Annotated in this window: 218 protein-coding genes, 3 tRNA genes, 1 other RNA gene, 3 pseudogenes and 1 riboswitch (1 of these 226 cut by a window edge); of the genes and pseudogenes, 118 read left to right on the top strand and 107 right to left on the bottom strand. The window is 58.7% G+C overall.

What is annotated here, in order from left to right; genetic code table 11:
- Positions 1-1,447, top strand: partial view of a glutamine-hydrolyzing GMP synthase gene (gene guaA, locus PL640_RS01125; protein ID WP_110755693.1) — the 3' portion only. The gene continues 131 nt to the left of window position 1, outside the view; the window shows 1,447 of its 1,578 coding nt (coding positions 132-1,578); its start codon lies off the left edge, out of view; its stop codon occupies positions 1,445-1,447.
- 38 nt (positions 1,448-1,485) lie between these two features.
- On the opposite strand, the gene PL640_RS01120 is transcribed toward guaA, so the two are convergent.
- A complete protein-coding gene (locus PL640_RS01120; protein ID WP_271360569.1) occupies positions 1,486-1,974 on the bottom strand; it encodes a hypothetical protein in 489 nt (162 codons plus the stop codon).
- Between the two features lie 146 nt (positions 1,975-2,120).
- Positions 2,121-2,699 carry a TetR/AcrR family transcriptional regulator gene (locus PL640_RS01115; protein ID WP_271360568.1) on the bottom strand — a complete coding sequence of 193 codons (579 nt, stop codon included), beginning with the start codon at positions 2,697-2,699 and terminating at the stop codon, positions 2,121-2,123.
- 166 nt (positions 2,700-2,865) lie between these two features.
- On the opposite strand from PL640_RS01115, the gene PL640_RS01110 reads away from it, so the two are divergent.
- Positions 2,866-3,582, top strand: coding sequence for a 2'-5' RNA ligase family protein (locus tag PL640_RS01110; RefSeq protein WP_271360567.1), 717 nt, complete (start codon positions 2,866-2,868; stop codon positions 3,580-3,582).
- A gap of 205 nt (positions 3,583-3,787) precedes the next feature.
- On the opposite strand, the gene PL640_RS01105 is transcribed toward PL640_RS01110, so the two are convergent.
- Complete coding sequence (locus PL640_RS01105; protein WP_003503889.1) at positions 3,788-3,955, bottom strand: hypothetical protein; 168 nt, start codon at positions 3,953-3,955, stop codon at positions 3,788-3,790.
- A gap of 233 nt (positions 3,956-4,188) precedes the next feature.
- On the opposite strand from PL640_RS01105, the gene PL640_RS01100 reads away from it, so the two are divergent.
- The 3 genes from PL640_RS01100 (at position 4,189) to PL640_RS01090 (ending at position 6,352) form a co-directional block, all read left to right on the top strand.
- Positions 4,189-4,536: an ArsC family reductase gene (locus PL640_RS01100; RefSeq protein WP_271360566.1), complete on the top strand. Its 348-nt coding sequence runs from the start codon at positions 4,189-4,191 to the stop codon at positions 4,534-4,536.
- A gap of 11 nt (positions 4,537-4,547) precedes the next feature.
- Entirely contained in the window at positions 4,548-5,024 is a 477-nt protein-coding gene (gene ybaK, locus PL640_RS01095; RefSeq protein ID WP_271360565.1) for a Cys-tRNA(Pro) deacylase, read from the top strand.
- Between the two features lie 89 nt (positions 5,025-5,113).
- Positions 5,114-6,352 (top strand): aminopeptidase, encoded by a 1,239-nt coding sequence (locus PL640_RS01090; protein WP_271360564.1) that lies wholly within the window; start codon positions 5,114-5,116, stop codon positions 6,350-6,352.
- A gap of 6 nt (positions 6,353-6,358) precedes the next feature.
- On the opposite strand, the gene pecM is transcribed toward PL640_RS01090, so the two are convergent.
- Positions 6,359-7,222, bottom strand: coding sequence for a 4-hydroxybenzaldehyde efflux transporter PecM (gene pecM, locus PL640_RS01085; RefSeq protein ID WP_271360563.1), 864 nt, complete (start codon positions 7,220-7,222; stop codon positions 6,359-6,361).
- Positions 7,223-7,303: 81 nt separating this feature from the next.
- Here pecM and PL640_RS01080 point away from each other — a divergent pair, with 81 nt between their 5' ends.
- The 3 genes from PL640_RS01080 to PL640_RS01070 all read left to right on the top strand — a co-directional run bounded on the left by PL640_RS01080 (position 7,304) and on the right by PL640_RS01070 (position 9,878).
- Positions 7,304-7,804, top strand: a complete 501-nt coding sequence (locus PL640_RS01080; RefSeq protein WP_271360562.1) for a MarR family winged helix-turn-helix transcriptional regulator — start codon at positions 7,304-7,306, stop codon at positions 7,802-7,804.
- Positions 7,805-7,913: 109 nt separating this feature from the next.
- On the top strand, positions 7,914-8,621 hold the full coding sequence (locus PL640_RS01075) for a FadR/GntR family transcriptional regulator (RefSeq protein ID WP_271360561.1): 708 nt from the start codon (positions 7,914-7,916) through the stop codon (positions 8,619-8,621).
- A 54-nt stretch (positions 8,622-8,675) separates the two neighbouring features.
- Entirely contained in the window at positions 8,676-9,878 is a 1,203-nt protein-coding gene (locus PL640_RS01070) for a mandelate racemase/muconate lactonizing enzyme family protein (protein ID WP_142840864.1), read from the top strand.
- On the opposite strand, the gene xseA is transcribed toward PL640_RS01070, so the two are convergent.
- A complete protein-coding gene (gene xseA, locus PL640_RS01065; RefSeq protein ID WP_271360560.1) occupies positions 9,879-11,477 on the bottom strand; it encodes an exodeoxyribonuclease VII large subunit in 1,599 nt (532 codons plus the stop codon).
- Between the two features lie 190 nt (positions 11,478-11,667).
- Between xseA and PL640_RS01060 the strand changes: the two genes are divergently transcribed.
- Positions 11,668-11,910 (top strand): hypothetical protein, encoded by a 243-nt coding sequence (locus PL640_RS01060; protein WP_271360559.1) that lies wholly within the window; start codon positions 11,668-11,670, stop codon positions 11,908-11,910.
- 12 nt (positions 11,911-11,922) lie between these two features.
- Complete coding sequence (locus PL640_RS01055) at positions 11,923-12,294, top strand: hypothetical protein (RefSeq protein WP_269700291.1); 372 nt, start codon at positions 11,923-11,925, stop codon at positions 12,292-12,294.
- Here PL640_RS01055 and PL640_RS01050 read toward each other — a convergent pair.
- The gene (locus tag PL640_RS01050; protein WP_271360558.1) at positions 12,291-13,274 is read right to left on the bottom strand and encodes a Gfo/Idh/MocA family protein; all 984 of its coding nucleotides are present in this window, start codon (positions 13,272-13,274) and stop codon (positions 12,291-12,293) included. The genes PL640_RS01055 and PL640_RS01050 overlap by 4 nt on opposite strands.
- A gap of 181 nt (positions 13,275-13,455) precedes the next feature.
- Between PL640_RS01050 and PL640_RS01045 the strand changes: the two genes are divergently transcribed.
- The 4 genes from PL640_RS01045 to PL640_RS01030 all read left to right on the top strand — a co-directional run bounded on the left by PL640_RS01045 (position 13,456) and on the right by PL640_RS01030 (position 16,505).
- Positions 13,456-14,016 carry an isochorismatase family protein gene (locus PL640_RS01045; RefSeq protein WP_110755715.1) on the top strand — a complete coding sequence of 187 codons (561 nt, stop codon included), beginning with the start codon at positions 13,456-13,458 and terminating at the stop codon, positions 14,014-14,016.
- Positions 14,016-14,999, top strand: coding sequence for a GlxA family transcriptional regulator (locus PL640_RS01040; RefSeq protein WP_271360557.1), 984 nt, complete (start codon positions 14,016-14,018; stop codon positions 14,997-14,999). Before PL640_RS01045 ends, PL640_RS01040 begins: the two co-directional genes overlap by 1 nt.
- Positions 15,000-15,109: 110 nt before the next feature.
- Positions 15,110-16,060 carry an aldo/keto reductase gene (locus PL640_RS01035; protein ID WP_269700299.1) on the top strand — a complete coding sequence of 317 codons (951 nt, stop codon included), beginning with the start codon at positions 15,110-15,112 and terminating at the stop codon, positions 16,058-16,060.
- Between the two features lies 1 nt (position 16,061).
- Positions 16,062-16,505, top strand: a complete 444-nt coding sequence (locus tag PL640_RS01030) for a GNAT family N-acetyltransferase (protein ID WP_271360556.1) — start codon at positions 16,062-16,064, stop codon at positions 16,503-16,505.
- Here the strand turns inward: PL640_RS01030 and PL640_RS01025 are convergent, their stop codons facing one another.
- The gene (locus PL640_RS01025; RefSeq protein WP_271360555.1) at positions 16,506-17,396 is read right to left on the bottom strand and encodes a LysR family transcriptional regulator; all 891 of its coding nucleotides are present in this window, start codon (positions 17,394-17,396) and stop codon (positions 16,506-16,508) included.
- 116 nt (positions 17,397-17,512) lie between these two features.
- Here PL640_RS01025 and PL640_RS01020 point away from each other — a divergent pair, with 116 nt between their 5' ends.
- Entirely contained in the window at positions 17,513-18,514 is a 1,002-nt protein-coding gene (locus PL640_RS01020) for an aldo/keto reductase (protein WP_271360554.1), read from the top strand.
- A 54-nt stretch (positions 18,515-18,568) separates the two neighbouring features.
- On the opposite strand, the gene pheT is transcribed toward PL640_RS01020, so the two are convergent.
- The 6 genes from pheT to infC all read right to left on the bottom strand — a co-directional run bounded on the left by pheT (position 18,569) and on the right by infC (position 24,521).
- Complete coding sequence (gene pheT / locus PL640_RS01015) at positions 18,569-20,992, bottom strand: phenylalanine--tRNA ligase subunit beta (RefSeq protein ID WP_271360553.1); 2,424 nt, start codon at positions 20,990-20,992, stop codon at positions 18,569-18,571.
- 24 nt (positions 20,993-21,016) lie between these two features.
- Entirely contained in the window at positions 21,017-22,099 is a 1,083-nt protein-coding gene (gene pheS, locus PL640_RS01010) for a phenylalanine--tRNA ligase subunit alpha (protein ID WP_110755727.1), read from the bottom strand.
- Positions 22,092-22,970, bottom strand: a complete 879-nt coding sequence (locus tag PL640_RS01005) for a phosphotransferase (protein WP_271360552.1) — start codon at positions 22,968-22,970, stop codon at positions 22,092-22,094. Before PL640_RS01005 ends, pheS begins: the two co-directional genes overlap by 8 nt.
- Positions 22,971-23,145: 175 nt before the next feature.
- Positions 23,146-23,550, bottom strand: coding sequence for a 50S ribosomal protein L20 (gene rplT, locus PL640_RS01000; RefSeq protein WP_003507464.1), 405 nt, complete (start codon positions 23,548-23,550; stop codon positions 23,146-23,148).
- Between the two features lie 40 nt (positions 23,551-23,590).
- On the bottom strand, positions 23,591-23,794 hold the full coding sequence (rpmI, locus tag PL640_RS00995) for a 50S ribosomal protein L35 (RefSeq protein ID WP_003493355.1): 204 nt from the start codon (positions 23,792-23,794) through the stop codon (positions 23,591-23,593).
- Positions 23,795-23,984: 190 nt separating this feature from the next.
- Positions 23,985-24,521: a translation initiation factor IF-3 gene (infC, locus tag PL640_RS00990; RefSeq protein ID WP_077224822.1), complete on the bottom strand. Its 537-nt coding sequence runs from the start codon at positions 24,519-24,521 to the stop codon at positions 23,985-23,987.
- Positions 24,522-24,708: 187 nt separating this feature from the next.
- On the opposite strand from infC, the gene PL640_RS00985 reads away from it, so the two are divergent.
- Complete coding sequence (locus PL640_RS00985) at positions 24,709-25,497, top strand: alpha/beta hydrolase (RefSeq protein WP_142840852.1); 789 nt, start codon at positions 24,709-24,711, stop codon at positions 25,495-25,497.
- A gap of 118 nt (positions 25,498-25,615) precedes the next feature.
- The gene (locus PL640_RS00980) at positions 25,616-26,230 is read left to right on the top strand and encodes a transglutaminase-like cysteine peptidase (protein WP_142840851.1); all 615 of its coding nucleotides are present in this window, start codon (positions 25,616-25,618) and stop codon (positions 26,228-26,230) included.
- Between the two features lie 57 nt (positions 26,231-26,287).
- On the opposite strand, the gene mbfA is transcribed toward PL640_RS00980, so the two are convergent.
- Positions 26,288-27,271, bottom strand: a complete 984-nt coding sequence (mbfA, locus tag PL640_RS00975) for an iron exporter MbfA (RefSeq protein ID WP_142840850.1) — start codon at positions 27,269-27,271, stop codon at positions 26,288-26,290.
- 138 nt (positions 27,272-27,409) lie between these two features.
- On the opposite strand from mbfA, the gene PL640_RS00970 reads away from it, so the two are divergent.
- Together PL640_RS00970 and PL640_RS00965 are read left to right on the top strand one after the other, a co-directional pair.
- Complete coding sequence (locus PL640_RS00970; RefSeq protein ID WP_142840849.1) at positions 27,410-27,883, top strand: group III truncated hemoglobin; 474 nt, start codon at positions 27,410-27,412, stop codon at positions 27,881-27,883.
- A 189-nt stretch (positions 27,884-28,072) separates the two neighbouring features.
- Entirely contained in the window at positions 28,073-29,176 is a 1,104-nt protein-coding gene (locus tag PL640_RS00965; RefSeq protein WP_065114627.1) for a TRAP transporter substrate-binding protein, read from the top strand.
- Positions 29,177-29,182: 6 nt separating this feature from the next.
- Here the strand turns inward: PL640_RS00965 and PL640_RS00960 are convergent, their stop codons facing one another.
- Positions 29,183-30,277: a helix-turn-helix domain-containing protein gene (locus PL640_RS00960; protein WP_271361428.1), complete on the bottom strand. Its 1,095-nt coding sequence runs from the start codon at positions 30,275-30,277 to the stop codon at positions 29,183-29,185.
- A gap of 143 nt (positions 30,278-30,420) precedes the next feature.
- On the opposite strand from PL640_RS00960, the gene PL640_RS00955 reads away from it, so the two are divergent.
- On the top strand, positions 30,421-31,494 hold the full coding sequence (locus PL640_RS00955) for an alpha/beta hydrolase family protein (protein ID WP_271360551.1): 1,074 nt from the start codon (positions 30,421-30,423) through the stop codon (positions 31,492-31,494).
- Between the two features lie 14 nt (positions 31,495-31,508).
- On the opposite strand, the gene PL640_RS00950 is transcribed toward PL640_RS00955, so the two are convergent.
- The 3 genes from PL640_RS00950 to PL640_RS00940 all read right to left on the bottom strand — a co-directional run bounded on the left by PL640_RS00950 (position 31,509) and on the right by PL640_RS00940 (position 33,126).
- Positions 31,509-32,027 (bottom strand): GNAT family N-acetyltransferase, encoded by a 519-nt coding sequence (locus PL640_RS00950; protein ID WP_271360550.1) that lies wholly within the window; start codon positions 32,025-32,027, stop codon positions 31,509-31,511.
- 20 nt (positions 32,028-32,047) lie between these two features.
- Complete coding sequence (locus PL640_RS00945) at positions 32,048-32,629, bottom strand: helix-turn-helix domain-containing protein (protein ID WP_405049183.1); 582 nt, start codon at positions 32,627-32,629, stop codon at positions 32,048-32,050.
- A gap of 95 nt (positions 32,630-32,724) precedes the next feature.
- Positions 32,725-33,126, bottom strand: coding sequence for a ketosteroid isomerase-related protein (locus PL640_RS00940; protein WP_271360549.1), 402 nt, complete (start codon positions 33,124-33,126; stop codon positions 32,725-32,727).
- Between the two features lie 73 nt (positions 33,127-33,199).
- Here PL640_RS00940 and PL640_RS00935 point away from each other — a divergent pair, with 73 nt between their 5' ends.
- The 3 genes from PL640_RS00935 (at position 33,200) to lepA (ending at position 36,574) form a co-directional block, all read left to right on the top strand.
- A complete protein-coding gene (locus PL640_RS00935; protein ID WP_269700349.1) occupies positions 33,200-33,808 on the top strand; it encodes a GNAT family N-acetyltransferase in 609 nt (202 codons plus the stop codon).
- A complete protein-coding gene (locus tag PL640_RS00930) occupies positions 33,805-34,674 on the top strand; it encodes a carbon-nitrogen hydrolase family protein (RefSeq protein ID WP_271360548.1) in 870 nt (289 codons plus the stop codon). The genes PL640_RS00935 and PL640_RS00930 overlap by 4 nt, the downstream gene beginning before the upstream one ends.
- A gap of 61 nt (positions 34,675-34,735) precedes the next feature.
- Positions 34,736-36,574, top strand: a complete 1,839-nt coding sequence (gene lepA / locus PL640_RS00925; protein ID WP_271361426.1) for a translation elongation factor 4 — start codon at positions 34,736-34,738, stop codon at positions 36,572-36,574.
- A gap of 69 nt (positions 36,575-36,643) precedes the next feature.
- On the opposite strand, the gene PL640_RS00920 is transcribed toward lepA, so the two are convergent.
- A complete protein-coding gene (locus PL640_RS00920) occupies positions 36,644-37,051 on the bottom strand; it encodes a DUF2000 family protein (RefSeq protein ID WP_271360547.1) in 408 nt (135 codons plus the stop codon).
- Positions 37,052-37,145: 94 nt separating this feature from the next.
- Here PL640_RS00920 and PL640_RS00915 point away from each other — a divergent pair, with 94 nt between their 5' ends.
- Positions 37,146-37,922: an AraC family transcriptional regulator gene (locus PL640_RS00915; RefSeq protein WP_271361425.1), complete on the top strand. Its 777-nt coding sequence runs from the start codon at positions 37,146-37,148 to the stop codon at positions 37,920-37,922.
- Here the strand turns inward: PL640_RS00915 and PL640_RS00910 are convergent, their stop codons facing one another.
- The gene (locus tag PL640_RS00910; protein ID WP_271360546.1) at positions 37,923-38,810 is read right to left on the bottom strand and encodes an NAD(P)/FAD-dependent oxidoreductase; all 888 of its coding nucleotides are present in this window, start codon (positions 38,808-38,810) and stop codon (positions 37,923-37,925) included.
- 154 nt (positions 38,811-38,964) lie between these two features.
- On the opposite strand from PL640_RS00910, the gene PL640_RS00905 reads away from it, so the two are divergent.
- The gene (locus PL640_RS00905; RefSeq protein ID WP_271360545.1) at positions 38,965-39,423 is read left to right on the top strand and encodes an Rrf2 family transcriptional regulator; all 459 of its coding nucleotides are present in this window, start codon (positions 38,965-38,967) and stop codon (positions 39,421-39,423) included.
- 74 nt (positions 39,424-39,497) lie between these two features.
- Here the strand turns inward: PL640_RS00905 and PL640_RS00900 are convergent, their stop codons facing one another.
- Positions 39,498-39,815 (bottom strand): hypothetical protein, encoded by a 318-nt coding sequence (locus PL640_RS00900; RefSeq protein WP_142840837.1) that lies wholly within the window; start codon positions 39,813-39,815, stop codon positions 39,498-39,500.
- A gap of 71 nt (positions 39,816-39,886) precedes the next feature.
- Complete coding sequence (locus PL640_RS00895; protein WP_271361424.1) at positions 39,887-41,287, bottom strand: aminotransferase-like domain-containing protein; 1,401 nt, start codon at positions 41,285-41,287, stop codon at positions 39,887-39,889.
- A 163-nt stretch (positions 41,288-41,450) separates the two neighbouring features.
- Between PL640_RS00895 and PL640_RS00890 the strand changes: the two genes are divergently transcribed.
- Positions 41,451-42,326 (top strand): DMT family transporter, encoded by an 876-nt coding sequence (locus PL640_RS00890; RefSeq protein ID WP_271360544.1) that lies wholly within the window; start codon positions 41,451-41,453, stop codon positions 42,324-42,326.
- Positions 42,327-42,338: 12 nt separating this feature from the next.
- Here the strand turns inward: PL640_RS00890 and PL640_RS00885 are convergent, their stop codons facing one another.
- The 4 genes from PL640_RS00885 to PL640_RS00870 form a co-directional block, all read right to left on the bottom strand.
- Complete coding sequence (locus PL640_RS00885) at positions 42,339-43,445, bottom strand: glycoside hydrolase family 25 protein (RefSeq protein ID WP_271360543.1); 1,107 nt, start codon at positions 43,443-43,445, stop codon at positions 42,339-42,341.
- Positions 43,446-43,623: 178 nt separating this feature from the next.
- A complete protein-coding gene (locus tag PL640_RS00880; protein ID WP_046799222.1) occupies positions 43,624-43,812 on the bottom strand; it encodes a YegP family protein in 189 nt (62 codons plus the stop codon).
- Positions 43,813-43,890: 78 nt separating this feature from the next.
- A complete protein-coding gene (locus tag PL640_RS00875) occupies positions 43,891-44,589 on the bottom strand; it encodes a type 1 glutamine amidotransferase (RefSeq protein ID WP_271360542.1) in 699 nt (232 codons plus the stop codon).
- Positions 44,590-44,722: 133 nt separating this feature from the next.
- Positions 44,723-45,172 (bottom strand): DoxX family protein, encoded by a 450-nt coding sequence (locus tag PL640_RS00870; protein ID WP_271360541.1) that lies wholly within the window; start codon positions 45,170-45,172, stop codon positions 44,723-44,725.
- 133 nt (positions 45,173-45,305) lie between these two features.
- Between PL640_RS00870 and PL640_RS00865 the strand changes: the two genes are divergently transcribed.
- Both PL640_RS00865 and PL640_RS00860 read left to right on the top strand, forming a co-directional pair.
- On the top strand, positions 45,306-45,611 hold the full coding sequence (locus tag PL640_RS00865) for a SelT/SelW/SelH family protein (RefSeq protein ID WP_271360540.1): 306 nt from the start codon (positions 45,306-45,308) through the stop codon (positions 45,609-45,611).
- Between the two features lie 120 nt (positions 45,612-45,731).
- Positions 45,732-45,818, top strand: a tRNA-Leu gene (locus PL640_RS00860).
- Positions 45,819-46,058: 240 nt separating this feature from the next.
- Here PL640_RS00860 and PL640_RS00855 read toward each other — a convergent pair.
- On the bottom strand, positions 46,059-46,421 hold the full coding sequence (locus PL640_RS00855; RefSeq protein ID WP_153515366.1) for a pilus assembly protein N-terminal domain-containing protein: 363 nt from the start codon (positions 46,419-46,421) through the stop codon (positions 46,059-46,061).
- A gap of 461 nt (positions 46,422-46,882) precedes the next feature.
- On the opposite strand from PL640_RS00855, the gene PL640_RS00850 reads away from it, so the two are divergent.
- The 9 genes from PL640_RS00850 (at position 46,883) to PL640_RS00810 (ending at position 55,773) form a co-directional block, all read left to right on the top strand.
- Positions 46,883-47,068, top strand: a complete 186-nt coding sequence (locus PL640_RS00850) for a Flp family type IVb pilin (protein WP_271360539.1) — start codon at positions 46,883-46,885, stop codon at positions 47,066-47,068.
- A gap of 102 nt (positions 47,069-47,170) precedes the next feature.
- Complete coding sequence (locus tag PL640_RS00845; RefSeq protein WP_271360538.1) at positions 47,171-47,683, top strand: A24 family peptidase; 513 nt, start codon at positions 47,171-47,173, stop codon at positions 47,681-47,683.
- A gap of 125 nt (positions 47,684-47,808) precedes the next feature.
- A complete protein-coding gene (cpaB, locus tag PL640_RS00840) occupies positions 47,809-48,615 on the top strand; it encodes a Flp pilus assembly protein CpaB (protein WP_052820178.1) in 807 nt (268 codons plus the stop codon).
- Entirely contained in the window at positions 48,612-50,195 is a 1,584-nt protein-coding gene (locus PL640_RS00835) for a type II and III secretion system protein family protein (protein WP_271360537.1), read from the top strand. The genes cpaB and PL640_RS00835 overlap by 4 nt, the downstream gene beginning before the upstream one ends.
- A 56-nt stretch (positions 50,196-50,251) precedes the next feature.
- Complete coding sequence (locus PL640_RS00830; RefSeq protein ID WP_271360536.1) at positions 50,252-50,932, top strand: CpaD family pilus assembly protein; 681 nt, start codon at positions 50,252-50,254, stop codon at positions 50,930-50,932.
- Positions 50,933-50,966: 34 nt separating this feature from the next.
- Positions 50,967-52,247: an AAA family ATPase gene (locus PL640_RS00825; RefSeq protein WP_271360535.1), complete on the top strand. Its 1,281-nt coding sequence runs from the start codon at positions 50,967-50,969 to the stop codon at positions 52,245-52,247.
- Between the two features lie 33 nt (positions 52,248-52,280).
- A complete protein-coding gene (locus PL640_RS00820) occupies positions 52,281-53,753 on the top strand; it encodes a CpaF family protein (protein ID WP_271360534.1) in 1,473 nt (490 codons plus the stop codon).
- A gap of 15 nt (positions 53,754-53,768) precedes the next feature.
- Positions 53,769-54,773, top strand: coding sequence for a type II secretion system F family protein (locus PL640_RS00815; protein WP_271360533.1), 1,005 nt, complete (start codon positions 53,769-53,771; stop codon positions 54,771-54,773).
- A gap of 10 nt (positions 54,774-54,783) precedes the next feature.
- Entirely contained in the window at positions 54,784-55,773 is a 990-nt protein-coding gene (locus PL640_RS00810; RefSeq protein WP_046799210.1) for a type II secretion system F family protein, read from the top strand.
- Positions 55,774-55,865: 92 nt separating this feature from the next.
- Here PL640_RS00810 and PL640_RS00805 read toward each other — a convergent pair whose 3' ends face one another.
- On the bottom strand, positions 55,866-56,690 hold the full coding sequence (locus PL640_RS00805) for a tetratricopeptide repeat protein (protein ID WP_271360532.1): 825 nt from the start codon (positions 56,688-56,690) through the stop codon (positions 55,866-55,868).
- A gap of 241 nt (positions 56,691-56,931) precedes the next feature.
- Here PL640_RS00805 and PL640_RS00800 point away from each other — a divergent pair, with 241 nt between their 5' ends.
- Positions 56,932-58,326 (top strand): leucyl aminopeptidase family protein, encoded by a 1,395-nt coding sequence (locus PL640_RS00800; protein ID WP_142840824.1) that lies wholly within the window; start codon positions 56,932-56,934, stop codon positions 58,324-58,326.
- Positions 58,327-58,369: 43 nt separating this feature from the next.
- Here the strand turns inward: PL640_RS00800 and pncB are convergent, their stop codons facing one another.
- The 8 genes from pncB to PL640_RS00760 all read right to left on the bottom strand — a co-directional run bounded on the left by pncB (position 58,370) and on the right by PL640_RS00760 (position 65,547).
- Positions 58,370-59,674: a nicotinate phosphoribosyltransferase gene (gene pncB / locus PL640_RS00795; protein WP_046799208.1), complete on the bottom strand. Its 1,305-nt coding sequence runs from the start codon at positions 59,672-59,674 to the stop codon at positions 58,370-58,372.
- Between the two features lie 200 nt (positions 59,675-59,874).
- Positions 59,875-60,234: a hypothetical protein gene (locus tag PL640_RS00790; protein WP_142840823.1), complete on the bottom strand. Its 360-nt coding sequence runs from the start codon at positions 60,232-60,234 to the stop codon at positions 59,875-59,877.
- A 95-nt stretch (positions 60,235-60,329) separates the two neighbouring features.
- Positions 60,330-61,181 carry a C40 family peptidase gene (locus tag PL640_RS00785; RefSeq protein WP_271360531.1) on the bottom strand — a complete coding sequence of 284 codons (852 nt, stop codon included), beginning with the start codon at positions 61,179-61,181 and terminating at the stop codon, positions 60,330-60,332.
- Positions 61,182-61,198: 17 nt separating this feature from the next.
- Positions 61,199-61,543 (bottom strand): MarR family transcriptional regulator, encoded by a 345-nt coding sequence (locus PL640_RS00780; RefSeq protein ID WP_269700382.1) that lies wholly within the window; start codon positions 61,541-61,543, stop codon positions 61,199-61,201.
- 367 nt (positions 61,544-61,910) lie between these two features.
- Entirely contained in the window at positions 61,911-63,017 is a 1,107-nt protein-coding gene (locus PL640_RS00775; protein WP_052820170.1) for a DUF475 domain-containing protein, read from the bottom strand.
- A gap of 292 nt (positions 63,018-63,309) precedes the next feature.
- On the bottom strand, positions 63,310-64,227 hold the full coding sequence (locus PL640_RS00770; protein WP_269700647.1) for a DMT family transporter: 918 nt from the start codon (positions 64,225-64,227) through the stop codon (positions 63,310-63,312).
- A 124-nt stretch (positions 64,228-64,351) separates the two neighbouring features.
- The gene (locus tag PL640_RS00765; protein WP_271360530.1) at positions 64,352-65,233 is read right to left on the bottom strand and encodes a LysR family transcriptional regulator; all 882 of its coding nucleotides are present in this window, start codon (positions 65,231-65,233) and stop codon (positions 64,352-64,354) included.
- A complete protein-coding gene (locus PL640_RS00760; RefSeq protein WP_271361421.1) occupies positions 65,230-65,547 on the bottom strand; it encodes a putative quinol monooxygenase in 318 nt (105 codons plus the stop codon). The genes PL640_RS00765 and PL640_RS00760 overlap by 4 nt, the downstream gene beginning before the upstream one ends.
- Before the next feature lie 167 nt (positions 65,548-65,714).
- Here PL640_RS00760 and PL640_RS00755 point away from each other — a divergent pair, with 167 nt between their 5' ends.
- From PL640_RS00755 to PL640_RS00745, 3 genes are all read left to right on the top strand, one after another.
- On the top strand, positions 65,715-67,211 hold the full coding sequence (locus PL640_RS00755) for a CoA-acylating methylmalonate-semialdehyde dehydrogenase (protein ID WP_207134116.1): 1,497 nt from the start codon (positions 65,715-65,717) through the stop codon (positions 67,209-67,211).
- Between the two features lie 227 nt (positions 67,212-67,438).
- Positions 67,439-68,509 (top strand): YjgN family protein, encoded by a 1,071-nt coding sequence (locus tag PL640_RS00750; RefSeq protein WP_271360529.1) that lies wholly within the window; start codon positions 67,439-67,441, stop codon positions 68,507-68,509.
- The gene (locus PL640_RS00745; protein ID WP_271360528.1) at positions 68,499-69,569 is read left to right on the top strand and encodes a M48 family metallopeptidase; all 1,071 of its coding nucleotides are present in this window, start codon (positions 68,499-68,501) and stop codon (positions 69,567-69,569) included. Before PL640_RS00750 ends, PL640_RS00745 begins: the two co-directional genes overlap by 11 nt.
- 46 nt (positions 69,570-69,615) lie before the next feature.
- Here the strand turns inward: PL640_RS00745 and PL640_RS00740 are convergent, their stop codons facing one another.
- The gene (locus tag PL640_RS00740) at positions 69,616-70,665 is read right to left on the bottom strand and encodes a Fe(3+) ABC transporter substrate-binding protein (RefSeq protein ID WP_271360527.1); all 1,050 of its coding nucleotides are present in this window, start codon (positions 70,663-70,665) and stop codon (positions 69,616-69,618) included.
- A 173-nt stretch (positions 70,666-70,838) separates the two neighbouring features.
- Between PL640_RS00740 and rirA the strand changes: the two genes are divergently transcribed.
- The 7 genes and pseudogenes from rirA to PL640_RS00705 all read left to right on the top strand — a co-directional run bounded on the left by rirA (position 70,839) and on the right by PL640_RS00705 (position 77,089).
- Positions 70,839-71,309, top strand: coding sequence for an iron-responsive transcriptional regulator RirA (gene rirA, locus PL640_RS00735; RefSeq protein WP_142840815.1), 471 nt, complete (start codon positions 70,839-70,841; stop codon positions 71,307-71,309).
- Positions 71,310-71,478: 169 nt separating this feature from the next.
- Positions 71,479-72,525: an AbrB family transcriptional regulator gene (locus tag PL640_RS00730; RefSeq protein WP_269700396.1), complete on the top strand. Its 1,047-nt coding sequence runs from the start codon at positions 71,479-71,481 to the stop codon at positions 72,523-72,525.
- A 129-nt stretch (positions 72,526-72,654) separates the two neighbouring features.
- A pseudogene (gene osmF / locus PL640_RS00725) lies at positions 72,655-73,565 on the top strand (glycine betaine ABC transporter substrate-binding protein OsmF).
- An 88-nt stretch (positions 73,566-73,653) separates the two neighbouring features.
- On the top strand, positions 73,654-74,820 hold the full coding sequence (locus PL640_RS00720) for an ABC transporter permease (RefSeq protein ID WP_271360526.1): 1,167 nt from the start codon (positions 73,654-73,656) through the stop codon (positions 74,818-74,820).
- Positions 74,817-75,755, top strand: coding sequence for an ABC transporter ATP-binding protein (locus tag PL640_RS00715; RefSeq protein WP_142840812.1), 939 nt, complete (start codon positions 74,817-74,819; stop codon positions 75,753-75,755). The genes PL640_RS00720 and PL640_RS00715 overlap by 4 nt, the downstream gene beginning before the upstream one ends.
- Complete coding sequence (locus PL640_RS00710; RefSeq protein WP_271360525.1) at positions 75,752-76,492, top strand: ABC transporter permease; 741 nt, start codon at positions 75,752-75,754, stop codon at positions 76,490-76,492. The genes PL640_RS00715 and PL640_RS00710 overlap by 4 nt, the downstream gene beginning before the upstream one ends.
- Before the next feature lie 108 nt (positions 76,493-76,600).
- Positions 76,601-77,089, top strand: a complete 489-nt coding sequence (locus PL640_RS00705; RefSeq protein WP_065114584.1) for a gluconokinase — start codon at positions 76,601-76,603, stop codon at positions 77,087-77,089.
- Positions 77,090-77,148: 59 nt separating this feature from the next.
- Here the strand turns inward: PL640_RS00705 and PL640_RS00700 are convergent, their stop codons facing one another.
- The 7 genes from PL640_RS00700 to PL640_RS00670 form a co-directional block, all read right to left on the bottom strand.
- Complete coding sequence (locus tag PL640_RS00700) at positions 77,149-78,450, bottom strand: NAD(P)/FAD-dependent oxidoreductase (RefSeq protein WP_271360524.1); 1,302 nt, start codon at positions 78,448-78,450, stop codon at positions 77,149-77,151.
- Position 78,451: 1 nt separating this feature from the next.
- Positions 78,452-79,813: a glutamine synthetase family protein gene (locus PL640_RS00695; RefSeq protein ID WP_161991293.1), complete on the bottom strand. Its 1,362-nt coding sequence runs from the start codon at positions 79,811-79,813 to the stop codon at positions 78,452-78,454.
- A gap of 172 nt (positions 79,814-79,985) precedes the next feature.
- Positions 79,986-81,233, bottom strand: a complete 1,248-nt coding sequence (locus PL640_RS00690) for an NAD(P)/FAD-dependent oxidoreductase (RefSeq protein WP_271360523.1) — start codon at positions 81,231-81,233, stop codon at positions 79,986-79,988.
- A 100-nt stretch (positions 81,234-81,333) separates the two neighbouring features.
- Complete coding sequence (locus PL640_RS00685) at positions 81,334-82,974, bottom strand: ABC transporter ATP-binding protein (RefSeq protein WP_271360522.1); 1,641 nt, start codon at positions 82,972-82,974, stop codon at positions 81,334-81,336.
- Positions 82,975-82,979: 5 nt separating this feature from the next.
- Positions 82,980-84,125 (bottom strand): ABC transporter permease, encoded by a 1,146-nt coding sequence (locus PL640_RS00680; protein WP_142840807.1) that lies wholly within the window; start codon positions 84,123-84,125, stop codon positions 82,980-82,982.
- A complete protein-coding gene (locus tag PL640_RS00675; protein WP_046799187.1) occupies positions 84,125-85,219 on the bottom strand; it encodes a microcin C ABC transporter permease YejB in 1,095 nt (364 codons plus the stop codon). Before PL640_RS00675 ends, PL640_RS00680 begins: the two co-directional genes overlap by 1 nt.
- 141 nt (positions 85,220-85,360) lie before the next feature.
- Positions 85,361-87,205, bottom strand: a complete 1,845-nt coding sequence (locus PL640_RS00670) for an extracellular solute-binding protein (RefSeq protein ID WP_271360521.1) — start codon at positions 87,203-87,205, stop codon at positions 85,361-85,363.
- A gap of 203 nt (positions 87,206-87,408) precedes the next feature.
- On the opposite strand from PL640_RS00670, the gene mepA reads away from it, so the two are divergent.
- The 4 genes from mepA (at position 87,409) to dapB (ending at position 90,968) form a co-directional block, all read left to right on the top strand.
- Positions 87,409-88,464, top strand: coding sequence for a penicillin-insensitive murein endopeptidase (gene mepA / locus PL640_RS00665; RefSeq protein ID WP_271360520.1), 1,056 nt, complete (start codon positions 87,409-87,411; stop codon positions 88,462-88,464).
- Between the two features lie 101 nt (positions 88,465-88,565).
- Positions 88,566-88,949, top strand: coding sequence for a methylglyoxal synthase (locus tag PL640_RS00660; protein ID WP_271360519.1), 384 nt, complete (start codon positions 88,566-88,568; stop codon positions 88,947-88,949).
- A gap of 27 nt (positions 88,950-88,976) precedes the next feature.
- A complete protein-coding gene (locus tag PL640_RS00655; RefSeq protein ID WP_271360518.1) occupies positions 88,977-89,999 on the top strand; it encodes a glucokinase in 1,023 nt (340 codons plus the stop codon).
- 141 nt (positions 90,000-90,140) lie between these two features.
- Positions 90,141-90,968 carry a 4-hydroxy-tetrahydrodipicolinate reductase gene (gene dapB, locus PL640_RS00650; protein WP_142840803.1) on the top strand — a complete coding sequence of 276 codons (828 nt, stop codon included), beginning with the start codon at positions 90,141-90,143 and terminating at the stop codon, positions 90,966-90,968.
- Between the two features lie 9 nt (positions 90,969-90,977).
- On the opposite strand, the gene phnF is transcribed toward dapB, so the two are convergent.
- A complete protein-coding gene (gene phnF, locus PL640_RS00645) occupies positions 90,978-91,715 on the bottom strand; it encodes a phosphonate metabolism transcriptional regulator PhnF (RefSeq protein WP_271360517.1) in 738 nt (245 codons plus the stop codon).
- An 82-nt stretch (positions 91,716-91,797) separates the two neighbouring features.
- Between phnF and phnG the strand changes: the two genes are divergently transcribed.
- The 16 genes from phnG (at position 91,798) to PL640_RS00565 (ending at position 106,166) form a co-directional block, all read left to right on the top strand.
- Positions 91,798-92,259 carry a phosphonate C-P lyase system protein PhnG gene (phnG, locus tag PL640_RS00640; RefSeq protein WP_271360516.1) on the top strand — a complete coding sequence of 154 codons (462 nt, stop codon included), beginning with the start codon at positions 91,798-91,800 and terminating at the stop codon, positions 92,257-92,259.
- Positions 92,259-92,867, top strand: a complete 609-nt coding sequence (phnH, locus tag PL640_RS00635) for a phosphonate C-P lyase system protein PhnH (protein ID WP_174374071.1) — start codon at positions 92,259-92,261, stop codon at positions 92,865-92,867. Before phnG ends, phnH begins: the two co-directional genes overlap by 1 nt.
- 1 nt (position 92,868) lies before the next feature.
- Positions 92,869-93,978: a carbon-phosphorus lyase complex subunit PhnI gene (locus PL640_RS00630; protein ID WP_271360515.1), complete on the top strand. Its 1,110-nt coding sequence runs from the start codon at positions 92,869-92,871 to the stop codon at positions 93,976-93,978.
- 133 nt (positions 93,979-94,111) lie between these two features.
- Positions 94,112-95,014 carry an alpha-D-ribose 1-methylphosphonate 5-phosphate C-P-lyase PhnJ gene (locus PL640_RS00625; RefSeq protein ID WP_065114568.1) on the top strand — a complete coding sequence of 301 codons (903 nt, stop codon included), beginning with the start codon at positions 94,112-94,114 and terminating at the stop codon, positions 95,012-95,014.
- Positions 95,011-95,787 (top strand): phosphonate C-P lyase system protein PhnK, encoded by a 777-nt coding sequence (gene phnK, locus PL640_RS00620; protein ID WP_003524419.1) that lies wholly within the window; start codon positions 95,011-95,013, stop codon positions 95,785-95,787. Before PL640_RS00625 ends, phnK begins: the two co-directional genes overlap by 4 nt.
- Before the next feature lie 4 nt (positions 95,788-95,791).
- Entirely contained in the window at positions 95,792-96,499 is a 708-nt protein-coding gene (phnL, locus tag PL640_RS00615) for a phosphonate C-P lyase system protein PhnL (protein WP_271360514.1), read from the top strand.
- Complete coding sequence (locus PL640_RS00610) at positions 96,496-97,113, top strand: transferase hexapeptide repeat family protein (RefSeq protein ID WP_142840797.1); 618 nt, start codon at positions 96,496-96,498, stop codon at positions 97,111-97,113. Before phnL ends, PL640_RS00610 begins: the two co-directional genes overlap by 4 nt.
- 237 nt (positions 97,114-97,350) lie before the next feature.
- Positions 97,351-98,211: a phosphonate ABC transporter ATP-binding protein gene (gene phnC, locus PL640_RS00605; protein WP_142840796.1), complete on the top strand. Its 861-nt coding sequence runs from the start codon at positions 97,351-97,353 to the stop codon at positions 98,209-98,211.
- 85 nt (positions 98,212-98,296) lie between these two features.
- Entirely contained in the window at positions 98,297-99,202 is a 906-nt protein-coding gene (gene phnD, locus PL640_RS00600; protein WP_142840795.1) for a phosphonate ABC transporter substrate-binding protein, read from the top strand.
- Between the two features lie 70 nt (positions 99,203-99,272).
- Positions 99,273-100,259 (top strand): phosphonate ABC transporter, permease protein PhnE, encoded by a 987-nt coding sequence (gene phnE, locus PL640_RS00595; protein WP_271360513.1) that lies wholly within the window; start codon positions 99,273-99,275, stop codon positions 100,257-100,259.
- The gene (gene phnE / locus PL640_RS00590) at positions 100,259-101,608 is read left to right on the top strand and encodes a phosphonate ABC transporter, permease protein PhnE (RefSeq protein ID WP_271360512.1); all 1,350 of its coding nucleotides are present in this window, start codon (positions 100,259-100,261) and stop codon (positions 101,606-101,608) included. The genes phnE (PL640_RS00595) and phnE (PL640_RS00590) overlap by 1 nt, the downstream gene beginning before the upstream one ends.
- Positions 101,609-101,899: 291 nt before the next feature.
- Positions 101,900-102,598: a DUF1045 domain-containing protein gene (locus PL640_RS00585; RefSeq protein ID WP_271360511.1), complete on the top strand. Its 699-nt coding sequence runs from the start codon at positions 101,900-101,902 to the stop codon at positions 102,596-102,598.
- Positions 102,595-103,731, top strand: coding sequence for an alpha-D-ribose 1-methylphosphonate 5-triphosphate diphosphatase (locus tag PL640_RS00580; RefSeq protein ID WP_271360510.1), 1,137 nt, complete (start codon positions 102,595-102,597; stop codon positions 103,729-103,731). The genes PL640_RS00585 and PL640_RS00580 overlap by 4 nt, the downstream gene beginning before the upstream one ends.
- The gene (gene phnN, locus PL640_RS00575) at positions 103,728-104,321 is read left to right on the top strand and encodes a phosphonate metabolism protein/1,5-bisphosphokinase (PRPP-forming) PhnN (protein WP_269700443.1); all 594 of its coding nucleotides are present in this window, start codon (positions 103,728-103,730) and stop codon (positions 104,319-104,321) included. Before PL640_RS00580 ends, phnN begins: the two co-directional genes overlap by 4 nt.
- Before the next feature lie 93 nt (positions 104,322-104,414).
- On the top strand, positions 104,415-105,455 hold the full coding sequence (locus PL640_RS00570; protein WP_271360509.1) for a helix-turn-helix domain-containing protein: 1,041 nt from the start codon (positions 104,415-104,417) through the stop codon (positions 105,453-105,455).
- A 465-nt stretch (positions 105,456-105,920) separates the two neighbouring features.
- Entirely contained in the window at positions 105,921-106,166 is a 246-nt protein-coding gene (locus PL640_RS00565) for a LuxR C-terminal-related transcriptional regulator (RefSeq protein WP_271360508.1), read from the top strand.
- 222 nt (positions 106,167-106,388) lie between these two features.
- On the opposite strand, the gene PL640_RS00560 is transcribed toward PL640_RS00565, so the two are convergent.
- The 8 genes from PL640_RS00560 to PL640_RS00525 all read right to left on the bottom strand — a co-directional run bounded on the left by PL640_RS00560 (position 106,389) and on the right by PL640_RS00525 (position 113,739).
- Positions 106,389-107,378 (bottom strand): Ldh family oxidoreductase, encoded by a 990-nt coding sequence (locus PL640_RS00560; RefSeq protein ID WP_271360507.1) that lies wholly within the window; start codon positions 107,376-107,378, stop codon positions 106,389-106,391.
- Between the two features lie 129 nt (positions 107,379-107,507).
- The gene (locus tag PL640_RS00555) at positions 107,508-108,434 is read right to left on the bottom strand and encodes a TonB family protein (protein ID WP_142840787.1); all 927 of its coding nucleotides are present in this window, start codon (positions 108,432-108,434) and stop codon (positions 107,508-107,510) included.
- Positions 108,431-108,916 carry a TonB system transport protein ExbD gene (gene exbD, locus PL640_RS00550; protein ID WP_271360506.1) on the bottom strand — a complete coding sequence of 162 codons (486 nt, stop codon included), beginning with the start codon at positions 108,914-108,916 and terminating at the stop codon, positions 108,431-108,433. Before exbD ends, PL640_RS00555 begins: the two co-directional genes overlap by 4 nt.
- A 6-nt stretch (positions 108,917-108,922) precedes the next feature.
- On the bottom strand, positions 108,923-110,131 hold the full coding sequence (exbB, locus tag PL640_RS00545) for a tonB-system energizer ExbB (protein WP_142840786.1): 1,209 nt from the start codon (positions 110,129-110,131) through the stop codon (positions 108,923-108,925).
- A gap of 192 nt (positions 110,132-110,323) precedes the next feature.
- Positions 110,324-111,061 (bottom strand): histidine utilization repressor, encoded by a 738-nt coding sequence (hutC, locus tag PL640_RS00540; RefSeq protein ID WP_142840785.1) that lies wholly within the window; start codon positions 111,059-111,061, stop codon positions 110,324-110,326.
- Between the two features lie 35 nt (positions 111,062-111,096).
- Positions 111,097-111,882 carry an ABC transporter ATP-binding protein gene (locus PL640_RS00535; RefSeq protein ID WP_271360505.1) on the bottom strand — a complete coding sequence of 262 codons (786 nt, stop codon included), beginning with the start codon at positions 111,880-111,882 and terminating at the stop codon, positions 111,097-111,099.
- Positions 111,882-112,655, bottom strand: a complete 774-nt coding sequence (locus PL640_RS00530) for an ABC transporter permease (RefSeq protein WP_142840783.1) — start codon at positions 112,653-112,655, stop codon at positions 111,882-111,884. Before PL640_RS00530 ends, PL640_RS00535 begins: the two co-directional genes overlap by 1 nt.
- 142 nt (positions 112,656-112,797) lie before the next feature.
- The gene (locus PL640_RS00525) at positions 112,798-113,739 is read right to left on the bottom strand and encodes an ABC transporter substrate-binding protein (protein WP_271360504.1); all 942 of its coding nucleotides are present in this window, start codon (positions 113,737-113,739) and stop codon (positions 112,798-112,800) included.
- Between the two features lie 201 nt (positions 113,740-113,940).
- Here PL640_RS00525 and PL640_RS00520 point away from each other — a divergent pair, with 201 nt between their 5' ends.
- On the top strand, positions 113,941-114,651 hold the full coding sequence (locus PL640_RS00520; RefSeq protein WP_142840781.1) for a YoaK family protein: 711 nt from the start codon (positions 113,941-113,943) through the stop codon (positions 114,649-114,651).
- Positions 114,652-114,663: 12 nt separating this feature from the next.
- Here PL640_RS00520 and PL640_RS00515 read toward each other — a convergent pair whose 3' ends face one another.
- Complete coding sequence (locus tag PL640_RS00515; RefSeq protein ID WP_142840780.1) at positions 114,664-115,182, bottom strand: hypothetical protein; 519 nt, start codon at positions 115,180-115,182, stop codon at positions 114,664-114,666.
- Between the two features lie 76 nt (positions 115,183-115,258).
- Between PL640_RS00515 and PL640_RS00510 the strand changes: the two genes are divergently transcribed.
- On the top strand, positions 115,259-115,897 hold the full coding sequence (locus PL640_RS00510; protein ID WP_142840779.1) for a trimeric intracellular cation channel family protein: 639 nt from the start codon (positions 115,259-115,261) through the stop codon (positions 115,895-115,897).
- Positions 115,898-115,967: 70 nt separating this feature from the next.
- On the opposite strand, the gene irrA is transcribed toward PL640_RS00510, so the two are convergent.
- Positions 115,968-116,387 carry an iron response transcriptional regulator IrrA gene (gene irrA, locus PL640_RS00505; protein ID WP_046799156.1) on the bottom strand — a complete coding sequence of 140 codons (420 nt, stop codon included), beginning with the start codon at positions 116,385-116,387 and terminating at the stop codon, positions 115,968-115,970.
- A 317-nt stretch (positions 116,388-116,704) separates the two neighbouring features.
- Here irrA and fabA point away from each other — a divergent pair, with 317 nt between their 5' ends.
- The 5 genes from fabA to PL640_RS00480 all read left to right on the top strand — a co-directional run bounded on the left by fabA (position 116,705) and on the right by PL640_RS00480 (position 120,704).
- Positions 116,705-117,220, top strand: coding sequence for a 3-hydroxyacyl-[acyl-carrier-protein] dehydratase FabA (fabA, locus tag PL640_RS00500; protein WP_035219583.1), 516 nt, complete (start codon positions 116,705-116,707; stop codon positions 117,218-117,220).
- A 75-nt stretch (positions 117,221-117,295) separates the two neighbouring features.
- On the top strand, positions 117,296-118,519 hold the full coding sequence (gene fabB / locus PL640_RS00495; protein ID WP_046799155.1) for a beta-ketoacyl-ACP synthase I: 1,224 nt from the start codon (positions 117,296-117,298) through the stop codon (positions 118,517-118,519).
- A gap of 6 nt (positions 118,520-118,525) precedes the next feature.
- The gene (gene fabI / locus PL640_RS00490; RefSeq protein ID WP_142840777.1) at positions 118,526-119,332 is read left to right on the top strand and encodes an enoyl-ACP reductase FabI; all 807 of its coding nucleotides are present in this window, start codon (positions 118,526-118,528) and stop codon (positions 119,330-119,332) included.
- 185 nt (positions 119,333-119,517) lie between these two features.
- Positions 119,518-120,114, top strand: coding sequence for a TadE/TadG family type IV pilus assembly protein (locus tag PL640_RS00485; RefSeq protein ID WP_271360503.1), 597 nt, complete (start codon positions 119,518-119,520; stop codon positions 120,112-120,114).
- On the top strand, positions 120,111-120,704 hold the full coding sequence (locus tag PL640_RS00480) for a TadE/TadG family type IV pilus assembly protein (RefSeq protein ID WP_271360502.1): 594 nt from the start codon (positions 120,111-120,113) through the stop codon (positions 120,702-120,704). Before PL640_RS00485 ends, PL640_RS00480 begins: the two co-directional genes overlap by 4 nt.
- A gap of 41 nt (positions 120,705-120,745) precedes the next feature.
- On the opposite strand, the gene PL640_RS00475 is transcribed toward PL640_RS00480, so the two are convergent.
- The 3 genes from PL640_RS00475 to PL640_RS00465 form a co-directional block, all read right to left on the bottom strand.
- Positions 120,746-122,512, bottom strand: coding sequence for a sulfite reductase subunit alpha (locus tag PL640_RS00475; protein ID WP_271360501.1), 1,767 nt, complete (start codon positions 122,510-122,512; stop codon positions 120,746-120,748).
- Positions 122,509-128,013 carry a glutamate synthase-related protein gene (locus PL640_RS00470; RefSeq protein ID WP_309578081.1) on the bottom strand — a complete coding sequence of 1,835 codons (5,505 nt, stop codon included), beginning with the start codon at positions 128,011-128,013 and terminating at the stop codon, positions 122,509-122,511. Before PL640_RS00470 ends, PL640_RS00475 begins: the two co-directional genes overlap by 4 nt.
- A 407-nt stretch (positions 128,014-128,420) precedes the next feature.
- Positions 128,421-129,749, bottom strand: coding sequence for an MFS transporter (locus PL640_RS00465; protein WP_269700459.1), 1,329 nt, complete (start codon positions 129,747-129,749; stop codon positions 128,421-128,423).
- Positions 129,750-130,054: 305 nt separating this feature from the next.
- Here PL640_RS00465 and cyoA point away from each other — a divergent pair, with 305 nt between their 5' ends.
- The 9 genes from cyoA (at position 130,055) to PL640_RS00420 (ending at position 138,858) form a co-directional block, all read left to right on the top strand.
- Positions 130,055-131,128 (top strand): ubiquinol oxidase subunit II, encoded by a 1,074-nt coding sequence (cyoA, locus tag PL640_RS00460; protein WP_142840771.1) that lies wholly within the window; start codon positions 130,055-130,057, stop codon positions 131,126-131,128.
- Positions 131,129-131,201: 73 nt separating this feature from the next.
- Positions 131,202-133,205 (top strand): cytochrome o ubiquinol oxidase subunit I, encoded by a 2,004-nt coding sequence (gene cyoB, locus PL640_RS00455; RefSeq protein ID WP_142840770.1) that lies wholly within the window; start codon positions 131,202-131,204, stop codon positions 133,203-133,205.
- A gap of 5 nt (positions 133,206-133,210) precedes the next feature.
- A complete protein-coding gene (gene cyoC, locus PL640_RS00450) occupies positions 133,211-133,837 on the top strand; it encodes a cytochrome o ubiquinol oxidase subunit III (RefSeq protein ID WP_142840769.1) in 627 nt (208 codons plus the stop codon).
- Positions 133,837-134,229, top strand: a complete 393-nt coding sequence (gene cyoD, locus PL640_RS00445; RefSeq protein WP_035219607.1) for a cytochrome o ubiquinol oxidase subunit IV — start codon at positions 133,837-133,839, stop codon at positions 134,227-134,229. Before cyoC ends, cyoD begins: the two co-directional genes overlap by 1 nt.
- Positions 134,230-134,405: 176 nt before the next feature.
- On the top strand, positions 134,406-135,167 hold the full coding sequence (locus tag PL640_RS00440) for an SURF1 family protein (protein WP_271361419.1): 762 nt from the start codon (positions 134,406-134,408) through the stop codon (positions 135,165-135,167).
- 113 nt (positions 135,168-135,280) lie between these two features.
- On the top strand, positions 135,281-136,501 hold the full coding sequence (locus PL640_RS00435; RefSeq protein WP_271360500.1) for a phosphopentomutase: 1,221 nt from the start codon (positions 135,281-135,283) through the stop codon (positions 136,499-136,501).
- Entirely contained in the window at positions 136,498-137,487 is a 990-nt protein-coding gene (locus PL640_RS00430) for an adenosine deaminase (protein ID WP_271360499.1), read from the top strand. The genes PL640_RS00435 and PL640_RS00430 overlap by 4 nt, the downstream gene beginning before the upstream one ends.
- An 85-nt stretch (positions 137,488-137,572) precedes the next feature.
- Entirely contained in the window at positions 137,573-138,202 is a 630-nt protein-coding gene (gene upp, locus PL640_RS00425) for a uracil phosphoribosyltransferase (protein WP_004439188.1), read from the top strand.
- Positions 138,203-138,336: 134 nt separating this feature from the next.
- Positions 138,337-138,858: a TIGR02281 family clan AA aspartic protease gene (locus PL640_RS00420; RefSeq protein WP_271360498.1), complete on the top strand. Its 522-nt coding sequence runs from the start codon at positions 138,337-138,339 to the stop codon at positions 138,856-138,858.
- Here PL640_RS00420 and deoA read toward each other — a convergent pair.
- The 10 genes from deoA to PL640_RS00370 all read right to left on the bottom strand — a co-directional run bounded on the left by deoA (position 138,851) and on the right by PL640_RS00370 (position 148,077).
- On the bottom strand, positions 138,851-140,167 hold the full coding sequence (gene deoA, locus PL640_RS00415; RefSeq protein WP_271360497.1) for a thymidine phosphorylase: 1,317 nt from the start codon (positions 140,165-140,167) through the stop codon (positions 138,851-138,853). The genes PL640_RS00420 and deoA overlap by 8 nt on opposite strands.
- Positions 140,164-140,937 (bottom strand): deoxyribose-phosphate aldolase, encoded by a 774-nt coding sequence (gene deoC, locus PL640_RS00410; protein ID WP_271360496.1) that lies wholly within the window; start codon positions 140,935-140,937, stop codon positions 140,164-140,166. Before deoC ends, deoA begins: the two co-directional genes overlap by 4 nt.
- 2 nt (positions 140,938-140,939) lie before the next feature.
- Entirely contained in the window at positions 140,940-141,740 is an 801-nt protein-coding gene (locus tag PL640_RS00405; RefSeq protein WP_269700488.1) for a purine-nucleoside phosphorylase, read from the bottom strand.
- Positions 141,740-142,144, bottom strand: coding sequence for a cytidine deaminase (locus tag PL640_RS00400; RefSeq protein WP_271360495.1), 405 nt, complete (start codon positions 142,142-142,144; stop codon positions 141,740-141,742). The genes PL640_RS00405 and PL640_RS00400 overlap by 1 nt, the downstream gene beginning before the upstream one ends.
- 4 nt (positions 142,145-142,148) lie before the next feature.
- On the bottom strand, positions 142,149-143,120 hold the full coding sequence (locus tag PL640_RS00395) for an ABC transporter permease (protein ID WP_271360494.1): 972 nt from the start codon (positions 143,118-143,120) through the stop codon (positions 142,149-142,151).
- A 6-nt stretch (positions 143,121-143,126) separates the two neighbouring features.
- Complete coding sequence (locus tag PL640_RS00390) at positions 143,127-144,230, bottom strand: ABC transporter permease (RefSeq protein ID WP_149898221.1); 1,104 nt, start codon at positions 144,228-144,230, stop codon at positions 143,127-143,129.
- Positions 144,231-144,237: 7 nt separating this feature from the next.
- Positions 144,238-145,743 carry an ABC transporter ATP-binding protein gene (locus tag PL640_RS00385; protein WP_269700657.1) on the bottom strand — a complete coding sequence of 502 codons (1,506 nt, stop codon included), beginning with the start codon at positions 145,741-145,743 and terminating at the stop codon, positions 144,238-144,240.
- Between the two features lie 82 nt (positions 145,744-145,825).
- Positions 145,826-146,818 carry a BMP family lipoprotein gene (locus tag PL640_RS00380; RefSeq protein WP_142840759.1) on the bottom strand — a complete coding sequence of 331 codons (993 nt, stop codon included), beginning with the start codon at positions 146,816-146,818 and terminating at the stop codon, positions 145,826-145,828.
- A 214-nt stretch (positions 146,819-147,032) separates the two neighbouring features.
- A complete protein-coding gene (msrA, locus tag PL640_RS00375; RefSeq protein ID WP_271360493.1) occupies positions 147,033-147,683 on the bottom strand; it encodes a peptide-methionine (S)-S-oxide reductase MsrA in 651 nt (216 codons plus the stop codon).
- 76 nt (positions 147,684-147,759) lie between these two features.
- Positions 147,760-148,077, bottom strand: a complete 318-nt coding sequence (locus tag PL640_RS00370; RefSeq protein WP_142841240.1) for a hypothetical protein — start codon at positions 148,075-148,077, stop codon at positions 147,760-147,762.
- A gap of 220 nt (positions 148,078-148,297) precedes the next feature.
- Here PL640_RS00370 and PL640_RS00365 point away from each other — a divergent pair.
- The 5 genes from PL640_RS00365 (at position 148,298) to dnaJ (ending at position 153,704) form a co-directional block, all read left to right on the top strand.
- A tRNA-Ser gene (locus PL640_RS00365) sits at positions 148,298-148,387 on the top strand.
- A gap of 234 nt (positions 148,388-148,621) precedes the next feature.
- On the top strand, positions 148,622-149,263 hold the full coding sequence (locus PL640_RS00360; protein ID WP_271360492.1) for a DUF2239 family protein: 642 nt from the start codon (positions 148,622-148,624) through the stop codon (positions 149,261-149,263).
- Between the two features lie 76 nt (positions 149,264-149,339).
- A complete protein-coding gene (locus tag PL640_RS00355) occupies positions 149,340-150,257 on the top strand; it encodes an alpha/beta fold hydrolase (RefSeq protein WP_271360491.1) in 918 nt (305 codons plus the stop codon).
- A gap of 321 nt (positions 150,258-150,578) precedes the next feature.
- Entirely contained in the window at positions 150,579-152,480 is a 1,902-nt protein-coding gene (dnaK, locus tag PL640_RS00350; protein ID WP_142840755.1) for a molecular chaperone DnaK, read from the top strand.
- Between the two features lie 90 nt (positions 152,481-152,570).
- Positions 152,571-153,704 (top strand): molecular chaperone DnaJ, encoded by a 1,134-nt coding sequence (dnaJ, locus tag PL640_RS00345; protein WP_035219642.1) that lies wholly within the window; start codon positions 152,571-152,573, stop codon positions 153,702-153,704.
- 67 nt (positions 153,705-153,771) lie between these two features.
- On the opposite strand, the gene PL640_RS00340 is transcribed toward dnaJ, so the two are convergent.
- From PL640_RS00340 to polA, 10 genes are all read right to left on the bottom strand, one after another.
- Positions 153,772-154,323: a DUF924 family protein gene (locus tag PL640_RS00340; protein WP_271360490.1), complete on the bottom strand. Its 552-nt coding sequence runs from the start codon at positions 154,321-154,323 to the stop codon at positions 153,772-153,774.
- Between the two features lie 13 nt (positions 154,324-154,336).
- A complete protein-coding gene (locus PL640_RS00335) occupies positions 154,337-154,549 on the bottom strand; it encodes a SlyX family protein (protein ID WP_013635242.1) in 213 nt (70 codons plus the stop codon).
- Between the two features lie 148 nt (positions 154,550-154,697).
- Positions 154,698-156,203: a tripartite tricarboxylate transporter permease gene (locus PL640_RS00330; RefSeq protein WP_142840753.1), complete on the bottom strand. Its 1,506-nt coding sequence runs from the start codon at positions 156,201-156,203 to the stop codon at positions 154,698-154,700.
- A 9-nt stretch (positions 156,204-156,212) separates the two neighbouring features.
- Positions 156,213-156,674 carry a tripartite tricarboxylate transporter TctB family protein gene (locus PL640_RS00325; protein WP_046799131.1) on the bottom strand — a complete coding sequence of 154 codons (462 nt, stop codon included), beginning with the start codon at positions 156,672-156,674 and terminating at the stop codon, positions 156,213-156,215.
- A 100-nt stretch (positions 156,675-156,774) separates the two neighbouring features.
- Positions 156,775-157,758 carry a tripartite tricarboxylate transporter substrate-binding protein gene (locus PL640_RS00320; protein ID WP_142840752.1) on the bottom strand — a complete coding sequence of 328 codons (984 nt, stop codon included), beginning with the start codon at positions 157,756-157,758 and terminating at the stop codon, positions 156,775-156,777.
- Positions 157,759-157,955: 197 nt separating this feature from the next.
- Positions 157,956-159,302: a sigma-54-dependent transcriptional regulator gene (locus PL640_RS00315; RefSeq protein ID WP_271360489.1), complete on the bottom strand. Its 1,347-nt coding sequence runs from the start codon at positions 159,300-159,302 to the stop codon at positions 157,956-157,958.
- Positions 159,299-161,125 (bottom strand): sensor histidine kinase, encoded by a 1,827-nt coding sequence (locus tag PL640_RS00310; RefSeq protein ID WP_271360488.1) that lies wholly within the window; start codon positions 161,123-161,125, stop codon positions 159,299-159,301. Before PL640_RS00310 ends, PL640_RS00315 begins: the two co-directional genes overlap by 4 nt.
- A 160-nt stretch (positions 161,126-161,285) precedes the next feature.
- Positions 161,286-161,471, bottom strand: a complete 186-nt coding sequence (gene rpmF / locus PL640_RS00305; RefSeq protein WP_003507205.1) for a 50S ribosomal protein L32 — start codon at positions 161,469-161,471, stop codon at positions 161,286-161,288.
- Positions 161,472-161,663: 192 nt separating this feature from the next.
- Positions 161,664-162,383, bottom strand: a complete 720-nt coding sequence (locus PL640_RS00300) for a DUF1868 domain-containing protein (RefSeq protein WP_271360487.1) — start codon at positions 162,381-162,383, stop codon at positions 161,664-161,666.
- A gap of 77 nt (positions 162,384-162,460) precedes the next feature.
- Positions 162,461-165,460, bottom strand: a complete 3,000-nt coding sequence (gene polA / locus PL640_RS00295; protein ID WP_271360486.1) for a DNA polymerase I — start codon at positions 165,458-165,460, stop codon at positions 162,461-162,463.
- Between the two features lie 414 nt (positions 165,461-165,874).
- Between polA and PL640_RS00290 the strand changes: the two genes are divergently transcribed.
- On the top strand, positions 165,875-166,309 hold the full coding sequence (locus PL640_RS00290; protein ID WP_046799126.1) for a MarR family winged helix-turn-helix transcriptional regulator: 435 nt from the start codon (positions 165,875-165,877) through the stop codon (positions 166,307-166,309).
- Positions 166,310-166,550: 241 nt separating this feature from the next.
- Positions 166,551-167,942, top strand: a complete 1,392-nt coding sequence (locus tag PL640_RS00285) for a dipeptidase (protein WP_271360485.1) — start codon at positions 166,551-166,553, stop codon at positions 167,940-167,942.
- 412 nt (positions 167,943-168,354) lie between these two features.
- Here the strand turns inward: PL640_RS00285 and PL640_RS00280 are convergent, their stop codons facing one another.
- Complete coding sequence (locus tag PL640_RS00280; protein WP_046799124.1) at positions 168,355-168,564, bottom strand: cold-shock protein; 210 nt, start codon at positions 168,562-168,564, stop codon at positions 168,355-168,357.
- 478 nt (positions 168,565-169,042) lie between these two features.
- On the opposite strand from PL640_RS00280, the gene PL640_RS00275 reads away from it, so the two are divergent.
- The 3 genes from PL640_RS00275 (at position 169,043) to PL640_RS00265 (ending at position 172,968) form a co-directional block, all read left to right on the top strand.
- Positions 169,043-169,501 carry a YbaK/EbsC family protein gene (locus PL640_RS00275; RefSeq protein ID WP_269700571.1) on the top strand — a complete coding sequence of 153 codons (459 nt, stop codon included), beginning with the start codon at positions 169,043-169,045 and terminating at the stop codon, positions 169,499-169,501.
- Between the two features lie 145 nt (positions 169,502-169,646).
- Positions 169,647-171,950 carry a transglycosylase domain-containing protein gene (locus tag PL640_RS00270; RefSeq protein ID WP_271360484.1) on the top strand — a complete coding sequence of 768 codons (2,304 nt, stop codon included), beginning with the start codon at positions 169,647-169,649 and terminating at the stop codon, positions 171,948-171,950.
- Between the two features lie 289 nt (positions 171,951-172,239).
- On the top strand, positions 172,240-172,968 hold the full coding sequence (locus PL640_RS00265) for a sugar transferase (protein ID WP_269700575.1): 729 nt from the start codon (positions 172,240-172,242) through the stop codon (positions 172,966-172,968).
- 78 nt (positions 172,969-173,046) lie between these two features.
- On the opposite strand, the gene PL640_RS00260 is transcribed toward PL640_RS00265, so the two are convergent.
- Positions 173,047-173,622: a c-type cytochrome gene (locus PL640_RS00260; protein ID WP_046799120.1), complete on the bottom strand. Its 576-nt coding sequence runs from the start codon at positions 173,620-173,622 to the stop codon at positions 173,047-173,049.
- A 150-nt stretch (positions 173,623-173,772) separates the two neighbouring features.
- Here PL640_RS00260 and PL640_RS00255 point away from each other — a divergent pair, with 150 nt between their 5' ends.
- Positions 173,773-174,528: a 3-deoxy-manno-octulosonate cytidylyltransferase gene (locus tag PL640_RS00255; RefSeq protein WP_271360483.1), complete on the top strand. Its 756-nt coding sequence runs from the start codon at positions 173,773-173,775 to the stop codon at positions 174,526-174,528.
- Positions 174,529-174,539: 11 nt separating this feature from the next.
- The gene (locus PL640_RS00250; protein ID WP_271360482.1) at positions 174,540-175,415 is read left to right on the top strand and encodes a prephenate dehydratase; all 876 of its coding nucleotides are present in this window, start codon (positions 174,540-174,542) and stop codon (positions 175,413-175,415) included.
- 17 nt (positions 175,416-175,432) lie between these two features.
- Here PL640_RS00250 and nudC read toward each other — a convergent pair whose 3' ends face one another.
- Positions 175,433-176,392 carry an NAD(+) diphosphatase gene (gene nudC, locus PL640_RS00245; RefSeq protein WP_046799420.1) on the bottom strand — a complete coding sequence of 320 codons (960 nt, stop codon included), beginning with the start codon at positions 176,390-176,392 and terminating at the stop codon, positions 175,433-175,435.
- Positions 176,393-176,394: 2 nt separating this feature from the next.
- Positions 176,395-176,823 (bottom strand): HIT domain-containing protein, encoded by a 429-nt coding sequence (locus tag PL640_RS00240; RefSeq protein WP_271360481.1) that lies wholly within the window; start codon positions 176,821-176,823, stop codon positions 176,395-176,397.
- A gap of 65 nt (positions 176,824-176,888) precedes the next feature.
- On the opposite strand from PL640_RS00240, the gene ffs reads away from it, so the two are divergent.
- From ffs to PL640_RS00225, 3 genes are all read left to right on the top strand, one after another.
- Positions 176,889-176,985: signal recognition particle sRNA small type (gene ffs / locus PL640_RS00235), an RNA gene on the top strand.
- Positions 176,986-177,065: 80 nt separating this feature from the next.
- A complete protein-coding gene (locus tag PL640_RS00230) occupies positions 177,066-178,940 on the top strand; it encodes a DNA polymerase III subunit gamma/tau (RefSeq protein ID WP_271360480.1) in 1,875 nt (624 codons plus the stop codon).
- 27 nt (positions 178,941-178,967) lie between these two features.
- The gene (locus PL640_RS00225; RefSeq protein ID WP_142840737.1) at positions 178,968-179,291 is read left to right on the top strand and encodes a YbaB/EbfC family nucleoid-associated protein; all 324 of its coding nucleotides are present in this window, start codon (positions 178,968-178,970) and stop codon (positions 179,289-179,291) included.
- A gap of 67 nt (positions 179,292-179,358) precedes the next feature.
- Here PL640_RS00225 and PL640_RS00220 read toward each other — a convergent pair whose 3' ends face one another.
- On the bottom strand, positions 179,359-179,973 hold the full coding sequence (locus PL640_RS00220; RefSeq protein WP_271360479.1) for an MOSC domain-containing protein: 615 nt from the start codon (positions 179,971-179,973) through the stop codon (positions 179,359-179,361).
- A 58-nt stretch (positions 179,974-180,031) separates the two neighbouring features.
- Here PL640_RS00220 and recR point away from each other — a divergent pair, with 58 nt between their 5' ends.
- On the top strand, positions 180,032-180,637 hold the full coding sequence (gene recR, locus PL640_RS00215) for a recombination mediator RecR (RefSeq protein WP_137085629.1): 606 nt from the start codon (positions 180,032-180,034) through the stop codon (positions 180,635-180,637).
- A 123-nt stretch (positions 180,638-180,760) separates the two neighbouring features.
- Positions 180,761-181,999: a lytic murein transglycosylase gene (locus PL640_RS00210; RefSeq protein WP_405049187.1), complete on the top strand. Its 1,239-nt coding sequence runs from the start codon at positions 180,761-180,763 to the stop codon at positions 181,997-181,999.
- A gap of 21 nt (positions 182,000-182,020) precedes the next feature.
- Here PL640_RS00210 and PL640_RS00205 read toward each other — a convergent pair whose 3' ends face one another.
- Positions 182,021-183,649: an MFS transporter gene (locus tag PL640_RS00205; protein WP_142840735.1), complete on the bottom strand. Its 1,629-nt coding sequence runs from the start codon at positions 183,647-183,649 to the stop codon at positions 182,021-182,023.
- Positions 183,650-183,936: 287 nt separating this feature from the next.
- Between PL640_RS00205 and rimP the strand changes: the two genes are divergently transcribed.
- From rimP to PL640_RS00160, 9 genes are all read left to right on the top strand, one after another.
- Positions 183,937-184,533: a ribosome maturation factor RimP gene (rimP, locus tag PL640_RS00200; RefSeq protein ID WP_271360478.1), complete on the top strand. Its 597-nt coding sequence runs from the start codon at positions 183,937-183,939 to the stop codon at positions 184,531-184,533.
- A 62-nt stretch (positions 184,534-184,595) separates the two neighbouring features.
- Positions 184,596-186,212, top strand: a complete 1,617-nt coding sequence (gene nusA, locus PL640_RS00195; protein WP_142840733.1) for a transcription termination factor NusA — start codon at positions 184,596-184,598, stop codon at positions 186,210-186,212.
- The gene (locus PL640_RS00190) at positions 186,209-186,910 is read left to right on the top strand and encodes an RNA-binding protein (RefSeq protein ID WP_269700593.1); all 702 of its coding nucleotides are present in this window, start codon (positions 186,209-186,211) and stop codon (positions 186,908-186,910) included. The genes nusA and PL640_RS00190 overlap by 4 nt, the downstream gene beginning before the upstream one ends.
- Positions 186,911-187,011: 101 nt before the next feature.
- A complete protein-coding gene (gene infB / locus PL640_RS00185) occupies positions 187,012-189,771 on the top strand; it encodes a translation initiation factor IF-2 (RefSeq protein ID WP_269700595.1) in 2,760 nt (919 codons plus the stop codon).
- A 75-nt stretch (positions 189,772-189,846) separates the two neighbouring features.
- Positions 189,847-190,263 (top strand): 30S ribosome-binding factor RbfA, encoded by a 417-nt coding sequence (rbfA, locus tag PL640_RS00180; RefSeq protein WP_006309910.1) that lies wholly within the window; start codon positions 189,847-189,849, stop codon positions 190,261-190,263.
- Between the two features lie 3 nt (positions 190,264-190,266).
- Positions 190,267-191,214, top strand: coding sequence for a tRNA pseudouridine(55) synthase TruB (gene truB / locus PL640_RS00175; RefSeq protein ID WP_271360477.1), 948 nt, complete (start codon positions 190,267-190,269; stop codon positions 191,212-191,214).
- 217 nt (positions 191,215-191,431) lie between these two features.
- Entirely contained in the window at positions 191,432-191,701 is a 270-nt protein-coding gene (rpsO, locus tag PL640_RS00170; RefSeq protein WP_006309908.1) for a 30S ribosomal protein S15, read from the top strand.
- 269 nt (positions 191,702-191,970) lie between these two features.
- Complete coding sequence (gene pnp / locus PL640_RS00165; protein WP_142840729.1) at positions 191,971-194,118, top strand: polyribonucleotide nucleotidyltransferase; 2,148 nt, start codon at positions 191,971-191,973, stop codon at positions 194,116-194,118.
- Between the two features lie 176 nt (positions 194,119-194,294).
- Positions 194,295-195,311, top strand: coding sequence for a class I SAM-dependent methyltransferase (locus tag PL640_RS00160; protein ID WP_271360476.1), 1,017 nt, complete (start codon positions 194,295-194,297; stop codon positions 195,309-195,311).
- Between the two features lie 17 nt (positions 195,312-195,328).
- Here the strand turns inward: PL640_RS00160 and PL640_RS00155 are convergent, their stop codons facing one another.
- The gene (locus tag PL640_RS00155; protein ID WP_269700598.1) at positions 195,329-196,273 is read right to left on the bottom strand and encodes an AEC family transporter; all 945 of its coding nucleotides are present in this window, start codon (positions 196,271-196,273) and stop codon (positions 195,329-195,331) included.
- A 487-nt stretch (positions 196,274-196,760) separates the two neighbouring features.
- Here PL640_RS00155 and PL640_RS00150 point away from each other — a divergent pair, with 487 nt between their 5' ends.
- Positions 196,761-197,753 carry an adenosine kinase gene (locus PL640_RS00150; protein ID WP_271360475.1) on the top strand — a complete coding sequence of 331 codons (993 nt, stop codon included), beginning with the start codon at positions 196,761-196,763 and terminating at the stop codon, positions 197,751-197,753.
- Here the strand turns inward: PL640_RS00150 and PL640_RS00145 are convergent.
- Positions 197,746-198,279: an SH3 domain-containing protein gene (locus tag PL640_RS00145; protein WP_271360474.1), complete on the bottom strand. Its 534-nt coding sequence runs from the start codon at positions 198,277-198,279 to the stop codon at positions 197,746-197,748. The genes PL640_RS00150 and PL640_RS00145 overlap by 8 nt on opposite strands.
- Positions 198,280-198,460: 181 nt before the next feature.
- Between PL640_RS00145 and PL640_RS00140 the strand changes: the two genes are divergently transcribed.
- Positions 198,461-199,465, top strand: a complete 1,005-nt coding sequence (locus PL640_RS00140) for a 2-hydroxyacid dehydrogenase (RefSeq protein WP_271360473.1) — start codon at positions 198,461-198,463, stop codon at positions 199,463-199,465.
- A 44-nt stretch (positions 199,466-199,509) separates the two neighbouring features.
- Positions 199,510-200,199, top strand: a complete 690-nt coding sequence (locus tag PL640_RS00135) for a hypothetical protein (RefSeq protein ID WP_271360472.1) — start codon at positions 199,510-199,512, stop codon at positions 200,197-200,199.
- A 42-nt stretch (positions 200,200-200,241) separates the two neighbouring features.
- On the opposite strand, the gene PL640_RS00130 is transcribed toward PL640_RS00135, so the two are convergent.
- Genes PL640_RS00130 through recF form a run of 3 tightly spaced genes read right to left on the bottom strand, consistent with a single transcriptional unit; the run spans position 200,242 to position 202,629 of the window.
- A complete protein-coding gene (locus tag PL640_RS00130; RefSeq protein WP_271360471.1) occupies positions 200,242-200,718 on the bottom strand; it encodes a GNAT family N-acetyltransferase in 477 nt (158 codons plus the stop codon).
- Complete coding sequence (locus tag PL640_RS00125) at positions 200,715-201,482, bottom strand: molybdopterin-synthase adenylyltransferase MoeB (RefSeq protein ID WP_271360470.1); 768 nt, start codon at positions 201,480-201,482, stop codon at positions 200,715-200,717. The genes PL640_RS00130 and PL640_RS00125 overlap by 4 nt, the downstream gene beginning before the upstream one ends.
- 22 nt (positions 201,483-201,504) lie before the next feature.
- Positions 201,505-202,629 (bottom strand): DNA replication/repair protein RecF, encoded by a 1,125-nt coding sequence (gene recF / locus PL640_RS00120; protein ID WP_271360469.1) that lies wholly within the window; start codon positions 202,627-202,629, stop codon positions 201,505-201,507.
- Between the two features lie 152 nt (positions 202,630-202,781).
- Between recF and PL640_RS00115 the strand changes: the two genes are divergently transcribed.
- On the top strand, positions 202,782-203,885 hold the full coding sequence (locus tag PL640_RS00115) for an alpha/beta hydrolase (RefSeq protein WP_309578078.1): 1,104 nt from the start codon (positions 202,782-202,784) through the stop codon (positions 203,883-203,885).
- 29 nt (positions 203,886-203,914) lie between these two features.
- On the opposite strand, the gene nrdF is transcribed toward PL640_RS00115, so the two are convergent.
- From nrdF to PL640_RS00075, 8 genes are all read right to left on the bottom strand, one after another.
- Positions 203,915-204,889, bottom strand: a complete 975-nt coding sequence (nrdF, locus tag PL640_RS00110) for a class 1b ribonucleoside-diphosphate reductase subunit beta (protein WP_271360467.1) — start codon at positions 204,887-204,889, stop codon at positions 203,915-203,917.
- Between the two features lie 16 nt (positions 204,890-204,905).
- Positions 204,906-207,092 carry a class 1b ribonucleoside-diphosphate reductase subunit alpha gene (gene nrdE / locus PL640_RS00105; RefSeq protein ID WP_271360466.1) on the bottom strand — a complete coding sequence of 729 codons (2,187 nt, stop codon included), beginning with the start codon at positions 207,090-207,092 and terminating at the stop codon, positions 204,906-204,908.
- Positions 207,080-207,478 carry a class Ib ribonucleoside-diphosphate reductase assembly flavoprotein NrdI gene (nrdI, locus tag PL640_RS00100; protein ID WP_142840716.1) on the bottom strand — a complete coding sequence of 133 codons (399 nt, stop codon included), beginning with the start codon at positions 207,476-207,478 and terminating at the stop codon, positions 207,080-207,082. Before nrdI ends, nrdE begins: the two co-directional genes overlap by 13 nt.
- A 12-nt stretch (positions 207,479-207,490) precedes the next feature.
- Complete coding sequence (nrdH, locus tag PL640_RS00095; RefSeq protein WP_142840715.1) at positions 207,491-207,712, bottom strand: glutaredoxin-like protein NrdH; 222 nt, start codon at positions 207,710-207,712, stop codon at positions 207,491-207,493.
- A 312-nt stretch (positions 207,713-208,024) separates the two neighbouring features.
- A riboswitch (cobalamin riboswitch) is annotated at positions 208,025-208,248 on the bottom strand.
- A gap of 133 nt (positions 208,249-208,381) precedes the next feature.
- Positions 208,382-209,011 carry a nucleoside triphosphate hydrolase gene (locus tag PL640_RS00090; protein WP_271360465.1) on the bottom strand — a complete coding sequence of 210 codons (630 nt, stop codon included), beginning with the start codon at positions 209,009-209,011 and terminating at the stop codon, positions 208,382-208,384.
- Positions 209,008-209,790 (bottom strand): ATP-binding cassette domain-containing protein, encoded by a 783-nt coding sequence (locus tag PL640_RS00085; RefSeq protein ID WP_142840713.1) that lies wholly within the window; start codon positions 209,788-209,790, stop codon positions 209,008-209,010. Before PL640_RS00085 ends, PL640_RS00090 begins: the two co-directional genes overlap by 4 nt.
- Complete coding sequence (locus PL640_RS00080; RefSeq protein WP_142840712.1) at positions 209,790-210,872, bottom strand: ABC transporter permease; 1,083 nt, start codon at positions 210,870-210,872, stop codon at positions 209,790-209,792. Before PL640_RS00080 ends, PL640_RS00085 begins: the two co-directional genes overlap by 1 nt.
- Before the next feature lie 226 nt (positions 210,873-211,098).
- A complete protein-coding gene (locus tag PL640_RS00075) occupies positions 211,099-212,121 on the bottom strand; it encodes a sugar ABC transporter substrate-binding protein (RefSeq protein WP_142840711.1) in 1,023 nt (340 codons plus the stop codon).
- A gap of 265 nt (positions 212,122-212,386) precedes the next feature.
- Here PL640_RS00075 and PL640_RS00070 point away from each other — a divergent pair, with 265 nt between their 5' ends.
- Positions 212,387-213,619, top strand: coding sequence for an ROK family transcriptional regulator (locus PL640_RS00070; protein ID WP_271360464.1), 1,233 nt, complete (start codon positions 212,387-212,389; stop codon positions 213,617-213,619).
- Between the two features lie 57 nt (positions 213,620-213,676).
- On the opposite strand, the gene recQ is transcribed toward PL640_RS00070, so the two are convergent.
- Entirely contained in the window at positions 213,677-215,485 is a 1,809-nt protein-coding gene (gene recQ, locus PL640_RS00065) for a DNA helicase RecQ (protein WP_271360463.1), read from the bottom strand.
- A 484-nt stretch (positions 215,486-215,969) separates the two neighbouring features.
- Between recQ and PL640_RS00060 the strand changes: the two are divergent.
- A pseudogene (locus tag PL640_RS00060) lies at positions 215,970-216,283 on the top strand (DUF736 domain-containing protein).
- A 47-nt stretch (positions 216,284-216,330) separates the two neighbouring features.
- Here PL640_RS00060 and PL640_RS00055 read toward each other — a convergent pair.
- From PL640_RS00055 to PL640_RS00020, 8 genes and pseudogenes are all read right to left on the bottom strand, one after another.
- A pseudogene (locus PL640_RS00055) lies at positions 216,331-216,491 on the bottom strand (HU family DNA-binding protein); the annotation flags it as partial.
- A gap of 44 nt (positions 216,492-216,535) precedes the next feature.
- Positions 216,536-217,315, bottom strand: a complete 780-nt coding sequence (locus PL640_RS00050; RefSeq protein WP_271360462.1) for a hypothetical protein — start codon at positions 217,313-217,315, stop codon at positions 216,536-216,538.
- The gene (locus PL640_RS00045; RefSeq protein ID WP_271360461.1) at positions 217,315-218,001 is read right to left on the bottom strand and encodes a hypothetical protein; all 687 of its coding nucleotides are present in this window, start codon (positions 217,999-218,001) and stop codon (positions 217,315-217,317) included. Before PL640_RS00045 ends, PL640_RS00050 begins: the two co-directional genes overlap by 1 nt.
- Before the next feature lie 28 nt (positions 218,002-218,029).
- Complete coding sequence (locus PL640_RS00040; RefSeq protein WP_271360460.1) at positions 218,030-219,178, bottom strand: hypothetical protein; 1,149 nt, start codon at positions 219,176-219,178, stop codon at positions 218,030-218,032.
- A gap of 140 nt (positions 219,179-219,318) precedes the next feature.
- Complete coding sequence (locus PL640_RS00035; protein ID WP_271360459.1) at positions 219,319-220,116, bottom strand: hypothetical protein; 798 nt, start codon at positions 220,114-220,116, stop codon at positions 219,319-219,321.
- Complete coding sequence (locus tag PL640_RS00030) at positions 220,113-221,426, bottom strand: cytochrome P450 (protein ID WP_271360458.1); 1,314 nt, start codon at positions 221,424-221,426, stop codon at positions 220,113-220,115. Before PL640_RS00030 ends, PL640_RS00035 begins: the two co-directional genes overlap by 4 nt.
- A gap of 801 nt (positions 221,427-222,227) precedes the next feature.
- Entirely contained in the window at positions 222,228-223,157 is a 930-nt protein-coding gene (locus PL640_RS00025; RefSeq protein ID WP_271360457.1) for a hypothetical protein, read from the bottom strand.
- 125 nt (positions 223,158-223,282) lie between these two features.
- Positions 223,283-224,701 carry a B12-binding domain-containing radical SAM protein gene (locus PL640_RS00020; RefSeq protein ID WP_271360456.1) on the bottom strand — a complete coding sequence of 473 codons (1,419 nt, stop codon included), beginning with the start codon at positions 224,699-224,701 and terminating at the stop codon, positions 223,283-223,285.
- Positions 224,702-224,749: 48 nt separating this feature from the next.
- Between PL640_RS00020 and tmk the strand changes: the two genes are divergently transcribed.
- On the top strand, positions 224,750-225,370 hold the full coding sequence (tmk, locus tag PL640_RS00015) for a dTMP kinase (protein ID WP_271360455.1): 621 nt from the start codon (positions 224,750-224,752) through the stop codon (positions 225,368-225,370).
- Between the two features lie 92 nt (positions 225,371-225,462).
- Entirely contained in the window at positions 225,463-228,156 is a 2,694-nt protein-coding gene (locus PL640_RS00010) for a hypothetical protein (protein ID WP_271360454.1), read from the top strand.
- A 205-nt stretch (positions 228,157-228,361) separates the two neighbouring features.
- On the opposite strand, the gene PL640_RS00005 is transcribed toward PL640_RS00010, so the two are convergent.
- Positions 228,362-228,438 (bottom strand) — tRNA-Met (locus tag PL640_RS00005).
- Between the last annotated feature and the right edge of the window lie 22 nt (positions 228,439-228,460).

Raw genomic sequence — 228,460 nt, 5'->3', positions numbered from 1 at the left:
GGCGTTTGAGAAGCTGCAGCCCAAGGGCGTGATCTTCTCCGGCGGCCCCGCATCCGTGACAGCGGAAGGCAGCCCGCGCGCACCGCAGGCGGTGTTCGACAGCAAGGTTCCGATCCTCGGCATCTGCTACGGCCAGCAGACGCTCTGCACGCAGCTCGGCGGTGTGGTCGAGGGCGGCCATGCGGCGGAATTCGGCCGTGCCGATATCGACATCAAGAAGGCAAGCCCGCTGTTCGACGGCTTCTGGGAACAGGGCAAGAGCTATCCGGTCTGGATGAGCCACGGCGACCGTGTGACGAAGCTGCCGGAAGGTTTCGAGGTCATCGCGACCTCGGAGAATGCACCTTTCGCCATCGCAGCCGACGAGGCGCGCCACTATTACACCACCATGTTCCACCCGGAAGTGGTGCACACGCCTGACGGCGGCAAGCTGCTGTCCAACTTCGTGCACAAGATCGTTGGCTTGAAATCCGACTGGACGATGGCGGCCTACCGCGCCGAGATGATCCGCAAGATCCGCGATCAGGTCGGCACCGGCCGCGTGCTCTGCGCACTCTCCGGCGGCGTCGATTCCTCGGTTGCGGCTATCCTCATTCATGAAGCGATCGGCGACCAGCTGACCTGCGTTTACGTCGATCACGGCCTGATGCGGCTTGGCGAAAGCGAGCAGGTGGTCGGCATGTTCCGCGACCACTACAATATTCCGCTTGTTCATGTGGACGCCGCTGATCTGTTCCTCGGCGAACTCTCGGGCGTTTCCGATCCGGAAGCAAAGCGCAAGACCATCGGTCGTCTGTTCATCGAAGTCTTCGAGGCCGAAGCGGCCAAGATTGCCGCTGATGGCAAAGGCGCACCGAAGTTCCTGGCGCAGGGCACGCTTTATCCTGACGTCATCGAAAGCGTTTCCTTCTCCGGCGGCCCGTCTGTCACCATCAAGAGCCACCACAATGTCGGCGGTCTTCCCGAGCGCATGAACATGCAGCTCGTCGAGCCGCTGCGTGAGCTTTTCAAGGATGAGGTCCGCGCTCTTGGCCGCGAGCTCGGCCTGCCGGAAAGCTTCATCGGCCGCCATCCCTTCCCCGGTCCGGGTCTGGCGATCCGCTGCCCCGGCGCGATCACCCGCGAGAAGCTCGATATTCTGCGCAAGGCGGATGCGATCTATCTCGACGAAATCCGCAAGGCCGGTCTCTATGACACCATCTGGCAGGCCTTTGCCGTGCTGCTGCCGGTGCAGACCGTCGGCGTCATGGGCGACTACCGCACCTATGACTTCGTCTGCGCGCTGCGGGCCGTGACCTCGGTGGATGGCATGACGGCGGATTTCTATCCCTACGACATGAATTTCCTTGGCCGCGCCGCAACCCGCATCATCAACGAAGTGCGCGGCATCAACCGTGTCGTCTACGACGTGACGAGCAAGCCGCCCGGCACGATCGAGTGGGAATAACGCCTACAATAGGCATAGCTTGGACGATGACGCCGCGACTAGCTCGCGGCGTTTCTGTTTTGTCTTGTGAGGTAGATGATCTGGGCGGTCAGGCCAACCACGAGGATCGCCAGCAACCCGCCCTGAACGCCGAGGAGCAGCGGCGACTTCAAATCGGTAACAAAGGGATGACCATCCGGAACACGGCGCAGGGTCTCGGTCGCCGTCGGTACCATCAGGAGAAATGCGCTCACACTCAGACAGATGGTTTCTATATATCTGGCGATGCGCGTTGAGCCGAGTATGCGCTCAATTCCGTAACCTGCGAGCAGGAACAGGATGGTCAGCGCGCCAATGGCGTAGCTGACCGGCTGATGCGCCACGAGGAACGCCGTCACTGCGCCAATCAGCATGGACACAAAATAGATGGCGCCCGGCCCGGATCGGGGAACGATCCGACCGTGACGGGCAAACATGTAAATGGCCACGGGAATGGCGGGCAGGCTGCCGAGTGTGTGGACCCAGCCAAGCGGAGAAATTCCGAACATGAGAGATTGCCTTTCTCTTCCACAGGGGCGATGGCGACCCGGGGAAGCAGACTGTTGACGACTGATCTGGAAGCGTAATGCTGTCTATTTACCGGGTCGGGATGTCGCTCAGGTCATGTATTCACCTCCCTCGCGACGTTTCATTTTCAAGCGGTTATGCGCTCCAGCATGGGGCGGGTTATCGCGCCAAAGGCTGCGGCATCACCGTAGGCGCGGGCCGAGAGCATTGCGCCATGCACGGTAGCCATGAACATTTCGGCATTGGTGTGCGCTGTTCCTGTCAGCACAAGGCGTCCTTGGGCAGCCCCGCGCTCCAGCACGGCGGCGAGCCAGTTCGAGAGGCTTTGAAAATGTGCACGCACTTCAAGAACCACACATTCTGGAAGGACCGGTATTTCAGTGGCGAGCAGGGCGCAGACGCAGAAGGGATGGGTCGCATCAGCGATACAGCCTTCCCAATAACCGATATAGGCGCGAAGCTGTTCGAGCGGATCAGAAATGTTTCGCTCCAGCTCGGCAAGCCCGGCTGCAGCTTCCTGCCTGTACTGCTCGACCAGTTTGCGGACGAGGTCTGACTTGCTCGGGAAATGGTGGTGAATGCTGGCATTGCGAATGCCGACCACGCTGGAAATATCGGCGTAGCTGAAACCGTTGTAGCCGCCGCTTACAATCAGGGTACGCGCGCAACGAAGAATTTCATCGGCCTTGGTTTGTGGGTTTTTCATATTCATTACCTACCAACTAGTAGGTAGATTGTCAACTCAATGCACCATGCTGTTATTTTCTGGAGTTTCCCTGCCTGTCGGGAACTTAATTGTTCTCTTTTTGTTCTTTTAATTTCTTCTGGCAATGATAATATCGCGGCCTTGGCAAAAGCCGTGGAGCATCGTCATGGGTTTCGAGTTGACGGATAAGGGAGGTGTAAGGCAGCTTTTCTTTGAAGGGCTGGAGACGCCAAAAGTACAGCGCCTCAATCCGCGATTTCGCAGCAAGCTGCTCTTATTGTTGAAGCCGCCGGCAGCCCTGGCCGATAGAATCTTTGCCGATGCTTCACAGTATGCCGAAGGACGGACAAGGCGTGCAGCCTATCCGGCGGAGCTTCTGCATATCACGCTGCTCTGTATCGGATGTTTCGAGACTGTGCCTCACGGGCTGATAAACAGGCTGAAGGCGGCGCTGGGGGAAATCAATGCTCGGCCCGTTCCTATCACTTTCGAAGAAACGTCGCTTTTTGGTAATCGCAATAGTCTGGTGCTGCGAAGCAGCCGCGACATGCCGGAAATCAAGGCTCTCGTGAAGATATTGCAACGCGCCCTTTGGCGGGCAAATCTTCCCTTTGTTACGGCATCATCTTTTACGCCGCATCTCACCATGATCTATGGCTGTGGGAAGATTGAGCTTATGCCGGCCGGTAAACCCTATAGCTGGCTGGCGGGCAATTTCGAACTTGTCTTCAGCCATAATGGCGAAACAAGGCACGAGCCGCTGGCGCGTTTTGCGCTTTCAGCGAAGGCGGATCGTTATGAGCGGCCTGAGAGCCAGTTATATTTATCGGAAAAAGTGATCGGCCCGTCAAAGCGGCCGAAACAGAGTGCAGCATCTCGATGACGTGCACTCGAAGCGGCGAACAATCCCGCGCTGACAATTTATCCCGCACCTGTCCTTCGAGGACTATGCGGGAACCTTACTGTGTGAATACGGAACGCTTCTTGAGCCATCCGCGACGCATCCACCTCGCCCGTCGAAAACCGGCATGGATTTCGACGCCGAGCGCAAGCGAGGCGATGCCGCCTCGCTACAAATAATAGCCAGCTTAGAGCTGTACCTTGTCGAAAGCCTTACCGTCGATGCCGAGGGCTTCGAGATCGGCACGGGCGGGCTTGCGATGTGCGCGAACAGCGGCCGAAACCGAGAGCGCTGCACCGAGAACGGCGAAAGTTTCACCGAAGAAGTTACGCGATGTCTTTGCAACCTGACGCATTTTTCTCTCCATCTTTGATGCCCAGATAATGGGTATTTTCGGCCTCTTCTACAACTCATGATGTAGCAGGGAAGCCATGCAGCTTTGCTCGCGCTCGTTTGGATATCAGCCATGGCGATTTCGCATGGCTCAGACGTCACACCCCGACAGGCCTGCAAGGGACCTCGGACAATGGGTTGAATATGCCGGATATTTTGTTATGCCGGAAAGCTGAAGACAAAGAGGCTGGCAGCATGACGATCACCATTTACGGCATCAAGAACTGCGACACGATGAAGAAGGCCAGAAGCTGGCTGGAAACCAACGGCATCGACTATTCTTTTCATGACTACAAGACGGTCGGCATCGATCGCGCCCATCTGGAGACATGGTGCGATGCCGCGGGCTGGGAAACTGTTCTCAACCGCGCCGGCACAACCTTCAAGAAACTGGATGATGGCCAGAAGGCCGATCTTAGCAGTGAGAAGGCCATCGGCTTGATGCTGGAGCAACCCTCCATGATCAAGCGTCCAGTACTCGAGGCCAAGGGCAAGATAACCGTCGGTTTCAAACCGGAAACCTACCAGACGCTTTTTGCCTGAGCGCAGCCGCCATGTCCAAAACGACCCGCGCCACCCAGATGCTGACCAAGGCTGGTATTACCTTCACCACCGTCACCTATGATTACGACCCGAATGCCGACCGCATCGGCCTGCAGGCGGCCGAGGCGATTGGGGAACCGCCGCATCTGGTGCTGAAAACACTGATGGCGGAGCTGGATGGCAAACCGGTCTGCGTCGTTGTCCCCTCCGACCGTGAGGTGAGCATGAAGAAGCTTGCCGCCGCCTTCGGAGGCAAATCCGCCAGCATGATGAAGCCTGCCGATGCGGAGCGGGCCACCGGTTACCATGTTGGCGGCATCAGTCCTTTCGGTCAGAAGAAACAGGTGCCAACGGCCATTGAGGCTGATGCCATGGCACATGCGCATGTTTACATGAATGGCGGGCAAAGAGGGTTACAGGTGAGACTTTCGCCCCGCGATGCGCAGGCAGCGCTGAAGGCCATCATCGCTCCGCTGGTGGCGGACTGACGCTTTTCCCACCGCTTTTGAAAGCATTTGGCTTTCGAAAGGAATGGGCTATGGTCGGCGCCTCCGATTGAAATATACGAAGGCAGATCATGACCGTTTCTCCCATCGATCCCGTCAAACTCGAAAAACTGGCCGAAGTCGCCGTAAAAGTCGGCCTGCAATTGCAGAAGGATCAGGATCTGGTGATCACTGCGCCGCTGGCGGCGCTGCCGCTGGTGCGGCTCTTGACCAAACACGCCTATCTGGCCGGCAGCGGGCTGGTCACCACCTTCTATTCCGATGAAGAAACCACGCTATCGCGCTACCGCCACGCCAGCGACGCGAATTTCGACCGGGCTTCCGACTGGCTCTACGAAGGCATGGCGAAGGCCTATACCAACGGTGCGGCGCGATTGGCGATTGCCGGCGATAACCCCATGTTGCTGGCCGAGCAGGACCCGGCCAAGGTGGCACGGGCCAACAAGGCCAATTCCACCGCCTACAAGCCGGCGCTGGAGAAGATTTCCAATTTCGACATCAACTGGAACATCATTTCCTATCCGAACCCCTCCTGGGCTAAGCAGGTCTTCCCCGGGGTCTCCGAGGACGAAGCTGTTCGCAAGCTCGCGGACGCCATCTTCGCCGCCTCGCGGGTGGACCTGGCCGACCCGGTGGCGGCCTGGGCAGAGCATAACGCCAATCTCGCCAAGCGCTCGGCATGGCTGAATGGCGAGCGCTTCTCATCGCTGCACTTCACCGGCCCCGGCACGGATGTAAGGATCGGGCTGGCGGATGGCCATGAATGGCATGGCGGCGCTTCCACCGCCAAGAACGGCGTAACCTGCAACCCGAATATTCCGACCGAAGAAGTATTCACCACACCGCATGCGCTGCGCGTGGATGGTTACGTTTCCAGCACCAAGCCCCTTTCGCATCAGGGAACGCTGATCGATGATATCCGGGTGAAATTCGAGGGTGGCCGCATCGTCGAAGCCAAGGCTTCGAAGGGCGAAGCGGTGCTGAACAAGGTGCTCGACACCGATGAGGGCGCTCGACGTCTCGGCGAAGTGGCGCTGGTGCCGCATTCCTCGCCGATCTCGGCAAGCGGTATCCTGTTCTACAATACGTTGTTTGACGAAAACGCCTCGTGCCACATCGCGCTTGGCCAATGCTATTCGAAGTGCTTTGTCGACGGTGCTTCGCTGTCGCAGGATCAGATCAAGGCGCAGGGCGGCAATTCCAGTTTGATCCATATCGACTGGATGATCGGCTCCGACAAGGTGGATATTGATGGCGTGAAGCCGGATGGCTCCACGGTTCCGGTGATGCGCAAGGGCGAATGGGCCTGAGGACACTTACCTCGGTAACTGGCTGCGCTGACTGAGCCAGATACTGAAAAGCACCGCAACAAACCCGGCGATCTGCGCTGGCGTGAGGCTTTGGCCGAGCGCCAGCCAGCCTAGAAGAGTTGCAACGACAGGGCTTAGAAAACCGAGCGATGCCGCAGCCGAGGGCTCTATGCGGGCAAGCCCGCGAAACCACAGAAGATAGGTCAGCGCCGCACCGATGAGGCCGAGATATGCCATGCCGAGGATATTGGCGACGGTTGGTGTTGGCAGGGCCGGTTCCAGAACAAAGGCAACCGGCAGGAGCAGAATGCCGCCCGCCGTCAATTGCCAGGCGGTGAAGGTGAGATTGGAGACCGGCGGTCGCCATTTGCGGGTCAGTACCGTTCCGAAAGCCATGGAGACGGCACCGGCAAGGCCTGCGGCAACGCCGATACCATCCAGCGCCGCTCCGGGCGTCAGCACCAGAAGTGCGACGCCCGCAATGCCCAGCAGACCGGCGGCGATTGCAAGCGGCCTGACGGGCGCGGCCAGAAACAGCCGGGACAGGCCAATGACGATGAGGGGTTGCACCGCACCCACCGTGGCCGCCACACCGCCCGGCAGCCGATAAGCCGACACGAAAAGCATCGCCCAGAAGAACGAAAAATTCAGCGCGCCAAGAATGAAGCTGCGCGGCCACCAGATGCCTTGCGGCAGCTTCCGGACGAGCAACAGCAGCAGGATGCCCGCCGGCAAAGCACGCAACATGGCGACATGCAGAGGGTAGCCCTGTGGCAAAAATTCCATGGTGACGAAATAGGTGGTTCCCCAGATCGCAGGGGCAAGCGCGGTCAACAGCACATCGGCGGCGTAGGTCGAATTTTTCTTCATTTCAAGAATCTCTATATCAAGATAAATTCACTTTAGTCGATTTTATCTTGACGTCAAGATATCAATTGTTATGCCTTGGTGATGAGCAAAGAACCGCTGGACCACGTCGATCATATTCTGGCGCAATGGCGCAAGGAGCGGCCGGATCTCGATGTCGGCCCCATGGGCCTGCTTGGGCGCCTGCACCGGCTCAGTACACATCTTGGCCGCGAGGTTGAGGCGGTACTACTGAAACACGGGCTCTCCTCTTCCGCTTTCGATGTGCTGGCGACGTTGCGTCGGGCCGGTCCGCCCTATCGCCTTTCCCCCGGCGATCTGTTGGCCATGACCATGGTGAGTTCCGGTACCATGACCAACCGGATCGACCAGCTGGAAAAGGCCGGGCTGGTGGAGCGCGTTCACAACCCCCAGGACCGGCGCAGCGTGTTGATATCGCTGACGGAGCGTGGACTTGCGATTGTCGAGGATGCCGTCGGCGCGCATGTCGAAAACCAGCATCGTCTGGTTGCTCATCTCAGCGAAGAGGAGCGTGCGGCGCTGAACGAGTTGCTGAAGCGCTTTTTGCAGGATTTCGAGCAGTAGATTCACGGATCAGACAAACATCCAATCAAACCAGCGATCGGCGCTTGTTTTGGCGAAAAAAGTCCTGTAAGCAATTCTCCATAAACCTGTACTACAGGTTGGAGGAAAAATGTATAACGCCATTTCCCATGAAACCGGTCTCGTCAGCAGCACGATAGGCGCGATCACGCGCCATATCCGCGAAAACGAGCTTGCCCCCGGGGCAAAGCTGCCAAGCGAGCTTTCGCTTTCCCAGCAGCTCGGCGTTTCTCGCACCGTCGTTCGCGAAGCTTTCCGGTCTCTGTCAGCGATGCGGCTGATCGATGTCAGCGCCGGTAAACGCGCCACCGTGGCGACGCTCGATCATGGTGCGATGTCGCTGATGTTCGAGCATGGCATTCACACCGAGCAGATCAACATCCAGCAGATTTACGACGTGCGCCGCACCATCGAAGTCAGAACCGTGACGCTGGCGGCGCTGAGGCGCACGGATGCAGAAGCGCTCACCATTCTCAACCACGCCAACGATATGGAACGGGACTTCGGCGACAATGACAAAGTCATGGAGCACGATCTCGCTTTCCATCTCTCCATTGCCAAATCCTCGAAGAACCCGGTTTTCGAACTCATCCTTGGCGCTTTTCAAAATGTGACACGCCAGACATGGCCGATCGGCTGGAAAAGCCGCACATCCGACGCGCAGCGCCACACCACGGTCTCGCTTCACATTGAGATCGGACAGGCCATTGCCGCAGGCGATCCACAAATGGCGTCAACGCTGATGGCGCGGCATTTCGATGAAAGCGTGCACGCGCTTCTCGCTGCCGGTATCGCCTGATTTTTCAACACAGTCCCAGATGGCAAACTGCCTTCCTCTGGAGGAGAGAGACTCATGAAAATTACGAAAATCGAGACCGTCCGCGTGGCGGAACGGGCAAACCTGCTCTGGGTTCTGGTCCACACGGATGAAGGCATTACCGGGCTCGGCGAAACCTTCTTTGGCGCCGAGACGGTGGAAACCTATGTGCACGAATATATCGCCCCGCGCGTGATTGGTCGCGATCCGCTGCAGATCGATCTTCTGGCTCAGGATCTCGTCGGTTATCTCGGCTTCCGCTCATCCGGTGCGGAAGTGCGGGGCAATTCCGCCTTCGATATCGCGCTATGGGATATTTTCGGCAAGGCCACCAACCAGCCCATCGCCCAGCTTCTCGGCGGTTTCAGCCGCAAGGAAATCCGCACCTACAATACCTGCGCAGGTACGGAATATATCAAGAAGGCGACCGGCCAGCAGACGGCGAATTACGGCATGGCCGACGGCAGGGATTATGATGATCTGAACGGCTTCCTGCACCGGGCGGACGAGCTTGCCCATTCGCTGCTGGAAGACGGCATTACGGCCATGAAGATCTGGCCTTTCGATGCGGCGGCGGAAAAAACGCGCGGGCAATATATCTCGATGCCGGACCTGAAAAGCGCGCTCGAGCCGTTCGAAAAAATCCGCAAGGCGGTCGGCGACAAGATGGATATCATGGTGGAGTTTCACTCCATGTGGCAGCTTCTACCCGCCATGCAGATCGCCAAGGCGCTCACCCCCTACCAGACCTTCTGGCATGAAGACCCGATCAAGATGGACAGCCTTTCCAGCCTGACGCGGTATGCCGCCGTGTCGCCCGCGCCGATTTCCGCATCAGAAACGCTGGGTTCCCGCTGGGCCTTCCGCGACCTGCTGGAAACCGGTGCCGCCGGCGTGGTGATGCTTGACATCAGCTGGTGCGGCGGGCTTTCGGAAGCACGCAAGATCGCCTCCATGGCGGAAGCCTGGCACCTGCCGGTCGCGCCGCATGATTGCACCGGGCCGGTGGTGCTTTGCGCCTCCACGCATCTGTCGCTCAATGCGCCGAACGCGCTGGTGCAGGAAAGCGTGCGCGCCTTCTACAAGACCTGGTATCGCGATCTCGTGACCGCTTTACCCGAAGTGAAAAACGGCATGATCACCGTGCCGCCGGGTGCCGGCCTTGGCATGGAGCTGCATCCGGATATCGAAAAGACCTTCACCGTCAGCCGCCGTTTTTCGGATGCGGCGTCGATCTGATCAAAACAGACTGCCTTGATTGCCAGGGCCTGAAGAAGCCGGTTTCGCCGGCTTCTTTTTTTGTGCAGCGGCGGCATCCGGGGACGGCGTTCCCTCTCCCGTTGTGATGGCGGAGACGCGACCGTCGGCAAATTCCATGGACACGACAGCGCCGGAGGCAATGGCCGCGGCACGGGTCAGCGGCCGGTTCTCTTCATCACGGATCACGGCATAACCGCGGTTCAGCACGTTCTTATAAGAGAGTGATTGCAGGATGCGATTGTGGGCGGCAAGGCCCGCGCGGTTCTGCGCCATGCGATGCAGGACGGCGGTATCGGCCCGGCGCGCGGCGGTGACGACGCGTTCCTTCTGCCGCTCCAACTGGCCAAGCAGGCGGGCGGGTAGCGAACGCAACGCGGAATCGAAGGCATCGACGCGGCCTTTGCCCTGCAAGAGCCGGCGTTCGACCAAGGTCTCGGCCCGGTGCATACGCTCGGTGATCCTCTGCCTGTGGTGTTTGAGACCGTTCAGAAGAGTTTCCGGCCGAAGCCCCGAAGCGGAGCGCTCAAAGGCGCGGCGCTTGTTCAGCGTGGTCATTTCAAGCCCACGACCGAGACCGCTTGCGGCCTCGTCAAAACGGCGGCGCGGCAGGGCCAGAAGCTGGTCGAGCGACGGCAGCGCCCGCACCAGCGCCCGCAAGCCCTGGCGGCGATTGTCCATCTGCCGCGACACCGAGCCGGAAAGGCGGGCAGCAAGGCCGGAAAGCTGCGCTTCCAGTTCCGCGCGCACCGGCACGGCCATCTCTGCCGCTCCCGTCGGCGTCGGTGCGCGCACATCGGCGGCATAGTCGATCAATGTCGTATCCGTCTCGTGTCCGACGGCGGAAATCAGCGGAATTTCACTTTCAGCCGCGGCGCGCACGACGATTTCGTCGTTGAAGCTCCAGAGGTCCTCCAGACTGCCGCCACCACGGGCAACAATCAGCACATCCGGGCGGGCGATCTCACCACCGGGCCGAAGCGCGTTGAAACCGCGAATGGCGTTCGCCACTTCCTCGCCCGAGCCTTCGCCCTGCACCTTGACCGGCCAGACGACGACATGGACGGGAAAACGATCCGAAATGCGGTGAAGAATATCACGAATGACAGCGCCGGTGGGTGAAGTAACGACGCCGATGACATGCGGCATGAACGGCAGGCGGCGCTTGCGGGCCCCATCAAATAGCCCTTCCGCCGCCAGACGCCGGCGGCGGTCTTCCAGAAGCGCCATCAGTGCGCCGGCACCGGCCGGCTCGAGGCTTTCAATGACGATCTGGTATTTCGAGGAGCCGGGAAAGGTGGTGACCTTGCCCGTCGCGATGACTTCCATGCCCTCCTCCGGGCGGAACTTCAGCCGCGAAAACGTGCCCTTCCAGATCACCGCATCGATGCGGGCGCGATCATCCTTCAGTGAGAAATAAGCGTGGCCGGAAGAATGCGGGCCACGATAGCCGGAAATCTCGCCGCGCACCCGCACCTGCTCGAAAGCCGTCTCCACCGTGCGCTTGATGGAACCCGACAGTTCGGACACCGAGAACTCGGCAAGATTGCTCAATGCGGCGTGGGAGAAGATATCGCTCATGACCGTTTGTAACCAAAACCCGTCGATTCGGAAATGCCGGTGCTCGCCAGCCCGATTTTAACGGCGATGAAACCATATCCTCAACTAACGAGTTAGGAAAACAGGGAACGGAGGAGAAAACAAGGGTTCGTTAGGGAAGAAGACGCTAGGTCTTGTCCCAGGCCCGGCAACCAAAGAGGAGGCGGCATCCATGATTTTTCTTACCGCCACAGTGCTTGGCGTAACCGCAGTTGCGTTGCGTTCTGTCTTCAGCATCATCTTCATCTGCATGATGATTATCGGCGCTTATGGTGTAGCAATGGCGCTTTCTTCCACGGTCGTGCCGTTGACGTCGCTGCTTTTGGCGCTAGCCGGTTATAATTTTGGCGTCGTCGGTGTTGTCATCGGCCTTCTCGTGCTGCAACGCCCGCGCTCGACGCAGCCGACACTTTAAAAGCTCACGGCCTTGAGACTTCCGCACTTCGCGTTGACCGAGATTTGCGGATTGGCCGCTGACCTTACCGTCACCTGCCTGCTCATTTTCTATCTCGGTGTCGATCCGCTGGCCGCCCGATTGCCCGGTGCAGCGGCAGGCGTTGCGACGAGCTGGCGGCTGAACCGCTCCAACAGCCGTGCACCCGCCACATTGAGCGTTTTTCTCGTGAATGCCGTGACGCTCACCTCCCGCATCGTCGGTGTCGGGCTGTTTGTGTTGCTGCAGTGGCGCAACCCGCTGGTCCAGCCGCTTATCCCGCTCGCCTTTTCAGCATTCGCGGCATTGCTGCTGGCGCTTTACGGCTACCGACGGCTGCAAAAACGACAATTGGACCGGGATTAAATCGTTTCCCAACCGTCCTTTTCAGCTGCCCGATAGATGGCGTCGATAAAAAGCTGGTTCTTCCGCGAGCTTTCCAGCGTGACGACTTCGCCCTCGCCCTTTGCCGCCCGGGCAAAAGCCTCCGCCTCCAGCTTGTATTGACGGCTATCCTGAAACCGGAAGATTTGCGACTGGCTATGGGCCTGATTGGTCAGCTCGATCTCTTCCGCACCCCAGCGATTGGCGTTGAAAGGGGATTTGACCTCGATGTAACCATCCGTGCCGTGGAAGACCATGAGCTGACGGGCCGCAAGCTGGGTCGACAGATAAAAGCTCAGTTCGAAATCGCCGAAATCAGCCCTGACGCTGGAATAGATATCCGTACCGAATTCCCTGTCGCGCTCAACTGTGGCCTGCACGCGCTTCGGCTCCGCGCCGGTGGCAAAACGGGTCACGATGGTTGGGTAGACGCCGATATCCGGCAGGGCGCCGCCGCCCAGTTCGGGAATATTGCGCATGTTGCCGGGATCGCGATTGAAATAGCTGAAAGCGCCCTGCACATGTTTCAGCGTGCCGATGGCGCCCGATGCCAGCAACTCCTTCACCTTGGCCCAGACCGGCGCATAGGTGACCATGAAGGCTTCGGACACAATAACGCCGTTGCGGTCGCGTGCGGCGATAAGCGTATCGATCTCTTCCGCTTTCAGCGCAATCGGCTTTTCGCACAGAACATGCTTGCCGGCATCGGCCGCCTTGATGGTCCATTCCACATGCTGGGAGGTGGGAAGCGGGATATAGACCGCATCGATCACATCCGATGCCAGCATCTCCTCATAAGAACCGAAGGCGTTGGGCACGGAAAAACGCTCGGCCACTGCACGCGCTTTGGCTTGATCGCGGCTGGCGATGGCGCTGACCACACAGTTTTGCGCATCCTGTATTGCCGGAATGACATGATCCTGAGCGATCTTCGCCGTTGAGATTATTCCGAAGCGCAGCATTCCCATTCTCCCACTCTGCCATTTCTTCGGAAACTTACCATCCCGGTACCGTGTGGCAAGCCGGCAAAGTCCGGTCAGTATAAAGTATGGCCGGATGTGTCCTGCCTTTGTCGGCCTGGTTGCTTTTATCGCGATCTGTAAGGGCGAATTATGTTATCAGTACCCAACGGAGAAACATGAAATGTCCTCTTCTCACACCGCGCTGCTCGTCATCGACGTTCAGGAATCGTTTCGGCATACCCCTTATTTCGAGGAAAGCGGGCTAGCCGCCTATCTGGAGAAACAGCAGGCATTGATCGACGGCGCCAAGGCCGCGGGAATTCCCGTTGTTCAAATCTTCCATGTCGATGGCGACAAGGCCTTCTCGAAAGACAGCGGCTATGTCCGCGCGCTGGAGGGTGTGGAGATCGCACCCGATGTGACCTTCCACAAGAACCGCCATTCGGCCTTTGCCGGCACCGGCCTTGAAATCTGGCTGACGCAGAAAGGTATCAACCGGCTGATCGTCTCCGGCATCCGCACCGAACAATGCTGCGAAACGACCACCCGGCACGCTTCCGATCTCGGCTACAGCGTCGATTACGTCACCGAGGCGACGCTGACCTTTCCGATGACGCATGCCTCCGGCACGGTCTTCAGCGCCGACGATATTCGCAAACGCACCGAGCTGGTGCTGGCGGGGCGCTTCGCGCGCATCGCCACGGTGAACGACGCGCTTGCAACCTTGAAAGAAGCAGCCTGATGGATAAAGGCGGCACACGCATCATTCCGTTTTATACGCTTGTGCCGCCGCACGCGCTGTTGCTCGATATTGCCGGCCCCCTGCAGGTGATCCGTTATGCCAATGACGAGCAAAGCGACATTTTTTTCGACTACCGCTACATTGCGGCAAGGGACAGGCAACAATCCTCGATCGGCCTTGACCTTTGCGGGCTGGAGGCCCTGCCCGCGGCGCTTCCGGAAAATGCGTTTCTCTTGATCTCCGGCAGCACTTCACGTTCCGAGAGCGAGCCGGAAACGCGGCGGGAGCGGCAGGCATTGACGGCATGGCTGGGCCGCGTCGCGCGTGTCGACACCACCGTCATTTCCATCTGCTCCGGCGCGTTGCTGGCGGGAGAGGCCGGACTTTTCGACGGACGAAGCTGCACCACCCATGCCGATTGCATCGAGGCGCTGCGACGCATCGCGCCATTGTCCCAGGTGGCCGAAAACCGACTGTTCGTCGAGGACGGAAACCGCTTTTCAAGCGCGGGCATCTCCACCGGCATCGATCTCATGCTGCATGTGGTTTCCCGGCTGACATCCCCGGCCGTTGCAGCGCGTATTGCAAAAACCATGGTTGTCTATCTGAGGCGCAACGGCAGCGATCCGCAAATTTCGCCCTGGCTGACAGGCCGTAACCACATGCACCCCGCCATTCACCGCGTGCAGGACCGGGTAATGGCAGAGCCAGCGCAGGACTGGTCACTTGAAGGCCTGGCCGATATTGCAGCCCTCAGCGAAAGGCATCTGTCACGCCTGTTTCGCGAACATACCGGCATCAGCGTCATCGATTATGTCAATCTGATGCGGGTCAATTTGGCCCGTGACATTCTCGCCAATAGCCGCCTCGATATGGAGTCCATTGCCGAACGGGCGGGGTTTGCCTCTGCCCGGCATTTGCGGCGCGTGTGGCAACAGCATAATCACCTTCCGCCCAGCCACTATCGCGGCTATCGGAGCTGATCTCTCCGGCTTCCGTCTGTTGCCTGATGAGTGCCATCAAAGGAATTGAATGGTTATGCGGATGAGCAGTTGCTAACCTTGCCACAAAGTCAGCAACAGGAGCATTCCCCGTGGAAAAACGAAACCTCGGCCGCACCGGCCTCTCCATCGCCCCGATCGTCTTTGGCGGCAACGTGTTCGGCTGGACAGCGGATGAGAAGACTTCCTTTGCCCTGCTCGACGCTTTTTTTGACGCCGGGTTCAACGCCATCGACACGGCGGATGTCTATTCCGCCTGGGTAGACGGGCATGAGGGCGGCGAATCCGAAGTCATCATCGGCAAATGGCTGAAGCAATCGAGCATCAAGCGCGAGGATGCGGTGATCGTCACCAAGGTCGGTTTTGACAATCGCGGCCAGAAGACCGGCCTCAGCGCCAAGTGGATCGCAGAGGCTGTCGAAGCCTCGCTGAAGCGGCTGCAGACCGACTATATCGACCTCTATCTTGCCCACAAGCCGGATGCCGAGGTGCCGCTGGAAGAGACGCTTGCCGCCTTTGCAAAGCTGAAGGAACAGGGAAAAATCCGCGCCATTGGCTGCTCCAACTATTCCGCCAGCCAGCTTCAGGAGGCGCTGGATACGGCTGCGAAAAACAGTCTTCCGCGTTACGACGTGCTGCAGCCGGAATATAATCTCTACAACCGTGCGGATTTCGAAGGTCCGCTTGCTGATCTCTGTGTGAAGGAAGAGATTGGCGTCATCAACTACTACAGCCTCGCCGCCGGTTTCCTGACCGGGAAATACCGTGCCAAGGCCGATACGGAAGGCGTCGCCCGCAGCTATCGCGTCGGCGAATATGTCAACACGCGTGGCCTTGCCGTTCTAGGCGCGATGGATGCGGTGGCGGTACAGACCGGGGCCAAGCTCGCCGATATCGCGCTGGCGTGGCTGTTGCGGAAAAAGGCGATAACCGCGCCGATTGCCAGTGCCACCAGCCTGTCGCAGCTTGAAAGCTTCAAACGCGCCATCGAGTTGAAACTGACCGATGAAATGATGACCCTTCTCGACAAGGCAGGCGCGTAAGATGGAACTTGCAATTCGTAACGCTGAGCCGGCTGACCGGGCGGAATGGCTGCGACTCTGGAACGCTTACCTAGCCTTTTACGAGATCGAGCTTGCCGATGACGTCACCGACCATACCTGGGCGCGCATCCTTGATCCCGCATCGCGGGTTTCGATGCGTGTGGCCGTGCTGGGTGACAGGATGGCGGGTTTCGCCATCCACCACTTCCATGATTCCACCTGGGTGAAGACGCCGGATTGCTATCTGGAGGATTTGTTCGTCGATGGAGAAATCCGCGGCAAGGGAACGGGCCGCGCGCTGATGGAAGATCTTATCACCATCTGCAAGGAAAAGGGCTGGTCGCGGCTATACTGGCACACGGGCGAAGACAACCACCGCGCCCAGAAACTTTACGACAGCTACGTGAAAAGCGACGGCCATATTCGCTATCGCATCAAGTTCTGATCAGCCCCGGAAGCGGAAAAAATCCACGAAAGCCCTCAGCGCCGGCCGCATCTGCCGGCGGGAGGGATAATAGATATAAAAGCCGTCAAAGGGTGCGCACCAGTCCTCCAGCACGCGGATGAGCCTGCCCTCCCTGATATCGTCCTCGACGCGCTGCTCGAAAACGAAGGCGAGCCCTGCCCCGTCTATCGCCGCCCGGCGAATGAGGCTCTGGTCCGACAGGATCAAAGGTCCCTGGACATCGACCACCAGCGGCTTGCCGTTCTTCTCCAGTTCCCAGCGATAGATAAGACCACTGGCGAAACGGCGGCGAATGCAGCGATGGCGGATGAGATCCCTGGGATCGCGTGGCGGTGGATTTTCCGCGAAATAGGACGGAGAAGCAACAATTGCGCCGCGCCATGCGCCGCTGGCTTTCACCGCAATCATATCGGCATCGAGGTGCTCCCCCAGCCGCAGCCCGGCATCGAAACCCTTTGCGACAATATCTTCAAAACGGTCGTCGGTTGAGATTTCGAGTGAAATATCGGGATAGAGCCGCAGGAACTCACCCAGTCGCGGCACGATGAGATCCTCGGCGGCCAGTCGCGGCAGGGTGATGCGCAGGGGGCCGGCCGGTCTCCCGCCATGTTCGGCAAGCGTCTCGATGACCGCATCGATATCTGCAAGCGCCGGACCCAGTGTTTCGAGAAGCCGCCTGCCCTCCTCTGTCGGCGAAACGCTGCGGGTGGTACGATGAAGCAGACGCAGGCCAAGGCTTGCCTCCAGCGACGAGACAGCATGGCTGACGGCGGAGGGCGCTATGGCGAGTTCAGCCGCAGCCTTGCGGAAGCTGCGGCCTTCGGCAACGGCGGCGAGAACGGCCAGCTGGGAGAGTTGCACACGGTTCATTGTTCTAAATGATAGAACAACCCACGCGGATTTGCAGCGATTATTTTTATCGCCATGAGACGCTATTTTCTGATCACGCCCTGATGACGGGTGGTTCCTTATGGAAGGACGAACAGATGAAACAAAGAACCCTTGGAAACAACCTATCCGTTTCGGCGCTTGGCCTCGGCTGCATGGGAATGACCCATGCCTATAGCCCGACCGGCGATGAAAGCAGCGCAATAGCGACGCTGCACCGCGCCGTCGAACTCGGCGTCACCTTTTTCGATACGGCAGAGGTTTATGGGCCTTACAATAACGAGATTCTCGTCGGCAAGGGTTTGAAGCCCTATCGCGACAAGGTGGTCATCGCCACCAAGTTCGGTTTCAGGATCGACACCAGCAAACCCGCAGGCCAGATGATGGTGGGCACCGACAGCCGGCCGGAAAATGTGCGTGCCGTCGCCGAAGCCTCTCTCAAACGTCTTGGCGTGGATGCCATCGACTTGTTTTACCAGCATCGCGTTGATCCCGATGTGCCGATCGAAGAGACGGTCGGGGCCATGGCGGAGTTGGTGAAGCAAGGCAAGGTGAAACATCTCGGCCTTTCCGAAGCCAGCGCCGAAACGCTTCGCAAAGCGCACGCCACCCATCCGATTGCGGCCATTCAGAGCGAATATTCGCTGTGGACCCGCGATGTGGAGGAAAATGGCGTGCTGGAAACCTGCCGTGAACTCGGCATTGGTTTTGTCCCCTTCAGCCCGCTCGGGCGCGGGGCTCTGACGGGCGCGCTGAAGTCACTCGACGGCCTCGCCGCCGATGATTTCCGTCGCGGCCTGCCGCGCTTCCAAAGCGAAAACTTCGACGCCAATCTGGCGCTCATCCAGCTTCTGGAAGACATGGCGACTGAAAAGGGCGTTACCGCCGGGCAACTGGCGCTCGCCTGGGTGCTGGCACAGGACGACTTCATCGTTCCTATCCCCGGCACCACAAAAATCGCCAATCTGGAGAAAAACGTCGCTGCAGCGGATGTTTCGCTGACGGCGGAAGAAGTTGCGAGCCTCGGCGCCCTCCTCTCGCCGGCAAAGGTTGCGGGGGAACGATATCCCGCGCGCATGTCCCAGATGGCCAACCGCTAAAAACAAAAAAAGCCGCGGCAACCGCCGCGGCTTTTTTCATTCCGTCATCGGCTTTCAGGCGCGCAGAACGCCGCCTGTCGACTTCTCGACATTGCCGACGATCTTGGCCGTCAGCGCCTCGAAATCCTCATCCGTCAGGGTCTTGTCGACCGGCTGGATCTGCACTTCGATGGCAACCGACTTGCGATTTTCGCCAAGTGACGCACCCTCAAAGATATCGAAGACATTGACGCCGGTGATCAGCTTGCGGTCAGCACTCGTCGCGGCCTTGATGATGGCGCCCGCCTCGACCGACTTGTCAACCACAAAGGCGAAGTCGCGCTTGACGGCCTGGAAAGGCGAAAGCTCGAGTGCGGGCTTGGTGCGGGTCGCCTTCTTTTTCGGCTCCTGCATGGCATCGAGATAAATCTCGAAACCGCAATAGGCGCCGGAAACATCCAGTTCGGACAGGGTTTTCGGATGGAATTCACCGAAATAACCGAGCACGACCTTCGGGCCCATCTTGATGGTGCCCGAACGGCCGGGGTGATACCAGGAAGGCGCACCGGCTTCGATCTGCACATTGCCCATGGGCAGGCCGCAGGCTTCCAGCACCGAGAGTGCATCAGCCTTGGCGTCATAGACATCCACCGGCTTGCCGCCGCCCTTCAAAGCATTGGACCACATGCGGCCGCTGCCTGCGAGCGAGGCCGTGCCACGGCGGACACCGCCGGCAACGCGGCGCTGCTTCTCAGGCGTATCGCCCTCATAGGTGCCGGAGACCTCGAAGATCGCGACGTCACCATAACCCTTGTCGGCATTGCGCTGGGCGGCGGTCAGCAGGCCGGGCAGCAGCGAGGGCCGCATGTCCGACATATCGGCCGCAATCGGGTTGGCGAGCTTCAGGGCCGGCGAACCGCCACCGAAGAGCTTCGCCTGCGCTTCCGGAATGAAGGACCACGTGACGGCTTCCAGCATGCCACGGCTTGCCAGGGCACGACGCGCGGTACGCGTGCGGATCTGCAATGTGGTCAGGATACGGCCATTGACGGCACCGAAGTTTTCCAGCGGTTCCGGCTTGATATTGTCGACGCCGTGGATGCGCATGACTTCTTCCACCAGATCGGCCTTGCCGTCGACATCAGGACGCCAGGACGGGACGGTGACGGAAACGCGCTCGCCCGTTCCCTCGACACCGAAACCGAGGCCCTTGAGAATGGTGAGGCTCTCTTCTGCCGAGACTTCCAGACCCGTCAGGCGTTTCACTTCCGCGAGCGGGAAATCCACGACCTTGGGCTGATGGCCCTTGTAACCGACAACCCGAGCTTCACCTGCGACGCCGCCGCAGAGTTCCAGAACCAGTTCGGTGGTGCGCTCCAGACCCGGAACCATATAGTCCGGATCAACGCCGCGCTCGAAACGATAACGCGCATCGGTGATGATGCCGAGCGAACGGCCGGTCTTGGCGATGTTGATCGGATCCCAGAGTGCGGACTCGATCAGCACGTCGACAGTGTTTTCGTCGCAGCCGGAATGTTCGCCGCCCATCACGCCGCCGATGGACTCTAGGCCCTTTTCGTCGGCGATGACGACACTGTTCGGGCCGAGCTTATATTCCCGCTGGTCGAGTGCGAGGATCGTCTCACCCTCTTTCGCACGACGAACCGTAAGATCGCCCTTGACCTTGGCAGCGTCGAAGACGTGCATCGGCCGACCCTGATCGAAGGTCATGTAGTTGGTGATGTCGACAAGAGCGTTGATGGGGCGCAGGCCGATTGCCATCAGGCGCTGCTGCATCCATTTCGGGCTCGCGCCGTTCTTCACGCCACGCACGATGCGCAGCGAAAAGCCGGGGCAGAGCGCCGCATCGTCCAGTTCCAGCTTCACATCGACGGGCGTTGCGCCTTCCACCTTGAAGGACGGCGCAGGCCTTGTCTTCAGCTTGCCGAGACCGGAAGCCGCAAGATCACGGGCAATGCCGTAGATCGACGTGCAATCCGGGCGGTTCGGCGTCAGGTTGATTTCGATCATCGGATCGTCGAGGCCGGCATAGGTGGCGAAGGACGTGCCGACAGGGGCATCCTGCGGCAGATCGATGATGCCGTCATGATCGTCAGAAATGTTGAGCTCCTTTTCGGAGCACATCATACCGTGGCTTTCGACGCCGCGAATTTTGCCGACAGCAAGGGTGACATCGATACCCGGGACATACACGCCCGGACGCGCCAGCGCACCGACAAGGCCGGCGCGTGCATTGGGCGCACCGCAGACGATCTGCACCGGCTTGCCGTCACCGGCATCGACCATCAGCACCTTGAGGCGGTCGGCCTCAGGATGTTTTTCAGCGGAAACCACCTTGGCAATGACGAAAGGCTTATAAGCCGCCTTGTCGTCAACTTCTTCGACCTCGAGGCCGATTGCCGTCAGCCGCTCGCAAATCTCATCCAGCGTCGCATCGGTATCCAGATGCTCTTTCAGCCAGGAAAGAGTGAATTTCATGTCTTTGCTCCTTGGCTAACTGGATTAAACGCTCAAACCGCCGAACAGCGTCGGCATGTCGAGCGGGCGGAAGCCGTAATGGTTCATCCAGCGGACATCGGCGTTGAAGAAATCGCGCAGATCAGGCATGCCGTATTTCAGCATGGCGATGCGGTCGAGGCCCATGCCCCAGGCAAAGCCCTGATACTCGTCCGGGTCCAGCCCACCAGCACGCAGCACGTTCGGGTGCACCATGCCGCAGCCGAGAATCTCCATCCAGTCGTTCCCTTCGCCGAACTTGACGATCGGGCCGGAACGGTCGCACTGGATATCCACCTCGAAGCTCGGCTCCGTGAAGGGGAAGAAGGACGGGCGGAAACGCATGACGACGCTGTCGACCTCGAAGAAGGTCTTGCAGAACTCTTCCAGCACCCAGCGCAGATTGCCGACATGCGCTTTCTTGTCGATGACAAGACCTTCGACCTGATGGAACATCGGCGAATGGGTGGCGTCGGAATCCTGACGATAGGTCTTGCCGGGAATGACGATGCGGATCGGCGGCTTCTGGCTTTCCATGGTGCGGATCTGCACCGGCGAGGTGTGCGTGCGCAGCACCTTACGCTCACCGTTTTCATCCGGCTGGAAGAAGAAGGTGTCGTGCATTTCGCGGGCCGGGTGGCCTTCGGGGAAATTCAGCGCCGTGAAGTTGTAATAATCGGTCTCGATATCGGGACCTTCGGCGATCGAGAAACCCATATCCGCGAAGATGGCGGTGATTTCATCGACGATCTGGCTGATGGGATGAATGCGGCCACGCTCGGCCGGGGACTGGCGGACCGGCAGGCTGACATCCACCGTTTCCGCCTTCAACCGGGCGGCGATGGCAGCATCCTTCAGCGCATTCTTGCGTTCGCCGATAAGATCGGTGATCTCAGTCTTAAGCTGGTTGATGGCAGCACCGCGGGTCTGGCGCTCTTCCGGCGTCATGCTGCCCAGCGTCTTCAGAAGCTCCGAAACCGAGCCCTTCTTGCCCAGCGCGGAAACGCGCACGGCTTCGATGGCCGGCTCATCGGCAGCAGCGGCGATCTCCGACATCAATTGCGATTTCAAGGTATCAAGTTCAGTCATCTTTTCCTGCCTTGCCGGTCTTTTTAACAGCGGCTTCGGGGTTCACAGCATTCATCAGATAGTCGGTCGCCATGATAAAGCGTCGCAGATCACTACCCATCCGCACGCGCCCGATCAACCGGGCAAGCGGTAAAAATCGCCCGAGAATGCCGGTCAGGCGGCACAATTCTTCCAGCGCCCGGGGCGGGGCGTTTTCGCGCCAGCGGGCGAAGGCCGCATCGCAGGTCCCCGGCGCATCGCAGGCGCGGGTGGCGACCTGTAAAAACAGCAGCCATATATCGCGGGCCTGCGCCGTTTCCAGCGGCATGACCTCCTGAGGACGCTCCTCGAAATCCATGAAACCGACACGGCCGTCCTGAAGAAAGAAGTCGCGCACATGCGGACGACCATGGCAGAGACCCGCCGCATGCAACTCGCCAAGCGCTTCTGCGGATTTTACAAGCAGCGCATCGTGCTCCACCGGCGTCGTGGCCTTTATCGCATCCATACGCTCCATGATGGTGGGGCCGACATCGCCAAGCACAACGGCCGTCAGCGAGGAATAAATGACGGGGGGCACGGGGAAACCACGGGCCTTGAAGGCCTCCAGCGTTTCGAGTTCGCGGCGCATGAGACCGGCGCCATCAAGCGGCGGCGAAGGACGCATAAAGGTATAGGGAAGCAGCTTTGCGAGAAAAGTCTGCAGCTTTATCCACCAGGACGGCGTTTCCGTGCCCTGGCGTTTTATCCAGACCGTCGTTGTGGAAAGCTCGAGTTTCTGCACGCGGCGCTCGCTTTTAAGCAGAACCCGCATCAAGGCTGCGATATCGCCATCTTCGAGATGGACGTGGAAACCCTTCGCCTTTTCCGCCTCACTTGCGGCAACCAGCATTCTTGCCCCCCAATGGAACATGCCGACCGAAAGCCGGATGCCCCACCCTTCTGGCAACCCCGGTGCAAAACGCTCTACGCCTTTGCCGAAACTGCCGTGAATTCCAAAAAATCGAAAACCCGCGCCGGAGGACCGGCGCGGGTTTCAAATGAACAACAGATTGTCCGCGCCGTAATTACTTTACAGCGGTTTCAAACTCGTTGGTCGTACCAGCATCCTTGAGGTACTCAAGAGCCTTCTTCGCTGCTTCAACGAGCGCGCCGAATGCTGCCGGCTCATGGATAGCCATGTCGGACAGAACCTTGCGGTCGACTTCGATGCCAGCCTTGTTCAGGCCGTCGATGAAGCGGCCGTAGGTCAGGCCGAATTCGCGAACAGCAGCGTTGATACGCTGGATCCACAGAGCGCGGAAGTTGCGCTTGTTGACCTTGCGGTCGCGGTAAGCGTATTGCTTGGAACGATCCACGGCAGCCTTTGCTGCGCGGATGGTGTTCTTGCGGCGGCCGTAGAAGCCCTTGGCTGCCTTGAGTGTCTTGGTGTGCTTGGCGCGGGAAGTTACGCCACGTTTTACGCGTGCCATGTCATGATCTCCTTAAAGTGTCCAAAAGTGCGGAAAAGTCTCAGAGACCGTTCGGCAGGTAGTTCTTGACGACTTTCTTGCCGTCAGCTTCGGCGAGAACCATGGTTCCACGCGCGTCGCGAATGAACTTGTTGGTACGCTTGATCATGCCGTGGCGCTTACCGGCGGCGGCTGCAACAACCTTGCCGGTAGCGGTGATCTTGAACCGCTTTTTTGCAGCGGACTTCGTCTTCATCTTGGGCATTTTGCTACTCCGTGTTTTTGTATCGAAACAGGCAGACGAGGCCTATTTCAAGCTATTCAGGAACGGCCTCGGCATGCCCTGCCGGACCGTTCGGACGCGCGCTTATAACCGCAGTCGGCTAAAAGCGCAACGGGGAATGAAAATTTCCCCTTGCGGCGGTGATTTACGCAGCTTTCAGGACTGGCGCAAATTATTTCGGGGCGAGAACCATCATCATCTGACGGCCTTCCAGCTTCGGCTCGGCTTCAACCTTGGCAATCGCCTGGGTATCTTCCTTCACCTGGAGGAGAAGTTTCATGCCAAGTTCCTGGTGGGCCATTTCACGGCCACGGAACTTCAGCGTCACCTTCACCTTGTCACCCTCGTCAAAGAAGCGGTTCATCGCCTTCATCTTCACGTCATAGTCATGCGTGTCGATGTTGGGGCGCATCTTGATTTCTTTGACCTCGACGATCTTCTGTTTCTTGCGCGCCTCAGCGGCTTTCTTCTGGGTCGAGTATTTAAGCTTGCCGAGATCGAGGATCTTGCATACCGGCGGCTCTGCGTTCGGCGAAATCTCGACGAGATCGAGACCGGCCTCTTCCGCCATTTTCAAAGCCTGATCCGTCGGCATGCTACCGAGGTTCTGGCCCTCTTCATCAATAAGCTGAACTCTGGGAACCCGAATTTCCCGGTTGGAGCGCGGGCCCTCCTTGACGGGGGCATCGGCTTTGAAAGGTCTGCGAATGGTCGTATTCTCCTGATCTGTTTCTGGATCACGTCAGCAAAAAACAGCTTGTTTGGTACAAGCGGCGGAAATGTCGTTATTGCCGTGGCGAAGTCAATAGCATATCTGCCCGAAAAGATCACCTCTTGCCACGGTTTTTGCAAATACGCCGCCGATATTGCACGAAAATCAGGAGAATTGCATATACATGACCGAACAAGCCGCTGAATTCCTGCATATGGGAGCGGGTGACGACGCCCGCAACATCGCTTTTCTCCATCGCCGCGCAGCATCACAGCCGGACGCACCCCTGCTCGTCTGGCTCGGTGGCTATCGTTCCGACATGACGGGAACCAAGGCTGTGGAGCTCGATCGCTTCGCAGCGGAAAATGGTCTCGCCTGCCTGCGGCTCGATTATTCCGGCCACGGAGCTTCCGGTGGCGATTTCAAAAGAGGCACGATTTCGCGGTGGCTGGAAGAAGCACTCGCCGTGGTACGCGCCAAGGCACCGGCGCGTGTCATCCTCGTCGGCTCGTCCATGGGTGGGTGGATCGCGTTGCGCATGGTCGAGGAGTTACGCAAGGTAGGTGGAGCGCCCTCCGTCGCCGGTCTGGTTCTTATTGCCCCCGCTCCCGATTTCACTGCGGAGTTGATAGAGCCCAGCCTGACGGAAGCGGAAAAGACGTCGCTGGTGGAAAGAGGCTATTTCGAGGAACATTCGGAATATAGCCCTGAACCCAACATCTTCACCCGGGCGCTGATGGAGGACGGCAGGCAGAACCGTGTGCTCACGGGCATCATCACCACCGGCTGCCCCGTTCACATCCTGCAGGGCATGCGTGATCCCGACGTCCCCTATCAGCACGCACTGAAGCTCCTCGAGCACCTTCCCGCCGACGATGTCGTGCTGACGCTGATCCGCGACGGCGACCACCGGCTTTCCCGGCCGCAGGATATCGACAGGATGCTCGCAGCCGTCAAAGCCCTTGCAATATAGGCATTTGCGCAACGCTCTTAACCATATTCAACGAGTCTTGCGCGCCACCGATTGCTAATGATTGACTCCTACCCCCCATCCCTCTTAACTTTTCATTAAGAATTAAGGGACGGGTTTCATGATGAACGCACCGCTGGCGCGTGCGCTGCTGTTTGCAGTTGCCGCCGGGCTAATGACTGCTGCTTCCGCCATGGCGGAAATCAAGGGAAGCCCTTCCATGGTGACGGGCGGGATTACCTCCCAGCCGATCGGCCATTACGAGTTCTGTCAGAAATATGCGGATGAATGCAACATTCGCAACAAGATGACGCCGCCACCGCGCGTCACCGAATATGGCTGGGGCGTCATTCGTGAGATCAACACCTCCGTCAACACCACCATCGTGGCGATGACCGATCAGGAAATCTACGGCAAGGACGAAGTCTGGGAATATCCAACGACGGCCGGCGACTGCGAAGATTTTGTGCTGCTAAAGCGCAAGAAGCTGATCGAGCGCGGTTTTTCCGTGGCCGACCTGCTGATCACCGTCGTGCGCAAGCCGGATGGTGAAGGCCATGCCGTGCTGACGCTTCGTACCACCGATGGCGATTATATTCTCGACAACCTCACCGACGACGTGAAGCTCTGGACCGACACGAATTACACCTATCTGAAACGGCAGGCGTCCTTCAATACCGGCCGCTGGGTCTCCATCGAAGATGGTCGTGACGTCCTGGTTGGCGCGTTGCGCTGACACTCAAACTGCCATTCTGGACAGATGAGAGCCCGCCGCCGCGGGCTCTTTCTTTTTTCAGCCATTGCCGATGATAATGCCGGCTGCCAGCACCAGCGAACCGCCAAGCACAACCTGAAACACCGCCCGCAGGAACGGCGTTTCCATGAAGCGGTTCTGAATGAAGGCGATGGCCCAGAGTTCCACGAAAACGACGATGGCGGCGATTGCCGTGGCCGTCCAGAAATGTGGAATGAGATAAGGCAGCGCGTGGCCGAGGCCACCGACGGCCGTCATGATGCCAGAGGCGAAGCCCCGTTTTACCGGCGAGCCACGGCCCGAAAGCTTGCCATCATCATGGGCGGCCTCGGTAAAGCCCATCGAAATGCCCGCGCCCACGGAGGCTGAAAGGCCGATGAGGAAGGTCTGCCAGGTATCCTGCGTGGCGAAAGCCGCGGCGAAGATCGGCGCAAGCGTCGAGACGGAACCGTCCATCAACCCCGCAAGGCCCGGCTGCACATAGGTCAGAAGAAACTGCCGCTTGGCCGTTGCCGCCTCTTCGGACTTGCCGTCTTCATCGAGATGTTTTTCTTCCAGCCGTTGGGCAATCTCTTCGTGCCCCCGCTCCGCCTCGGCCAGGTCACCCAACAGCTTGCGTGTCGAGGCATCGGTGGTTCGCTTGAGCGCTTCATCGTAAAAGCGGATCGCCTGCGCTTCCATCAATTCCGCCTGGGCGCGAATTTTCTCCAGCGACAGATTCTTCACCAGCCAGTCCGGCGTGCGTTCGTAAAATCCGCGCACATGTTCGCGGCGGATCAGCGGGATGGTTTCTCCGAAACGGCGGCGATGCATGTCGATCAGGACATTTCGATGCCGCTGCTCGACCTCCGCCATGTCTTCGAAAACCTTTGCGGATTGCGGATATTGCCCGCGCAGATGATCGGCGTAGGAGCGGTAAATACGGGAATCATCCTCTTCCGACGAGATGGCGAGTGCCAGGATTTCCTGCTCGCCGAGCGAGGAGAAGGGACGTTTGGACAGGGAAAAAAGACTGCGGAACATGGCTGAAACCTTTTTAGAATAATTCTAAATACAGCGGCAGACCGCCACAATCAAGCTTTTTAGAATGATTCTAATACGTCAAAGCGTCGCATTGCGGCGGACCACCAGACGGCGTAAATTTATGGAAAAGGAAGCACGATGCAGGATCCAATCACGGCAAAGGCCGCCCATAACGCCGACATCCAGCACAAGGCGGAAAGAGCCATGGCAGCGATCGGCGTCGATGCCGGTTTCATCGATCTGCTTGTCGAGACATTTTATGGCCGCGTTCTAAAACATCCGACGCTTGGGCCGGTTTTCGATGCGCGACTTTCCGGGCGCTGGCCGGAACACATGGACAAGATGAAACAGTTCTGGTCGGCAATCGCCTTCAAGAATGGCGGTTACGGTGGCAAGCCGGTACAGGCGCATCTGGGCGTGAGTGGAATGACGGCCGAACTTTTCCCGCAATGGCTCACGCTGTTTTCGGCAACGCTCGATGACATCGCGCCCAGCAGGCAGGCCCATGACTGGTTTATGGAAACGGCGGAACGCATCGCCAAAAGCCTGACACTTTCGCTGTTTTATAATCCTGCAATGGACGATCCGGCATTGAAACGCACGCAACCCTGACCATGGCAGGGCAGAAGCCACAAGAAGAACGCGATCACGTGCCAAAACGGCAATCGACAGGCATTGCAGAAGAGCGCGCAAGTTTGGCACATTCCCTCTTGATGGTTGCAAGGATAAATGGTTAGTAGCCTTTGGGAGGCGTACCGTGCGGTTCGCCTGTAATATGCAGACGTATCAGGGCTTATCGACATGGATCGCAGATCATTTATCCGCAAGGCGGGCGCTCTTGGCGCCGGTGTTACCGCAACCGCGCTGGCCGCTCCGGCCATTGCGCAGGAAAACCCCAAAATCACCTGGCGCATGACGTCGTCCTTCACCAAGGGCCTCGACATTCTTTTCGGTGCTGGCCAGATGGTCGCCGATCACGTCAAGGAAGCTTCCGGCGGCAACTTCGTCATCCAGCATTTCGCCGGCGGCGAAATCGTGCCGGCGCTGCAGGCGGCCGATGCGGTGACGGCCGGAACCGTCGAAATGGCGCATACCTGCGCCTATTATTACGTCGGCAAGGACCCGACCTTCGCGCTTGGAACCTCGGTTCCCTTCGGCCTCAACGCGCGCCAGACGAATGCCTGGTTCAACCAGGCCGGCGGCAATGAGCTGCTCAACGAGTTCCTTGCCCAGCACAATATCTACTCGATCCTGCTCGGCAATACAGGCGCTCAGATGGGCGGCTGGTTCCGCAAGGAAATCAACACCATCGACGACCTCAAAGGCCTGAAGATGCGCATTGCCGGCCTCACCGGCCAGGTGATGCAGAAGGTTGGCGTTACCCCGCAGCAGATCGCCGGCGGCGATGTCTATGCCGCGCTGGAAAAGGGCACGATCGACGCAACCGAATTTGTCGGCCCCTATGACGACCAGAAGCTCGGCTTCTACAAGGTCGCAAAATACTACTACTATCCGGCATGGTGGGAAGGCGGCCCGGCCGTGCATGCCTTCGTGAACCTGCAGAAGTTCAACGAACTGCCGGAAAACTACAAGCGCATCCTGAAAGACGCCTGCGCCGCCGGCAGCGCCAGCATGCTGGAGCGCTACGATGCGCGCAACCCGAAGGCCCTGAAAGAACTGGTGGCGCAGGGCGCCATCCTGCGGCCGTTCAGCCAGGAAATCCTTGATGTCTGCCACAAGGCGGCGCAGGACACCTATGCGGAGATTTCGGCCAAGAACGAGAACTTCAAGAAGATCTACGAGAGCCAGCAGGCCTTCAAGAAGGACGCCTATCTCTGGGCGCAGATCGCCGAATATACCTATGACACCTACATGATGATCCAGCAGCGCAACGGCACGCTCTGATCCTCCTCATTTCCCGACCATCTTCAGACGGTCATCCGGCATCTGCCGGGTGGCCGTTTTGTTTGGCGAGACCAGCTTCCACACTTGCCGTTCACGCCAGTCGACCGGGCTCATGCCGGTGACGCGGCGAAATTCCCGGTTGAAGTTGGACTTGGTCTGGAAACCCGAGGAGAACATGATCGCGGTTACCGATTGCTCCGTCTCCTCCAGCAGCCGGCAGGCTTCGCGAATACGGAGCTGGTTGACATATTGCGAGACATTAATGCCGAGGGAACGATTGATCGCACCGGATATTAACCGGCTCGGCAGGCCGAGGCGTCTGGCCAGCCGGGTCAGGTTGAGGTTCTCGTCGCGGTAAAGCGCCTGTGTTGTCATGAGCTGGTCTAGGCTTGCGATTATGTCGCGGTCCTGTTCCGATGGTTCTGAGGGAGGCGGCAATTCCTCAGCCGGCTCTGCAGCCGTTTGCGGCGCTTTGCTTTTTCCAGCCAGGGCGGCCATCAGACCGATCAGCAACAGCCCGAAAAGATTGGCATTGCTGACAAGCGCGGCGACATTTTCCCCATGCGCCCACTCAAAATCGATGAACACGAGAAGATCGAACAGCGCCGAAACACAAAGCGCCACGGCGGCGATAATCAATGCCCTGTGCGCAGAAGTGACGCTGGCGAATTGCGCCTCGTCCAGCCCATCCGGCCCTTTTCCTCCCAGAAGAAGCAGTGCGGCGGCATGGCCGACGAAGATGAGGATCAGGGCAAGGTCGATCACTACCGGCAAGGCGAATTCCAGAACAACGATCAACAAAGGCGAGAACACAAGACTTGCCAGCATCGCTCTCCTGCTGTCTGCCCCGACCCTCATCAAGCCACGAAAGGCGATATAGACTAGCGGCGGCAGGCAGGCGGCAAGGACCGGCAGGACATAACGTACCGCATTGACGCCATACCCCCAGCGCAGGCCGACAAGAACCGATTGCGCGGCGCAAAGCGCGATCAGGGCCAGGAAGGCGCGGTTCGTCCGCACATCGTCTCCGCTTCGGAAAAAGACGATGAACATGACGACCAGCAGAAGCGCCACGACGAATGGCAGGGGAATGAAAAGCACGAATAAATATCCCGGATCGACGACCTGTTGTCTTTTCATGGACCAGATCGCGTTTCGGTACGACCTCAAACGCGATCAAGGACGCGAAAAACAGGTGACGGTGCAGATTGGGTCTCGTTCTTTCCGACCGCAAGAGGTTTTTCATGCGTCCCATCGTCACCATCACCACCATGCTGTTTTCCGCTCTCATTACCCAGCAGGCTTTTGCAAATGAAGCCGTTGGCGTCAGCGAAATCGCCATCCACTCTCCCGAACGTGGCAAGGACCTTGCTGTCACCGTCTGGTATCCTTCGGAGGGCAACGGCACGCAGACGCGTTCCGGCGAGGACCGGATTTTTCAAGGCACGGCCGTCTTCCTGGACAGCACAGTGCGGCCGGGTCGCCTGCCGCTGGTGCTTCTGTCACACGGTTCGGGCTCGAGAGTGAGCGGCATGGCCTGGATCGCCGCAAAGCTTGCGAGCGAAGGTTTCATCGTCGCCGGCCCCAACCATCCCGGCACCACCAGCGGCGATTCAACACCTGCCGATACGCCGAAAATCTGGGAGCGGACGGGCGATCTTTCTACAATCATCACCGCGCTGACGACGCAGGGCAAATGGTCGGGCGCGATCGATGCGCAGAGGATCGGCGTCCTCGGCTTTTCGCTCGGCGGTAGCGCGGCAATGGAGATTTCGGGCGCACGCGCCGATCTCAACGCGTATAAGCGCTATTGCGAAGACTATGCCACGATGATGGATTGCCAATGGTTTGCCGGCGGCCGGGGTTATCTCAACAACGAGCCGGTCAGTGTACCGAAGCTCGACCTAGGAACCCTCGACAAGGCCCGTTTCGAGCAGCAGAACCGCGATCCACGCATTCGTTCCGCCGTGCTGGTCGATCCTGGCCTCGCACTCGCCTTCCAGCCGGACAGCATGAAAACAATCGACATTCCGCTGGCCTTCATCAATCTCGGCAGCAAGGGGAAAATTCCACCGGCCGTGCTGGCGGACAAACTGGCAGCCGAGGTGCCCGGCGCGACCTATCAACAGGTCGATGAGGCCAACCATTTCAGCTTCCTGCCCCTATGCAAACCGGATGCCGATGCGTTTCTCAAATCCGTTGGCGAGCGTGATCCGATCTGCGAACCAGCCGGGCCGCGCGACCGTGCGGATATTCATGCCGAACTGGAAAAGGTGATTGTTGACGCCTTCAACCGCACGCTGAAGCCGGGACAATAAGCAGACTAAATGCTCTAGCCGATCCGCTTGTAAAACAGCGTCGTGCCGCAATAACGCCCATCGGGAAACAGGGCGTAATCGGGAATGACCCCGACCCGTTCCCAGCCAAGGCGGGGATAGATAGCCTCTGCATCACTGCCTGTGGCCGTATCCAGCACCAAAAGGGTACGGCCACGGGCTGCCGTTTCCTCTTCAACCTTCTGCATGAGCTTGCGGGCAAGCCCGAGACCCCGCGCCGAGGGATGCACGAGAAGCTTCATCAGATCACCGCGATGTGGCTGGTTGGGTTTGGAAGCGAGGCCCACCTGCACGGTTCCCACCACCTTGCCATCCACTTCCGCCACGACATGGATCGTGCCGCCCTCATTCGCCGCTTCCGCCACGGCTCGCCAGAAGGGCTCTGCATCCTGCGGGGAAAAGGGCAACATGAAACCGACGGATGCGCCGCCATTGACGCAGGCGGAAAGGACTTCGCAAAGTTCCGGCAGGACGTCGAGCGTCTCTTGCCCGTTCAGCACGCGGATGGTGGCCATGAAAACTCCTCTGGAAAAAATCAGCGCTGTCTTTGATCCAGCACGACGGCGTAACGGGCGGGTTTTTCGGAAGGATTGTGAAAGACATGTCCTTCACCGACCGGCATGAAAAGGCAGTCGCCGGGCTCCATCAGATGCACCGTACCGCCGCTCGTCATCTCCAGAGCGCCTTCGAAAAGCCAGACATACTGCGTCGTGCCCCGGCTTGCCGCATGCGGCGGAAAGCCGACACGCGCACCAGCCGGAAATTCGACTTCGACGATATCGACATCGGATTCCACACGCGGCGGGGAAATAGCGCGGCGGACATAACCGGTCTCCGGATCTTTCCAGAGTTGCTGGTCGCGTTTTCTCACCAGCGGGGAAACAGCCTCTTCGTTTTCGGCGAAGAAGCCGGAGAGCGACAGGCCCAATGCTGCGCAGATACGGGCGAGCAGCGACGCCGTCGGGCTCGCCTCACCCCGTTCGATGCGCGAAATCATGGCGCGGCTGACACCGGATTCAGAGGCAAGCCGATCCAGTGTCAGGCCGTTTTCGGCCCGCAACGACCTGATCCGCTCACCAATTGAACGTTCGAGAATATGATCTTCGTTTTCCATCATATGAGATTAGAATTCCCATATGATGGAGTCAATATCCATGATAGTGGAAACCCGATTACCGTCGGATGGCCATTATCGCGGGAACAATGAAGGCTTCAGGCACCGACCTGGACAATCCAGTCGTTCAGATTATAGTAGTTTGTTACTCGACTAACTTTTCCATCCTTCAGGTCGAAGAAGGCACCGGCGGGCAGGACGTATTTCTGGCCATCGGCTTCCGGCAATCCCTCATCAGTCTTGAGATATTCGCCATTGACGGTGAATTCCGCCGAGGCACGTTTACCGTCTGCGCTCGCCATGATCACCATGTCGGTGAGGTTTTCCTTATAGCAGCGGTTCATGTGGTCCATGAAGGAGGCAAAAGCCGCCTTGCCGGCCTGGCGCTCGCCCTGATTGATGTCATGCACCACCTCGTCATGAAGAAGCGCCAGAAAGGCATCCATGTCCTGTCGGTTGAAGGCATCGTAATAGGCGCGGATGGTCTCGGCAGCGGTCATCGTCTTCTCCGTTCAATGCTTGCGCGGGTTTTCCATGACGGTATAACCAGCGGAACCGAAAGTGAAAATGCCCATGACCGTCGAAATCAAGTCTCTTTCCGGCATTGATGCCGCACCCTATTTCGATGATCTCGCACGGCTGCGGATCACGGTGTTCCGCGCCTTCCCCTATCTCTATGATGGTTCGGTGGAATATGAGCGCAAATATCTGGCCACCTATGCCGATACGAAGGGCGCTGTTTTCGTGCTGGCGCTCGACGGCGGGCAGGTTGTCGGCATGTCCACGGGCATGCCCATGGCGGCGGAAACCGACGAGGTGAAATCGCCTTTCCTGGCGGCCGGTTACGACCCGTCGCAGCTGTTTTATTTCGGCGAAAGCGTGCTGTTGCCGGATTATCGTGGTCACGGCATCGGCGTGCGGTTTTTCGAGGAACGGGAGGCCCATGCCAGACGTCTCGACTTCGACTGGTGCACCTTCTGCGCTGTCGAACGGCCCGCCAATCACCCGCGCCGCCCGGCAGATTACGTGCCGCTAAATGCCTTCTGGGAAAAGCGCGGCTACCGCCACCACCCCGAGCTGCGCACCAGCTTTACCTGGCAGGATATCGATGAGAGCGTCGAGAGCCCGAAACCGCTGTCCTTCTGGATGAAGAACATCGCCGCAGGAGATAGAAACCGATGACCCGCCTCGCCGCCAGCCAATATGCCATCGAACTGATCGAGACATGGGAAGCCTATGCGGCGCATCTTGCCGCCATCGTGCGCGAGGCGAAAGAAACGGGTGCGGAACTGTTGCTTCTTCCGGAATATTCGGCCATGGCGCTGACCGGGCAATTACCGCCCGAGGCGCGGTCGGATCTGCATCGTTCCATCGAAGAGATACAGCCGCTTATTCCTTCCTGGGTGGAACTTTGCGAGGAGCTGGCCCGCCAACATCAAATCCTCTTCCAGCCGGGCAGCGCGCCGGTGAAGGACCCGGACGGCAAGTTCCGCAACCGGGCATGGCTGTTTGGACCGGACGGGTTGATCGGTTATCAGGACAAGCAGATCATGACGCGTTTCGAGCGGGAGCAATGGAACATCTATGCCGGCACGGAGGGTCTGAAAGCCTTCGACACGCCAGTCGGCAAGCTCGGCATCCTCATCTGTTACGATAATGAGTTTCCCATGCTCGGCCGCAGGCTGGCGGAACTCGGCGTGGAACTCGTTCTTGCCCCCAGTTGCACCGACACGCTGGCCGGCGCTTACCGGGTGCGCATCGGCGCACAGGCGCGGGCGCTGGAAAACCAATATGCCGTGCTCTCCTCTCCCACCGCAGGCGAGGCCCCATGGTCACCTGCCGTCGATGAAAATCGCGGCCGTGCGGCGCTTTACGTGCCGTCCGACTACGGCATGCCGGCATCCGGCATCGTTGCGGAAAGCGACAGCGATGCGGTGACGCAGAGCACGCTATTGATTGCCGATATCGATCTTGCCGCTGTCGCGAGACTCAGAACCGAGGGACAGGTGGCCACCCGTCGCGACTGGCCGGAGCAATTTGCGATCTAAAAAGCCCATTTTAAAGGGCTTTTAACCAAATTCCCGCTTTGCGGCATGAGAAGCCCCTGCTATAGCGCGGAGCATGAGCACAAATTCGACCCGCACGCCCCTGGACCATATCCGCAACTTCTCGATCGTTGCCCACATCGATCACGGCAAATCGACGCTGGCCGACCGGTTGATCCAGTCGACGGGCGGCCTTGCCGAACGCGACATGTCGGAGCAGGTTCTCGATTCGATGGATATCGAGCGCGAGCGCGGTATCACCATCAAGGCCCAGACCGTGCGCCTGCACTACAAGGCGAATAACGGCGAGACCTATGTGCTGAACCTCATCGACACGCCCGGTCACGTCGACTTTGCCTATGAAGTGTCCCGCTCGCTTTCGGCCTGCGAAGGTTCGTTGCTGGTGGTGGACGCATCGCAGGGCGTGGAAGCCCAGACGCTTGCCAACGTCTATCAGGCGATCGACAATGATCACGAACTGGTGACGGTGCTCAACAAGATCGACCTGCCGGCGGCCGAACCCGACCGCATCAAGGAGCAGATCGAGGAAGTCATCGGCATCGATGCTTCCGACGCCGTGATGATTTCGGCCAAGACCGGCCTTGGCATTCCCGATGTTCTGGAAGCCATCGTCAATCGCCTGCCGCCGCCGACGAGCGAAGTTGGCGAAAACGGACCGCTGAAGGCACTGCTGGTCGACAGCTGGTACGACACCTATCTGGGCGTCATGGTTCTGGTACGCGTCATCGACGGCGTGCTGAGCAAGGGCCAGCAGATCCGCATGATGGGTTCAGGCGCCAAATACGGCGTCGAGCGCGTGGGCGTGCTGACCCCGAAGATGGTCAATGTCGACAGCCTCGGCCCCGGCGAGATCGGCTTCATCACCGCCTCGATCAAGGAAGTTGCCGATACCCGCGTCGGCGATACGATCACCGACGACAAGCGCCCGACCGCGCAGGCCCTGCCCGGCTTCAAGCCGGCACAGCCCGTGGTGTTCTGCGGCCTCTTCCCCGTCGACGCCGCCGACTTCGAAGATTTGCGTGCAGCTGTCGGCAAGCTTCGCCTCAACGACGCTTCCTTCTCTTTCGAAATGGAATCGTCCGCCGCTCTCGGCTTCGGTTTCCGTTGCGGCTTCCTTGGCCTGCTGCATCTCGAAATCATTCAGGAACGCCTTGAGCGCGAGTTCAATCTCGATCTCGTCGCCACAGCACCTTCGGTTGTCTATGAAATGACGCTGACTGACGGTACCGAGAAAGAACTTCACAACCCGGCCGATATGCCCGACGTGGTGAAGATCAAGGAAATCCGCGAACCGTGGATCAAGGCGACGATCCTGACGCCGGACGAATATCTCGGCGGCATCCTGAAACTGTGTCAGGACCGGCGCGGCCTGCAGACGGAGCTGACCTATGTCGGCAACCGCGCGATGATCACCTATGAACTGCCGCTCAACGAAGTGGTGTTCGATTTCTACGACCGGCTGAAATCAATCTCCAAGGGTTACGCCTCGTTCGATTACAACATCATCGATTATCGCGAAGGCGATCTCGTCAAGATGTCGATCCTCGTGAATGGCGATCCTGTCGATGCGCTTTCCATGCTGGTGCACCGCTCGGCGGCCGACCGGCGCGGACGCGGCATGTGCGAGAAACTCAAGGAACTCATTCCGCCGCACATGTTCCAGATCCCGATCCAGGCGGCCATTGGCGGCAAGGTCATCGCCCGCGAAACCGTGCGCGCGCTGCGCAAGGACGTGACGGCGAAGTGTTATGGCGGCGACGCGACGCGTAAGCGCAAACTTCTGGACAAGCAGAAGGAAGGCAAAAAGCGCATGCGCCAGTTCGGCAAGGTGGAAATTCCGCAGGAAGCGTTTATCGCCGCTCTGAAGATGAACGACGAATAAGCAGCACTGATACTGCATCGCTATTGGAGGGAGGCTTACAGCCTCCCTTTTGCGTTTGAAGCGACATGGTTAGGTATGCAGCTTTGCGCCCTTGGTGATTTTGTCGACGATCTTCTTGTCCGCCCGCAGCGCCATGCCGACCACCCTGGCATTCTCAGGAGAAAACTCCGAAAATACCTGACGGTTGGCGACATCGTGCCCGGTCGCGAACATTTCCTCAATGTAGAGTGATGTCGTGACATCACGCTCGAGGGATCGCTGATGGATCTTTCGGAGCACCTCCTGATCGGTGGCCATGACAACGATCGGCTGGATGGACAGGGGATTGTAGACGTTGCCGGCACCATCGCGGTATGGTTCCCCGATGATCTCTCCGGTCTGGGCGACAATCCCGGACATGAGAAATGCGGTAACGTTCAGTTTTTGCCACACGGCAAGGTCATCACGAAGGATGACGGCGATCTTGGTATCAAACATGCGAACTCAATCTGGCTGTGGTTACGAAAGAGAAGCAACCCTAGACCCTTCGCGCACCATCGATCTTGAACGTTCGTGCAAATTCGAGGGGATCGTGCAGGCGCCCGCAAGCGAGGGCATAGAACGCATCGAAGCACGCTTTCATGGTAACGCTTATGCGCTGCATCGCCATGACACCTACGCGCTCGGCGTCACGCTTTCCGGCGTCCAGACTTTTTCCTATCGCGGCACCTCGCATTTCAGCATGCCGGGAAATGTCATCGTGCTGCATCCTGACGAAGTGCACGACGGCGGCGCAGGCACGGATGAAGGCCTGCGCTACCGCATGCTTTATCTTCCGCCTGAAAAAATCGCGCAGGCGGGATATCAGGCGCTGCCCTTTGCAAAAAACCCCGTTATCGAGGACGCCGCGTTCCGGCAATGTCTGATCGAGGCGCTCGGCAATCTCGAGAGCGAGCCAGACAATCTGCTCCTGACAGACTGGCAATCGAGACTGGCGGATCTGCTTTCCAAACATTCGAACGGCAGCGCTACAACCATCAAGCGGATTGACCACGCCGCCGTTTTGCGGTGTCGGGACTATCTGCTGGAGAACAGTGCCGACACCGTCGGTGCAGAGGAACTGGAGCGAATAAGCGGGCTAGACCGCTTTACGCTCTTCCGGCATTTTCGTGGCCTGCTGGGAACCAGCCCGCATCGTTATCTCATCATGCGGCGGTTGCAAAAATGCAAGGAGATGATGCGGGCCGGCGCCAGCCTTGCTGAAACGGCATTTGCCTGCGGGTTTGCCGATCAGGCGCATTTCACCCGGCATTTCAAGAACGCCTTCGGCATGCCTCCCGGACGCTGGCTTAGCCTCACCTCCAGCTGATCATTCCGGAAACAGGATCGACCGGTGCGCCGCGGCACCTGTCATGGCACCATCGCCCACAGCAAGGGCGACCGAGCCTGCCGGCCTTGCGACATCACCGCAGGCAAAGACGCCGCGGACCGTGGTCTGTTTCATGGCATCAGTCACGATGCTCCATCCCATGGGCCCCTCCTCCACGGAGCAGCCGAGTTTTCCGATCCAGTCTGAGGTGATCCGCAGTTTTGGCTGGGTGAAAAGACCGGCCAGCGCAATGCTGCGGCCGTCGGCCAGAACGACATCCGCATGTCCGGCAATTTCCGCGATACGGTCTTTTTCCACCCGGACACCACGGGCAGACAGAAGTGCGGCCTGATCCTCATCCGGCACGAACATGCCATTGGTAAAGAAAGTCGTCTCACCCCAGTCCGGCAGCATCAGGGCGTGATGAATAGCCATGGGTGAAGCGGCAATGACGCCGATTTTTCCCTGATCGAGTTCGTAGCCATGGCAATAAGGGCAATGAAAGACCGAAGAGCCCCAGCGCTCTTTCAGCCCGGCTATGTCAGGCAGCTGATCGGTAACGCCCATGGCAAGGATCAGCCGGGCTGCATTTTCGCGGCGATGACCGTCGATCTCAATGGCGAAATCGCCAAAAGACCCCTCGGCCCCGGTCACGCTACCCTCCGCCCACGCTATCGTCTGGTAACGCTCGATCTGACGTCGCGCTTCGGCGACGATCTCGCCCGGTGCTTTGCCATCCTGTCCAAGAAACCCATGGGAATGGCTGGCAAAACGGTTCCTTCTTTTACCCGCATCCACAACAAGAACGTTCTTTCTGGCGCGGCCCAGCTGCAGGGCGGCGGATAGACCGGCATAGCTGCCGCCGATGACGATGACGTCGAATTTCATGATGCACCTATCGTTCAAGACCGGGCAGGAAGCGCCCGCTTATTTTCACGATACTTATATTGTTACGTGATTTTTTGAGTCAAGAGTCACGCAACTTATATTGTTACGTCACTTCGGAACTGATAGCGTGGCGAAAAACAAATGGGCTTGCGCAATGAGACACGACACGCGCCTTTCAAGGGTGCTGCATATTCTGATCCATATGGAAAAACACGAGAGAGCGGCGACCTCTGAAAGCATCGCCGCCATGCTGCAGACCAATCCTGTGGTAGTGCGCAGAACCATGGCGGGCCTGCGGGAGCATGGTTATGTCTCATCGGAAAAAGGCCATGGCGGCGGCTGGGTCCTGGCGCGACCGCTCAGCGAGATCACCCTGCTGGATATTTACCGGGCACTCGGCGCACCGGAGCTGTTTTCCATCGGTCTGGCGGGCGACAATCCGAACTGCGTTATCGAACAGGCAGTCAATGAGGCCCTTTTTGACGCGATGAAAGAGGCGGAAACCATTCTCCTGTCCCGCTTTGGAAGCATAACGCTTGCAGCGCTGGCGAAAGAATCGATCGCCCGCTGGTCCAAAATGTCCAATAGCCCATCGGCGATGGAGCAGCTCTAAAGGCGAAAGCTGATTGCATCCACAAAAAAACCGCCTGCCCGAAGGCAGACGGTTTTATCACATCAGTCAACCCGTTACGGCTGGGTCTGAGTACCACCCGTATTTGGGCTTGCCGGGGCCGTGTTGTTTGCCGGCGGCGTTGCCGGGGCAGTCGGCGCCATGGGTGCCGGTGCCTGATCCGTGGCCGCAGGCGGCGTGGTGGACGATGTCGTGGCCGGATCGGTGGTCGGGCCGCTCATCTGCGACCAGGCAAAAACACCCACCAGCACGACGACGATGATCGCCAGCCACGGTACCCAAGACGACGAGGTCCGGGCAGTCGGCTCATTGCTGATATTCAGTTCCGGACGAAGATCGCGGTCCGGGCGCGGGTTGTTGGGATCGAATGTCATGGTATTTCTCCTCTTCACTCTGCGGAGAAAACGGTGTTCACGCGATTTTGTTCCGATTCATCCCCATGCCTTCAGGGCAGGCGGTGATCGGCCGCCTCCCGAAGCGCATCCTCCAGCACCGTCATGATCTGCGGACTGCCCATTTGCGATACATTGAAACGCATGAAACTGGATGCATTCTGCGAGGAACTGAAGACGTTGCCGGGTGCCAGAACCACCTGCTGCGCAAGCGCGCGGCGCGCCACATCGCCCGCATCCACTCCGTCCGGCAGACGGCACCATAAAAACATGCCCGCCTGCGGCTCGATCCAAGGCACACATCCAATCGACTTCAGACGTGCCGCCGCCTGCGGCATCACGGCCGCAAGGCGCAGTCGAAGCGCATCGACATGCTTGCGGTAACTGCCATCCGTCAAAAGCGACAGTACCAGCGCCGCAGAAAAATGCGCTCCACCGAAAGCGGTGGCGATCTTGAGATCGGTCAGCGCTTCCACCCATGCCAGAGGTGCCGCGATGAAACCGCACCGCACGGAAGCCGACAGGGTTTTTGAAAAGCTGCCGATCTGGACAACACGGTTAAGACCATCAAAAGCAGCCAGCCGCGGTGCCGCCTGTGTTTCGAAATCGGCAAAAATATCATCCTCGATGATGGTCAGCCCCGCCTGTTCGGCGAGCATCAACAGCCGATGGGCGGTAACGGCGGAAAGTCTGGCGCTGGTCGGATTATGGATCGCGGAATTGGTAATATAAAGACGTGGCTGGTGTTCTTTCAGCGCCTGCTCGAACAGCGGCAGATCCGGCCCGGTTGGCGTGTAAGGCACGCCGATGACCCTGACGCGGTGCGCGCGCAGCAGCGCATGGAAATTGAAATAACAGGGATCGTCGACAATCACCGCATCCCCCGGCTGCAGCAGGAAACGGCAGAGAAGATCGATCGCCTGCGTACCGGAATCGGTGAGCATGATCTGGCCGACACCCGCCTGTACGCCGTGTTCGGCAAGCCTGCGCGACAGAAGCTGGCGAAGTTGCAACAGCCCCATGGGGCTCGCATAATCCGTCAGCAGGGCAGTATCCGCACGGGCAAGCCCCCGCATCGCCCGCCGCAGCGCTTCCTCCGGCATCCATGACGAGGGAAGCCAGCCGCAGCCGGGCTTGGCAAGGACGGAGGCCTCATCCAGCGCCTGCCGGGACACCCACAGGGGATCCACCGCCCTGTCCAGCCGCGGCTCGATATCGGCCAGAGATAACGGGGCAAGCGGACCGGCCACAAAAAAACCGGAGCCCGGACGCGAACCTATCGTGCCATCAGCCACCAGGCGGTCATAGGCTTCGACGACGGTGGAGGTGGAAACCTGCATCGCCTTTGCCAGCGCCCGCACCGAAGGCAAACGTGCGCCCGGCACAAGGCTGCGCGCGGCGATGCGCTGGCGGATGCTCGCCATTACTTTTTCTATGCGTGTTCCGGGCTGCATGCCCGGTCGGGGCTCGATGCGCGTGACGGGAACAACCTGCTCGTTCAAACCACTCTCCATCCGTACTGGGTTAACAGCCATAACAGTTTCTTGAAATTGTATACGACTGTTGCTGTTCCTGCCAGCCGTTCCGGATCAAGAAAGCAAAATGCAGGAGATGACAATGGACAAGACGACAAGCGGCTGGCTGAACGGCCTTATCGGCGTGGTGATATTCAGTGGTTCGCTGCCGGCCACACGTATTGCGGTGACCGATTTCGATCCGGTGTTCCTGACTGTTGCCCGCGCCAGCATTGCCGGCATTCTGGCACTCGCCCTGCTGTTGCTGTTCCAGCAAAAACGCCCGGCGCGGAACGATATGACATCGCTTTTTATCGTCTCGTTCGGTGTGGTGGTGGGTTTTCCGCTTTTGACGGCGCTGGCGCTGCGTCACGTGACATCAGCGCATTCCATCGTCTTCGTCGGGCTATTGCCGCTCGCAACTGCGGTCTTCGCGGTGTTGCGCGGTGGTGAACGTCCCCGCCCCGCCTTCTGGCTGTTTTCCTGCTTGGGCAGTGCTCTCGTGGCAGGTTTTTCACTATCGAACTCGCTTTCAGCCGGAGCTGGGGCTTCGCTTGCCGGCGATCTCCTGATGCTGGGCGCGATCATCGTCTGCGGACTGGGTTATGCCGAAGGCGCCGCGCTGTCGCGGAAGCTGGGCGGCTGGCAGGTCATCTCCTGGGCACTCGTTCTCTCGCTGCCGGTGATGCTGCCGCTTGCCTTTTTCACCGGACCGGAAACGCTTGCCGGCATCGATCCGCAGGCCTGGGGCGGCCTTGCCTATGTGTCGCTGTTCAGCATGCTGATCGGCTTCATCTTCTGGTATCGCGGGCTGGCGCTCGGCGGTATTGCCGCTGTGGGCCAGCTGCAATTGCTGCAGCCATTCTTCGGGCTGATGCTTGCAGCAACGTTGCTGCATGAAGAGGTGAGCCCTGCCATGATCGGAGTTACGCTTGTCGTGGTGCTTTGCGTTGCGGGTGCCAGAAAATTCGCGCGCTGACACCCGCCCGGATCAGCTTGAACGGCGGTCGATCCAGCGATGCCATGCGTCTTCGCTGCCGTTGAAGACATTGAGATCGATACGGCCATCTACACCGTGCGACAGGCCGGAGCCGGAATACTGCCAGAACAGCCACTTACGTCCGGGATAGACCACGGACGGATGCTGGGCGACGGCGCGCAGCCAGAATGGATAGTCCTGGAATTCGCCCGTGAGGTTGTCCTTATAGAAATCAGGTGCCGTATAAATGATCGGCCGCTGTCCGTAATGGCGCTCAAGCTTGGTCATGAAGACGCGCATCTTTTCCAGCACGCGCTCACGGGAATGGCGCATCTTGCAGCTCGACTCGCCGTTATATTCCACGTCAATGACAGGTGGCAGCGCATCAGGATCGCGCGGCACGTTGCGAATGAACCAGTCCGCCTGCTCGCTGGCCGAGCGGCACCAATAAAAGAAGTGATAGGCGCCGCGGCGGATGCCTGCCTCCTTCGCGCGCTGCCAGTTGGTACGGAACATCGGGTCAAGATGATCGCCACCATCCGTCGCCTTGATGAAAGCGAAATTGGCGCCACGGGTGCGCAGCTGCGGCCAGTTTATATTTGCCTGCCAGCGGGAGACATCCACACCGTGGACCTGAAAATGGCGCGGCTGAACGCGGCCGAAATTGATTGGCTTGGCATCGCTGAAACTGGAGCGGAAAATACGCGAGCGGATTTGTGCGCCGGCGCCCGCTGCCGGCGCGGCGGCCATGGCCAATTGCACCGGGCGCTCCATTTCGCGAACCATCGGGCGCTCCGCCGGCCGCACCATTCCCGCCTGCGATGGCGCCGGCAAACTGATTTCAGGCGCATTCTGAAGCAGGGAGGCTTTTGGAGTGACGGCGGAAAAGGCCTTGGGCTCTTCAGGCACCGGCCCGCCCCATGCCAGCACTTCCTGCCGTGGCTGGGCGGTGATCGCCTGCGTACCAACACTTGCCTGCGGCACGGGTGCCGAAGGCGTGACCGAACTTGTCGTCTCCTTCGAGGGCAGGCCAGCCACCAGGCTTTCCGGCCCGGAACTGGTGCAGCCACCTAACAAAAGGCAACCGAAGAAAAGTGCTGGCACAGCCGATGATCGCATGAGAACCCGTACGCAAAACAAATCGGGGGCACTCAAACGCCGCCCGGAGACCTCGAAATACAATTGCTAACGGAAGATTATCAAAAAAGACTGAATCTTATCTTTACGCCGGCACCTGCCAATGCGCCTGTCATTTCTGGCAGGCAAAATGCTTCGAGTTCTCACAGGGCGGCAGGGATCAGGCCGTCATGGTGGTCAGATCGACGGTATCGGCGCCAGGAGAGTTTTTCTTGATCGACTCGATCGCATGGACGGCCGAGGCCTTGGCCTTGTACCCTTCCGAAGAAAACATCGTTTCGCCGTTGGATGCCTTGAAGCGAAAACGATATTCGCCAGCCTTGTCCTGATAAATCTCAAATTTATACATGTTCTTCACATCTCCTTGCTGATGATGGTGAAACGACCACGACCCTGATCGCCCTCGTTAACAACGAAAATAATCCGCTTAAATGAGCCGCACCCAGGCACGCGCAATTTCCAGACCAGCCGCATCAGCCATATCTGCGCGCCTGCCGCGATGGTCGCTGTATTTTTCCAGCCAGCCGGGCGCCATTTTTTCGACCGATGCCGGGAAGGCCTCACACCATCTGTCCACCACAGCGGTGGATGCTTCGAAATGGAACTGGGTGCCATAAACCGCCCGGCCTAGACGGAAGGCCTGATTTCGCGTCGCTTCATTGGTTGCCAGCCGTATTGCGCCCGGCGGAAGCGTGAACGTATCGCGGTGCCATTGAAAGATAGGGAATATTTCATCCAGTCCCGCCAATAGCGGATCTGATACACCGCCTTCCGTCAGCGATACATCTTCCCAACCGAATTCAGGCGGGCCGGAGAGAATATTTTCTCCCCCATAGGCGCGCGCCAGCAACTGGCTGCCAAGGCACACGCCCATCACGGCCTTATCGGCATCGCCAAAGGCTTTCATCAAAAGCGCAAGGTCTGGAAGGTAGGGATAAAGCGCGTCATCGAGGGCATTCTGCTCACCGCCGAGAACGATGAGCGCATCATGCTCACCGGCACCCGTGGGAAGAGGCTCGCCCGCATAGGCGCGGATGACATGCAAGTCCGAACCCGCTTCTTCCAACGCAACCCCGAGCTGTCCGTGCGGCGTGCCCGCCATGTTTTCGATGATTGCAACGCGCATACGGCCTCTCGATGGTGTTGAAAATTCAAACGACGCAATTGCCTGTCAAATTCAAGCTTCACCATGAGAAAAACGGATTTTCAAGAGGCATGAAGGGTGGCGGGGCAATATTGAAAACCCCGCCGACGGAACCTTAGAATTCCCGGGACATTTTTGCGTCGACGGAATGCCGGTTGCCGCCACGAACGGCGAAGAACAAGAATATAGCCGCCCATAGGATCGACTTTTCTGCACCAGCCAGCCCCTCTGCCTTTACGATGCCGTGAAAATAGACCGTTACCAGCAGGACGATCATGGCCGCGAAAGAGGCAGGCCGCGTGAAGAGGCCGATCGCCACCAGAATACCGCCGAAAAACTCTGTGGCGGCAAGAAGCGGCGACCAGAACACGCCGGGATAAAAGCCAAGGCTTTCCACCATGCCGACCGCACCGAAAGGGTTGGCGATCTTGCCGAAACCATGGGTGACGAGAAGAACACCCGCCGCAACGCGCAGAATGGTCTCCACCAGATCATGCGTCGAGTTGTAAAGCGGTGCGGCAGCGGGAACGAAAAGACGCTGACGGTTATTGTCGAACTGGGCCATAGGATCTCCACGTTTCAGCCTTCGATGGCTTATCTGTTCGCAAAGCTCCGTGATAAGAACAAGAACGCGCCGGGTAAAAACATGAGTGTTATAGTTGACATTATCGTGACCGGACTTTGAAGGAGACGTGACCATGACCGACACCAAGCCGCGCATAACCATTCGCTATTGCACGCAGTGCAACTGGTTGCTGCGCGCAGGCTGGATGGCGCAGGAGATCTTGCAAACCTTCGCTTCTGATGTCGGCGAAGTCAGCCTCATCCCCTCAACCGGCGGTCTGTTCGAGATCACCGTGGACGACGCCACCATATGGGAACGCAAACGCGATGGCGGTTTTCCCGGCCCAAAAGAGCTCAAACAGAGAATCCGCGATATCATCGATCCGGACCGCGACCTCGGCCATGTGGACAGAACGAAGCATGACGGGCTCGACACCTGACCCGGCGACATGTTTCAACAGCCTCCAACCAAGTTTTTTCCCTTTAAAATCAATGATCGTCATAAAAGTTCAAAAAGTCTGTTGACACCGGGCGGCTGCCCTCGTACATCGCTCTCCGTCGCCCAGATGGCGGAATTGGTAGACGCGCCAGCTTCAGGTGCTGGTACTCGAAAGGGTGTGGAGGTTCGAGTCCTCTTCTGGGCACCATTCCTTTTTTGATCTTAGCCAGATCAATGACTTAGACGAAAAAACAGCAACATGCAGGCCTCCCGCGAAACGCAGGGGCGCATGTTGTGTTTTTTTGATCTGATCAAACTCATGGTTCCCGTTCCCCCCAAAAAACGATTGCCACCTGCGCGAACGCAACATTTGTCACGCCGACAAAATGCCCGCCGCTTCTTCATGCGAAATCATTATATGTGAAAGCCTCGTCTGGCCTCGTCGAGCTTACGGCTGAGAGTCTTTGTCGCCACTGTTTTGCGAATGTTGTTCGCAATTCGGCGTGCAGGATAGCACGGTTCGTTCCGTCTGGCGGAAAACGCGAACTGTATTGCCTTCATCGATGGAGACGAGAATGCGCTCATCGACAATCGGATTGCCGTCGGCATCAAGAAGCACGAGATTTGTCGTGCCGAAACTGCGGCCGGTCAGCACAATGGTCGTGGCATCGGCGACCGTGGCATCGGCAACTTTCGAATTACCAACAATAACCTTGCTGACAGGACGATCGAGACGGAGAACACGGGCGTGGTTCATCGAAACGCGCAATATGTCTTCCTGGGCGAAAACAGATTGCGACGAGCCTCCCATAATGACGGACAAGCCGACCACAATTTTCGCCAGTTTTCCGGATGACACGCGTTTGGCCCTTATTCATTACCCGCACTTTACTGCGTCGCAGAATGCGCGGTTTTAGTGAATGAAGCGTTAAATGGCGAAAATGCACGATGCAAGCAGTAACCATGCGCAGCTGAAGTCTTTTCCCGCCTCCACCGGCTCGCATCAAAATTGAACATATATGCCCCATCGAGGGAGTCGCTTTCCAAAAATGGGAAATCCCTTGCGCCGGAATGTATTTGTTTATCAGCAAATATAAAAATACGCGCAATACTTTTTATCTTTGTTTACCAAGAGAAACTCATCATGCCATTTACTTTAGATTAAGGATTTTTTTTAAGTGGTTAGAAATCGCTCGGCTGTAGTTTGAACGCAACCGAACAACGGAAAACAGTTGTCGGCGTGCTGAACCAAACAAGAGTTAGGAGATACTCATGACCAAGATTTTCGCTCGTTTCCTCAAGGACGAATCCGGCGCCACGGCAATTGAATACGGCCTGATCGCCGCGCTTATTTCCGTTGCAATCATTGGCGGTGCCACGACTGTCGGCTCCCAGATCAAGCTCCTCTTCGAAAATATCGGCGACGAAATGACGACAGCAACCGGCAAAACGGGTTGATAGCTACGTTCTTGAATGGCCACCCCTTAAGAGGGTGGCCATCTCAGTATTTTTGGCATTGGTTGCCACCCATGTAGGAAACTCCTTTGTGGAATTGATGCAATGGTTGTAGCAGCAATTTTTCTGACTTTGCCTTTGTGCGTTGCTTTTGCTGCACTGAATGATCTATTGAGTATGACCATACCCAACAGAATACCCCTTATATTGCTGCTTTCCTTCATAGTGGTTGCACCATTGACGGGTATGGATTGGCAGACTTTCGCGATGAGCATTGCTGCAGCCGGTGCGGTATTTTTAGTCTGTTTTGGACTTTTTGCGGCCAATGCAATGGGAGGCGGAGACGCAAAGTTGCTAACCGCTGCGACAGTCTGGTACGGTTTCAATATATCGCTTGTGGAGTTTCTGCTCGCAGTGACATTCCTCGGCGGCGTGTTGACAATCGGCATCCTGCTTTTGCGGTCACGCTCGCAGGAAATCATGGCAGCCGGCATTCCCATTCCGGATTCCCTGCTGGTGGCAAAAAAAATCCCCTATGGCATCGGCATCGCCATTGCCGGCCTTTTGACTTACGGTGACGCGCCGCTCGTAAAAGCAGCCATCGCCAGTCTTACCTGAACAAGTTACAGCGCTGACGGATTAAAGTCCCGTTAACCACAAATCCAAGCATAATATTAACCATAATTATACCAATCACGCGCCATCCTGAGGGGAGAACAAACTGATTCCCTCAAGGATCGAGCATGAAACCGTCGCGTATCGTTATTCTATCCGTTGCCCTGGTCGCTGCCGGTCTTGCCGGTCTTGTCGCCATGCAGATTTCCGGCGCAAAGCAGGTCATCGAAAAAGCGGAAACGATCATCCAGAAGGAGCCGACGGTCAATGTTCTCGTTTCCTCGGTCAATTTGCCCGTCGGTAGTCGCCTGAACGATAGTTCGATGCGCTGGACACCGTGGCCACAGGGCAATGTCGTCGACAACTTCATAACCGAAACCAAAAACCCGAATGCGATCACCGAACTCACCGGTGCCGTCGTGCGGTTGCCCTTGTTCGAGGGCGAACCTGTGCGGCCGGAAAAGGTTGTCGATTCCAGCACCCGCATCATGTCTTCACTTCTGCCGGCGGGCAAACGCGCCGTCGCTACGGAAATTTCCGTCTCCACGGGCGCCGGCGGTTTCGTGCTGCCGAATGACCGGGTGGATGTCATCATGGTTCGCAAGGGCGATAACGGCAATTTCCTGACCGAGAACGTTTTGAACAACGTCCGCGTTCTCGCAATCGACCAGCAGATCAAGGAAGGCGAGGACGGCATCTCCGCCGTCGTCGGTGCGACTGCAACTCTGGAGCTGACCCCAGAACAGGCAAAAATCATAACGGTGGCGCAGCAGATGGCGGATCGGCTCACTCTCGCGTTGCGCTCGATCGCCGACGCGCAGGAAAACGATACGCTTTCAGCCGGCTACCTTCTCAACGGCGGCTCCGGCCAGCCGGAAATTCAGGTGATCAAGTCCGGGTCGATCGTCAAGGGCAGTCAAGGAGCATCACAATGACCGGGGAGTTCATGGCAAAGCGTGTTAAAAGACACCTGCGTTCATCGATGCTGGGCGGACTTGCATTCTGCGTAGCTTTTTCAGGTATTCCAGGCCCGCATTCGCCTGAATTTCTGCGCCTTGGCGAAGCCGTGGCACAAAGTGCAAGTATCGTTCGGATTACCGAGAGCGGATCAGGCATCCGCAAACGGCTGAAGCTAGGTCTCAACAAGGCATTGGTGATTGATCTGCCTGAGGATGCGCACGACATTCTCGTTGCGGATCCAAGCCTTGCCGATGCCGTGACACGCACTTCTCGGCGTATTTATCTCTTCGGCAAGACCGTGGGACAGACCAATATTTTTATTTTCGGTCAGGGCGGTCGCGAAATCGTCAGCCTCGATCTTGAAGTGGAGCGCGACATCTCCGGCCTGGAGGCCAATATCCGCCGCTTTATTCCCGAATCGGATATCAAGGTGGAAATCGTTTCGGACAACATCGTCCTTACCGGATCTGTGCGCACACCGCAGGATTCTGCGCGTGCCGTGCAGCTTGCCGACGCGTTTCTGAAGGGCGGGGAAGCCACCACCCGCAATATATCACTCACCGGCGGTGACAATGGCGGCGATGCGGCAATTTTTGCCGAACGACGCCAATTATCGCAAATCGTCAACATGTTGACGATCGAGGGCGAGGATCAGGTAACACTGAAGGTGACTGTCGCCGAAGTCAGCCGGCAGGTGCTGAAACAGCTCGGCTTCAATGGTTCCATTGGCAGCTCGACAAGCAATAATGGCTTTGAGTTCTCAAATCCGTCCAATCTTGGGAATGCAATCAGCACAGCCTCGCGAATAGCCAGCGGTTCGATCGGTTCCGGTTCGCTGAACTTTGCCACCTATCTCAATGCCATGGAACAGGCTGGCGTCGTACGCACTCTTGCGGAGCCTAGTCTCACTGCCATCTCCGGTGAACAGGCCAAGTTCTATGTGGGGGGAGATTTCCGGATCGCCGGGACCCAGGAAGTTACGCTCGACAAGGATACAAATACTCCGACCATCACCCGCGAAACGGAAACAGTCGACTACGGCATCACACTAAATTTCAAACCCGTGGTACTTTCACCGGGAAGGATAAGTCTCAAAATTGAGACCAATGTCTCCGAGCCGACCTATGAAGGCAACGTGGTAACCGGCAACTATGGGCGCAACATTCCCGGCTCGACCTATATGTCAGTCCGCAAGCGCGAAACCTCCACAACAGTCGAGCTTCCATCCGGCGGATCGATCGTGATCGCGGGTCTTGTTCAGGACAATGTCCGTCAGGCCATGTCCGGACTTCCGGGCATGTCGAAAATCCCGATTTTCGGCACGCTTTTTCGCAGCAAGGACTTTATCCGCAACGAGACGGAGCTGGTCATCATCGCCACGCCCTATCTGGTGCGGCCGGTTGCGCGCAACCAGATCGCCCGTCCGGATGACAACTTCAACCCGGAAAACGATGCCGCCATGTATTTCATGAACCGCGTCAACAAGGTCTATGGCCGGAAAGACCAGGTCCAGGCAGCGCCCTATCAGGGGTCAGTGGGGTTCATCTACAAATGACGACACGCGCGCGAAATCTCCTCTTCAGAGCAAGCCCGATAAGGGCAGGAAACGTCATGCCGGAAATAACCCCCTCTTATTCCCTCAGACGGGCCGGTCTCGTCTCCATGGTTGCGCTCGTCGCTGGCCTGCTGCAAGGCTGCGCACGCGATCCGCTAACAACCAATGCCATTCCCGATGATTATCGAACACGTCATCCGATCACCCTTTCGGAAGCGGAGCACTCGCTGGATATTCCGGTTTCGGCTGGTGACAACCGGTTGACCACCGCAGTGGCGGATAACGTCCGTGGTTTCGCCCAGAATTATGCGTCCATATCGACCGGCATCATCAATATTCAGACGCCGTCGGGATCGGCCAACTCGGCAGCGGCCTCCAGAATGGCGAAGCAAATCCGCTCAACGCTTTCCGGCGCTGGCGTCCCTTCGGGCAAAATCATGGAAACACGTTATGCGGCATCCCCAAATGGCGATGCCGCCCCCATCCGCCTGAGTTATGTCGCTGTTACCGCCATGACCGGGCAATGCGGCCAGTGGCCCGAAGACCTTTCGGACAATACCTTCGCCAACAAGAACTGGTACAATTTCGGATGCGCTTCGCAGAGCAATCTCGCCGCACAGGTTGCCAATCCAATGGATCTGGTCGGCCCGCGGGGCATGAGTCCGATCGATGCCGAGCGTCGCGCCGTGGTCATAGACTCCTATCGCGGCAAGAGCACGACGGCGACGACGGACTGATGTGGTTCCACCATTTGTTACGGCAGGATAGACGATGAGCGCTGTAGAATACGATATCAAATCAAGCGGCGGCACAGACGCCGCGCCCGTCCGCGCCGGGGACATGGATCGTCTGCGGCCCCTGCCCCGCATTTCCGTCCATGCCTTCTCTGTCAGCGACAATATGCAGGGCGTCATGGACGCATTGTCCGGCGACAGACGCATGAGCAAGGTGACCCTTCGGGTGACCAAGGGGGACATCAACGCGGCAGCCACGATGTTCTCCGCTTCGCCCACGCCCAATCTCATCATCCTGGAGACGGCAAGCGCACCCGCTTCGCTGCTGGATGATCTCGCACCGCTGGCGGAGGTTTGCGACCCCACCACCCGTGTCATCATCATCGGCCGACACAATGACATAACGCTTTATCGCGATCTCATCCGTAACGGCATTTCCGAATATCTTGTCGCCCCGGTCAGCATGGCCGATCTGCTAGGCTCGATCGCGACGATCTTCGTCGATCCGGAGGCGGAACCGCTCGGCCGCAACATTGCCTTCATCGGCGCCAAAGGCGGAGTGGGGTCCTCGACGATCGCGCATAACTGCGCCTTCGGCATATCCACGCTGTTTTCCACCGAAACCATCCTGGCCGACATGGACCTTGCCTATGGCACGGCCAATATCGATTTTGATCAGGACCCTGCCCAAGGCATGGCGGAAGCCGTGTTTTCACCGGAACGGCTGGACGAGGTGTTTCTCGACCGTCTTTTGACGAAATGCTCCGACCATCTGTCACTCCTGGCGGCACCGTCACTTCTCGACAGGACCTATGATCTTGATCGTCAGGCTTTTCTCCCAATTCTCGAGGTTCTGCAGCGTAGCGCCCCTGTTGCGGTCCTCGATCTTCCCCACCAATGGTGTGACTGGACGCGGGCAGTCCTTGCGGAAGCCGATGAAGTGGTGATTACGGCGGTTCCCGATCTCGCAAATTTGCGTAATACGAAGAACCTGTTCGATGCGCTGATAAAACTGCGACCGAATGACAAGTTACCGCACCTCATTCTCAATCAGGTGGGCATGCCGAAACGTCCGGAAATCGCGCCGGCGGACTTTCTCGAGCCATTGGAAATCGAGCCGATTGCGATCATTCCGTTCGATACCCTGCTGTTTGGAAATGCCGCCAACAGTGGTCGCATGATCAGCGAGATGGATGAAAAATCCCAGATCGCGGAAACTTTCTCACAGATCGCCCATACGATTACCGGCCGTACCGTGCTGCGCAAAAGCAAACGCGGCGGCCTGGACAAACTCAAGAATATTCTCAAGCGCAAATAGGCTTCGCCTGTGCGTCCTTAGACGGAAACGCCGATGTTCGGAAAACGCGGGTCTGACGGCCCATCCAGAAACACAAAGCCGGATTTGGCCGCAGCTGTTCCCATGCAGGCGGCGGTGGCAGCCGAGCCTCGGCCTCTTACGATCGACACGCTTGAACCCGGCCAGTCGCCCGCGACGCGACAGGCGCAGGCAACATCGCAGTCGCCGCAGAAAAAACGCGCGCGCACGGAAGATTATTACAACACCAAGAGCCAGGTTTTCTCCGCGCTCATCGATACGATCGACCTTTCACAGCTTGCCAAGCTCGACGCGGAGAGTGCGCGCGAGGAAATTCGCGATATCGTCAACGATATCATCACGATCAAGAACTTCGCCATGTCGATTGCCGAGCAGGAAGAACTGCTCGAAGACATCTGCAATGACGTTCTCGGTTACGGCCCGCTGGAGCCGCTTCTCGCCCGCGACGATATTGCCGATATCATGGTCAACGGATCCGGCCAGACCTTCATCGAAGTTGGCGGCAAAACCATCGAATCCGATATCCGCTTTCGCGACAATGGCCAGTTGCTGTCCATCTGCCAGCGTATCGTCAGCCAGGTCGGCCGGCGTGTGGATGAATCGAGCCCGATATGCGACGCCCGCCTGCCGGACGGATCACGCGTCAACGTCATCGCGCCGCCGCTTGCCATTGACGGACCGGCGCTGACGATCCGAAAATTCAAGAAGGACAAACTGACACTCGATCAGTTGGTACGTTTCGGCGCAATCACGCCCGAAGGCGCGACCTTGCTCAAGATCATCGGGCGCGTTCGCTGCAATATTGTCATTTCGGGCGGTACCGGCTCCGGCAAGACCACGCTGCTCAACTGCCTGACGAGCTTCATTGACAGGGACGAACGTGTCATCACCTGTGAGGACACGGCCGAACTGCAACTGCAGCAGCCACATGTGGTGAGGCTGGAAACACGCCCGCCGAACATCGAAGGTGAAGGCGAGATCACCATGCGCGATCTGGTCAAGAACTGCCTTCGTATGCGTCCAGAACGTATCATCGTCGGCGAAGTGCGTGGACCGGAAGTTTTCGACCTGCTTCAGGCCATGAACACCGGTCACGACGGCTCGATGGGGACGCTGCACGCCAACACGCCGCGTGAATGCCTCAGCCGTATCGAATCCATGATTGCCATGGGCGGCTTTACCCTGCCGGCCAAGACCGTGCGCGAAATTATCTCCGGATCAATCGATATCGTCGTTCAGGCGGCGCGCCTGCGCGACGGCTCCCGCCGGATAACGCAGATTACCGAAGTCATCGGCATGGAAGGCGACGTCATCGTTACCCAGGATTTGATGCGGTACGAGATTGAAGGGGAAGATGCGAATGGCAAGCTGATCGGCAGACATGTGTCGACCGGCATCAGCAAACCGCATTTCTGGGATCGCGCACGTTATTATGGCGAAGAGAAACGTCTGGCGGCCGCGCTCGACGAAATGGAAAAGACATCCTAAGGGAAGGCGACTGCCATGGACCCGACAATCCTGTTACTGGCCGTACTTGTCGCCATTTCGGCAGGAGCGCTGGCTTACGCCTTCCTTTTTCAGCAGATAGAGGTCGAAAAAAAGACCACCAGCCGTTTCAAGCGGGTGAAGGCTGCGGAAACGGACCACGCCAATATCAAAGCTGCGCGCGACCGGGTCCAGGAGCTCGGCAAACGCCGCAAATCCATGCAGGACAGCCTGCGGGAAATGGAAAAGAAACAAAATGAAAAGGCAAAAAGGACAAAGAATGTCAGTTTGCGCGACAAACTGGTTCAGGCTGGCCTGCGACTTTCGATCCGGCAGTTCCACCTGCTGAGCGCAGGCGGGGCTGTTGCCGCCGGTATCATAGCAATTCTTTATGGCCTGTCGCCGCTCATCGCTCTGCTTATAGGAGTGGTCGTTGGGTTGGGACTGCCACGATGGGTATTGGCCTTTCTTCTCAAGCGGCGGCAGAAAAAATTCCTGGAGGAGTTCCCCAATTCGCTGGACGTCATGTGCCGATCGATCAAGTCCGGGTTGCCGCTGAACGACGCCGTGCGATTGATCGCATCCGATGGCCAGGAGCCAGTGAAAACGGAATTTCAGCGGATCGTTGATGCACAACAGGTCGGGATCAGCATTCCGCAGGCAATCGAGCGCATGATGCTGACCATGCCCCTGTTCGAGGTCAGTTTCTTCGGCACCGTCATCACCATTCAGGCACAGGCGGGCGGTAATCTTTCAGAAGCGCTGTCCAATCTTTCAAAAGTCCTGCGTGACCGCAAGAAGATGCGCGCCAAGGTGAATGCCCTCTCAATGGAGGCGAAAGCCTCGGCGGTCATCATTGGGGCACTGCCTTTCATCGTCATGACGCTGGTGCACTTCACGTCGCCCGATTACCTGTCTGTGCTTTTCACCGATTTGCGCGGGCACATCATTCTCGGAGCATCCGGCATCTGGATGCTGATTGGCATTTTCATCATGCGCCAAATGATCAATTTCGATATCTGAGGGCGGGGCCATGACAGGAAATCTCGTTTCCCGCCTGACGGATCCGCAGACGATCATTGCCATTCTGGTCACGCTTGCGGTTTTTGCCACCCTTTACACCCTCATCATGCCGTTCTTCGAGCGCAAGGACTTCGCCAAGCGCATGAAAGCGGTGTCGACGGAACGCGATGTTATCCGCAGCCGCGAACGCGAGCGGCTCGCAACGACCTCCAGAGACGGAAAGACCTCGTTGCGCGGCAGCAACAACAAATCCGCGCGTCGCATCGTCGAAAGGTTCAATCTTCAGGAAGCACTTGCCGACGCAAATACGATGAACAAGCTGCGTGCAGCGGGTTTTCGTTCACAGAATGCGCTCAACACATTTCTCGCCGCGCGATTCGTCCTGCCATTCGCCTTTCTTGCCATCGCTTTTACCTGGGTTTTCGTCCTGGGAAACCTCGCCGACAAGGCCTTTGTCGTCAGGCTGATGGCTGTCCTGCTTTTCGGCTATATCGGTTTTTACGCGCCGAATATTTACGTTTCCAACGCCATGACAAAGCGACAGGGGTCGATCAAGCGTGCGTGGCCGGATGCGCTGGATCTGATGCTGATCTGCATAGAATCCGGTGTCTCGATGGAAGCCGCGATGCGCCGTGTGGCAGAAGAAATGGGCGAGCAATCCCCTGAACTGGCGGAAGAAATGATGCTGACGACAGCCGAGCTCTCCTTCCTTCAGGACAGGCGCATTGCCCTGGAGAATTTCGGTATGCGAACACAACTGGATGGTGTCAAAAGCGTGGTGCAGGCGCTTATCCAGGCGGAGCGCTATGGCACGCCGCTGGCTCAGGCGCTACGCGTGCTGGCGCAGGAAGGCCGTGACGAGCGCATGAACGAGGCCGAAAAGAAAGCCGCCGCGCTGCCACCGAAACTGACCGTGCCGATGATCATATTCTTCCTGCCGGTGCTCATCGCCGTCATCCTCGGGCCGGCCATCATCCGGGTTATGGACACGTTCAAATAAAAAACCGCCGGCATTTTGCGCGGCGGTATATTCCGATCCCGGCTGGCAAGATCGCCGGCCACTTATGCCGGCGGCTACACCTAAAAGCCTTATCAGCCTGCAGGCTTTGCGTCTTTTTTCGCCAGCTGCTGCCAGGAATTCTGCTGCGAGAGCATCGCGCGCAGATAGGTGAGATTTGCCTGCGCCTGCTGCGGGGAAAGCTCCTGAACCGCGATGCGCTCGGCTTCGGCGAAACGTCCCTGAAGACCCACAACAAGCGCAAGGTTCTGGCGAACGCGGCTATCCGCGCCGGGCTGCGAAATGGCGGATTGCAAATATGTTTCGGCGGTGCGCGGATCGCTCGACAGGACATAGGACATGCCAAGGTTCGAAAGCACGCTTGGATCGTTCGGCTTGAGATCGAGCGCCTGCCGGTACCGCGAGCGCGCCTCGTTCGAGCGGCCCAGCTGGTCGAGCACCGCACCTTCGGCGGAATAAAGCCGCCAGTCGGGACGGTCGGGGGTCTGCGCCCGCTGTATGGTCGAAAGCGCCTGCTCCAGCTGGCCGGCCGCCGCCTGCGCCTTGCCATAGGCCGCAAGCACATCGCGATCCGCCGGATTGGCGATGGCGATCTGCTGCATGACGGCGAGCGCCTGGGTATTCTTGCCCGTCATCATCAGCACGCTGGCATAGTTCATGCCCACCGACTTGTCTTTGGGGCTGCGCTCATAGGCCTTGCCGGCGGTCGCTTCCGCCTGCCGCAGTTGATCCATGTTCATCGTGTCATAGGAACGCGTGGCGGCGGGAATGGAACCAGTGGACATGCGATCCGGCTTGTTGGTGCTCGCGCATCCGGAAACGGCCAGAACCAGCGCTACCAGGCATGTTCCGCGCAGCAATCCGGTCCGGCCTGTTTTAGCCAAAGAAAAAGCAGTCATGGCAGCGCCCCCGCCCAAAAATGATCGATCTTGCGCCCGACATACGACAGACTCACATGACGCAACTTTCACTAAAGCAATAATCTGTTAACCCTAACAGAGCGTTAATCGCACCGATTCACGACACTGGAGCGCCGCGTCCGAGAGGATGCAAAAGGCCGCTCCGGCACTTTGAAACTGCGCATCGTTGCTGTCGAAAATCATTCCGATTTTCGGGCCGGTGCACCAACGGAAGCATACAATGGCGCCCTATCAGTTCATCGAACGCCCCACCCCTTTCAGCTCGAAGGCCGGCAGCACCCTGCCGGTTTTTGCCGTCACGCCAGCCCATATCGAACAGGGCGCCATCGATCCTGTCGCTCTGGACTGGGCGAAAAAGGCCGGGTTCAAGGCAGAAGCAGGCGCCATCCTGCTCGTGCCTTCCGCCGATGGTTCGCTGGGTGGCGCGCTTCTCGGGCTTGGCGGCAATCCCTCCGAAATTCCCTTCATAACCGGGAAACTCGCCCGTGAACTACCGGAAGGCGAGTGGCACATCGAAACGGCGCCCCTGACCGCCAACCGCCTGGCGCTCGGCTTCGGCCTCGGCAGCTATCGCTTCGACAAATACAGAACCACCAAGACCAACGGGGCAAAGCTTCTCATTCCGCAGGATGCGGAAGACGGTGAAATCAAGCGTATTCTGGCCGGCGTTTTCCTTGCCCGCGATCTCATCAATATACCGGCCAATGACATGGGACCGGACGAGCTTGAAATCGCCTTCCGTGCCCTTGCCGCTCATTATAAGGCAAAGGTTAGCGTCACCACCGGCGACGATCTGTTGAAGGAAAACTTCCCGCTGATCCACGCCGTTGGCCGCGCCAGCGAAAGCGCACCGCGCCTCCTTGAGATGAACTGGGGCAAGAAGGGCAATCCGCGTCTCACCCTCGTCGGCAAGGGCGTCTGCTTTGATACCGGCGGTCTCGATATCAAACCAGCTGCCTCCATGGCTTTGATGAAGAAGGATATGGGCGGAGCGGCCAATGTTCTCGGCCTTGCACTGATGATCATGGATGCGAAGCTGCCGGTCGACCTTCGCGTGCTTGTACCAGCCGTCGAAAATTCCATCTCTTCCAATGCCTTCCGCCCGGGCGACATCTACAAAAGCCGCAAGGGCCTGACGGTGCAGATCGACAATACTGACGCCGAGGGACGTCTCGTTCTGGCGGATGCACTGGCCTATGCCGATGAGGATGCGCCGGACCTGATGATCGACATGGCGACGCTGACGGGCGCCGCCCGCGTTGCCCTTGGCCCGGATCTGCCGCCTTTTTATACCGATGACGAAGATCTGGCCCACGACATCGCGGAAGCCAGCATCGATATAGACGACCCGCTGTGGCGGATGCCGCTCTATATGGGATATGACAAGGATATCCGCTCGCGGGCAGCCGATATCACCAACGCCCCGTCAGGCGGCATGGCCGGCTCGATCACTGCAGCCCTGTTTCTCAAGCGTTTCGTGACAAACACCAAGCGCTGGGCGCATTTCGATATTTACGGCTGGTCGCTGAGCGAGAGGCATCACTCGTCGATTGGCGGCGAGGCGCAGGGTATCCGGGCGCTCTTCCATTACATCGCACATCAATTCGCGAAGTAATCACGTCCACGGGCGCTTCGTTGACCGGAGCGCCCGGTCTTTCTCAAACCAGAACCTTCTGTTCCTTGTGGTCTTCCTCGCCGAAGAACTTCAGGTAACGTTCCACTTCGGCCGGCTCGCCCGTCGCCTTTTGCGGATTGTCCGAAAGCTTGACCGCCGGCCGGCCATTGGCATCGCTGACCTTGCAGACGATCGAGATCGGCTTGAGGCTGGCGATGGTCTTCGGCGCGCAGCCGGCAAAGTCGTTGGTCAGATTGGTGCCCCAACCGAAGCTCATGCGAACCCGGCCTTCGAAATGCCGGTAGGTGTCGATGATCGCGTTGACATCGAGGCCATCGGAAAAGATCAGCATTTTCTTGCGCGGGTCGCGGCCCATCTTCTGCCACCACTCGATGATCTTTTCGCCGCCTTCGATCGGCGGCGCGCTGTCTGGACGGAAACCAGTCCAGTCCGCCACCCATTCCGGCGCGTTGCGCAGAAACGCTGCCGTGCCGAAGGCATCAGGCAGCACGATCAGCAGGTTACCGCCATAAAGCCGGTTCCAGTCCTTCAGAACCTGATAGGGGGCGGCCGCCAGTTCCTCGTTCGTCTGCGCAAGTGCTGCAACGACCATCGGCAATTCATGCGCGTTGGTACCCACGGCTTCGAGATCGGAATCCATGGCGAGCAGAACATTGCTCGTGCCCGTGAAAGCCGGTCCAATACCTTCCTTCAGCGCCTCGACGCACCAGCGCTGCCACAGGAAGCTGTGGCGGCGGCGCGTGCCGAAATCGGAAATGCGCAGGCCCGGCAGTTCCCGCAGCCGTTCGACCTTTTCCCACATCTTGGCCTTCGCCCGGGCATAAAGGACATCCAGTGTGAAATAACCGAGCGAACGCATGGCGCTGCGCGAGCGCAACTCGTTGATGATCGCCAGCGCTGGAATTTCCCAGAGCGTCGTATCCATCCAACGGCCATGGAAGTTCAGCTCATACTGCCCGTCACGCTTGAAAAGCTCATATTCCGGCAATTGATAACTCGAAAGCCAGGAGAGGAACTCCGGCTCGAAAATCTGCGAGCGACCGTAAAAGGAGTTACCCGCGAGCCAGATGTTCTCCTTCTTGGAGAGACGCAGGGTGCGCGCGTGATCAAGCTGCTCGCGCAGTTCCATCTCGTCAATCTCCTCGGCCAGCCGCACCGTCTTGGTACGGTTGATCAGGGAAAATGTCGCGTCGACTTCCGGATAGAGCTTCCAGATCATCTGCAACATCAAGAGCTTGTAAAAATCCGTATCGATCAGGCTGCGAACGATCGGATCGAGCTTCCAGGTGTGATTGTGGACACGGGTCGCTATATCGGTCTTCGTCATGCTCGCATTCCCCAACATCGGCCGAGACCCGACGTCACCCCGCACCTCGGCAGGTCTCAACCTGTCATGGCAAAGACTTATCTGAAAAAGCGACAACAAGTCCAGAGCACCGACGGCAGAGGGTCTTAGTTTTGCGCGCACATCAGATTTTTCGAAAAGCGTACCGCACCTTTCGGGCAGAGGCATTGAATGCCTTTGCCTCAGAAGGTCGGGTCGACGGGATTGATGCCGGGATACCAGTCCTTCGAGACCGGATTTCTGCCACCGAAGCTGGAAATACCATTCTCATCCGTGCAGCGATAACCCTGAACGGGAAGTCCCCGGCTGCCAAAAACATTGCGGTAGGCACCTCTGGAATATCCAGTTCTTCCCAGTTCGCTGTGGCAGGTATAACGCACCTTGGGCTGCAGCGTGCGCGGATCCTTGACACCAGGCAGGTTCGCATAGGCATCGGGTGCCGGGGCAAAGCCATTCTGGAAAACGGTCTGCGCCTGAGCCGAGGCGCTCAATAGAACCGCCGTCAGGAATGCTGCCAATTTTGTCGCGGTTTTTGTCTTCATCGATGCCGGTCCCGTACCATCCTTCCTCAGATGTAGGCCGTTGACGACCGTCCTACAAAGGGTGGGGCGGGCACGATTTCGTGAAAACGGCTTTCTCAGTCCTCCAGACGACGAAAAGCCGTCGGCTTTTCATAAAGCCAGCCGATACGCTCGATGGCCGCATCGAGATTTTCGCGAGCGACATTCATCGTATGCCCATTGGCGTGAAGCAGCGTTTCCTCGTTTTCCATGAGGCCGACATGGCCCTTCCAGAAAACAAGATCACCGCGGCGCAATTCGTCGCGCTCTATCTCCACGCCGAGCGACTTCACCTGCATGTCGGTATCACGCAGAACCCGCCGGCCCGCCATTGCCATGGAAAGCTGCACGAGGCCGGAACAATCGATGCCATGGCCGGAGCGTCCGCCCCACAGATAGGGTGTCTCGATAAAGCGCAGTGCTATCGCCACATAATCCTCTTCGAGAGCATCACCGACGGCACGGCAATGGGCGGCGATGATGCCCTCGCCTTTTTCAGTCATGAGATAGCGGGTACCACGTGTCTCGGCCTCGCCGACGATGCGAACAAGGCTGCCCATGGAAAGGGCCGCGACCGGCGGCTTGCGCAATTCAGCGGCAGGATAGAGAAAGGTGCGCGGCGCGACGACACGATGGGTGGCGGCAACGACATCCCCGATTGCGGTTTCCGGCACGTAACCGGCGTAACCATCGGCATCCGCCTGCACCCACGCCCAGCCGTTCGCTCTGTCGAAAACACGAACAGTTTCGCCAAACAAAAGCTCCGTATCGATACCGGAGGCTAAGTCTGGTGTCGGTCGCAGGCCAATGACGGGAACGGCGACTTGCGCGGGCGAACCACTGACGAAGCGGTCGGCCTGCACCACGCCTTGCAGTTTTTCATCGGCGAGGTCAGAGCGGAAGACATTCAGGCGGCGGTCGAGCATCATAGGTTTCACGTCCAGAGTTAGATCTTACGCGCCTGATCAATAATCAGATCGCCGAATTTTTCCAGATAGAGCGCACCTGTGACGGTGCGTTTTATCACAACATTGCGCCTGTCCCGTTCATCTCGCACCCTGTCGACCAGCCCCAGCGCCCCCAGACTGTCGAGTGCGCGGGTGATGACCGGCTTGGTCACGCCGAGCATTGCGGCGAGACCACGAACGGTGTGCGGCGGCGGCACGAGATAAATCTGCAGCAGGATGGCGGTCTGGCGCAAGGTCAAATCCGGCGCGTCGGCAATGACCTGCTCGATCGCGACGCGATGCCAGAGCCCCAAGGCTTCCGTGGGCGAAAGTTCTGCAGGCACGCCGATAAACCTTCCAGTCGTTATCGTGCCTTTTTCAGGCAACGAAAGGCAAAACTCAAGAACCATGGCGCACAAACAAAACCGCCGCGCTGTTGCAGACCGGATAGGTCGAAAAGCGCGGCGGCGTTTCTGGACCCGTTTTCCGGGCTTCCAACGTCCCCTCTGGACTTAAAACAAGAGAAGCAGGAAGCGTGCCAATTTTGTTGCAACGCACAAATTCGAGAGAAAACAACCATTTGCCATGCGATCGTGGCGCCATGGCCAGATTTTCTGCAAACACAGATGAGCAATAAAAATAAGCAGACAGAAATTCAGTGCTTAAAAACTGCCTTCCGCCGCAGAGGCGGAAGGCAAGGATCGTTGTGGCTCAGATTTCTGCGCCGCGGGCCGTATCAGCGGCATTCGCGCCTTGCTGCCGGTTATGCCGGATCGACGACCAGAGCGAAATACCGATCAGGGTCGCACCGCCAAGACCGGTGATGACCTCCGGTATATGGAACATGGTCTGCACATACATGATGACCGACAGGATAAGGATCGCGTAAAAAGCGCCGTGTTCCAGATAGCGGTATTCGGCAAGCGTTCCCTTCTCGACCAGCATGATCGTCATCGAGCGCACATACATGGCGCCGATGCCGAGGCCGATGGCGATGATGAAGAGGTTCTGGGTCAGTGCGAAAGCACCAATCACCCCGTCGAAGGAGAAGCTGGCATCCAGCACTTCGAGGTAAAGAAACGCACCGAAGCCGCCTTTGGCCGCGCCTTCCAGCATTTCCTGGCTGCGATCGAGAATACCGCCGACGACTTCCACCAGCAGGAAGGTCAAAAGACCCCAGATCGCCGAATGGAAGAAGGTGTTGGCAGCGACCGGGCCGAGTTCCGGGTTGTCACTGGCACCGATGATACGGGAAAACACCAGCATGACGACAAGCACGAAGGCGATCTCGATGCCCTTGACGGAGGAATAGGTCGCAGCCTTTTCCTCGATCCAGCGCACCCAGTGCACGTCCTTTTCATGGTCAAAGAAGAAATTGAGACCGACCATCATCAGGAAGGTGCCGCCAAAAGCCGCAATCGGCAGATGGGCGTCACGCATGATTTCCGAATAACGTTCTGGCTGCGTTGCCGCCATGACGATTGCCGTCCAGGGGCCGACATTTGCGGCAACGACGACGATGAGCAGCGGGAAGACGATACGCATGCCGAAAACGGCAATCAGGATACCCCAGGTCAGGAAGCGATGCTGCCAGACCGGCGTCATATCCTTGAGCTTGTTGGCGTTGACGATGGCGTTGTCGAAGGAGAGCGAGATTTCCAGCACCGCAAGAACGACGCAGATGAAGAAGATCGTCGCCGTGCCGCCCACCGTTCCGGTCATTTCCCAGCCGAGATAACCGCCGAGGATCAGACCGACGATGGTGACGATAAATGCCCACTTGAAGTAGGAAAGCGTGGTTTTCTGGGCGGGGCTCATGTCCGGTCGCCTCCAATAACGAGGACGTTCACGGACCGACGCGGAGCGTCAGGCCGCACGCAGAAAGCACGCGCGCGAAGCACATTCAGGTTTTTCATAGTTTTTAATCCGCCGGCCAATTTTTGCAGGCGGTACCGACATCGCGAGAGCGCCGTAAAACTCTCGCCAGAGGGGCCCGGCACCTTTGTTTCCTCTGCCCATGCGAGACATATGATCGCAGGGCCTTCTCTTACTCCCTGAAGATCACGCCTTCGTCAAGTCCCGTGATTGTATCGACAGTGGTCAGGAAAGATCAAACCTGTTCTTCGACCAGTCCTTCCGCCGTTTCGCGGCGCCGCTTCAGCGTATTTTCGCGGAAGAAAATATAGAGGCCGGATAGAACAATCAGGCCCGCACCAATGACGATGCTGATATGCGGCACATCCCCGAAGAATGCCCAGCCGAAGATCACCGCCCACAGCAGCAGCGTATATTGCAGCGGCGCGACGGTCGCAGCATCGGCAAGCTTCAGAGCCCGATTGACCAGCACATGTGCCGCCATGGCGACTACGCCAAGCAGGCTGAGGAACGCCAGATCGAAGCTGGACTGGACCGGCAGCCAGCCAGATGGTGTCAGAAACACCGCAACGATGCCCGCAACACCGGCACCGATGATCTGCCAGAAGGCAAGCACCGTATCCGGCGTATTGCGCAGCTGGCGTCCGGACAACATCATGAAGGCGAAGGCAGCACTGCCGAGAATGGAAAACAGCGCAGCGGAAGTGAGGCTTGCCGAACTGGGTTTCAAGGCGATGAGAACGCCGACGAAACCGATGGCGATGGCCGTCCAGCGACGCCAGCCGACCTTTTCCCCGAGCAGAAACGGCGCCAGAGCCGCCACATAAATGGGCGCTGCCAGCCAGTAGGTCATGACATCTGCCAGTGGCAGGCTCGCAACCGCGAAATAGAAACAGAAAAGCTCGGCAGTGGAGAAGAAGACACGCGCCGCCTGCAATCCGGGCCGCTCGACCTTCACTAGGCCGGAAAGGCCGGCTCGCCAGACGATGGGGACAAGGATGACAAGGGCCGCAGCACTTCGGATCAGGATAACCTGTCCCTGGCTATAGGTCGACACGAGCCATTTTCCCATGGCATCGTTCAACGCGAAAAGCAGCATTCCAAGCAGCATGACGGCCACGCCGAGGCCAGTCGGCGAAAGCTTTCGTATCATAGTCGACATGTCAGTTCCGATCTCTCCCAATGGCTGCATTGGTCGTTCAGCCAGCCACCCCTTGTCAAGCCCGGAGCGGGCTAACTTGTGTAATTAATATTACTAATGGATCGACCTATCGACCTCAGGCGAAGATTCGCCGCTCTTCGGCAACGAGTTCTTGAAGAAAATCAACCACCGTGCGGACACGGACCAATTGGCGGGCGGATTCGTGATAGGCCGTCCAATAGGACCTGATGATGCTGATATGCGGCATGATCCGCAGAAGTTCAGGATATTGCCCGGCGATGTAATTGTGCAGAATGCCGATGCCTGCCCCCGACCGCACCGCCTCCGTCTGGCCGGTGGCGCTGGAGATTTCAAAGGCGGCGTCCCAGTCGCGCATGATCTCGCCCGTAAAGTTCAGGGAGGGCGAGAAGATCAGGTCCTCCACGTAACCGATGCGACGATGACGCTTGAGCGCCTCGACATCCGCCGGCGTTCCATATTCGGCCAGATAGTCCGCTGAGGCATAAAGCCCGAGCGAATAATCGGTGAGCTTTGAGAACATCAGCCTGCCCTGTTCCGGCCGTTCGATGGTGATGGCAATATCGGCCTCGCGCTGCGACAAAGAAAAGGAACGCGGCACGGGCACAAGCTGGATTTTGAGGTCAGGATAACGGGCCGTCAGCCGGCCGAGCCGTGGCGCGAGAAAGGAAACGCCAAGACCGTCCGGCGCGCCGATGCGCACCGTTCCCACCACCGCCGTATCGACGCGGCCGAGATTGGCCTGGGCATTCAGCATTTCGGTTTCCATGCGCTCGGCGGCACCCAAAAACCGCTGACCTTCCTCGGTCATTTCGCAGCCATTCGTCCGGCGGATGAAAAGCTGAGTCTTCAGTGCCTGCTCCAGCAGCGTCAATCGCCGCGAAAGCGTTGCATGATTGAGCCCAAGCCGTTTCGATGCGGCGAGAATCTGCCCGGAGCGGGCGACGGCAAGGAATATGCGCACGTCATCCCAATTCATGGCTTGCCACGCATCATTACGGGTTCAACTTCGATCAAAGTAAGCGATGTCACCATTCCCGCCACACGCTGTTTATATTTCAGGAAATGCGGCGTTTGCAGATGCGCCTCATATGCCGCCTGGTTCGCATAAACTTCGAGGATGCGAATCTTTTCCGGGCTGCCTTTGATCGCCACCGCATTTAATGCAAGCACGCCATTTTCAAGACGTATAGAAGCCTCGATCTCCTCTGCAAGCAATCTGCGATAGGCTTCCAGATGGGTCGAATCGATTTCTATTTCAGCCATCCTCACGACAGGTTCATCGCTCGCCATCTTTTGACTTTCTTTTTGAATGGCGAACTCGCCGTGCCGGATCAGGAAACGCCTAAAAATGCTCATCGTGCTTTAATTTACGCACAACGGTTTCTTATCCGAGTTCATTGCTTTGTACAAATTCAAGTGCAATGCTGCACCCATCAAAAAATCGCGGAGGATTACCCATGAAGGAAATCGGTCATTTCATTAACGGCAAGCATGTGCAGGGCACCAGCGGCCGCACATCGAATGTCTATAACCCGGCGACCGGCGAAGTGCAGGCAACCGTTGCGCTTGCGAGCGACGCCGAACTGCGCGCCGCCGTTGAAAGCGCCAAGGCGGCACAGCCGAAATGGGCTGCCACCAACCCGCAACGCCGCGCCCGCGTCTTTTTCAAATTCGTCGAACTTCTGAACCGCGACCTCAACGAGCTGGCAGTGCTGCTTTCCACCGAGCACGGCAAGACTGTTGAGGATTCCAAGGGCGACATCATCCGCGGCCTCGAAGTCTGCGAATTCGTCTGCGGCATTCCGCATCTGCAGAAGGGTGAGTTCACGGAGGGCGCTGGCCCGGCCATCGACATGTATTCGATCCGCCAGCCGGTCGGCATCGGTGCCGGTATCACGCCGTTCAACTTCCCCGGCATGATCCCGATGTGGATGTTTGCGCCGGCGATCGCCTGCGGCAACGCCTTCATCCTCAAGCCTTCCGAGCGCGATCCGTCGCTGCCGATCCGCCTTGCTGAACTCATGATCGAAGCCGGTCTTCCGGCCGGTATCCTCAATGTCGTCAATGGTGACAAGGGCGCTGTCGACGCCATCCTGACCGATCCCGATATCGGCGCGGTCTCCTTCGTTGGCTCGACGCCGATCGCCCGCTACGTCTATGGCACTGCCGCCATGAACGGCAAGCGCGCGCAGTGCTTCGGCGGCGCGAAGAACCACATGATCATCATGCCGGATGCCGATCTTGATCAGGCGGTGAATGCATTGATGGGTGCGGGTTACGGTTCGGCCGGCGAGCGCTGCATGGCTGTTTCCGTTGCGGTTCCGGTTGGCGAAGAAACGGCCAATCGGCTCGTGGAAAAGCTCATCCCGCAGATCGAGAGCCTGAGAATCGGCCCCTATACCGATGACAAGGCCGATATGGGCCCGCTCGTCACCAAGGAAGCCCAGACACGCGTCAAGGGTCTGATCGACAGCGGTGTTGAACAGGGCGCAAAACTGCTGGTCGATGGCCGCGATTTCAAGCTGCAGGGTTACGAGGACGGTTATTTCGTCGGCGGCTGCCTGTTCGACCACGTCACGCCTGACATGGACATCTACAAGACGGAAATCTTTGGACCGGTTCTGTCGGTCGTTCGCGCCAAGAACTACGAAGATGCGCTGGAACTGCCGATGAAGCATGAGTACGGCAACGGCGTTGCGATCTACACCCGTGACGGCGATGCAGCACGCGACTTCGCAAGCCGCATCAACATCGGCATGATCGGCGTCAACGTTCCGATCCCGGTTCCGCTTGCCTACCACTCCTTCGGTGGCTGGAAGGCCTCGAGCTTCGGTGACCTTAACCAGCACGGCACAGATTCGATCAAGTTCTGGACAAAGACCAAGACGATCACCTCGCGCTGGCCGTCCGGCATCAAGTCTGGTGCCGAATTCGTCATGCCGACGATGAAATAAGCCGAAAAACCGGTAACCAAAACAAAAAGCCCCGCTGCAAAAACAGCGGGGCTTTTTTGATTAAAAAGATTACTAAAAAAATCAAGTTTCTTTCGTCAAAATAATTCCACTTAAAGCTGTTATCGCGTAAGAGAGCCATTGCGGCGTGGGGACGCTGCCAATCGAAGATTACGGGGAAGCCTGCAAACTCAATCTGCCCGGAGAGGGGCATGTCATGAGGGACTATTATGAGTGAAATCTCAGTCAGCGCGGATCAGCGCGCGCTCGAACGCGGCTCGTTCAGTGGAAATGCCAAGGAATATTTTGGCATCTGGATCGTCAATATCCTGCTGACGATCGTCACGATCGGCATCTATTCCGCCTGGGCAAAGGTGCGCCGCAAACGTTATTTCAATGGCAACACTGTTCTGGCCGGCCGCGCTTTCGGTTATCACGCCACCGGCGGGCAAATCTTCAAGGGTCGGCTGATTGCATTTGCCTTCATCGTCGTCTCACAGCTTGTTGGCCTCATCCATCCGTTTCTGGTCTTCGTGCCGGCGATCCTGCTGATGATCTTCTTTCCCTGGCTCATCACGCGCAGCATTCGCTTCAATGCGCGGGTTACGAGCTATCGCAATGTCCGTTTCGATTTCGTCGGCACTGCGGGAGGCGCCTTTGTCTCCATTCTGCTTGGCAGCCTCGTCGCGCTTTTCTCCTTCGGCATTCTGGCGCCACTGTCCAGCCGCTGGGCAAACCGCTACATTTTCAGCAACCTGCGTTACGGTGACCGGCCTTTCAGTGCCGACCCGAAGATCAGCGCGCTTTACCGGGTCTGGATCATTCCTGCGATCATGGTGGTGATCGGCAGCATCGTGGTCGGTTTCTTCGGCATTGCCGCCTTTGCGGCCAATAGCGCTATCCTCGAAGACGAGACGGCCACCATGGTTACCGCGCTTGCCTCCCTCTATGTCGGCCTTTTCGGCGCATTTCTGGTTTATGGCCTCGCGGGCGTCGTTTATCGCACGGGCGTTCGCAACGTCGTTATTTCGTCCATGCTGCTGGATGGAAAGCACGACCTGCACAGCGACCTGCATCGCGGGCGCTACCTCTGGATCGTCATCTCCAACCTTGTTGTCACCGTTTTCACACTCGGCCTGATGCGACCATGGGCAGCGGTGCGTGAGGCGCGTTATACCGTGGAACGCACGGCGATCCGCTTCAACGGCGATGTGGGCGAGGTCCTTTCTTCGATGGAAGCAACGGGTGCTGCCGTCAGCGCCGAATATATGGATATGGAAGGCTTCGAATTTGGTTTCTGATATCGGAGGAACCGTTTCGGGCGAGTGGCATGCCGCTCGCTCCAGCCTTTCCAGCGCCGCCAGGCTGAAGCTTGGCGGCACGGTCCTTCTCGTGCTCGACGCGAAGGACAATCATGTCAGAACCCAGGCCGAGATAAAAACGGTCGAGATCAGCCACCGGGTCGGCGCCATTCCCCGGGAGTTGCATTTTCCCGATGGTTCGCTGTTCGAAACACGTGACAATGACGGCGTGGACAGATTGCTGCACGCGCACATCGCCAGACGCACCGGCGTCGTGCACTGGCTGGAACAGTTCCGCCCGCGATTGATCGGCATCACCGCAGCAGCCGTTCTTCTGGCCTATGGCACCTACAAGCTGGCGCTTCCCGCGCTCGTCGAACTGGCGGTCGCTGTCACCCCGCCGATCGTTCCGCAGGTCATGTCGGCCAGTACCATGCAGGCCTTCGACCAGACAGTCTTCTCCGCAAGCGAACTACCGCAGGAGGAGCAGGATGCCATCCGCGCGGAATTTGCCCGGATCGCCGCCCATGCGGAAGGTTCGCCTGAGGACTACAAGCTGAATTTCCGCAAGGGCGGTTACATCGGCCCCAATGCCTTCGCGCTACCGGATGGAACGCTGGTACTGACGGATGAGCTGGTGGAGCTGGCAGGTGACGACAGGCAGATGATCACCGGCGTTCTCGCGCATGAAATCGGCCATGTGGAATATGAGCACAGCCTGCGACAGCTTTATCGCGCCGCCGGTGTCGCCGGTCTCGTCATGCTGATTGCCGGTGATGTCGGTTCGGCCATGGAAGATATTCTCACCCAGGGCGGCGGTCTTCTGGCGCTATCGCATTCGCGAGACGCCGAGCGGCAGGCGGACGAGCGCTCCGTGGTACTGATGCGCAAGGCTGGGCTCGACCCCACCGCTATCGAGCGCTTCTTCGCGTTGCTTGAGGAAAAGCTCGGCGACAAGGGCGGCACCAGCATCGTCTCCACCCATCCGGGAACACCAGAAAGGCGTAAAGCAATCCTCGATTACAACGCTTCACTCGATAACAAACCGGCGGGCAACTGACCCGCCGATAATCAAGGTACTCGAGTTATAAGCCTTGAGAACGGCGTCAGTTGGTCGGACCGTCGTTGAAACCCACTTCGTCCACCAGTTCGGACGCCTGCTTGCGATGAGCGGCAATATCCGTCAACGGCAGCTTATCCGGATTGATGGGCCCGAAACCCTTGACGACATCGGACGGCTCGGCACCCGGCAGCACCGGATATTCAAAGACCTGCTTGGCGTAGATTTCCTGCGCCTCGCGAGACGCAAGGAATTCCATCAGCTTCAGCGCATTGTCCTTGTTGGGCGCATATTTCGTCAGTGCCATGCCGGAAATATTCACATGCGTGCCGCGGTCGCCGGCATTGGGGAAGATCACCCGCACCGATCCCGCCCACACTTTTTCTTCCGGTTCCTGATCATTGGTCAGCATCAGGCCGACATAATAGGTATTGCCGAGCGCGATGTCACATTCGCCGGAAAAGATCGATTTCGCCTGGCTGCGGTCGGTTCCATCCGGCTTGCGGGCGAGATTGTTCTTCAGACCGGTCAGCCATGTGCGGGTGTAATCGACGCCATGATGGGCGATCATCGAGGCGATCAGGGCAATATTGTAGGAATGCTGGCCGTCACGAATGCAGATCTTGCCTTTCCATTTCGGGTCGGCAAGCTCCTCATAGGTAATGTCCTTCTGGGTTACCCGCTCCTTCGAGGCATAGACCACCCGGCCGCGCGTCGTCAGGCCGAACCACTCGCCCTGCGGATCGCGCAGATTGGCGGGGATGTCCTTCTCGATCACTGGATCGTTTAGAACCGGCTGCGTGACGCCGCCTTCCTTCGCCTCAACGAGACGGGCGATATCAACCGTCAGCAGCAGATCGGCGGGCGAGTTAACGCCCTCGGCCTGAATGCGCTCCACCAGCCCCTTGTCGAGGAAAAGAACGTTGGCTTCTATGCCCGTTTCTTTCGTGAAGGCATCGAGCAGCGGCTGGATCAGCTCGGGCTGGCGATAGGAGTAGACATTCACCTCTCCTTCCGCAAAAGCCACGGGCGCGCCGGAAAGGATCGTCAGCCCTGAAAAAACGGCAGCGGAAAAATACGATTTCAAGCTTGCCATTACGAATGCCTCCATTACATTCAGATTCTTGACTTGTTTGTTCATGAATCATTGAGGCGGTCAACAAGGCTGTTCGAGAAATATCGAATGGCCGCCAGTTTTTTCGGTTTCTGGAATTGTTCTAAACTGAAAAAGAGACTATATAACTCCACATTGAGAGTTAGGAGACCAGCATGCGTTTGACCAAACAGACCAACTATGCCGTTCGCATGTTGATGTATTGCGCTGCGAATGAAGGCAAGTTGAGCCGCATTCCGGAGATCGCCAGGGCTTACGGCGTATCTGAGTTGTTCCTTTTCAAAATCCTGCAGCCGCTCAATAAGGCGGGCCTCGTAGAAACCGTGCGTGGCCGCAATGGTGGCGTGCGGCTTGGCAAGCCTGCCGAAAAGATCAGCCTGTTCGACGTGGTGCGCGTGACCGAAGACAGCTTTGCCATGGCAGAATGCTTCGAGGACGGTGCCGTTGAGTGTCCGCTTGTGGACAGCTGCGGCTTGAACTCGGCGCTGCGCAAGGCGCTCAATGCCTTCTTTGATGTTCTTGCGGAATATTCGATCGACGATCTGGTCAAGGCACGCCCGCAGATCAACTTCCTGCTCGGGATCGATACGGAAATGCCGAAGGCCATGACCCTTCCCGCCGCCTGATCACGCCGATACCAGAACAGCAAAAGCCAAAGCCCGCGCCCACAGGTTGCGGGTTTTTCTTTTATAAAATACTCATGAAATACAATATTTTTGGCGATGCAGGTTGACGCCGCCCGACGAAGCGGCGCATTTGGTCACGAGCTTTTTCAAGCAACCAATCAGCGTCGCAATGATCATCAAGCCTGAATTCCATACATTTGCGCTTACCGCCCTTGTCGGCAGCATGGGCGCACTGCTCGCCAGCCTGCTGCATGTCCCCGCCCCCTTCCTTTCCGGGCCGGCGGTTGCCGTAACGATCACTGGACTGGCGGGCGTCAAGCTTGGAATTCCCGCCTTCATCCGCAATGCCTGTTTCGTCGTCGTCGGCATATCGATGGGAACGAGCGTAACGCCCTCCGTCATCGATGCGGCAAAGACATGGCCGCTGAGCTTCGTCGTGGTGCTCGTCGCCGTCGTCATCATGCTCTATGTCGCCTATTGGATCCTGCATTACGGTTTCGGATACGACCGGACGACGGCAATGCTGGGCGCTTCCCCCGGTCACCTCAGCTATATCATCAGCCTTGGGGCGGAGACGAAAAGCGACCTTGCGACCGTCAGCATCGTGCAAAGCGTCAGGGTACTGGCGCTGACGCTGTCCGTGCCGCTGATCGTTGAATATTTCGATCTGGTCAGCACCGAACCGCTGATAACCAACCCGCCAATGGGCCTGCTAACCTTGGCGCTGACCATCGCCGCGTCGCTTCTGACCGGCTGGCTTTTCCTGCGCTGGAGATTTCCGGCAGCCCTGCTGCTTGGCGGCGTGGCAATTTCCATCGGCACCCATATTACCGGCCTCACAGAGGGTGGCGTTCCCACCTGGCTCAGCCTGCCGGTCTATGTATTGATCGGCTGTCTCATTGGCACGCGTTTTTCCAACGTATCGCTGATGGAAGTGCGCAAGGGTTTTCTGGCCGGCTTCGTCGTCACCATCGCCGTAATGGTGATTGCCGGCAGCATTGCCTGGATGATTTCCAGCGTCACCGGCGTTCCGCTCAACGCCGTGATGATCGCCTATGCGCCGGGCGGTCTCGAAACCATGGCGGCCATGGCGGTGATGATGCATGCCGATACCGCCTATGTCGGCTCCCACCATGTCATAAGGCTTCTTTTCCTCTCCGTCCTCATGCCGCTCGTCATGGGCAAGGACGCCCGCAAGCCGAACGGCGAGACCTGACGAAACCCAGCCGTCGCTAAAAATCTGACTGGCGTGCAACCATTTTTCCTCCCACCCGTTGATATTCAGCCGCAACTGCGGCGGCGATCTCTCGCCTGTTCAGCAGGCTGACCCACCGGAGGACCATTCATGAACCGCTTGATGACGTTGACGGGCGCCGGACTTGCGCTTGCCTTTTCTGTTTCCATCGCTCAGGCGCAAGTGGTTGTGTCGTCGAAGATCGACACGGAGGGCGGCGTTCTCGGCAACATCATCCTTGCCGTGCTGAACAAGAATAATATCGAGACGACGGACCGCATCCAGCTTGGCGCCACCCCGGTGGTGAGGAAAGCGATCACGGCGGGTGAAATCGATATCTACCCGGAATATACAGGCAATGCCGCCTTCTTTTTCTCCAAGGCTGATGATCCGCTCTGGAAGGATGCCGCCAAGGGCTACGAAGAGGCAAAAACGCTCGATTACGACGCCAACAAGATCGTCTGGCTGACGCCATCCCCGGCAAACAACACCTGGGCTATCGCGCTACGCAAGGATGTCGCCGACAAGAACAATCTGAAGTCGCTTTCGGACTTCGGTAAATATGTCGCCGATGGCGGTGAGGTGGTTCTTGCCGCATCCTCCGAATTCGTCAATTCCGCCGCCGCCTTGCCGGCGTTTCAGACGACCTATGGCTTTACCCTGAAACCGGAGCAGCTGATCACGCTGTCCGGCGGTGACACGGCGGCCACGATCGCAGCTGCCGCCAATCAGACCAACAATGCCAATGCCGCCATGGTTTACGGCACAGATGGCGGCATCGCGCCTTCGGGGCTTGTCGTGCTGGAAGACGACAAACATGTTCAGCCGGTCTATCAGCCTGCGCCGGTCATTCGCGAAGAGGTTCTGAAAAAGAACCCCAATATCGAGGAACTGTTGAAACCCGTGTTCGAAAAACTTGATTGGCGACGCTGCAGGATCTGAATGCCCGCGTACAGGTGGGTGGCGAACAGGCCAAGACCGTGGCACTCGACTTCCTGACAAAGAACGGTTTCGTCAAATAATCACCTATGAGACAATGATGCGGGATGGCGAAAAGCAGGTGCGGTTTTCAACATCCCGCCCCAGCTTGGCGTCCAGGGGGAGCGGAATTTGACGAAATGGCCTGACAAGGTGGGTGTGCTGATTTCGTGCCTGCTGCTCTACGCACTCTCCGCCTCGCCCTTCATGATATTCCGCGCCAATCGGATTGTTCAGGGTGAAGCACGAACGATTTTCGAAGCCCTTCCCGCAATGGCCGCAGCCTTGCTTGTCGCCATTATTCTGATTGCCGCCTTCATCGCCTTCTTTCGCTTCCCGGCGCGGCTAAAACTGGCGGCGGCGCTGGGGGGGCTGGCGGCACTGGCAATCTTCGTCGGACAGGCAGCCACCGCCCTGATACCGGAGGGCAACAGTTTTGCCCGCGTTTCGCCTGCCAGCGGGTTCTGGCTGATGTTTGCCGGGCTGTCATTGCTTGCGACGGACTGCATTGCCCGTCTCCAGCCGAAGCCCGCCATGCGTATTTTTCTGCTGCTGGTAGCCAGCGCTGCCCTCGCAGCGGTCTTGACCAGCGGACTGTGGAATGACCTCTCCATCATCAAGGAATATGACGGCCGGGCGGATATATTCTGGACCGAGGCCCTGCGGCATGTGGAGCTGGCCATCGGTTCGCTGATCGCGGCGACCGTCGTGGGTATTCCGCTGGGGATACTCTGTTACAAGGTCGAGCGGTTGCGTGCCGGCCTGCTGAACAGCCTCAACATCATTCAGACCATCCCGTCCATCGCCCTTTTTGGCCTTCTGATCGCGCCGCTCGGATGGATCGCCGCCACTGTGCCGGGCGCGGCAAAGATCGGCATTGCCGGCATCGGCATGGCGCCCGCATTCGTGGCGCTGTTTCTCTATTCGCTGCTGCCGGTCGTTTCCAACACGGTTGTCGGTCTTTCCGGCGTCTCGCAGGCGGTCCGGGAAGCGGCGCGCGGGCTTGGCATGACGCCGGTGCAAAGGCTGTTGCGGGTGGAGTTTCCGCTGGCCATGCCGGTCATCCTCACGGGCATCCGCATCGTACTGGTGCAGAATATCGGGCTGGCGACCATCGCCGCGCTGATCGGCGGCGGCGGTTTTGGCGTTTTCGTGTTTCAGGGCATCGGGCAGACGGCGATGGACCTCGTACTGCTCGGCACCGTGCCGACCGTTCTCCTCGGTTTTGCCGCTGCGATCACGCTCGACGCCCTCATCGACAGCAATCTCTTAAGCGCAGGCGGAAGGCAACAGGCATGATCGAGATCGACACCATCACAAAAAGATATGGCGATGCGGCCGTGGTGGATCAGGTGTCGCTGACTGTCGCACCGCGCACCGTCACGGTCATCGTCGGCACCTCAGGATCAGGGAAAACCACGCTGCTACGGATGATAAACCGGCTGGTGGAACCGACCTCCGGCACGATCCGGATCGACGGTGAGGATGTCAGCACGATGCCGGGTTACAAACTGCGCCGACAGATCGGCTATGCCATTCAGGGCCATGGCCTGTTTCCACACAGGACGGTGGCGGAAAATATCGCCACCGTTCCGCAGTTGGTCGGCTGGGACCGCAAACGCATCGAGGCAAAGATCGATGCGTTGATGCACCTCTTCCAGCTTGATCCCGCGCTTTATGCGGACCGTTTTCCGCATGAGCTTTCCGGCGGCCAGCAGCAGCGTGTCGGCGTGGCGCGGGCGCTTGCCGCAGAACCCAACATTCTCCTTATGGACGAACCCTTCGGCGCGCTGGACCCGGTGATCCGCGCCAAGGCGCAGAACGATCTTCTCGATATTCAGAAAAAGCTCGGCGTTACCATCGTTCTCGTCACGCATGATATGGACGAGGCCTTTCATCTGGCGGATCGCATTGCCGTGATGGACAAGGGCCGCATCGTGCAGGATTGCCCGCCGGCCGAACTGGTGCTGAAACCGGCAACCGATTTCGTACGCACCATGATCGGCGAAAACGAGCGCGCGCTGAAACTGCTGTCGGTTCTCTCGATTGCTGACATCGTGGAGCCGGGAAGCGCCGAGGGTGAACCGCTCACCGAACATACAAGCCAGCGCGATGCCCTGTCAGCGATGTTATGGGCGGGCTGCGATGTCCTGCCGGTCGTCAAAGACGACGGCCAGCTCGCGGGCCGGGTGCGGCGGGACGTTCTCCTCCAGCGTGCTGCCGGAGCCTCATGAAAAACGCGGTCTCTTTCCTTGCAATCGGCTTTCTGGTGCTGGCGCTGATCGTCTTTCTTGTGACGCCGCAAATCTTCGCGCCGATATTCCGCCCTCTTGTGCAGGCCAATGCACCGGCGATCTACACGCAGGCCAATCTGCTCTCCCTCACCCTCTCGCATCTGACCACCGTGGCGATCGCCACGGGGCTGGCCACGCTGGTAGCGGGCGCGCTCGCAGTTCTCGTCACCCGGCCTTTCGGGGCGGATTTCCTGCCTTTGTCGCGCAGCATCGTCAATATCGGCCAGACCTTCCCGCCCGTGGCGGTACTGGCGCTTGCGGTGCCGATGATCGGTTTCGGGGAAAAACCGACGCTCATTGCACTGTTTTTATACGCATTGCTGCCGGTGTTCGAAAATACGCTGACCGGGCTTACCACCCTGCCCGCCACGGTGATGGATGCCGCCAGAGGCAGCGGCATGACCGGCTGGCAGCGGCTTGTCAAAGTGGAACTGCCGCTTGCGTTACCCGCCATTCTTGCAGGTATCCGGTTATCAGCAGTCATCAGCCTTTCAACAGCCACCATCGGCTCCACGGTAGCGGCGCGCACGCTTGGCGAAGTGATCATCGCCGGCCTGCAATCCAACAATCTCGCCTTCATCCTGCAGGGCGGCTTGATCGTCGCCGCACTGGCAATCCTGATCCACTCTGCCTTTTCCGCGCTGGAAAGAACCGCCGCCCGTAAAACCGGGCACTGACACGGGCTGGCGCCGCATTTTTATATTCCCGATACCTGCCGCACATGTTAGGGGCTGACCGTCGAAACAGAAACATCAGAGGTTCGGGTGACACAGGCAATCGTCGTGATGGGAGTGAGCGGCTCTGGCAAGTCCACGGTCGCAGAGGAGCTGGCGGAAAAACTGGGCATCGCCTTTATTGAAGGCGACAAGCTTCACCCGAAAGCCAATGTCGATAAAATGTCCGAGGGCATTCCACTGACGGACGAAGATCGCTGGCCCTGGCTGGACCTGATCGGCGCGGAACTGCGCAAGGGCAGCGAAGGCAACGGTGTCGTCGTATCATGCTCGGCACTCAAGAAAATCTACCGTGACCGGCTTCGCACGGCCACTGGCAGCCCGCTTGCTTTCGTTTATCTGGATGGCAGCCTGGAGCTTCTCAGCCGGCGCATGGGTGAACGCAAGGGCCATTTCATGCCGCTCTCGCTGCTTCAGACCCAGCTTGCGACGCTGGAAGTGCCGACCGGCGAACCGGGCGTCGTCACCGTCAGCATCGACACCACACCGGAAGAAATCGCGAAAAATGCGCTTTCCGGCCTTAAAACAGTGACGTTCTAACTCCCTGTTTCATTGCATTTCCGGAGGCGAAACCGCTTCGCGCTTTTGCTGGAAATGCTCTAAAAGCCGAGCCTGTCCCGCATGCCGTACCACCAGGCGCCAAGCACGGTCAGCGGCACGCGGAAGGTCTTGCCGCCGGGGAACGGATAGTTCGGCAGCGAACTCCAGACATCGAAACGTTCGGCGTGGCCGGCAACGGCCTCGCCCAGTATCTTGCCGAGCAGATGTGTGGTCGTGACGCCATGGCCGCTGTCGCCATGCGAAAAATAGATATTGTCCGAAAGCCTGCCCATATGCGGGATGCGCGTTAGCGTCAGCGCAAAATTGCCGCTCCAGGCGAAGTCGATCCTGGTCTTTTCCAGTTGCGGAAAGGTTTTCAGCATGTTCGGGCGGATAACGCCGGTCAGGTCGGCTGGGTCGCTGCCGCCATAACCGATGCCGCCGCCGTAAAGCAGGCGGTTATCCGAGGTGCGGCGGTAATAATCAAGAATGTAATTGGCATCCTCGACGCAATAATCCGCGGGCAAAAGCGCTTCGATCAGATCGGCATCGAGCGGTTCCGTCGCCATGACCTGACTTGAGACCGGCATCATCCGCTCACCGATTTCCGGCAGCAATGTGCCGAGATAGGCATTACCGCAGACGAGCACATATTTCGCCTTCACGCTGCCCGTCGCCGTGCGCACCACGGGGTTTGCACCCTGTTCTACCGAGATCACCCGCGAATTTTCGAATATGCGGGCACCGAGGCTTTCGGCCGCCGCCGCCTCGCCCTGCACCAGATTGAGCGGGTGGATGTGGCCGCCGAGGCGGTCGATCATGCCGCCGGCATAACGGTCGGACTTTACATAAGTACCGACATCCGCCCTGGAGACCATTTCCAGCCCGCCATGGCCGTGCTTTTCCCAATGGGCCTTGTGAGCCTCCATTTCGCGGATCTGTTTCGGCGTAAAGGCGGCAAAGAAGCCACCATCGACGAGATCGCAATCGATGGCATATTTGGCGATGCGTTCCCGGATAATTGCGCCACCTTCCAGCGACATTTCCCCGAGTTTAACTGCCTTGTCGTTACCATAACGCCCGGCGATGGTTTCGAGATCACGGCTATAGCCATTGACGATCTGGCCGCCATTGCGGCCCGAGGCGCCGAAGCCGACACGCACGCCTTCCAGTACGATGACGGCATAACCGCGTTCACTGAGTTCAAGTGCTGCGGAAATTCCGGTGAAACCGCCACCGATGATGCAGACATCGGCTTCCAGCGCGCCTTCGAGCGTTGGTCGCACGGATTTGACATTGGCGGAGGCCGCATACCATGAGGATGTGTGGCCCGGATTGGGGATCGTCGTTACCTCAGCCATTTCACACCGTCCTGATATAGGCGTCATATTCGACGTCGGTTACGCGCAGGGAAAATTCGGAAAGCTCCTGCTGCTTGCAGGCAGAAAACAAGGTGCGGTACTTCTGGCCGAGCGTCGCATAGGCAAAGCTCGATCGCGTGAAGCGCTGCAGGGCGTAATCCCAGTTGGTGGGCAGCGGTTCGTGATTGATCGCATGGCTGTCACCGGCGATCGCACCGCCGGGCTGGCGCTTTTCCTTCATGCCGGCAAGTGCGGCACTCAGGATCATCGCCACAACCAGATAGGGGTTGGTATCGGCACCGGCCACGCGGTGTTCGATGCGCGTCGCGGCCTTGCTGGCAACGATGACACGCACCGCCGCCGAGCGGTTGTCGATGCCCCATGAGGCGTAGGTGGGCGCATGTTCGCTCGGCGTCAGGCGACGATAGGAATTGGCATGGGGGGCGAAGATCGCCATGCTTTCCCCCATGTTTTCCAACAGGCCGCCAACCGAATGCATCAGCGCATCCGACGGGCCGTTTTCGCCTGCATAGATGTTCCTGCCGTCCTTATCGAGAACGGAAAAATGCACATGCATGCCGTTGCCCGCCTGCAAGCCGTAAGGCTTGGCCATGAAGGTGGCGTCGAGTTCATGCCGCCGCGCCACGCCCTTGACGATACGTTTCAGGAAGACGGCGAAATCGGCGGCCTGCAAGGCGTCCGGCACATGGTTGAGGTTGATCTCATATTGCCCCGGCCCGTTTTCGCGCAATGTCGTATCGGCAAGCACGCCCTGTGCCCGGCAGGCGGTGGCGATGTCGTGGAAGACATCCTCGAAATCCTGCAATTCGGAAATCGACAGAACCTGGGTCTGGCCCGTGTGCCAGCGCCCCTCGCGGCTGTGCGGCGGGCGCACGGGATCCAGTGCGGAGCGGACCGGATCGATCAGGTAAAATTCAAGTTCGGTCGCCACGACCGGCGTGAGGCCGGCCTTCTTATAGGCGCTTAGAACCTGCGAGAGAACATGGCGCGGATCGCCATAAAAGCCGGTTCCATCCGGGTTTCTCATCGCCAGCAGAACCTGCGCCGTTGGACGGCCAAGCCATGTCACACGCGACAGTGTACCCGGAACAGGGAAACAAAAACCGTCGGGATCGCCCGTGCCTTCGGCAAGGCCTGCGGCGTGCACATCCCGACCCCAGATATCCAGCGCATAAACGGAGCGGGGAATGGCCATTCCCTTTTCGAGAACGTCGATCGCCCTCTCACGTGGAATCCATTTGCCGCGCGGAACGCCGTTCGCGTCTATGACGAAGGCTTCGAGAATTTCGATATCGGGGTTATCGGCGAAAAATTTCTTTGCTTTTTCAATATCATCCATCATGCACCAGCAGGCCGTTTCTCTTCTGTTTCGCGCGCGGAAGCGCTTCGCTAACGAAAATCATCCTGCTGCTGATAGATGAGAAACCTCGCCACCATGATGACGTTTGCCCCTTTTCCCCTTTGATAAGTCTATGTTACGTGGCCCGCCGCAGGAAGGCCAGCGGATTCGGCCATCAGGGATTGAACCTTTCCGGGCGATAGGCGTCGATGGCGATAACAGGCGTTTCGCCGGCCATGGTTTCCGCCAGCACACGACCGGTGATCGGCCCAAGTGTGAGGCCGTGATGAGCGTGGCCGAAGGCAAACCACAAGGTCCTGTGGCGCGGTGCCCTGCCGATAACCGGCATCATGTCAGGCGTGCAGGGGCGTGCGCCCATCCACGGCTCCGCATCCAGCCGGCCGCCAAGGGGAAAAACGGTACGGGCCACCCGTTCCGCCCGCTCGATCTGCACGGGGGATTTCGGCGCATCGCGTTCGGCAAATTCAGCACCCGTCGTCAGACGGATGCCCTTGCGCATCGGTGCCAGGAAATAACCGCGCTCGGCATCGATCAGCCAGTTGTTGAGCTTTGTCCCTTCCTGCGGCGCATAATGCATGTGGTAGCCGCGCTTCACCCCGAGCGGGAAGCGATAGCCAAGCCTTTCCGTCACGATATCGGCCCATGGGCCAAGCGCCACGACGGCATGCTCGGCCTCAACTGCACCGGTTTCGGTACGCACCGTCCATCCACTTACCGTCTGGCTAAGCGTCGACGCATCTCCCCGGACAAAGGTTCCGCCGTAGCTCTCAAACAGTCTGAGATAGGCGAGCGTCAGCGCGTGCGGATCGAGCACCGACCAGGGGTCGTTCCATTTCAGGCCGCCGACGAAATCCCGGCTGAGATGCGGTTCGGCGGAAGCAAGCTCATCAGCATCGAGTTTCGTGTGGGAAATGCCGTGGTCACGCGCCAGACGCTCGGCGAAGGCATAGTCGGCATCGCGCCTTGCGGCTGTCCTGTAAGCCTCCATCCAGCCATTCTTCACGATCAGATCGCCAGCCTTCGCCTCATCGATCAAAATGCTGTGTTCAGAGACAGAATGTTCGATCAGCGGCGCATAGGCACGGGCAATTGCCGCGTGGCGCGTGGCTGCGGAACTGTACCAGTAACGGCTGAGAAAAGGCGCGATCTTCGGCAAAGCGGAGAGGTGATAGCGGGCATCGATGCTGTTGTTCAGGGAATAGCGCAGCAGCAGGGCGAGATCCTGAGGAAAGGCGTAAGGTACGACACCTTCTCTCTGGATCAGCCCGGCATTACCGAAGGAGGTCTCCTCGCCCGGTCCGCGCCGATCGACCAGCACCACCGATTTCCCCCTTCGGGCCAGTTGCAGGGCGACCGAGACCCCGATGATCCCCGCTCCCAGAACAATCACATCCGCTGCCATGGCAATCAATCCGTTTCCGCATCACGTCTCTCGCAACATGGGTCGGCATTTTTCGCAAAGCAACAGAAAAATCATTACCTTAATAGAAACAGCGATGCGACTACTGGCTCACCGCTTTGGTTTCGACAGCCTCGATATTGAAGGCGGCCGCCAGCAGCGCCCTGGTATAATCCTCCTGCGGATTGGCGAAAATCTCCGCCGCCGGGCCGCTCTCCACCACCTTGCCGTGGCGCATGACGATCAGGTCATTGGCGAGTGCTTTCACTACCTTAAGGTCGTGGCTGATGAAGAGGTAGGCAAGTTCGTGCTTGGCCTGGAGATCACGCAGCAGATCGACGACCTGCGCCTGCACGCTCATGTCGAGTGCCGATGTCGGCTCGTCCAGCATGACGAAACGGGGTTTAAGTACCATGGCGCGGGCGATGGCGATGCGCTGGCGCTGACCGCCGGAAAATTCATGCGGATACCGCCAGCGGGTGGCCGGATCAAGGCCGACCTCTTCCAGCGCGGTAGCGACACGCGTATCGCGCTCATCGGCGGACAGGGACCGCTCGTGCACCTTCAGTCCCTCGGCGACGATTTCACCCACAGACATGCGCGGGCTGAGCGACCCATAGGGATCCTGAAACACCACCTGCAACCGGTTCCTGAGCGGCTTCATCATCTCATAGGAATAATGATCGATCGACTGGCCGATGAAGCTGATGCGCCCCTTGGATGCGATCAGCCGGGAGAGCGCCAGACCAAGCGTGGTCTTGCCCGAGCCGGATTCGCCCACCACGCCCACCGTCTGGCCGGCGCGCAGGGTAATATCGATGCCATCAACCGCCTTCACATGGTCGACAACCCGGCGCATCAGCCCGGCCTTGATCGGGAACCAGACCTTGATGTCGTCACCCTGCATGACCACCGGTTTGCTGGCATCGGAATGCGGTGGCTCGCCTTTGGGTTCGGCTGCAAGGAGATGGCGCGTATAGGCATGCTGCGGATCGGTAAACACCTGCTCCACGGTGCCGGTCTCGACGATCTTGCCCTTGGTCATGACACAGACGCGATCGGCAAATTTGCGAACGATGCCGAGGTCGTGGGTGATGAACAGCATGGACATGCCGTGCTTGGTCTTCAGATCACTCAGAAGCTCGAGGATCTGCGCCTGTACTGTCACGTCGAGCGCCGTGGTCGGCTCATCGGCGATCAGCAGTTTCGGCCGGTTGGCAAGCGCCATGGCGATCATCACGCGTTGCCGCTGGCCGCCGGACAATTCATGCGGATAGGCTTTCAGGCGTTTTTCCGGCTCGCGGATGCCGACCTGCAGCAACAGTTCCAGCGTGCGTGCCCGCGCCTCAGCCCCGGTGATTGCCTGGTGCAGCTCGAGAATCTCGCCGATCTGCCGCTCGATGGTGTGGAGCGGATTGAGCGATGTCATCGGCTCCTGGAAAATCATGGTGATGTCGTTGCCCCGCACCGCGCGCAACGCCCGTTCCGGCAGGGTCAGCATATCCTTGCCGTCAAACAGGATTTTCCCGGAAGGGTGGCTTGCCGCCGGATAGGGCAGCAATTTGAGAATGGAGTTCGCGGTCACGGATTTTCCGGAGCCGGATTCGCCAACGAGGGCAACGACTTCGCCCGGCATCAGGTCGAAGGACACGTGATCGACGGCAACGCTGGTCGCGCCACCCTGATGGAAAGCGACCGAAAGGTCACGGACAGAGAGAAGTGGCTGGATGGTTTTTTCCGTCATGGCGATCACCGGAACGTCTTGCGTGGATCGAAGGCGTCGCGCACCGCTTCACCGACGAAAATCAACAGTGAGAGCATGATGGACATGGTGAAAAACGCAGTGAGGCCAAGCCACGGGGCCTGAAGGTTGTTCTTGCCCTGCGCGATCATCTCGCCGAGCGACGGCGATCCCGGCGGCATGCCGAAACCGAGGAAATCGAGCGAGGTGAGCGTCGTGATCGAACCGGAAAGGATGAACGGCAGGAAGGTTAGTGTTGCCACCATGGCGTTGGGCAGAAGATGCCGGAACATGATCGTCCAGTTGCCGACACCGAGTGCACGTGCAGCACGGACATATTCGAAGTTTCTGGCGCGCAGGAATTCCGCACGCACGATGCCGACAAAGCCGACCCATGAGAAAAGCAGCATGATGCCGAGTAGCACGAAGAAACCGGGTGGAAGAATGGCCGCAATGATGAGCAGGATGTAGAGCACCGGCATGGACGACCAGATTTCGATGAAACGCTGCAAAAGCAAATCCGTCCAGCCGCCAAAATAACCCTGAATGGCGCCGGCGGTGACGCCGACTAGGGCCGACGCGATAGTCAGCGTCAGGCCGAACAGCACGGAGATGCGGAAACCATAGATCATCCGCGCCGTGACATCGCGTGCCTGATTGTCGGTTCCGAGCCAGTTGAGATTGCCAAGCGTGCAGCCGGGGTCGGCATTGCCCTGCGGGTAGGCCGAGCAACGGTCTTTTTCATCCATCAGCCAGAAGGGCGCGGTGGGCGCCGAATGGGGAATATTGGAATTGACCGTCTGATAGGAATAGCGGATCGGCGGCCAGATCATCCAGCCATTGGCGTTGATTTCGTCCTGGATGAAGGAGGATTTGTAATCGGTCTGGGCCAGGAAGCCGCCGAATTTCTCCTCGGGATAATCGACCATGACCGGCACCAGAATCTCGCCCTTGTAGGAAGCGAGAATGGGTTTGTCATTGGCGATGAATTCCGCGATCAGGCTCAGGAAAAACAGGACCAGAAACAGCCAGAAGGACCAGTAACCGCGCCGGTTTGCCTTGAAATTCTGCCAGCGGCGCTTGGTGGTCGGCGAAAACCATGGGCGCTTCGGCTTTACCAGTGTTTCGGCAGCGGCGGTGTGGGCAAGCGTCATCACACGTCCCTCCGCTCGAAATCGATGCGCGGATCGATCCATGTATAGATGAGGTCTGATATGAGGCCGACAACGAGGCCCATCAGCGAGAAGATGAAGAGCGTGCCGAACACGATCGGGTAATCACGATTGACGACCGAGAGATAACCGAGGCGGCCGAGACCATCCAGCGAAAAGATGTTCTCGATCAGCAGCGAGCCGGTGAAGAAGGCCGAGATGAAGGCGCCCGGAAAACCGGCAATCACGATCAGCATCGCGTTGCGGAAGACATGGCCGTAGAGAACCTTGCGTTCGGTGAGACCCTTGGCGCGGGCGGTGACGACATATTGCTTCTTGATCTCGTCGATGAAGGAGTTTTTCGTCAGGAGCGTCGTCGTTGCGAAGGCCGAGAGCGACAGCGCGATCAATGGCAGCGTCAGGTGCCAGAAGTAGTCGATGATCTTCTGCCACCAGTTCAGCTGGTCAAAATTATCCGATACCAGGCCGCGCAGCGGGAACCAGTCGAAGAACGATCCGCCGGCGAAAAGCACGATGAGCAGGATACCGAACAGGAAGCTCGGCACCGCATAACCGATGATGATGATGCCGGAGGTCCAGACATCAAAAGTCGAGCCATCGGAGACGGCTTTTTTGATGCCGAGGGGAATTGAGATGATGTAGGAGATGATCAGGATCCAGAAACCAAGCGACATCGACACCGGCAGCTTGTCGATGATGAGATCGATGACCGAGGAATTGCGGAAGAAGCTGTCGCCGAAGTCGAAGCGGATGTAATTCCACATCATTTCGAGAAAACGGGTGAGAGGCGGCTTATCGAAACCGAACTGCTTCTCGAGCTTGGCGATCAGTTCCGGATCAAGGCCCTGCGCGCCGCGATATTTTGAGCCGCTTTCATCAAAACCGCCGGACTGACCCATAAGATCGCCGCCGCCAGAAAGCCGGTCGGAGGCGCTGTCGCCCTGCCCCGTCAGCTGCGCGACGACCTGCTCCACCGGGCCGCCCGGTGCAAACTGGATGACGAGAAACGAAATGCCCATGATGCCGATGATGGTCGGGATCATCAGCGCCAGACGTCTGAGGATATAGGCGCCCATCAGCCTTTGTTCCCAGCCGATATGTCAGCGGTTTTCGTCTCTCTCAAACCCTGTCCTTTCCTCAAAAGCGCTCTTCCGCGCTCCAAGCGATTCGTTTCGCCCTATGTGAATCAAGCCTTCGGCGCGAAAGCAAGACCGGCGTCAGTTTCCGGCCTGGCTGGACCACCATGCATCCGGAAAACCGATGCCATATTCGGGCAGGTTTTCAGGGCGGGTGAGCGTGTTCCAGTAAGCGAGGAACATCTCGCCGCGGTAAAATTGCGGAATGACGTAGCTGTTTGCCAGGAGCACCCGGTCGAGCGCCCGCGCCGCGGCCACCTGTTCATCCCGGTTGGGCGCAAATATGACCTTTCTGACCAGCGCATCGACGGCGGGGTTCTTGATGCCGGCAAAGTTGTTGGACCCCTGCCGATCGGCGGCGGCCGAGCCCCAGAAATCCGCCTGTTCATTGCCGGGATTGGCCGATGTCGCCCAGAGCTTGACGGCGATATCAAAATCGAAGCTGCGGGTGCGGTTGGTATATTGCGAGGCATCAACCGTACGGATCGTGGCATTGATGCCGATCTTCTTGAGGTTCTGGACATAGGGCAGGATGGTTCTTTCCATGCCGGAGGAATCGATCAGGAATTCCATATCCAGCGGCTGTCCCGTTGCCGCATTGACCATGCGGTTGCCACGCAGTTCGTAACCGGCGTCCTTCATCAGCTTCACCGCCTCGCGCAGATTGTCGCGCTGCTTGGCAGGATCGCCTGCCACCGGGTTGCGGTATTCGGTGGTGAAGACTTCCGGCGGAACCTGATCCTTCAACTCCTGCAAGAGTTCCAGTTCGCGCCCGGTCGGCAGACCGAAAGAGGCGAGCTCGCTGCCCATGAAGAAGCTGTTGATGCGCTGGAACTGACCGTAGGCCAATGTGCGGTTCAGCTCTTCGAAATCGAAGGCGTAATTGAGTGCCTTGCGCAGGCTGGGATTCTGGAACTTTTCACGGCGCATATTCGGCACGAAGGCCTGCATGATGCCGACGGAGCGATAGATATTCGGCAGTTCCTCTTTCTTGACGCGGCCTTCCTTGACGGCCGGAAAATCATAACCCGTGACCCAGCGGCTGGATGAGGCTTCCTGCCGGAAATCGACGGTACCGGATTTGAAGGCCTGGAATTCCACATCCTGATCGGAAAAGAAGCTGTAGGTGATGGTTTTGAAATTGTTCATCCCGACATTCACATTGACGTCCTTGCCCCAATAATCATCGCGACGCTCATAGGTCATCGTGGAACCGGGAGACAGCGAGGCGATCTTGTAGGGGCCGGAGCCCATCACCGGCTCCAGCGTGCCACGGGAGATATCACGCGGCTTGCCGTCCGGGCCGGCGGCTTCCCACCAGTGCTTGGGAACGATGAGCAACTGCCCGACGATCTGCGGCAGCTCGCGATTGTTCTTTTCATCGAAGGTGAAGGTGATGTCCCTTTCGCCGCTCACCTCCGCCTTGGTGACGTGGGTATAATAGGTGGCGAGCTGCGGGCTCAGGTCCTTGGCTTTTTCGAAGCTGAAAATCACATCCTCCGGCGTCACCGGCTTGCCATCCGCCCATTTGGCCTCCGCCCGCAGCCGGAAGGTGGCTTTCGAAATATCGTCGGGATAGCTGACGCCCTCTGCCAGAAGCCCGTAGGAGGCCGACAGCTCCTCCTCCGTCGATTTCATCAGCGTATCGAAAACCAGGGAGAGGCCAGTCGCCGCCTCGCCCTTGGCGAGCAGCGGATTGAGCGTATCGAAGGTTCCCGTCGTCGACATGCGCAACGCACCGCCTTTCGGCGCCTTGGTGTTCACATAGTCAAAATGATCGAAACCATCCGGATGTTTCAGTTCCCCGACCGTCGAAATCCCCTTTCGCCAGACATCGCCCGACTGGGCAAAGGCCGCCGCTGGTATCAGCATAGCGGATGCCGCAAGGGCGATCACAAGGCGGGATTTCAGTGGAGCCAATATCATGCGGGGCGGTTCCTGTTTTCGTGTTTGTTGAAGAGAGCATAAAACAAACATGGGCAAAAAACAGATGCTTCGGCTCACAAGCTCTTTATCGGCACCCTTAATTCCCTGCTTTGCAGAAACGGGGCGAAACATGGTTTCAACAAAATCCCGTTCCAGTTTATTCTAGGGGGAAGAGAATCATCTGATCGGACGGACACGGCTATATGACGGCGGGATCATCGAGAGTTTTCAAGGCGGCCATGCTGGCGATTTCGGTCGTTTCCGCGCTGCAGTTGCAGATGGAAACCGCATCGGCCGAGGACCGGCCTGCGAAAGAAGTTTTCGGCCATATGGCCCTGCCCTCCGCAGCAACCTCCCAGCCGATCGGCTCCTATGCCAAGGGCTGCCAGTCCGGCGCCATCGCCATGCCGACCGATGGTCCCGGCTGGCAGGCCATGCGGCTTTCGCGCAACCGGCGCTGGGGCCAGCCGCAGCTGATTTCCTTCCTCGAACGCTTTTCGCAGGATGCCCAGAAAATCGGCTGGCCGGGTCTGCTGCTCGGCGATATTTCCCAGCCGCGCGGCGGGCCGATGCTGACCGGCCATGCCTCGCACCAGATCGGCCTCGATGTGGATGTCTGGTGGCGGCCGATGCCTAACCCCCGGCTGAGCGTGGAGCAGCGCGAAACGGTGCCGTTCATCTCCATGCTGGACAAGAGCAAGTTTCTGACGGTCGATGACCGCAAATGGTCACCGCTGAATGCCCGGCTGGTGATGATGGCGGCAAGCTATCCGCAGGTGGAACGCGTTTTCGTCAACCCGGCCATCAAGCAGAAGCTCTGCCAGACGTGGACCGGCGACCGCACCTTCATGGGCAAGATCAGGCCGATCTATGGGCATGACGAACATTTCCATATCCGCCTCGAATGCCCACCCGGCGCGCCGAACTGCAAGCCGCAGGCGGCCGTGGGCAAGGGCGATGGCTGCGACAAGTCGCTCGCCTGGTGGTTTTCCAAGGAACCATGGGCAGCACCGAAGAAGGACCCTAACGCCAAGCCGGTGAAACCGCGACAGGTGATGGTCTCCGACCTGCCCGCCGCCTGCGCCGCCGTGGCTGCCGCCCCTTCCGCCAACCCCGAGGGTATTGCTGCGCAGGCCTATTCCCCAGCACCGGTTCAGGCCGTGCGCCAGCAAAGCGTCGAACAGGTCATTCAGAACGCTCCAACCCTGCAGCCACCTTCGGATATTCCGCTTCCGACCCAACGTCCGACATTGAACTGAAACAGAAATGAAGCATTCAACAGCTTCCCTTTTCAAATGGCGGCAAGCTGTTATAGAAGGCTTCAAATCGATTTAATTCTTTACGGGGACAGGCTGGGACCATGGAAGGGCAACGCTGTATCGCGCTCATCGCTCACGACGAGAAAAAAGACGATATGGCGGATTTCGCCCGTCATCACCAGAAGGCGCTCTCCAGTTTCAGGATCGTCGCCACCGGCACGACCGGCGGGCGGGTACAGGAAGCCTGCCCGGGGCTCGAGGTCGTTCGTCTGAAAAGCGGGCCGCTTGGCGGCGACCAGCAGATCGGAGCGATGATCGCCACCGGCGAGGTGGATATGCTGATCTTTTTCACCGACCCGCTGACGGCCATGCCGCATGATGTGGATGTGAAAGCGTTGACCCGGCTTGCCACGGTTTACGACATTCCCATGGCGCTCAACCGCGCCACCGCAGAAAACCTGATCGACTTCAACTCCGCCGACTGACCCGCACCCACCAATATGGAACAGGCAATGCCGAAGACGTCCGATACCGAATATCTGTCCTTTCCGATCCTTCTTGGCGACATCGGCGGCACCAATGCCCGCTTTTCCATTCTGATCGATTCCTTTGCGGACCCCGTACACCTGACCACGGTAAAGACCGCGGAATATCCGACGATCGACGACGCCATCCAGCAGGCGGTTCTGGACAAGACCTCGCTTCAGCCGGTCTCGACCATTCTTGCGATTGCCGGCCCTATCGAAGGCGACGAGATACCGCTCACCAACTGCCACTGGGTCGTCAAGCCGAAGGGCATGCTGGCTAATCTCGGCCTGAAGGACGTCATCGTCATCAATGATTTCGAAGCACAGGCCCTGGCGATTGCAGCGCTTGATGACGACAACCGCGAGCCTATCGGCTCCGGCAAGAAAGACATGCTGGCGTCGCGCGTCGTTCTCGGACCGGGCACGGGCCTCGGGGTCGCCGGTCTGGTTTACGCCCGCCATATGTGGTTCCCGGTACCCGGTGAGGGCGGCCATATCGATGTCGGCCCAAGGAGCGCGCGTGATTATGCGGTTTTCCCGCATATCGAAACCATTGAGGGCCGTGTTGCCGGCGAGCAGATCCTGTGCGGACGCGGACTGGTCAATCTCTACCGCGCCATCTGCAAGACCGATGGCATCGAGCCCGTCTTTTCCGACCCGGCCGATATCACCTCGCAGGGGCTTTCGGGCCAGAATGCGCAGGCAAAAGAAACGCTTTCGCTTTTCAGCACCTATCTCGGCCGTGTGGCTGGCGATCTCGCGTTGATTTTCATGGCCAAGGGCGGCGTTTATCTCGCCGGCGGCATTTCGCAGAAGATCATCCCGGCGCTGAAGAGCCCGGAATTCCGGGCCGCATTCGAAGACAAGGCGCCACACAGCGCGCTGATGCGGACCATTCCGACCTTCGTTGTCACCCATCCGCAGGCGGCGCTTTCCGGCCTCGCCACCTATGCCAGAACGCCTTCCGATTTCGGCCTGGCGCTGGACGGGCGGCGCTGGAGAGCCTGACCCGCTCGCCTCTCAAAGGGAACTACCCTTCCCATGTGGCGCTTGCGAAGCGAGCGGCTGGTCTTTAACGTCACCGCTGCAAATATCAAACGTCCGATACCGGCGGGTTTCGATCCGCCCGACATGAAAAGTGAGTGAAACATGAGCAGCAGCGGCATGAAACTGGTGGTGGTCGGCGCGGCGGGCCGCATGGGACAGGCACTGATCCGCCTCATTCACCAGACACCAGGCGTCCAGCTGCATGCCGCCGTCGCGCGCGAAGGCTCGGCCTTTGTCGGCCGCGATGCCGGCGAGATTGCCGGTCTCGGCCCGATCGGCGTCGAAATCACCAGCGATCCGTTACAAGCCTTCCTCCATGCCGAAGGGGTGATCGACTTCACCTCACCGGCAACCAGTGTCACCTTCGCGGGCCTCGCCGCGCAGGCGCGCATCGTGCATGTCATCGGCACCACGGGCTGCTCCCCCGAAGACGAGGAAAAATTCAAGGCGGCGTCGCGCCATGCCCGCATCGTCAAGTCGGGCAATATGAGCCTCGGTGTCAACCTGCTCAGCGTTTTGACCCAGCAGGCGGCGCAGGCACTGGATGCGCAGAACTGGGATATCGAAATTCTGGAAATGCACCACAAGCACAAGGTGGATGCGCCGTCAGGTACAGCACTTCTGCTTGGCGAAGCGGCGGCGGCCGGCCGCAGGGTCGATCTCACCACCTCTTCGGTGCGCGTACGCGACGGACATACGGGTGCACGCGAGACCGGCACCATTGGTTTCGCCACGCTGCGCGGCGGTTCGGTGATCGGTGAACATTCGGTGATCTTTGCCGGCGAGGGTGAGCGCGTCGAGCTTTCCCACTATGCCGGTGACCGCTCCATTTTCGCACGCGGTGCGATTACGGCGGCTGTCTGGGCCTTCGACAAGAAGCCGGGCTTCTATTCCATGCTGGATGTGCTCGGTCTTTCGCAGGCGGAATAAGCCCGTACCCTAATTTTCCACCGTGAATTCGACGGTATCGGCCGAAAATCGGCTGACGGCATATTGCACCGGCACGCCATCCATATCGGCATTCAGCGCTTGGGTGACGAGCAGGATGGCACCCGGCGATAATTCGAGATCGGCGAGATCCTGCGTATCGGCGTGGCTGGCTGAAATGACGGTCGAGATGCGCACGTAGTCCGCCACACCGAGCACCTTGAAAGCGGCCGTGATCGAGCCGCTTTTCTGATAGGCCTCGCCTATTCCGGCAAAACGATCCGCCGGAAACCATGTGGTCGAACGGGACACCGGCCGGGTGTCGGCCTTGCGCAGGGTCTCCAGACGCACGAGCGGAGCGCCGGTCTGGAGTTGCAGCCGCGCTGCCAGATCGGCAGTTGCAGGCTCGGTCGTGTGGGAAAGAAGCAGCGCCTCCATTTCCTTCACCTGATCGCCGATGCCTGCCGTGAACCGTGTGCGCAGTGAAATCGGGAAACTCAGCCGTTCCTTGCGGGCAATCATCGTGCCGCGCCCCTGCATCGGCTCAAGAATACCTTCGCTCGCCAGTGCGGCAATGGCGCTTCTGACGGTATGGCGGTTGACGCCGAATTTTTCCGCCAGCGTCATCTCAGGCGGCAACATGCCGGTTTCATCGTGATCACCAGCCGCAATCTCGCCTCGAATCCGGTCGGCGATCTGCCGCCAGAGTGCGACACCGTTCTTTCTTTTCATTGCTGCTGCAGGGCTCATGTCACACGCTTGTCATTCATCGACGTTAATTGTAGCTTATATTGTATAGTTGTCTATATCAATAGACATTAGAGGTCAAGCGATGAATAACGAAGCTGCGAATATACTTAGCGAAAGGAAGCGGGTGGCGGCACTTCTTGCCCGCGCTACCGTCCAGGAACTTGAGGCGGTCTGGAACCGGCAGGACGCCAGCCCGCAGACGGAAAATGTGCGCGGGCCGGAAACCGGCCTCGTCATGGTCAAGGGCCGTATCGGCGGCGGCGGCGCGCCTTTCAACCTCGGTGAAACCACCGTTACCCGCGCGACGATCAAGCTTGCTTCCGGCACTGTCGGCCATGCGCATGTTCTCGGCACCGGCCGCAAGAAAGCCTGGTACGCAGCCGTTTTCGATGCGCTCTGGCAGGAAAATCCGACCCGTAACTTCATTGAAACCGAGCTTCTCTCACCGGTCGAAAAAAGACTGACCGAGGAAAAGCATCGGAAAACGAAAGAGACCGCCGCCACGCGGGTCGATTTCTTCACCATGGTTCGAGGAGAAGACTAATGGGTGTCAAAGCCGAAGCATTGACGGGCGGCTTTTCCGACGCCGTCTTCGATTCCCAACGGGTTTTTAAAAAGCTGATGGACGGCATGGCCCGTCCGGGCACACCGCAGACGATCGAAACCGCAGTCGCCCCGCCGGCACCGCTTGCCACGGCAACGGGTGCGGTTCTGCTGGCGCTTTGCGACCACGACACGCCCGTCTGGCTAAGCAGCACGTTGCGGAAAACCGCCGTGCCGGGTTGGGTTGGGTTTCACACTGGCGCGATTGCGACGGAAGAAAAGGGTGCTGCGCAGTTCGCCGTCATCGAGGCAGGCAGCACCATTGCCTCCTTCGGCCTCTTCGCTCAGGGAAGCCAGGAATATCCCGACCGTTCGACGACGGTCATCATCGAATTGCCCGATCTTGATGGCGGACAGGAATTGTCCCTGTCCGGCCCCGGCATCCGCCACATCAATATCATCAGCCCTTCCGGCCTGCCGGAGATATTCCCGCGGCTCTGGGCGGAGAACAACGCCATTTTCCCGCGCGGCGTCGATGTCATTTTGACCTGCGCCGACAAATTCGTCTGCCTGCCGCGCACGACGCGCATTAAATCCGTGGAGGCATAAGATGTATGTTGCTGTCAAAGGCGGGGAAACCGCCATCGCCAACGCCCACCGGCTTCTGGCAGACAAGCGGCGCGGCGACCGCGACCTGCCGGCGATGACGGTTGCGCAGATCGTTTCGCAGCTTTCACTCGCCGTCGACCGTGTCATGGCGGAAGCCTCACTTTATGATCAGTCGCTTGCAGCCCTTGCCGTCAAGCAGGCGCGCGGCGACATGATCGAGGCCATCTTCCTGCTGCGCGCCTACCGCACCACGTTGCCGCGCTTCGGCTATTCTCTGCCGGTCAATACCGCTGACATGACGGTGCAGCGACGCGTTTCGGCAACCTACAAGGACTTGCCGGGCGGGCAATTGCTGGGACCGACCTTCGATTATACCCATCGCCTGCTCGACCCTTCGCTGCTCGAAAACGAGGTTGTCGAAACCGCTGCCATTCGTGAAGGCGAACCGGATTATGTCATGCGGGTTTCCGACATTCTCGCCGAAGAAGGGCTGATCGAAAGCGATGGCGACATGCCTGACGATCATATTGCCGGCGATCTGACGCGCGAGCCGATGGAGTTTCCGATGCCACGCGACCTGCGCCTGCAATCGCTGGCGCGCGGCGACGAGGGCTTCCTTCTCGCACTCGCCTATTCGACGCAGCGCGGTTACGGCCGCACGCATCCTTTCGTCGGGGAAATTCGCATCGGAGATGTGGAAGTGGAACTGGAGGTTCCCGAACTCGGCTTTGCCGTCTCGCTTGGCGACATCCAGGTTACCGAATGCCAGATGGTCAACCAGTTCAAGGGTTCGGCCAAGGCGCCGCCGCAGTTCACCCGCGGTTACGGGCTCGTGTTCGGCCAGAGCGAACGCAAGGCAATGGCCATGTCGCTGGTCGACAGGGCACTGCGGGCGGGCGAGTTCGGCGAAGATGTCGTTGCGCCGGCGCAGGATGAGGAATTCGTCATCTCACACGCCGACAATGTACAGGCGACGGGTTTCGTCGAACACCTGAAACTGCCGCATTACGTGGATTTCCAGGCCGAACTCGGTCTGGTCAGGAAAATGCGCGCCGATTTCGAGGCGATCAACGCTGATGGCGCGGAATGGATGGGCGATGCGGCCGAATAGCTCAGCGGCTGTGCTGCTCACCAAACCAGTAAGCGCAAAAGACGGTCGATGCTGCAAACACAGCAAAGAACACGGCTGCAAGAATTCCAATCTCCATGAGCTTGTACTCCTTTTTTCGCAAGGTTAACGCGCAATGCTTGAAGAAGTTTCATTTGACGACGGGCTGGCTGCCTACAACTTCGCCTATCTGGACGAACAGACCAAGCGGATGATCCGCCGGGCGATCCTGAAGGCCATCGCCATTCCCGGTTATCAGGTTCCCTTCGCTTCCCGTGAAATGCCCATGCCCTATGGCTGGGGCACCGGCGGCGTGCAGCTCACCGCTTCCATCGTCGGCCCCGACGATGTGCTGAAGGTGATCGACCAGGGTGCCGACGACACCACCAACGCGGTATCCATTCGTGCCTTTTTCCAGAAGGTGGCGAATGTCGCCGTCACCACCCGCACCAGGGATGCAACCATCATCCAGACGCGGCACCGCATTCCGGAAGAAGAACTGCATTCCGGACAGGTTCTGGTCTATCAGGTTCCCATTCCCGAACCCTTGCGCTTCCTTGAGCCACGCGAGACCGAAACCCGCGTCATGCACGCGCTGGAAGAATACGGCCTGATGCACGTCAAGCTCTACGAGGACATCGCCCGCAACGGCCGCATCTCCACCACCTATGCCTATCCGGTGAAGGTTGCCGGACGTTATGTGATGGACCCCTCGCCGACGCCGAAATTCGACAATCCGAAAATGAATATGTCGGACGCCCTGCAACTGTTCGGCGCCGGGCGCGAAAAGCGTATCTACGCCGTACCGCCCTATACCGACGTTGTCAGCCTCGATTTCGAAGACCATCCGTTTGAAATCCAGCGCTTCGACAAGCCCTGCGCACTGTGTGGCGCGGAGAATGTCTATCTGGACGAGGTGGTGCTTGATGATAAGGGCGGGCGGATGTTCGTCTGCTCCGATACCGACCATTGCGAGGACCGCCGCGCTCATGGCCACAAGGGCCATATGCTGGCGGATGTGAAGGAGGCAGCAGAATGAGCGACGCACCGCTTTTGAAAGTCCGGGACGTTTCCAAATATTACGGCGACCGCGCCGGTTGCCGCAACGTCTCCTTCGAGCTTTATCCGGGCGAGGTTCTGGCCATTGTCGGTGAATCCGGTTCCGGCAAGACCACGCTTCTCAACTGCATTTCCACCCGGCTGATGCCAACGGCGGGCAGCGTGGAATATCGCATGCGCGACGGTTCGGTACGTGACCTTTACCACATGGGTGAGGCCGAACGGCGTTTCCTGATGCGCACCGACTGGGGCTTCGTGCACCAGAACCCGGCGGACGGGCTGCGTATGGCGGTTTCGGCCGGCGCCAATGTCGGTGAGCGGCTGATGGCCGTGGGCAACCGGCATTACGGCAATATAAGGCAATCGGCCAGCGAATGGCTGGAGCGGGTGGAAATCGGCACCGACCGTATCGACGATCAGCCGCGCGCCTTCTCCGGCGGCATGCGCCAGCGCCTGCAGATCGCCCGCAATCTCGTCACCTCACCGCGCCTCGTCTTCATGGACGAACCGACGGGCGGCCTCGATGTCTCCGTGCAGGCGCGCCTGCTCGATCTGGTGCGCGGTCTCGTCAATGATCTTGGCCTTGCCGTCGTCGTCGTCACCCATGATCTGGCCGTGGCACGACTGCTGTCTCATCGCATGATGGTGATGAAGGGCGGCGACGTCATCGAGCATGGCCTCACCGACCGGGTGCTGGATGATCCGCGCGAGCCCTACACGCAATTGCTTGTTTCCTCCATTTTGCAGGTTTGACGCCATGGCGACGCCCCTTATCGTTTCGGAAGTCTTCAAAAGCTTCACCATGCATCTTCGCGACGGCATCGAGCTGCCCGTTGTCCGCGACGTCAATTTCTCCGTTTCGGGCGGCGAATGCGTCGTTCTCGGAGGCCCCTCGGGTATCGGCAAAAGCTCGATCCTGAAAATGCTCTATGGCAACTACGCCATCGACAGCGGGCAGATCCTCATCCGGCATGAGGATCAGGTCGTTGATATCGGCAATGCCTCGCCGCGCACGATCCTCGAAATTCGCCATCGCACCATCGGTTATGTCAGCCAGTTCCTGCGCACCGTGCCGCGTGTTCCGGCAATCGACGTCGTGGCCGAACCGCTCTTCGCGCGCAAAGTGGCCGCCGAGGAGGCGCGTGAGCAGGCAGCTATGCTGCTGTCGAAACTCAACCTGCCGCGCGAACTGTGGTCCCTGCCGCCGGCGACCTTTTCGGGCGGCGAGCAGCAGCGCGTCAACATAGCGCGCGGCTTCATCACCGATCATGCGATCCTGCTTCTCGATGAGCCGACCGCCTCGCTGGATGCCGCCAACCGGCGGGTGGTCGTCGAGATGATCATCGAGAAAAAAGCCAAAGGCACGGCGCTGCTGGGCATTTTCCACGACGAGGAAGTCCGCGAAGCCGTTGCCGACCGCATTCTCGACGTCTCGCAATTCTCTCCCCGGAAGGCAGCGGCATGAGTGTCAAGGTCGGTCTCGAACCCGTCATTCACGACACCGCCCGCGTCACCAATTCCTCGATCGGCCGCTATACCGAAATTTCGGAGCGCTGCCGCCTCGAGGAGGTTGAGATGGGCGACTACTCCTACGTCATGCAGGATGGCGCGATCTGGTGCGCCACCATCGGCAAATTCGTCAATATTGCCGCTTCCGTCCGCATCAATGCCACCAATCACCCGATGCAGCGGGCGACATTGCACCATTTCACCTATCGCGCCCGCAGCTACTGGGACGACGCCGAAGATGAAACGGATTTCTTTGCCGCACGCCGCGCCAAGCGGGTGGTGATCGGCCACGATGTCTGGATCGGCCATGGTGCGACCCTCCTGCCCGGCGTGACGGTGGGGAACGGTGCGGTGATCGGTGCTGGCGCAGTGGTATCGAAAGATGTCGCACCCTATACCATCGTCGGCGGCGTGCCCGCCCGGCTGATCCGCGAGCGTTTTTCAGCGGAGCTCGGCCGGCGAATGGATAATCTGAATTGGTGGGATTGGGACCATGCAAGGCTACGCGGTGCGCTCGATGATTTCCGCGCGCTCGCCGCCGAGGATTTCGTGGCGAAATATGGTGGATGAACTCCGCTCATGGCGAGGCAATTGCAGTCCCGGGACCATGTCCCGGGATTTCTGTTTGTCGCCTCCAGACATGCCCGGCGGGATTTCCTGCTCATGACTTGCCTGACGAAAGGTTTGTCGGCGAACCCCTGGGCGTCGTATCTGCGAATTCTGTAATATTTTCTTCATTAAACTGACACGCGCAGTTCATGGACCGCTGTTAGGTCGAACCCCGTCATAAGAAGATTGGACGGGGAAATGAGCTTTCACCTGAAGCAAGTCACGCGCCGTTTCGGCAACCACACCGCGGTCGATGCCGTAAATGTCGAGATACCGCAGGGTCAGATGGTCGGTGTGATCGGACGCTCCGGCGCCGGCAAATCGACGTTGCTGCGCATGATCAATCGCCTCGTCGATCCCTCTTCGGGTTCCATTCACTTCAACGACATGGAAGTTTCGTCGCTGAAGGGTGCGGCGCTGCGCAACTGGCAGCGCGATTGCGCCATGATTTTCCAGCAGTTCAATCTGGTGCCGCGTCTCGATGTGCTCACCAATGTCATGCTTGGCCGTCTCAACCACCGTTCGACGGCGCTCAGCCTGTTCAACATTTTCACCAATGATGAGCGCCTGATGGCGATCGCCGCCCTCGAGCGGCTCGGCATCGAACATGTGGCCATGCAGGCCGCTGGCACGCTTTCCGGCGGCCAGCAGCAGCGCGTCGCCATCGCCCGCGCCCTGATGCAGTCTCCGAAGATGGTTCTGGCCGATGAGCCGATCGCATCGCTCGACCCGCTCAATGCCAAGATCGTGATGGACGCGCTGCGCGACATCAACGAGCGCGAAGGCATCACCGTCATCACCAACCTGCACACGCTGGATACGGCGCGCAATTATTGCGAACGCATCATCGGCATGTCGCAGGGTCGTGTTGTCTTCGACGGAACGCCGGCGGAGCTGACCGCCGCGGCCGTCACGGAGATTTACGGGACCGATTCACAAGGGTCCGGCATCGACGAGACCATGACGTCGACCAGCATCAACATTCCCGGCGCGCAGCTTCCCGCACGGCCGATACAGCAATCTGCCGGTCCCGAACCGCTCGCTCTCGCCGGGCTCTGAGGAACCGCTCAGCATCGTTTGTGCCCGCGTCAAGGGCCGACATTTCACAACAAACTCCGGCTCGCCGGGAAACAGGAGAAAGTCCATGTTGAAGAAAATCCTTCTTTCGGCAGTCGCCCTTGGCGTTCTGGCCGGTTCCGCCATGGCTCAGGACGTCAAGGTCCTGCGTATCGGTCTCGACGGTTCTGAAAACGAAGCCGACCAGATCCGCAACACGAAGTGCGTTGCCGATGGCCTCAAGGCTGCGACCGGCGTTTCCGAAGTTCAGGTTTTCCCGTCGCCGGACTATAACGGCGTCATCCAGGGCCTGCTCGGCGGCACCATCGACATCGCTTCCATGGGCGCTTCCTCCTACGCCAAGATCGCTCTTGCCGATCCGAAGGCCGTCGATCCGATCCTGACCACCGCTGGCGCCGATGGTTCGACCGGCTATTACACGATCATGGTTGCCCGCAAGGACAGCGGTATCAAGACGCTGGCTGACGCCAAGGGCAAGAAGATCGGTTTTGCCGACCCTGACTCCACCTCCGGCTTCCTCGTCCCGAACGTGGCTATCCCCAAGGAAACCGGCGTTCCGGTGAAGGAATACTTCTCCGAAACCGGCTTTGGTGGCGGCCATGAGAACCTCGTTCTCGCCGTTCTCGACAAGAAGTTCGACGTTGGCACGACCTTCGGTTCGGGCGTTGGCAAGTGGGAAGAAGGCTACACGGCCGGCAACCTCTACCAGATGGTCAAGAAGGGCAACCTCGACATGGACGATATCGTCGAAGTCTGGAAGTCGCCGCTGATCCCGAACGGCCCGCTGATGGTTACCAACAAGCTCGGCGACGCCATGAAGCAGAAGGTCGAAGACTTCTTCATGGAACTGCCGAAGAAGGACCTCGCCTGCTTCCAGGGTTTCACCCAGGGCAAGAACACCGCCTACATCAAGGTCGACCCGTCCTTCTACCAGACGATCATCGACGCCCGTAAGTCCGTTATCGGCGGCTGATCCTGCGATCATACCCGGAAGCGGCGGTGCCTTGCGGCGCCGCCGCTTTTGCCAATAAAGGAAAAGCGGCATGACGACCACACTGCATCATGGCACCCTCTCCCCCAAGGGATTGAGCGCATCGTCCCAGACGGTGATGCGTCATTATCAACAGCAGCTTGCGACAAGACGGATTTATACCGTTATTTCGCTCGTGATCTTCCTCGTCATCCTCGCCGCCTCACTGAATTTTGCCAACGCGGCCAATTCAGGCAAATTCTTCGAGCGCCTGCCCTATTTCTTCGACTTCATGAAAACCTTCGTGCCGGACAGCCCGCTTGAAATTTTCCGGGCGATGTTCGACCTTCCGTCACCCTATGCGGACGGTTCGCTGAAATATAATTACGTCGCGGATCGTGTTTACATCACCGACGGCTTCTACATCCCGCACTTCATCTATCAGCTGATCATCACGCTCAACATCGCGCTGGTTTCGACAATCATCGGCACCAGCTTTGCCTTCGTGCTGTGCTTTTTTGCCTCCACCAATCTCGTCGGTGCCGGGATCGTGCGCTGGGTCGTGCGCCGGGTAATGGAAGTTTTGCGCGCCTTTCCGGAAATCGTCGTTGCCGGGTTGCTGACCGCCATTCTCTCAATCGGTCCGATTGCCGCGATCATCGCGATTTCGGTCCACACGATCGGCGCTCTGGGCAAGCTGTTCTTCGAAGTGGTGGAAAATGCCGACATGAAGCCGGATGAAGGCCTTCGCGCGTCCGGCGCAAACTGGCTGGAACGCGTTCGCTTCGCCATCGTGCCGCAGGTTCTGCCCAACTTCGTCTCCTACGCGCTGCTGCGCGCCGAAATCAACGTGCGCGCCTCGACCATCATCGGTGCTGTCGGTGGCGGCGGCATCGGCGAGGTGTTCCGGCTGTCGATCGGCAACGATCATGCTTCCAAGACCTATGCCATCATCATCCTGCTGCTGATCACCATCATCGCCGTCGACCAGTTTTCCAGCTGGCTGCGCCGCAGACTGATCGGCCATCAATCCTTCGAATTCGGACGGGGAGCAGCCTGATGTCCTCCAGCTTCATTCTCAACACTGCCGAGCGCGAAAGGCTGACCGCCGCGCATCCCGCGATTTTCAAACGCGGCTTCATGAAGCGTTACGGTCTGCTGATCGGTATTCTCGCCACCGTCGTCTATCTCATCAGCTGCTTTTTCTTCTTTAATGTCGGGCCGGCTTTCATGCAGGGCCGCTGGGATCGTGCCTCGAGCTATATTCAGGACTGGTATTCCTGGCGTGCCCAGCCGCGCCTGCGCTTCGAAGATGGCAAGGTGGCGCCGCAATGGTCGAGCCGGGGGCAATATCCGGTCGACTCAAAGATCGACTGGTTGCAGCCCTTGCCGGATGGCGGCTACAGCGTGATCTATGCTGGCATGGAAAACCGCCTCGACGTGACGCCGACCCGGGTGGACGTTTATGTCGACGGCAAGAACTATCCCGTCATCATCAACGGTGAGCAGGCGCGGGCGCCTGAGGGACTGCCGGAAGAAATCCAGCAGGACGGTAACAAGGTTCTCGTGCATTACGGTTTTGCCGGTCAGGCGGAAATCCGCACCAGCCAGGTCTATGTACAGCGCCGCTTCCTTGGATGGGCAAACTTCCTGTTTGACACCAGGTCGGAATTCTGGGGCAAAGGCTATGGCGAACTCGCGGCTCTGGCGCTGTGGGGAGAAAGGCTCGATCCCGAGCGCTCCAATCTCAGCCATATGGTGGATGATTTCCTCGACAACAGCGTCTGGCAACATGCCGATATTCTTTCCAAGCTGATGCAGACGCTGGTCATGGCCTTTGTTGGCACGTTGTTCGGCACGCTCGTTGCCCTGCCGCTCGCCTTCATCGCCGCCCGCAACATTACCGCCAACAGGGCTGCCAACTGGGGCATGAAGCGTCTGTTTGACTTCCTGCGTTCGATCGACATGCTGATCTGGGCGCTGTTCTTCACCCGCAGTTTCGGTCCCGGACCGATCCCCGGCATTGCCGCGATCTTCTTCACCGATACCGGAGCGCTCGGCAAGGTCTATGCCGAGGCGCTGGAGAATGTCGATGACAAGCAGCGCGAGGGCGTCAAATCGGTCGGTGCTTCCCCGATTGCCGTCAATCGTTTCGGCGTGCTTCCGCAGGTGCTGCCGGTCTTCATTTCCCAGTCGCTCTATTTCTGGGAAAGCAATACTCGCTCCGCCACGATCATCGGTGCTGTGGGTGCGGGCGGTATCGGCCTGAAGCTGCTGGAAGCGATGGGCACCAACGCCGACTGGGACAAGGTTGCCTATATGGTCCTGCTCATCCTCTTCGTCGTTTTCCTGTTCGACCATATCTCCAATTCACTGCGTTCGCGGCTGATTGGAAAAACGCAGCACTAGGCCATAAAAGATAAGGGGCGGGATGTATGCGAAGACCGTAGCGACTTCCCTATCCCGCCCTGCTAAACCCACGGGTCCAAAGACGGATTTTTATCCCTGACGCATTCGTCCTGATGTCCGGGCGCCCCCCCAAGGGGCATTCCGGGGCTTAACCGCATTTCGAATGTGCTTTTTTCCATCTGCATCATCATTCTGTCACGGAAAGCGATTACCTCGCACTCCTGACCTTGCGGGAAGCGGGCGAGTCACGCCAAATAGCTTCTCATCCCTGGTTTTCCATGACACTGAAGAGTGCTTACCGTGCGCTACGCCATCTATTTTTCTCCGGCTAAAGATCATCCGCTGACTGAAGCAGCGTCGCGCTGGCTTGGGCGCAATGCATTTTCCGGTACGCTGCATGATGACCATGACGCCTATGCGGACAAGACGGAAGAACCCCGCCGTTACGGTTTCCACGCGACCCTGAAGGCTCCCTTCGAGCTTGCGCAAAAATACAGCGAGGCCGAGCTTCTCGCCGCTGTCGAAGGTTTTGCCGCAAGCCAGCCTGCCTTCGATATTCCGCGTGTCGTCGTTGGCGCGCTCGGGCCGTTTTTCGCGCTGGTTCCGGACCGGACCTACCAGCCGCTGCAGGATTTTGCCGCCGAGATCGTCGACCATTTTGACCGGTTTCGCGCGCCTCTGTCGGAGACCGATATTGCCCGCCGGCGGCCACAGATGCTGACGGAAAGCCAGCGGCAAAATCTGTCGCTCTGGGGTTATCCGCATGTCATGGACGACTTCCGTTTTCACATGACGCTGACCGGTCGTATCGACGAAGACGACCAGCCCGCCATGCAGGAGGTGCTTTCGGCGCGGTTTGCCGAATTCGTCGACCAGCCTCTCACCATTTCCGGCCTCGCTTTGTTCATCGAAGAAACGCGCGGCGCGCCCTTTACCGTTCATCGCTGGCACCCGCTTGGCCAGCAGCCAAAGAAAGATGCGAACCCATGACCGAGCACGCCCTCTCCAATGCCCGTATCGTTTTAGAAGACGATATCATTCTGGGATCCGTTCTGATCCGCGACGGCAAGATTGCGGATATCAGCGAAGGCGCCTCCAAAACCGGAGAAGACCTCGAAGGCGACTTCCTGATCCCCGGTCTGGTAGAACTTCACACCGACCATCTGGAGCAGCACTATTCACCGCGCCCCGGCGTGATCTGGGACAAGATCGCCGCCATTCAGGCTCATGATGCACAGGTTGCCTCATCAGGCATCACCACCGTGTTCGATTGCCTGCGGCTCGGCTCGGATGAGGATGGCGGCTTCAAAAAGGGCGAAATGCGGGAAATGGCTGATGCCATCGAAGCAGCGGCGGATCAGAACCGTCTGCGCGCGGATCACCTGCTGCATCTGCGCTGTGAGGTCGCCTCCGCCGATGTGCTGGAACATTTCGAAGATTTCGAAACCGATCCGCGTGTGCGGCTGATTTCGCTGATGGACCACTCCCCGGGCCAGCGCCAGTTCCAGTCGATGGACCAGTACATCTTCTATTACCAGAAGAAGCGCGGGCTGAGCGACGAGGCTTTTGGCGAGTTCGTGCGCCGGCGGCAGGCCGCATCGGCCGAATATTCCGCCAAGCACCGGGATTATCTGGCCGCCAGCTGCGCCAAGCGCGGTATCACCGTCGCAAGCCATGATGACGCCACCGAAGCGCATGTGGGCGAAGCCATTGGCCACGGTGTTAAACTGGCGGAATTCCCCACCAGCGTCGAGGCTGCAAAAGCCTCGCATAGCGCTGGCATGAGTGTGTTGATGGGCGCTCCGAATATCGTTCGCGGCAAGTCCCATTCCGGCAACATCGCCGCCCGCGATCTTGCCGAGATCGGTGTGCTGGATGTTCTTTCTTCCGACTATGTGCCGTTCAGCCTGCTTTTCGCACCATTCCTGCTCGCCGATCAGGTGGAAGCCATCACCCTGCCGGAAGCGCTCCGTATGGTCACCGCCACACCAGCTCGCACCGTTGGTCTTCTTGACCGCGGCCGTATCGCCACGGGATTGCGGGCCGATCTGGTTCGGGTTCACCGCGAAGATGGCGTACCGGTCACCCGCTCGGTCTGGCGTCAGGGCAAGCGCGTGGCATGACCGGCAACGGAGAAGTCAGCCGGCGCGAGAAAACGCCCGGCACGATGATTGTGGTTGTCGGCCCGAGCGGGGCCGGCAAGGATACGCTGATGGACTATGCGGCAACGCAATTGTCCGGACGGCCCGGCTTCCACTTCACCCGCCGGGTGATTACCCGCAGTGGTGATGCGGGTGGCGAAAATCACGATGCCGTTTCGATGCAGGAGTTCAATCGGCTGCAGGATGAGGGCGCATTCGCCGTCTCCTGGCAGGCGCATGGGCTGAAATATGGTATTCCGGCTGCGGTCTACCGCCAGCTTGAGGCGGGAGACGTGGTCATCGCCAACGGTTCCCGCTCGGCCTTGCCTGAGTTCAGCTCCGCCTTTTCCCGTCTCAGGGTAGTGAACATTGTCGCCCGGCCGGAAGTGCTGGCGCGGCGGCTGGAACAGCGCGGACGGGAAAGCCGCGAGGATATTCTACGGCGGCTGGAACGCAGCTCGCTTGCGGTCGTCGGAGATTTTGACGTGACGACGGTGGATAATAGCGGCGCGATCGAAGATGCGGGCAAGACCATCATGCAGGTATTGGAACAAAGCGCCGGCCGCGACTGATCTTGATATCTGAGGCCCTGACCGCTCGACAAAAGGTCACGCAAAGCTTACCATCAGGCGACAAATTCCAAACATGGTACGCCAAGGCGAGGGATGCCCGAAAAGAGGGTCAGTGACGAGATAACTGTGGTGGCTGGTCTGGCCGCCGGCGTTAGCAATTATGCGCGGTCGCGGGGCATCGATATCGTCCCCATCTGCAAGGCTCTCAATATTGATCCCGTCACTTTCGACAGTCTGACGGAGCGCATAAGTCTCGACAGATTATGCCGATTGCTCGAAACCTGCGCCTTGATTTCCGGTGACGACGCTTTCGGGCTGCAATGCGCCTCCGCTTTTCCGGCCGGCGCATCCGGTGCATTTGGTTATGGTCTGATCAGCGCGCCGACGGTGCGGGCTTTCCTGAGGTTTCTTCAGGATCACGTTTATTACGCGACCAACAACAGCAATTTCACCATGGTCGCGGATACCACACATGTAACGCTTTCCTGGTCCTTCGCACCTGTTATCGCCAAGCGTGATCAATATGTGGATCTTTCCCTCACAGTGCTGATCCAGCGTCTTCGCGATATTCTGGGTGAGCGCATCAATCAGGTCGAAATCGGTCTGGAGCGACAGAAACCGAATAATATTCAGCTATTTAAAGAAAGAATGACCAAACGGATCAGCTTCTCACAGGCGATCCACACGATGCGTATTCCGGTATCGCTCCTCGACGTGGCCAATCCGAACGCAGATGAGCGGCTGTTCGAACTGATGAACCTGCAATGCCGGATGCTGCGACCGGAAACATCGGCGGACGCAACACATTTCATCGATCAGGTAAAACGGTATATGCAGATGCGGCTGTCGGATGCGGAGCTTTCGCTTGGCGAAATCGCACCCTACTTCAATCTTTCCGAGCGGAGTTTTCAGCGGCGGCTTGCCGAACTTGGCACCAATCTCAACGAGATAAAAGACGCCATACGCAAAAATGCCGGCTTCAAGCTTCTGGTGGAAAGCGACCTTTCGGTTTCCGACATAAGCTATCGCTTGGGCTATTCGACGCCCGGCGCGTTTTCGCGCTCCGTTTCCCGCTGGTTTGGGGCAACCCCGACGGATATTCGCAAGAAACACGCGCATCATTCCACCGGATAATACACATTTTCAGCACCAATATTTCGAAATTGCACATTAAAATTCAGATTTATGTCGGCTTTTCCGGCTCCTGTGCCGAAACATAACAATAAAAGCGCAAAACTTGGCGCGAGATGTTATTCTATCGGCGCAGTATATCGCCTATTAGAGCGCCGCGTGGCCCTTAGGGTTTGACGGAAAACATTCCAAAGCTTTGAATCTGCACATTGTTCTGATCCAGAACCGATTCCGGTTTTGCGAATGTCAGTGTGGCAGCACTCCCTGTGCCCAGGAACAACGTCAATGCGGGGCGGCTGGCTGCGAAAGCGGCCACTGTTGGATATTCCTGGTGCCAGATGAAACCTATTGGCGAAATTGACGTTTCGTTCGCGTGCAGACAGAACGTTCGCGGGCGGGCCTCGGGGAATGAAATTATTGCCTGATCGCACCGCCGGGAAGGTCAATCTCTTTTGAGGCAGAAAGAACATGTCTTTAAAAACGCCGCATGAACATCGCCAGACGCGCGAGATCGCCCTTTCGGACCGGGAACGGCACTATCTGGGACTGGTGGCGCGGGGTAAACATCCCTCCCACATCGCCCTTGTGACCGGTGGGACCGAGGCCGAGGTGAAGGACACACTGGAAGCTGTGCGTAACCGGCTGGGTGCCACCAATCTGCTGAATGCCGTCAGCATTGCCCTGCTGCGTGGCCTGATCGAGCAGGATATCTGAGGCATTTTCGCTCCAGCGGCTTATGTGGACGCGTCCCCTTCCCGTAAGCCCAAACCGGATGAGCGGCTTTCTGCGTCAAAATCCCCTCATTTCGATGGCGGGATGGCGGACCAAAAGCGGACTGGAAATGATTTCCTGTCCATATCGACGCAAATGCAAAGCGGCCATAAACGGTTTGCCCGGCGGATCATCAGGTCCGCCGGGTTTTCATTTTACAACTGTTTAAAGCGACTGGATTTCAGCGAGGATATCGCTTTCGACGACAATGCCGCTTTCCAGCGCCTGCCGGCGAACGCCCTGGCTACGGCGGCCGGGCAAACGCACATTCTCCTGTTTTTCTATCTCGCCGGCGATAAGCGCCAGTCGTTCAATAAAGACTGCACCACCCGAGGATACGGGATCGATGACGATAATCGTGTGGCCGAGTGACGGTGGCGCGCCCTTGTCATCCAGTAGGGAAGAGGCTTCGAACGCGAAATTTCCGCCGGTCACCGCGGCGGCCATGATTTCCACCATCAGCGCCAGTGCGGCACCCTTTGCCTCGCCGGCGGGCACCATGGTTCCCTCGATGGCTTCTTCAGGATCGGTGGTTGGCCGGCCGTTTCTGTCGAGCGCCCAGTCCCCCGGAATAGTCTCGCCCTTCTGACGAGCCGCCATGATCTTTCCGCGCGCGACCTTGGAAAGCGCCAGATCGATCACCAGAGGATCGGCGTCGCCAACCGGGGTCGCAAATGCGATTGGATTGGTGCCATAAAGGGGTTTGTTGCCACCCCACGGGGCCATGGATGCCGGCGCATTGGCGAACATCAGCGCGACAAGAGCCATCTCGGCAAAACGTTCGACAGTTAATGCCATGACGCCGGCGTGATGGGAACGATGGATGGCGGCAAGCGCAATGCCCTGCTGCCGGGCCATTTCAGGCAACTGCTCCAGCGCGCAATCAATCGCCGGATAGGCATAACCGTGGTTGGCATCGATCGACAGGACACCCGGCTTCACGCGCGTCGCCACCGGCCGCGCCTTGCCATCGACTTTTCCCACCCGCGCCTGGCGGACATAAACGGGGATACGGCGAAAACCGTGACCGCTCTGGCCTGCCGCTTCGGATGCGACGAGCGCCTTCGCCACTGAGCGGGCGTTCTGCGGCAGAACGCCGTTGCGCTCAAAGATAGAGGAGACGAGATCCTCCGCCTCTGCGATTGAGAATTTCATTCCGGAATGCCTCTGCTTGGTAAAGTCGACAAAGACCTACACCATCGAAAACATTCGCGAAATCTTATTCACGCGCAAACGGATGTGCGCGTGAGGAATAGTGGACATGCCCGTTAATTTAAACGGGTTCTAGCGGATGCTGATCGGCAGCGTGATCGTCTTGCTTGCTTCCGGAGGCGGAGCAGGCACGGGTGACGCGCTCTGGATCCAGGCCGCAATCTGCTGGTCGATTGAGGAATCGCCGGTGGACTGGACCACGCTGACCCCACTGATCGCGCCTGCGTCATTGACCCTGAACCGCACCGTTGCCGTCATTGCATCACTGCGAAGCGAACGTGGCTTGCGCCGCTGGATATGGGAACGAACCTTCGATCCCCACTTTGCCGGTGAGGCAGAAGACGATGAAAAGAAACCGGCATTGTTGCGCGATGCCGCTGTCCTGTCGGACTGCTGTGCCTCGGCCTTGGCCGTTTCGCGCAATTCCGATGCCTGCTGCGGTTTGGGGCGCTGGCGCTCGACCTTCTTTTTCTCTTCCGGCTCTTTCTTTTCAACCTTCTTTTCAACGGGCGGCGGTGGCGGCCGAATGACAGGCAAGGGAACCTCGATATTTTCGAGTTCCGCCATCATCTGTTCCTGCACGGGGTCGATCTGCTCTACCGGCTCAGGAATTTCCTGTGGCTCGACAATCTCCTCAACCGGCGGTTCCGGCGGCTGCACAGGTTCCGGCGGCGGCGTTTCCGCAACCGGTTCCGGTGGCGGCGGCTCTTCCGGTGGAGGTTCCTCCATCGGCTGGCTGTTGTCGCTTTTTACCTCTTCGGCGTCCTCGACATCCTGCGCCGGTGTCGTTTCCTCAGTGTTGACAGCTTCCGGTATCGCCGCCATCTCGATCATGATCGCGGCTGGCGGTGGCCCGCCAGCATCGAGTTCTTCCGGTTCCTGCATCAGATAATAGGCAAAACCGGCATGAACGCTCAGCATGAGCAGCGCCGCGGCGGACCACAGCGTCACTTCCCCCAGACGGGAATGTCGGGACTGCGGGTAGCCGTTTTCAGTCATGGCGCCGTTCCCGGCACCGTCGGCGCGGCGGGTTGGGCGGCATTGGCGGGCGGCGATGCCGCACCGACATTTTCCAGACCCACCAGGGCGATCTTCAGGTAACCGGCATCCCTGAGCAGGTTCATGATTTCCATGAAGTGACCGTAGTCGACGGCCTTGTCGGCGCGCAGGAAAATGCGCGTATCCTTCTTGCCGCCCGTCTGCCTGTCAATCGACGCCGCCAGTGCTTCCCGGGCAACGACATCATTGCCGAGGTTAAGCGAGAGATCGTCCTTGACCGTCAGATAAAGCGGTTCTTCCGGACGCTCCGCCGGCTTGGCGGTGGATGCGGGGAGATCGACATTCACATCCACCGTGGCCAACGGCGCAGCCACCATGAAGATGATGAGCAGAACCAGCATCACGTCGATGAAGGGCGTGACGTTGATCTCGTGGTTTTCGGAGAGATCGTCTCCACTATTTTCGCGAATACCGCCAGCCATGACCGATCACCGTCCAACCAGCGACACTGCGGGCTTGCTGGTGCTGCCCGGCGGAATACGGCGGAAATCGAGATCGCGGCTCACGAGGCGCTCCACGCCGGCGGCGGCATCCGCCAGCAGGTGACGGTAACCGGTGATGGAGCGGGCAAAGACGTTGTAGATCACCACCGCCGGGATAGCAGCAACGAGGCCGATCGCGGTGGCGAGCAGCGCCTCGGCAATACCCGGCGCCACGACGGCGAGGTTGGTGGTCTGCGATTCCGAAATGCTGATGAAGGAATTCATGATGCCCCAGACCGTGCCGAACAGGCCGACGAAGGGAGCGGTGGAACCGATAGTCGCGAGAGCACCGGTTCCGCGCGACATGCGGCGACCCGCATGGGTTTCAATACGCGACAGCGCCGAGGAGACACGCTCCTTGATGCCACCGCCGTCCGTGTGTTCGACCACCGCATCGGAAAGCTGCATTTCATGGGTTGCCATGCGCAGCATGAGTGCCGCCGGTCCGCCCTTGTTTTCGACGGCATCAGTCGCTTCAGTCAGGGTTTTCGCCCGGCGAATGACCTTGAGTGTTGCACCGGCACGCACCCGCGCACCCGCGAGCTCGATAGACTTCGCCACCCAGACCGTCCAGGTGACGAGCGACGCGAAAGCAAGGCCGATCATCACGCCCTTCACGACCCAGTCCGCAGCCATGAACATGCCCCATGGCGACAGGTTATGCGGGATATCAGCACGATGTTCGGCACTTGTGGGTTCGGCGCTAGTAGGCTGGGCGCTGGTGGGCTCGGGATTAGCGGGCTCTACCGGAGTAGAGACTTCGTTCGGCGCAAGTGTTCCGTTCGCCTGAGGCGGCTGCTCGGTCTGCGTCGGCTGCGGCGCAGCACCTTCAGATGTGGACTGAGCGGGTGCAGGCTGGTTCGATGGCGGCTGGGCGGGTGTGGCAGCCGGCTGTTCCGGTGTGGTTGCGGAAGGCGGGGTGACAGGCTGGAGCGCCGGAGCGCTTGGCGTCGCGGGAGTTTCCACCGGCGGCTGGGCAGGCTGAACCGTTTCCGCCTGAGGTGCAGGCTGGGCCTGGGGTTCGGATGCTGTCTGAGCCAAAACCGCGCCGGCGCTCAGCCCGGCCAGCAGGGTAACTGCCGCAGCAAGGGAAACGTGCCGTGTTTTGTTTGCCCTGTTGAAGGATGCGGAAGAAGTGGAGGTCTCAGCTGACATAATTTTTATCCCGGATTCCGTCGATGAACTCATCCGCAGATTGGCCGGTTTCTGAAAGCCGGGGTCATGAACGGATGCCGTCGTGAAAGCTTGACGTTCCGATAATAAACCTGAGTTCTTTTGACAACTATTATATTATTAAAAGACGACGCGTAAACTCTTCTTTACAAAAAAGTGACTGTCCGAGTGGCTTCAGGTGTTTTGCGAAGGCGAAAATTGCGCCACGAGGGCATGTCGGTCGCCGGGATAGGTCACACGAACGCTCGTGACATAGTCCGTCCCGTGCCAGGTGCGGCGATCTATGACCAGACAGGCCGCACCGGATGCGATGCCCAGCGCCGCCGCATTCTTGCGATCGGCGGAGACGGCGCTGATGCGATGTTCGGCTGCACTCCAGGGCACCATCTTCAACAGCCAGGTGCCCGGACCGGTCTGCGAAAAATCCGCAACTTCCGCTTCCGGGACGGCAGTGACATTTATAATGCGTTCTTCAAGGCAAAAGGGAACGCCGCCGGCAAAATGCGTGCAGGTGAGCTCCAGCACCCGCGCGTCGGCGGCAAGCGCCATTGCCGCACTGTCTTTTTCACCCGCGGGGCGCAGACGCCGCTTGTCGAGACGGTATCCGTAAACGAGGCCGAGCGCCTGAACCTCCCGTTCGATATCATGGATTTCCAGCACGGCCGATTGCGCATGGGGCTGGCGAACGAAGGTGCCGAGCCGCCGGCGTCTTTCAATCAGGCCGCGCTGTACCAATTCGCCCAACGCCTTGTTCACCGTCATGCGCGAGCAGGCATATTGCCGGGTCATCTCGTGTTCGAAAGGAATACGGTATCCCGGCGGCCATTCGCCCGACATGATATGGCGCTCGACATCGTTGCGGATGCGCTCGTGCAGTGATTTCTCCTGAAGATCGGCACCTGTACTCCTCATCCCGATGCTTGTCTCCTCCCGGTTCGCTGGATCAACTAGCCATGGGCAGCGGCGGCAATCGCCTCACTGCGAATTTCCTCCGTCAGCTTCGCGCGCAGCTGTGAAAACTCCGGGCTGGCCTTGACGGTGTAGTGACGCGGATGCGGCAGGTCGACCGACGTGATCGACTTGATGCGCCCCGGCCTTGCCGACATGGTCACCACACGCGACGCCATGAAGACTGCTTCTTCGATGTCATGGGTGACAAAAATGACGGTCTTCTGCTCCCGCTCCCAGATGCCGAGCAGCAATTCCTGCATCAGCCCGCGCGTCTGGTTGTCGAGAGCGCCGAAAGGCTCATCAAGCAGGAGGATTTTCGGGCCGTTCGCCAAAGCACGGGCAATGGCGGTTCTCTGCTGCATGCCGCCGGACAGTTGTTTCGGCCAATGGTTTTCAAAACCGCGCAGGCCTACCTTGTCGATATAGCTATCGACGATCTCCCATTTTTCCTTCTCGGCGACGCCGCGTTCGCGCAGGCCGAAGGCGACGTTTTCCCTGATCGTCAGCCAGGGAAACAGCGTGTAGGACTGGAATACCATACCGCGATCCGCACCCGGTCCCGTCACCGCCCGGCCGGACAGCAGGACCTCGCCGGTCGTCGGACGATCAAGCCCGGCGATGATGCGCAGCAGGGTCGATTTTCCGCAGCCCGACGGGCCGAGGATGGTAACAAAATCATTGCGTGGTATTTCCAGATTGGTCGGCTGCAAGGCCAGCGTCGGCTGCCCGCCCTGCACTCCCGGAAAGGTGCGGCTGACGCCCTTGATAATAAGTTCACTCATCAGGCAAGCCTCCAGGCGAAAAGCTTCCGGTTCAGCGATTTGAATGCGAAATCGGAAATGAGGCCGATAACACCGATGACGATGATGCCGAAGATGATCTGCCCGGTTGCCATCAGCGCCTGGCTGTTGATGATCATATAACCGATGCCCGAGGAAGCACCGATGAGTTCGGCGACGATGACATAGGTCCAGGCCCAGCCAAGGACGAGGCGGAGGATTTCGGCAATATCGGGCGCATTGGCGGGAATGAGAACACGGCGCACCACGCCTCTGTCTTTTGCGCCAAGTGTATAGGCAGCCTCCACAAGGTCCCGTCGCGTGCCGGCAACCGCCACGGCCACCATCAGGATAATCTGGAAAACCGCGCCGATGAAGATAACCAGCAGTTTCTGCATCTCACCAATGCCGGCCCAGAGAATGAGCAGCGGCACGAAGGCGGATGCCGGAAGGTAGCGGGCGAAGGAGACGAAGGGCTCCAGCAACGCTTCGATGGGCTTATATGCCCCCATGGCGATGCCGAGCGGCACGGCGACCACCGATGCCAGCACGAAACCACCCACCACGCGCCAGATGGTCATGCCGATATCACCGGCAAATCCCTGATCAGTCAGCAGATAGATGCCGTCCTTCAGCATGGTGATGGGGTCCGCCAGAAAGGTCGGCGATACGAAGCCGCCAAGCGTGGCGAGGCCCCAGGCGGAGAAAAACAGCACGAAGAACAGAATGCCGAGGGCAATTCTCGTGCTGTTCCTGATAGGTTGAAGTGGTTGCATTCTGTCGCCTGTCTGGGAGAACCGGCGCGGCAGCTGCGCCGCGCCCTCAAAACGCTTTCCACACCATTCCCGGCGTGGAAGACGCTTTCCTGCATGTCATTGGCGACAACATTCCGGCAAGGGATGCAGCCGCCTATGCGCGTTACTTGATGAAGGACGTATCCGCGAGCGTCGAAAGATCGGGCTTCGACTTGATCACGCCGATTTCGAGAAGCAGATCGGCCGATTTTTCGGAGAAGGTCTTGAATTCGCCCTCGAAGAATTTCTGGTTGGCGGCCTTGTCCTGCCATTCCAGGAACTTTGCAGAAGCCGCAAAGGCCTCTCCCGCCTGCTTCACATCCGCGCCCATCGTCGCATAGGACTTCTCAGGGTCCTTCTTGATGAGGTCGAGCGCCTGGAAATAGCTGTCCGCCAGAGCCTTCGCCGCCTGCGGATTGTCCTTGAGGAAATCCGGCGTGCAGCCGAACGTGTCCATGACGGCGGGATAATCGAGCGTCGTGGCGAGGATTTTCCCCTTGTCGGGGGCGGCGCGCACGGTGGAGAGATAAGGCTCATAGGTCATGGCCGCATCATTCTGGCCGGCGACGAATGCCTGCGCGGCTGGTCCCGGCTCAAGGTTTACGACCTTGACATCCTTCAGGGTCATACCGTTTTCCTTGAGGATCCAGGCAAGGAAGAAATAGGGGGAGGTGCCCGGCGCGGAAGCGGCAATCGTCTTGCCCTTGAGATCAGCGACGTTTGAGACGTCGCCGCGCACCGCGATACCATCAGCCCCATGGGATTTGTCCATCTGGAAAATCTGCGTGGACTTCACGCCATTGGCGTTCCAGGCGATCCAAGTTTCCACCGTGGTGGCAGCACACTGGATATCACCCGACGCAAGGGCCAGATGCCGGCTGGCCTGCGGTATCTTCTTGATATCGACCTTCAGGCCGTTCTTTTCAAAAATGCCCGCCTGCTTGGCAAGTGTCAGCGGCGCAAATCCGGTCCAGCCGGACATGCCGATGGTGACCGATGTTTCAGCATAGGCGGAAGCGGATGAGAAAAGCGATGCAATTGTGGCGAGAACCCACGTTTTTTTCATGATCTGAACCCCTTTTGATTTATTTTTGTGCGACGTTTTTTATCGCTTTATTTGAGGCATCGTAGGCAGGGTTTTTAGATTTGTCTAGACAAAGTAGAGGCGCTTGCGCGCTGCCGGAAAGATTGCAAATCGGTCGCCTACCGTCCTACACATAGAGTGACAGGGACCTGCACAGGTCCGCCGTTTTTCCATCGGGCTGCCATGACCAGACAGAGACGTCGCAACATCATCAAGGCAAGGCGCACCGGAACCGGCATTGCGCTGGTTGCCGCCATTTCCTTCATCGCCGGCATGACGGATGCGGTGGGTCTTTACGTTTCCGGAGATTTCGTCTCCTTCATGACCGGCAACACGACACGCGCCGCAGTCTCCATGGAGTCAGGCATATACTCCCACGCTGCCAAACTGCTTTTCGCCATCGTTGCTTTCGTGGCGGGCAATGCCGGCGGCATCGTGGTGGCGCATAAATTCGACCGGCGCATCTTCGCAGTTCTTATGGCGGTGGGCGGGCTGGTGGCGATTGCAGCGCTGCTGCGCGACGAGGCCTCCGGTCTCCTGCAATTTTATCTCGTCGTTTTTGCGATGGGCATGGTCAATGCCGCCGTGGAGCATATTGAGGGGCTGCCGATCGGCCTCACCTATGTGACCGGCGCTCTTTCCCGTTTCGGCCGCGGCATCGGTCGCTTTCTTCTCGGCGAACGCAGCCTCGACTGGGGCATCCAGATCGTGCCATGGCTTGGCATGCTCACCGGCGCAATCTGCGGTGCGGTGTTGGGCGCGACGCTGCATTCGGATGCGCTGTGGGTGGTTGCGGCTTCGGTTTTCGCCATAGCCTTCGCAACCCTCGTCATTCCGCGCTCGCTCCGCCAGCGATACAATCAGCGGGTCAAAATCCGGCGAATTGCGCCGTAACGGCTGCCGCCGTCACTTTCGCGAAATGGTGACGAATTTCGTGCCGCGCACCCGCACCGTCATCAGGCAGGGCTCCTTGTCGGTGCGTTCGCAATAACGCGGATGCATTTTCAGCACGAAGACCATGTTGCCGAAACGCTTGATGAAATCGTAGCCGTAAATCCGGGCTGTGGCGATCATCAGATAACCACCCTCTTTTACCTGGACGTAGAAATTATAGGGGCATCCCTCATCATCACAGGCGCGGCCTTTTTCGCCGTCGCAATCTAGAACACCGTGATTAACGACGGCATCCATCAGGCCGTCATTATTGATATCCAGCCGTGTAACGAAATCGTCACCAAACGCCGCCACCTTGCACTCGTTGCGAAAATGGTCCTTTTCATAAATCTCGGGATCGTTCACCAGCTGCTGCTGTGCCGCCAGCGCCACCGGAAACATCAGAAGAACCAGTGTCTGAAGAGCGACAACGATAGCGATTCGCACGGCATTTTCCTTTGCATCCGTTTCGGTTATGGATGTTGCGATCATCCGGGCGGCCAGCCTAGAGTTTAGTGCTTGCGCGACACTGACGTGTTCGCAGCCCATGTTTCGGGGGAACCTTTTCATGACACTACTGGGTTTTCTCGACTATGCCGGTGTCGCCATCTTTGCTGCAACCGGTGCTCTGGCTGCATCACGCAAGCAACTGGACCTGATCGGCTTCCTGTTTTTCGCGGCTGCGACCGGGATCGGCGGCGGCACGGTGCGTGACCTCGTGCTGGGCAGGGCGCCAGTCTTCTGGGTGGTAAACCCGACCTATATTCTCGTCTGCGTATCGGTCGCGGTTCTGCTGTTCTTTACAGCACATCTTTTCGAATCCCGTTACCGGGTGCTGCTATGGCTTGATGCCCTTGGCCTCTCCGCTTATTGCGTGATGGGGGCAGCCAAGGGCCTCGCCGCAAGCGGCTCTGCAACCGTTGCCATCGTCACCGGTGTTCTGACGGCCACATTCGGCGGCGTGTTGCGCGATATTCTCGCCGGGGAACCTTCCGTCCTCCTGCGACCGGAAATCTACATTACCTGCGCGCTTTTGGGCTCTTCCACCTTTATTATCGTCTATTTCCTCGGCGCGCCGCTTTATGCGGCATCAGCCGTCGGCGTGTTGACGGCTTTCGGCGTCCGCTCTGGAGCGCTGATCTTCGGATGGACTTTTCCGCCCTACAAGGCCAAGCCCGGCAGGCGCCCCGAAGATATAATGAAGTGAGCGATAAAGCCGCCTGAAACAGAAATGGCGCCCGAGGGCGCCATTTTCATTTCCAGTCTCTGCCGAAACCTCAGCCGCGCTTGCGACGAAGGCGGATGACCACATCCACATGGGCGATTTCCATGCCTTCCGGCGCTTCCGGCAGGTTACCGATGTGGAGATTATTGACGGGAATATCGAGAACCTCGTTCTCGCCCTCGACGAAGAAATGGTGGTGATCCGACACGTTGGTATCGAAATAGGTGCGGGCACCCTCGACAGCCAGAACGCGGATCAGGCCAGCTTCGGTAAACTGATGCAGCGTGTTATAAACCGTGGCGAGAGAAACAGGCACGCCGGCGGTGACCGCCTCATCGTGCAGTTCCTCGACCGTCAGGTGGCGATCACCCTTTGCGAAAAGAAGATCGCCCAAAGCCACACGCTGACGCGTGGGGCGCAGCCCCGAGCGCCGCAGCCTCGTTCCGATATCCAAAGTGGCGTCAAATGCCATGCAATCCCATTCCAAGCACAGGGGTGAAATTCACCAATTGCATTAGCATATATCTTTTGCAGCGAATGCTTTCAATAGTTTCAGCGTCGCCGAGTGTCGCAAATGGCTGCAAACCGGCCATTCTTGCAAATTTCCTCTGGTTCCTTCCCGATGGTTCCTGTATGCGGACGGCACATTGAGGTAATGACTTCTGCAAAGAAGGTTCTGAAGACAAAGAATGGGGGCGAAACGGCCTTTGCCCTTGCAGCGCTTCATTTTGAACCTAACTTGCTCTAGTGAAGTCAATCAACACCAGTAACTGGGGAAGTGAAAGCGGTATGGCAACGAGGCAATCAAGTTACAATTACGAGGAGATCCTGTCCTGCGGTCGCGGCGAATTGTTCGGCCCGGGAAATGCCCAGCTCCCATTGCCCCCCATGCTGATGGTTCACCGCATCACCGAAATTTCTGAAACCGGCGGCGCGTTCGACAAGGGTTTCATCCGCGCCGAATACGATGTCAGCCCCGATGACTGGTATTTTCCCTGCCATTTCCAGGGCAACCCGATCATGCCGGGGTGCCTCGGCCTTGACGGCATGTGGCAGCTGACCGGTTTCTTCCTCGGCTGGCTGGGTGAAGAAGGCCGCGGCATGGCGCTTTCCACCGGCGAAGTCAAATTCAAGGGCATGGTTCGCCCGAACACCAAGCTCCTGCAATACGGTATCGATTTCAAGCGTGTGATGCGCGGCCGTCTGGTGCTTGGAACCGCCGACGGCTGGCTGAAGGCCGACGGAGAAACCATTTATCAGGCGACGGACCTTCGTGTAGGGCTGTCGAAAGAAAAGACCGCCTGAAGCAGACGGAATAAGTCTTGGCAAGGCCGGGCGGCGTCGGTCGTCCAGCCGAAATCTTAAGAAAAGGTCCCTTTCATGAGACGAGTTGTTGTCACCGGCCTCGGTATTGTTTCTTCCATCGGCGGTGATGCCGCTGAAGTCACCGCATCGTTGCGCGATGCCAAATCCGGCATTTCATTTTCGCCGGATTTTGCCGAACACGGTTTCAAGTGCCAGGTCTGGGGCAAGCCGTCTCTTGACCCGACCGATCTGGTCGACCGCCGCGCCATGCGCTTCCTGTCGCAGGGCGGCGCGTGGAACCATGTCGCCATGAAACAGGCGATCGCCGATTCCGGTCTCGAAGAGAGCGACATCAGCGGCAATGAACGCACCGGCATCATCATGGGTTCGGGCGGTCCATCCACCCGCACCATCGTTGAAGCCGCCGATATTACGCTGAAGAACAACAGCCCGAAGCGCATCGGCCCCTTCGCCGTGCCGAAGGCCATGTCATCCACCGCGTCCGCAACGCTCGCCACCTGGTTCAAGATCCACGGCGTCAACTATTCGATCTCGTCTGCCTGCTCCACCTCGGCGCATTGCATCGGCAACGCCGCCGAGATGATCCAGTGGGGCAAGCAGGATGTGATGTTTGCAGGCGGCCACGAAGACCTCGACTGGTCGATGTCCAACCTCTTCGATGCCATGGGCGCGATGTCGTCCAAATATAACGAAACGCCGTCTCTCGCTTCACGGGCCTATGACGTCAATCGCGACGGCTTCGTCATCGCTGGCGGCGCTGGCGTGCTGGTTCTCGAAGAACTGGAACATGCAAAGGCGCGCGGCGCCAAGATTTACGCCGAGATCGTCGGTTATGGCGCAACCTCCGATGGTTACGACATGGTGGCCCCGTCAGGCGAAGGCGCAATCCGCTGCATGCGGCAGGCGCTCGCCACCGTCAAGGGCGACATCGACTACATCAATACCCACGGCACCTCGACGCCGGTTGGGGACAGCAAGGAAATCGGTGCGATCCGCGAAGTCTTCGGCGACAGGATTCCGCATATCCAGTCGACAAAGTCCCTCACCGGCCATTCGCTGGGTGCAGCCGGCGTGCAGGAATCGATCTACGGTCTGCTGATGATGCAGGAACGCTTCATCGGCGAAAGCGCGCATATTTCCGAACTCGACCCGGAATTTGCGGGCGTTCCGATCGTTCGCAGCCGCATCGACAACGCCAAGATCGACACCATCCTTTCCAATTCCTTCGGCTTCGGCGGCACCAACGCCACGCTGGTCTTCCAGCGTCATAACGGATAATTGCCAATGAACGGCATCATGCAGGGTAAACGCGGCCTCATCATGGGCGTCGCGAACAATCACTCCATCGCCTGGGGTATTTCAAAGGCACTTGCGGCACAGGGTGCGGAACTGGCCTTCACCTATCAGGGTGAAGCGCTGGGTAAACGCGTAAAACCGCTTGCCGCAGAACTCGGTTCTGACTTCATCGTGCCTTGCGATGTCGAGGATATCGCCTCTGTCGACGCGCTTTTTGCGGCGATCCGCGAAAAATGGGGCTCGCTGGATTTTGTCGTGCACGCCATCGGCTTTTCCGACAAGAATGAGCTGAAGGGTCTTTACGCAAACACGACCCGCGACAATTTCAGCCGCACCATGGTCATTTCCTGCTTCTCATTCACGGAAATTGCCAAGCGCGCCGCCGAACTGATGACGAATGGTGGTTCGATGCTGACGCTGACCTATAATGGTTCGCAACGCGTCATCCCGAACTATAACGTCATGGGCGTCGCCAAGGCGGCACTCGAAGCGTCCGTGCGTTATCTCGCTGCAGATTATGGGCCGCGCGATATTCGCGTCAACGCCATCTCTGCTGGTCCGGTCCGCACGCTGGCGGGTGCCGGCATTTCCGACGCACGTGCTATTTACGCATGGAACCAGAAGAACGCGCCGCTGAGGCGCACGGCGGATATCGAGGATATTGGCGGATCGGCGCTCTACCTGCTGTCCAACCTGTCGCGCGGTGTAACCGGCGAGTGCCACTATGTGGATTGCGGTTACAATATCACCTCGACCCCTACACTCGAGGTTCTGTCAAAAGCGGACGCGGAATAACAACCCGTTTCTTCCCTTCGACAAAGCCCGGCAATATGCCGGGCTTTTTGCATTTGGAGCCTGTCTCATTTTCGTGAATCGCTAAAGTAGAAGCCGTTGGGGTAACTGAATTTAAACACCAGCTGGTTATGGTCTGCAACAAATTCATCGGTTGCGCTTGCCGCATATTCTAGAGATCGACACATATGCGACTGGCCAGACTGACGCCATTGCTACGAAAATTCGGGGTTTCGCGTGACGGCACAGCAGCCATTGAATTCGCGATACTCGCCATTCCCTATTTCCTCGTTGTTTTTGCGATCATTGAGACCTTCATCGCCATGATGGCGGAACAGGTTGTCGTGAATGCCACGGAAACCATGGCGCGGCGTCTGCGCACCGGACAAATCAGCAGTTCGATTTCGAAAGAGGATTTTCGCAAGAACTTCTGCAACGAAGTCTCGGTGATGATCACCTGCTCTGCGGATGAGATAAAAACCGAACAGAAACTCTATATCGACCTTCGTTCCTTTCCGGCCTTCAAGGATATTCCGACCACGGTACCCCTGAAGGCTTACGGCGAATATTACGATCTCGATACGGCGCAATTCGGCTTCAAGCCGGGCGGACCGGAAACAATCAACATGCTGCGCGTCTATTATCGCTGGCGTGTCATCGCCGATATCATCCGTCCATATCTTACAAAAATACGTCCAGCTGACGGGTCTATGCCCTCGCATTTCCTTATTGTCGCGACCGACGCTTTCGTGAACGAGAAATACACCACAAGCGGGGGCTCATGATGGCAGGGCTGAGAGCCGCCGTCGCGAACGGCAGACTTCGTTTTACAACACTCGTCACACGCTTCGTAAAAGATCGCCGTGGTGTGGGCGCTGTGGAATTCGCAATTCTCTTCCCGATATTGCTCGCTCTTTATGTGACATCCTTCGAGCTGACCATCGGTTACAATACCTATAAGCGTGCAAGCAGCGCTTCAGCGACGATCAACGACCTGATCTCCAAAACGGGCTCCGTCGACAAGGCCTATCTCAAAAACATGCAGAATGTTGCGGCGGCCGTCTTCGCGCCTTACAGCACCACCGGTTTGAAGCTGAAGATCAGTGGCATAGCGATCGACAAGCAGAAACAGGCGAAAATAACCTGGTCCTGGGATGAGAAAGACCAGAGACCATATGCGGTGGGATCGGCAGTCACGGTTCCAACCCGCCTGCTCATCGAAAACAGCTTTCTCATTCATGTCGAACTTTCCATTCCGCATGAATTGCTGATGTTCATGCCCGACATCGCTTCATCGGGCGCAAGATCGATCACCATCGGCCGTGATTATTTCTTCAAACAGCGCGATGCGGAGGTCACCTGCACCAATTGCTGAGCCAGAAGGCGCAGCAAGGGTGACCCCCGTACGATCCGTTTCTAATAGACGTCGCGCAGATAACGCTTTTCGCGCTTGAGCCGGTTCACATACTCGCTTGCCGCTTCCGCAGAAATGCTGGCTTCGTCGGCGACGATCTGATGCAGGGCGTCGTCGACATCCTTGGCCATGCGGGTCGCATCACCGCAGACGTAGAAATATCCGCCCTCTTCAAGCCATTGATAAAGCGCCTTGCCGTTCTGGCGCATGCGGGTCTGGACATAAATCTTCTCCGCCTGATCCCGCGAAAAGGCAAGGTCGAGACGGGTCAGCACGCCATCACGGCTCATGTCGCCAAGCTCGTTTTCGTAGATGAAATCCGACTGGCGGTGCTGGTCACCAAAGAACAGCCAGTTCTTACCGGCAGCACCCCTCGCCTGCCGCTCTTGCAGAAAGGCCCGGAAAGGCGCGATGCCGGTGCCCGGTCCGACCATGATGACAGGCGCGCCGTTATCCTGCGGCACGCGGAATGCCTTGTTGGGCGACACGAAAATCCCGGCATTCTGGTCGGCCTCAACCCGGTCCGCCAGATAGGTGGAGCATACACCGCCACGCTCGCGGCCATCGGCACGATAACGCACGCTGGCGATGGTCAGATGCACGCTGTTTTCCGCAACCAGCGGGCTGGAGGAGATGGAATAAGCGCGATGCTGCAGCGGCTTCAGGAAGGTCACGAATTCGGCAAGATCGAATACGGGCTTTCCGCCGAGATTGAGCAGATCGAGAATATCCTTGCTCCAGAGAAAGGCGGCCAGCTGCTCCCTGTCCCCATTGGCAAGGATATGGCTCAACTCCTCATGTCCTGCGCGCTTGCCAATTTCAGCCACCAGCTCACGCGAAGGCGTCGATATCTCGAACATGTTCAGAAGCGCATCACCGATCGGTCGGTCGAGGCCGGTGACCTCGCCATCCGCACTCGCTCCAAAGCATTCGAGCAGAGCGGCGACCAGTTTCGGGTCGTTGAGGGGGACGACACCAAGGGCGTCCCCGGCCTCATATTCAAGGCCGCTTGCCCCAAGATCAAATTCGTAATGACGAATCTCCTTGGACGAGGCCGGGCCGGAAAGAAGGCGATTGACGCTCACCCGTGACGAATAAGGGTTCTTGCGACCCCAGCCCTGTTTTGCCCGCGCGGGCGGCTCGGCGACCACAGGTGTGATCGCAGCGGCATTGTCACCACCGATGGCGAGCGCAAGCGGCACCGTCTCGCCGATCCAGGCGGCAGCCGCATCCTCGAAATCGATATCGCAGTCGATACGCGTCTTCATGCGCCTGCCGCCGAGCTGTTCGAAACGCGTATCGATAAGCTTGCCCGCCTGGCAGAAGCCGTCATAACCGGTATCGCCGAGTGCAAGAACGGCGAAATTCATCTCATCCAGTCGTGGCGCGCCATCGGCGGCAAGCGCCTCCCAGAACAGCTGGGCATTGTCAGGCATCTCGCCTTCACCGTAGGTCGAGGTGACAACGATGACACGCTTCATGGAGCCGAGACTGTCCATGGAAACGTCGTCCAGCGCCGTCACAACCGGCTGCATGCCCTGGGTACGGGCAGCGGCGGCGATATCCATCGCCAATGCTTCGGCGTTGCCGGTCTGGGTGCCGACAAGGATGTTCAGCAGGCTGGCCGTCGCCTTGGGGGCAGCAGAGGCCACCGATGTTTCGAGGCCGATGGCGGTGCGGGAGTGGAGCCCGGCCAGAAAACCGGCGAGCCAGGCGCGCTGGTCGCCATTAAACGGCGCATCCTGTGGAATGTAAGGTATCTTCATCATGCTGCCCTGTTCTGGCTGGATGCGGTGGCAAGGTCCGGGATGGCGCGAGCGGCGAAAAGCTCCTCGAAGCCCGGCAGGCGGCCGATCTTCTCGATGTTTTTCCGGTTCTGCTGAATGATCCAGCCATAGGTGCCGGGGCTGTCCACCGACCAGATGTTCCGGCGCGCCAGCGCCTGCTTGTAATCGTCAAGCCGCTTGGCCGCGATCATCACCGCGAGCTGTTCGTCGCTATGGTCGGAAAGTGCTTCACGGGCATATTTCAGCAGGCGCTGCATCAGCGCATAGTCTTCCGTGAGAATAAGATTGCGCACAGCCTTTTCGATGGCGGGATCAGAAGGGCCGGATGCCATCGGCAACCGTTGCAGGGCGATGGCCTGCGCCATGCTCAACACGGTGTAGTTATTGAGCAGCGCATACATGTCTTCCGTATCCGTCTCGCCATAACCCGGCACCGTTCCGTTCAAGACAGCCTTACGGTCGCGATAAGCGAGCTTGAATTTGCGCAGCTGATGGGCGGCAAGTGCCGAGGCCAGCTCCTCCAGCAGCTCCTTGCGGGGCTTGGCTTTGAGGATCTCATCGCTGTCCTGATAAAGCAGCAGGGCGCGCGGCATGCCATAGACGAAATTATGCTGCTCACTCTCCCAGTTTTCCAGAAGCCATGCCGCCTTGGCCGAGCCGGTTTCTGCGACATGCAGACTCAGAAGCTGGTGGACTGCCTGATTGTGGATCGCTGCCTGTTCATCCTCACCGGTGATCGAGCCGAGCAGGATGGAATCATGGCTGACCTTCTTCGGCAGATCGCCATAGGGATCATACTGATAGACGAAGCCACCACTCATGCCGTTGCCAAAACCCTTGCCGAAACTGCCAAGGTTGAGAACAGCACCATTGGTCATATACTCGCAGGCGAAATCGCCAACGCCTTCGACCACGGCGGTGGCGCCAGAATTACGCACCGCGAAACGGTCGCCCGCCTGTCCTTCCACGAAGGTGCGGCCGCCGGTAGCGCCGAACAGCGCGAAATTACCGACCAGCACATTGCCGCCCGCCTCTTGCGAACCTCCGCCGGGGGAGCGCACGACGATGGTGCCACCGCAGGCGCTTTTGCCGACACCGTCATTGCAGGTGCCGGTATGCACCATGACCATGCCGTCATTGCAGAAAGCGCCGAAGGACTGACCAGCCGAACCTGACGTATCGATGCGCACCGAACCCGCTTCCAGAAAACGGCGGCCACGGCCATCCCGCTTGACGGCCGGAAGCGCGTCCAGCTGCTCATCGGAAAGTTCGTGGTTCAACATGCGTTCGATATCGACGGCGAGCTGGCCGCCGACGCTCTTGTTGCAATTGTTGAGGAAACGATTGCCGCCAAGCTCGATGTTCTCGCGCTTGCTGTCGACCAGCGCCGAACGCACGAGATCGATGAAGGCATCGTCGAGTGCGAAGTCCTTTTCCATATAGACCGGGCTGTTGATCTTCACCTCGTCGACCACGGCAAGCATTGCCCGGAGGTCAAGCTGGCCGACGCTTGCCGGATGATCGAGGAGGTGAAGAAGGTCGGAACGACCACGGGCTTCCCGCAGCGAGGCAACCCCAAGCCCTGCAAGAATCTCGCGCGTTTCATGGGCGATGTTCATGAGATATTGCGCCAGCGCCCTCGGATCGCCGTTGAAGGCTTCCTGATTGGTGGTGAGACCGGCCGGGCACTTGATGTTGCAGTTCTTCGCCATGACGCATTTCAGCATCATCAGCGCCGTGGTGCCGAATTCGAAGCTGTCGCCGCCGAGAAGGGCTGATTTCACCACGTCGCTCGCCGTCTGGTGTGCACCGGAACAACGCAGCAGCACCTTGGCGCGCAGGCCAGTGGCGCAAAGCGCCTGGTGCACCTCGGCAATGCCGATTTCCGCCGCACGGCCGGTATATTTGAGGCTGGTAACGGCCGCAGCACCCGTGCCGCCGGTATTGCCGGCAACGTTGATGACATCCGCACCCGCCTTGGCGACGCCGACCGCAATCGTGCCGATGCCTTCCGACGATACGAGCTTGACGATGACGCGCACGCGCGCCGCCTTGGCGTCGTGGATAAGCTGGGCCAGATCCTCAATCGAATAGGTATCATGATGCGGCGGCGGCGAGACCAGCTCGACGCCCGGCGTGCCACCGCGCGCCGCAGCGATCTCCACCGTCACCTTGGGAGATGGCAGCTGCCCGCCCTCGCCCGGCTTTGCGCCCTGGCCGATCTTGATCTCGATCTCTTCCAGCATCGGATCGGCAAGATAACCGGCCCAGACACCGAAGCGGCCGGAGGCGAACTGCTTGATGCGCGAGGCACGGATGGTGCCGTAACGGGAGATATGCTCGCCGCCCTCGCCGGAATTGGACATGCCGCCGACCATGTTGGTGCCGTGGGCCACCGCCTCATGGGCAGCAGCAACCAGCGCGCCGTGGCTCATGGCACCCGATGCGAGGGTCTTGGTGATCTCGCTTGCTTTTTGCACGGTCTCAAGCGGAATACTCTCCGGTGCGGTGCGGATAAGCGACAGATAGGCGGAGGCCTCACCCTTTGCCTGAACCATGAGCGCGCCGCCTTCCAGCCAATGGCCGGCGATGTCGTCACCAAAACGGTCGAGCAGCGACTGGCCGAGTGCGGCGAGGCGGGCAAGTTCATGACCGTGCGAGCCGATCAGCTGTAGCCGGAACGCGCCGTCTCCTGCCTCTTCGCAGCGCAATCCGCGCACCATGAAGCTGTTATTGCCCTGCCGGGAAAACCGCCCCATTTCCCGGCGGAATTCTTCGGCCGAACCGGCAAAGGTCACATCGGCCGGCAGTTCCAGAACATCGCGCAGGGCGGCCGGGCGGCGCGCTCTTTCTTCAGCCATCATGCGGGCAAAGGAGCGGTAACCGGGCGTCACCTCGAATGCGTCGATGGCCTCCGGGGTCAGCCGGTCGAAGCTGTTGTGATAATAGGCAGCATCGTTGAGACCGAAGGCATCTTCCAGCCGGTTAAGCGGCAGGAGGCGCAGCGCCTCCTCGTTTTCGGTTCCCTTGTCGAAACCGATCTTCTCCTCTGTCATATCAACGAAGCCGCGAACCGCCGTGGTGCCATAAGAATGGCCGGCGCCTTCAGCGCGCTCCTTGAAGAGACCGAGGAGCGGAATGTCGTTTTCACCCTTCACCGACAATGCTTTTCGATGCCAGTCGGCCACCGCCTGCGCGATAACGGCGAAGGTGACGCCGCCGACGGGGGTCTTCACATTGGGGAAATAACGCTTCAGGACGGGATCGCTGGTATCGAGGAAATTCGGCTCGAAGAACTCACCGCCGATGTAGCTTTCCGCCGTGCATAGGCCGACTTTGCCCATGGTCTTCATCAGCGACTTTTCAGCCGCCTTGGCGAAGCGCTTGAACGCCTTGTCGGCCTCGGCACCGAATTTCTCTTCCGCACGGAACTGCACGCCGAGCGGATAGACCGCGGAAGCACCGAAACCGAGGCCGGCTGCGATATGATGGGAGGACGAAAACTGCCCGCTTTCGACGATCAGGGAAACGCGCAACCGCAGGCCTTCCTCGATCAGCCGCTGATTGATGGCGGAAACGACCATGATCATCGGCAAGGCCGCGCGGCCCGCCGAGACATGCCGGTCGGTGATGACGGCAATCCCGCCCTGCTCGGCTGCGAAAGCCGCAACCTCATCGCAAAGGCCGTCGATCGCCTGCCGGAGGGCCGCTTCATTGGCGTCAGCAGCATCGAAGACTGGCGTATAGAGCATTTCGAAACGACGAACGGGTGTCTCGGGCTGCTCGCGAATGCGCAGCATATCGAGGTGGGTAAGGATCGGGGAGCGAACGACGATCTGGCGGGCCTTGGCCGCACCGCTGTTCGGCTTTGCGCCCAACGCCACCCGTAGCGTCATACCATCGGCCTCACGAATGCTGTCGAGCGGCGGATTGGTGACCTGCGCGAAACGCTGCGAGAAATATTTGGCCACCCCGCCTTCCTGATCGGAAAGCGCATTGATGGCATTTCCATAACCCATGGCCGAGATTTTTTCCGCACCGGAGGCCAGCATCGGGTCCATCAGGAACTTGAAGCTTTCCTGATTGTGCGAATAGGCGACATAACGCTGATGCCGCTCCAGATCGCCATTGTAGCGAAGCGGCGAACCCTGCTTGTCGGCCGGCACCTCTGGCAGATCACCAAGCATCACGCGCGCTTCAGACAGCAGCGACGAATAGTCCCGCTGTGAGGCCAGAAGCTCCAGCGCCTCGACGGTTGAAAAGGCACGACGCTCGGCGTGATCGTAATAAAGCATGCCACCCGCTTCGATGCGGCCACGGCGGATGACGCTTTCCGCCGGGAAGGCAATCTGCCCCGCCTCAGACATGACACAGAGATAGTCCTCCGTCTCGACGGTGCGCAGTGGGCGCAGGCCAAGGCGGTCGAGGCGTGCACCGATGATCGTGCCGTCGCCGAAGATCAGCGCGGCCGGGCCGTCGTTCTTTTCCTCATAGAGCGAGAAATATTCCAGCATCGCCTTCACACCGGGCGAGAGCGTGTCGTCGTTTTCCCAGGCTGGCGGCATCATCGAGACCACGGCGGTGACGAGGTCGAGACCATCCTCCATCACCCGTGCCTGCAATGTCTGGTCCAGACGGCAGCTATCCGACTGGCCCTTGGGTCTGACGATGCTGGCATTCTTCGCCAGCGCCACGGCCGCTTCCGATAGCCGGTTTTTCTTGTCGGTGTTGAGTTCGCCATTATGCGCCATCAGGCGGAAGGGCTGCGCCATGGAGGGGTGCGGATCGGTATTGGTGGAGAAGCGCGTGTGGAAATACATCGTATGCACTTCATGGCGCGGATCTGTCAGATCGCAGAAATAGGGCATGACCTCCTGGGAGTTCAGACGGCCCTTGAGCACCTGCGTGCGCGCGCTGAGCGACAGCGGGTAAAAACCGGCAAGCTCCGGCACGGTGTAAGCAAGTGCCTCGATGGCGAGCAGCGCCTTGTGGATGCGCCAGTCGAACTCAGCAAGCGTCGCGCATTCCGCTGGTGCCGAAAAGACCCATTGGCGGATCGGTAACTGGTAGGGGATAGCGGCGGGACGGATGGCCGCATCATTCACCGGCACATCGCGCACCAGCAGAACCGAAAAGCCCTGCTCTTTCAGAGCGCTGCCGATGATACCGACGGCCTCACCGTGGAAAGCCTCATTCTGCGGCAGGAAAAAATTGCCGACGCCGAACCGGCCGGCCTTGAGGGAACCTTGTCCCGTCAGCTCACGAAAAAAGGAGAGCGACAGGTCCAACGACACGCCCGCGCCATCACCAACACCTTCCGCCGACATGCCGCCGCGATGCGGCACGGCACAGAGCGCCTCATGACCGCGCTTCAGCACATCATGCGTCTGCATGCCATCCTTGCGGGTGATGAAACCGACGCCACAGCTGCTTTTTTCAAAAGCCGCATCATAAAGGCCGAATTTTTGCTCCGTCACACTCAAGGCACTCTCCTCTCGTTGCGCATTTCGCGCGGCATCACCCTCTTTTCCCGAAACCCGGCGCGTCAGCCGGCACTCTGCGGGCGGAGCCGCAGGCGACCTGGCTGCTCCTCTTTTTTTGGCTATCGGCGTTTAATGGCGCGAACGGTCGTTTTGCGGCCGGCAAACGGCGTGGCGGCAATGGCCGCTTTTTCGCAAATAATGATCGTCGTCGTTCGCATCGCGTTCCCTGGTGGCCGGCATTTCCGGCAATGAGACACACTGAATTACGTCAGTATTGCTTACATAATATTTCATGATGGGCCGAGTCAAGATTAAAATCGGCCTCGCGCAATAAAAAAACAAAAACGCCGCGAAATCCGACAGGATTCCGCGGCGCGATGGCTGCAGCGATTGTTAAATTGCCCAGATCAGTCCGAAGGCATTTCCAGCGTTCGGCTGAACCAGAGGGCAACCAGCGTACAGACGGCACCCGACATCAGATAAATTCCGACGGCAAACAGTCCGAATTTGGACGAAAATCCGAGTGCGACGAGCGGTGCGAAACCGGCGCCGATCAACCAGGAAATATCCGAGGTGAGCGACGCGCCGGTATAGCGATATTCACGGCTGAAACGGGATGCGAGCGCGCCGCCCGCCTGGCCGAAAGACAGACCAAGCAGCGAGAAGCCGATCAGAACGAAGAGATAGCGGCCAATATCGCCTGAAGCGAGAAGGACCGGTGCAACAAGGCTGAATAGACCAATGAGTACAGCCGCAATGGCCAGAAGCTTCCGCCTGCCGATCCTGTCGGCCAGAATGCCGGATACCACGATCATGCCGCCGGCGATGATGGCGCTGACGAATTGCACGAACAGGAAGTCCGAGACGCGCTGGGTGGTGTTGAGGGAAACCCAGCTCAGCGGGAATACCGTGACGAGGTGGAAGAGTGCAAAGCTTGCCAGCGGCACGAAGGCACCCGTGACGACGACCGGGAACTGCGAGCGCAGCATCTTGAACATCGGGCGCGGTTCCAGCTCATGCTGCTCCAGCATGGCCTGGAATTCCGGCGTGACGATCATGCGCAGGCGGGCAAAGAGCGCGAGAACATTGAGCGCCAGCGCCACGAAGAAGGGGAAACGCCAGCCCCAGGCGAGGAATTCCGCATTGGAAAGCTGCGTGACGAAAACGATGAAAAAGGCGCTGGCGAGACCGAAGCCCATGGCCGCACCGATCTGCGGCATCATGGCGTACCAGCCGCGCTGTTTCTGCGGTGCGTTCATGGCAAGCAGCGAGACGAGACCATCCCAGGCGCCGCCGAGACCGAGACCCTGGCCGATGCGGAACACTGCCAGAAGACAGGGAGCAAGCATGCCGGCTTCCGCATAGGACGGAAGGAAACTGATAGCCATCGTCGAGCCACAGAGCGTGAACAGTGCCGCCATCAGCTTGACGGCACGACCGAACTTGCGGTCGATCTGGAGGAAGATCAGCGAGCCGATCGGCCTTGCGATAAAGGCCAGAGAGAATACCGCAAAGGAATAAAGCGTAGCCGTCAACGGATCGACGAAGGAAAAGAAGACGTGCGGAAAAACGAGAGCGGAGGCGATGGCGTAGATGAAAAAGTCGAAAAACTCCGTCATTCTGGCAAGAATGACCGCAATCGTGATGCGATCCGGATCGACCTTGACCGGATCTGTTCCATGACCATTGGCTTCCGGCGCCTGCCCAAATGATGGAGCAGCATTGCTATAACTCATAATATCCCTCCTGCGTCATGGTCGAACCATTCCCTGTAACGCTCGGGCTCCTCTTCCGTTGCGTTACGATGCGACGGATTGTCACACGCACCCTCCGTAACGTCAATTGAAGTTTGATAAGAAAGGCTTGCCCCGCAAGCTCGCTATGCGATAATGCAACCGCTCCGCCTTCAAACGCAGCTCTGCCCGCACATGGTGCATCGCGAAGGTTTCGCTGCACCGCGACAATATACCTCATTCTAAAAATGATGTTCGGCAATTATTCGCGGCATAATCCAAACTGTACGAGTTCAGAGAACGTGCGCATGATCAAAAAAATCCCATCCGCCCTTCTGGCTATTCCGGTACTGCTGCTGCTCAGCGGCTGTAACCTCGTGGTCATGAATCCCTCGGGCGACGTCGCCATCCAGCAGCGCGATCTCATCATCACGTCCACGGTTTTGATGCTGCTGATCATCGTCCCGGTCATCGTGCTGACGCTGTTTTTCGCGTGGAAATATCGCGAGTCGGCAAAAGCCGAGGATTACGATCCCGAATGGCACCACTCCACGCGCCTTGAAATGGTGATCTGGTCGGCCCCTGTCGCGATCATCCTGATGCTCGGCACCGTAACCTGGATTTCCACCCATCGCCTCGACCCTTACCGTCCGCTGGAGCGCATCGACGAAAACCGTCAGGTCACCGCCGATATCAAGCCGATCACGGTGGAAGTGGTGGCCATGGACTGGAAGTGGCTGTTCTTCTACCCCGAACTCGGTATCGGCAGCGTCAACGAATTCGCCGCTCCGGTCGATGTTCCGATCAACTTCAAGATCACCGGTACGACCGCGATGAACTCCTTCTTCGTTCCCGCACTCGCCGGCCAGATCTATGCCATGGGCGGCATGCAGACCAAGCTGCACGCCGTCATCAACAAGGAAGGCGTTTATGACGGCTTCTCGGCCAACTTCTCCGGCCCCGGCTTCTCCCACATGCGCTTCAAGTTTCATGGCCTCAGCCAGCAGGGCTTCGATGAGTGGGTTGCCAAGGCGAAAGAAGGCGGCAAGGGCTTCGGCCGCCAGGAATATCTGGAATTCGCCAAGCCTTCGGAGCGCGAGCCAGTGCAATATTTCGCCTCGGTCGATCCGGAACTTTACAGCGCCATCCTCAACCGCTGTGTCGAACCCAACAAGCTCTGCATGCGCGACATGATGCATATCGACGCCAAGGGCGGCGGCGGCAAGGAAGGCATCGACATCACCAAGGCGCTGAACTCCGTCGTCTGCACACCGCTTGCGCCTTACGGCGTCGCCAGCGGTCCCCAATCCACTCCGGCTGCGATCAAAGGTCAGACTTTCGAGCCTGCAGCGCTGCCGGAAACCAAACAAGTCGCTGGCTGACGATACGTCCCGGCATTCTTCGGCGCGGCCTGGCTGCGCCGACCTTACGTCTTAGAATCGCAAGAGGCTGAAAATGATCGTCAATTCCGATCAAACGTCGTTCCTGTTCGGGAAGCTGACATGGGAGTCCATCCCGCTTCACGAGCCCATTCTTGTCGCCACCTTCGCGGCCGTGGCGCTGGGCGGCATCGCCGTCGTTGGCGCCCTCACCTATTTCCGGCTGTGGGGTTATCTCTGGAACGAATGGTTCACGAGCATCGATCACAAGAAGATCGGTATCATGTACATCATTCTGGCGCTGGTCATGCTGTTGCGCGGCTTTGCCGACGCCATCATGATGCGTGTCCAGCAGGCGATCGCCTCCGGCGGCTCGGAAGGTTATCTTCCGCCACACCATTACGACCAGATTTTCACGGCCCATGGCGTCATCATGATCTTCTTCATGGCCATGCCGATGATCACCGGTCTGATGAACTTCGTCGTGCCGCTTCAGATCGGCGCCCGCGACGTTTCGTTCCCCTTCCTCAACAACTTCTCCTTCTGGATGACCACGGCCGGCGCCGTCATCACCATGATCTCGCTATTCGTAGGTGAATATGCGCAGACCGGCTGGCTCGCCTATCCGCCGCTTTCCGGCATCGATGGCAGTCCGGGCGTCGGGGTGGATTATTACATCTGGGGTCTGCAGATCGCCGGTGTGGGAACGACACTCTCAGGCATCAACCTGATCGTGACGATCATCAAGATGCGCGCACCTGGCATGACCATGATGCGCCTGCCGATCTTCGTCTGGACATCGCTGTGTTCGAACATCCTGATCGTGGCTTCGTTCCCGATCCTGACCGGCACGCTCGCGCTTCTCACCCTCGACCGTTACGTTGGCACCAATTTCTTCACCAACGATCTCGGCGGCAACCCGATGATGTACGTCAACCTCATCTGGATCTGGGGCCATCCCGAAGTTTACATTCTGGTGCTGCCGGCATTCGGCGTCTTCTCGGAAATCGTTGCGACGTTCTCCCGCAAGCGTCTCTTCGGTTATGCCTCGATGGTTTATGCAACTGGTGTCATCACCATCCTTGCCTACATCGTTTGGCTGCACCACTTCTTCACCATGGGTTCCGGCGCGAGCGTCAACGCTTTCTTCGGCATCACCACGATGATTATCTCGATCCCGACGGGCGCGAAAATCTTCAACTGGCTCTTCACCATGTATAAGGGCCGCATCAATTTCGACGTTCCGATGCTCTGGACGATCGGGTTCATGATCACCTTCGTCATCGGCGGCATGACCGGCGTTCTTCTTGCCGTTCCGCCAGCGGATTTCGTGCTGCACAACTCGCTGTTCCTGATCGCCCACTTCCACAACACCATCATCGGTGGCGTTGTGTTCGGTGTGCTTGCAGGTATCGTCTACTGGTTCCCGAAGGCATTCGGTTACCGTCTCGATCCGTTCTGGGGCAAGCTGTCCTTCTGGTTCTGGTTCATCGGCTTCTACTTCGCCTTCATGCCGCTCTATATTCTCGGCCTGATGGGGATTACCCGCCGTATCAGCCAGTTCGAGGACAATTCGCTGCAGATCTGGTTCCTGATCGCCGCCTTCGGCGCCTTCCTGATCGCGCTCGGCATCGCCTCCTTCGTCATCCAGCTCATCGTCAGCTACCTGAAGCGCGATCAGCTGCGCGACGTGACGGGCGACCCCTATAATGGCCGCACGCTGGAATGGTCGACGTCGTCGCCACCGCCCGCCTACAACTTCGCCTTCACACCGGTCATTCATGACGTGGATGCCTGGGCGGACATGAAGAAGCGTGGCTACGACCGTCCGCAGGAAGGGTTCATCCCGATCCATATGCCGAAAAACACCGGCGCGGGCGTCATCATCAGCGCCATCAGCGTCGTCCTCGGCTTCGCCCTGGTGTGGCATATCTGGTGGCTTGCGGCTCTTTCGATGCTCGCCATCATCGCAGTCTCGATTGCCCACACCTTCAACTACAACCGCGAATACTACATTCCGGCTTCCGACGTTTCGACCGTCGAGGCTGAGCGTACAAAGCTGCTTGCGGAACAGGCGTAACGAATATGGCTCATGCACCTGCACAAAGCGCCGCCGGCGCTGAACCACCGGTCTTCTACCTGAAGGAAGATCACCACCCGGAGAACGGCACCTCGCTGGGCTTCTGGCTTTATCTGATGAGCGACTGCCTCATCTTCGCGACGCTGTTTGCCACCTATGCCGTTGTCGGCCGCAACTACGCGGCCGGCCCTTCGGGTGCGGACCTTTTTGACCTGAAGCTGGTCGCCATCAATACCGGCTTCCTGCTCTTCTCCTCCATCACCTATGGCTTTGCCATGCTGGAAATGGAAAAGAAGAAGGTGAAAACGACGCTGATATGGCTCGGTGTAACCGGCCTCTTCGGTCTCGCCTTCCTTGCGGTCGAAATCTACGAGTTCCATCACCTGATCGCGGAAGGCGCCGGCCCACAGCGTTCGGCCTTCCTTTCGGCCTTCTTCGCGCTGGTCGGCACGCACGGTCTGCACGTCACCTTCGGCGTCATCTGGCTCGTCACGCTGATGGTCCAGGTCGGCAAACACGGCCTCATCCCGGCAAACAAGCGTCGCCTGATGTGCCTGTCGATGTTCTGGCACTTCCTTGACGTCATCTGGATCGGCGTCTTCTCCTTCGTTTATCTCATGGGAGTTCTTTGATGAGTTCCGAAGCACACGCACATCACGACGCGCATGGCGACGACCATCACCATGATGGCGCAAGCCACGGCACGTTCAAAAGCTACATGATCGGCTTTGTCCTGTCGGTCATTCTGACGGCGATCCCCTTTTGGCTGGTCATGGGCGACGTTCTGGAAAACAAGACGCTGCTGGTCATCGCGATCATGGGTCTCGGCGTCATCCAGATCTTCGTGCACATGATCTACTTCCTGCACATGGACACCAAGTCCGAGGGCGGCTGGACCTTCATGGCGCTGATCTTCACCGTTGTGGTGCTGCTGATCACGCTCTCGGGTTCGCTCTGGGTCATGTACAACATGAACAAGAACATGATGCCGCTGCACATCGAAGATGTGAAAAACCTGCCCTGAGCAGCCATAAATCAACGGCCTGCCGGACCTCCGGCAGGCCGCTCCGCGCCAACACATAACCCCATGAATCCTGGCGCGATTTATGGGGTTATTTGCTGGAGGAAGCGCATGCGGGAGCCAAGGGCCCGCCGGAGCAGACGATCCTGCTGCCAGAGGCGCTTCGCAAGGACCATGAGATGAGCGAAATCGCACCCCAAAACCGGCGTATCCGCCCTGCGGCAATCGTCGTCCTGTTTTTGACCATTATCCTGACGGGCTGCCTGCTGGCGCTTGGAACATGGCAGGTCCAGCGCCTATTCTGGAAGCTCGATTTGATTGAGCGTGTCGAGGCCCGCGCCCATGCCGCGCCTGTCGATGCGCCTGCCGCAGGTGAATGGCCGGCCCTCACCGATTCCGCCGATTATGAATATCGCCGTGTGAAACTGTCCGGTACCCTGCTCAACGACAAGGAGGTTCAGGTCTACACGGTCACGGATCTCGGCCCCGGCTACTGGGTCATGACACCGCTGCGGCGGGACGATGGCTCAAGCGTGATCGTCAATCGCGGCTTCGTACCCTCCGACAAACGCGATCCGTCTACCCGCCGCGAAGGGGAAGTGGCCGGAAACGTCGAGATCGTCGGGCTGATGCGCGCGCCGGAAACCGGCGGACTTTTCCTTCGAACCAACGATCCGGCCAATGGCCGCTGGTATTCCCGCAACATTCCCCAGATCACGCAGGCATCCGGCCTCTCCAACGTGGCGCCGTTTTACGTCGATGCGGATGCGACGTCCAATCCGGGTGGCCTGCCGGTTGGCGGCAAAACCATGCTCACCTTCTCCAACAGCCACCTCTCCTATGCCGTCACCTGGTATATTCTCGCGGCCATGGTGGTTGCGGCCGGCTGGTACGTGCTGCGCAACCTCAACACACCGAAATCGAAACAGGATGCTGATTGAACCGCTGGTTTTACCGGATGGTTCATAAAAGCGCTTCCTTCTTCACGTTTTGCTGATCTATAACGACAGTTCGGCCTGACATTGCCCGTCGGCGCATTTTGTTTCGGTGAGTTATGGCAAGAGCATTTCTTCTCGTTCTGGATTCCTTCGGTGTCGGCGGTGCACCTGACGCAGAGCACTATGGTGATCTTGGCGCGAATACCCTCGGCCACATCGCCGAATTCTGTGCCGCAGGTGCTGCCGACAGGCCAGGGCTTCGATCGGGCCCGCTGAAGCTGCCGAACATGTGCTCGCTTGGCCTTCTGGAGATCGCGCGCCAGGCAAGTGGCGACATTCCCGCCGGCATGGAGCCGCCGGAACGTATTTTCGGCCTGCATGGCTCAGCCAGCGAAGTTTCAAAAGGCAAGGATACGCCATCCGGCCACTGGGAAATCGCCGGAACGCCTGTCACCTTCGACTGGGGTTATTTCCCGACGGAAGGCGACGCCTTTTCCCCGGAGCTGGTGGAGGCCATTTGCAAAGAGGCGGATATTCCCGGCATTCTCGGCAATTGCCATGCGTCCGGCACTGATATCATCGCGCAATTCGGCGAAGAACATATCAGGAGCGGCAAGCCGATCTGCTACACCTCTTCCGATTCCGTGTTCCAGATCGCCGCGCATGAAAGCCATTTCGGGCTGGCCAGGCTGATCGCGCTCTGCGAGACGGTGCGCAAACTGCTTGATCCCTTGAATATCGGCCGCGTCATCGCCCGTCCTTTCATCGGCGAGACGGTCGCCACCTTCGAACGTACCGGCAACCGCCGCGACTTTTCCGTGCCGCCGCCCGAACCGACGCTTCTCGACCGGTTGGTGGAGGCGGAGCGCAAAGTGCACGCCATCGGCAAGATCGGCGATATCTATGCCCATCAGGGCGTCTCACGCGTCATCAAGGCAAATGGCAACGCCGCCCTGATGGATGTGACACTGCAGGCCATCGACGAGGCCGAAAATGGCGACCTTGTCTTTACCAATTTCGTCGATTTCGACATGCTTTATGGCCATCGCCGTGACGTCGCCGGTTATGCTGCCGCGCTTGAGGCTTTCGATGCGCGCATCCCGGAAATTCATCGCAAGATGAAGCCGGGAGACATCGCCATTCTTACCGCCGACCATGGTTGCGACCCCACCTGGCGTGGCACCGACCATACACGCGAACGGGTGCCAATCATGGCATTCGGGCCGGGCATCCGCTCTCGTGATGTCGGAATTCGTTCAAGCTACGCCGATATCGGCGAAAGCATCGCCCATCATCTTGGTATCGAGGCCGGTTCACACGGCAGGAGCTTCATTTGACATCGCATTTGCTGAAAGCAGAAATCCACTGCCACATCGAAGGTGCGGCACCGCCTGCCCTCGTCGCAAAACAGGCAGAGAAATACGGCATAGACACCAGCAGCTTTCTGCGTGACGGCCAATATGTCTGGTCGGATTTCGCCGAGTTCATCCAGTGCTACGATGCGGTGGCGCAGGTGTTCAAGACGGATGAGGACTATGCGGTTCTGACCGAAACCTATCTGACCGAACTGGCGCAGGCCAACACGATCTATAGCGAGCTGATCATTTCGCCCGACCATGGCGACCGTATCGGACTTGGCGCTGACGCCTATCTCGCCGGTATCGCCGAAGGCATCCGGATCGCGAAGGAAAAAACCGGCATCGAGACCCGTATCCTCGTTACCGGCGAACGGCATTTCGGCCCGAAACGGGTGATCGCGGCGGCCGAATATGCGGCACGTGCCCGGCATCCGCTGGTGACCGGTTTCAACATGGCCGGCGAGGAACGCATGGGCCGGGTTGCCGATTATGCGCGCGCCTTCGATATTGCCCGCGATGCGGGTCTCGGACTGACCATCCATGCCGGCGAGGTCTGCGGACCGGAAAGCGTTGCCGATGCACTCGATCTCATCAAACCGGCACGCATCGGCCATGGCGTGCGCGCCATCGAAGATGCCGGTCTCGTCTCCCGGCTTGTCGAGACGGGAACGGTTCTGGAAGTCTGCCCCGGATCGAATATCGCACTCAAAGTTTATCCGGATTTCGCCAGCCATCCGCTGAAGGCGTTGCGCGATGCCGGGGTGCGGGTCTGCATCAATTCCGACGATCCGCCATTCTTCTTCACCTCGCTTGCCCGGGAATATGAGCTGGCCGCCGGCGTGTTCGGCTTCAGCGACACCGAGATCAACGGCATGACCCGTACCGCACTGGAATGCGCCTTCGTGGACGAGGCGACGCGCGGGCAGCTGCTTGCGAGACTGGATCGCGCCCGAGACGACGGTTGACGGGGTAAAACCGCGAAGAAGGCTTGCGAAAAGCCCGCTTTCGGTGAATGACAGGGGCACAAGATCAAAAAGGAAGGCCAGTTTCATGGACGGCGTCACAGTCATTGAACATCCGCTGGTGCGGCACAAACTCACCATCATGCGCAAGAAGGAAACTTCCACGGCCGGCTTCCGTCGCCTGCTCAGGGAAATTTCGACGCTGCTTTGCTATGAAGTAACGCGCGACCTTGAAATGACGATGGAAACCATCGACACGCCGCTCGAAACCATTCAGGCTCCGGTTCTGGAAGGCAAGAAACTGGTTTTCGCCTCCATCCTGCGCGCCGGCAACGGCCTTCTGGAAGGCATGCTCGAACTGGTGCCGTCGGCGCGCGTTGCCCATGTCGGTGTGTATCGTGACCATGATACGCTGGAGGCCGTCGAATATTATTTCAAGGCTCCCGAAAGCCTCGATGCCCGTCTGGTCATCGTTGTCGACCCGATGCTGGCGACCGGCAACTCCTCCATAGCTGCTGTCGAAAAGCTGAAAGAGCGCGGTGCAAAGAACATCCGCTTCCTGTGTCTGCTGGCAGCACCGGAAGGCATCAAGAATTTCCGCGAGGCGCATCCCGATGTGCCGATCTATACCGCCGCAATCGACAGACATCTGAACGAGAAGGGTTATATCGTCCCCGGCCTCGGTGACGCCGGCGACCGTATGTACGGCACCAAATAACGCCGTTTATCTTCGCTTAACCGTTTGAGCCATTCGCCGTCCGATACGCGGCGAATGGCTTTTTCTTTTAAGATTTCAGCATGTTTTGCGCTTATCCTGTCCAGAAATCACCTTGGGCTTTGAGGAGCAACGACTTGCTGGCGCGCACGATTTTTCTGCTTATCGGCCTTTCGGTCAGCGCCACGCAAATTCCAGCGCTGGTGGAGAAATTCCAGCAACGCCCTGAAACAGACGTCGAAAAGCCCGCGGCCGCACCCGAGGTCGCCAAGCCGCAAACGGCTTCGCTAGGCGGCATCAATCTGAAAGCAGATACCCGCGGCCATTTCAACGCCACCTTCCGCATCAATGGCAAATCCTTCGACGGGCTTGTTGATACCGGCGCCTCCATGGTCGCAATCAACGAGACGATTGCGCGCCGGCTTGGTTACGGCGTCAACAGTCTGGACTACAAATATGCGATCTCGACAGCCAATGGCCAGACGATGGCGGCCTATGTGAAGCTTGACCGGGTGGAGATCGGTCCGATCCGCGTTCAGAATGTCGATGCCATGGTGCTGAAGGACAATGCTCTGAGCAACATGCTGATCGGCATGAGCTTTTTGAAACAACTGTCATCCTTCAAAGTCTCGGGCGGTGAGATGCGGCTGGTCAGGTGATCCGCTCGAGGATGGGATCAACGATTTCAGGTGCGTTGTCGCCGATCGCGTAACAGGCCGTTATCCTTTTGACGGCACGTTCCGCCTCATCCGTCGAAGCCGCATGGACAATGGCAATCGGCTCGCCCTTTTCCACCTTTACGCCAAGCGGCAGGATATCCGAAATACCGACCGCCGGATCGATGATGTCCGACGGCGTTCTCCTGCCCCCACCAAGCTCGACGACGACCATGCCAAGATCGCGCGTTTCGCAGGATGTTAGCCAGCCGCTGCGCTCGGCCTGCACGGGAAGAACGACCGGCGCGGACGGCAGATAACGGGTTGGGTCTTCAACGAAATCCGAAGGTCCGCCCAGTGCTGAAACCATCCGCGCAAAGATTTCCATAGCCCGACCGGAAGACAGAGCGGCCGCGGCCAGCGCCTCGCCTTCCTCCAGCGTGGCAGCTTTTTGAGCCTGCACCAGCATTTCCGCTGCGAAGGACAAGACCACTTTCTCCAGACGGGTTCCAGCTTTGCGACCAGCCAGAAAATCCAGGCAATTGACGATTTCGACGGCATTGCCGGCTGCATCACCAAGTGGCTGGTTCATGTCGGTTATAAGCGCCGTCGTCGGGAGTCCCGCACCATTCGCCACATCGACCAGCGCGCGGGCCAGATTGCGGGCATCCTCCACGCTCTGCATAAAAGCACCGTTGCCGACCTTCACGTCGAGAACCAGCGTCTCAAGCCCGGCTGCAAGCTTCTTCGACAGGATGGAGGCGGTGATCAGCGGTATGGAATCAACCGTCGCGGTCACATCCCTGATAGCGTAAAGGCGTTTATCGGCGGGGGCGAGATCGCCTGTCTGACCGATGATGGCACAGCCGACCGCCTTCACCGTTTGGCGGAACAAAGCCCCGTCCGGCACGACATTGTAACCGGGGATGGCTTCCAGCTTGTCAAGCGTGCCGCCGGTGTGGCCAAGGCCCCTGCCGGAAATCATCGGCACGGTGAGGCCGCAGGCGGCAACAATGGGAGCCAGCATCAGGGAGACGTTGTCACCAACGCCACCAGTCGAGTGCTTATCTGCCACCGGCCTGCCAATATCGCTCCATGAGAGGACATCGCCGCTGTCACGCATGGCGAGCGTCAGCGCCACCATCTCGTCGCGGTTCATGCCACGAAAAAACACCGCCATGGCAAAGGCGGCCGCCTGCCCTTCCGATATGCCATCTTTCGACAGCGCGCCGATGAAAGCGGCAATCTCCTGCGGCTCAAGAGACAGGCCATCGCGTTTGCGGCGGATGATTTCCTGCGGGATCAAGCTCAATACCCGCTGGCGGCCTTGGCCGGTTCGCCGCCGGCCAGCACGTTCAGCACATCGTCGAGAACGCCCGAAGCACCGAAGCGGAAAGTGGACGGCATGGCCCAGTTGGGTGCCATGATGGTTTCCGCCAGCCGCAGGTAAAGCGTCGCATCCTCCACCGTGCCGATGCCACCGGCAGGTTTGAAACCAACTTTCTGCCGGCTGTCGCGGATCGCCTGCAACATGATGTCTGCCGCCTCCAGCGTGGCATTGATGGCGACCTTGCCCGTGGAGGTCTTGATAAAGTCAGCGCCTTCGGCGATCGCGAGTTCGGAGGCGCGGCGGATCAGAGCCTTGTCCTTCAACTCGCCGGTTTCGAGAATGACCTTGAGCAGCACGGGTGCAACGCAAGCCTTGCGCACGGCCGCTACCATTTCGCTAACCGCCGCTTCATCGCCTGCTATGAATTTACGATAGGGGATGACGAGGTCGATTTCATCGGCACCATCACGGATCGCTGCTTCCGTTTCCGCCACGACAGTCGCGACATCAAGATCGCCCGAGGGAAAATTGACAACGGTGGCGATGCGGATCGCGTGTTCTTTTCCAAAAGCAGCGCGTGCCTGCGCCACGAAACGCGGCCAGATGCAGATGGCGGCGGTGTTGCCATAATCCGTATGCGCCCGCTGGCACAAAGCGGCGATCTGCTGCGGCGTGCAGTCTTCCTGAAGATTGGTCAGGTCCAGCAAGGACAGAGTGAGGGCAGCCGCTTCGCGCGGACGCTGGAGTTCCATGGTCACGCTCCTCCTGAGATCATTTCCTTCAGAATGGCGGCAAGTCGCTTGCCGCCCACGGGAGCCATGTCCTTGGTTTCCTCATGGCTCAGTTCCGCGCCAGTCATGCCGGCACCGTAATTGGTAATAACCGATGCGGCGGCAACGCGCATCCCGAAAAAGCGCGCGAGGATGACTTCCGGCACGGTGGACATGCCAACGGCATCCGCGCCGAGAAGCCGCGCCATGCGAATTTCCGCCGGCGTTTCGAAGCTTGGCCCGGAAAACCACATATAGACGCCGCCGAACAAAGGCACCGTCGCGCGGATCGCGGCGTTGCGCATTGCCAGCATCAGGTCCGGATCATAAGCCGTGGTCATGCCGACGAAGCGGCGGTCGCTTTCCTCACCGATCAGCGGGTTCATGCCGGAATAATTGATGTGATCGGTGATCTGCATGACGGAGCCGGGCGGCATATCCTGCCTCACCGAACCCGCCGAATTGGTGAGGATGAGCGATTGCACGCCGAGACCGGCCAACGCCTCGATGACCGGGCGCATCGCCGCCGGATCGCCCTTTTCGTAGAAATGCACCCGACCGGACAGCATCATGACGGGCTCGCCGCCGAGATAACCGGCCACCAGCTCGCCCGCATGGCCGGAAACGCCACCGGCGGGAAACCCGGGAAGATCGGCATAGGGCACACGGATCGGGTCGCTGACTTCTTCCACCAGCGACCCCAGGCCAGAGCCGAGAACAATGGCGACGCGCGGCATCAGGCCGTTCAGGCGCTCCACCAGAATATCGATCAAGCCATCCGTCATCAGGGCAACTCGGTCTTGAAGACGGAGGGCAGAAGCTCTTCCATAGTCATGACCTTCTGGACGCCGGTTTCGTCGCAAAGATAGATCTTCGTCTGCGGTGTGGCGAATTCGGCAATCTTCTGGCGACAACCACCGCAGGGCGTACAGAGCGGCAGCTTTTCGGCAAAGACGGCGACTTCGCTGATCTTCTTTGCCCCGCCCATGATCATGGCGCTGATGGCGGATGGTTCCGCGCACCAGCCCTGCGGGAAGGAGATGTTCTCGATATTGGCGCCCTTGTAGATTTTGCCGTCATCAGCGCGGATCGCCGCGCCGACGGGAAACTTCGAATAGGGCGCATAAGCGGAGGCCATGGCCTCCACCGCTGCCTCGAACAGGGCATGGGATGTCGGATCAGAAGACATGGGTTCAACGCTCCTTCGCATAGGCAACGCCACCGGCCTTGGGGGGCTTGGCAACGCCGATGAAACCGGCAAGCAGGATGCAGGTCAGGATATAGGGCATGGCCTGGAAAATCTGCACCGGCACCTCGCCGATGCCAGGCACAGATTTGCCCTGCATGAAATTGGCGAAGGCATCGAGAAAACCGAACAGCAGGCAGGCGCACATGACCGGCACCGGCTTCCATTTCGCGAAGATCAAGGCGGCAAGCGCGATATAACCCTTGCCGGCCGACATGTTGGCGATGAAAGCTGCCGATTGTGCTACGGCGAGATAGGCGCCCGAGAAACCGCAGAGGAAACCGGCGACGATAACCGCGCGGTAGCGCATCCACGTCACCGAAATGCCCGCCGTATCGACAGCGCCCGGATTTTCACCGACGGCACGCAGGCGCAGGCCGAAACGGGTGCGGTAAAGCACCCACCAGGAGAGCGGTACAGCCAGGAAGGCGAGATAGGTGAGGATATTGTTGCCGGAAATGACATTGGCGTAGAGCGGGCCGATGAAGGGCACTTCGCGCATCGCATCCGCGCCGGGCAGGATGATTGGCGCAAAACGCCCCTCGCCGGGCAATTGCGGCGTGCGGCCACCTTGCCCAAACCATGCCTGGCCCAGAACCACCGTCAGGCCGGCGGCGATGAAGTTGAGCGCTACCCCTGAAACGATCTGGTTGCCGCGATTGGTGATCACGGCAAAGCCATGGATCAGCGAGAACGCGATGGAGACGCCAATGCCGGCCAGAAGACCGGCCCACGGGTTTGCGGTAAGATAGGCGACACAGGCGGAAGCAAAGGCCGCCGCCAGCATCTTGCCTTCAAGCCCGATATCGAACACGCCGGCGCGTTCGGAGAACAGCCCGGCCAGTGCGGTGAACAGAAGCGGGATGGTGAGACGGACGGTCGAGCCGAGAATGCTGACCAGCATATCGAAAAAATCCATGTCAGCTCACCCCTTTGCCAAACGCTGGTAGATGTGGACGATCGTCGGACGGTACATATATTCCAGCGCGCCGGCGAACAGGATCACCAGACCCTGGATAACCACGATCATCTCGCGGGTAATGTTGGGCATCTCGAAGGAAAGGTCTGCACCGCCCTGATAAAGAATACCAAACAGCAATGCCGAGAAAATGATGCCGAGCGGATGGCTTCGCCCCATCAGCGATACGGCGATGCCGACGAAACCCGCACCGCCGACGAATTCCACCTGCAGGCGCGCTGAAGCGCCCATGACCGGGTTCAGCGCCATCATGCCCGCCAGACCACCGGAAATGAGCATGGCGATGATGACGGTGCGTGCGTAGGGAATGCCGGCATAAATGGCAGCGGAAGGGCTGACACCGAGCGTGCGCATCTCATAACCAAGCTTGGTGCGCCAGATCAGCACCCAGACGAGGAAACACATTACCAGAGCGATAAGGAAGGAGACGTTGAACGGCGCCGGCCCGAGCTTGAGGCCGAACCATGCCATCAGCCAGTCCAGCTTCGGCAGTTGGCCACCGGGCAGGAAGGTGCGCGTTTCCGGCGCCATCTTGCCCGGTACGATCAGCACATTCACCAGCAGGTAAACCATCAAGGCCGCAGCGATGAAGTTGAACATGATGGTGGTGATGACGACGTGGCTGCCGCGTTTGGCCTGAAGCCAGGCCGGAATAAAGGCCCAGGCGGCACCAAAAACCGCAGCACCGATGACGGCGAAGGGCATCGTCACATACCATGGCACGTAACGGTCAAGTGCCAGCGCCACCAGCGCCGCACCCAGCCCGCCAATATAGGCCTGACCTTCGGAGCCGATGTTGAACAGGCCGGCATGAAAAGCCACGGCGACGGAGAGGCCGGTGAAGATGAAGCTCGTCGTATAAAACAGCGTGAAGCCGATGGCGTCGCCACGGCCGAGCGCGCCTTCAATCAGCAGGCGAAGTGCTGCCAGCGGATTTTCGCCGATGGACCAGACGACGAGCCCGGAAATCAGAAAGGCGGTGATGACATTCAGCAATGGCAACAGGCCGTAGCTGATCCAGTTTGGTAGGGGGGCGGAAGCGGTGCTCATTCATGCCTCATGCGGCGATGCCGGCCATCATCAGGCCCAGCGTCTGTTCTTCGGCTTCCGCCGTTTTTTCTCCAACGACACGGCCGGCGAACATGACCATGATCCGGTCCGAAAGGGAGCGGATTTCATCAAGCTCGACCGAAACCAGCAAAATCGCCTTTCCGGCATCACGCATTTCGATGATGCGGCGGTGGATGAATTCGATGGCGCCGATATCCACGCCGCGTGTCGGCTGGCCGATGATCAGCATCTTCGGGTCGCGTTCGATTTCGCGGGCAACGACGATCTTCTGCTGATTGCCGCCGGAAAAATTGGCGGTCTTCAAATGCGGGTTCGGCGGGCGGATGTCGTATTTCTCGATCTTTTCGACTGCATCCTTGCGGATGGCCTCGGGGTTCAGGAAAGGCCCCTTTCCGTAACGCTCGTCATGGTGATAACCGAGGATGGAGTTTTCATATTCCTCGAATTTCAGCACCAGTCCCATGTGATGGCGGTCTTCCGGGATATGCGCCAGACCAAGTTTGCGCAGGATCGCCGGATCGGGACGATCCACCTTCTGGCCATCCACCCATATCTCGCCCGAAGAGGGCTTGCGTATGCCGGCGATGGCTTCCAGCAGTTCCGATTGACCATTGCCGGCGACCCCGGCGATGCCGACGATTTCACCGGCGCGGACATCCAGCGAGACATCGTCGACCATGGTGACACCACGGCTGTCCTTGACGGTGAGATTGCGGATGGAGAGAAGAACCTCTCCCGGCGTCGTCTCGCCCTTTTCCACCCGCAGCAGCACACGGCGGCCGACCATCAGTTCGGCCAGTTCCTCGACGCTGGTTTCGGAGGTCTTGCGGGTCGCGACCATTTCGCCGCGGCGCATGACGGAGACGGAGTCCGTGATCGCCATGATTTCGCGCAGCTTGTGGGTGATGAGGATGATGGTCTTGCCCTGCTCACGCAGGACACCGAGGATCTTGAAAAGGTGATCGGCCTCAGCCGGCGTCAGAACGCCGGTCGGCTCGTCGAGGATCAGGATTTCGGCACCACGATACATGGCTTTGAGGATTTCGACGCGCTGTTGCAGGCCAACAGGCAATTCTTCGATTACCGCATCCGGATCGACTTCCAGTCCGTAATCATCCTCGAGACGCTTCAGCTCCTTGCGCGCTCCGGCCCGGCCTTTGGCCAGCAATGCGCCGCCCTCCGCACCCAGCATGACGTTTTCCAGAACGGTGAAATTTTCCACCAGCATGAAATGCTGATGCACCATGCCGATACCGGCATTGATCGCGGCCTGACTGTCACGGATCGCAACAGGTGCGCCGTTTACCCTGACTTCACCGGCATCTGCCTGGTAAAAACCATAGAGGATCGACATCAAAGTCGATTTTCCGGCGCCATTTTCCCCGATGATGCCGTGGATCGTGCCCTTGGCGACGGTCAGATTGATATTCTTGTTGGCGTGAACGGCACCGAATTTCTTGTCGATGCCCACGAGCTCGATTGCAGGATCCATACGCAAACCTAACCTCTCCGAAGGCTGGATATGAAAAGGGCGCAAGATGAAAATTCATCATGCGCCCCAGTTACATATCATATCATTTCGGGCAGGAGTTGTCCGCCATATAGTCATGGACCTTGACGGTACCGGCAATGATGTCGGCCTTCGCCTTGTCCACGGCGGCAATCATCTCAGGCGTGATCAGGGCCTTGTTGTTGTCATCAAGCGCATAGGCCACGCCGTCTTCCTTGACGCCGAGCGCCACGATGCCGGGGGTGAACTTGTCGTCCTTGGCATCCTTATAGGCGTTGTAAACGGCCAGATCGACGCGCTTGACCATGGAGGTCAGGACGGAACCCGGATGCAGGTGGTTCTGGTTGGAATCGACGCCGATCGAGAACTTCTTGTTGTCGGCGGCGGTCTGCAGCACACCGATACCGGTCGCACCGGCTGCCGCATAGATCACGTCCGCACCCTGGTCGATCTGGTTCTTGGTGAGTTCGCCGCCGCGTACCGGATCGTTCCATGCAGCACCCGTGGTGCCGGTCATGTTCTGGAAGACTTCGATCTTGTCGTTGGCCGCCTTGGCGCCCTGGGCATAACCACAGGCAAACTTACGGATCAGCGGAATATCCATGCCGCCGATGAAGCCGACCTTGCCGGTCTTGGAAGCCATGCCCGCCAGAAGACCGACGAGGTAGGAACCTTCATGCTCCTTGTAGACGACGGAGCGGACATTCGGCAGTTCGACAACGGAATCGACAATCACGAATTTGGTGTCGGGAAATTCGGCTGCAACCTTTTCCATGGCCGAGGTCCAGGCGAAGGATACGGCGATGACGGGGTTGAAGCCCTTGCTGGCGAAGTTGCGGATGGCCTGTTCGCCCTGCGTGTCGCTGGTCGGCTCAAAGTCACGGTACTCGATACCCGTTTCCGCCTTGAACTTTTCAGCGCCGGCCGCAGCGGCTTCGTTGAACGACTTGTCGAACTTACCGCCCGTGCCATAGACCAGCGCCGGCTTGACATCCGCAGCGAGCGCGGAAGCCGACATTGCGGCAAGCGCAAAAAGCGTCAGAAGGGATTTTTTCATTGTGCAGCCCTGTTGTTGCAATTGATATTATAAGGGTCCTCCCGCAATCCCGTTTGCCGGGAATGTCTGCGGAACCGCCAACCGTTATACCGGCTGTGCTTGCCTCATATCCTTGCATGGCTCAATGAAAAATTCATCCGGTTTTTTTGACCCGGTGGAAAAACTTTTATCTGGCGCTTTTTTGGTCTTTCCACCGTGGCGACCTGCAAAAAATCTAGTCGATATTGCAGCTTACGCCGGTTCCCCGCAAGCCGCAGTAGCCACCCGGGTTCTTGGCAAGATATTGCTGATGATAGTCCTCAGCGTAATAAAAGGTTTCAAGCGGGCCGATTTCGGTGGTGATGGCCCGTCCATGGCCTGCCGCCTCCAGAGCCTGCTGAAAAGTATCGCGCGCCTTTTGCGCCTGCTGCAGCTGGCCTTCGGTCGTGGCATATATGGTCGAACGATAGGTCGTACCCACATCGTTGCCCTGCCGCATACCCTGGGTCGGATCATGCTCCTCGAAGAATATCCTGAGCAGGCCCGACAACGAGATCACAGCCGGATCATAGACGACCTTCACCACTTCTGCATGGCCCGTCTGACCGGTCGTCGTTTCCTGATAGGTCGGATTCTCAGTAAAGCCGCCGGCATAACCAACCGCCGTCACCCAAACGCCCGGCGTCTGCCAGAACAACCGTTCCGCGCCCCAGAAACAACCCATGCCGAGGTAGATGATTTCCAAACCGTCTGGATAAGGCCCCTTCAACGGCCGACCATTGACGAAATGGTTCTCCGGCACCACAAGCGCCTCTCCACGGCCCGGCAAGGCAGTCTCTTCGGTCGGCATCGTCGTCTTTTTTGAAAGCGTATCGAACAGAAACATCGGGACCTCCGTGCGGCCAATATCGCCGCTTCTCATGGTTCACAACTGCGGGCGCAAGGTCGTTCAGGCTGAAAAATCAGACTGGCAGGCGCCTCATCGCCTTGTGCTTCCTGTAACCGGCCATCCAGCAAAGCAGGGACAGGGCGAGGAAAAAGGCAAATGCGGGCAGCGCCGACAGCGCGTTTTCAATAAAGCGCCACGCTTCAGGGTGAATATAGTGACCCACGGCGGCTTCCACCATGGTGCGCGAGGCAGGAAGAAGATAATTCCAGACGGAAAGGATGCCGGTAATATTGACCGAGGATGTGGAAACCGAGCGGATCGAATCAAGCACACCCAGAAAAACCGCTGCCAGAAGGAGAAGAAAGCTCAAAAAACGCAAAAAAGCTTTCATCAGGACACCTCGGTTATGGTCCATCTCTTCAACGGACATGCTTTGATACATATAGCGCATCGATAAAGGCGGTAAAACCCGTTTGCAACCGCATCGAAATGCAGGAAATTGCCGACATTTCAAAAAACTGTCAGATTCGTGTTGATCCCTGCGAATTCATCGGTATATATCGCGCCGTTCCAGTGATTTGCATTCTTCAAAACATGCAGATTTGAAAAAAGGACAGGTGGCCGAGTGGTTTAAGGCGCACGCCTGGAACGCGTGTGTGCGTGAAAGCGTACCGTGGGTTCGAATCCCACCCTGTCCGCCATTTTCCCAAATAGTCAGATAAGCCCACGACTTAGCGTCTATTGCCGCTTTCTCCTTCGATACCCCCTTTTCTTCCCCGCATGCCGTATGGATTTGCAGACTACAGGGTTGCCGCACACAGCAGCGCTCGCGTGACGGACCAATCCTGGCATCACATTTCCTTTTTACCCGGGTGTAATTGACGAAATTGTTTTACCCGGATATTAATTGCGACATTCATTGTGGCGAGTGTGACATGTCGAATCCCCCCAGCAGGCCTTGCACAGCCTTTTCCGGCGACAGATTACTGCTCAGCGGCCTTCTGGCCGAAGTGGCCATCGCGATCCGCCGATTGGGCGAGACGGACAAAACGATCCTCGTATTCGACGATGCCACAGGTCGTGTCGTCGATTTGGATCTGCGTGGCACCGATACGGAAATCGTTGAACGGCTCTCCCACCTGCCAAAGGCAACTGTGCGAAGCGATCGACCGGAGGCCGATGCAACCTCCGGCCCGACGGTTTCGGAGGAAGGGCAGAATCAGAAGAACCGCGGGCGGCCGAAACTGGGTGTCGTCGCCCGCGAGGTGACCCTGCTGCCACGGCAGTGGGAGTGGCTTGCCGCCCGGCCCGGCGGCGCTTCAGCGGCATTAAGGCGTCTGGTGGACGAGGCCAGAAAGGCTGGGCATCCGCATCAGGAAAAGCGGGCGGCACAGGAGGCCGCGTATCAATTCATGCAAGCGATCGCGGGAAACCTCCCCGGCTACGAGGAAGCGATACGAGCCCTTTTTGCAGATGACCGCCCCGCGCTGGAAGAACGGACCACATCATGGCCCGCAGATATCAGGGCCTATGCCCTGCGCCTCGCATTCAGGTCGCACGACCGGCGGCATTCTTGACGCGCCGAAAAACCGAACACCGCGAGCAGAGCAGAACCCATGCCCTGTTTCCAATGATTTCCGCTGGAGGGCAGCCGTGAATATTGCAAGATCCAATGGCATCGAACTCGCCTGGGACAGTTTCGGTGATGTAACCGATGAGGCGATCCTGCTGATTTCCGGTCTGGGGACGCAGATGATCCGCTGGACGATACCTTTTTGCGAGCATCTGGCCGCAGCGGGTTATCGCGTAATCCGCTTCGACAATCGCGATACCGGCTGCTCCACCCACTTCAGCAGTTCGCCCCCACCGGATTTCGGCGCACTTGCATCCGCATTGATGGCAGGACGTCGGCCCCAGGTGCCCTATACACTTGGCGATATGGCAGTCGACGCCGTCAGCCTCCTCGACACACTCGGTATCGCAAAGGCGCATGTCGTTGGACGCTCGATGGGAGGAATGATCGCACAGGTCCTTGCGAGTGATCATCCAGACCGCGTCCTTTCCTTAACTTCGATCATGTCCAGCACCGGTAATCCCGCCCTGCCGCAGGCGGCACCCGATGTCATGGCAATGATGATGGCGCCCGCGCCTGACCCCGCCATCGATCAGCAGGGGTTTCTGGCTGCGCGCCTCGCTTTCGCCCGCCGGATTGCCAGTATCGGTTATCCGTTCAACGAAGATGCCCATCGTACCCTCCTGCTGGAAGAGGTGCGTCGAAACCATGATCCCGATGGCGTGGCACGGCAGATCGCAGGCATGGCGGTGGCAGGAGACCGACGCTCGCGTCTGGCGACGATTACAGCACCGGCGCTCGTCATTCACGGAACCGACGATCCATTGATCCCGTCAGCCTGCGGTCAGGATACGGCGCTTTCGATTCCAAATGCGATTTATCTGCCGATCGAAGGGATGGGGCACGACCTTCCAGGCGAACTCGAGCAGACGGTTATCAAGGCCATTTGCAGCATGACCAAAAGGAAAAACTTCGCGGGAGCACCACACCCCACGTAACCCGCCATAGCCCCTGCCATGCGCAATAGCCGCCAAAATTGAACTTCGCCCGTCTCCGTCCGCCAGCACACCTGATGGTGGGACAGCATAGCGTCAAAGTCGCGTTTTCCCGTTTCCGCAAGCGTTGATGGCTATGCTTCCGCACAGACTGAGGTTTCCTGCGCTTTTTGCTGCGCTTACCCCTCTCTTGCGCCTTGCAGCAGGAAAAATCGCTCCTTATATACGCCGCAGAACTGCAGCGAATGTTGCAAATCCAAGTCAAGGAGTTGCCACAAGAATGCCTCACGGGGTTCCGGCAGCTCGCTTCAAGGAGAGAAGAGCATGGCAAAAGTAATCGGTATCGACCTTGGCACGACCAATTCCTGCGTCGCAGTGATGGACGGCAAGGACACGAAAGTAATTGAAAACGCGGAAGGTGCACGCACCACGCCGTCCATGGTGGCATTTTCCGACGATGGCGAACGCCTTGTCGGCCAGCCGGCCAAGCGCCAGGCCGTCACCAACCCGACCAACACCCTGTTTGCGGTCAAGCGCCTCATCGGCCGTCGTTATGAAGACCCGACCGTTGAAAAGGACAAGCACCTCGTCCCCTTCGAGATCGTCAATGGCGACAATGGTGACGCCTGGGTGAAGGCGCAGGACAAGAACTATTCCCCTTCGCAGATTTCCGCGATGATCCTTCAGAAGATGAAGGAAACGGCTGAATCCTATCTCGGCGAAAAGGTCGAGAAGGCCGTCATCACCGTTCCGGCGTACTTCAACGACGCGCAGCGCCAGGCAACCAAGGATGCCGGCCGCATCGCCGGTCTTGATGTTCTGCGTATCATCAACGAGCCGACTGCAGCTGCACTCGCTTACGGCCTCGACAAGAAGGACGGCAAGACGATCGCCGTTTATGACCTTGGCGGCGGTACCTTCGATATTTCCGTTCTGGAAATCGGCGACGGCGTCTTCGAAGTGAAGTCGACCAACGGCGATACCTTCCTCGGTGGTGAAGACTTCGACATGCGTCTGGTCGAATATCTGGCCGGCGAATTCAAGAAGGATCAGGGCATCGACCTGAAGAACGACAAGCTCGCTCTGCAGCGCCTCAAGGAAGCTGCCGAAAAGGCAAAGATCGAACTTTCGTCTTCGCAGCAGACCGAAATCAACCTGCCCTTCATCACGGCTGACGCTTCCGGTCCGAAGCATCTGACGCTGAAGCTCACCCGCGCCAAGTTCGAAAGCCTGGTTGACGATCTGGTGCAGCGCACCGTCGCACCTTGCAAGGCGGCGCTGAAGGATGCCGGCGTTACCGCTGCCGAGATCGACGAAGTCGTTCTCGTGGGTGGCATGAGCCGCATGCCGAAGGTGCAGGAAGTCGTCAAGCAGCTGTTCGGCAAAGAGCCGCACAAGGGCGTGAACCCGGATGAAGTTGTTGCCATGGGCGCCGCCATTCAGGCCGGCGTTCTGCAGGGTGACGTCAAGGACGTTCTGCTGCTCGACGTGACCCCGCTGTCGCTCGGCATCGAAACGCTGGGTGGCGTCTTCACCCGTCTGATCGATCGCAACACGACGATCCCGACGAAGAAGAGCCAGACCTTCTCGACCGCCGAAGACAACCAGTCGGCCGTGACCATCCGCGTTTCGCAGGGCGAGCGTGAAATGGCGCAGGACAACAAGCTGCTCGGCCAGTTCGACCTCGTTGGTCTGCCGCCGTCGCCGCGTGGCGTTCCGCAGATCGAAGTTACCTTCGATATCGACGCCAACGGCATCGTGCAGGTGTCCGCCAAGGACAAGGGCACCGGCAAGGAACAGCAGATCCGCATCCAGGCCTCCGGTGGTCTGTCCGACGCCGACATCGAAAAGATGGTCAAGGACGCCGAGGCCAATGCCGAAGCCGACAAGAAGCGTCGTGCGGGTGTCGAAGCCAAGAACCAGGCAGAAAGCCTTATTCACTCCACCGAAAAGTCGGTGAAGGAATATGGCGACAAGGTTTCCGAGACCGACCGCAAGGCGATCGAAGATGCCATTGCCAGCCTGAAGACAGCGGTTGAAGCTTCCGAGCCTGACGCCGACGACATTCAGGCGAAGACCCAGACCCTCATGGAAGTTTCCATGAAGCTCGGTCAGGCCATCTATGAAGCACAGCAGGCCGAGGCCGGCGATGCTTCTGAAGGCGGCAAGGATGACGTCGTCGATGCCGACTATGAAGAAATCAAGGACGACAAGAAGTCCGCATAATCGCGTGACTTCCCTACTCCTCACACCATATGCAAGACATCCGGCTGCCGACGTGCAGCCGGAAATCCATTTGCGGGGCTTGTTAACTTAATGGCGAAAGCAGACTTTTACGAAACACTCGGCGTCAGCAAGACCGCGGACGAAAAAGAGCTGAAAAGCGCCTTCCGCAAACTCGCGATGAAATACCATCCGGACAAGAACCCGGATAACGCCGAATCCGAGCAGAAATTCAAGGAAATCAACGAAGCATACGAAACGCTGAAGGACCCGCAGAAGCGCGCGGCCTATGACCGTTTCGGCCACGCCGCGTTTGAAAATGGCGGCATGGGTGGCGGCGGAATGGGCGGCGGCGGTTTTGCCAATGGCGGCTTCTCCGACATCTTCGAAGACATTTTCGGTGAGATGATGGGTGGTGGTCGTGCGCGCCGCTCTTCCGGCGGGCGCGAGCGCGGGGCCGATCTTCGCTACAATATGGAAATCACGCTGGAGGAAGCCTTCGCCGGCAAAACGGCGCAGATCAGGGTTCCGACCTCGATTACCTGCGACGTCTGTTCCGGCTCTGGCGCCAAACCCGGTACGCAGCCCAAGACCTGCGCCACCTGTCAGGGTTCCGGCCGCGTGCGCGCGGCACAGGGCTTCTTCTCGGTGGAGCGCACCTGCCCGACCTGCCATGGTCGCGGCCAGACGATTTCCGATCCGTGCGGCAAGTGCCACGGTCAGGGTCGTGTGACGGAAGAGCGTTCGCTCTCGGTCAACATTCCCTCGGGCATCGAGGATGGCACGCGCATTCGTCTACAGGGCGAAGGCGAAGCCGGCATGCGTGGCGGCCCGGCGGGTGATCTTTATATCTTCCTGTCCGTGCGACCGCATGAGTTCTTCCAGCGCGACGGTGCCGACCTTTATTGCACCGTGCCGATTTCAATGACGACGGCAGCGCTTGGCGGCACCTTCGATGTCACGACGCTCGACGGCACGAAGTCGCGCGTCACGGTTCCGGAAGGCACCCAACCGGGCAAGCAGTTCCGTCTGAAGGGCAAGGGCATGCCGGTGCTGCGTTCGGCGCAGACCGGTGATCTCTACATCCAGATTCAGATCGAGACGCCGCAGAAGCTCAGCAAGCGTCAGCGCGAGCTGTTGCAGGAATTCGAACAGCTCTCCTCCAAGGAGAACAATCCGGAATCGACCGGCTTCTTTGCCCGGATGAAAGAATTCTTCGACGGCTGATCACCGCCGGCTACGTTCATTAATAACGCCGCCATCCTTCGGGACTGGCGGCGTTATTATTTTGGGCTCAGCCGGAAAAGCCGCCTTCATCAAGATATTGCCGTTCCTCCGGCGTCGTTTCCCGCAGCAATATGTCGTTGCGATGCGGAAAGCGGCCGAAACGCTCGACGATATCGCGATGTTCTTCGGCATGGTGCAGATAAAGCCCGCCAAGCGGCTGGTTCAGGTCACAGGCGCGCTGCTGGGCCGCAATATCCTCGGCATGGGAAAAGGGCAGATAGAAGAAAACGCGCAGATCCTCGCTCACTGCCTGATCGTGACCACGGCGTATGGCCTCATCGGCAAACAGGCGTGCCAGCGGATCAGTGGCGTACATATGGGCAGTGCCACGAAAGCAGTTGCGCGGGAACTGGTCGAGAAGAAGCATCAGGGCAAGACTGCTTTCCGCACCGGCCAGCCAGTCATCCAGTTCACGCCGTGCAGCAGCGAAATGGGCATCGCGGAAGCGGTCGTGAAAGTGATTGTCGAAGGCGGCATCCTTGTCGAACCATTTGTCCGGCCCGGCCTTTTTCCAGAAATTGGTGATTTCGGCGGCAAGCGCGGCTGTGTCGTTTTTCATCGGGTTCTCCCTGTCAGTAATGCGGTGGCCGGGTGATGGCAGGCGCGTCCAGCGATTGCTCCTCAAGGCTCAGGAACCTCTCCGTCAAGCGGTCGAGCTTGGCGCGGGTCTGCTCCACCACCTTCCACTGTTCCGTCAGCTGATCGGACAGCTCCTCGATGGTCTTTGCCTGATGAGCGATCGTTTCCTCGAGCGCAATGATCCGTTTTTCGGTTTCCGACGTCATATCGACCTCTCTTTCCCGCCCTTCCTTGGGCTTAAAAGCGCGGGAGTCAACCATATGTCGCTTTCGTGAAGCGAATTCGTCACAACCGATCCAGACACAAAAAAGCCGGCGATGCTTCCATCGCCGGCGCCTCACGGTTTGATATTGCTCAGTCTTCTTCCACGAAAACCTCTTCGCGTTTCTTCTTCACGCTGGGCAGGAAGACGATGATCAGGACGGCCAGAGCGATGAAAAGCAGGGTGGCGCTGATCGGGCGGGTGACGAAGGTCGTCGGATCGCCACGCGACAGGATCATGGCGCGACGCAGGTTTTCCTCCAGCAGCGGCCCGAGCACGAAGCCCAAAAGCAGTGGGGCAGGCTCGCAGCGCAGTTTCACCAGCACGTAACCGATGAAACCGAAGAAGGCGACGGCATAGAGATCGAAGACGTTGGAATTAACGCTGTAGACCCCGATGGCGCAGAAGGCCATGATGATGGGGAACAGCACGTAATAAGGCACCGTCAACAGCTTCACCCACAGCCCGATCAGCGGCAGGTTGAGGATGACGAGCATCAGGTTGCCGATCCACATGGAGGCGATGATGCCCCAGAACAGCGCCGGCTGTTCGGTTGCAACGTTCGGGCCTGGCACGATGCCCTGAATGATCATCGCACCGATCATCAACGCCATGACCGGGTTGGCCGGAATGCCAAGGGTCAGCAACGGGATGAAGGAGGTCTGCGCGCCGGCATTATTGGCCGATTCCGGACCGGCAACACCGGCAACCGCGCCATGCCCGAATTCTTCCGGGTTCTTGGAGACGCGTTTTTCCACCGTGTAAGAGGCAAAGGCCGCAAGAATTGCCCCACCGCCCGGCAGGATGCCGAGAGCCGAGCCGATAACCGTGCCGCGCAGCACCGGGCCGATCATGGCCTTGAAATCTTCCTTAGACGGCATCAGGCTACTGACCTTGGCGATCAGCACCGACCGGGTGCGTTCGTTCTCGAGATTGCGCAGGATTTCCGCAATACCGAAGACGCCCACGGCGACCGCAACGAAGTTCAGGCCATCGGCATATTCGCGGATGCCGAGGGTGAAGCGCGGCGTACCGCTATAGATATCCGTACCAACCAGACCAAGCAACAGACCGAGCACGACCATGGCCAGCGCCTTGACGATGGAGCCATGGGCAAGTGCGATGGACGAGACAAGGCCGACGACCATCAGCGAGAAATATTCAGCGGCACCGAATTCCAGCGCGATCGCCGTCAGAGGTGGAGCGAAGATTGCCACGAGGAAGGTGGAAACCGTACCCGCGAAAAACGAGCCGATGGCGGCGATTGCAAGTGCAGCACCCGCCTTGCCCTTGCGTGCCATCTGGTAACCATCAATGGCAGTCACGGCGGAGGAAGACTCCCCCGGCATATTGATGAGAATGGCCGTGGTGGAACCGCCATATTGCGCGCCGTAATAAATGCCGGCGAGCATGATCAGCGAGGAGACGGGCTCAAGCTGAAAGGTGATTGGCAGCAGCATGGCGATGGTCGCCGTTGCGCCGATGCCCGGCAACACGCCGATGAGGGTGCCGAGCAATACGCCGATCAGGCAGAAAAATAGGTTTGCCAGCGACGAAGCGGTGACGAAACCGAGAGCGAGATTATTGAGCAAATCCATCGGGGCGCCTCAAAATTTAAGCCAGGGGCCGAAGCGCTGGAATGGCAGGCCGAGACCATAATTGAACACAGCAACGGAGAAGACCGTGATGGCGGCAGAAATAACGACGGCCATCAGCGGGCTCATCTTGTGCGAGGCGAAGGCTGCGATAAGCGCGCTGAAAAACAGTGCTGGCACGAAACCCAATCCGCGGACCGTGAAGCCGAAAAAGATCGGCGCGGGCAGGATGAAAAAAATCCCCCGCCAGGCGATGGCGCCGATGACATCACCCTGCACGCGGGTGGCGCGGAAGAATATGACGCTGCCGAGCAGGATCAGCACGATTGCCAGAACAAGCGGGAAATAACCCGGCCCCATGCGAAAGGCGGTTCCGATTTCCAGCCCGAAGGATTGCAAGGCGAAAAAAGCGCCAAAACCGATGAATATGGCCCCGCAGGCTGCTTCGGCAGGGTCAATGAAAAACGACTTCATGAAAGATGCCCCTCCACTGCGGCCGGCAATACACCGTTCCGCGCGTTAAAAATGACGGCAGAAAACCGGCGGCGAGACGCCGCCGGTCACTTCCTGATCATCAATCGGCATATTGGCCGGCGGACTCGATAACCGGCTTCCAGCGAGCGATTTCGCTTTCAAGCTTGGCCTTGAGTGCCGCGGGCGTCGCATCGCTTTCAGGGGAAGGCGTCGTGCCGAGTTCGGCAAAACGAGCCGCGACATTTTTGTCCTTCAGCGCAACCTGCAGCGACTTGGAGAGCTTTTCGTTGATTTCAGCAGGCGTGCCCTTCGGCGTATAGATGCCGTGCCAGATACCGACTTCGAGTTTCGGCAGGCCTTCTTCGGCGACCGTCGGCACATCCGGAAGCACGTCGAGCCGCTTGGCCGTGGTTACGGCATAGGCTTTCACGGTTCCGCCCTGGATCTGCTTGGTGGTGTTGGTGGTCTGGTCGCACATGATATCGACCTGGCCGCCGAGCAGATCGGTCATGGCCGGGCCTGTGCCCTTGTAGGGAACGGTGACCAGCGGCGTCTCAATGGCGCTCATGAACAACATGCCGCACAGATGCGATGCGGCGCCGATGCCGGCATTGGCGACGGTGACCTTGTCCTTGTTCGCCTTGGCGTAGTCGATCAGACCCTTGAGGTCCTTCGTCTCGAGGTTCTTGCGCGACAGAATGGTCATCGGCACTTCGGTGACCAGACCGACATATTCGAAAGCGTTTGTCGTGTCATAGGCGAGCTTGCGATAGAGCGTGGCGCTGGTTGCCATGCCGATATGGTGCAAGAGAACCGTGTAACCGTCCGGATCCGCCGAAGCCACACGGCCAGCACCGAGCGTGCCGCCCGCGCCGCCGACATTTTCGACGATGATCTGCTGGCCAAGATCCTTCGACATGGATTCGGCAACAAGGCGCGCGACCGTATCCGTCGGGCCACCGGCAGCAAAAGGCACGACCATGGTGATGTTACGCTCGGGATAATTCTGAGCGGATGCGGACAGCGCAAAAAGGGAAACGGCAGCGGCGGCAGCAAGGCCGGTGACTGTCTTCAGTATTTTCATCGATTCCTCCCGGATGAAAATTTTCGCCACTTCAGCCGCGCATACTCCTCTATGGCGGCCGGGGTGAGCTATTTGCGATCCGGGATTGTCGTTCAGCAACGGCGGTCTTGCCAAGAGATGCGCTTTTATCGTCGTCACAAACGGCAATGGGTGGATTTCTACCCATAGGGGTTCATACGTGGGTGGAAATCCACCCATCACACCTCTGTCATATGACGGTGCAGCTCGTATTTCTGCATTTTTTCGTAAAGCGTTTTGCGGGAAATGCCGAGGCTCTCATAGACGGATTTCAGATTGCCGCCATGGACGGCAATCGCGCGTGCAATCAGGCTTTTTTCATAGGCTGCAACCCTTGTGGCAAGCCCTTCCCTGCCATCGTCCTGAAACGACGGCGAGGCTTCGGAAGCATCACTTTCCAGACCAAGGACGAAGCGGTCCGCCGCATTGCGCAATTCACGTACGTTGCCAGGCCACTCGCGAAGGGAAACGACTGAAAGCAGTTGTTGCGGCACGTCCACATCCTCCCGCCCGTAACGGGCGGCAGCCTCCCGCACCAGATGCAGGAAGAGCAGCGGTATGTCGGCACTGCGCTGCGACAGGGAGGGCACGAGGATTGTCGCGACATTCAGGCGATAAAGAAGATCGGCGCGGAACCGGCCCGCGGCGACTTCCTGTTCCAGATCGACCTTGCTGGTGGCAATGAAACGGACGTCGAGTTCCACGGTTTCATTGGAGCCGAGGCGGGTAATAACCCGCTCCTGCAAGACACGCAGGAACCGGCCCTGCAATTCGAACGGCATGGAGCCGATTTCATCCAGCAGGATGGTACCGCCACGGGCGTGCTCGAACTTGCCGTAACGCGGGCGCAGCGCACCCGGAAAAGCGCCGGCCTCATGGCCGAAGAGTTCGCTTTCGATCAGCGTCTGCGGAAGGGCGGCGCAATTGATCGCGACGAAGGGCCGGTTGGCTCTGGCGCTGATATCATGCAGCGCCCGCGCCACCACCTCCTTGCCTGCACCGGTGTCGCCGACGATCAGCGTATCGGCGTCCGTCGCGCCGATGGCACGGATGCGGTAGCGCAGATCGACCATGATCTGGGTTCGGCCGGGAAGGCGCGTCTCGAGATCGTCGTTCTTGCCCGCCACCGCTTTGAGACGGCGGTTTTCCAGCACCAGCGCCCGCCGGTCATTGGCCCTTTTGATGATGCCGGCGAGATATTGCGGCGTAAACGGCTTTTCGATGAAGTCATAAGCGCCGTTGCGCATGGCGTTGACGGCCAGCTGCACATCGCCATGGCCGGTCATCAGGATGACAGGTATTTCCGGGTCAAGCTCCCGGACCTTCTGCAGCAGCGTCATGCCATCCATGCCGGGCATGCGGATATCGCTGACCACGACGCCATCAAAGCTGTAACCGATAAGTTCGAGCGCATGTTCGGCGCTCGCCAGCATGGTGACGGCGAAACCGGAAAGCTCCAGCGCCTGTGCGGTGGAGAAACGCAGCTCCTCCTCGTCATCGATCAACAGAACCCGCGACATGGTCATTCGGCGGCCACCTCCATTCGATAGGCGGCTGCCGGCAATTCGATTTCGAATTCCGCCCCACCCTCTTCATGGTTTCGCACACGCAACTGGCCGCCGAAATCCTTGATGATGTTGTAGGAGATGGAAAGGCCAAGGCCGAGACCGCGCCCTACACCCTTGGTGGTGAAGAAGGGATCGAAGATGCGTTCAGAAATCGCCGGCGGCACGCCGGGGCCGCGATCGCGAATGAAAATCGACACTGTCTGGTCATGCTGCACAGCCTGCAGGGAAATGCGGCGATCCTCGCGCCCTTCCACGGCATCGGCAGCATTGGAAATGATGTTGACGAGCACCTGCTGCAGCCGCACTGAGCCGGCCTTCACCGCAAGCGGCACCGGGCCAAGATCGACATCCAGCACCGCATTGGCAGCCTTCAGCCGCGCACCGACGATTTCCAGCGTATCGCGAAGCACGGCCTCCAGACCGACCGCCGCCATTTTTTCGTTGGGCTTGCGGGCGAAATTCCTCAAGTGTTTGCTGATGGACGCCATACGATCGATGAGGCCCGAAATGCGTCTGAGATTTTCCGTCACATCGTCCAGGCGCCCGCGCTCCACCAGGAGGGAAGCGTTTTCCGCATAGTTCTTGGCGGCGGCAAGCGGCTGGTTAAACTCGTGCGACAGAGCCGCCGACATCTGACCGAGTGCGGCAAGCTTACCCGCCTGCACCAGATCATTCTGCATCTTGCGCAATTGTTTCTCGGTCTGACGGCGTTCGGCAATCTCGTGCTTGATCTCCTGGTTGACCCGGGCGAGATCGGCGGTGCGTTCCTCTACCCGGCGCTCCAGCTCCGCCTGCGCCTCGGCCTGATGCGTCAGGCGCTCACGCAGACGCCGCCGTCTCTGCAGGATGGCGGCGATGAGGGCGGCGGCGAGGCACAGGCACAGGATGATGGCAATCATCGCCGTCTTGACCTGTGTTCTGACTGAACCCGTATCCATCAGCACGCTGACGGTCCAGCCGGCATCCGGCATCGGCTGGGAAAGGACCATATATTCCCTCTCCCCGTCATTCTGGGTGATCGTCATCAGTTGATGGGAGCCGAAATTGCCGTTTTTCAGCGGCAGCTCCTTCAGTGCAGCATTTGCGTATCGACGGGAGGCCTCCGTGCGCGCCAACCTTTCGGGTGTCAGCGGCATCAAGCCGGAATAGAGCCATTGCGGCGTTCCGGTCATGAAAATGATGCCTTCCGGATCGGAAACGAGAATACGGTTCTCGCCATCACCGAAGGAGGCCTCTATGCCTTCGATATCGACCTTGAAGACGATGACGCCCTTGATCTCCTCATTAAAGAGAATGGGGGCGGAAAAATAATAACCGCGCTTGAAGGAGGTCGTGCCAAGCGCGAAGAATCGTGACTGGAAGCCCTTGGCAGCATCTTGAAAATAGGGGCGATAGCTGAAGTTCTCGCCAACGAAGCTGGTCGGTCCATCATAATTGCTGGCCGCGACGGTCTCTCCGTCCAGCGTTATGATGTAGATATCGGAGGATTCCAGCAGGGTGTTGATGGATTTCAGGTAGACATTGGCACGCTGGCGCAGCGCCTCATCCTTCGGATGCGCGACCAGTTCCTCAATGTCGTCGTGGTCGGCAATCAGGGCTGGCAGCGGCTCGTAACGGCTCAAAAGCCCGCCGAGCGCCGAGACGGCCAACCTCAGAGTGGTACGCCCCTGATCGGAGACTTCGCCGAAATAGCTTTCCGCGATAATGCCGCCACCCCTTGTCACGGCGCCATAACCGAGACCGAGGCTGAGAAATATCAGCAAAATCCAGCGATATTTCACCGAAGCTCCTCTCCCACATCAGGCTCCCGCTAACTCCCAAAGGGAGTGTAAGAGGTGTTATCTTATTTTCCAAGTGACCCGCCTTTGACTGACGCCACCTTCAGAAAACAAAAAACCGGCCACGAGGGCCGGTTTTTTGCAAATAAGATTTCAGAAAAGCTTATGCGCTTTCCTTCGGCGTCAGAACCTGACGGCCACGATACATACCGGTCTTCAGATCGATATGGTGCGGGCGGCGCAGTTCGCCGGAGTTCTTGTCTTCAACGTAGGTTGCAGACTTGAGACCGTCAGCCGAGCGGCGCATGCCGCGCTTGGACGGGCTTGTTTTTCTTTTTGGTACAGCCATTTTTGTTACTCCACTTTAGCGGCGAAACAACGGAACCGGCCAGAACCAAAGGCCGAATGTCGGGTGTCTCGATATCGGAAATTTGGCGCGCTTATACATGCCCAAACGGGCTTTGACCAGCCCTGACGCGCATTTTTTCCGATTCAGCGGAATTGGTGCAACGGGCCGCCGTCAGGCGTAGCAAATCATGCCTCACCTCTTATCAAAAACGACAAGCTCCTTGAAGTGGTTCATATCCTTGAATTCACAGAAAGCCGGTGGGCGCATCTCGATGATCGGCGCTGCCGCACGCAGTTCTTCCAGTTCCTCATCAAGCATCGCCTGCCAGCGCGGCAGGCATTCCGGATCGAACCAGCGCGTGATGTAAGACAGCGTAATATGGAACTCATAACTTTCATGGTTGGGATGCCGGTAACCGAAGGCTTCGGCAAACGCATCGCGCCACAACGCAACGATCCGGTTGTCTTGCGCGGTCACACCCTGCATCACCAGTCCTGTGGGCTTGAGGCCAGTCACCTGCATCCTGAAAACCGGAAGGGTGGGAAAGGCCGAAAGACGGTCGCGATAATAGTCCGTCATTGTGTCAATTGGCGTATCGAGCGGCATGTTCTCCGGCCAATAGGGCAGAGCGCGCCGAAATTCGATGATGCCCTGAAACACCGTCATATGCAGGCTGGAAACCGGTGTGAAGGCGAGCTGCGATGCTTCCGGCATATCCAGAAAGCGCTGGCGCGTCCTGATGATCGCGCTTTCGCCCTGCGATCCTTCGACGAGATGGCAAACCACCGTGTTGCCCGGCTCGGGCAGAAATTCGCCGTCCAAATTATAACGGCTGCCAAGATGACGCGGTGGCATATCGTGGCTGTTGACGGAGAAATATTCCAGATCTTTCGAGACAAGCGGGGCGTGCATCGGGGAACTCCTTGTGAGAGGCTTCCCCTAATCTGCGCACGCAACAAACCAATGACATTGACCGATCAGATGGCCGGTCAATGCGCCTCGTCCCAATTCTCCGCAGCACGCGCATCCACCTGCAACGGCACCTTCATGGAAATGGCCGGCATGGCCGCGTTTTCCATGACGGAGACGACGACGGGCAGGGTTTTTTCGATTTCCGCTTCTTCGACTTCGAAGATGAGTTCGTCATGCACCTGCAAAAGCATGCGGGCAGAGAGCTTCTCCGCTTCCAGTGCCGGCTCTATACGGACCATCGCGCGGCGAATGATATCAGCGGCAGAACCCTGGATCGGGGCATTGATGGCCGCCCGTTCGTTGAAGGCTTTCACCGAAGGGTTGGAAGAGCGGATTTCCGGATAATGCGCCCGGCGGCCGAAAATCGTTTCGACATAGCCGTTTTCGCGGGCGAAAGCCTTGGTCGCTTCCATGTAATCGCGAATGCCGGGAAACCGCTCGAAATATTTCTTGATATATTCGCCCGCCTCCGAGCGGGCGATGCTCAGCTGGTTGGCGAGACCGAAAGCCGAAATACCGTAGATGATGCCGAAATTGATGGCCTTGGCGCGGCGGCGCACTTCCGACGGCATGCCTTCCACCGGCACGCCAAACATTTCCGATGCGGTCATTGCATGGATGTCGATGCCGTTTTCAAAGGCGTTGCGCAGTTGCGGAATATCGGCGACGTGAGCCAGCACGCGCAGCTCGATCTGGCTATAGTCAGCGGACAGAAGCTTGTGACCGGGCGTGGAGATGAAGGCCGTGCGAATCTTGCGACCCTCCGCCGTGCGCACCGGGATATTCTGAAGGTTCGGCTCCGAGGACGACAGACGCCCCGTGGTGGTGGAAGCGAGCGCGTAGGAGGTATGCACCCGTTTCGTCTCGGGATGGATGTATCCCGGCAGCGCATCCGTATAGGTCGATTTCAGCTTCGTCAGCTGCCGCCAGTCAACGATCTTGCGTGGCAGCTCTGCACCTTCCGCTGCCAGATCTTCCAGAACCTGCGCCGATGTCGACCATTGGCCGGTCTTGGTCTTGGAGCCGCCGGGCAAGCCCATCTTGCCGAACAGAATATCGCCGAGCTGCTTTGGTGATCCGACGTTGAAACGCTCGCCCGCCAGCTCGTAGATTTCCTCTTCGAAGGCGGCAGCCTTCTGCGCCAGTTCACCGGAAAGGCGCGACAGGATCTGCCGGTCAACGGTGATGCCGCGTTCCTCCATATGCGCCAGAACCGGCACCAGAGGGCGCTCCAGCCGCTCGTAAACACTGGTCAGCCGCTCGGCGACGAGCCGGGGTTTCAGGGCCATCCAGAGGCGCAGGGTGACATCCGCGTCTTCCCCGGCGTAAGCCGTCGCCTTGTCGATGTCGACGAAATCGAAGGTGACGCTCGACTTGCCCGATCCCGCTACATCCTTGTAGGCAATCGGCGTGTGGCCGAGCCAGCGTTCGGACAGCGAATCCATGCCATGCGTGGCCTTGCCGGCCTCGAGAACATAAGAAATCAGCATGGTATCGTCGAAGCTCTGCATGACGACGCCATGGCGTTTCATCAGCAGATAGTCATATTTGAGGTTCTGGGCGATTTTCAGAACCGCCGGGTCCTCAAGCAGGCTTTTCAAACGCGCCAGCGCCTCGGCAAATGGCACCTGCCCTTCGGCAAGCTTGATACCATCGCTGAAAAGATCGCCGCCGGAGCCGGTCTTGTGCGTCAAGGGAACATAGGCAGCGCGGATATCGGCGCCCGAGGCGTCCTTGCCATTGTCGGCGATGGCCAGCGAAAAACCGACAAGTTCCGCCTGCATCGGATCAAGCGAAGTCGTTTCCGTGTCGAAGGCGACGACGCCGGTCTCACGGGCTGCAGCAATCCAGCGGTCCAGTTCTGCAAGGTCTCTGATCGTCGTGTAAGCGGTCGTATCGATCTTGGCGGCTGAAAAAAGCACTTGGCGCGCGGCGGCGAGATCGGCAGGCGCGCTGCCTTCTCCGGTCAGCTTTCTCGCCGAAACAGAGGGCGAAGCCGAGGCGGCAGTTGCGCCGGCGGCCACGTCACCAATGGCGACTGCCGAAGCAGGCGCATCGAGATCGGGACCATGGGCATCCGCCCCCCACTGAACCGGCACATTGGCGGGGTCGATGGCAGAGGCGTCGCTGTCGGTCGCTTCGGCAACGCGGCGGGTCAGCGTCGTGAATTCCATCGCCTTCAGGAAGGCGATGAGCTTCGGGCCGTTCTGCGGTTCAAGCACCAGCGCCTCAAGAGACTGCTCCAGCGGCACATCGGTTCTAAGCGCCACGAGCTGCCTGGAAAGACGGGCAAGATCAGCGTTGGCGATGATGTTTTCCCGGCGCTTCTGCTGCTTGATTTCGCCCGCCCGCGCCAGCAGCGTATCGAGATCGCCATATTCCTCCAGCAATTGCGCCGCCGTCTTCGGCCCGATGCCGGGAATGCCGGGCACATTGTCGGTGGAATCGCCGGTCATCGCCTGCAAGTCGATCATCTTTTCCGGGCCAACGCCCCATTTTTCGATGACGTCAGGGATGCCGATCTGCTTGTCCTTCATGGCATCGTACATATGCACATTGGCCGTGACGAGCTGCATCAGATCCTTGTCGGAAGAGATGATCGTAACATCGGCGCCGATCGCCTCCGCCTGGCGGGCATAGGTGGCGATGATGTCATCCGCCTCGAAGCCTTCGGTCTCGATGCAGGGAAGGTTGAAGGCGCGTGTCGCCTCGCGGATCAGGCCGAATTGCGGAACCAGATCTTCAGGCGGCGCGGAACGGTTGGCCTTGTAGAGATCATAAAGTTCATTGCGGAAGGTTTTCGACGAATAGTCGAAAATAACGGCGAAGTGTGCTGGCGTCACGCCGACATCGGTGTTGCGCGCATCCTTCAAGAGCTTCCACAACATGTTGCAGAAGCCGGAGACGGCGTTGACCGGCAGCCCGTCCGACTTGCGGTTCAGCGGCGGAATGGCATGGAACGCCCGGAAAATGAAACCGGAACCGTCAACGAGGAAGAGATGATCGCCTTTTTTCATGGCGATATGGATAGCGCGGGGCCGTTCTGGCGTCCACCGAAACTTCGCACAACACACCGCAAAGCACTGGAAACGAGGCGGCCCGAAAAGCGCTGAGAATTCACCCGAACGTTACCGATTTGTAATCAGCTCCTCCCTTGAAAAGCCGTATTTGGAGACACATTTCATAAGGGACGGCGCCTGATCACGCCGTAGTCTGATAGCTGGCTCGTCCCCCGCCGCGTCAGACCGGACAAAGGCCTTTCCCCCTCTCCGGGCCTTTGTCCTCCAATATGACCGCCATGGCCGATCCCTCCCGGCCATGGCGGTTTTATTTTGTGCCGGATTCCGGGCTGGCGCAAACATATCATACGATATATATCGCGCTATCGAATTGCCGGAATGTGCCGGCGGAAATGCTCTACGGACGGAAGAATGGGATTTTCCCGGGACGAATCGGCAATTTATCTCGCCACGAAAATGGCGCGGGAATTCACCATGGCGCTGCAAAAAAGAGCCGCTGCCCTTGGTTTTTCCCCCGGGCAATTCCCCATCCTGATCGAGCTATGGCATGAGGAAGGCCTGACGCAGCGGCAATTGCTCGATAGAATCGACGTCGAGCAGGCAACGCTTGCCAATACGCTCTCACGTATGGAGCGCGACGGGCTGATCATCCGCAAATCCCATCCCAGCGACCGCCGCGCCCAGATCATCGAGCTGACCCAGCGCGGCAGGGATCTGGAGGCGAATGCCATTGCAGCCTCCGAGGCCACCGAAGAGACGCTGCTTAAGGATTTCCGTCGTTTCGAAAGGCAGCTTCTGCTGGAATATATGCGCCGGGCGATCGAAAGCGCAAAAAAAGCGAAATAGCATTCGCCTCTACAAACAGCTGCTTATCTGCTCTGAGACCTGTCATCGCTGAGGGCCCGGGTTTTTGTTTATGCGTAATTTCGGATGTAAAACCGCTTCGCAGTTTTCCTGAACTGCTCTATCGTTCCGGCGGCTGCACGTTTGGCGATTCACGACACGTCAGCCCCTTGTTCCCACGCGATGCGCGATGCCCGGATGCCTCGTCCATCGCCGGGTCACGACAGACATGACAGGATCAGCGATGACAGACGTTTCCCCCATTCTTTCCACCGCCGACGACAATCTTACATCCAGCCTCGAGCGGCTGTTCGAACTGGTGCGCATTCCGTCGATTTCCACGGACCCCGCCTATAAGGCGGAATGCCGCAAGGCGGCGGAATGGCTGGTCAGAACGCTTTCCTCACTGGGCTTTGAGGCTTCCGTGCGCGATACGGCCGGTCATCCGATGGTGGTGGCGCATCACGATGCAGCCACCAAGGACGCACCACATGTGCTTTTTTATGGGCACTACGATGTGCAGCCGGTCGATCCGCTCAATCTCTGGGAAAATGACCCATTCGAGCCGGCGATCAAGGATATCGGCGCTGGCCGTCAGGTGATTACCGGCCGCGGAACGGCTGACGACAAGGGCCAGCTGATGACCTTCGTGGAAGCTTGCCGGGCCTATAAGGCCGTCAATGGCGGCCTGCCAGTCCGCGTCACCATCCTCTTTGAGGGCGAAGAGGAATCCGGCTCGCCCTCGCTGAAGCCGTTCCTCGAAGCCAATGCAGATGAGCTGAAGGCCGATTATGCGCTGGTCTGCGATACAAGCATGTGGGATCGCGATACGCCCGCCATTGCCGCCGCCCTTCGCGGCCTCGTCGGTGAAGAAATCGTCATCACCGCGGCTGACCGTGATCTACATTCCGGCCTGTTCGGCGGTGCGGCGGCAAATCCGATCCACATTCTCACCGATATTTTGGCCGGCCTGCATGACGAAACCGGCCGTGTCACACTTTCCGGCTTCTATGACGGCGTGGAGGAAACCCCTGCCAACATCAAGGCCTCCTGGGAAACGCTGGGGCGCACGGCGGAAGCCTTCCTCGGTGAAGTCGGCCTGTCGGTTCCCTCGGGCGAAAAAGGCCGCACCGTGCTGGAGCAGACCTGGGCGCGACCGACGGCGGAAGTCAACGGCATTATCGGCGGCTATACCGGCGACGGCTTCAAAACCGTGATCGCCGCAAAAGCTTCCGCCAAGGTGTCTTTCCGTCTGGTTGGCGAACAGAACCCCGCAGCCATTCGCGAGAGCTTCCGGGCTTATGTACGCTCGAAAATCCCGGCGGATTGCTCGGTGGAGTTTCAAGAGCATGGCGCATCACCAGCCATCCAGCTTTCCTACGATTCACCCGTGCTGACCAAGGCCAAAAACGCCCTTTCGGACGAGTGGCCAAATCCCGCCGTCGTCATCGGCATGGGCGGCTCGATCCCGATCGTCGGTGATTTCCAGAAGATGCTGGGCATGGATTCGCTGCTTGTCGGCTTCGGCCTCACCGACGACCGCATTCATTCGCCCAATGAAAAATACGACCTGCAGTCCTTCCACAAGGGCATCCGCTCCTGGGTCCGCATTCTCGACGCGCTGGCGGCAAAATAACCAAAAAAAGAGGAGGCGTCGGCTACCCGGCTCCTCCTCCTTTTTCTGCTTTTGGCGCTCAAAAACAAAAAGGCCGGGCAAGCCCGACCTTTCCATCCGTTTTTCGTCAATGCCAGTACATCCGTGGTCAAAGCGTTCAACGGTCTGATGCTTCAGAGCGCGTCGATCATGTCGACGCTGCTTTCACGGTCAGGATCAGCTGTTTCGGTTAATCTTTGGTTAACGCGATCACAGCGGCATTATCAAAATGCCCGCCCGACAGTTTTCATCCGAAACACTGTTGAACCCTATATTGGTATGCGATCCGTTCTTTTCAAGGCCAGCCGGTTCAGGACCGTCCTCCAAAAGAAAAAGGCCGGAAAAATCCGGCCTTTCCATTCATGTCAATGACCCGTGGGGGCCAAAGCGCTTATCAGGAAACGACGAGTTCGCCTGCGGACATCTTGCCCGAGCGACGATCCTGCATCAGCTCGTAGGAGAGCTTCTGACCGTCGTTGAGGGCGGTCAGACCAGCGCGCTCAACAGCGGAGATGTGCACGAATACGTCCTGCGAACCGTCGTCAGGCTGAATGAAGCCGTAGCCCTTGGTTGCGTTGAACCACTTTACTGTACCAGTCGCCATAACGATTTCCTTCCGTTGGCAAATTGTATTTGCACTGCTGGCAGTGCGGTCTTGGGTCGAATTTGAAGGAAAGATCGTCGTGTGCACCCAAAAAGGCGCCGAAGCTCTGGTCGTCAAACAAATATCGATGGGCGAACACCTAGGTTGGCAGGGGCCAAAAGTCAAGTTTCTTTGAAAAACGGTGTGATCTTTGTGAAGCGCTGCCAAACCGAAGCCGCTGAAAACAGGGCTTTAAACAGCAAAAACCCGGCGCGGGAGGAGGTGCGCCGGGTTCTTGAAACTGACTGACAATTGGGAGGAGGAGTATTGTCAGTCCAATCGGGCGACGCTGGGAGGAGGAGTGCGTCGCTTCGATGGTTTGAACATACAGGATATCAGCTCAAAAAACAGACACTTCATCGCAGCGCAGCATTGCACAAAATGCATAGCTATCTCCTGGCGTCTTGAAGCTCCCTCGCTTACCGCCTAATAAATACGCATGACTATCGAATCCGTGAGAGCCTTCTTCACCGAGAAATTGCCGGAAGTGACCGTTATCGAAACGGAAGCCAGTTCGGCGACCGTCGCGCTGGCTGCCGAAGCGCATGGCGTCGAGCCGGACCAGATTGCCAAAACAATCTGCCTGAAGGCCGGCGACACCATTCTTCTCGTCGTCACCGCCGGTACGAAGCGGCTCGACAACCGGAAATTCCGTGATCATTTCGGCGCCAAGCCGCGCATGCTGGGGCCGGAAGACGTGGTTGCAGTGACCAGCCATCCCATCGGTGGCGTGTGCCCTTTCGGGCTGCCCTCACCTCTGCCGGTGTTCTGCGACATATCGCTAAAAAACTATGACGAGGTGGTGCCGGCGGCCGGCGCCACCAATGCGGCGGTGCGGATTTCGCCCGATGCCATGGCTGAATTGACGGGAGCGGAATGGGTCGATGTCTGCCAATGACGGCGATTTGATCCCGTCTGGGCTTAACCCCGCCTTAAATTGCCGCATTTAAACTCTTCATCCTGGATTAAGGATCGCGCTGGCATAGAAGCCTGAAGGTCATATGGATGCGCGGTCTCGTGAATTAAGGAGCAATTTCGGCTGGATGGCAGGCAAGGGCAAATCACGCGATCGGGTAGAACCTTCCTTCGGGGATTTCCACGAGTCCGGCGATGACCTGCGCCTCGACGCCAGCGAACGCATCAGCGGAACCGCAAAGCAGCCCGCCAGAAAGCCGAAGGCCACCACCGGTCGCGCCAAATCGCAGAAAAAAGAAAAGCGCTCATGCAATTCCTCCGGCCGCGGTGCGACGGGCATTGTCCGCTCCCTCTTTTACTGGTGCATCGTACTCGGCATCTGGGGCGGTATCGGCGTTGCAGGCCTTGTCCTTTATTATGGCGCACGCATGCCAAGCGCCAGCAGCTGGTCCATTCCCGAACGCCCGCCGAATGTGAAGATCGTTTCGGTCAATGGCAGCGTGCTTGCCAATCGCGGCACGACAGGCGGCGAGGCGCTCGCGCTGGAAGACATGTCGCCTTATATTCCCCAGGCCGTCATGGCGATCGAGGACCGGCGGTTTTATTCGCATTTCGGCATCGATCCGCTGGGTCTCGGCCGTGCAATCGTGACGAATGTGCTGACGGGGCGAACAGTGCAGGGCGGCTCGACGCTGACACAGCAGCTGGCGAAAAACCTGTTCCTCTCTCCCGACCGGACGCTGGAGCGCAAGGTTCAGGAAGTGCTTTTGTCGTTCTGGCTGGAGCATGAATTTACCAAGGACCAGATTCTCGCGATGTATCTCAATCGCGTCTATTTCGGGTCCAATGCCTATGGCGTCGAGGCGGCTTCCCGGCGCTACTTCAACAAATCCGCGCGTGACGTCAATCTGGGCGAAGCGGCGATGCTTGCCGGGCTTCTGAAGGCCCCGTCGCGCCTTTCACCCGCACGTGATCCGCAGGCGGCGGAGGAGCGGGCGCAGGTCGTGCTGCAATCCATGCGCGATGTCGGCTTCATCACGGACGATGAAATCAAGACTGCCATGTCGCAGCCGCCAACCAAGGCAAAACGTTTCTGGTCCGGCGCCGAACATTACGCCGCCGATATGGTTCTGGAGGAAGTGCGCAGCCTGGTTGGCGAGGTGAAGCAGGACATCGTCGTCGATACGACCATCGACCCCAATCTTGAACGCGACGCCGAAAAGGCGCTGACCCATATTTTGCAGGGTGATGGCAAGAAGCAGGGCGCTTCGCAGGCGGCACTGGTCTCCATCGATGGCACGGGCGCGATCCGGGCCGTCGTCGGCGGGGCTGATTATGCCGAAAGCCAGTTCAACCGTGCCGCCAAGGCGAAGCGCCAGCCCGGCTCGGCCTTCAAACCCTTTGTTTATGTGGCCGCGCTCGAATCAGGGCTCACCCCTTACACCATTCGCAACGACGCGCCGGTCCGCATCGGCAACTGGACTCCGGAAAATTACGAGAAGAAATTCCGTGGCGAAGTGACCCTCGCCACAGCACTCGCCAATTCGCTGAACACGATAGCCGCACAGCTGGTGATGGAGGTTGGCCCCGACCGGGTGACGCAGGTGGCGCATCGCATGGGCATCGAATCGGAACTGCAGAACAATGCCTCCATCGCACTCGGCACTTCGGAAGTGTCACTGATGGAGCTGACCGCTTCCTACGCACCTTTCATGAATGGCGGCTACAAGGCGACTCCGCATATCGTCAAGCGTATCACCGATGCCGATGGCAAGGTGCTTTACGAAAACAAATACGATAATCCGCCGCGTGTACTGAGCGAGGAAATCGCCGCAACCATGAACAGTATGCTGTCGCGCGTCATTACCGAAGGCACAGGCAAGGCCGCACGCCTGCAAGGCTGGCAGGCAGCGGGAAAATCCGGCACCACCCAATCCTTCCGCGACGCACTTTTTGTCGGCTACACAAGCAATCTGACCACGGGCGTCTGGTTCGGCAATGACGACGGCACCTCGATGAAAAAGGTTACCGGTGGCGGTCTTCCAGCAAGGGCCTGGAAGGATTTCATGACCGCCGCCCATTCCGGGCTCTCGCCTTCGCCACTCTTCGGCCTTGGCGCAGGTGCCGTGCCGCCGCTTGGGGAAATGCAGCAACCGGCGCCCGAAAACGCGCCGTCCTCCATCGGCGACATCATTTCCAATGCGCTGGGCGGCGGAACAACGGACCCCCGCGCCTATCCCGACGCACCCGCTTCGCCGAACCCGAATCAGCCGGGCATGGCCATGCCGCCGGCGAACATTCCTTCCCGCGACATCGAACCCGGCTATCAGGCCGGCAATGGACCTGTGCCGCCAGCGGATATAGGCGGCCAATCCCCTGCGACATCCGGGCCGAAACAGACGACCCTGCTCGACATTCTGATGGGAAATTGACCCCGCATCGGGTATGAGCCGGCCGGTTTAATGACCGATAGTAGGTTCGGCAGCCATAGGCTCACTTTCCGCAAAGTCCCCGGTTTTCCAGAGGCTTGGTGCTTCAAATCCGCATCCATGAGCGGAGACGCCCTAAAGCCACAACATATGCGTGCACCAGCATTAACCCTAGATTGCCTTTTGCGCCGAGGCGGCTACATTTCGGGTGACTTTTTACGGTAAATGAATTATTAATTGTTCATATAAATTAATTTTCTTGTTTCAAAATAACTTTTCAGGGTTCCATATTATGCTGGGTACTAAAGGCTCATCGCATGCCGTTTTTTACGGTGCTCCCTATCCTGCGGCCGCCAGTTTCGAAACGGCGGAAATGCAGACTTCCTTTTTAGAAAAAAACCCATCTGCGTTGCAGCGCGGCCAGTTCGCGCTCAAAAGAACAATCGACATTGCAGGGGCGTCCATCGCCCTTGTCGCACTGGCACCCGTATTGCTGACGGTTGCGGCGCTGGTGAAATTGGACAGCAAGGGGCCAGTTCTGTTCTCGCAAATCCGCTGGGGCATGAACGGGCGAAAAATCCGCGTCTATAAATTTCGCTCCATGCGGACCGAACTGGGCGACGCCACCGGTGTGGCACAAACGGTGAAGAACGACCCGCGCATAACCCGTATCGGCGCCGTTCTCCGCCGCACCAACATCGATGAATTGCCACAGCTTATCAATGTATTGAAAGGCGATATGTCGCTTGTCGGCCCGCGCTGCCATGCCATCGGCATGCTGGCGGCCGGCCGGCCTTATGAAGAGCTGGTTCCTCATTATCATATGCGGCACCAGATGCGGCCAGGCATTACCGGCCTTGCACAGATGCGCGGGCTGCGCGGCCCGACGGATCGTAGTGACAAGGCGCGGGCACGGATTGTTTCCGATCTCTATTACGTCGACAATTTTTCGGTCTGGCTGGACATCAGGATCATGGTCGGAACCGTGATTTCCGAATTGCGTGGCGGCAAGGGCTTCTGATCGTTTAAGAACTGCCATGCCACAGAATGAAAAAGCCCGGCATCGCTGCCGGGCTTTTTTGTATGAATCAGATTTGCGTCAGTTCGTCGGCGCGGGAGCAGCTGCCGGATCCGGCAGCGGTGCCGGGTTTGCCGACAGCGTACGCAGATAAGCGATCAGATCGGCTCTTTCGGTTTCTTTCTTCACACCCGCAAAACCCATGGCCGTTCCGGGAACGTGTTTCTTGGGAGCTTCGAGGAAGAAGCTGAGATGATCGTAATCCCAATGCACGGAACCGCCCTTGGAGAAATCCTTCATGCCTGCGGAATAGCTGAAACCTTCGTGGCTGGCGATCGGCCGGTTGACGATATCGAAGAGATTGGGGCCGACCTTGTTTGCACCACCACTCTCTCCGGTATGACAGCTCGTACACTTCTTGAAGACAGTTTCGCCCTTGGCGGCATCGGCGCTCGCAAGCAATTGCGCGATTGGCGTCGCTGCGGCAGCCGTTTCTCCGCCGGCTGCTTCACCGCCGCTTTCTGCAGCAGCAATGGCGTAACCTTCCTTCTCGGGCGTAGGCGCATGAAAAATGCCCTCAGAAGCAATTGACACCGACATCAGGACAAAAACCGTACCCAGCAACGCCCCAACGCCCATATTTACATAAGAATTCATCTATATGCGCTCCCTCGCATCCGCTCCATATAACCGGGCATCTTGAAATTACTCGAAAGCTATGGCTTTTGCACAGCCTGCGCAACTTGAATAATGGTCCCCACTCCGTGACGTTTTGACACTTTTCGGACGGGATTTGAAGGGTGTCGGATGAAGAATCGGGATTTCGAGAAAGCTGTCGTCCTCATACCGGCACGGATGGCATCCACACGCCTGCCAGGCAAGCCGCTTGCGGATATTGGCGGCAAGCCGATGATCGTTCAGGTGGCGTTGCGTGCGCGAGAAGCAGGTGCGGAACGAATCGTCGTTGCGGTCGATGACGAACAGGTTTTTTCGGCGGTTCAAAATGCCGGTTTCGACGTGATGATGACGCGGGACGACCACCAGTCCGGTTCGGACCGCATTTTCGAAGCGCTGCAAAAGGCCGATCCTGACGGCAATGCCGAATACGTCATAAACGTGCAGGGCGATCTTCCGACCATCGAGGCGGAGACGATCCGCGCCTCTCTGCGCCCGCTCGAGAACCCCGCCGTCGACATTGCCACGCTGACAGTGGAAATCACTGACGACGACGAAAAAACCAATCCGAACGTCGTGAAAGTCGTGGGCAGCCCGCTCTCCGAAACTCGGCTGCGCGCCCTTTATTTTACGCGTGCGACCGCGCCTTCTGGCGACGGCCCGCTTTATCACCATATCGGGCTTTACACCTATCGCCGCGCCGCACTTGAGACATTCGTGAGCCTTCCGCCCTCGCCGCTGGAAAAGCGCGAGCGGCTGGAACAGTTGCGGGCGCTGGAAGCCGGTATGCGCATCGATGCGGAAATCGTCCGCTCCGTGCCGCTCGGCGTCGACACGCCGCACGACCTCGAAAAAGCCCGCAGCATTCTTGCAAGCAGAACTCTCTAACGGATAATGTCATGATCTTGAGCACAAATCGCATTGCCTTTCAGGGCGAGTTCGGCGCGAATTCCGACATGGCCTGCCGCGACATGTTCCCGGATATGGAGCCTCTGCCGTGCCCGACGTTCGAGGACGCCTTCAACGCCATTGAAAATGGCGAAGCCGATCTCGGCATGATCCCGATCGAAAATACGCTGGCCGGCCGTGTCGCCGATATTCACCATCTGCTGCCGGAATCGCGCCTGCATATCATCGGTGAATATTTCATGCCGATCCGCTTCCAGCTGATGGTCATGCCGGGTGTAAAAAAAGACGAGATTCGCACCGTCCACAGCCACATTCATGCGCTTGGCCAGTGCCGCAAGATCATCCGCTCCAACGGCTGGAAACCGGTTATCGCCGGCGATACCGCGGGTGCGGCCAAGCAGGTTTCGGAAAAGGGCGACCGCAGCATGGCGGCCTTGGCACCACGCCTTGCGGCTGATCTCTATGGTCTCGATATTCTGGCGGAAAATGTCGAGGATTCGGAAAACAACGTCACCCGCTTCGTCGTGCTGTCGCGTGATGAAAACTGGGCCAAACGCCAGTCTGACGACAAATCTACCGACGAAATCATCGTCACGACCTTTGTTTTCAACGTCCGCAACATTCCGGCCGCGCTCTACAAGGCCATGGGCGGCTTTGCGACGAACGGCATCAACATGACGAAGCTGGAGAGCTATCAGCTCGGTGGAAAATTCGTCGCGACGCAGTTTTATGCCGATATCGAAGGGCATCCGGATGACGAGCCGGTACGGCATGCGCTGGACGAGTTGCGCTTCTTCTCAGAAAAAGTCCGTATTCTCGGCGTCTACAAGGGCCACGCAATGCGCGGCAAGCTCAACCAGAGCTGAGCCTGCCGCAACGTGGTTCATTTCGTCCATTCTACCCAGTCGCGCATCAGCCGGTGCGCGATGGCGCCGCCCGGAGGGGCGGAAAAGCCTTCGCCCGTCGCCGTCTCCAGCATCGCGGCCACCTCGGTGCGTGTAAACCACCGGCAATCCTCCAGTTCGATCTCGTCACGGGCGATATCGAAAGAGAGCGCTTCGGCATAACAGCCGATCATCAGCGTATGCGGCATCGGCCAGGGCTGGGAGGCGTGATAGCGCACGCGGCCGATGTCGACACCGGATTCCTCATGCGTTTCGCGGCGGACGGCCTGCTCGATGGTTTCACCCGGTTCAACGAAGCCGGCGAGGCAGGAATACATGCCCGGCGCAAAATGGGCGCCACGACCAAGCAGGCAAAGATCACGCTCGATATCGATCGTCATCATGATGACGACAGGATCGGTTCGCGGAAAAATAGTGTGGTTGCAGGCGGCGCAGATCCGCTTGTAGCCACCGATTCGCAGCTCCATGCTGCCGCCGCACTTGCCACAAAAACGATTGTCACCATTCCAGTGCGTGAGACTGACAGCCTGAGCAACTTCACTGAGCAATTCCTCATCGAGCAGATGATCGCGGTAAAGCGTACGGGCGTCGGCGAGCTTGTAATGGCTCGCCAGATGGTCTTCGGCGACGGCAACCGGCACGGCTATTCTCGGCTCGCCGGTTTCACGGTATCCGAGCAGCACGGCATTGTCGAAATCCGGCTGCAACTCGGCCAATTCATAGGCGGAGAACAGGGGATCGATGACCTGATCATCGTGCTTCAGGACAAGCCGGTTACCGGAGAAAGCAAAAATATGGGTGCCATCGATTTTCAGCGCATCGGCAACGCACTCTTCCGTCCGCTTCTCGGCGAAACGGTCGAGGGCATTTTTTGAAAAGGCTGTCAGCAGGCTTGCTTCGGGATGGGGGGCGTTGGTTTCGAAAATTGTCATTGACATCATCAGAGCGCGCCGGAGATTTTTTTCATCAAATTTTCCTTTTCACCCGCCGCATAAGGCACCGGCGTTCCGTGACCCCAGATGGGGCCTGGCCAGCAGGTGTCGCCTTCGTTGCGGGCGATAATATGAACATGAAGCTGCCGGACGATATTGCCCAACGCACCGACATTGATCTTGATGGCCCCCGTAACTTCTTTCAGCGCAGCGGCGACGAGATTGGTCTCAAATGTCAGCATGGCCTGATCGAGCGGGGTAAGATCGAACAATTCGCTGACACCGTCTCGCTGCGGCACCAGCACCAGCCAGGGCCAGCGGCTGTCATTCTGCAAACGCAATTCGCATAGCCCCAAACGCGTCACGAGCACGCTATCGCGTGCCAGCCTGTCGTCCAGCCGGAATGTCTCCAAGGTGTCCTCCATGTTTGTTTTCATTGTGATAGCAGTTTTTTGAAGGCTTGGCTTGCATTTGCTGTCGATATTGCCGATATGTGGCCCCGGGAGGTTGGTGGTGGACGAGCCACTCGCCAACCGGGTCAGGTCCGGAAGGAAGCAGCCCTAACGAGCCCGGCACGGGTCGCCGTGCCAGCCTCCCACCTTTTTTAAAAGACGTGCTCAGCTTTCGCCGGGCCAGTTCAGCGCCCCAAGACAAACTGGCAAAACAAACTGGCGAGGCAATGAGCGACACCGTACCCACCACCACAAGCGAATCCCAGGTCGGGACCGGCTATCGGGTACTGGCGCGCAAATATCGCCCGAAGGATTTTTCCGATCTGATGGTCGGCCAGGAGCCGATGGTCCGCACGCTGACCAATGCGTTCGAGACCGGCCGCATCGCGCAGGCCTATATGCTGACCGGCGTCCGCGGCGTGGGCAAGACGACCACGGCTCGCATTCTCGCCCGCGCGCTGAATTACAAGACCGACACCATCGACAAGCCGACCATCGATCTGCGTATCCCCGGCGAACATTGCCAGGCGATCATGGAAGGCCGGCATGTCGACGTGATCGAGATGGACGCCGCCTCCCATACCGGCATCGACGATATCCGCGAGATCATCGAGCAGGTGCGATATCGTCCGGTCTCGGCGCGCTACAAGGTCTATATCATCGACGAAGTGCACATGCTGTCGACGCAGGCTTTCAACGGTCTTCTAAAGACTCTTGAAGAGCCGCCGGAGCATGTGAAATTCATCTTCGCGACCACCGAAATTCGCAAGGTTCCGATCACCGTTCTGTCGCGCTGCCAACGCTTCGACCTGCGCCGCATCAGCGCTGCCGATCTCGTCGGTCTATTCACCGCCATTGCCGGCAAGGAAGGTTTTGAGGCTGAGCCGCAGGCACTGTCGATGATCGCCCGTGCAGCCGAGGGTTCGGCGCGTGACGGCCTTTCCCTGCTCGATCAGGCAATTGCCCATGGCGGCGGCCGCGTGGAGGCCGAAGCCGTGCGCGGTATGCTGGGCCTTGCCGACCGGGCGCGCATCGTCGATCTTTTCCAGCATGTCGTCAAAGGCGATGTCGCGGCAGCTCTTTCGGAATTCAACGGGCAATATGAGGCCGGCGCGAACCCTGTCGTGGTGTTGAACGACCTTGCCGATTTCACCCACCTTGTCACCCGCATGAAATATGTGCCTGACGCGGCAGACGATCCTTCTCTTTCCGAAATCGAACGCGTGCGTGGCGCGGAATTTGCCGAAACCATCGCGGTGACCGCCCTGTCGCGCATCTGGCAGATGCTGCTGAAGGGCATCCCGGAAACGGAAAATGCTTCACGGCCTGCGGGTGCTGCCGAAATGGTGCTGATCCGGCTTTCTCATGCCGCCAATCTGCCTGCGCCCGAAGATGCGGCGCGGCGGCTGCTTGAGCTTTCCAACGGTGATGGCGGCTATGCCAACGGCGCGCCTTCGGGCGGCGGCAATGGTGGCGGGGCGCGGGCCTATTCGTCAACGCAAACCGTGGCTGCGGCAAGACCCGTCGATCTTCCCGCCCAGCGCCCTGCAACACCACAGACGTCTGCGATGTTGCGCGCCGTTCCCGACAGCCGCCCGCACGACATGCAGATCGCCGCACCGAAGAGCGAAGAACGGCCGGAGCCGAAGGTTCCGGTCAATTCGATGCAGGATATTGCCGATCTCTGCCAGAAAAATCGCGATCCCGTCATGCGGGCGAAGGTGCGCAACTTTGTGCGGCTGGTCCGGCTGGAACCAGGCCGGCTCGATATGCGCCTTGGCGATGGTGCCCCCGGCTCCCTGCCCGGCGAGCTTGGCGTGAGGCTGAAGGAGTGGACCGGTATCCACTGGATCGTCAGCCTCAGCAAGGAAGAGGGCCAGCCGACCCTGGTGGAGGCCGAGGGCAACGCCCGCGACGCCCGCCTTGTCGATGCGAGGCAGGATCCTGACGTCGTGGCCATTCTCCAGCAATTCCCCGGCGCAAAGATCACCGACGTGCGCATCAGGGCTGTCGAACAGGACGAGGCGGACGAGATTGCCCCGCCATCGGTTGCCGAATCGAGCGAAGGCGACATCCTTCCCGGCGACGATATCGAGTTTTAATATACAACAAAAACAGGAGTTTGGCACATGCGTGACATCATGGGCATGATGGGCAAGGTCAAGGAAATGCAGTCCAAGATGGAAAAGGTGCAGGAAGAAATCGCCGCCCTTGAAGTCGAAGGCAGGGCCGGCGGCGGTCTGGTGACCGTCGTTCTCAACGGCAAGGGCGAAATGCGCAGCCTGAAAATCGATCCTTCGCTGTTGAAGGAAGACGAGGTGGAAATTCTCGAGGACCTGATCGTGGCGGCCCATAAGGACGCCAAGGGAAAGGGCGAAGCACAGGCGCAGGAAAAGATGGCGGGCCTGACCGCCGGTCTGCCGCTGCCGCCAGGCATGAAGTTGCCGTTCTGATATCATATCGACTTATAGGATGGCGAAACGCTGTTGAGCATTCGCCGTCCTCGTCTCAAGGCAGAGTTTAGGCCTCCAGCATCGCGCGGAACCGGCTGGCAAGCGGCGTTTCCAGATAAGCCATGCGCTCGGCTGCATTCAGCTGCATGGGACGAAAGCGCTGGAGAATAGTTGGTATCGGCAGTTTCGTTCCCTGATAGGGTTCGAACGCGATATCCTCGCCGGCGGCAAGCATTCCGCCTTTCAGCACCCGGCAATAAAAACCCGGCTGGCCCGCCTGCTTGAAGCGCGGGGCGAAATCGGGATCGCCGATCCGGGCCGAGAGTGTAGCGCAGGGAATGCGGGCAGCGGTTACCTCCAGCATGACTTCGCTGGCTGAAAACCTGTCACCCACATGCAGCTTTGCGCTGTCGACACCCTCCAGGACGAGGTTTTCGCCGAAAAATCCGGGCTCGACCACAAAGCCCAACATCCGGGACCAGAAGTCGAGATCAATGGAGCCCATGACGTAAATCGCCTGATCCGGCCCGCCGTGATGTTTGCGATTGCACACGGCATCGCTGACAATACCCTCGGCATCCACCAAGACCGAACCTTGCACGGGATGTTTGAAGATGCCCGTCTTCATCGTCTTTCCCGGCAGTTTTTTGGCCTCGCCCCGGCACACCGCCTGTATTTTCATGAACTACCCTTCGTGCTTCATGATTCCCGTTTCCTGATTTATGCAGTAGAAAGCGCTCATGGCAAAACGAGTCACCGGTCCTGAAATCGAAAAACTGATCCAGCTTCTGGCAAAAGTGCCGGGGCTTGGCCCCCGCTCGGCGCGGCGGGCGGCGCTGCACCTCATCAAAAAGAAGGAGCAGCTTCTCGGGCCGCTGGGCCACGCCATGGGCGAGGCCTATGACAAGGTGAAAATCTGCTCCTGCTGCGGCAATGTCGATACCATCGACCCCTGCACCGTTTGCGCCGACGACCGGCGCGACCAGTCTGTCATCATCGTTGTCGAGGATGTTTCGGATCTGTGGGCGCTGGAGCGGGCGGGCGCCATGAACACCGCCTATCATGTGCTGGGCGGCACGCTGTCGCCGCTCGACGGTGTGGGGCCGGAAGATCTGAACATCAAGGGGCTGATCGACCGTGTCAGCGTCGGTGGCATTCGCGAGCTTATCATCGCCGTCAATGCGACAGTTGAGGGGCAGGCGACCGCCCACTATATCACCGACCGCCTCTCCGATCTCGGTATCAAGATCACCCGGCTTGCGCATGGCGTGCCGGTGGGCGGCGAGCTGGATTATCTCGACGAAGGCACATTGACGGCGGCGCTTCGGGCCCGCACGACGATCTGACACCTTCCTTCACTCCCCGCGACCCAAAGAGGAGACCGAATGCGAAACCGATTTGATTGTTTGTCCTGGCGCATTTCCGGACAGAAAACCGAGCTCCACTTTTCCTGGAAAAGCTTCAAGGCACTGGCTGCCATTCTTTCTGTTTTTTCAGCGACGGCGGCCATGGCGCAATCTGTGCCAACCGGTGCAGCCGCCGCCCGATACGACGCCGAATTCAATACATGGCTGAAAAAGGAAGTCTGGCCGGAAGCACGCAAGGCGGGTATTTCGCAAAAGACGCTCGATGCTGCGCTGAGCGGCCTTTCCATCAACTGGAAGCTGCCTGATCTCGTCATCCCCGGCCAGAAACCGCCGAAGGAACAAAGCCAGAGCCAGGCCGAATTCTCTTCACCGGGCGCCTATTTCTCCGAGAAGCGATTGCAGGGGCTTGCCGGCACCGGTCGGTCGCTTGCGGCAACCCATGCTGCCACCCTTCGTCGCATCGAAGCGAAATATGGCGTGCCGGGCGATATCATCGTGGCGATCTGGGGTCGCGAATCCGGTTTCGGCCGTGCGAAACTGCCGCATTCGGTGGTCGATGTGCTGGCCACGAAGGCCTATATGTCCACCCGCAAGGAGATGTTCCGCACCGAACTGATCGACGCACTGAAGATCGTCGAAAGCGGCGATATTGCAGCTTCACGCATGATGGGCTCCTGGGCCGGGGCGCTCGGTCAGCCGCAATTCATGCCGTCGAGCTACCTCAAATATGCGGTGGATTTCGATGGCGACGGCCGGCGGGATATCTGGAACTCCGTACCGGATGCGTTGGCATCCATAGCGAACTATCTTTCTCAGCGCGGCTGGCAGCGCAATCGCGACTGGGGCTTCGAAGCCTCGATCCCGGCCAATGTCTCCTGCGCGCAGGAAGGCCCGGACCTTGCACGGCCGGTGGCCGACTGGGCGAAGATGGGCATCACCCGCATTTCCGGAAAAGCCTTTCCGGCCAATGACCTTACCGCCGATGGCATGATGCTGGTGCCGGCCGGGCGGCATGGGCCGGAATTCGTGGTGACGCCGAATTTCTACGTCATCAAGGAATATAACAATTCCGATCTCTACGCCCTGTTCATCGGCAATCTCGCCGACCGCATCGCCCATGGGGCGGGGCCATTCAAGGCGGAATGGGGCAATGTCGGCTCTATGCTGCGCTCGGATGTTCTGGCCATGCAGAAGGCACTGGTTGCCAAGGGTTACGACGTCGGCAAGGCGGACGGGTTGGCCGGCTACAAGACGCGCCGTTCGCTTGGCGACTGGCAGGCGAAGAACGGGCTTTCACCGACGTGTTTTCCTGACGCAACGCTGAAGGCGAAGTTGAAATAATCCGCTTTTAGCCCCAGCGTCTCAGTGCTGATCGGTATGCGGCTTGTGGAAGATATCGTCGGTCGGCGGAATGGTTTGCCGCTCGATCATCCGGTGCACCCGCGGCCGTGTCTTGCCGCGATGAAGCTCCAGCAACCGGTCCCAGGCCTCCGCATCCGCCTGAGTGCGGCGGTGGTTATGGCGGACATATTCCACCCATGTCGGCACATGGTAGCTCTCGGTCCAGATGTCAGGATTTTCGAGATCGCGCATCAGGTTCCAATTGCGTGCGCCATCCCGGATGCGGATGCGGCGGCGCTCGGCCATCAGCGGCAGGAATTCGCCGAGATCCTCGTCATGGATTTCATAATCGATGAGAATGGCGATCGGGCCGCTGCGCGGCTTGATATCGAGCCTCAACGGCGGCTCGACAAAGCGGTTGAGCGGATCGAGATTGAGCGAGGCGAAGGCTGGCATGGCAAGCTTGAGGCCAACGACGACGCCGAGCAGCATCAGCACGCAGGAACAGAGAAGCGAATAGGAAATACCGTAATCTTCGGCCAGTTCACCCCACAACCAGCTGCCGACCGCGATGCCGCCGAAGGTCAGTGTCTGGTAAAGCGACAGCGCCCGGCCCACCACCCAGCGCGGGGTGGAAAGCTGGACGATGGTATTGAACAGGGAAAGCGCCAGCACCCAGCAGGCGCCGGCGACGGTGAGAACCAGCGAGGTGATGATAGCACTCGTGCTGATTGCCGTTATTCCGGAACTGAAGGCGAAACCTAAAAAGGCGACACGCACGATCCATTCGCTGGACATGACTTCCCGCAGCCGGGCACTGATGAGCGCGCCACCAATGGCGCCAACGCCGAACGCACCCAGCATGACGCCATAGGTCAACGGACCGCCCTCGACCAGATCGCGGGCAACGATCGGCATCAAGGCCAGGATGGCGCTGGCGGAGAGACCGAAGAGAAAGCCGCGCACCAGTACCTTGCCGATATTGGGCGACATCGCCACATAGCGCATTCCGGCCGATATGGCGGCAAGAAGCTGCTCGCGCGGCAAGGTCGAGGCGTGCTTGGGCGGCTGCCAGCGAAACAGGGCGTAAAGCAGGGTGAAGTAGCTGAGCGCATTGACGAAAAACGCGGCAGCGGCACCGGCGGCAGCGACGATGATACCGCCGATGGCGGGGCCGACGCTGCGGGTGATGTTGAAACCAACGCTGTTCAGCGTTACGGCGGCGGGCAAATCTTCGCGCGGCACCATTTCACCGACGGAGGCCTGCCAGGACGGATTGTTGAGCGCCGTGCCGCAGCCGATCATGAAGGTAAAGAACAGCAGCAGCCAGGGCGTGAGCCAGCCGGACCAGGCAAAAACCGTCAGCAGCACGGAGGCCGTCAGCATCAGGAGCTGCGCCGAGATCATAATGCGGCGACGATCAAAACTGTCGGCCAGCGCGCCGGAAATCAGCGAAAACATCATGATCGGCAGCGAGGTGGAAGCCTGCACCAGCGCAATCATGTTTTCGGAACTCGAAAGCGAGGTCATCATCCATGCGGCGCCCACCGCCTGGATCAGTCCGCCGAAATTCGAGGCAAGGCTGGCGACCCAGATTCGTCTGTAAGTCAAATGCCTTAAAGGCGCGAGTGGCGATTTACGGTCAGGCACGCTCTGTCCACTTGATGCAACTGCGATTTGTTAAACGTCAACTATAGACAGTGCCCAGAATGATGCCACCCCTTCCGACACGGTGAAGGTGAAAATGTGGCTGCGGACGCCATTGAAGCAGGAGCGCCCGCGAAAACCTTGCAATCCCGCCCCGATGGGTCTATATGACCCCTGAAATTCTTGATCGCTTGATGAAGAGTGGGGCCGCAAGGCTCCGCTCTTTTTCGTTAGGCGAACCGGAAACCACGGGCCAGGAGCCCGGTGAAAATCAGAGACCGGAAGGCCAGATGGCAGACACCGCACAAGAATCGCGACTGATAACTGAAACGGGCATCGACCAGCGCATTGCCGAGATCATCGAGCCTGTTTTGGCGGGTATGGGATATCTTCTTGTGCGCGTGCGGCTCTCCAACCAGAACGGCATGACGCTGCAGGTGATGGCCGAGCGCGAAGACGGCACCATGACCGTCGAGGACTGCGAAGCGATCTCCATGGCCATTTCACCGGTTCTTGATGTGGAAGATCCGGTCGATAAAGCGTATCATCTCGAAGTTTCCTCGCCCGGCATTGACCGGCCGATGGTTCGCAAATCGGATTTCACCCGCTGGCAGGGTCATCTGGTGAAGGTCGAAACCTCCATTCTGGTCGAAAACCGCAAGCGGTTTCGCGGCAAGATCGTCGAGGTGGATGTGGACGGCTTCAAGCTGGAACGCGACCAGATCGCCTATGGCGAGGAGCCGACAGTCATCGTTCCGTTCAGCGCGCTTTCCGATGCGAAGCTTATTCTGACGGACGACCTTATTCGTGATGCGTTGCGGGCAGACAAGGCGGCAAAGGCCGCCGCCGCAAACCAGAACGACGAAAACGAAACAGACGAAGACTAATTCCAACGTAAAGCCCGAAAACGGGCGATCCCCGCAATTATGCGACTTACGGAGATAGAAAAATGGCAGTGAGTGCTAACCGGCTTGAGCTTCTGCAGATCGCCGATGCTGTGGCGCGCGAAAAGGTCATCGACCGCGAAATCGTGCTTGCCGCAATGGCCGACGCTATCCAGAAAGCCGCCCGCTCGCGCTATGGTTCGGAAACCAACATTCGCGCCGACATCAACTCCAAGACCGGCGAAATCCGCCTGCAGCGTCTTCTGGAAGTTGTCGAGGCCGCTGAGGACTATTCGACCCAGATCCCGCTTGAGCTGGCCCGCGACCGCAACCCGGACGCCAAGCTCGGCGATTTCATCGCCGATCCGCTGCCGCCGATGGATTTCGGCCGTATCGCCGCCCAGTCGGCCAAGCAGGTCATCGTTCAGAAGGTTCGTGAAGCCGAGCGTGACCGTCAGTATGATGAATTCAAGGACCGTATCGGCGAAATCGTCAACGGCACCGTCAAGCGCGTCGAATATGGCAATGTCATCGTCGACCTCGGCCGTGGCGAAGGCATCATCCGTCGCGACGAGATGATCCCGCGGGAAAACATGCGTTACGGCGACCGCGTGCGCGCCTACGTCTACGACGTTCGCCGCGAACAGCGCGGCCCGCAGATTTTCCTGTCGCGTACCCATCCGCAGTTCATGGTGAAGCTCTTCACCATGGAAGTTCCGGAAATTTACGACGGCATCATCCAGATCAAGTCGGTCGCCCGTGACCCCGGTTCGCGCGCCAAGATCGCCGTTATCTCGAACGATAGCTCGATCGACCCGGTCGGCGCCTGTGTGGGTATGCGCGGCTCTCGCGTTCAGGCCGTTGTCGGCGAATTGCAGGGCGAGAAGATCGACATCATTCCGTGGAGCCAGGAGCCGGCGTCCTTCATCGTCAACGCCCTGCAGCCGGCGGAAGTCGCCAAGGTCGTTCTGGATGAAGAGTCCGAGCGCATCGAAGTGGTCGTTCCCGACGAGCAGCTGTCGCTCGCCATCGGCCGTCGTGGCCAGAACGTGCGTCTGGCATCGCAGCTCACCGGCTGGGATATCGACATCATGACCGAGCAGGAAGAGTCCGAGCGTCGCCAGAAGGAATTCAACGAGCGCACGGCACTGTTCATGGACGCCCTCGACGTCGATGAGATGGTCGGCCAGGTTCTGGCTTCCGAAGGCTTCGCACAGGTCGAAGAACTCGCTTATGTCGATCTCGGTGAAATTTCCTCGATCGAGGGTTTCGATGAAGACACCGCCGATGAAATCCAGACCCGCGCCCGCGAATATCTGGAACGTCTGGAAGCCGAGATGGACGCCAAGCGCAAGGAACTCGGCGTTGCCGACGAGCTGCGCCAGATCGACGGCCTGACCTCACAGATGATGGTTGCGCTGGGTGAAGACGGTATCAAGACCATCGAAGACTTTGCCGGCTGCGCCGCGGACGATCTGGTCGGCTGGAGCGAACGCAAGGACGGCGAGACCAAGAAGTTCGAAGGCATCTTCTCCAAGCTCGACGTTTCGCGCGTCGAGGCCGAGAACATGGTGGTGCAGGCCCGTCTTCTGGCTGGCTGGATCACGGCCGAAGATCTCGCTTCCGAAGAAGAAGCCAATGCTGAAGCTGCCGAGGAGGCGGATACCGCCGAGCAGGAATGACATCGCAGGCGCATGAGCCGGACGAGCTGCCCGAGACCGATGAGGACGGGCGGCTTGCAGGCAACGTCAATGGACGTATGTGCATTGTGACACGGCAGAGCGGATCGCCCGATGAGTTGATCCGCTTCGTCGCAGGCCCGGACGGCAGCGTCGTGCCGGATCTGAAACGCCAATTGCCGGGGCGCGGCTGCTGGGTAACACCCGAGCGCGCCCTGATCGAGAAAGCCATCGCGAAGAAGATCTTCGCACGGGCACTCAAACGCGACGTCAAGGCCGGACCGGAGCTTCTTGCTCTTCTCGACCGGCTGATGGCGCAGCAGCTTGCCGGAATGATGAACATGGCGCGCAAGGCGGGCCAGTTCATCAGCGGCGCAACGAAGGTCGATGCCGCCGTCCGGTCCGGGAACGCGATTGCCGTGTTCCACGCGACCGATGCTGCGGCGGACGGCGTGAGAAAACTGGACCAGGCCCGCAGGGCCTGGGCGTTCGGCAGCGATGCCGACAATGAAATTCCGTCCTTCCGGCTCTTCAGTAGCGCCGAAATGGACGAGTTGATGGGCCAGAATGCTTTTATCCATGCTTGCGCGCTTGCGGGGCAGGCGGGTGAGGGTGTAGTGAAGCGCGCAACGATGCTTGAACAGTACCGCCTTGGCGGTCGATCTCAGGCGGAACGCGACGCTGCCCGGACAGAACAATGACGCGGTTAACCGACATGAACGGTCGCCGCGTTCCGATGCAGCAATTGAACGACGAGACCTGATGGACGTCATCCGGTTCTCGTCCGAAGGAACGGGAACGAATGACCGACAACAACGACGACAAGACACTTAACGCGCCGGCCAAGAAGACTCTCACCCTCAAGCCGGGCGGGATGAATCAGGGCACCGTGCGGCAGGATATGGGTCGAGGTCGCACAAATGCGGTTGTCGTGGAAACACGCAAGCGCCGCCCCCTACGTCCCGAAGACGAGAAGCCGGTTCAGCCGATCGCGGCAGCAGCACCTGCGCCGAAGCCCGCAGCACCGGCCCCTGCCCCCGTGGCAGCGCGTCCGCAGGCTCCCCAGCCGCGCATTCATCAGCCAGGCGGCCAGCAGCAGCGTCCGGGTTCGTCCCAGTCGCAGCAGCGTCCCGGCTCGTCCGCACCCCAGCAGCGCCAGCCTGATCGCCCGCGCGGCAACGTTCTGCACGATCTTTCCGCCGGCGAGATGGAAGCCCGTCGCCGTGCGCTGATGGAAGCGCAGGCTCGCGACGTGGTGGAAGCCAAGCAGCGTGCCGAAGACGAAGCCCGCCGCAAGGTCGAGGAAGAACAGCGCATCGCAGCCGAAAAGGTCGAGGCTGCCAACCGCGCTGCCGAAGAGGCCGCGGCTGCCAAGGCAGCGGCAAGCCAGCCTGCCGCTGAAGTGAGATCCGAACCGGCCAGCGAAAAGCCGGCTGCAGCCTTTGCACCGGCCCCCCGCACTGACGCACGTCCTCAGTCCGCCGCCGCTGCCCCCCGTTCCGCTCCTGCAACGCCCGACGCGGCCGCTCCGCGCGGACGTCGTACCGGTGGCGACGAGGAGGATGATCGTGGTGCCGCGCGTCGTGGCAGCAGCCTTCCGGCTCGCGGCAAGGTCACGGCTCCGGTTCCGGCCAAGCCCGCTGCCCGCCTGAAGACGGAAGAAGAACGCCGTCGCGGCAAGCTTACCGTTACCTCGTCCAATCTGGATGAAGACGGCACGCCGCGTGGTCGCTCCATGGCATCCATGCGCCGCCGGCAGGAGAAATTCCGCCGCAGCCAGATGCAGGAAACCCGCGAAAAGGTTATGCGCGAAGTGATCCTGCCGGAAACCATCACCATTCAGGAACTGTCGCAGCGCATGTCCGAGCGCGCCGTTGACGTCATCAAGTTCCTGATGAAGGAAGGCCAGATGATGAAGCCGGGCGACGTCATCGACGCCGATCTGGCGGAACTGATCGCCGTCGAATTCGGCCACACCGTCAAGCGCGTTTCTGAATCCGACGTGGAAGAAGGCATCTTCAACCAGGCTGACGACGAAGGCGAAATGGTTTCCCGTCCGCCGGTCGTGACCATCATGGGTCACGTCGACCACGGCAAGACCTCGCTGCTCGACGCCATCCGTCAGGCAAACGTGGTTGCTGGCGAAGCCGGTGGCATCACCCAGCATATCGGCGCCTACCAGGTTGAGAAGAACGGTCAAAAGATCACCTTCATCGACACCCCCGGCCACGCCGCCTTCACGGCGATGCGTGCCCGTGGTGCGCAGGCGACCGACATTGCCGTTCTGGTTGTTGCCGCAGACGACAGCGTCATGCCGCAGACGATCGAATCCATCAATCACGCCAAGGCGGCCGGTGTTCCGATCGTCGTTGCGATCAACAAGATCGACAAGCACGAGGCAAACCCTGACAAGGTTCGCCAGCAGCTGCTGCAGCACGAAGTTTTCGTGGAATCGATGGGTGGTGAAGTTCTTGACGTCGAAGTGTCGGCCAAGAACAAGCTCAACCTCGACAAGCTGCTCGAAGCAATCCTGCTTCAGGCGGAAATCCTCGATCTCAAGGCAGATCCAAGCCGCACCGCAGAAGGCACGGTCATCGAAGCCGAGCTGGACCGTGGACGCGGCGCCGTCGCCACCGTTCTCGTGCAGAAGGGTACGCTGAGACCCGGCCAGATCATCGTTGCCGGTGACCAGTGGGGCCGTGTGCGCGCGCTCGTCAACGACAAGGGCGAACACGTCAAGGAAGCCGGTCCGGCCATGCCGGTCGAAATCCTCGGCCTTTCCGGCACACCGTCGGCCGGTGACCGTTTTGCGGTTGTCGAAAACGAAAGCCGCGCCCGCGAGATTTCCGAATACCGCCAGCGCCTGGCACGCGACAAGGCTGTCGCCCGCCAGACCGGTCAGCGCGGCTCGCTGGAACAGATGATGAGCCAGCTTCAGACTTCGGGACTGAAGGAATTCCCGCTGGTCATCAAGGCGGACGTGCAGGGTTCGGTCGAAGCCATTATCGCTTCGCTCGACAAGCTCGGCACAGACGAAGTCCGCGCTCGTGTCGTTCACTCTGGTGCTGGTGCCATCACGGAATCGGATATCTCGCTTGCCGAGGCATCGAACGCCGCGATCATCGGCTTCAACGTTCGCGCCAACGCACAGGCACGTACGGCGTCCGAACGCGCCGGTATCGAAATCCGCTACTACAACATCATCTACGATCTGGTGGATGACGTTAAGGCGGCGATGTCGGGTCTGCTTTCGCCGGAACGTCGCGAGACCTTCCTCGGCAATGCCGAAATTCTCGAGGTGTTCAACATCACCAAGGTCGGCAAGGTCGCGGGTTGCCGCGTCGTCGAGGGCAAGGTGGAACGTGGTGCGGGTGTCCGTCTGGTACGCGACAACGTCGTCATCCACGAAGGCAAGCTCAAGACCCTCAAGCGCTTCAAGGACGAAGTCAACGAAGTGCCGGTTGGTCAGGAGTGCGGTATGGCATTCGAAAACTACGAAGACATCCGCGCCGGCGACACCATCGAGTGCTTCCGCGTCGAACACATCACGAGAACGCTCTAAGCGTTCTCGCCGCAAAACAGGATTTTTCTGTCGGGCGCCGGCTTACCGGCGCTCGCTCCGTTTGAGGCATTACCCATGGCAAAAGCAACATCATCGGCCCCTTCGCAACGCATGCTGCGTGTTGGCGAACAGGTGCGCGCCGCCCTTACCCAAATTCTCCAGCGCGGCGAAGTCCGCGATGATCTGATCGAAGGCACTGTTATTTCAATCTCGGAAGTGCGCATGTCGCCCGATCTCAAGATCGCGACAGCTTACGTGACGCCGCTTGGCGTTGCGGATCATACCGACATCATCAGCGCGCTGAACCGCCACGCCAAATTCATGCGCGGCCGTCTCGGTCCGCAACTGCGGCAGATGAAATACATGCCGGAGCTGCGTTTCCGCGACGATACGAGTTTCGACAATTACCAGAAGATCGACGCACTCTTGCGGTCACCGGAGGTGCAGCGCGATCTTGGACCTTCAAACGAAAAAGACGACGAACAGAACTGAAGCATGTCCAAACCACGCAAACAGCAGCACCGCAAACCCAAGGGCCGCCCGATCTCGGGCTGGCTGATCCTCGACAAGCCGCTCGATTTCGGCTCCACCGAAGCCGTTTCCAAGATCAAGTGGCTGTTCAATGCCCAGAAGGCAGGCCATGCCGGAACGCTCGATCCGCTGGCTTCCGGCATGTTGCCGATCGCCCTCGGCGATGCCACCAAGACCGTGCCTTACGTCATGGACGGCCGTAAAATCTACGAATTTACCGTCACCTGGGGTGAGCAGCGCGCAACAGACGATCTGGAAGGCGAGGTCGTCAATTCCTCCGATCAGCGCCCGGACGAACAGGCGATCCGCGATCTCCTGCCCAATTATACCGGTGTGATCCTGCAGACACCGCCGCAATTTTCCGCGATCAAGATTGCCGGCGAGCGCGCCTATGATCTGGCGCGCGACGGCGAGACGGTGGAAATCCCCGCGCGCGAGGTGGAAATTCACCGCCTGACGCTTCTTGCCTGCCCCGACGCCGATACCGCGCATTTCGAAGTGGAATGCGGCAAGGGCACCTATGTGCGGGCACTGGCACGTGACATGGGAAGTGATCTCGGCTGTTTCGGCCATATTTCGGAACTGCGCCGCACAATGGTCGCCCCGTTTGGCGAAGACATGATGGTGCCGCTTGAAACGTTGACGGCGCTGGAAGCCATAGAAGACCGCGACGAGCGGGTAGAGGCGCTGGACGCCTTTCTGATCGACACGGCGCAGGCGCTTTCCTCGCTTCCGCATCTCATCATCAACGACGACCAGGCGCATCGGCTGAAGATGGGCAACCCCATCCTGCTGCGCGGGCGTGATGCGCCGGCCAATCATCCGGAAGCCTATGCCACCGCGCAGGGCAAGCTGGTCGCGATCGGCGAGATCGGTGAGGGAGAGTTTCGGCCAAAGCGGGTTTTTGGCTGAAATAGGCTGTCTTCATGTATTTCCGGACGGAAAACCGCGTGCGTTTTTCCTGGAAATGCTCTCTGAGGCCCAGTCAATCACCTCTTTCAATTGTACCCGGAATAGTTTATAGGCAGCGCCAGCTTGGGCTTTGCCTATGCTGCTGAATGGCCAGAGCTGGACGACATCCCGGCTCTAGGCGTCCCCGTTTTTCCTTAAAACAAGAAAGGATCGTACGATGTCGATTACTGCAGAGCGCAAAGCCGCCCTCATCACGGAATATGCCACCAAGGCAGGTGACACCGGTTCTCCGGAAGTTCAGGTCGCAATCCTGACCGAGCGGATCAACAACCTCACCGGTCACTTCAAGGACCACAAGAAGGACAACCACTCCCGTCGTGGCCTTCTGACGCTGGTTTCGAGCCGTCGTTCGCTTCTCGACTATCTGAAGAAGAAGGACGAAGCCCGTTACACCAAGCTGATCGGTGCTCTCGGCATTCGCCGCTAAAACTTGTGCCCGGCGGGTTTCACAACGATACCCGCCGGTTTTTATATTGGGTCTTCTGAAGGCCGCATGAATTTCCGGGCGTTTGCCGCAGCTGTGGCCCCCGGACGACAAGGGTGACCCGGATGGGCCGGTGCCGCCTTTTCAACCGCAGACCTGTCATGGGGCAGGATTGCCGGATGCTTGCACCTTAAAAGCCTCCCGCTGTCTTGCCCGTGATTGCGTCGTTCTTCGCCCCCCATAAGGCGGGCAAGTACAAACAAGGACAAGATATGTTCAATAAACACTCCGTGGAAATCGAATGGGCAGGCCGCCCGCTGAAGCTCGAGACCGGCAAGGTTGCTCGTCAGGCTGACGGCGCCGTCATCGCAACCTACGGCGAGACGATGGTTCTCGCGACCGTGGTTTCCGCAAAGTCTCCGAAGCCCGGCCAGGACTTCTTCCCGCTGACCGTCAACTACCAGGAAAAGACCTATGCAGCCGGCAAGATCCCCGGCGGTTATTTCAAGCGCGAAGGCCGTCCGAGCGAAAACGAAACCCTCGTTTCGCGTCTGATCGACCGCCCGATCCGCCCGCTTTTCCCTGAAGGTTACAAGAACGACACGCAGGTTGTCGTGACCGTCATCCAGCACGATCTGGAAAACAACCCCGACATTCTGTCGATGGTCGCCACTTCGGCAGCGCTGACCCTTTCCGGCATCCCGTTCATGGGTCCGATCGGCGGCGCGCGCGTTGGCTACATCAACGGCGAATATGTTCTGAACCCGCATCTGGACGAGATGGAAGAATCCACGCTCGATCTGGTTGTTGCCGGCACCTCCGACGCCGTTCTGATGGTTGAATCGGAAGCCAAGGAACTCAACGAAGAGATCATGCTCGGCGCCGTCATGTTCGGCCACAAGGGCTTCCAGCCGGTTATCGACGCGATCATCAAGCTCGCCGAAGTTGCCGCCAAGGAACCCCGCGAATTCGAACCGGAAGATTTCTCCGCGCTCGAAAACGAAATGCTGGCTCTGGCCGAAACCGAACTGCGCACCGCCTACAAGATCACCGAAAAGGCTGCCCGCTACGCTGCCGTCGATGCCGTGAAGGCGAAGGTCAAGGCCCACTTCCTGCCGGAAGAAGGCGAAGCCAAGTACAGCCCGGAAGAAATCGGCGCGGTCTTCAAGCACCTGCAGGCGAAGATCGTTCGCTGGAACGTTCTCGACACCAAGAGCCGCATCGACGGCCGCGATCTGTCGACCGTTCGTCCGATCATTTCGGAAGTCGGCCTGCTGCCGCGCACGCACGGTTCGGCGCTGTTCACCCGCGGTGAAACCCAGGCGATCGTTGTTGCGACGCTCGGCACCGGCGAAGACGAACAGTATGTCGATAGCCTCACCGGCATGTACAAGGAACGCTTCCTGCTGCATTACAACTTCCCGCCCTACTCGGTCGGTGAAACAGGCCGCATGGGCTCCCCGGGCCGTCGCGAAATCGGTCACGGCAAGCTCGCATGGCGCGCGATCCGTCCGATGCTGCCGACTGCGGAACAGTTCCCCTACACGCTGCGCGTCGTTTCCGAAATCACCGAGTCCAACGGCTCTTCGTCGATGGCAACGGTTTGCGGCACCTCGCTTGCACTGATGGATGCCGGCGTTCCGCTGGCAAAGCCGGTTGCCGGTATCGCCATGGGCCTTATCCTTGAAGGCGAGCGCTTTGCGGTTCTCTCCGACATCCTCGGCGACGAAGACCACCTCGGCGACATGGACTTCAAGGTTGCGGGTACGGCCGACGGCATCACCTCGCTGCAGATGGACATCAAGATCGCCGGTATCACCGAAGAGATCATGAAGATCGCTCTGGAGCAGGCACAGGGTGGCCGCAAGCACATTCTCGGCGAAATGGCCAACGCCATCACCGAGAGCCGCAGCCAGCTCGGCGAATTCGCACCGCGCATCGAAGTCATGAACATCCCGGTCGACAAGATCCGTGAAGTCATCGGCTCCGGCGGTAAGGTCATTCGCGAAATCGTTGAAAAGACCGGCGCCAAGATCAACATCGAAGATGACGGCACCGTCAAGATCGCTTCTTCTTCCGGCAAGGAAATCGAAGCGGCCCGCAAGTGGATCCACTCGATCGTTGCTGAACCGGAAGTCGGTGCCATCTACGAAGGCACGGTCGTAAAGACCGCTGACTTCGGCGCTTTCGTCAACTTCTTCGGCGCTCGCGACGGCCTCGTCCACATCTCGCAGCTCGCTTCCGAGCGCGTTGCCAAGACCTCCGACGTCGTCAAGGAAGGCGACAAGGTCTGGGTCAAGCTGATGGGCTTCGACGAGCGTGGCAAGGTTCGCCTGTCCATGAAGGTTGTCGACCAGGCAACCGGCCAGGAAGTTGCTGCCGACAAGAAGAAGGAAGACGGCGAAGCTGCTGCCGAATAAGGTCGCGCCGCCAGACCCTATCGAGGCGCGGGTTTTGCCCGCGCCTTTTTTCTATCCCGCTTAGATCCCTTTGGCTTTCCTTCTCACCGCCAGAGCGATCTAACTCTTTGATTTAACGCATTGTCCAGATGTAAAAGCAGTCCCGCTTTTCCTGGAAATGCCCTAAGGACGCTCCCATGAGCCGCGACGCTGTTAAAACCCTTTTCCACCCCTTTACCGCAGAAATGCTCGATATGCCGAAAGAGGGCGAACGCGTTCTGTTTCTGGGAGCGGAGGCTGGCCCGCGGCTGGATGGTTTTGACGCGGAGATCATTGCCGTTCAGCATCTTCGGCCACTTTACCGGGCTCTGCAGGCGCAGGGCGCGCAGGTCACCCCGGACATTTCGGGCGAGGATTACGATGCGGCGCTGTTGCTCTGCGGTAAACATCGTGGCGAGAACGAAAACCGCGTCGCGGAAGCACTGTCCCGCGTGAAAGCCGGCGGCCTGATCGTCGCGGCGGGATCAAAGGAAGACGGCATCGTGACGCTGCGCAAGACGCTGGCAAAGCTTGGCATCGAGGCCGACTCGACGCCCAAATACCATGGTGTCGCGCTTTGGTTCAAACGCCCGGACGATATTTCGTCGGCTCTCTCGAAGCTTGCCCAGAAGCCCGTGACGGTTGAAGGCCGCTTCACCGCCCTGCCCGGCATGTTTTCACATGACCGCGTCGATGACGGCTCGGAGCTTCTCGCATCGCGCCTGCCGACCGATTTTGACGGCAATGCCGCTGATTTTGGCGCGGGCTGGGGTTACCTCTCGGTGATGCTGGCGGAAAAATCGCCGCGCACGGCTCGTATCGACCTGTTTGAGGCGGACTGGAATGCGCTTGAATTTGCAAAGACCAATCTTCTTGAAAACAATCCGCGACTGACGGCACGTTTCTTCTGGCAGGATCTGGCGAACGAACCGCCCAAGGAAAAATACGATCTCATCATCATGAACCCGCCTTTCCACGCGGCGGGACAGGCGGCAGAGCCCGCTCTCGGTCAGGCTTTCATCAAGACGGCAGCCGGCGCGATTCGCAGCGGCGGCAAGTTGCTGATGGTTGCCAATCGCGGCATGCCCTATGAGCCGGTGCTGGCAGCGGAGTTCCGCACCAGCGCCGAAGTGTGCCGTAACGCCCGCTTCAAGATCCTCAGCGCCCAGAAATAATCAATTCAGCAGGGCGGTCAGCTCAGCAGCCAAGCCCACAGCGACACGGAAAGAACGCCGGTCGCCGTGGAAATGCTGATGGTGGAGGCCGCGACGCTGTGGCCGATGCCAAAGCGATTGGCGATCAGCCAGGCGTTCACCCCCGTCGGCACCGACGAGGTGAGCACAAGGGCCGCCGTCCATTCCCGGCTAAGGCCGAGAGCGTGGCCCATAGCCCACACGCAGGCGGGCAAGAGCAGCAGTTTGAACACCGTCATGGTAACGGCAATGCCAAGATTGCCGCGAATGGTGTATTTCGTCAGCGCCATGCCGAGCGAGATGAGCGCTGCTGGCCCTGCCATTGAAGCAATCTGATCGACCACGGTTTTGAGGATGGGTGTGAGCGTCACACCGGAAACATTGGTTGAAAGGCCAATCACCAGGCCAATCACCAGCGGATTGGTAACGAGGTTGCGACCGACCTGTTTGAAGACCGCAGCCATGCTTCGCTTTTCACCCCCGACGGCCTTGTGCGTGGCGTTCTCCATCAGGATCGTGCCGGCAATCATCATGACCGGTAGGTGGATGGCCAGCAGAATGGAAAGCGCCACCAGCCCCTCATCGCCAACGGACCGGCCGACGAGCGGCAGGCCGATGAAGATATTATTGGCGAAGGCCGAGGAAATCCCGGCAATGACAGCGATACGCACATCCTGCTTGAAGACGTAACGGGTGACGATATGTCCGATTGTCCAGGTCACGGCCACGCCGGCGAAATAGGTAATCCAGAGCCGGAAGGGCGACGCACCGTGGAAGTTCGCTTCCGCAAGCGTGCGAAAGATCAGTGTCGGCACGGCGATCTTGAACACGAAATCGCTGAGAATCTCGCCGGCATCGGCACGGAACAGACCGGCCTTGACTGTAAGCCAGCCAATCAGGATGAGAATGAAAATCGGAGCGACGTTAGCGGCAACGGCAGACATGGAGGGAAAGCTTTCGCGGCTTTGCGGGAGATACTCCGCTTTAGAGCGTTTTCCACTGGAATGGAATCGCGAAAACGCTGAGCGTCTTTGTTTTCGCCCGATTGCGGATCGCATGCCGCGGGAGCCAGCCCGATCAAGCGCCGTCACCGGGAATGGTCTTCGCTGCCCATAACCCCGCATTCCGCGGCGTCAGCGCAAAGAAAAAGCGGGGTCTCCCCCGCCTTTTATGTCCGTTATACGCCGCCAGTACATCCGTGGCGGAGATAACGGTTGAGCCAGAAGACCATCATGTCTTCCATTCCGGTACGCATTCACACACCTTTTGCTCTGGAAGGAGCAATAGCTTAACCACATTACAAGCAGATGACGCGTTTCTTCCCCCCCAGGAGAGAACCGCATATTTTCCCTTTGGGCTTTTCTTGCCGCCAGAAATGTTTAAGACCGTTTGAAAATACGCACACGCCTCGTGCGAACCGGATAGGGCCCCATGACGAAATTCGACGTACTGACTGTCGGCAATGCCATCGTCGACATCATCTCTCGCTGCGATGACCGCTTCCTTAACGACAATGCCATTACCAAAGGCGCGATGAACCTCATCGATGCCGAACGCGCCGAGCTACTTTATTCGCTGATGGGGCCGGCTCTCGAAGCCTCCGGCGGCAGCGCGGGTAACACGGCGGCCGGTGTGGCGAATTTCGGCGGCAAGGCCGCCTATTTCGGCAAGGTCGCCGCAGACCAGCTCGGAGAAATCTTCCAGCACGATATCCGTGCGCAGGGCGTCTATTTCGAAACGAAGCCGGAAGGCACGTTTCCGCCCACCGCCCGTTCGATGATCTTCGTGACCGAAGATGGCGAGCGTTCCATGAACACCTATCTCGGCGCCTGTGTCGATCTCGGGCCGGAGGACGTGGAAGAAGACGTCGTGGCGCAGACCAAGGTCACCTATTTCGAAGGTTACCTTTGGGATCCGCCGCGCGCCAAGGACGCCATTCGCGAATGCGCCCGCATTGCGCATGAAAACGGCCGCGAAGTTTCCATGACGCTGTCCGACAGTTTCTGCGTCGGCCGTTACCGCGAGGAATTTCTCGACCTGATGCGCTCCGGCACGGTGGACATTGTTTTCGCCAATAAGCAGGAAGCGCTTTCGCTTTACGAGACCGATGATTTCGAGCTGGCGCTGACGAAAATTGCCGCCGACTGCAAGATCGCGGCGGTGACGATGAGCGAAGAAGGTGCCGTTATCCTGCGTGGTACGGAACGGGTGAAGGTAGAAGCGTATCCCGTGCATGACGTGGTCGACACGACGGGTGCAGGCGATCTTTTCGCCGCCGGCTTCCTGTTCGGTTATACGCAGGACCGATCGCTCGAAGATTGTGGCAAGCTCGGCTGCCTTGCGGCCGCGGCCGTCATTCAGCAGGTGGGGCCGCGCCCGATGTCATCGCTCAAGGCGCTTGGCGCAAAGCACGGCCTTATTTAAAGGCCTCTCCGGGATAAGCACCCCAGATTTCGCCTTGCGATACCCAGCCCGAGGCCTGACCGGCCTCGGCGCGGCACCAGTCGCCGTTGCATTCACCGATCCTGAAGACGACGCCCGGCTCCAGCCTGGCGATGACCGAAGCGCCCGACTGCGCTTCGCGACGCATGTTCACGTAAACTTCCTTGCCCTTGCCACGCATCCATGGAGCTGCGACGGCCGTGCGCTCGCCGGACAGCAGCGCCTGATTGACCCAGCCTTCCGTGCCATCGGCATCGCGGATGCGCCGCCAGTTTTCATATTCCTGGATGATTTCGACAGGCATTCCCGATTTCAGATACATCCACGACACGGCATAATCCGTGCTGGGGCCGATGCGCATATTAACACGCTTGGATTTCAGGCTGACGAAACGCGGCAGGGGCAGGCCGCTAGCACCCTTGGCGGCACCCTGTGCCATGGCTTCGGTGGCCGTGCCGAGGAGGCCCAGAGACAATGCAATGCAAACGATAGAAACCACACTGCGCATGCCCATTTCCGTTTCCCGCCTTCTGCAAACCGGATGATATTTTAAGTAGGCTCGGTTCCACATGCCTCGAGCCTCGGCGAGTTTTGTTTGTCTTCGCCGGCGGGTCTGGTAGAAACGCCCTGATTGAAAGAAATTATCGCTCTTTCTGGTTAATGACTTCTGAACAAGGCAGCGGCAAACGATGACCCACAAGAAGAGACCGACAGTCTATATCACCCGCAAATTGCCTGACGTCGTCGAGACCAGAATGCGCGAACTCTTCGATGCCGAACTGAACATCGATGATACGCCGCGCAGCGAGGCGGAGCTTGTCGCCGCCATGCAGCGGGTGGATGTGCTGGTGCCGACGGTTACCGACCGCATCACTGCAGCCATGATCGAGAAGGCCGGACCGCAGCTGAAGCTGATCGCCAGCTTTTCCAACGGCATAGACCACGTCGACGTTGATGCCGCGGCCAGGCAAGGCATTACCGTTACCAATACGCCGAATGTGCTGACCGAAGACAGCGCCGATATTACCATGGCGCTGGTGCTGGCCGTGCCGCGCCGCATGATCGAAGGCACGCGCGTGCTTGCCAATGGTTCGGACGAATGGCTGGGCTGGTCTCCGACCTGGATGCTGGGGCGGCGCATTTCCGGAAAACGCATCGGCATTGTCGGCATGGGCCGCATCGGAACCGCGGTTGCGCGGCGCGCCAAGGCCTTCGGCCTTTCCATTCATTATCACAACCGCAAACGTGTTAACCCGGCGACTGAGGCGGAGCTTGAGGCGACCTATTGGGACAGCCTCGACCAGATGCTGGCGCGCGTGGATATTGTCTCCGTCAATTGCCCCTCCACACCTGCTACCTACCACCTGATCTCGGCGCGGCGGCTGGCGCTGATGCAGCCGACCAGCTACATCGTCAACACGGCGCGCGGCGATATCATCGATGAAGCGGCGATGATCCAGTGCCTGCGCGAAGGAAAAATCGCCGGCGCCGGTCTCGATGTCTATGAGAATGAGCCTGCGGTGAACCCCAAGCTCATCAAGCTCGCCAAGGAAGGCAAGGTTGTCCTGCTTCCCCATATGGGCTCGGCGACGATCGAAGGGCGCATCGAAATGGGTGACAAGGTCATCATCAACATCCGCACGCTGTTCGATGGACACCGTCCGCCGAACCGGGTGCTTCCGGGGCGTAGCTAAATCAGCTAAAGAAATCCTCTGATTATCGCGTGGAGGGAAGGTCAATGGGAATCCCGGCGAAGTTTTTGCTGCTCATCTCCGCCTTGCTTGTTCTGGGCAGCAGCCCCGTCCAAGCCGCTTCACTCTCGCCCGAAGAGACAGCGGAACTTTATTATCGTGCCTGGCTGAATTTCGACCGCAGCAGCATGGCTCGACTGGATAAAGAATGGGGTTCTGCGGATGGCGGTCCGCGTTACGTCGATATGGAACTGGTTGCCGATCCGGTCGCCTGGCAGCTTAAATATAAGAGTTCCAACGCACCAAGCGGGACCACAAGCGAACAGCAGACCGAGTTTGCAAAGTTGTGGGTGGCAAGCACGAAGCGCGCGCGCTGCCAGGCCGAACCAGCACGCATCGGAGCGCAGTTGCCCACGGGTGTCTTCCTGGCGCGGATCAAGATGAACTGCGTCGTTCCGGATGCTGAACCTGCCTTCAAGAAGCTGAAGGCGGGCGCAAAGCCGGATGACCTCGGTGACGGTGGCCGCATGCCGTCTGCAGACCTTATGAAACAGATGGCGGAAGCCGCGATGGCAGCACCGGTGACCCATAAGGTCACGACGGAAATTCAGCTCGTCAGCGGAGCGGACAAGCGCGTCTGGCGGGTCGGATCAGGCGACGTTCAGCCCGAAACGGGCATCGACCAAGTTTCCGCTGTCTTTATCGCGCAAATGCTGCAATCCGGCCTGCTGCGATAGGCCTTTTCGCAATACCGGTTTTGCTGCAACGATTGAAAGGCCTCAGCCGAGGAATTTCGTCATTTCAATCGAGGTTGTGCGATCATAACCGGCATGGGCATTTTCAGCGGTCCTGACGAAACCCCAGGCGGCGAATTTCGCGTGATTGGCACCAAGCTCGATACGCGTTTCCAAGCGTAGCGCCGGAAGTACCAGTTCGCCAGCCAGTGTTTCAGCTCTTTCAAGCAACATCCTGCCGATGCCCTTTCCCTGCGCTTTCGGGGAAACACAAAGCTTGCCGACATAAAGGCAGGCCGGCGGCTCCGGCCGGCAAAACAGGCAGCCCAGCAGCTCATCGCCGTCAAGCGCCACGAAAGCGATCTCTGCCCTCGCCTTCTCGGCAAGATTTTCCAGTGTCAGGCTATGGGCCGACGACGGCGGATCGATGACGCCATCCATATAGGCGAAGGACGCCATGATGAGCGCCAGCAATTCCTGCCAGCGATCGAATTTTTCGCCGACCCTTGCGATCTCGATCATGGTTTCTTTCCCGCTGGCCGGCGCTTGTAACGCACGGTTTCGAAACGGGCCGACAGGGCATCATAGAGAAGCAGGCGGCCGATCAGGGGCTCACCGGCACCTGTTATCAGCTTGATCGCCTCCATGGCCATGATGGTGCCGATCACCCCCGTCAGCGCGCCGACGATACCGGTTTCGGCGCAATTGGGAATGAGGCCCTGCGGCGGCGGCTCCGGAAACAGATCACGGTAGCCCGGCAGAAGAGCGCCGTCGGCGTTGGTTTCATAGGGTTTCAATACGGTAACCGAGCCATCAAAACGGCCGACGGCGCCGGTGACCAACGGCCTCTTCGCCGCTTCCGCTGCATCGGCGGCGGAATAACGCGTATCGAAATTATCCGAACCATCGATCAGCAGATCGAAGGAGGGCAGATGGTCATGCGCCCAGACCTGCGAAAAGCGCTCCTCATAAACCAGCGCTCGGACATGTGGATTGAGACGGGCGATGGCCTTGCGGGCGCTTTGCGTTTTCAGCTCGCCGATCGTGCCGCTATCGTGAATCACCTGTCGCTGGAGGTTGGACAGGGAAACGACATCGTCGTCAATCATGCCGAGCGTGCCGACACCGGCGGCGGCAAGATAGTGAAGGACGGGCGCGCCGAGACCGCCCGCGCCGATGACCAGCACACGCGCCGCCTTCAGCCGTTGCTGACCGGCACCGCCGATTTCCGGCAGCAGGATGTGGCGCTTGTAGCGTTCGATCTCTTCCGGGCTCAGCGGGTCCATCTTGCCCTCCATCTCTCTATTGTCATCCCGTGACGCTCCCGTGGGAAACATTGAAGAACTGCGCCCGCTCGCCAAGGGCGGAGAACATGGCCGCATCCGTTCCGGTCATGAAACTCTGGCCGCCGAGCGCATGGATGAGATCGAACAGGGCGGCACGTCTGCCCTCATCCAGATGAGCGGCGATTTCGTCCAGGAGCAGAATGGGTGCATGTCCCGTCATATTGGCGGTCAGCTGCGCATGTGCAAGCACCAGCCCGACCAGCAAAGCTTTCTGCTCTCCGGTTGAACAGCGTTCCGCTTCCATGTTCTTTTCCGCATGGCGTACGAAAAGATCAACCCGGTGCGGGCCATCCAGCGTGCGGCCTGCCGCCGCGTCCCGATACCGGCCCTCCCGCAGCATCAGACCATATTCGTCTTCCAGATCGACAGCCGGCCGATGAAGCCCGCCGTCCATGAAGCCGGAGAGCGCAAGCGCCGCCGACGGGAAAGCAGCGTTGCCGGCCCGTCCCTCAATCAGGGCCTTCAACAGGCCGAGCATTTCATAACGGGCAACCGCCATGGAAATGCCGAGTTCGGCCATCTGTTTTTCGATGCCGTCCAGCCAGACCGGATCAAAACGGCCTTCCGACAGGAGGCGATTGCGGCCGCGCATTGCCTTTTCAAAATCGCTTGCCCGCCTGCCATGGGCGGGATCGAGCGACAGCACCAGCCGGTCGAGAAAACGTCGACGGTCTGATGACGAGCCGGTAAAAAGGCCGTCCATGGCGGGTGTCAGCCACAGCACGCGCAGATGATCGGTCAGTTCGTCGACGGATTTTACCGATGTGCCGTTCAGCCGCAGGCGACGCGACACCACTTCGCCATCACCTTCAATCCCGGTGCCGATGGCAACTTCGCCATCCATGCCTTCGACATCAGCGAAGATCGAGAACCCGGCGTCCGCGCCGACGCGGGTAACATCGGACAGGGTGGCCCGGCGGAGGCCCCTGCCGGGTGAAAGAAACGAGACGGCCTCCAGCAGATTGGTCTTGCCTGAGCCATTATCACCGGTCAGCACAACATGGCGATCATCAAGTGTGAGCGACGCCGCCGCATAGTTGCGGAAGTCCGTGAGTTTCAGCCGTAAAAGCGACACCTTGTTCGTCATCTGTACGGCCTAAAACGAACATGGCCGGATGGCAAGAAGGGGAATGCCCATCCGCATGAAAGACCGTCACAGCAAGGCAATTCATTCTCCAGTAGCAACTTTTCGGACGGCCGGTTATTTATGAGCCGTTCCTTATCATCGGTAGCCCATTCATGCGCCTGATCTTTTCGCTGTTTCTCACTCTCGGTCTTCTTTCATCCTGTGCAGGCAGGCCGGGGGCGGACGTGCTGCAGGCCATAAACACCAAGGCCCACGGCACGAAAATCGTGACGGCCTATGTGGTGAGCACACGAGAGAAAAACACCGACGCGAAAAAGGGGTTTGGCACGGAGCGGGCAATGGAGCCGAATTATGCAAGCTTCGACATTTCTATTCCTCCCACTCATAAAAGTGGAAAAATCGAGTGGGCCAGCGGCAAGCCGGACCCGAACAAGGATTTTGTCGTTACCCGCGCCGATATGCTGACGAAGCCGCGCTTCAATGCCGATCTTGGCGACGTCGCCCGGTCCGGCAAGCAGATCGCGCTTTTTGTGCATGGTTATAATTACAGCTATCAGGAAGCCCTGTTCCGCGCCGCGCAAATGGCTGCCGATGCCAAGATGGATGGCGTGCCGCTGGTGTTCTCCTGGCCATCGCAGGCCAACGTCACCGGTTACGTGGCCGACAAGGAATCGGCGACCTTCTCGCGTGATGCGCTGGCGGGTGTGCTGATCGACCTTACCCGGCAGACACCGCGAAAAAGCGTTGTCGTGTTTGGCCACAGCATGGGTGGCTGGCTGGTCATGGAGGCGCTGCGACAGTTGCGCTTGCAGGGCAGGAACGACGTGCTCGCCAAGCTACAGGTGGTGCTAGCAGCACCTGACATCGATGCCGATGTGTTTCGCAAACAGATCAAGGTGGTGGGCCGGCTCAACCCGCCGCTCACCGTTCTCGTTTCCAAGGACGACCGCGCCCTGAAGGCATCCTCCATTTTGGGTGCGGATGTCACCCGCATCGGCGCACTTGACGTGACCGACCCACAGGTACAGGAAGCCGCCCTGAAGGAGGGTGTGCAGTTCATCGACATTTCCAAACTCGAGGCTTCCGATCCGCTCAACCATGACCGCTATGCGGCGCTGGCATCGATGGTACCGCAGCTGGAATCCAGCAGACGCGGGGGCGATATCAACAGTGCGGGTGCCTTCGTTTTCGATGCGATCGGCGCGACCGTCTCCAGCCCCTTCCGCCTTGCGAGCCAGGTGGTGAACCCGCAGTAGTTTCTGCGGGTTCTTACCGGTCTCCGGTCTCAGAAATCCCAGTCTTCATCTTCGGTGGCAACGGCTTTGCCGATGACATAGGACGAGCCGGAACCGGAGAAGAAGTCGTGGTTTTCATCGGCATTGGGTGAAAGTGCCGAGAGGATCGCCGGGTTGACCCGGCAGGCCTCGGCCGGAAACAGCGCTTCGTAACCCAGATTCATCAGGGCCTTGTTGGCATTGTAATGCAGGAACTGCTTGACGTCCTCGGTCAGGCCAACGCCGTCATAGAGGTCTTCGGTATATTTTGCCTCGTTGTCATAAAGCTCGAGCAAGAGATCGAAGGCGAAATCCTTGATTTCCTGTCTCTTTGCCTCGCCCAGACGATCCACCGCCCGCTGGAATTTGTAGCCGATATAATAACCATGCACGGCCTCGTCGCGGATGATCAGACGGATCAAATCCGCCGTGTTGGTGAGCTTGGCGCGGCTTGACCAGAACATCGGCAGGTAGAAGCCGGAATAGAACAGGAAGCTTTCCAGAAACACGCTGGCGATCTTCTTTTTCAGCGGATCACCGCTGTCATATTCCCGCATGATCAGCGCCGATTTGCGCTGCAGGAACTCGTTTTCCTCCGACCAGCGATAGGCGTCGTCAACGTCAGGCGTGAGGCACAGCGTCGAGAAGATCGACGAATAGGAACGGGCGTGCACGGCCTCCATGAAGGAGATGTTGGAAAGCACCGCCTCCTCATGCGGCGTTGCCGAATCCGCCATCAGCCGCACGGCGCCGACACCGTTCTGGATGGTGTCGAGCAAAGTCAGCCCGGTGAAGACGCGGATCGTCAGCTTCTGTTCTTCCGGCTTCAGGGTTCCCCAGGAGGGGATGTCGTTGGAAAGCGGCACTTTTTCCGGCAGCCAGAAATTCGAGGTCAGGCGGTTCCAGACTTCGAGGTCCTTGTCGTCCTCGATGCGGTTCCAGTTGACCGCGCGGATGCGGGACGCGGGTTTTACGGCGATGTTCATTCTCTTGTCCCTCAAATCAGAGCGTGCAGGAAACGCAGCCCTGAACCTGCGTGCCTTCCAGCGCCATCTGGCGCAAACGGATGTAATAGATGGTCTTGATGCCCTTCTTCCAGGCATAGATCTGCGCCCGGTTGATATCGCGCGTGGTCGCCGTATCGCGGAAGAACAGTGTCAGCGACAGGCCCTGATCGACATGCTGCGTAGCCGCCGCATAGGTGTCGATGATCTTTTCAGGGCCGATCTCATAGGCGTCCTGATAATATTCGAGATTGTCGTTAGAAAGATAGGAAGCCGGGTAATAAACGCGGCCGATCTTGCCCTCTTTACGGATTTCGATCTTCGAGACGATCGGATGAATGGAAGAGGTGGAGTGGTTGATATAGGAGATCGAACCGGTTGGCGGTACGGCCTGAAGGTTCTGGTTATAGAGACCCGATGCCATCACGTCCTGCTTCAACGCTGTCCAGTCTTCCTGCGTTGGAATGGCAATGCCGGCTTTTTCGAAGAGCTCACGGACCTTTTCCGTCGCGGGCAACCATTCCCGGTCGGTATATTTGTCGAAATAGTCGCCCGAGGCATATTTGGAGTTCTCAAAGCCCTTGAAGCTCTGGCCCCGTTCCACGGCCAGCCGGTTGCTGGCGCGGATAGCGTGATAGGTCACGGTGTAGAAATAGATATTGGTGAAATCGACGCCTTCTTCGGAACCATAAAAGATGCGTTCGCGCGCCAGATAACCGTGCAGGTTCATCTGGCCCAGCCCGATGGCGTGGCTCGCATCATTGCCCTTTTCCACCGAAGGAACGGAGGAAATGTGGCTCATGTCCGATACCGCCGTCAGCGCCCGGATGGAGGTCTCGATCGTCTTGCCGAAATCGGCCGAATCCATCGCCGAGGCGATGTTCAGCGAGCCGAGATTGCAGGAAATATCCTTGCCCATATGGCTATAAGAAAGATCGGCATTAAATTCGCTTGCCTCGCTGACCTGCAGGATTTCCGAGCAGAGATTGCTCATGCTGATACGGCCGGCGACCGGATTGGCGCGGTTCACCGTATCCTCGAACATGATGTAGGGATAACCGCTCTCGAACTGGATTTCGGCGATCACCTGGAAGAATTCGCGCGCCTTGATCTTCTTCTTGCGGATGCGACTATCCGCGACCATCTCCTGATATTTTTCGCTGACAGAAATCTCGGTCAACGGCACGCCATAAACCCGCTCCACGTCATAGGGCGAGAACAGGTACATATCCTCGTTGTTGCGGGCGAGTTCGAAGGTGATGTCAGGGATTACCACGCCGAGCGACAGGGTCTTGATGCGGATTTTTTCGTCGGCATTTTCGCGCTTGGTATCGAGGAAACGCATGATGTCAGGGTGGTGGGCATGCAGATAGACTGCGCCCGCACCCTGACGCGCGCCAAGCTGGTTGGCGTAGGAAAAGCTGTCTTCCAGCAGCTTCATGACAGGAATGACACCGGAAGACTGGTTTTCGATGTGCTTGATCGGTGCGCCGAATTCGCGAATATTGGTCAGGGATAGCGCCACGCCGCCGCCGCGCTTTGAAAGCTGCAGCGCCGAATTGATGGAGCGGCCGATGCTTTCCATATTGTCTTCCACGCGCAGCAGAAAACACGAGACCAGCTCACCGCGGCTCTTCTTGCCAGCGTTCAGGAACGTCGGGGTCGCCGGCTGGAAGCGGCCGGAAATGATCTCGTCCATCAGGTCGCGGGCAAGCTGTTCGTCGCCGCGCGCGAGAGCCAGCGCCACCATGCAGACGCGATCCTCATAACGCTCCAGATAACGTTTTCCGTCGAATGTCTTCAGCGTGTAGGAGGTGTAATATTTGAACGCCCCGAGAAAGGTCGGAAAGCGGAACTTCCGGGCATAGGCTTCGTCATAGAGATCGCGGACGAAATTGAAAGAATACTGATCCAGTACCTCCTGTTCGTAATATCCCTCCGTTACCAGATAATCGAGCTTTTCCCTGAGGTTATGGAAAAACACCGTGTTCTGGTTGACGTGCTGGAGGAAATATTGCCGGGCGGCAAGGCGATCCTTGTCGAGCTGGATCTTTCCGTTCTCGTCATAGAGGTTCAGCATCGCGTTCAGCGCGTGGTAGTCCAGTCCCGTATCAACCGGTTTCTGGCTTGCAGCTACCGGCTGTTTGGCGTCCTTGCGCAGCGCGCCTGAGGTCAGCGTGTCCAAAATCGTTCCAATCCATGTTTGACGTTGGCGACATCTTCTTCCGTGCCGAGAAGCTCGAAGCGATAGAGAAACGGCACGGCACATTTGCGCGAGACGATATCTCCGGCGGATGCGAAAGCTGCGCCAAAATTCGTGTTTCCCGCCGCGATGACGCCGCGAATGAGATTTCGGTTAGAGGGCTCGTTCAAAAACCGGATGACCGGCTTTGGCACGGCCCCTTTCGTGCCGCCGCCCCCATAGGTGGGGGTGACGAGCACATAGGGCTCAGACACATGAGGCACATCCTCCTCGGCGCCGAGCGGCAGGCGCAACAATCGCCGCCCCAGTTTCAGAAGGAAACGATGCGTGTTTTCAGAGCGGCTGGAATAATAAACGATCAGCCCCATCACGCTGCCGCCTTAGCTGATCGCGCCGATCATATCCGGCCGGAAACCCGCCCAATGGCGTTCGCCGGCGACGACCACGGGAACCTGCATGTAACCGAGGCCACGAACGTGATCGAGCGCATCCGCATCTTCGGAAATATCGACGATCTCATAGCTAACGCCGATGCGGTCGAGTGCGCGATAGGTAGCAGTGCATTGGACGCAGGCGGGCTTGCTGTAAACGGTGACGGTCATAATTTCCTCTTTCGAAGCCGCTCTTGGACACGGCTCAACATTGCCGATTGCAATCGCAATCGGGTGGCGATGGATCTGTCATTCAGGCGGGGCGCACGGCGTAGAGGGTTTGTCACATTTCCGGACGGAAACCGTTGTCCCGGTTATCCTGAAAACGCTTCTGGCCGCGTAAAATCACTCTCTACGCCGACGAGCGCAGGAACTTAAAAAAATGCACTGGCATGACTTCACCCCGAAGCTTGTTCTGGAGGGGGCAGAAAAGGGCGAACGCAATTCATTTGCGCCATACCTTCCTTCCGGACACCCCGCCCGTGGACGTTTGCGCTCAAGGCAGGTCTCCTGACTTACGGGTCACAACATCTATTCCGGCCTTCCCGGAGCTTTTGGCTCCAGTGACCCAAATCGGAACGATGCTCGCCGCTTACAGTTGCGGGGGCAGTTTCGGCATTGTTCCGCCATGATGGCGTTGCTCACCGAATTCCCGTCTTAGCTCCCGACGCTTGCGAATCGGGAGAACCTTGAACACCACATATAGTATATGAGGAAATTTTCTCGTCAATAAATAGACACACAAAAGCCCCACCCTGTGGATGAAAAAGATTCAACACATGGTCAACAAAGGCTTAACGGCAAATGCGCCTTGCCGCTCAGTGACGAGAAAGCGTTAACCTATTCCCAGATATCGATGTGAATATCGGCAGGGCGGGCGTTCTCGATCACCCTTTTACCGTTGGGAAGATCGTTTTCGAACAGTTTGGCGTGGATCGCAGCTGCGTCTAAACCATAGCCCTGCCATCTGTTGCGCAGCCTCTCTTCAAGCACCGCGACGGACGGACCGACGAAGACGGACAGGTCGAAGCTCTCGGAAAGTGCCGTCCATGGCGCCTCATTCAGCAGTAGATAATTGCCTTCAGCCAGAATGAAGCGTGTCTCCGGCGCGATGGCGCGGGCGGAAGCAATGGCTATTTCGCGGGATCGGTCGAAAACCGGGACAAGCACCTCCTGCCCGCCCCTGCGGACGGCAGAGACGATATCAAGGAAGCCACGCACATCAAAGGTTTCGGGCGCGCCCTTGCGCGGCAGCAGCCCACGCTCTTCAAGGATGCCATTGTCCAAATGGAAGCCATCCATGGGCAGCACGGCGGCCGTTTCGCCCCGCGCCTGCAAAGCGTCACAAAGCGCGTCCGCCAGCGTGGATTTGCCGGCCCCAGGGGGACCGGCAATGGCAATGATAAAACGGGATTTGCCCTCTACCCGCCGAAGAACGTCTTCAGCGATCGTCTCAAGCTTCAGCGTCATGCGGCAAGCGTTTCCTTCGGCGCTTCCTTGGCGCCGGTCATGAAGGCGACGGCGTCGGACATGGAATAGTCCTTTGGATTGATGACGCACAGGCGCTTGCCCAGCCGGTGAATATGGATGCGGTCCGCCACCTCGAACACGTGTGGCATATTATGCGAGATCAGAACGATCGGCAGACCACGCGAACGCACGTCAAGAATGAGTTCAAGAACACGCCGGCTTTCCTTGACGCCAAGCGCTGCCGTCGGTTCGTCGAGGATGACGACCTTGGAGCCGAAAGCCGCCGCGCGTGCTACCGCCACACCCTGCCGCTGGCCGCCAGAAAGGGTTTCCACCGCCTGATTGATGTTCTGGATCGTCATCAGACCCAGTTCCGAGAGTTTCTCGCGGGCGAATTTTTCCATGGCCGGACGATCCAGCGCCCGGAACACGCTGCCCTGAATGCCGGGTTTGCGGATTTCCCGGCCGAGGAACATATTGTCGGCTATGGAAAGTGCCGGCGAGAGCGCGAGGTTCTGATAGACGGTTTCGATACCCGCCTTGCGCGCCTCGATCGGCGAGCGGAACTGCACAGGCTGGCCTTCCAGCCTGATCTCTCCCTCATCCGGTGTCACCGCACCGGAAATCGCCTTGATGAGCGAGGATTTGCCGGCGCCATTGTCGCCAATAACCGCCAGGATTTCTCCGGGATAGAGATCGAAATCGGCATGGTCGAGGGCGGTCACGCGACCATAACGTTTGACGAGATTGCGTGCTGTGAGAATAGGTTCTTTTGCCATCAGCCTGCTACCTTTCTGATCCACTGGTCGATTGCGACAGCCATGATGATGAGGACACCGATCAACAGATAGGTCCATTGCGGGTCAGTTCCGATGAGCCTGAGGCCGAGCGAAAAGACACCAACGATCAGGGCGCCGAAAATCATGCCCATGATCGAGCCGCGCCCGCCGAACAGCGACAGGCCACCGATAACCACAGCCGTGATGGATTCGATATTGGCAAATTGGCCGGCGGTCGGCGAAACCGAGCCGATGCGGCCGATGAGGGCCCAACCGGCGAAGGCGCAGATGAGGCCGGACAGGGTGTAAACGGTCGTCAGCATGCGCTTGACGTTGACGCCGGCCAGTTCGGCAGCATCCGGATCGTCACCCACGGCATAAAGATGGCGGCCCCAGGCGGTGCGGTTGAGCACATACCAGAGCAGAGCAACGAGCAGAACCATGGCAATGACGCCATAGGTAAAGACCGCGCTTCCCAGACGGATGTTATTTCCGAAGAACTGCAGAATGGGCGCCTGCTGAGCGATGTCCTGTGCGCGGATCGTCTCGTTTGCGGAATAGAGGAAATTCGTCGCCAGCACGATCTGCCACATGCCGAGCGTGACGATGAAGGGCGGCAGGCGCATGCGCGAGACCAGAATGCCGTTGATGAAGCCGCAGAATGCGCCGACAGCAAGACCACAGAGAATGGAGAGTTCCGCCGGCAGGCCGTAACGGAAGGTGAACTGTCCCATGATGACGGAGGACAATACCATGATGGCGCCCACCGACAGATCGATACCCGCCGTCAGGATGACCAGCGACTGCGCTGCGCCGACGATGCCGACAATCGCCACCTGCTGCAGGATAAGGGTCAGCGTGAAGGCCGAGAAAAATTTGCCGCCAAGGGTCATGCCGAAGACAGTCAACGACAGCACCAGCACGATCAGCGGCACGGCCGCCGGGCTGGAATGCAGAAAGTACTGGAATTTTTCCAGAACACTCTTGTCGTGCGTGTCGAAAGCGGCGACCTGCGTCGAACTTCCCGAAAGCACATTTTCAAATTCATTATGCGGCTGAGCCCGCACCGGCTGATCGCTCATGGATTTTCCTCCCGATCGCTCTATCGCATCCGCCCTTGAAGCAAGGGTCTATTTCTCAATAAAATGACGCGTAGATTCAAAGTGTTGTGAAGCGGGCCAATCTCGTGTCTGCGGGACGCGCGGCGCGCTCGTTTGTTCCTTTGTCCGATCCCCCGGATCGTGGCTGAAATCATTCTGGTCCAAGGGCGGGGGCAAGAATGCCCCCGCGGGTTTCAATGGAGAGGCATCAGCCCCAGCACTTGTTGAGACCTTCCTTCGTGTCGATCGAGTCGAGGCCCTTGACTGGCTTGTCGGTCACCAGCGTCACGCCAGTGTCGACGAAGCTCTTGCCTTCGGTCGGCTTCGGCTTTTCACCCGTATCGGCGAACTTCTTGACGGCTTCCACGCCGAGAGCCGCCATCAGCAGCGGATATTGCTGCGAGGTCGCGCCGATTACGCCTTCCGCGACGTTCTTGACGCCAGGGCAACCGCCATCGACGGAAACAATCAGAACGTCCTTCTCACGACCAACCGCTTTCAGCGCCTCGTAGGCGCCAGCAGCCGCAGGCTCATTAATGGTGTGAACGACGTTGATGGTCGGATCCTTCTGCAGCAGGTTTTCCATGGCCGAGCGGCCACCTTCTTCATTACCGTTGGTAACATCATGGCCAACGATGCGCGGATCGGTTTCATCACCGATCTTGTTGATGTCTTTCACGTCGATGCCAAAGCCCTTCATGAAGCCCTGGTTACGCAGCACATCCACCGTTGGCTGGGAGGGGGTGAGGTTAAGGAAGGCGATTTTTGCGTCCTTGGCCTTGTCGCCAAGGGTGCCGGCGGCCCATTTGCCGATCAGCTCACCTGCCAGAAGATTGTCGGTGGCAAAGGTGGAATCGGCGGCATCGACAGGCTCCAGAGGCGTGTCGAGAGCGATCACCAGAAGGCCGGCATCACGCGCCTTCTGCACGGCCGGAACAATGCCCTTGGTGTCCGATGCGGTGATCAGGATACCCTTGGCGCCATCGGCGATGCAGGTCTCGATGGCTGCAACCTGGCTTTCGGAATCGCCGTCGATCTTGCCGGCATAGGATTTCAGCGTCACGCCAAGTTCTTTGGCCTTGGCGGTCGCGCCTTCCTTCATCTTGACGAAGAAGGGATTGGTGTCGGTTTTGGTAATGAGGCACACCGATGTGTCTGCCGCGGACGCGACGGAAGCGAAAGAAACGCCAAGCGCAAGCGCGCCCAGAAGAGCGGAAACAGTGGTCTTCATGAGATCCTCCCAATGGATATTTGAGCACCGTGACGGTTACCCGACGATCTCGTCTCCTCCGAGAACAACGACCGTTGGCCCAGATGGAACCACCAAAGGAAACGCCTGTCAATAAATAAATCCGATTGAATTATTAATTCGGTATGGCATTCTAATATGCGGCAGGGAGGAATATCGCCACCGTTGTTTACGTTGCGATAGCAAGATTGCCATAAAGCCTGCAGGTATCGGTCGTGACGGATATAGCGGGCGGGAGGATGACATTATGAGACAATCTGTCGAGACGGCGCCGCCTGCGCCGCCCACCATTATGGATATCAGCGGTGGTGCCAATCAGATCGGGGTGCGCGCTTATAATGAGCGGCTGGTGCTGTCGCTCGTTCGCCGCCATGGCGGATTGTCGAAAGCCGAAATATCCAGGCTTTGCGGCCTTTCGGCGCAAACCGTATCGGTCATCATGCGCTCGCTGGAGAAAGACGGCCTTCTCATTCGTGGTGAAAGACTGCGCGGAAAAGTCGGGCAACCATCGACACCCATGCGTCTCAATCCCGACGCCGTCTTTTCGTTTGGCGTGAAGATCGGCCGGCGCAGTGTCGATCTCGTGCTGATGGATTTTGTCGGCCGGATCAAACTCAAGCTGCGCAAGACTTACCCTTACCCCCTGCCGGAATGGATATTGCCGTTCGTGATCGAAGGGATCACGGAGATCGAATCGAAATTGTCCCCGGCGGAACGGCAAAAAATCACCGGAGTTGGTATCGCCGCCCCATTCGAGCTGTGGAACTGGGCCCAGGAAGTGGGCGCGCCGCAGGCCGAAATGGAACGGTGGCGGGATGTTGATATCCGCTCCAAAATTGCGGAAGGCGTCAGCTACCCGGTCTTTCTGCAGAATGACGCGACCAGCGCCTGTGGTGCAGAACTGGTTTTTGGCGCCGGCCAGAACTACCCGGATTTTCTCTATATCTTCATCGGCTCCTTCATCGGTGGCGGCGTCGTTTTGAATTCGGCGTTGTTCTCCGGAAAAACGGGCACCGCCGGCGCAATCGGCCCCCTACCTGTGCAGGGGCAGGATGGCAATACGGTTCAGCTTCTGAAAATCGCGTCGATCTTCGTTCTGGAGAACATGCTGCGCGAAAAGGGTATCGATCCACGTCCCCTGTGGTTCTCACCCGACGAATGGATCGATTTCGGCGAACCGCTGGAAAGCTGGATCAACAAGACGGCCGCCGCGCTGGCGCAGGCCGTCATCGCCGCCGCCTCCATCATCGACTTTTCCAGTGTCATCATCGATGGCGGTTTTCCCGATTGGGTCAGAGCGAGGATCGTCTCTGCCACCCGGCTTGCTCTCAAACACCACGACCTTCAGGGCGTCACGCTGCCGGAGATCATCGAGGGCGCGGTCGGCAGCCAGGCCCGGGCGATCGGGGGGGCAAGCCTGCCCCTGTTCTCCCGTTATCTCATCGATCAGAACGTTCTATTTAAGGACACGACAGGCTGAGTCTTTACCCTTTACCTGACTATCCCCAAAGCTGGTCTTGCCGAATTAATCTGCCAGTCACTCGCCAGCGGCGTGCTGCATGATCGCCTCCAGAAAGGCGGGGCCGTAGCGCTCCAGCTTGGTGTCTCCGACGCCGGGGATTTGCGCCATCTCCCTCGCCGAGGCCGGTTTCGCAGCGGCGAGTTCGATCAGGGTCTTGTCGTGAAAAATCACATAAGGCGGGACGTTCTGCGCGCGGGCAATTTCCATGCGCTTCGCGCGCAGCACCTCGAAGAGACCACGATCCGCCTCCGGCAAAGCTGTCGATGCGGCATTACGCGGCGTCTGCTGTCGGGTCGAGCGGGGCGCAGACGGTATTCTCAGCATCAGGGATGGCTTTTCGCGCAGGAACCGCCTCCCGTCTTCGGAAATCGACAATCCGCCATGTCCGGACAGATCCACCTCGATCAGGCGAAGCGCAACCAGCTGCCGCAAAATCGCGCGCCAGGTGCGATTATCATGCTCTTTGCCGATCCCGTAAGTGGTGATCTGATCGTGTCCGAAACGAGAAATCCGCTCGTCCTCGACGCCCAGCAAGACGCGGATGACATAGGCCTGGCCGAAACGTTCCCCGGTGCGGTAAATGCAGGAGAGCAGCTTTTGCGCGGCTATCGCGCCGTCAAACAGATCCGGCGGCTCGGCGCAGGTATCACAATTACCACAGGGCTCGCATCGATCGCCAAAATAAGAGAGCAGGATCTGCCGGCGGCAGCCCGCCGTTTCCGCAAGACCGAGCAGGGAATCAAGCTTCTGGCGCTCCATATGTTTGCGCTGGTCCGCGGCGTCCGATTCTTCAATGAAGCGGTTGCGCAAAGCGATGTCTTCATAACCGTAGAGCATAAGCACGTCTGAGGGCAGACCATCACGACCGGCGCGGCCGGTCTCCTGATAATAGGCCTCGATGCTGCCGGGCAAATCGATATGGACAACGAAACGCACATCCGGCTTATCGATGCCCATGCCGAAAGCGACGGTCGCGACAATAATCACCGCCTCACCATGTTGAAAACGGGTCTGGTTCTCTTCGCGGGCGGCCTTGTCCATACCTGCGTGATAGGGCAGCGCATCTCGCCCCTCTTCCCGCAACCACGCCGCCGTCTCATCCACCTTGCGTTTCGACAGGCAATAAACGATGCCGCTTTCATTCTCCCGGCCATTGAGAAAACGTTTCAGCTGGGCGCGGGGATTGTCCTTTTCCATGATCGCATAGCGGATGTTGGGACGGTCGAAGCCGGCGATGAAAGCATCTTTGTCATCGATGCCCAGATGGCCGAGAATCTCGGCGCGGGTGGGCTCGTCCGCGGTCGCCGTCAGCGCCATGCGCGGCGTGTCGGGAAAACGCTCGATCAATGTGTCGAGCTGACGATAAGGCGGGCGGAAATCATGCCCCCATTGCGACAGGCAATGCGCCTCATCGACCGCGATCAACGACAGGTCAATGGATTGAAGCGCGTCGAGAACATCGGGTTTGAGCAGGGTTTCCGGCGCGGCATAAAGAATATCGACCTTGCCGGCCCGCATATCCCGCCAGAGCGCACGGCGCTCTTCCAGAGAAAGATCGGAATTGAGCGCCTCGGCCCGCACACCAGCCTGACGCAGGGCAGCCACCTGATCGACCATCAACGCTATGAGCGGCGATACGATAAGCCCCATTCCCGCCCGGGCAAGCGCCGGGATCTGGTAACAAAGCGACTTTCCTCCACCCGTGGGCATGAGTACGAATGCATTGTTTCCTGCCATGACATGCTGGATGATCTCGCCCTGGCGTCCACGGAATGTATCATAGCCGTAGATGGTCTTGAGTATCTGCAAAGGTTCGGCGGTCACGGCGGCTTTCTTCTGCGTTGGATGATTTGCGCATCATGGCCAAATCCGGATTTATGGCAATCTCGAACGGCTGGATCGGCACAGAAAGAGATGCAGATTGCGACCCAGATGATGCATGGGTATTTGAGTGCTTGGAACGCAAAAGCCCTCCGCGGCGGGAGGGCATTTTATTGTATGATAGTCTTTGTAGGGGATTTGGTTGCGGGGGCCTGCTTTCATCATTACTTGCGACCGCCTCGATCATCCGAGCCTGCATTCAGGAGCGTTGCTACAGAGGGTCTAATGGGGCTATTTCGCGCCGTAGCGTAACGACTTCCACCAGCGTAGAGCTACCAAAACAAGTCCTGGATAACCGACGCGACCAATCTCTCGCCTCCTCCACTTCGTTGCGGCCCGACTGGTGCGGTCCGATCGTTACCGTTCTTGTCGACAGCCATTGAGGCCGCGATGGGCGCGGCACGAGCAACTGAAAAGGATCACGACAATGGCAACCATCGGCTCTTTGACCGCTTCCGAAAACGGCTTTTCCGGCACCATCATGACCCTCAACCTCAACCTCAAGGCCAAGATCGTCCGGGTCGAACGCTCCTCCGACGACGCACCCGATTTTAGGGTTCTGGCCGGCAAAACGTTGAATTCGGCGCCGGCTGGCAGAAGCAGGCCCGCGAGAGCGAGTGCGACTACATCTCGGTCAAGCTCGACGACCCAAGCTTCCCTGCACCGATCTACGCGACGTTGACCGAGGTCCAGGGACAGGAGGGCCTACAGCTCATCTGGTCGCGCAACACGCGTCGCTGACGGTCGGACCGAAAGCCCCGCTCGAACCGAGCGGGGCTTTCGTCGTGTCACTTTTTGAGCGCATCCTTCAGCATCATGGCCGGCTGGAAGCCGACTTTCTTGGCGGCGGCGACCTTGATCGACGCGCCGGTCGACCGGCTTCGCTCTCGCACGTCGTCTCCATCTTGAACTCGCCGAAGCCCGCCAGCCAGGTCTCGGCGCCGACAACCTGCTGGCCGATCATGTGCGGATTTCCAATCGCGCGATATGAAATTATCTACCCACAAAGCTCGTGAGATTGCTGAGTGCCAGATACTCGGACCGCGCTTCCAGCAGCTTCTCGTAGACGTGTCCTATGCCTTCCGAGCTGCCGACGCCTGCGCGGGTTGCGCAATAATAGGACCAGGCGAGTTGCTGGCGATCGAGGGCAAGCGCGAGAACCTGATCCATGCGAGTAGCGTCAGACATCGAGTTGAGTTTGAGGGTGGCCAGCTTATAGGCTGCCTGAAAGCGCTCGGTCTTGCTGTCTGGATCGAAGGTCACCTCGATTGTCCGGCCTCCGAAGTCTTTTGACCTCAAAACGTTGAACTTCTCGCCGAAGAAGGACCGTATCCACTGAAACCGTGGAATGGCCTCCTCGATCTTGCCCTGAAAGATGTCGGCGACCGACTGCACCGTGCACTCCGTCGAGAACAAGGCCTGCTTGTAATTGTCTAGTGCGTGATCGCCGATGGCGTTGATCTGTTTTACCGCCTCGGCCATGAGACCGCGCACGGTCTGATCGGTAAGATCGAGATTCTTGCCGTAGGTTCGGTCCAAGGTATCGACCAGATTGGTGGCTACCCGGTCCATTTCGCGAAGATCGGCCTGGACGCCGGCATGCAGGGCGTCGTTCAGCCCAGGCAGTATTTCAGCCCAGCGCTTCATTGCATCGGCAACCTCTTTCAGGCCGTCGACATCGGCCTTGACGCATCCGGCGAGGCAGAGCGGGGAGGAGGCCTGGCTCGGTATTGCCAACATGAGAAAAGTGAAGATTGTGAGGATCGGGCGCATCAGTTTATCTTCACGTAATAGTGGAACGGACTGCGCATCGTGGCGATGCCAAGGTAATTGGTGTTTCCATCGCTCCACCCACCCCATACGTTGTGCTTCCAATTCAGGGTGCGGCCGTGGGCAACGACGCGTCCTTCGCTGACAAGAACTTCGAACTGATCGGTATCCTGCTCCACGTCGTTGTTCGCCCGATTGCCTTGCACCGTTCTGGCCGCGAAGTGAAATTTCCAGTCGGCTGAAGCAAATTGCGGCGTGCGAAGCTGATCCACTACCTGTCCGGCCTGAGCCGTCCCGTCCACCACATCCAATACCATCCTCTGCTGGGCGAGCTGACGAAGGTCAGGCGCATAGGCCTGTCCGGTAAGCTTCTGATAGGTGGAGTTTGCCGGCAGGGCCCGGCCATCCGCCGGCACCCAGCTGCTCGGATCATATTGTGGGCTAGCCTCGTTGAGGAACTGCTCAGGCGTCAAAACCGACGTCACGACGGTTCCAACTGGGACCTCCTTGCGGGAGATCTCCGCATAGACGCCGCGAAGCTGGTCTTGGAAGCCCTGGGCGATGAGGGCCACCTGCCGGACACACTGAAGTACCGACATGTCGTCGCTGCAACCCGTCGTCGCCGATGTTGCTGCGCCTGCCGTCAAGGTACCGAGGGCGGCGAGGGCAAAGAGGGTTCTTATCTTCATTCCTTAATCTCCGTTGGGGGGCTTGATATCACCGTGGATGTGGGCGCGACCTTTCGCGCAAAGATTCAATCGCCATACGCTGGCGCTCGCGTGCCACTTCAGCCGCGATGCGTGCGGCTATGGCGCCGTTCGCGGAGGTTGTCGCTTCGATACGACTTTGAAGCGCGTCAAGAAGCGGTGCGGAGGCAAGCGCTATCCGTTGCTGGAAGAGGGCGAGCTTTTCTTTCAGCTCATTCAGCCTGGGAGTGATCGTCTCCAGCGTCCGGTCGTTTTCCAGAAAATCGTTTGCAAGCCGGGAGGCGGCATCTTCGACGAATGCCGAAAGGAAAGCTCCGAAAAATGCCTCTCCGCCATAGCCCGAAATCGCTCCGACGAGGCTCGACATCATTTCACGGGCCGCGACGGTTTTGGATTGCACTGTCCGGCTGTCGTCAATCAGCTGCCGGAGAGCGTCACGATCAATCGATGGTGCCGCTTGTGTGTCCGCCGTCCGCTGCTGCTGCCATGTCGGTTGGTCTCCCGAAGCCTTCAAGCTTTCATAGCTCTTGATGGCCGTTCGGCGTATATCTTCTGGTGCAATATTGCGGATGCGGCCTGTAAAGGATCCAAGATTTGTTCGCAAACTGCTTGTTGGGTCTGAAAGCTTCGAATTGATCAGCTGGATGACAGAAAGTTCGGCGCTGACAGCGACATAGTCCTTCCAGCGGGCCGTAAACTCGCTGCGGGTGCTCGGGTGCCAGCCTTCCGCCGGCGCTGCTGACAGAACCGTAAAGCTTGTCGCAGCCACAAGCGCGAGGCCAGCCAGACGGCAGCCTTCAAGGCTGCGGGTCACCCATCTTGCCGCGGCGGGATTGCCTGCGTGGATGACGAAAACCAGGACGCAGGCGGCGACACCCGCACCAAGTGGCAGAAGAAGGTAGCCGCCGATGCTGTCCTGCAAAGCCTGCACGTTTCTTTCATACCATCCGGCGGTATGCGCGATCGCCGATGACGGAGTGCTGATGGTCGTGTGATTGAGCAAGAGCAAAAAGAGTGCGTGCGGACCCAGTCCAATGATTGCAGCGGTCAGAGTCTGGTGGAACGACACCCAGAAATGATCGTTTTTTCCGGAAACCGTGGCGATGCGCAGGATGATGGCGCTGGCAAACAGTATTGTGCAAAATCCGCCGAACAGCACCGAACGCAACAGCGCGACGGGCGCTAGGATAATTGCGCCCAGCGGAGGAACGCCGCCGACGAGAAGCGCAATTGCACTGAAGCTGCAGGCGATCAGGCACACACGCCAGCCAAGCTGAGACCGCGTCAGCGGCGCTTCCTCTAGCATGGCTTATGCGCGCAGCAGAGCTGCGGCCCACCCTTCTCTCTGACGAGAGCCAAGCGCGTCTCGAAAAATTCTGGCCGCACGCCGAACAGCCCGAAGAGCCACGTGTATAGCCGAAGAGGTATCCGGATGGTAAGACGGACAGGCAGAAGCCGGTCGAGAAGAGCGTTAAGGTCCAGACCATCGGGCTCGGCAACCATGACGATGTCGCCGTCGAAGTCGGATGATGACGATGCGATGAAGTCACTTGCGGCCTGCATGGCGCAGGTGCCGACGTAAGCGATGTCAGTAGGGGACAAAACGCGCAATCGCTTGAGAAGAAATGTGAGCGACAGGCGGGCGAGGCTTTGCTCCACATTGCCGTCACCCGTGACGACCGTACCGAAGCGCAGAATTACGGTGGGGTGGCCTTGCAGCGCCTTGTTGAAATGGGCCTCATAGACGGTTTGCAAGGCGGCCAGGCTCTCCCCGTCGCGCGGTGAACTGTAGGCAACAGTGGAGCTGACGACGATGAAGCGACAGCCGGTGGTGACATGTTGCGCAGCTTTGTCCACGGGTCGCGTGCGTGACTGCAGCAACATCCCGAAGTCTCTGCGAAACGAGCGCGTATTGACATTCGCGCCATGAGCAAAGACGACCGTCGAGGCGCCATGCAGCAATTCAGTCACATCTCCATCAGCCATGTCCAGGAAATCCCTGGCGCCGGCGACTACAGCGCGAGTTCCGATGCGGTTTTGCAGGTCCTTGCCAACTCCGCCTTGGCCTATGATGACCACCCGCCCAGGCTCGCTCATACAAGCCTCTGAAGATTAAGCTCCATGCCGCCTCTTGGGGTCGCCGAGACACGATTGCGTTCAATGCGAGGATCGGTTTTCGGGGTTATCGTGATCAAGTAACTGCCCACCAGGACAGCGCAAAGAATCCTGAGCTGCTGCACCGCAATCGCTCTCCCGGGGCAGATTTTTGCGCCCCCTCCAAATGTCGCAAGCCTTGGTGACTTGCTCTTGTCCAGAAAGCGGTTTGGATCGAAGCGACCAAAGCTCGACCCGCAGGCGATCTTGTGGGCCTCTTCGATAGAAAGCACCAAATAGTCGCCGGGCTTGGCAAGAAGGTCTGGCAGGATATCGGAAGACTTGATCTCGCGGATGATGAAAGGGATCGACGGGTGAAGGCGCAGGGCCTCCTGGACACACCGCGCGAGTAACGTCGTATCGTCCTCGAAAAACGCGAGATCTCCGCCATCTGAACGGCCGATGAGTTCGGCCCGCAAATCTGCCTGGATATCCGGATTGGCCGCGAGCTCGTATAGAAGCCAGGCAAGCGTCGTGGAGGTCGTCTCAAAGCCTGCAATCAGCAAGGTCATGAGGTTGTCGATGATCTCGGTACGCTGGCGGTGACTTACCGCAGGTATAACTTGGTTCCAGTCATCGCCGATATTCATGCCGGCAAGCTGCTTAGAGATGAAATCGCGCAGCGCAAGACGTTGACGGCGAATGGCAAGACTCTTGCCAAACTTGCGGGTCCAGCGAAGGATGTTCGGCAAAAGCAGGAAGGTTCCTGAAGCATTGCTAGCTGCGCCAACCGCGTAGTCGATCGTCCGCTCCGATACTTGCGTTCCCTGTTCCCCGAAAATTGTCCTCAGGACAAATGCGCAGGATATCCGTTGCAATGCCGGAAGGACCGGGTACGCTCCGGCAGGCACCGTCTCTTTGACCGACAGCTTGAAGAAAAGCAGGTCGTCCTCGGCGAATTCCATGTTGCTTCTGATTGCCCGGTAGACGGCCTGCTTGGCAGAGATGTGATCGTCTCCTTCCATGACGAAGACCGACTGATCGCCGAAATAGGGCTTCAAGAAAGCGTAAGCGGCGCCGGTGCTGACGGCGTCAGCGCTCGACTTGTGGACAGCGGCGATATCGGCCGCGGCCCGCAAGAAATGCACCGTCTTTTCCTTGATCGGAATGGTGCGCTTACCACCTTCACCCGAGTAGACCGGCAGGTACATTCTAAGGGCAAACCGGTCGCCGGATCCAAAACCGTCGGCGATCAGACGGCGCTGATCAAGAAGCAGCCACCTGAGCGATGTAAGTAATGCAATAATCGACATGCCTGCGCCCCCGACAAGCGTTTACAGATAACAAAAACCAACAAAGTAGAAATTGCAAGTGGTGTCGTTTGATCACCTATCGGTGGCAAACAACGTCTGTCCTAACGTCCGAAAAATGACCTCTCTCACGAAACCAATCACGAGAACCTTTTAACAATCCGGCCACGACTTCTCGGCGGCCCTTCCTGCCGGGCCAAGAACATCCGTATCGTTTCCAACAATCGCAAGAATGGCGGCAAGAAGGCACCCGCCCTCTCCGTCTGTGTTTCGGCGTGGCCTTTGACCCCACCACCGGCGCCGAAGGCTGATCCCAGTCACGCAGTAGAAATGGCAATTTGATCAACGCGTTAATTTGATCTGACCGAGGTCGTTCTTCCGCGCCGAAAGGGGTCAAACTTCAACGCTTGATCACAACCGGTATCGTTGCCCCATGCTCTCACACCGTCGCATATGATGGTATTCATCAATCGCGCACAACGCAAAGTTTATTTGTCGAACATTAATGACCAGGCCGGACGTCAATTCTCGCACGTGGTGGCCACGTGGCTGCGAGTTGCCAATGAATCCGAGGTTGTTTGAGGGACTGGCTGAGCGTCAGCATATGGAGATGTTGGTTGCGTCCGGTGCCAGTACCCAATGATTCCAGATCCCCTCAGGCAACTCACAGCTCGCTATGATTCTCTTAGTAAGGCACCACACATTTTTATTCAGCAACAAGCCGATCCAAGTCGAGGCTTGTTCCGATTTTGGTTTGCGGGCAAGCGGCAGCAATCCTCAAGGGCTCTGCGCTTGGTTGGAATGCTAGATGATGCCCATCACTGATCGATAAGGTTCTGCCTCCAGATTCAGTGCCGCGAGCTTTCCTTTGAGAAGCCGACGTAAGTCAATCCTCTGTTCGAGAACACATCGTAGATCGAAGCCCTCCATCAAAAATAGGGCTTTCTCGGAATTCTGCTTCAGAAGCGGCACGACATTTGTCGACCACCCGTTTATTGACAAAAACAGCCCCATAGTCTGTCGTCCAGATCGCGCGACCTGCCCTGCGAGACCATCTAGCTGGCGTATGTCCGCGAGCTGCTCACGCCACCGACATTCTACGATGTAGTGCCACCCGTCAAACTCAAACGCAGCATCGATCTGCTCGGCACCGCCATTGCGACGAAAAGATTTATGGACCGGGATTGAGTGAAGGTCGAACGTCCGATTCAAGAGATCTTCGAGCAAATAGCCACGCTGGTGCGGGTTTTCGCTCATTGCCAAGTCATCGAACTGCGCAAGAAGAAGCTTACTTTGCTTTGCCAGCGCCTCGCGCTGCTGTCTCTTACTATCAAGCTCTACGGCTTCAAGCTCGGCCTTCGCCTCCGATCGCGCTCTCGCATCATTCGTCTCCATAAGTCCGCGGTAGTCAAGTGCCTTTTGCACTACACCTCTGGCGACGTACTCGTTTTGAGATAAATGAAAAGCCGTAAACTCTGAGGCGACAATAACAATGTTGCGGACAAACCGATCCTCTTCGTCGGTCTTATACAATTCTTCTAGCAGAATGGCTGCCGCATCCCGCTTTGACCTTTTACTACCGGTGGCAGGATCACGCTCGATCAAGAAACGTTTGATGAGCGGCTCGGGAGCACCTGCTTTGCGTAGCAACTGGTCGGCTGCCGCTTTTTTCAGGTTAACGAGTGTCGAAATCACTTCAATCGCCAAACGCCTGGCGTCGGAATCAATGCCCATTTGTTCTTTCGGACCTATCATGCAAGCGGTAGAAAGCCGCCATCATTACCTAGAGTTGGCGCGCCGACTTAAAATATCGACTTCTGCTTCCAATTGAAAGCCGCGCTGTGGCCAGCGCCTAGCAGTCAGCTCCCGGACATAGAGGGGGAAGCTCGGACCGGTGATGGGACGAGTTCGAACGGCAGTCTTCCACTCGCCGAGGCGGTCACGTCGCGGTCGAAATCCGCCCGATCATAGTCTCGCGGATAGTAAGAGAAGCTCTTAAGCGTGAAATACGCATCCATGCTCATGAAACGCCTCGACACCTTGAGACTTGCAAGTTCGGCCTGGTCCGCGTCGAAATCTTTGCTGAGATGCATACGCGTGATACCGGTTTCGCCCGCGCTCGCAGCATCGACCGGACGGGCGCCCACGAGCGACCACTCATCCAAAAGTATGTTAGCAGTGGCCGGCGGGCCGTAGGCGACTACGGGACCAACGGAGACCCCGGCGATACAGGACGCATGGGAATCCAGCCATTGGGTAGTCTCCGCCAGGGTTTTTCGTGTCTCACCCGCGTATAGCAGCACATTGACCTTGGCCAGTACGCCCGCGTCGCGGCAAGCCTGAAGCAGCGCGGACGCCTTGGTCAGATATCGTTCGGGATTATTCGCCTTCTTCATCGCTAATATTTGCGTTGGCGATGCGGTTTCCAAGCCCAGATCAAGTATCTTAAGACCCGCACTTGCAAGATGGGGAATGGCCTCCGGCAGCAGTGCATCGACCCGGCTCTCCGTCCGCCACTTTACATCGAGGTTCAGCTCTTGAACTGCTGCCGCAAGCCGCGCACTCCAGCGCGGATTAGGCACGAACATCGAGGCCTGCATGTAGGGATGTATTTCCGATCCTGAGTATTGATCCTGCACCAAGGCAATTGAGCGTGCGATCTCTTCCGGCTCGCGCAGCTTTTCCAAAGGGATGTCGCGCTCCTCGCAGAACTTACATCCCATGCCGCAGCCCCTAGATGCCTCGATGCTTGGCTGAAAGCGTAGCTGGTCGACCACTCGCAGATGGTTGAGGGTAAACGCAGGTGTCGGGGCTGCAAGACGGCGCAGGTCTGGGCTATCTGTGAGGAGGCTCTCGATGACGGGCTCACCTAAGCCGGGGACGAACACATCGGCCTCGGGAAGCTTGGACCGCAGCCAGGCCACGTCCGGCCCCACCACCCATCTCCCGCCGACAACGATGCGTGCTTCCTGGTCCATTGCCTTCACGAGACGACAGAAGGCCTGCGCCCAAGGCAACGCGTAGAAGCTTGGGATTGAAAGCATCACCGGATGTCGTGTCGGAAAGATTCCCATAGATGCCAAGCGATGAAGTGTGACTTCGGGCGTTTCGTGGTCGCCGTGGATTAAAAGGGTGTTCCGGCCGTCCAGCTCCAGCATGGTGGCGAGGGACAAAGCGCCATAGTTGAGGTAGAGTTGGCGACGGGCCAACGGGTGGTCACGCTTCTTAGGGGAAAGCAAACCCGCTGAAATAAATGGAATTACGTTCGATCTTTCCATAGAATATAGCTTCCCCCTCAGCGTCGGGAAGTCATATAGGAGCGAATATTGCCATTTATAAGTATTGAGGGGATCGATGGTAGCGGAAAAAGCGAACAGACCCGAATCCTGACAGACCGGCTGATTGCGGTAGGCAAGGAGGTGATCCGCACCAAGGAGCCAGATGGCGGGCACTTAGGTAGCGAGGTCAGGGCGATGATGGTAGTACCCAATCGCACCCTTTCTCCGGTTGAGCAAATGCTTCTGGTGAATGCATCGCGGTACGGGCACGTCCGAACGGTCATCCGCCCGGCTCTGGCTGCCGGGGCCTGGGTTATCTCAGACCGATTTATCGATTCCACTTTCGCGTTCCAGGTCCACGGTCAAGAAGATGGCCTAGGAAAGATGTTCGAGGCTATCAGGGACGTTGTGGTAGGGGGCACAATGCCGGATCTCACCATTGTCCTCGATTTGCCATCCGATGCCGCGCTGGAGCGCCGCTCCAAGAGGCAGGGGGACATTGACGACCCCGCCGAAGTCTCCAGGAACTTCGGCGAGATCAGACGAGGTCTCCTGGTAGCCGCCGCTCGCGCTCCCAGCCGTTGCAAGGTTGTTGACGCCGACGCACCTTTGGCTGATGTCGCCGATCGGGTGTGGCAAGCCGTTGCAACCGCGTTCCGGCTCGAATGAACCGAAGGTCTAGCTGACTCAAGCTTTGATGAGACCCGGCCACAGAGAGAAAGGGCCTTGCTACATTGAATCCGCAGACCCGGAACCTTCTGGTGAAACGAATTGCTGAGTCGGTGGAGGCGATGGGGCCTGCGCCGGTGTTTGAACGCTTCGCGGTCGTTCTGGTGGAACACCTCCTTGACATCAACCTATTCCAGAGTGGGTCGTCCATATTGGGGAACCCCGTCGCTGGCACGCTCGACGCGACGTCTTCGGACCAACGCGTGGTTGTTGAGGCCTCAGCGCTTCAGACCTATTTCGGACAGCAGATGGCAAAGGCCCACAACGATCTGCGGCATGCCCTTAAGCTTGCTCCGGATGCCGAGCGGATCGTCCTGGTATCATCGCAGCGGGCGCCTGTCGGAACCATTGAGGATTTTGTGCAGGGTGCGGCGCGGGATCCTCTCACGGTTGATAGGAAAATCATCGTCCTCGACAGCCGTCGAATTGCAGAAGCGATAGTCGACGAGCTAGTAGTCAAAGACAATGCAATGGACGCTTTGTCGGAGCTCCTACCGGCGTTGGACGAAGTCCGAGACTTGCATCCCTACAATCTCGCCGCACCCGTGCAAGACAGCCGGTTCGTTTCTCGGGAGGATATCGACCGTGAATTAAGCCGTAGGCTGGCCGAGACAACCTGTGTGGAAGTCGCCGGCCTTGGTGGGCTGGGGAAGTCGATGGCAGCAGCGGCATTCCTTCGTAAACATGGTGGCGAATTCGAATACCCCTTTTGGGTCGATGCACGCAGCATCGGAGGTGTCGAGCAGCTTTCGGCCGTACCGTTGCGGCGAGGTGGGGCGGACCGCAACGTGCTCGGTTTGCTCAAGAGGCACCGATGCCTGGTCGTGCTCGACGATGCCAGCGAGGAATTGACGTCTGAAGCTTTGTTAAAAGTGTGCGGCCCGGAATCAAGGATTGTCGTCACACGTCGGCGCAGAACGCCTGGATGTTACGATCTTCCACTCATGGACGGCCAGGAAGCACGCAAAATTCTGGATGCGGGTCTCGACTCGCCAATCACTCCCCACGCCTTCGAAGCTATCATCGCTGCCCTCGGCGGCCATCCGTTGAGCCTGCGGTTGGTGAACGGTGCAGTAAGATTCGGAGCCTCATGGGAAGACATGATCGATGATTGTCCTAGGCTGGGCAGCATGGTCGACGGTGAAGTGCTGCTTGCAGAAAGGGTACTTGGGCGCTTGAGGCCAATCCTATCCGAAGAGTTGTCCGTATTCGTCTGGGCAAGCCAGCCCAACTGCGATCGCGGTTTCCTCAAATCGGTCATTGGTGCAGTGGGGCTACGAAAGCTGCAGGATTTCGGGCTCACCGCACCCGACAGCCCCTCCTCGCTTCGCTTGCATGACATTGTCTATTCCTCATTGCGTACCGGCGATTGGCTCTCTGCGAAGCGGTCAAGAGATCTCGACGACGCGCTCGAGCGGTATCTGGCAACTCAGATGCGAGGCGATGGGCATGGTTTGCAGACCACGGCGGCGCAACTCCGCAACCGGGTCCGGAAACTGGCGGAGGGTGGCGACCGGAGGCCAGCCTTCCTGCATGCGCTGCTTGCCGCTTGGTCTCCTCACGAGATCGACCCAAGGCTGCTGCCTTCACCTGCAACCAAGGCAGCCGATATAGCTGGCCGGAACGCAACCGATTCTGACGCTGAAATTCTCCTTGTTCTCGAGACCATCGAAGCCTTGAATCGATACGAGAAGCACTTCAATGGATATGCAAGCGCGCAAGAGATGCTCCGGGACGTACTGCCCGTCTACGCGGTACTAGGCGGCACTCCCGGCCTGAGCCCGCGTCAGGCAGCGGAGATCAAGCATCACCAAGCAAAGGCACTCAAGCTTCTTAGACGGGAGGATGATGCGCTGGCATTGTTTGAGGAAGTGGTGAAAAGTTTCCCATTGAACGAAGCCAAGCTGCAGCTTGTCCGTCTGCATGCCAAGCCCGGCGGGTATGAGCGAGCAATCACGCTGGCGATGGAGATCATCGAGGCGCATCGTGCGGGCATGGGGGTTACTGCCTCCGTGCTCATGGGTCTGTCGGACACCCTAAATGGAGGTCGTGCGCGATGGTCCGGTGAGATACTCGCCAAGCATGACGAACTCCTCATGTCGCAAGCTTTGTTCAGCGCTGCCTCCGGGGTCGCCCAAGGATACGATGCGCTTTCCGCGTTCGCGCGTTCCTGGGCGTGGAATGCTCCGGAGCGCCTTCAGCGGTTGCTTTCACAGTTGCCGGAACCTACGCCGTTCATGCTGAGCGACGAAAGGAGCCGTGCAGGCTACGCTGAGATTCTCTATCACGCTGCGCTGATGGAGACCGACGGCAGCGCGTCCCGCGCTCTTGAAGCCTACGAGAGTCTACGGTCGCCCGACGCATTCCAGCAACGCAGGTGGGGGGAGATACTCAACATGCTGGGCCGTTTTGACACCGCGGAAACCATTTTGCAGGGCATTGACGATCCTGATAGCCGCATATGGGTCACGAACAGTCTGTCACAAACCAAGTTGGGATTGGGAAAGACCGCCGAAGCGCTGACGCTTATAGACGAAGCGATCGCGGGGGCAACGGGACGAAACGAGATCTATCTGGGGAGTTTCCTATTGCAGCGCGCCAAAACGCTGCTGGCGCTTGGGGAGGATCCGACTGCCGAAATCGAAGCAGCGCTTGCTGGAGGGATTAATCCCCGCCAGCGAACCGAGTTGCTCGCCATGCAGGCCTCACTACATGGCGACAATTGATCAGTAACAGCTTTGACAAGCCGATCCCTTTCTGCGTGGCTATCCCCCTGACACATGGCATTGCCTCGCTTGTAGCCCCCCCCGCTTTGCGCCTGTCGATTTTGGAATTTGTGTTTTGCGCTGGGCATTTAGCGCCGACGATCGTAGCTGTTTAGCGTGCTGAATCGTAGTCTTCGGCTATTTTAGGATAGTGTAGCGTAGGAATTGGTTGCGGGGGCAGGATTTGAACCTGCGGCCTTCAGGTTATGAGCCTGACGAGCTACCGGGCTGCTCCACCCCGCGTTACCAGCGCAAGTTCGCAGAA

It is taken from the genome of Agrobacterium sp. ST15.16.024, assembly GCF_027956545.1.
Classification (GTDB): Bacteria; Pseudomonadota; Alphaproteobacteria; order Rhizobiales; family Rhizobiaceae; genus Agrobacterium; species Agrobacterium cucumeris.
This window is presented reverse-complemented; position numbering and strand designations above follow the sequence as displayed.

Coding starts and splice junctions, on each gene's coding strand:
- PL640_RS00555 (WP_142840787.1), bottom strand. CDS start 108,434: ATGACTGAAAACGGCTACCCGCAGTCCCGACATTCCCGTCTGGGGGAA.
- PL640_RS00025 (WP_271360457.1), bottom strand. CDS start 223,157: ATGGGCATTGATTCCGACGCCAGGCGTTTGGCGATTGAAGTGATTTCG.
- recF (WP_271360469.1), bottom strand. CDS start 202,629: ATGACGAACAAGGTGTCGCTTTTACGGCTGAAACTCACGGACTTCCGC.
- PL640_RS00940 (WP_271360549.1), bottom strand. CDS start 33,126: ATGACCGCTGCCGAGACCATCCGCGCCTATTACGATGCCTTCAACCGA.
- PL640_RS00685 (WP_271360522.1), bottom strand. CDS start 82,974: ATGACGGAAAAAACCATCCAGCCACTTCTCTCTGTCCGTGACCTTTCG.
- PL640_RS00910 (WP_271360546.1), bottom strand. CDS start 38,810: ATGAAATTCGACGTCATCGTCATCGGCGGCAGCTATGCCGGTCTATCC.
- PL640_RS00895 (WP_271361424.1), bottom strand. CDS start 41,287: ATGCAGCCCGGAACACGCATAGAAAAAGTAATGGCGAGCATCCGCCAG.
- rimP (WP_271360478.1), top strand. CDS start 183,937: ATGGCAGACACCGCACAAGAATCGCGACTGATAACTGAAACGGGCATC.
- PL640_RS00485 (WP_271360503.1), top strand. CDS start 119,518: ATGCGACTGGCCAGACTGACGCCATTGCTACGAAAATTCGGGGTTTCG.
- PL640_RS00775 (WP_052820170.1), bottom strand. CDS start 63,017: ATGAGCCCCGCCCAGAAAACCACGCTTTCCTACTTCAAGTGGGCATTT.
- irrA (WP_046799156.1), bottom strand. CDS start 116,387: ATGGCATTTGACGCCACTTTGGATATCGGAACGAGGCTGCGGCGCTCG.
- cyoD (WP_035219607.1), top strand. CDS start 133,837: ATGAGTTCCGAAGCACACGCACATCACGACGCGCATGGCGACGACCAT.
- PL640_RS00785 (WP_271360531.1), bottom strand. CDS start 61,181: ATGATGCTCGACCGCCGCCTGAATGTCTTCCGCTCTGACCTCGCCGAT.
- PL640_RS00985 (WP_142840852.1), top strand. CDS start 24,709: ATGACCGAACAAGCCGCTGAATTCCTGCATATGGGAGCGGGTGACGAC.
- PL640_RS00945 (WP_405049183.1), bottom strand. CDS start 32,629: ATGATGGAAAACGAAGATCATATTCTCGAACGTTCAATTGGTGAGCGG.
- rbfA (WP_006309910.1), top strand. CDS start 189,847: ATGGCAAAAGCAACATCATCGGCCCCTTCGCAACGCATGCTGCGTGTT.
- PL640_RS00030 (WP_271360458.1), bottom strand. CDS start 221,426: ATGTCGATTATTGCATTACTTACATCGCTCAGGTGGCTGCTTCTTGAT.
- PL640_RS00400 (WP_271360495.1), bottom strand. CDS start 142,144: ATGTCTTCTGATCCGACATCCCATGCCCTGTTCGAGGCAGCGGTGGAG.
- infB (WP_269700595.1), top strand. CDS start 187,012: ATGACCGACAACAACGACGACAAGACACTTAACGCGCCGGCCAAGAAG.
- PL640_RS00045 (WP_271360461.1), bottom strand. CDS start 218,001: ATGAAGATAAGAACCCTCTTTGCCCTCGCCGCCCTCGGTACCTTGACG.
- PL640_RS00955 (WP_271360551.1), top strand. CDS start 30,421: ATGCGTCCCATCGTCACCATCACCACCATGCTGTTTTCCGCTCTCATT.
- PL640_RS00085 (WP_142840713.1), bottom strand. CDS start 209,790: ATGGCAAAAGAACCTATTCTCACAGCACGCAATCTCGTCAAACGTTAT.
- PL640_RS00290 (WP_046799126.1), top strand. CDS start 165,875: ATGGGATTTTCCCGGGACGAATCGGCAATTTATCTCGCCACGAAAATG.
- PL640_RS00670 (WP_271360521.1), bottom strand. CDS start 87,205: ATGATATTGGCTCCACTGAAATCCCGCCTTGTGATCGCCCTTGCGGCA.
- fabI (WP_142840777.1), top strand. CDS start 118,526: ATGAACGGCATCATGCAGGGTAAACGCGGCCTCATCATGGGCGTCGCG.
- upp (WP_004439188.1), top strand. CDS start 137,573: ATGGACGGCGTCACAGTCATTGAACATCCGCTGGTGCGGCACAAACTC.
- PL640_RS00380 (WP_142840759.1), bottom strand. CDS start 146,818: ATGAAAAAATCCCTTCTGACGCTTTTTGCGCTTGCCGCAATGTCGGCT.
- mbfA (WP_142840850.1), bottom strand. CDS start 27,271: ATGTTCCGCAGTCTTTTTTCCCTGTCCAAACGTCCCTTCTCCTCGCTC.
- PL640_RS01080 (WP_271360562.1), top strand. CDS start 7,304: ATGAGCAAAGAACCGCTGGACCACGTCGATCATATTCTGGCGCAATGG.
- rirA (WP_142840815.1), top strand. CDS start 70,839: ATGCGTTTGACCAAACAGACCAACTATGCCGTTCGCATGTTGATGTAT.
- PL640_RS00730 (WP_269700396.1), top strand. CDS start 71,479: ATGATCATCAAGCCTGAATTCCATACATTTGCGCTTACCGCCCTTGTC.
- phnL (WP_271360514.1), top strand. CDS start 95,792: ATGGCGACGCCCCTTATCGTTTCGGAAGTCTTCAAAAGCTTCACCATG.
- PL640_RS00130 (WP_271360471.1), bottom strand. CDS start 200,718: ATGATCGAGATCGCAAGGGTCGGCGAAAAATTCGATCGCTGGCAGGAA.
- PL640_RS00145 (WP_271360474.1), bottom strand. CDS start 198,279: ATGCGCAGTGTGGTTTCTATCGTTTGCATTGCATTGTCTCTGGGCCTC.
- PL640_RS00820 (WP_271360534.1), top strand. CDS start 52,281: ATGTTCGGAAAACGCGGGTCTGACGGCCCATCCAGAAACACAAAGCCG.
- PL640_RS00710 (WP_271360525.1), top strand. CDS start 75,752: ATGAAAAACGCGGTCTCTTTCCTTGCAATCGGCTTTCTGGTGCTGGCG.
- truB (WP_271360477.1), top strand. CDS start 190,267: ATGTCCAAACCACGCAAACAGCAGCACCGCAAACCCAAGGGCCGCCCG.
- PL640_RS00805 (WP_271360532.1), bottom strand. CDS start 56,690: ATGACTGCTTTTTCTTTGGCTAAAACAGGCCGGACCGGATTGCTGCGC.
- PL640_RS00680 (WP_142840807.1), bottom strand. CDS start 84,125: ATGACGCTTGCCCACACCGCCGCTGCCGAAACACTGGTAAAGCCGAAG.
- xseA (WP_271360560.1), bottom strand. CDS start 11,477: ATGAGCGATATCTTCTCCCACGCCGCATTGAGCAATCTTGCCGAGTTC.
- PL640_RS00080 (WP_142840712.1), bottom strand. CDS start 210,872: ATGAGCGATCAGCCGGTGCGGGCTCAGCCGCATAATGAATTTGAAAAT.
- PL640_RS00250 (WP_271360482.1), top strand. CDS start 174,540: ATGATCTTGAGCACAAATCGCATTGCCTTTCAGGGCGAGTTCGGCGCG.
- PL640_RS00865 (WP_271360540.1), top strand. CDS start 45,306: ATGACCGACACCAAGCCGCGCATAACCATTCGCTATTGCACGCAGTGC.
- phnE (WP_271360513.1), top strand. CDS start 99,273: ATGACGACCACACTGCATCATGGCACCCTCTCCCCCAAGGGATTGAGC.
- PL640_RS00225 (WP_142840737.1), top strand. CDS start 178,968: ATGCGTGACATCATGGGCATGATGGGCAAGGTCAAGGAAATGCAGTCC.
- PL640_RS00675 (WP_046799187.1), bottom strand. CDS start 85,219: ATGGGCGCCTATATCCTCAGACGTCTGGCGCTGATGATCCCGACCATC.
- PL640_RS00885 (WP_271360543.1), bottom strand. CDS start 43,445: ATGCGATCATCGGCTGTGCCAGCACTTTTCTTCGGTTGCCTTTTGTTA.
- exbB (WP_142840786.1), bottom strand. CDS start 110,131: ATGTCAGCTGAGACCTCCACTTCTTCCGCATCCTTCAACAGGGCAAAC.
- PL640_RS00705 (WP_065114584.1), top strand. CDS start 76,601: ATGGGAGTGAGCGGCTCTGGCAAGTCCACGGTCGCAGAGGAGCTGGCG.
- PL640_RS00280 (WP_046799124.1), bottom strand. CDS start 168,564: ATGGCGACTGGTACAGTAAAGTGGTTCAACGCAACCAAGGGCTACGGC.
- PL640_RS01090 (WP_271360564.1), top strand. CDS start 5,114: ATGACCGTTTCTCCCATCGATCCCGTCAAACTCGAAAAACTGGCCGAA.
- phnC (WP_142840796.1), top strand. CDS start 97,351: ATGAGCTTTCACCTGAAGCAAGTCACGCGCCGTTTCGGCAACCACACC.
- PL640_RS00390 (WP_149898221.1), bottom strand. CDS start 144,230: ATGAGCACCGCTTCCGCCCCCCTACCAAACTGGATCAGCTACGGCCTG.
- PL640_RS00230 (WP_271360480.1), top strand. CDS start 177,066: ATGAGCGACACCGTACCCACCACCACAAGCGAATCCCAGGTCGGGACC.
- PL640_RS00740 (WP_271360527.1), bottom strand. CDS start 70,665: ATGGCAAGCTTGAAATCGTATTTTTCCGCTGCCGTTTTTTCAGGGCTG.
- PL640_RS00535 (WP_271360505.1), bottom strand. CDS start 111,882: ATGAGTGAACTTATTATCAAGGGCGTCAGCCGCACCTTTCCGGGAGTG.
- recR (WP_137085629.1), top strand. CDS start 180,032: ATGGCAAAACGAGTCACCGGTCCTGAAATCGAAAAACTGATCCAGCTT.
- PL640_RS00760 (WP_271361421.1), bottom strand. CDS start 65,547: ATGGCGAGCGATGAACCTGTCGTGAGGATGGCTGAAATAGAAATCGAT.
- PL640_RS00950 (WP_271360550.1), bottom strand. CDS start 32,027: ATGGCCACCATCCGCGTGCTGAACGGGCAAGAGACGCTCGACGTCCTG.
- PL640_RS01030 (WP_271360556.1), top strand. CDS start 16,062: ATGGAACTTGCAATTCGTAACGCTGAGCCGGCTGACCGGGCGGAATGG.
- PL640_RS01105 (WP_003503889.1), bottom strand. CDS start 3,955: ATGCGTCAGGTTGCAAAGACATCGCGTAACTTCTTCGGTGAAACTTTC.
- cyoC (WP_142840769.1), top strand. CDS start 133,211: ATGGCTCATGCACCTGCACAAAGCGCCGCCGGCGCTGAACCACCGGTC.
- PL640_RS01115 (WP_271360568.1), bottom strand. CDS start 2,699: ATGAAAAACCCACAAACCAAGGCCGATGAAATTCTTCGTTGCGCGCGT.
- PL640_RS00520 (WP_142840781.1), top strand. CDS start 113,941: ATGACCAGACAGAGACGTCGCAACATCATCAAGGCAAGGCGCACCGGA.
- PL640_RS00220 (WP_271360479.1), bottom strand. CDS start 179,973: ATGAAAATACAGGCGGTGTGCCGGGGCGAGGCCAAAAAACTGCCGGGA.
- PL640_RS00370 (WP_142841240.1), bottom strand. CDS start 148,077: ATGAAAGCTTTTTTGCGTTTTTTGAGCTTTCTTCTCCTTCTGGCAGCG.
- PL640_RS00035 (WP_271360459.1), bottom strand. CDS start 220,116: ATGAGCGAGCCTGGGCGGGTGGTCATCATAGGCCAAGGCGGAGTTGGC.
- PL640_RS00920 (WP_271360547.1), bottom strand. CDS start 37,051: ATGTTTGATACCAAGATCGCCGTCATCCTTCGTGATGACCTTGCCGTG.
- PL640_RS00480 (WP_271360502.1), top strand. CDS start 120,111: ATGATGGCAGGGCTGAGAGCCGCCGTCGCGAACGGCAGACTTCGTTTT.
- PL640_RS00070 (WP_271360464.1), top strand. CDS start 212,387: ATGAGACAATCTGTCGAGACGGCGCCGCCTGCGCCGCCCACCATTATG.
- nrdF (WP_271360467.1), bottom strand. CDS start 204,889: ATGAACATCGCCGTAAAACCCGCGTCCCGCATCCGCGCGGTCAACTGG.
- PL640_RS00875 (WP_271360542.1), bottom strand. CDS start 44,589: ATGCGCGTTGCAATCATCGAAAACATGGCGGGCACGCCGCACGGACAG.
- PL640_RS00275 (WP_269700571.1), top strand. CDS start 169,043: ATGACTATCGAATCCGTGAGAGCCTTCTTCACCGAGAAATTGCCGGAA.
- PL640_RS00125 (WP_271360470.1), bottom strand. CDS start 201,482: ATGGACCCGCTGAGCCCGGAAGAGATCGAACGCTACAAGCGCCACATC.
- PL640_RS00515 (WP_142840780.1), bottom strand. CDS start 115,182: ATGATCGCAACATCCATAACCGAAACGGATGCAAAGGAAAATGCCGTG.
- PL640_RS00870 (WP_271360541.1), bottom strand. CDS start 45,172: ATGGCCCAGTTCGACAATAACCGTCAGCGTCTTTTCGTTCCCGCTGCC.
- PL640_RS00890 (WP_271360544.1), top strand. CDS start 41,451: ATGGACAAGACGACAAGCGGCTGGCTGAACGGCCTTATCGGCGTGGTG.
- PL640_RS01005 (WP_271360552.1), bottom strand. CDS start 22,970: ATGCTGGTTGCCGCAAGTGAGGCGGAAAAGGCGAAGGGTTTCCACGTC.
- PL640_RS01075 (WP_271360561.1), top strand. CDS start 7,914: ATGTATAACGCCATTTCCCATGAAACCGGTCTCGTCAGCAGCACGATA.
- PL640_RS00135 (WP_271360472.1), top strand. CDS start 199,510: ATGGGAATCCCGGCGAAGTTTTTGCTGCTCATCTCCGCCTTGCTTGTT.
- rpsO (WP_006309908.1), top strand. CDS start 191,432: ATGTCGATTACTGCAGAGCGCAAAGCCGCCCTCATCACGGAATATGCC.
- rpmI (WP_003493355.1), bottom strand. CDS start 23,794: ATGCCCAAGATGAAGACGAAGTCCGCTGCAAAAAAGCGGTTCAAGATC.
- nudC (WP_046799420.1), bottom strand. CDS start 176,392: ATGTCAATGACAATTTTCGAAACCAACGCCCCCCATCCCGAAGCAAGC.
- PL640_RS00830 (WP_271360536.1), top strand. CDS start 50,252: ATGCCGGAAATAACCCCCTCTTATTCCCTCAGACGGGCCGGTCTCGTC.
- fabA (WP_035219583.1), top strand. CDS start 116,705: ATGGCAACGAGGCAATCAAGTTACAATTACGAGGAGATCCTGTCCTGC.
- PL640_RS00510 (WP_142840779.1), top strand. CDS start 115,259: ATGACACTACTGGGTTTTCTCGACTATGCCGGTGTCGCCATCTTTGCT.
- PL640_RS01060 (WP_271360559.1), top strand. CDS start 11,668: ATGATTTTTCTTACCGCCACAGTGCTTGGCGTAACCGCAGTTGCGTTG.
- PL640_RS00115 (WP_309578078.1), top strand. CDS start 202,782: ATGCGCCTGATCTTTTCGCTGTTTCTCACTCTCGGTCTTCTTTCATCC.
- PL640_RS00240 (WP_271360481.1), bottom strand. CDS start 176,823: ATGAAAACAAACATGGAGGACACCTTGGAGACATTCCGGCTGGACGAC.
- pncB (WP_046799208.1), bottom strand. CDS start 59,674: ATGACGAAGACCGATATAGCGACCCGTGTCCACAATCACACCTGGAAG.
- PL640_RS00395 (WP_271360494.1), bottom strand. CDS start 143,120: ATGGATTTTTTCGATATGCTGGTCAGCATTCTCGGCTCGACCGTCCGT.
- PL640_RS00695 (WP_161991293.1), bottom strand. CDS start 79,813: ATGATGGATGATATTGAAAAAGCAAAGAAATTTTTCGCCGATAACCCC.
- dapB (WP_142840803.1), top strand. CDS start 90,141: ATGAGCAGCAGCGGCATGAAACTGGTGGTGGTCGGCGCGGCGGGCCGC.
- PL640_RS00930 (WP_271360548.1), top strand. CDS start 33,805: ATGACCCGCCTCGCCGCCAGCCAATATGCCATCGAACTGATCGAGACA.
- PL640_RS00845 (WP_271360538.1), top strand. CDS start 47,171: ATGGTTGTAGCAGCAATTTTTCTGACTTTGCCTTTGTGCGTTGCTTTT.
- phnG (WP_271360516.1), top strand. CDS start 91,798: ATGAATAACGAAGCTGCGAATATACTTAGCGAAAGGAAGCGGGTGGCG.
- polA (WP_271360486.1), bottom strand. CDS start 165,460: ATGAAAAAAGGCGATCATCTCTTCCTCGTTGACGGTTCCGGTTTCATT.
- PL640_RS00810 (WP_046799210.1), top strand. CDS start 54,784: ATGACAGGAAATCTCGTTTCCCGCCTGACGGATCCGCAGACGATCATT.
- PL640_RS00465 (WP_269700459.1), bottom strand. CDS start 129,749: ATGAGTTATAGCAATGCTGCTCCATCATTTGGGCAGGCGCCGGAAGCC.
- PL640_RS00330 (WP_142840753.1), bottom strand. CDS start 156,203: ATGGATTTGCTCAATAATCTCGCTCTCGGTTTCGTCACCGCTTCGTCG.
- PL640_RS00630 (WP_271360515.1), top strand. CDS start 92,869: ATGTATGTTGCTGTCAAAGGCGGGGAAACCGCCATCGCCAACGCCCAC.
- PL640_RS01025 (WP_271360555.1), bottom strand. CDS start 17,396: ATGAACCGTGTGCAACTCTCCCAGCTGGCCGTTCTCGCCGCCGTTGCC.
- PL640_RS00880 (WP_046799222.1), bottom strand. CDS start 43,812: ATGTATAAATTTGAGATTTATCAGGACAAGGCTGGCGAATATCGTTTT.
- PL640_RS00155 (WP_269700598.1), bottom strand. CDS start 196,273: ATGTCTGCCGTTGCCGCTAACGTCGCTCCGATTTTCATTCTCATCCTG.
- dnaK (WP_142840755.1), top strand. CDS start 150,579: ATGGCAAAAGTAATCGGTATCGACCTTGGCACGACCAATTCCTGCGTC.
- PL640_RS00660 (WP_271360519.1), top strand. CDS start 88,566: ATGGAAGGGCAACGCTGTATCGCGCTCATCGCTCACGACGAGAAAAAA.
- PL640_RS00700 (WP_271360524.1), bottom strand. CDS start 78,450: ATGGCTGAGGTAACGACGATCCCCAATCCGGGCCACACATCCTCATGG.
- cyoB (WP_142840770.1), top strand. CDS start 131,202: ATGATCGTCAATTCCGATCAAACGTCGTTCCTGTTCGGGAAGCTGACA.
- pheT (WP_271360553.1), bottom strand. CDS start 20,992: ATGAAATTCACTCTTTCCTGGCTGAAAGAGCATCTGGATACCGATGCG.
- PL640_RS00315 (WP_271360489.1), bottom strand. CDS start 159,302: ATGACCATGTCGCGGGTTCTGTTGATCGATGACGAGGAGGAGCTGCGT.
- PL640_RS00560 (WP_271360507.1), bottom strand. CDS start 107,378: ATGAAATTCTCAATCGCAGAGGCGGAGGATCTCGTCTCCTCTATCTTT.
- phnF (WP_271360517.1), bottom strand. CDS start 91,715: ATGAGCCCTGCAGCAGCAATGAAAAGAAAGAACGGTGTCGCACTCTGG.
- PL640_RS00905 (WP_271360545.1), top strand. CDS start 38,965: ATGAGACACGACACGCGCCTTTCAAGGGTGCTGCATATTCTGATCCAT.
- cyoA (WP_142840771.1), top strand. CDS start 130,055: ATGATCAAAAAAATCCCATCCGCCCTTCTGGCTATTCCGGTACTGCTG.
- PL640_RS01110 (WP_271360567.1), top strand. CDS start 2,866: ATGGGTTTCGAGTTGACGGATAAGGGAGGTGTAAGGCAGCTTTTCTTT.
- hutC (WP_142840785.1), bottom strand. CDS start 111,061: ATGAGGAGTACAGGTGCCGATCTTCAGGAGAAATCACTGCACGAGCGC.
- PL640_RS00320 (WP_142840752.1), bottom strand. CDS start 157,758: ATGAAAATACTGAAGACAGTCACCGGCCTTGCTGCCGCCGCTGCCGTT.
- PL640_RS00850 (WP_271360539.1), top strand. CDS start 46,883: ATGACCAAGATTTTCGCTCGTTTCCTCAAGGACGAATCCGGCGCCACG.
- PL640_RS00300 (WP_271360487.1), bottom strand. CDS start 162,383: ATGCACGCCCCGCTTGTCTCGAAAGATCTGGAATATTTCTCCGTCAAC.
- PL640_RS00325 (WP_046799131.1), bottom strand. CDS start 156,674: ATGAAGTCGTTTTTCATTGACCCTGCCGAAGCAGCCTGCGGGGCCATA.
- PL640_RS00570 (WP_271360509.1), top strand. CDS start 104,415: ATGCCCGAAAAGAGGGTCAGTGACGAGATAACTGTGGTGGCTGGTCTG.
- PL640_RS00255 (WP_271360483.1), top strand. CDS start 173,773: ATGAAGAATCGGGATTTCGAGAAAGCTGTCGTCCTCATACCGGCACGG.
- phnE (WP_271360512.1), top strand. CDS start 100,259: ATGTCCTCCAGCTTCATTCTCAACACTGCCGAGCGCGAAAGGCTGACC.
- PL640_RS01050 (WP_271360558.1), bottom strand. CDS start 13,274: ATGCTGCGCTTCGGAATAATCTCAACGGCGAAGATCGCTCAGGATCAT.
- pnp (WP_142840729.1), top strand. CDS start 191,971: ATGTTCAATAAACACTCCGTGGAAATCGAATGGGCAGGCCGCCCGCTG.
- msrA (WP_271360493.1), bottom strand. CDS start 147,683: ATGTTTCTGTTCGATACGCTTTCAAAAAAGACGACGATGCCGACCGAA.
- dnaJ (WP_035219642.1), top strand. CDS start 152,571: ATGGCGAAAGCAGACTTTTACGAAACACTCGGCGTCAGCAAGACCGCG.
- PL640_RS01020 (WP_271360554.1), top strand. CDS start 17,513: ATGAAACAAAGAACCCTTGGAAACAACCTATCCGTTTCGGCGCTTGGC.
- PL640_RS00800 (WP_142840824.1), top strand. CDS start 56,932: ATGGCGCCCTATCAGTTCATCGAACGCCCCACCCCTTTCAGCTCGAAG.
- PL640_RS00835 (WP_271360537.1), top strand. CDS start 48,612: ATGACCGGGGAGTTCATGGCAAAGCGTGTTAAAAGACACCTGCGTTCA.
- PL640_RS00385 (WP_269700657.1), bottom strand. CDS start 145,743: ATGGATCCTGCAATCGAGCTCGTGGGCATCGACAAGAAATTCGGTGCC.
- pheS (WP_110755727.1), bottom strand. CDS start 22,099: ATGACTGAACTTGATACCTTGAAATCGCAATTGATGTCGGAGATCGCC.
- PL640_RS00075 (WP_142840711.1), bottom strand. CDS start 212,121: ATGAAGACCACTGTTTCCGCTCTTCTGGGCGCGCTTGCGCTTGGCGTT.
- ybaK (WP_271360565.1), top strand. CDS start 4,548: ATGTCCAAAACGACCCGCGCCACCCAGATGCTGACCAAGGCTGGTATT.
- PL640_RS01070 (WP_142840864.1), top strand. CDS start 8,676: ATGAAAATTACGAAAATCGAGACCGTCCGCGTGGCGGAACGGGCAAAC.
- PL640_RS00970 (WP_142840849.1), top strand. CDS start 27,410: ATGCAGGATCCAATCACGGCAAAGGCCGCCCATAACGCCGACATCCAG.
- rpmF (WP_003507205.1), bottom strand. CDS start 161,471: ATGGCTGTACCAAAAAGAAAAACAAGCCCGTCCAAGCGCGGCATGCGC.
- PL640_RS00285 (WP_271360485.1), top strand. CDS start 166,551: ATGACAGACGTTTCCCCCATTCTTTCCACCGCCGACGACAATCTTACA.
- nrdH (WP_142840715.1), bottom strand. CDS start 207,712: ATGACCGTCACCGTTTACAGCAAGCCCGCCTGCGTCCAATGCACTGCT.
- PL640_RS00755 (WP_207134116.1), top strand. CDS start 65,715: ATGAAGGAAATCGGTCATTTCATTAACGGCAAGCATGTGCAGGGCACC.
- phnD (WP_142840795.1), top strand. CDS start 98,297: ATGTTGAAGAAAATCCTTCTTTCGGCAGTCGCCCTTGGCGTTCTGGCC.
- PL640_RS00160 (WP_271360476.1), top strand. CDS start 194,295: ATGAGCCGCGACGCTGTTAAAACCCTTTTCCACCCCTTTACCGCAGAA.
- PL640_RS00625 (WP_065114568.1), top strand. CDS start 94,112: ATGCTTGAAGAAGTTTCATTTGACGACGGGCTGGCTGCCTACAACTTC.
- PL640_RS00935 (WP_269700349.1), top strand. CDS start 33,200: ATGACCGTCGAAATCAAGTCTCTTTCCGGCATTGATGCCGCACCCTAT.
- PL640_RS00580 (WP_271360510.1), top strand. CDS start 102,595: ATGACCGAGCACGCCCTCTCCAATGCCCGTATCGTTTTAGAAGACGAT.
- PL640_RS00770 (WP_269700647.1), bottom strand. CDS start 64,227: ATGATACGAAAGCTTTCGCCGACTGGCCTCGGCGTGGCCGTCATGCTG.
- PL640_RS00270 (WP_271360484.1), top strand. CDS start 169,647: ATGGCAGGCAAGGGCAAATCACGCGATCGGGTAGAACCTTCCTTCGGG.
- PL640_RS00790 (WP_142840823.1), bottom strand. CDS start 60,234: ATGAAGACAAAAACCGCGACAAAATTGGCAGCATTCCTGACGGCGGTT.
- PL640_RS00265 (WP_269700575.1), top strand. CDS start 172,240: ATGCTGGGTACTAAAGGCTCATCGCATGCCGTTTTTTACGGTGCTCCC.
- PL640_RS00655 (WP_271360518.1), top strand. CDS start 88,977: ATGCCGAAGACGTCCGATACCGAATATCTGTCCTTTCCGATCCTTCTT.
- PL640_RS00440 (WP_271361419.1), top strand. CDS start 134,406: ATGAGCGAAATCGCACCCCAAAACCGGCGTATCCGCCCTGCGGCAATC.
- PL640_RS00260 (WP_046799120.1), bottom strand. CDS start 173,622: ATGAATTCTTATGTAAATATGGGCGTTGGGGCGTTGCTGGGTACGGTT.
- PL640_RS01045 (WP_110755715.1), top strand. CDS start 13,456: ATGTCCTCTTCTCACACCGCGCTGCTCGTCATCGACGTTCAGGAATCG.
- nusA (WP_142840733.1), top strand. CDS start 184,596: ATGGCAGTGAGTGCTAACCGGCTTGAGCTTCTGCAGATCGCCGATGCT.
- PL640_RS00435 (WP_271360500.1), top strand. CDS start 135,281: ATGGCAAGAGCATTTCTTCTCGTTCTGGATTCCTTCGGTGTCGGCGGT.
- PL640_RS00405 (WP_269700488.1), bottom strand. CDS start 141,740: ATGACGGATGGCTTGATCGATATTCTGGTGGAGCGCCTGAACGGCCTG.
- deoC (WP_271360496.1), bottom strand. CDS start 140,937: ATGGAACTCCAGCGTCCGCGCGAAGCGGCTGCCCTCACTCTGTCCTTG.
- rplT (WP_003507464.1), bottom strand. CDS start 23,550: ATGGCACGCGTAAAACGTGGCGTAACTTCCCGCGCCAAGCACACCAAG.
- phnK (WP_003524419.1), top strand. CDS start 95,011: ATGAGCGACGCACCGCTTTTGAAAGTCCGGGACGTTTCCAAATATTAC.
- PL640_RS00900 (WP_142840837.1), bottom strand. CDS start 39,815: ATGACATTCGATCCCAACAACCCGCGCCCGGACCGCGATCTTCGTCCG.
- PL640_RS01040 (WP_271360557.1), top strand. CDS start 14,016: ATGGATAAAGGCGGCACACGCATCATTCCGTTTTATACGCTTGTGCCG.
- mepA (WP_271360520.1), top strand. CDS start 87,409: ATGACGGCGGGATCATCGAGAGTTTTCAAGGCGGCCATGCTGGCGATT.
- PL640_RS00965 (WP_065114627.1), top strand. CDS start 28,073: ATGGATCGCAGATCATTTATCCGCAAGGCGGGCGCTCTTGGCGCCGGT.
- PL640_RS00475 (WP_271360501.1), bottom strand. CDS start 122,512: ATGATGAAGATACCTTACATTCCACAGGATGCGCCGTTTAATGGCGAC.
- PL640_RS00190 (WP_269700593.1), top strand. CDS start 186,209: ATGACATCGCAGGCGCATGAGCCGGACGAGCTGCCCGAGACCGATGAG.
- PL640_RS00525 (WP_271360504.1), bottom strand. CDS start 113,739: ATGAAAAAAACGTGGGTTCTCGCCACAATTGCATCGCTTTTCTCATCC.
- PL640_RS00360 (WP_271360492.1), top strand. CDS start 148,622: ATGTCGAATCCCCCCAGCAGGCCTTGCACAGCCTTTTCCGGCGACAGA.
- PL640_RS00610 (WP_142840797.1), top strand. CDS start 96,496: ATGAGTGTCAAGGTCGGTCTCGAACCCGTCATTCACGACACCGCCCGC.
- PL640_RS00855 (WP_153515366.1), bottom strand. CDS start 46,421: ATGGGAGGCTCGTCGCAATCTGTTTTCGCCCAGGAAGACATATTGCGC.
- PL640_RS00980 (WP_142840851.1), top strand. CDS start 25,616: ATGATGAACGCACCGCTGGCGCGTGCGCTGCTGTTTGCAGTTGCCGCC.
- PL640_RS00020 (WP_271360456.1), bottom strand. CDS start 224,701: ATGGAAAGATCGAACGTAATTCCATTTATTTCAGCGGGTTTGCTTTCC.
- PL640_RS00335 (WP_013635242.1), bottom strand. CDS start 154,549: ATGACGTCGGAAACCGAAAAACGGATCATTGCGCTCGAGGAAACGATC.
- exbD (WP_271360506.1), bottom strand. CDS start 108,916: ATGGCTGGCGGTATTCGCGAAAATAGTGGAGACGATCTCTCCGAAAAC.
- PL640_RS00530 (WP_142840783.1), bottom strand. CDS start 112,655: ATGCAACCACTTCAACCTATCAGGAACAGCACGAGAATTGCCCTCGGC.
- nrdI (WP_142840716.1), bottom strand. CDS start 207,478: ATGGGGCTGATCGTTTATTATTCCAGCCGCTCTGAAAACACGCATCGT.
- PL640_RS01100 (WP_271360566.1), top strand. CDS start 4,189: ATGACGATCACCATTTACGGCATCAAGAACTGCGACACGATGAAGAAG.
- PL640_RS00750 (WP_271360529.1), top strand. CDS start 67,439: ATGAGTGAAATCTCAGTCAGCGCGGATCAGCGCGCGCTCGAACGCGGC.
- PL640_RS00690 (WP_271360523.1), bottom strand. CDS start 81,233: ATGGCAGCGGATGTGATTGTTCTGGGAGCGGGGATCATCGGGGTCTCG.
- fabB (WP_046799155.1), top strand. CDS start 117,296: ATGAGACGAGTTGTTGTCACCGGCCTCGGTATTGTTTCTTCCATCGGC.
- PL640_RS00565 (WP_271360508.1), top strand. CDS start 105,921: ATGTCTTTAAAAACGCCGCATGAACATCGCCAGACGCGCGAGATCGCC.
- PL640_RS00815 (WP_271360533.1), top strand. CDS start 53,769: ATGGACCCGACAATCCTGTTACTGGCCGTACTTGTCGCCATTTCGGCA.
- PL640_RS00150 (WP_271360475.1), top strand. CDS start 196,761: ATGACGAAATTCGACGTACTGACTGTCGGCAATGCCATCGTCGACATC.
- PL640_RS00715 (WP_142840812.1), top strand. CDS start 74,817: ATGATCGAGATCGACACCATCACAAAAAGATATGGCGATGCGGCCGTG.
- PL640_RS01120 (WP_271360569.1), bottom strand. CDS start 1,974: ATGTTCGGAATTTCTCCGCTTGGCTGGGTCCACACACTCGGCAGCCTG.
- PL640_RS00340 (WP_271360490.1), bottom strand. CDS start 154,323: ATGAAAAACGACACAGCCGCGCTTGCCGCCGAAATCACCAATTTCTGG.
- PL640_RS00140 (WP_271360473.1), top strand. CDS start 198,461: ATGACCCACAAGAAGAGACCGACAGTCTATATCACCCGCAAATTGCCT.
- phnH (WP_174374071.1), top strand. CDS start 92,259: ATGGGTGTCAAAGCCGAAGCATTGACGGGCGGCTTTTCCGACGCCGTC.
- cpaB (WP_052820178.1), top strand. CDS start 47,809: ATGAAACCGTCGCGTATCGTTATTCTATCCGTTGCCCTGGTCGCTGCC.
- pecM (WP_271360563.1), bottom strand. CDS start 7,222: ATGAAGAAAAATTCGACCTACGCCGCCGATGTGCTGTTGACCGCGCTT.
- phnN (WP_269700443.1), top strand. CDS start 103,728: ATGACCGGCAACGGAGAAGTCAGCCGGCGCGAGAAAACGCCCGGCACG.
- PL640_RS00765 (WP_271360530.1), bottom strand. CDS start 65,233: ATGAATTGGGATGACGTGCGCATATTCCTTGCCGTCGCCCGCTCCGGG.
- PL640_RS00050 (WP_271360462.1), bottom strand. CDS start 217,315: ATGCGCCCGATCCTCACAATCTTCACTTTTCTCATGTTGGCAATACCG.
- PL640_RS00825 (WP_271360535.1), top strand. CDS start 50,967: ATGAGCGCTGTAGAATACGATATCAAATCAAGCGGCGGCACAGACGCC.
- PL640_RS00090 (WP_271360465.1), bottom strand. CDS start 209,011: ATGACGCTGAAGCTTGAGACGATCGCTGAAGACGTTCTTCGGCGGGTA.